Below are 223038 nucleotides of genomic sequence, written 5' to 3' on the forward strand. Positions count from 1 at the left end.
AGGGCGAGGTGTTGTTGGGCTACCTGCGGCCACAGGTCGGCTTCGTGGACCTGGAGGAGGTCGGCGATGGCCCAGCGGTGGCGTGGGTAGGGGATGCGGCCCTGGAGCCAGCGGTGGACGGTCTTGGGGTCCACGGTGAGGGCTGCCGCGACATCTGTCGGGGTGATGCGGGCTGTGAGCATCGCGTTGCGCAAATGGTCGTTCATGGGGCCCCCGCTCCTGTGAGGGAACCGTCGTTGCCTGCGACGTTAACATGGGACGTCCCTAGACGTCCCCTAGTTGCGGTGTAGAGGTTCCTGATGCCTGGCCGATGCTCGTGGGGCCGGAAGAGCCACCGAAGGGACGGAACACATGCAAAGCGGCCGAGCACAGAGCCTCGCTTATCAGCAGCGTCTGCTGACGGAGCTGGGGAACGGGCTACGACCTCGGGGGATCGCGGCCGTCTTGAAGGCGGCTGAGGATGGGCGTCCTGAGTTGAGCGTCCAGGATCGTCGCTCTCGGATCCGCAAGGTCTACGTCAACGTCCCGTTCTACTGGTTCTATTGGGGTGATCAGCCCGACGAGCGGACCAGTTGCCTCAATCTGGAGGCCGCCATCGACCGGGTTGAGCAAGTCGCCCGGAACGGCTGGCGCACGGGTGAGCAGGCCGAGCTGCGCATCGATCTGGGTCTGATCTCTGATGCGTATCGGCGTGCCTGACGGCATGGCTGTGGACGAATCTCCGTGGCTGACGGGCGGTGCTGTCTACGCCCAGATCGCGGAGCGGCTTCGGGCGCGGATCGTTGCCGGCCGATACCCGGCGGGCGGTTCGCTGCCGTCCGAGGCTGAGTTGTGCGCGGAGTTCCGGGTGGCTAGGAACACGCTCAGGCGTGGCCTGGCCATCCTGGAGCAGGAAGGGGTCATTGTCACGGTTCCCTCGAAAGGCCGCGTGGTGCCGGGGCCGCGGGCGGACACTGCGTACCGATATCAGGTGATCGCCTCTGAGCTGCGCGCTCAGATCGAGAGCGGGGCCCTCGCCGCGGGGGCTGTGTTGCCGAGCGAGAAGGAGCTGCGGCAGCGGTATGAGGCTTCGCGGGAAACGGTGCGGCGGGCGCTCGACCTTCTGGAGCGCGAAGGGTTGGTCGTGGTCGAGCATGGGCGGGGCCGATTCGTTTGCGGATGAGACGTCCTGGGACGTCCGTATCTGGCCCTGGATCGGCCCATATGCGGTCTGTCTAAGGTGAACAGCGTGGAGCATGTCGATTGGGCCTATGGCCTGGCCAAAGAGCTACTGGAGACGACTTTGCCTCTCCGCTGGGCGCATACTCAGGGAGTCGCTGAGCGAGCTGCGTCCCTGACGCCGCTCCTGGGGGAAGAGGCGGACACCTTGATTGCCGCTGCGCTGCTGCACGACATCGGGTACGCCTCGGACCTGGTTGACACGGGCATGCATCAGCTTGACGGCGCTCGCTACCTGCGCGACGTCGCCGGGGCGGATGGGCGGCTGTGCCGCCTGGTGGCCTATCACTCGTGCGCGGACAACGAGGCTCGGCAGCGTGACCTGTTCGACGTGTTGGCCAAGGAGTTCGACCAGGAAGCACCGGACTTGGCCAGGGCGCTTACCTACTGCGACATGACGACCGGCCCGGACGGCCGGCATGTGGACGTCACCGACCGGCTGGCCGAGATCCATTCGCGGTACGGCCCTGAGCATGTGGTCAGCCGGTCGATCACGGACGCCACCCCCTGCATCGTGTCCTCGGTGCGGTCGGTGGAGGCCGCGCTATCCGATGTGCGGCAGGCCGACGCCGGTTAGGTAGTGCTCGATCCGCATGCGCATCGACCGGTCCATCGGCAGGGACGTGATCTCACTTCGAGGCACCCAGCGGACCTCTCGGGACTCCTCGCTCGGAGTCGGCTCACCCTCGACCGTGCGGCCGGTCAGGACGATGGAGAACTCCTGTCGGGCCTCACCGTTCGAGGTGTAGAGGATCACGTGCCGGGGGTCGCTGTAGGTGCCGACCAGGCCGGTGATCTCGCAGGTAATGCCGGTCTCCTCATACGTCTCGCGGATGGCCGCTGCGGGGATGGACTCGCCGAGGTCGATCGCGCCGCCGGGCACGGCCCAGTTGTCGTTGTCGCTGCGGCGGATTATCAGGACGTCCCCGGCCGCGTTGGTGACGATGACGTTGACGGACGGAACCAGGCTGTTCGGCTCGGGCGCGTCGGGGTCGTCGTAGAAGTCGATCCGCTTGGCCATGGTCAGGACTCCACCGGGGTCGCTTGTGCCCATACCTTCTCGAAGCTGTCGGCGTAGGTGGTCACCATCTCGCCGCCGGCCACCCTTCGCAGATGCAGTACAGGTGCGTTCCCGGCGCGGGTGCCGTAAACGTGCATGTTGACCAGGTAGTCGCCGTCAGCCTGGTAGATCGAGTTGTACAGGATCGTCTGATGAAGCCGGAGCTCAAAGTTCTCCAGGGGAAGGAGCGGCCGGTAGAAGATCAGTGCGCTACGGATCTGCGCGGCCATGCTGTCGCCGACGCCCTCGTCCTCTCCCCGCTGGGCGACTTCGGCGCAGCCAGGGTCGCCGAGCAGGACACGGACCCGCACGCCCGCCTGCGCCTTCTCCCCCAGCAGGCGGACCATCGCGGCGTCGTCGGCGAGGAACAAGCCGCTGTAGACCAGGACGCCGATGTCCTGGGACGCGGCGGTGAACAGACGTCCCCAAGCGTCCCGCGGTACGGCCCAGCGGTGTGGATAGATGGCCAGGACCTCGCTCTCGGACGCGGCGACCACCTGTTCCCGCGAGAGGGCCTGCGGCCACAGGTACGTCTCGTCCACACCCAGGTACGAAGCTGTGGCAAACCGGTGCTTACGGTATGGCTCTCGCCCCTTGGTGATCCACCGCTCCACTGTCTTGGGATCGACCTCGATCGCCTCGGCCAGGTCCGCGACGCTCACGCCCTTCTGCAACAGCGCAGCGCGTAGCCGTTCGTTCGCCATCTCACCTGCTCCCAAGGACGTCCGGGGACCTGGACATCGTAGGCCGGACGTCTTGAACATGTCCCGTCGTGTAGTGATCTCGTCCTGACTCTGCGTCGCATCCTCGGTTGCACAACGCCACAACGGCAGCGACCGAAGGAGGAGATGCACCCATGAACACCGAGATCACCATCCCCGCCGAGACGCCCTCGTGCGACTGCGGCAACGCTCTGACCGAGGGGCAGACCCAGTGCTCCAAGTGCCTGGCGCGAAGCCGGTGGGCGCGTAAGGAGCGGGCCCGGAACCGGCGCAACCGGCGACGGACGGAGACCAGGCGTCCCCCGCGCGGCCCCCGCGGCACGTTCGCGATGGGGGTGAGCTGGACGTGAGCTGGCTTCCGCTGATCATCGCCGCCCTGTTGAGCACGACCCTGCTCGTCGGCTACGTCATGGTCCTGGTCGGCATCCGCCGCCAGGACAAGGCCCTGAGCCTGCGCCGGCAGCCTGGCGGGGCCTCGGCCTCACTGGCCCGGAAGGTCACCGGCTGCTACGTCCGGGACGGCGTGACGTGGACGTAGCCAACTGCTCCTCGACCTTCGCGAGGCGTACCGACAAGTCCCGCACGGCGGCGCGCAGCTCGGCCACGTCGGCCTGCTCGTCGCCGGCGGGGCGCTCCTCCGCGTCCCGGACGAACACGCCTTTGCCCTGCTGGCCGATCACCAGGCCCTCGTTGCGCAGGATGCCGACGGCCATCTTCACCACGCTCAGCGAGGCGTCGTACTGCTCGGCGAGTTGCGCGGTGGACGGCAGCGGGGCGCCGGGCGCGAGAGAGCCGCCGTTGATCTGCGCGCGGAGATCGTCGGCGATCTGGAGGTAGCCGGGGCGCCCGGTGTTCTTGACCATCGCCGTCCATCACACCACGAAACATCGACCAAGCCAACCGAGAGGACGTTGACAACCAAGCCAACTAGGTTAACTATGTTGGTGAACGACGAAAGAGGAGGTCACAAGCCCATGCGTTCCATCCCGATTCCTGTGGATGTCGGCAAGCTCGCCATCACCTGCGTCAAGGCACCGCGTCCGCGAGTGCTCAACAGGGACACCGGCGAGATCAAGACTGACAAGAACGGCAACACCGTCTACGAGGTCACCGTCTCCGTCGAGGACGAGTTCGGCCGGATCGAACTCGTCAAGATCGGCATCACCGGCGAACCGCCCATCAGCGTCGGCGACCAGGTCAACGCCGTCGGACTGCTCGGCTACGTCTGGGAGATCGCCGGCCGATGGGGCATCGCCTACCGCGCCTCGGCACTGCTCCCCGCCAGGGAGACCGCCGATGCGTGACGCGCCGTACATGCTCGCAGTCCTGGCCGCCGTCGCGGCCGGGCTGTGGGCCTGGCGCCGCTACCACTACCCGTCCTTCTGGCTCGTGCTCGGCTTCCCGCTCGTCGGCCTGTCGGTACGAGCCTCGTGGCGACGGGTGGCCCTCGGCTGCGGGCTGACCAAGAAGCGGCAGCGCTTCTGGTTCACCACCGTCCCCGGCCTGGTCGCCTCGACCGGCGTCGTCCGCGTCCGGCGCAGGTGGCAGCGCATCGCCGTGGACACCAAGCCGTTCATGTGGCTGCCGCTGCCTACCCGGCACGGCTGGCGCGTCACCCTGCACACCCTGGAGGGCCAGACGCCCGGCGATTACGCCGACGTCGCCGAACGCCTGGCCCACTCCTGGGGCGTCCACGCCATCCGCGTCTCCTCACCCGGTCCCGGCCGCGTCGTCCTCATGGCCACCATGCGCGACCCGCTGGTCAAGGTCGACGAGCTGCCGCCCTCACCGGAACTGCTCAAGGTCACGGTGGGACGGCTGGAGACGGGCAAGCCCTGGACCATCGACTTCCGCACCGTGCCGCACTGGCTGAACGCGGGCGCGACACAGTCCGGCAAGTCGAACCTCGCCAACGCTCTGATCGTCGGGCTGTCTCCGCAACCCGTGGCCCTGGTCGGCTTCGACCTGAAAGGCGGGGTGGAGTTCACGCCCTACAGGCCGCGTCTGTCAGCGCTGGCCACGTCGCGCGCCGAGTCCGGTGGGCTGCTGGATGACCTGGTCGGCCTGATGGTCGATCGCATGGGACTGTGCCGCCAGGCCGGCGCCCGCAACGTCTGGCAGCTTCCGCCCGGTGTGCGGCCCGTCCCGGTCGTGGCCCTGGTCGACGAGCTGGCCGAGCTGTACCTGATGGCCGACAAGTCCGAGAAGGACGAGATCGCCAAAACCTCGACCGCGCTACTGCGGGTCGCTCAGCTCGGACGGGCATTCGGCATCTACCTGTTCTGCTGCGGCCAGCGCATCGGCTCTGACCTCGGCCCCGGCGTCACCGCTCTCCGCGCCCAGTGTTCCGGACGGATCTGCCACCGCGTCAACGACCCCGAGACCGCCACCATGACGCTCGGCGACCTCGACCCCGCCGCCCTCGCCTCAGCTCGTGCCATCCCCGCCGAAACGCCGGGCGTCGCCATCGTCGCCGGTCAAGACGGCCAGTGGTACCGCGCCCGCTCCTACTACGTCACCGAGCAGACCGCCGAACAGGCCGCCCGTGCTCACGCCCACCTCACCCCTGCCTGGGACGAGGTCACCGCCCACCTGCCCGAACCCATCAACGCCTGAACTCATGAAGGGAGGAACGATGCGACGCTTCGCCTGCTGGCTGCTCGACACCGGCCCGATCCTCGTCCTGGCCGTCATCGCGGGCGCCGGATCGTTCACCCACATCCGCGACACCGCCACCGAGCACGGCCAGACCGGCTGGATGTCCTGGGCGGTCGCCGTCTGCATCGACCTGACCTGCGTGATGGCCGCCCGCGAACGCCAACGCGACAAGAGGACCGGCAACCGCCGGCGGGGTCGGCTCTCGTGGCCCGTCCTCGTCCTGACCGGCGGGATCGTCCTGTCCCTGGCCGCCAACCTCGCCCAAGCCGACCCAACCGTCTGGGGCTGGATCACCGCCGCGACTCCGGCCGCCGCCTTCCTCATCGCCGTCTCGATGCTGGAACGCCGCGCCACCCGTCCCGAACCGCCCACCGCCTTGGCGTCCTCGCCCGTCCTGGCGTCGTCCTCGGCTCCGGAACTCGTCCCGTCCCACACCCAGGACGAGGACGACGAGCGGGACAGCGACCTCGCGCCCGCCCTGATCGACTACGCCCGCCGTGTAGCCGACGAACACCACACCCGACACGGCAAGCCCATCACCCGAGACGCCCTACGCGCCCACCTGGGCGTGTCCAACCAACTCGCCTCCGACTTGCTGCGCACCCTGCCCACCGTCTGAAAGGAGAACCGACCCATGACCCACGACCGCCGCACCGCCCTCATCAACGGCCTGCTCGACCTGGCCGCCTTCTTGGAAGCCCATCCCGACGTACCCGTCTCCTCCAGCGTCACCGTCCACCACTTCACCGACCAGGCCAGCGACGCCGATCAGCGCGCCGAGATCGACCAGATCGCCGCCCTCGTCGGCTCGGACATCGACTACGAGGACTCGCCGTACGGCCACTACGCCACCTCGCGCCTGTTCGGCCCGGTGGAGTACCGCGCCGTCGCCATCCTGGCCGCCGCCCGCGCCCGCCACGCCGCCGAAGCCAGCTACCGCGGCTGCATCCAACCCGACCCCACGCCCGCCACCTGACTAGAAGAGGACTCGCCCATGCGCATCCGCATCGACGGCACCCGAGCCGAGATCGTCGACGCCCTGTTCCGCCTACGCCTGCACTTCACCGTCATCGGCGTCTCACGCGCCTACCCCGACCGCACCCGCCCGCATCACTGGCGCATCTACCTCACCACCGCTCGCGACAGGAAGTGACCCGATGGACGAGGTGATCCACTACCGCTGCTGCACCTGCAACGGCACCGGAATCGACTCCGACGACGCCCGCTGCCTCGACTGCGACGGCACCGGCATCGACAACCACGGCGCATAACGCGCAGCGCCCCCGGCCTGGCCGCACATCCGCCAAGACGACTGCCAGGTCGAGGGCCATCCCTTCACCCGAACGAGCGAAAGGAGGTCTCCATCTTGCCCACAACCCACGCCACCGCGCACGCCAAAGCGGGCATGATCGCCCGACTCAACCACCCCGATTACGACCGCTGGGCCAATCAGATTCGCGCCACGGGCGGCTGCCGTCAGCCCATCCACCTCCGCGGCAAGGTCGACCACTACGACCGCGCCACCGGCCAACTCCTGCACCGCTACACCACCCGCACCGAACCTGACGGCATCCTGCGCGTCCCGTGCAAGACCCGCCGGGCCACCCGCTGCCCGTCCTGTGCCGAGACCTACCGCGCTGACACCTACCACCTCATCCGCGCCGGCCTCGTCGGCGGCAAGGGCGTCCCCGAGACCGTCACCACCCACCCAACCTTGTTCATCACCCTGACCGCCCCGTCCTTCGGCCCGGTCCACACCCGCCGCGAACACCACGGCAAGGCCCAGCCCTGCCACGCTCGCCGCAACGCCACCACCTGCCCACACGGCCAAGTCATGTCCTGCACCCAACGCCACAGCAAGGACGACCCGCGCCTCGGCGAACCGCTGTGCCCCGACTGCTACGACTACACCGGCTCCGTCCTGTTCAACGCCCTGGCCCCCCTGCTGTGGAAGCGCTTCGCCGACTCCGTACGCCGCCACCTGGCCAAACTTGGCGGCCTCCTCCTCAAGGACCTCCGCCACCACCTCACCCTCTCCTTCGCCAAGGTCGCCGAATACCAGCGCCGTGGCATCGTCCACTTCCATGCCGTCATCCGCCTCGACGGCCCCAGCGGCCCCGAAGCACCGCCACCGCCCTGGGCCACCGCCGACGCCCTGACCCAAGCCATCGAGCACGCCGCCAAAGCCGTCTCCGCCAAAGCTCCCGCCTACGCCGACCAGCCCGAACGAGTCCTGCGCTGGGGCAACCAACTCGACATCCGCCCCATCGCCCTGAACGGCGACCTCACCGACCAAGCCGTCGCCGGCTACATCGCCAAGTACGCCACCAAAGCCGCCGAATGCGTCGGCACCCTGGACCGCCGCATCAACCCCCTCGACGACCTATCCCTGTACAACCTCCGCGATCACGCCCGCCGCCTCATCACAACCTGCATGGATCTCGGCACCGAACCCGACCTCGCCGAACTCCGTCTCGCCGACTGGGCTCACATGCTCGGCTTCCGCGGCCACTTCTCAACCCGCTCCCGCCGCTACTCCACCACCCTCGGCGACATCCGAGCCGACCGCGAACACCACGCCCGACAAAGCGAGATCACCACCGGCCGCCTCCCGCTCTTCGCCGAAGACGCAGTCCTCGTGATCAGCGAATGGGAGTACGCAGGCAAGGGCCACTCTCTCGGGGACACGCTCCTCGCCGCCGCCCTCACTGGAACGCCATCGGTGACGTTCGAGTACGCAGGAAGCCGCTCATGACTCGGCTACTCCTCACGGTTCCCGAAGCCGCCGAAGCCCTGGCCATCTCACGAAGCAAGCTCTACCAACTGCTCGCTACCGGCGCCGTCGCTTCCATCCGCATCGACGGCTCTCGCCGCATCCCCGTCACGGCCCTAAACGACTACATCACCCGTCTGACCAGGAAGGAGGTCGCCGTATGACCAAGACCTTCATCGGCACACCGGACGAGCAGCCGCGCAAGAAGAAGGCACCCAAGCTTCGTGACGGCGTCATGAAGCGCGGCACCACCTGGTCGTACGTGATCAGGGTCCGCGACCCTGAGACAGGGGAGAGCAGGCCTCGATGGGTAGGCGGCTTCACCTGCGAGGACGATGCCAAGGCGGCTCGTGACGAAGCGCGGGTCAAGGCCCGCCGTGGCGAGTACGTCGACCGCAATACGATCACCGTCCGCGAGTACCTCGATGAGTGGATCGAGGCGCACGCCGTCGAGATCAAGCCCAAGACCCTCGCCGACTACCGGCACATCATCGAGCGATACATCAAGCCCAACATCGGCACGCTGCGGTTGCAGGCCGTTCGGGCTACCGCGATCACCAAGCTGTACCGGGATCTGAGGGCCGGCGGCGGCAAGAACGGGCGGCCGCTCTCCGCACGCACGGTCGACTACGTCCACGCCGTGCTTCGGAAGGCATTCCGTGACGCTGTGAACGTCGATGAGATCCTGGCGTCCAGTCCGGTGGAGAAGGGCAAGCGCCCGCGACGGGAGATCAGCGAGCCCGGCACGGTCTGGACCACGGACCAGCTCAAGACGTTCCTCCTCACTGCTCGCGACCACCGCCTCTGGCCGTTCTTCCACATCGCGGCCTACACGGGTGCCAGGCGCGGTGAGCTGCTTCATCTGCGCTGGTCCGATGTCGACCTTGAGGGCAAGCAGATCACCATTCGCGGCTCGGCCTCGTTCATCGACGGCAAGCGTGTCGAGGGCACTACCAAGAGCGGCCGTAAGCGCGTTGTGAGCCTCGACGCGCGGACGGTCCAGGTCTTCCGTGCACAGCGCTCCCAGCAAGCCGCGGACAAGCTCCAACTCGGTCCTGAGTGGCGAGGCGCCGACGACTACGTGTTCACCACGGGATGGGGCAAGCCCGTTCACCCCGACACGCTCAGCTCGCTCTTCCCGATTCTGATCAAGAGGTACAACCAGGCGAACCCTCGTACGCCATTGCCTCACGCGCGGCTTCACGACCTACGCCACATCCACGCCACGACCCTGCTCCTGGCCAGTGTCCCCGTCCATGTCGTCGCGGCCCGCCTCGGTCACGCTGACCCATCGATCACCCTCAGGGTCTACGCCCATGTGATCCGCGCCGCCGAAGCATCAGCCGCAGACATCTTCGCCGAGGCGATCGGTGAGTGAGAAGGGCGCGTGTTAGCAGAGGTGTTAGCAAGATCCCGAGATGGTCCTGACAAACCAAAAGGCCCGCTCCCAGGAACCCCTGGTTGCGGGCCTTTCGCATGTGTGCGGCCGGAGGTACTCGAAACCCCAACCTTCTGATCCGTAGGGAAGGGCAGACCGTTCGTTGAGGGCACTCCGGCCTGCTCGGGCAGTAGATGCGCGCTGGTCGGGTGCGATCGCGTAAGACAGTGTTGCTGTACGCGCTGCTGTACAGCCAGCGCATCACAGGAGTCGAGGGCCTGTCCGCAGAGACTCGTCAGTCGTCGAAGCTGGCGATCCATTCATCGATGAACTTCGACGCCTCCTCAGCACTGACGACATCGCTCCTGGGGGCGGGGCCGAGGCTCTCGACGAGCAACTCCGGCGATACGGGTTCCCCAGCCACGACTACGTAGCATGACAGGCCCTCACTCATTTGACGTGACATCGAGGAGACGAACGCATCGCGGCGGTACCTGTTGCAGAGCAACAGCAGGTTCTGCTGTTCCAGCTCTGCTCTCAGCTGTCGCAAGGTGTCTTCGAAGTCGATCGATGAGTGAACCCTGATCGGCGAAGCGTTTGCGCGATTCAGCCGGAGCTCATACGTATCGCCATCGGTCTGCGTTGTCACCTGGCAGGGCAGAAGGGATTCGTCGGCCAAGTTGACCAATTCGAGGTCGTGCATGCTCACCTCGGCACGTAGTGGGGGTTCGGAATCCAGACGTCGTCAGCACTTCCGTACTTGCCTGGCTTCCAGGCTCCTTTGATCTGCGAGGGATCGATCCGCTTGAACACGACCTCCTGCTCGCCTCTGAGGTGCTTGAAGCCGGGGCCGTACTTTACCTCCATGCCGTTCCCGCGGTCCTCGATCTCAAAGATGTAGCCCTTGTGTCCGACGGCGAACCCTCGGGCCACGTTCTTGCTCTTCGAGGCGGCGATCAGACCGTTCTCCCCCGAGAGGTGCTGTTCGACGCTCATGTCCGGGTCGCGAGCGGTCATGCCCTTCTCGAAGATTCGCTCCAGTGTCCGGCCGTCTCCCCGGAACAGCGGTGGCACCTCCTTCCCCTTGAGTTCGAAGCGCTCCCCGAAGCGTGAGAGCGTGGCCGTTGGCTTGGGTTTGATCACGCTCTTGGCCGCCTTGCCCAGGGCTCCCACGGCTCGGGTGGTGCCGGAGACGGCGCCGCTTGAGCCGGCGGTTGTGACGGCTGCCACGATGTCCGGGATGAGGCGGCCAAATGCCCGATCGGGATTGGAGGCCCAGGTGTCCCAGTCCAGCACGGACTTGACGAACCCGACCGGGTCCTGAATGCCGTAGAACAGGCTTTGGCCCATGTCGTTGACGCTGCGTTGCCAGCCCATGAAGTCGACGACCGCCCGCGTGGGAGAGTAGTCGATCACCATCTTGCCCAAGCCGGCCAGGCTCTCTACCGTGCCCTTGGCCGTTTCCGTCATCTGGTTGCCGGAGGTCAGGTTCGGGTCGAAGGCGTCCTGGATCTGCTGGCCGATACGGTCCCAGAAGCCGCCTGCCGTGGGCAGGACCGCTCCCGGAGCGAACATCGAACCGTCGACCGAGATAGGCGGCTTGCCAGCGCCGAACAGTTCCGGCTTGTCCAACTCCATGCGTTCCAGGAGCACCAACCGCTTATTGACCTCTGGTCCCTGGGTTCCAGCCCACGCCGCTACCTGACGGATCGTGTCGGCCGAAGCGGTCGACAACCAGGACCCGCGCAGTAAGTTCCATAACTCCTCGCCGATGGAGTCCAGCGATGATTCAGCCTGGCGCAGCGCGTCCTTCAGGCTGCGGACTCCCTCGGGGAGCATGCCCTCGAGCTGACCCATGGGCCTAGCCGGAAGTGTCCGCCGGAGTACGGGCTAACAATGCCCTTAGCTCGTCTACCGCGCCGGCGCACGCCCCGATCAGGGCTTGACGCTGCGCGCTCAGTTCACCGGCGAAGCGCTGCGCGGCTGGGCCGGTCCAGACGTCTTGCGCAATGAGCGCGATCGCCCGGTCCAGACCGGGCCGGGCTTGATCCGCGAGCTGCTCAGCTCGGCGTAAGGCCTGCTCCACTTGCTCCCGGGTCATACGCGACTCCTTCGGACGCAACGATCAAGCATCGGACCAGGGACGTAAGGCCATTGGACAGCGCCTCACCTGCCGCAGCAACCAAATCGCCCGGATTAGTCTGAAGTGTCAGATCATGCGACGCACCGCTTTAGGAGTGCGGCACCCCAAGAAGGGCCAGATAGCTGATGACCTGCTGGGATGGCTAAAGGCTGGCCCTCCGACGCGTGATCGGTTCGCAATTGGTTCGCTGCGAGGAGTATCCGTGATGCGGACAACCGAGCTAGGCACGGCGAGCAACGCGTGGCCCGGTCGGCCCTGGTGTAGCGCGCTTGACGTAGCCGGTAAGCGACTCTTCGGGAGCACCAGCGCAAGAGGCTAGCTCGTTCCGCAGCAGCGCGGCATCCGTAAATGGAAGCTGTAGCAGTGGGCGCCTTAGCTTAGAGCTCCATACCTCTGGGACGGGGAATGCTTCCATCCGCGTGAGCATTCGCGCTAGGTCGACACCAGACCCCCAAGGCGCAAGCTCGTGAATCGCGACGTCGCATCCACGCGTGAACTCGCGTGCGCCGATCTTTATTGGAGAGCCCAGCCATTGCACCTTAGAGAGTGCAGTGGCGCGACCAACGACCCGCCCTCGATCCCGTCCGGGGTTCTGGTATGCACCACGAGTGACGTAGATGAAGAGTTCATCACCGGGCTTGAGGTCGCGTACCTCGGCTCTGGCCGTGGGTGGGAACGCCATCCGCTGCTCTTCGAGGACCCATGCGACAGCACGGCGATCGGCCAAAATGAGGAGGTAGTGCGCAGCCTCATCGCTCATGTTCCCACCATACCCGAGAATCACTCCTGCAGGGTGATCGTGTCCTCCATATGATCAACGGGAGATCCGAGAGGGGTCGGAGACGCGCCGCCCTCCTGCCCAAGAATGTGAGCGTCAACTAGGGCGTCAATCTTTTCCTGGGAAGGCCAAGTACCTCTCCCAAAAGCTGCGCCAAGCGAGGTGAGCGAGTCCGCGTTCGGATAACGAAGCGTTCGCAGATCTGTTGCGTTGACTTGGGTGTGTCCGCTGAAGATGCGTATGTATGTATCTACCAGCGAACTATTAAGCCATAGACATAGTCCATAGGCGAGATTCTCGGGAAGGCCTCGTTCGTTTTTATGAAAGACGTTCAGATGGTTTTCGAATCCGACATGTTGGCTTGGAATATCTTCTGGGTCGAACACGGCTGCAACAACACGGCGCCTCTGTTCTTTAGCAGAGAATCTATTAACCAGCACAAAGTGCTCTGTTGGCAGAAGGAGATTCCGAATTTTTGGATGATCTATAAGCGCCTGAGGCTTGCGGAGCGGAAGCGGCCATTCAACTTTCCCTGATCGCAGATTCCCTGGATAGATGAGGGGAATAGAGAAAAGATTTGGCTGGGCGAGCAGATGATCTTTTGCGCGGAAGTCTACGATCTTTCCGGTAGAGACTCTGAGGCCAAGATCCGCAAGCGAGCAGGGCATATTGGCGATAAGCTCGGCTGTGCTAGTGTCGTGATTGCCTATTGGGATGCGGATAAATCTATGATGATCCGCAGGCGAGATCACCTCGTCGTACCGCACCTCACGTGTAGTCGATTGCCCGATGTGATCGTCGCTGATAGAGAGAACTACTTGTTCTATCTCCCGTCCTGCTACAGCGTGGAAGATTACATTTTCTTGTAGAACGGCAGAGTCGGCGAAAACTGCTGATCGTGACTCGAACACATGTAGGCGTGTAATGCTCGCTCGAGACGTCAAGAATTCGCGGAAGCTGTGAAAGTAGGATCCGTTGGTAAAAGATCTCGGCGTGATGGCAGCGAGCTGCCCGCCGTCTTGCAGTAGATTAACGCAAAGTGAAATGAATGCGCTATAAATGTTCGAGCAATCGACGCCTAGGCTGAGTAGCGATTTTCGCTCTATCGATGAGGCGCCGAGCTTCTTGTATGGTGGATTGGCAATAATGATGTCGAAAGGCTTATTCAGGCTTCGCTGGGGATTCGAGCCCGTGGCAGCAACTATAAAGTCCATTCCGATGATGGTAGCTTCTATTTGAAGGCCTGCCTGAATTCCGGTCTTCGCAACGTCATTTAGAGTTTCTTGCAGATAAGGAAGTAGCTGGGGATCGACCTCGACTGCAACAATCTCGACACGCCCCTTGTACTCGCCAGAAATCAGATGCGCCACTAGTGCTGCCGTCAGGGAGCCAACTCCCGCTCCGGGATCTAGAAGGCGAAGGTCGGAGTCTTCCGGCATCGTGACCATGCTGGCGATCAGGCGAGCAGCGTCATCCGGCGTGAAGTACTGGCCGAGGGCGCTACGTGACTTGGGGCTGAGCTGCGCCGAAACCTTCTGTCGGCGCGCTTCGGTCCTGCTGATCAGTGCTTCGATCGGATCCACAGGAGCAGATTAGCGATGAGAGAAGACAGCGTCTCCCCCGACCCGGACATCCCCTTGACCAAGTAGTGGATATGGATAGGTTTGCGCTGCACGCTCCTTCCGCTGGTGCGTGATCACGTCAGGCCCGTTGCCGGTGGGTTGCGCCACGGTAAGCGGGCCTGAACGTGCACAGTGTGGAGCTGCGGTTGCTCTGCTGTCTGTCGTAGAACCCTGATCGCTGGGTAGTTGCTGGTGCCCCCTGTGGATCCCTCGACTGCAGAAGCCTTGATCGCTATGTTGGACCGCGTCGGTCCTAACATGATCTCGTACCAGCTCACTCAGAGTGAGCGGTCGATCTTCTCGCTGGCAGTTGAACCGGAGCAGCTGTGCCACAAGATTCCCCTCCTCCCGCCCTTCCAGCTCTCCTTCGTGACAGAGAGGAGTATCAGGACCGGCTCCGACGCATCGTGCCGCGCGAGGCGACGGGCACCACTGCTACAGATAATCCAGCTGCAGCTGCTTGTGCCTACGTGATGATGTACTGCGGAGCTATCGGCGGCGTGAACCCAGTCCGTCCGATGACCATTACTCATATGAGAGATGGGATCGCTGCCCGCCGAGACGACGAATCTCGTCGTGCATATTATGAGGCGGCCCGTCGCTCCGGCCAGGCTATTGATAAGTTGTGCAGCGAGTGGGGTCTCCCGGCCGAAGGTAAGTGGTATGCCTCGGACTCCCGTGAAGGACCGCGAGATGAAACCCTAAAGAGCTGGGAGCAAAACAACGCGATAATTATCGACAGATCGATAAAAGCGACATCGTCGGTCGGCCGCTACACCTTGCGCCCAGAGTTTGCAAGGCTCTTTGACCCTGCCCTCGATGGCGAAGACCTTGAAGCGGCGATTTATCAATGGCAAGAGGAAAATCTCACGCCCATTGGGCGAGCGCGAGCAGCACACCGGGCGGGGCTAGAGCAGCGACAACACTCGGTGTTGGTGGATCTTCCTGGCGGGGGGACTCGGGAGCTGCTCCCAGGTGTGAGCAGCGTTATTCTCGCGTCATTTATTGAGCATAGCCATCTGATAATGGCTGACCCCATCGTAATCTTCATTAGCCAATCCGGAGAGCCTGTAAATATTGTTGATAATCGGCAACTTCGGGTACTCGGACTTGAGTTGGGCCGGCTTGCAAATCTTCTGCCTGACGCCCTCATGGTCGATATTTCGAGCAGGCATCTTTGGTTTATAGAGGTTGTCGCAACTGATGGTCCGATCGACGACGTTAGGCGCGAGCGATTGAAGTCGTGGGCTGTCGAGTGCGGGGTTCGCGAGGACGACTGTCGATTCCTGACTGCTTTCACGTCTCGGACTTCTGGGGAGGCGAAGAAATGTCTTCCCCGATTGGCGAGGGACTCGTACGCATGGTTCGCTGACGAGGTTGACGCGATCTTGAGTTGGCGGGACACCCAGCATCCTGGCTCTGCGTAGTCCCGAGCAGTTGGAGTCAACAAGGGGTGCCGTTCGAGGACGCGTGAGACCTGGGCGCGTCGGCGGTGCTGGCCGCGACCGGCCGGAGAGCTGTAGCGCGGCCAGCAGACCGCCCGAACGCGCGGCGGGCTGCCAAGAGGCGGGCCGCCTTTAATGACGAGCGGATAATGTGCTTTCTGATCTTGTGTATGAGGCCGCTGGCCGCGTGATCGTGCAGAGCCCAAGCCTGGCTTTCTGATCATTTGGCGATCGTGCAGGGCGGAGCATTCTTCTCCCGATGCCGGAGAGATTGGCCTGGCAAGTCCGGGATGGATGTAACTGGCACGTTTTCTCACACCGACCGCGACCGGACCCACTTCGGTGGTGTACCTAGTGAGTGGTCACCCGACTGCTTGTACCTGACCCTGCACATGGACTGTGCATCGATAGCAGGAGACCCCCGTTATCCGGTGGCAAGCGGACCCGGAGCGCAGGGCCGCCAGGCCCGAGCACCGGAAGCCGCGCGGCAGTCGATCGCCCCAGCCGGTTTGGAGAGCGCCGAAGTGAGCGATCGTCACGGCGTTAACTGGTGACCTCTGGTGTCTGAGGGCGCGTTGGGTGGTGCGTGCCCGGACCGGCCGAAGAGCCGCAGCCGGGCACGCAGACCGGCCAGCGCGCCCTGCGGACCGCGCAGCGGTCCGCCCTTGAAACCGTAGGGAAAGTTCTCATCCGGTTGTGAAGCACTCCGGCTGACCTGCTGTTTTGTCGAGTCCTCCCGTGCTGGCGATGCTGATCAGGCTGGGAGTGCCCCCTCGACTGCAAGCCGACCTGAGTCAGCCGGCCTCTTCGACGTGCGACGCCAGGTTGGCCAGCGAGGAGGCGATCCCAGCCTCGTGGACCGCTTGGTCGATGCCGGGTGGTACGCCCGTGGCGGTGATGGTTACCTTGGTCCCCTCGCCGGCGGGAGTCAGGTGCCAGGTCATCGTCATGGTGCCCGCGTACGACGGGTCGTCGGCCTCGAACACTGCCCGCTGCACCACGCGCTCCGGTGGCACCAGGTCGGCGAACGCGACGTTGACGACGTCCGTCGCGTCTGACGTCTTGCCTGGGCTGTCGGTGGGGTCGAGGTACGTGAGGACCATCCGGAACCCGCCACCAGGGCGGGGATCCCACCGCTCGATCCGCCCCCGCATTCCGTGCGGCGGCAACCATGCTTCGAGGGCCTCCCGGTCGAGGAGAGCGTCGTAGACAGTCGCCGGCGGTGCCGCGATCAGCCGGCTGGCGCGGTCAGTCCTGGCCATGAGCCCGAGTCTAGGACCGAAGCTGTCCAGGCCCACCCTCACCCATCCTCGTCGAACGACAGCCGGACCAGCGACTTTGAAGGTGCGGTAGATAGCTCCCCATCAGGTGTCGCCGGTGATGCGGCTGTTGAGGGGGCAGACATGGCTACTGTGGGGACACGATGGAGCCCTTGCCGGGCTTTGTGGTGATCAGCTCTCGTTCTCTGAGTGCTTCCATCGCCTTGCGGATGGTCACTCGTGCGACGTCGAACTCCTCCTGCAGCTTCACCTCAGAGATGAGGGTGAGGGGCGGGTAGGTGCCGTCGCCGATGCGCTCGGCCACGACGTTGGCTATCTGCTCCCACTTGTAGAGCCGCGGGTCCCATTCGATCACGGGACGACTCTAGGTATCCCTGCACCTAACGGCATAGAACAGGCATTGCTAGGAATGCTATAGACAGGTTAAGACAGGCTGGGATAGGTTGCGGTCATGGCGTTGGGGAGCGGCTGTGCGGAGTCCCGCCGGGTGGGGCTCTGTTCGGGCGCTTCGGTCTGCCGCTCCGCGAGGACGCGCTGTGCGGCTGGAGACGGCTCCTCGCTCACCAAGGCCTGTTCATCGATCGCGACATCCGCGAGCACTGCCGGCGCTGCGCTGGCAATCGCGCGTTACGAAGGACGGTGAGCCCGGTGGCAGAAGTCGAAGACCTTCACGGTACGCACCCCGCCTCGCCTCGACCTCACGCGGTGTCGGTGAGGTGGCTCCCAGTGGAGCAACGCCCCGATCGCGCTCGGGTCCTGAACTACACCTGCGAATGCCAGTCGCCCGTCTTTGAGCATTGCATGGCCGGCGGGCAGAGTTTCATCCGGCGCTATGACCGGTCCGTCCCCGCTCCGAACGTCATGGAGAGCCCGCGCATGCGGGTCGTCGATGCCATGACGCTGTGGCGACAGCTCATGCGCGGGGAAGCGAGGTAACGAGACGCAGATCCGGCGAGTCATGTACACGTAGCGTCACTTTCTGAAGCCGATCAGTGACGAGCGTTTCCGCAGGTCGAAGGCCGACCTGCGGTTTCGCATGCCCGCTGACTGGCAGTTTTTCTGCCAGTGACGCAGGTCACCTGTCTTATCGTCGAAGCAGGCGACGACGAGAAGGAGGGGCGGCGACGTGGCAACAGAGTACGTGACGCAGGGCCAGCGGATCGCGCGGGCTCGTCACCGCAAGGGCTGGGATCAGGCAACCCTCGCGGAGAAGGTCGGCCGATCTGTCTCCTGGCTGTCGAAGGTGGAGAACGGGCGGATGCCGCTGGACCGGATGAGCATGGTGGGGCAGCTCGCCGAGGCGCTCGGGGTGGAGGTCGCTGAGCTGACCGGCCAGCCGTACCAGCACGAGACGACGGAGCTCGACTCCGGGCACGCGGCTGTTCCGGGGCTTCGGCTCGCGCTTCAGCAGGCGTCGTTGCCCAGCGGGATCGGACTGCCGGCGCGCGGGGAGCCGCGGACGTTGCAGGAGTTGGAGGCGAACGTACGCCTGGCGGAGCAGCTTCGCCAGGACGCCAAGTTCACCGCCCTCGGTGAGGTGCTGCCCAGGATCCTCACCAACCTGATGACGATCATCAACGGCTCCTCGGCCGATCGCGACCGGGCCGAGGCGTTGATGCTGCGGGCCTGCCACATGGCGCGGGTGTCGTCGAACCTGCTGGGTCACCATGATCTCGGCTGGACGGCGGTACAGCGCGAACTCGTGGCGGCGCAGCACGTGGGCTCACCCGATCTGGTCGCGGCGGCGAGCTGGGACCTGTGCGGGGTGTGGCTGCACGAGGCGCAGCTTGACCCGGCCAAGGACGCGGCTCTCTCAGCACTGGACCAGATCGAGCCGTACGTGAGCGGAGACGACACGATCAAGGCGATGTGGGGTGCTCTGCATCTGCGGGCCGCCGTGGCGTACTCACGGCTGTGGGACCAGAGAGAGGCGGAGGGCCACCTGGACGAGGCCCGCCGCGTCGCCGAGGTCCTGCCGCGGGACGGCAACGCGTTCCAGACCCAGTTCAACCGGGTCAACACCACCATTCACGCCGTCGAGGTCAGCATGGAGCTGGGCCGGCCTCGTGAGGTCATCTCCCGGGCCGAACACGTCGAGATCGCCGAGATCGCCTCGTCCGAACGTCAGGCTCACTACTGGACCTGCACCGCGGCGGGCTACCACATGAACAGAAAGGACAACGAAGCCGCAGACGCTCTGCTCCGTGCCGACCGGATCGCGCCTCAGCACGTCCGGAACCGTCCGTTGGTCCGCAACATCGTGCACGACCTGCGAGACAGCGGCAAGCTGCATCGTCAGCGCGAGATTCTCAACCTCGCCAAGGTGATGCGGCTGCTCTGAGTACGACAAGCGGAGGGCTATCCGCGCAATGGCTCCCCACCCAGCAGGTAACCCGGGGGCGCTTCGGCGTCCTGCCTACACGATGGGGTGATACATGGGTCTTAGCGAGACTGAACGACAGATCTTGCTTCGCGAGCTGGCGGAGATCGCGGTCGACCTGGCCGAACTCCAACGGCGTGCGACCAGGGTCTCTACCCGGCTTGATCAGGGCGAGTCCGAGCGTCCAGCTCGTCCAGCCTGACCGTCAGCTTGTTCATGTGCTGACGGATCTCGCGCAACTGCTCGGAGATGATGCGGAACTCTTCGCTGTGCTCGCCCGGGGCGGGCACGGCTTCGACGTCGTCAGGGGTGCGGGTGACGAAGCTGCCCGCCCCCTGGCGGGTCTCGATGAGTCCTTCGTCGCGGAGTACGGCCAGGGCGTTGCCGATGGTCATCATGGCCACGCCGTACTTCTCGGACAGCTCACGCGCTACGGGGAGCTGCTCCCCCACTGCATACCGGCCTGAGGCGATGTCGCGCCGAATGTCCTCGGCAATCCGCAGGTACGGCCGGCGCCGGTCAGTGGTTGCCATGAGTCAACTTTAGCGGTTCTAGATGCCTAGGTCTCTGGGCAACCTGTAAGGAATCTCGAAGCGATTCAGCTATCTCGGTTTACAGCGCTAGATACCTAGGTATCTTTGTAACTAGCACAGTCACTCTGAAGGAGACCAGCGCTCATGCGTACCATCCCGATCCCCGTCGACACCTCCAAGCTCGTCATCACCTGCGTGAAGGCGCCGAAGCCGCGCCTGGTCAACAAGGACACCGGCGAGATCAAGACCGACAAGAACGGCAACACCGTCTACGAGATCACCGTCTCGGTGGAAGACGAGTTCGGCCGGATCGAACTCGTCAAGATCGGCACCTCGGGGGAACCTCCGATCACCGCCGGTCAGCAGGTCAACCCGACCGGCATGGTCGGCTACGTCTGGGAGATCGCGGGGCGGTGGGGCATCTCCTACCGCGCCGCCGCTCTCCTACCGGTCGACACGGAGCCGCTCCGTGTCTGACACCACGCTCCTCGTGCTCGGAGTCCTGGCCGCTTCGGCGGCCGGGCTCTGGGCCTGGCGCCGCTGGCACTACCCGTCGTTCTGGCTCGTGGCCGCCTTCCCGCTGGTCGCGGTATGCGTACGGGCTACCTGGCGCAAGGTCGCCCTCGGCTGCAACCTCACCAAGAAGCGGCAGCGCTTCTGGTTCACCACCGTCCCCGGCCTGGTCGCCTCGACCGGCGTCGTCCGCGTCCGGCGCAAGTGGCAGCGCATCGCCGTGGACACCAAGCCGTTCATGTGGCTGCCCAAGCCCACCCGCTACGGCTGGCGCGTCACCCTGCACACCCTGGAAGGACAGATCCCCGCCGACTACGCCGACGCCGCCGAACGACTCGCCCACTCATGGGGCGTCCACGCGATCCGCGTCTCCTCGCCTCGCCCCGGACGGGTCGTCCTGTCCGCCACCGTCCGTGACCCACTCGTCCGGATCGAGACCCTGCCTACCTCACCCGAACTGCTCAAGGTCACCGTGGGACGTCTGGAGACCGGCGGCCCCTGGACCATCGACTTCAGGACCGTCCCGCACTGGCTCAACGCCGGAGCGACTCAGTCCGGCAAGTCCAACCTTGCCAACGCCTTGGTCCAAGGGCTGGCTCCGCAACCCGTCGCCCTGGTCGGCTTCGACCTCAAGGGCGGCGTGGAGTTCACCCCGTACAGCCCTCGCCTGTCGGCGCTGGGCACCACACGAACCGAATGCGTCGCCCTGCTGGACGACCTCGTCGGCCTGATGACCGGCCGCATGGCCCAGTGCCGGGAGGCCGGCGCCCGCAACATCTGGCAGCTCCCGGACGATCAGCGGCCCGTGCCCGTCGTCGTCCTGGTCGACGAACTGGCCGAGCTGTACCTGATGGCCGACAAGACGGAGAAGGACGAGATCGCCAAGACCTCTACGGCCCTGCTGCGGGTCGCGCAGCTCGGGCGGGCGTTCGGCATCTACCTGTTCTGCTGCGGCCAGCGCATCGGCTCCGACCTCGGACCTGGCGTCACCGCTCTACGAGCTCAGTGCTCCGGGCGGATCTGCCACCGGGTCAACGATCCCGAGACCGCCACCATGACGCTCGGCGACCTCGACCCCGCCGCCCTCGCATCGGCTCGCGCCATTCCCGCCGAGACACCGGGCGTCGCCATCGTCGCCTCACAGGACGGCCAATGGTACCGCGCCCGCTCCTACTACGTCAGCGAACAAGCCGCCGAACTCGCTGCCTCGACCTACGCCGACCGCTCACCCGTCTGGGCCGACGTCGTCGCCGGCCACGCCGCCCACGTGAGCGACACCGATCTCGCCGAGTTCCTCAACTCCATCCCTGACCCAAGAGAGGCCTGAACTCCGATGCGACGCCTCGCTCACTGGCTGCTCGACACCGGCCCCGTCCTCGTCCTGGCCCTCATCGCCGGAGCCGGGTCCTTCACCCACATCCGCGACACTGCCAGCGACCACGGACAGTCCGGCTGGATGGCCTGGGCGATCGCCGTCTGCATCGATCTCACCTGCGTCATGGCCGCCCGCGAGCGGCAACGCGACAAGAAGACCGCCCGTGAACGACGCGGCCTGATCTCCTGGCCCGTCCTCGTCCTGACCGGAGGCATCGTCCTGTCCCTGGCCGCCAACCTCCAACAAGCCGACCCGACCGCCTGGGGCTGGATCACCGCCGCCACCCCGGCCGCCGCGTTCCTCGTCGCCGTCTCCATGCTCGAACGCCGGACGTCCGGCCCGCGTCCCGACTCGTCCCCAGACGTCTTCGGGACGTCCCCGAAGGACGTCCCCGCGTCCCCTCCGCGTCCGAACGCACCCGTAGCCGTCCCGTCCGCAGACCGTCCCGCCCTCGTCCACGCCCAGGACCGTCAGGACGAACGCCCCGGACCGTCCCCGGCACTGGTCGACTACGCCCGCCGCGTCGCCGACGAACACCACACCCGACACGGCAAACCCATTACCCGCGACGTCCTTCGCGCCCACCTCGGCGTGTCCGAGCAACTCGCCTCCGACCTGCTCCACACCCTGCGCACCGTCCCAGCAACCACCTGAAAGGCGCACCACCATGCACAACGACCGAGACGCCCTCATCGCCGGACTCATCGCCATGGCCGGCTTCCTCAAGGCCCACCCTCAGATCCCGACCTCGATAGCACCCGTCACCATCCGCGCCTTCCCCGACAACGGCTCCGACGACGACATGCGCACCGAGGTCGACAAGGTCGCCGCCCTGCTCGGCACGGAGATCGACCACCACCACCTGCCCCACGACCACTACATGACCGGCATCGGCTTCGGACCGGTTCGCTACGAGTTCATCGCCATCCTCGCCGCCGCCCGCGCCCGTCACGCCGCCGATGACAGCTACCGCGGCTGCATCCAGATCGACACCACCCAGGAGCCCTGACCATGCGCATCCGCCTCGAAGGCAACCGCGCCGAACTCACTCTCGGCATGATCCACCTACGCCAGGTCTTCACCGTCACCAGCATGTCGCGGGCCTTCCCCGACAGGAGCCGACCGCGGAACTACCGCCTCTACGTCACCATCACCCCGCGCAAGGACCACCGCCCATGACGACCGAAGAACCCTGGACCGCCTGGCCCGACATCCTCGCCGCCGTCCCGCTCGCCAACGGCCGCTGCTGCACCTGCAACGGAACGGGCCTCGACGGCGACAGCGACACCTGCCGCGACTGCGACGGCAGCGGCATCGACAACCACGGCGCATAGCCGAGATCCCCTCACCTGGCCACACAACCGCCAAGTTCCGCGCCAGGTGAGGGGCCATCCCACTCCAGAACGCATCCGGACAGGACGGATCCATCTTGCACCACTCACACGCCATAGCCGGGATGATCGACCGGCTCCACCAACCCGACTACGACCGCTGGGCCCACCAGATCAAGCGCACCGGCGGCTGCCGCCAGCCCATTCACCTGCGTGGCAAGGTCGAACACTACGACCAGGCCACCGGCGAACTGCTCCACCGCTACACCACCAACCGCGAACCGAACGGCGTCCTGCGCGTCCCGTGCAAGACCCGCCGTGCCTCCCGCTGCCCGGCCTGCGCCGAGGTCTACCGCGCCGACACCTACCAACTCGTCCGCGCCGGCCTCATCGGCGGCAAAGGCGTCCCCGAGACCGTCAGCTCGCACCCGTGCCTGTTCATCACCCTCACCGCCCCCTCTTTCGGGGCGGTCCACGTACGGCGGGAGAAGAACGGCAAGGTCCAGCCCTGCCACGCCCGCCGCAACGCGCAAACCTGCCCGCACGGACAGGTCATGTCCTGCACCGACCGCCACAGCGCCGACGATCCACGGCTCGGCGAACCGCTGTGCCCCGACTGCTACGACTACGACGGCTCAGTCCTGTTCAACGCCATCAGCCCCGAGCTCTGGCGCCGCTTCACCCTGGCCCTGCGCCGCCGCTTCGCCCGGCTCAACGGCCTGACCGTCAAGGCCCTGCGCGAACAGGTCACCATCGCCTTCGCCAAGGTCGCCGAGTACCAGCGCCGTGGCGTCGTCCACTTCCACGCCGTTATCCGCCTCGACGGCCCGGACGGCCCCAACGCACCACCGCCAGCCTGGGCCACCGCCGACGCCCTGGCCGACGCCGTCCAGCACGCGGCAGCCGCCGTGACCGCCGAGATCAAGCCACTGGGCCGAACGTTCCGGTGGGGCACACAGCTCGACGTCCGCCACATCACCATGAACGGCGACCTCACCGAACAAGCCGTCGCCGCCTACATCGCCAAGTACGCCACCAAGGCCGCCGAGTGCGTCGGCACCCTAGACCGCCGCATCCAACCACTCGACAACCTCGACGCCCTCCCCGTTCGCGACCACGCCCGCCGGCTCATCGCCGCCTGCATCCGCCTCGGCGAGAACGCCGACCTGGCCGAACTACGGCTCACCCACTGGGCCCACATGCTCGGCTTCCGCGGCCACTTCTCTACCAAGAGCCGCCACTACTCCACCACCCTCGGCGACCTCCGCGCCGCCCGCGAAGAACACATGCGCACCGAGGAGATCACGACAGGACGGCTGCCTCTGCTCGACGAGGACACCATCCTCGTCGTCGCCCACTGGGAGTACGCCGGACAGGGCCTCTCCCTCGGAGAACAACTCCTCGCTGCCGCCATCACCGGCAACTATGCGCCGCACCTCGGGGGACCTCATGACGCCTGAACTGCTCACTGTCCCGCAAGCCATGGCAGTCCTGAAGGTCAGCCGGTGGACGCTCTACAACCTCATTCGCTCAGGTGCGCTCGCCTCGGTCATCGTCGGCGAACGCTGCCGTCGCATCCCGGTGTCCGCCCTCAACGACTACGTGACCCGACTCTGTGAGGAGGCTGCCTGATGCCTGCCAAGACCGCACCCGCGACTCCAGAAGAGCAGCCCAAGCGTCCTCGCAAAGGCGGTCGTACCCGCGCCAACAACGAGGGCTCGATCTTCCCGTACAAGAACGGCTGGGCGGGCTACGTCTGGGTCACCACCCCAGAAGGCAAGAAGACCCGCAAGTGGGCCTACGGCAAGACCCGCGAGGAGACCCACGAGAAGTGGCTCAAGCTCCATGAGCAAGCCCGCAAGGGGCCGGTGGCCACCAAGCACGAAACGGTGGCTGCCTTCCTCACGCGCTGGCTCGCCGAAGTCATCGAGCCCAACCGCGAGCCCACGACCTACGTGGCGTACGAACCGCTCATCCGCCTGTACATCATCCCTGGCCTGGGCAAGATCCGGCTCGACAAGCTCACCGTCCGCGACGTGCAAGCCTGGCTGAATACCCTTCCGATGCTCTGTACCTGCTGCGATCAGAAGAAGGACCACAAGAGGCCCGAGCACAAGCGGCGGTGCTGCTCGATCGGAAAGTGCTGCAAGGGCTACCTCGCCCGCAGCAGCATCGCCGGAATCCGCAGAGTCCTGCGCTCGGCACTCGGACATGCCCTGAGGGAAGAGTTGGTCACCAAGAACGTCGCCTCGCTGACCACGCTTCCGAGTGCCAGCAAGACGAAGAAGAAGCGACAGCACACCGTGTGGACCGTCGACGAGGCTCGCAGGTTTCTTGAACATCTCCGGGAGGTGGATGACCCGCTCTACGCGGCGTACGTGCTCATCCTTGTCCTGGGCCTCCGCCGCGGAGAGGTTCTCGGTCTCACCTGGGACAGCGTAGACCTCGCCGACGAACAGCTCTGGATCTCCCGTCAGCTGACCAGGGTCGGCGGCAGGCTCCTCCATCGGGAGACGACCAAGACAGAGGATTCGACCGCTTCGCTGCCGCTCTTCGGTATGTGCGTAACGGCGCTCAAGCATCGCCGACGCGTCCAGGAGGAGGCATGCAAGATGGCCGGGGACGGATGGAAAACCTCGGACATGACGTTCACGACCCGTACCGGTACGCCGATCGAGCCGCGTAACTTCAACCGGGCCTTCGAGAGTCACTGCCGCCGAGCGGGCGTCCCGCGCATCCGTGTGCACGACACCCGGCACACGTGCGCCTCACTCCTGGCGGCACTCGACGTCCACCCACGTGTAGCGATGCGCATTCTGCGGCACTCGCAGATCTCGATGACCATGGACGTCTACACGCAGATTCCAAGTCCCGAAACCCGAAAGGCGCTTGATCGACTCAGTCGAAGTCTCGACTGCTCAAACGGGACATAATTAATCCTGCGTTACCTCAAAGGCCCTTAGGGATCATCCCAAAGGGCCTTTGAGCGTGTGCGACGTCTTCTCGTAGCCGAAGGGATATGCGGACCTGGCCGCTTCGATCATTTCGCTGTTCGTCATTTGTGATTTAAAAGAAGAAGGCTTCCGATAAGTCGCCAGGTCAACGTCGTATCGAACGCATCGGGGGGCGTATGACGCATCCGAAAAACTGCGAAAGTGCCGAAGGGCACTCCTGCAAATGTGCGTGCGGTGGGGTCCAACATGGCTGGACTCAAAGCCTCAAGCTGGCCCGCGACCCGTCCCCCGTTGCCCGTCAAGAGGCGAGGGACCGCTGCAACATCAGATGGGCGAGGGCTATGCCCTCCCAAGGGCGGCCAAGGCGCACCAAGGCGAGACAGGCCGCCACGGACACCGCCAGGGTGGATCTTGCCGACTGGCTGTCCGGGCATCCAGAAGTCATCGAACATGTCCAAAAAGTCGGCGATGTCCTTGTCGACTGCGTGATCACGAGGCTGGACGAAGAGTTCGGTGGTAGTGATCTGCGTAAGGCCAGAAAACGAATTAATGATCATCTCTGGTGCGATCTCCTCGTGGCCATGGCCGATGCGATCGAGAAATTCTCGGAAGCCATGGACCGAATCCCGGAGTACGTGACGACGATCATCATGCAATCTCGCAAGGACGACGACCGTGAGCCCTTCCTCGAAGCACTGGTGGGCCTCGCCGTGCGAGTGGCGTGGAAGCCCATCAAGGAGATGATCGAAGCTACCGGAATCACGGAGCTCCAACGGGCGTGTCGGATCCTCGCCGTACTCATCTGCCCGGCACCCGAGAAGCACAAGGCCGTTCAGGAGGGCGCCCTGCTTCCCCTGGCGAAAGAGGGTTTGCTGGCGACCAGCAAGGAGCGGCTTGAGCAGGTCTTCCCTGCGGACTGGGTTCGCCGACTGCAGGAGGGCTTTGGCGGCGTCTGAGCAGAGCAGGCCGGCGGCTCGGAGAGTGTGAGCTGCTGTTGTAGGTGGCTGCCTGCATGCGGCTGTGTAGCTGTACAACGCTGCTGTACGGGCACGAAAAAGGCCCTCCGGGATGATCCTGGAGGGCCTTTGACCTGCTGTGCGGCCGGAGGTACTCGAAACCCCAACCTTCTGATCCGTAGTCAGATGCTCTATCCATTGAGCTACGGCCGCTCGCTGCGTAAGCAAGCATAGCGGGTTCTGGGCGGTGCATCGAACCGAATACCCGCGATCACTGGCGAGCCGACGGTTCCTTCTTCGGCCAGAGCGTGTAGCTCACCGGCCAGAGCAGGGCGATGAGGGGGATCTTGAGCAGGTTGAGCATGAAGTCCATCAGGGCTTTTGTGCGGGAGGGGTCGTTCACCAGCCAGATGAGGCCGAACAGGATGAGGCAGAAGATTCCGTACGCCAGGACCAGTTTCAGCCAGAACCCCCACTCGTAGCGGGTGCGGGCCATGCCGCCCGCCGGCGGCTTCCAGGGCGGGGGGCCGCCGGCGAAGCGGTGGTGGAAGCGGGCGTCGGCCCAGCGCATGGTCCGGTGGCCGAAGACGATCGAGTAGGCGAGGTAGGCCGCCGCCAGGCCGTGGCGCAGGTCCGCCGTGGCGCCGCCGCGCATGTCGATGACCGCCGCGGCCAGGAGGACCACGTCGAGGAGCGGGACGCAGAGGAGGAGGGCCGTGCTGAGCCGGCGGCGCTTCCAGAGGTAGCGGCTGGCCAGGCCGAGACCCAGGAGGAGCCAGAAGCCGATTTCGCAGCCGATGAGGATGGCGACAATCACATGTTCCAGCTTGGGGGGATTCGCGGCCCGGCACATCGTCGGCGAAAACGAGCCTGTGGATACATCGAAGGGTGTATCCACAGGCGGACCCTCGGAGGACGGCGGCGGCCGCCGGGAGTGGTGTGATGAGGACATGACACGGGCGGCGGTGAAGAGCGGTGGCGCCGAGGCGCGGGCGGTTGCACGGTGGTTGAGGCCGTTCGCCGTGCGCGGGGTGGCCGGTGGCCAGGAGAAGGGCCGGGTACGCCCCGCAGTGGCGGCCGGGCTGGCCTTCGTTCTGGGGGCGCTGCTGATCCTGGCCGGTGCGTACGTGCAGCGCGGCGTGCCGGTGTGGGCCCTGCTGGTGCCGTTGGCGATCACCTGTTCGGCCGTGTTGCTGCGGCAGCGGGCTCCGCTGTGGTCGTTGGCGCTGGGGGTGGTGGCCGTCACGGTCGACGGGGTGGTGGGGCCGTCGCTGGCGACCGTGCTGGTGTTCACCGACAATCTGTACGCCGCGGCGCTCTACGGGCCGGCGCGGTTCGCTCGCTGGCTGCTCGGGATCACGACGGTGCTGGCCGTGGTGGGCGGGGCGGTGGCGGCGTTCATCGCGGCGGACTGGCGGTTGCTGGCCGTCATGGGCATCCAGGGCGGGCTGGTGCTGATCACGCCGGTCACCACGGCTTGGGTGCTGCGGGAGCAGCGGGACCGGGCGGCCGCGGAACGGGCGCGGGCGGAGCAGGTCGCGCATCTGGCCGAGCTCGACCGGCAGGCGGCGATCGCGGCCGAGCGTACGCGGATGGCTCGTGAGCTGCACGACATGATCGCGAACCATTTCAGCGCCATCGCCATCCAGTCGACGGCTGCTCTGTCCCGTAAGGACCTGGATCGGGAGACGGTTCGCAAGGTCATGGAGTCCGTACGGGAGAACAGTGTCAAGGGGATGGCCGAGATGCGGGACATGATCGGGCTGCTGCGGGAGGCCAACGGCGGGCGCGAGGGGGACGGGCAGGAGCTTGAGGCCACCCGGCCGCGGTTGGCTGACGCGGAGAGCCTGGTCGAGCGTACGCGGCGGGCTGGGATGGCGGTTGAGCTGCGGGTCGACGGGGAGTCGCGTGAGGTGCCGGCTTCGGTGGATCTGGCTGGTTATCGGATCCTTCAGGAAGGGCTGACGAACGCGCTCAAGCATGGCGAGGCACCGGTTGTCGTCTCGCTGGCGTACGAAGCCGGGGAGGTTCTCCTCACGATCGAGAATCGGGTCGGCCGGCGTGGCGCTCGGCTGCCGGGGGCAGGGGCGGGGCTGATCGGCATGCGTGAACGGGCTTCGCTGGTCGGAGGGTTCTTCGAGGCGGGGCCATGGGGGGACGGGTGGCGCGTCGTGGCGGCCTTCCCGACGTCGCTCGGCGTACCGGCTTCGGGGGACCGTTCTTCGAGCAGCCGGGTTTCGGGGGAGCGGGCTACGAGGGAGCCGCCTGGCGACGGCGGACGCTTCAAGAGCGCGGACGGCGGGCGCCCCGGGACGGCGGACGGGGAGAGGGGGGTGGCGTGAGTATCAGGGTGTTGGTGGCTGACGATCATGCGGCCGTACGCGCCGGGATCGTGATGATCCTCGACGGCGCCGACGACATCGAGGTCGTGGGTGAGGCCGCCGACGGCGAGCAGGCGGTCCGGTTGGCCCACGACCTGCGTCCCGACGTCGTCCTCATGGACATCCGCATGCCCCGCCTCGACGGCATCTCCGCCACCAGGGAGCTGGCGGGGGTGAGCGACGTCCTGATCCTCACGACGTTCGACGTCGACGAGTACGTCTTCGGCGCCCTCCGGGCGGGCGCGGCCGGTTTCCTGCTCAAGAACACCGAGGCCGACGCCCTGGTGGAAGCGGTAAGGCTGGTGGCGGGCGGCGAGGGGATGATCGCGCCGGGCGTCACCAGACGGCTGATCGCGGCCTTCGCCGATCAGCCGCCCCGTCGCGAGCCCTCCGACCCGGAGGCCCTGACCCCGCGCGAACGCGAGGTGCTGGCCTGCATCGGCCGCGGCCTGTCCAACGCCGAGATCGCCAAAGAGCTGGACATGGCCGAAGCCACCACGAAGACGCACGTCAGCCGCCTCCTGAACAAACTGGGGCTGAAGAGCCGCGTCCAGGCAGCGATTTACTACTCAGAGTCGCTTTAGCCCCGTAGGGTGAACGCCGTGACCATGCCGCCGCCGCCTCCGCCGGGGCAGCCTCCATCCGGGCCACCTCCCCCCGGGCAGCCGCCGTACGGGCCACCCCCGCCGGGGCAACCGCCGTACGGACCGCCGCCGCAGGGTCCGCCACCGCAGGGGCCTCCGCACGGCCAGCCCGGGCCGCAGCCGCGGCGCCAGCCGGGGTTGACCGTCGCGTTGGCGCTGGCCGGAAGCTTCGCCTACCTGGTGATCAATGTGATGGTCGGGCTGCTCGCGCTGAGCCTGCAGTCCGCGGTGGGAATCGGCGTCGCGGCCGGGTTCCTGGCGCTTCTGGGCCTCGGCTTGGGCATCACGCTGGTCGTCCTGCGCAAGCAGTGGTCGTTCGGGCTGGGGCTCGGGTTGATGATCGGGTGGTCATTGGCGTCGATCGTCTCGGCCGGATACTGCACGGGGCTCAACCCCGGCATGTACGCGTAGGCGAAGCATGACCGATCAGCAGTGCCTCACCGACCAGGGGACGGCGGGATGACGACACCACCGCCACAAGGCCCGTGGGAGCCGCACCAAGGCTGGCCACCGCCGCAGCCGCCGTCGCAGCCGCCGTCGCAGCCACCGCCGCAGCCACCGCGGCCATCGCCGCAGCCACCGCGGCCATCGCCGCAGCCACCGCGGCCATCGCCGCTGCCGCCGTTGCCGCCGCTGCCACCGCAGCGGCCCAGCAGCCGCGACTCCGCGATCGTCCTCATCGCGACGCTCGTCGCCGGCATGTTCGCCTACAGCGTCGTCAACGGCATCGTGGGCTTCTTCGTCTTCATCTCCGCCATCGACGGCACGAACAAGGCGGGCGTGATCGTCGGCGCGGTGCTGCTGGCCGTCGTCGGCCTGGGCGGCGGTCTGGGGTTCGGCCTGGTCCGCAAGCCGTGGTCGCGGGGGCTCGGGCTGGGGCTCGCGATCGGCTGGGCGCTGTGGTCGATGCTGACGGCCGGCATCTGCACCGGCCTCAACCCGAGCCTGTACGGCTGAAGCATGCCGTATCACGAGATATTCGTCGGCCTGGGCGTCCTCGTGGCCGCGGTGGTCTTCGTCCGCGAGGCGAGGGCCAGGGGCGCGCTCAACGAGCAGTCGCTCGTCGCCGTCACCGGAGCCCTGGTCGGCGGCGCCATCGGCATGCGCCTGGCGGGCTGGCTGGAGACGTTCGACCTCGCCGACCTCTGGCTGTACGGCTCCCGCAGCATCCTCGGCGGCCTGACCGGCGCGTACGTCGGCGTGCTGGTCGCGAAGAAGGTCATCGGCTACCGGGAGCGCACCGGCGACCTGTTCGCCCCGGCGGTGGCGCTCGGCATGGCGATCGGCCGCATCGGCTGTCACCTGACCGAGGCCCCCGGCAGGCCCACGGACCTGCCCTGGGGGGTGCACGCGCCGCCGTCCACACCGGAATGTCCGGGTTGCCTGACCGGCCAGGCCATGCACCCGTCGTTCGTGTACGAGATCGTCTTCCAGCTCGCCGCGTTCGTCGCGCTGCGGTGGGCGCGCAAGCGGCTGACCCAGCCGGGCGAGCTGTTCACGCTCTACCTCGCCGGATATGCGGTCTTCCGGTTCCTGGTCGAGTTCACCAGGGCGAACGAGACGCTGTGGCTCGGCCTGACCGGACCGCAGTGCTTCCTGATCCCGGGCCTGACGCTGCTCACGCTCAGGCTCGTGTATGGCTGGCGTCGAGGCCATTACGATGCCCTTTTCAAGCGGAAGGTCATGACATGAGCGCAGGGATGGGGCTACGGGGCGACCGCATCCTCCGGTACGTCAACGCGTTCTGCCCGAAATGCCACGGCCAGGACCTCGACCAGGTCCAACGGCTGAGCGGCTACCTGGCCGAACGCGACGGCAAGGTGTGGCTGGAACGCGGCTGCCGCGAACACGGCCTGATCCGCACGTTGTACGACGAGGACCCGGAGATCCTCTCCTACCTGGAGGAGTGGACCGCTCCCACCAAGCAGCACATCCCTGACGTGTCCGGAAACTTCGCCCCGATCCCCGGCGCGTACCTCAACGGCCTGCCCGAGATGCAGACCCAGCACACCTGCATCCTGCTGGAGGACATCGCCGAGGCGTGCAACCTGCGCTGCCCCACCTGCTTCGCCGACAGCTCGCCCGACCTGACCGGCGTCGTCCCGGTCGCGGACGTGCTGGCGAACGTGGACCAGCGGCTGGCCAGGGAGAACGGCAAGCTCGACGTCCTGATGCTGAGCGGCGGGGAGCCCACGCTCCACCCCGAGCTGAAGACCCTCCTCGCCGAGCTGGCGCTCCGGCCGGTCACCCGCATCCTGATCAACACCAACGGCGTGCTCATCGCCAGGGACGACGCGCTGCTCGACCTGCTCACCGAGCACCGGGACCGGGTGGAGGTCTACCTCCAGTACGACGGCTCGTCGGCCGAGGCGTCCAAGCACCATCGCGGCGGCGACCTGCGCCGGATCAAGGCGGAGGCCGTACGGCGGCTGTCGGAGCGGGAGATCTTCACGACCCTGGTCATGACCGCGGCCCTGGGCGTCAACGACGGGGAGATCGGCGACGTCGTACGCCTCGCGCTGGACACCCCCTTCGTCGGCGGCGTGTCGCTGCAACCGCAGTTCGGGTCGGGCAGGTCGGGCGTCATCGACCCGTCCGCCCGGCTCACCCACACCGGCGTGCTCAAGCGGCTCGGCCCGCAGACCGACGGCCTGGTGACCTGGCGCGACCTGACCGCCCTGCCCTGCTCCCACCCCCACTGCTGCTCGGTGGGCTACCTGATCCGCGACGACTCGCAGCAGTGGCGCTCGCTGGTCGCCCTGATGGGCCACGACCGCCTCAAGCAGAACCTGGGCCTGGTCTCCAACCGCATCGCCGACACCGAGCTGCCGCGCGAGCTGCGGCTGGCCGTTCAGGAGTCGCTGCTCGGGCTGCTGTCGGAGCAGTCGTCGCTGTCCCACCCGCAGATCGGCGACCTGTGGCGGGACATCTGCGAGAACTGCGACCTGGGCGTCGCCACGCTGCTCACCCTCGCCTCCTCGGCGTTGCCCGGACGGCGCAGGAAGCTGCGCAGGATGCTGGGCGAGCGGGTGGTGCGGATCACGATCAAGCCGTTCATGGACATCTCGACCATGATCGAGGAGCGGCTCACGCAGTGCTGCGTACACGTGGGCACGCGGGCCGAGCAGGACCAGTGCGCGCCGTTCTGCGCCGTGCAGGCGTGGCCGCAGCTCTCACGGCAGCGGCTGTCCGCAGTGGCCTCGAGGCCGGGGCTGGTGATCCTGTGAAGGCCCAGCCGTACGATCCGCTTCGATTGTGCGTGTACGCCACCGTGGCGCTGCTGGCCTGGCTGCTCGGGCCGTGGGCGGTGCTCGGGTTCGCGGCGCTGGGGTTCGCGGGGTACTGGAAGGCGCGGCGGGCCGGGCTGACCCGGAGCAAATGCCTGCTCAGGGACACCCGGCTCGTACTGGCCTATCTCGGGTTGATCGGGCTTGCCGCGGTGGTCGGGATCGTCCTGTCGCTGCGGTGATCAGGGCGCGGGGACGTACAGGCTGAGCGACTCGGCGATGCAGGCGGGCCGGCGCTCGCCCTCGATCTCGATCGTCATCTTCAGGTTGGCCAGGTAGCCGGCCGGCGTGCCCTTGACGTCGGTGAGCTCGCCCACGGCCCTGACCCGCGCGCCCACGGGCACCGGCCTGGGGAAGCGCACCTTGTTCAGCCCGTAGTTGACGCCCATCGCGATGCCCTCGACGCGCACCATCTCGAACATGAACGTCGGCAGCAGCGACAGGGTCAGGTAGCCGTGGGCGATCGTGCCGCCGAAGGGCCCCTCCTTGGCGCGCTCCACGTCCACGTGGATCCACTGGTGGTCGTCGGTGGCGTCGGCGAAGAGGTTGACCTGCTCCTGGGTGACGGTGCGCCACTCGGTCGGGCCGAACGTCTCGCCCACGGCCGCCTTGAGTTCCTGTACGTTCGCGAAGGTCCGCATGGTCACGAACGCTATTGCGCGGGCGGGACGGCTGCCAAGTTGAGCACCCGGTACTCGTCGCCCCGCTCGCTCCAGTACATGGTCGTGCTGGGCTCGGCGGACATGAAGTTCCCCCACCAGATGCCGGGCCGGTCGAACGTGGCCAGCGTGCCGGTCGCCACGTCGTAGACCGCGCGGCCGGTCACCACGAAACGGTCGAGGGGCGGGTAGTCGCCGAGCCTCAGCACGAGACCGAGTCCCTGGGGCTCGGCCGCGGCGCTGCCGTCGATGTTCTGCAGGTACGTGCGCCCGCCCCGTACGCCCTGGCACCAGGACGGGCCGCAGTGCAGGCTCAGGGCGTCCAGGGGCGCGACGACGTCCTTGGTGGAAGGGTAGTCGGTCGACAGGTTCACGACCCTGGTCTGGCTCCGCTCCTCGCCGTCGGCGACGTCGCTCGCCCACGGCCATTTGACGAGGTGCAGGCCCTCGCCGCCCGGAATGCGCATGGGGGCGCCGCCCGCGAGCGGCATCCACCACACGCCGCCGGTCCGTTCCGACCAGATGATGCGGTCGCCGTCGAGGGCGATCCGCTCGATCCGGAGGTGCTCTCCCGTCATCGCGGCGACCTGTCGGGGCTTGCCGCCGGCGAGCGGGACCGTCCAGATCTCGCGCACCTCGGTGCCGTCCTTCCGTACGGCGTTCACGTGCCAGGCGAGGTTCAGCCCGTCCAGCGCCGGGGGCTGGGGGCGGTAGGTCCTCATGCCTGGCGGAACCGATATGTCGGTGATCTCGCGGAACATCCGGGTGGTGGTGTCGAAGACCTCGATCGCGCGGATCGTGTCGGCCTTGGGCCCGGCGACGGCCAGGATCCGGGCGGCGTCGAGCGCGGTGACCGGGACGCGCCGCAGGCCGTCGGCCCGCACGGCGGGCATCGTGACGACGGCCTGCGGCCACGCCCGCTCCAGCGGCACGGCCGTCGCCTGCGGGAAGAACCGCGCCGCCAGAGGCGGCGCGGCCGCCTGCCGTCCGTTCGCCGCCATGACCGTGCCGGCCGCGATCACGGCCGTCACCGCCGTCGCGACGGCCAGCCCCCGGGTACGCCGCCTCCGCCTGCGCCGCCGCTGCCCCTCCACCCCGGCGAGCAGCCCGCCCGGATCCGGTGCGTGGTCCGCCGCGGCCCGAAGCGTCTCGGTCAGGTCCTTCTCGGTCCTCATGTCCGTTCCCTCTCCAGCACCGCCGGCCGGATCCTCAACGTGTGCAGCGCGCGCGACGCCTGGCTGCGAACGGTTCCTCGAGAGATGCCGAGGATGTCGGCGATCTCCTGGTCCGACAGGTCCTCGTAGTACCGCAGCACCAGGACCACCCGCTGCCTGCGTGGCAGCGTCGCCAGCTCCCGCCACAGCTCGCCGGAGGAGTGGCTGTCGGTGTAGGCCCCCTCGGGCACCTCGTCCGTGAGCTGCTCCCTGCGCCGCCCGCGCCACCAGCTCACGTGCTGGCGAGTCATGATCGTGCGTACGTAGGACTCCGGGTTGTCCTTGTTGCGCACCTTGCGCCAGGTGCCGCCGAGCTTGAGCAGCGCCTCCTGGACGAGGTCGGCGGCGTCGTCGGGGTTTCCGGTGAGGACGTATCCGTACCGGAGCAGGGCGGCGCCACGCGCTTGCACGAACTCCTCGAACTCCACAACACCCAGACGCACGGGCGTCCCGGACTGTTGCAAAGATCTTTTACTCGAAACCATCGCATGCATGTTCGAGTCCGCGCTACAGTTCTGGGTATCGAAATCGAACAAGGGTTCGGCCTGGTGAGAGGGGGTGTGTCCGGTGACGATGCTCGCCACAGCTCCTGCTCGGACACGCCGTAGCACTTTCTTCCCAAATCTAAGACGGCCGCTATATCCGGCAATAAAGTCCGAGAGCGTGGACCCTGTGCGCAATCCCTACGCCCCCGGCGCCGGGCAGCGTCCGCCGGAGCTGGCCGGGCGCGACCGTGAGCTGCAGCAGTTCGAGGTGGTGCTGGAGCGGGTGGCCCGAGGGCGCCCCGAGCGCAGCATGGTCGTCACCGGCCTGCGCGGCGTCGGCAAGACCGTCCTGCTCAACACCTTCAAGTCCATGGCCATGCAGCGGCTGTGGGGCACGGGCAAGATCGAGGCCCGGCCCGACCAGTCGATCCGGCGTCCCGTGGCGGCCGCCCTGCACATGGCCATCCGCGAGCTGGCCCCGCGCCACCGCGCGCCCGAGCGCATCGAGGAGTTCCTCGGGGTGCTGAAGGCGTTCGCGATGCGCGACCCGTCCGCGGCCAAAGGCACCTCCCACTGGTCGCCCGGCATCGAGGTGCCCGCCAGCCGCGGGCGCGCCGACTCGGGCGATCTGGAGATCGACCTCACCGAGCTGTTCGTCGACGCCGCCGGCGTGGCGACCGACCTCGGCGTGGGCATCGCGCTGTTCATCGACGAGATGCAGGACGTGCAGCCCGCCGACGTGTCCGCGCTCTGCGCCGCCTGCCACGAGCTGTCCCAGTCGGGCGGGCCGCTGATCGTGGTGGGCGCGGGGCTGCCGCACCTGCCGAGCGTGCTGTCGGCCAGCAAGAGCTATTCCGAACGGCTCTTCCGCTACGCGCGCATCGACAAGCTCGACCGCGAGGCGGCCGACATGGCGCTGATCCTCCCCGCGCGGGAGGAGATGGTGGAGTTCACCCAGGAAGCCCTCGACGCGCTCTACGAGGCCGCCGACGGCTATCCCTACTTCGTCCAGGCGTACGGCAAGGTCGCCTGGGACCTCGCGCTCCGCAGCCCGATCACCCTCGACGACGTCAAGGTCTCCGCGCCCGAGGCCGAGGAGGAGCTCGCCGTGGGCTTCTTCGGCAGCCGCTACGAGCGGGCCACCCCGGCCGAGCGCGACTACATGCACGCCATGGCGCAGATCGGTGACGAGCCGGTCGCCACCGCCGACGTGGCCGACGCCCTCGGGCGGAAGCCGTCCAGCCTCTCGCCGGCTCGTGACAGCCTCATCAAGAAAGGGCTCATCTACAGCGCCGAGCGCGGTCTGATCGCGTTCACGGTGCCGCACTTCGGAAGGTTCCTGCGGTCTCAACCTGTTTGAGCGCCGCCCCTAGACCTCTATTGGGCTGTCTAGTGGGGAAGCTAGACAGCCCAATAGAGTCATATCGCCGTGCCTGGATACGGAAATCTAGGGCTCTCTAGCGTCACGCCGATACTGGCGTATATTCCGGCAGAGAGTCGCTGTCGTCGTTGCTGACCACCGCCACGCGCACCGCCGGACGCCGTCCGCTCAGGTGGACCGCGAAGACCACGTCGTCCTGGTCGCGGCCGGTGAAGACGAAGAAGCGCCAGCACAGCTCGCGCCAGCTGTCGTACGGCTCCGGCGAGGTCAGCGCCTCCTGGTGCGCCCGCCACGGGCCGCTCGACCTCAGCCGGGAGAGCATCACCTGCTCGGTGGGGCCGGGGCGCTGCTCGCAGGGGGCGCGGTACCGTACGCGATCGACCAGCTCCTCGATCTCGGGGGAGAGCAGCGCGATCACCGCCAACCCCGCGGCCGTGAGCCAGGTCGGATGGACCGTCGCCGCCCAGCCCGACGCCGGCGCGGCCACCGACAACGCGGACATCCCGGTCAGGACGACCGTCCGGCCGATCGAACGTATGCCGACCGGCGCCGAGCTGACCTCGCCGAAGCAGCCGCAGCCCGCGTCAGGACGCCGCCTGCGCAGCTCGACCAGCACGTACGTGCACATGGCGAAGAAGCCGACCGTCCCCCACCTGAAGATCGGCGCGGTGGTGAACAGCAGCCCCCCGGCCAGCACCAGCTCGACGACCGCGCAGACCAGCAGCGAGGGCGCCTGCATGCGGCCGGGCATGAGCACGGCCGGGCCCAGCCTGGACAGGGTGCCCGGCTCTCCGCCCCGGTACACCGTGACCACCTTGGCGCCGGCGCCCATCACCAGCAGCACGATCAGGATCGGCATCTGCGAATCGAACACGCCCGTCACCCCAATCCGATCTGAGCGTTGAAGCAGCCTTTGATCAATTCGCCGCCCAGCTCGACGAACGAGGCGGGTGACAGCTCGGCGACGCGGCCGCGCGGCGAGGTGTCGCACTCGACGCAACGGTCGCAGAACCGCCCGGCCAGGCAGCCGCAGGCGACCACCGGCAGGTTGGCCGCGCGGTCGGCGCACGTGTTCCTGACCTGCAACAGCGAACCGATGGCGAGGTAGGGCAGGCCGGCGCAGGAGAGCCCGGCGTCGGGGCAGCCGGTGTCCACGCGCTCCAGCATCGGGTACGCCGCGCCGCGCTCCTCCTCGTCGAACGTGTCGGACCAGGTGGCGGTGCCGGAGATGCGCGCCTGCGCCCCGGCGTACGCGGGCGCCGGGGCCGGCACGATGCCCGACCGGTGGGCGGGCTGCGAGGTCGCCGGCAGCAGCGCCAGGGCGGAGCCGCCGCGCCTGATCCCGATCGCGTCGAACAGGTAGCCCGGCTCGAACTTCGGATGCCGCACCTGCAGCCGTCCGGTGGCCGGGTAGGGGATGACGATCGTCCGGGGGCCCCGGTGGGGGCCGCAGTCGAGCTCGACCGTCAGCTCCTTGCGCCCCTCGACCGACAGGATCGTGCCGGTGAGGCGGGTGGTGTCGGCCCAGATCCGCTCGACGACGCGGCCGTCGCGCAGTGTGCGCATGAGCACCATGGAGCCCGCCGGGAGGTCGGCGGGCGCCATCTCCGCGCCGTGCCAGGCCGTGGCCCAGGGGGCGATCACAAGCCGCTCCTCGACGCCTTCGGGGGTCTCGATGACGATGAGATGCGGGCTGACGTCAAGGATCTCGCCGGCGACGGCGCGTAAAGGTTCGCCGTCGGCCAGGTCGGGGCCCGCGATGCCCGGGGTGCGGCCCAGCGCGGCGGCCGCGAGCCGCCTGCGGCGTTCGACGTTCGGATAGCCCATCTGCCCTCCCTCGTCAGGTACTAGGTTCACATGACTCCGGAGCGGCTCGTGCCGTGGCGAACAGAGGGGAGCAAAATACGCATCCCCGGGGAAGGTAGTTGACACCCGCCTTCGAACAATCTGCCACCGACCTTGACTGACCTTTGTCTTCGTCGGGCCGAAACCTGAATTGTGGTTCAGTCGCAAAAGGGCATCAGGCTGCGATTCTGGCCACGATGCAGACCACCGGGTGGGAAGAGGAGTTCCGCGAGTACGTCACGGCTCGCGGTCCCGCGCTGCTGCGCGCCGCCCGTCAGCTCACCGGGCATCCGCTGGACGCGGAGGACCTGCTGCAGAGCGCGCTGGCCAAGACGTACCTGAAGTGGGGGAACATCGAGGACCGCAAGGCGCTGGACGGGTACGTCCGCCGGGCCATGGTCAACATCAACATCTCGCAGTGGCGGCGGCGCAAGCTGGAGGAGTACCCGTCGGACGACCTGCCCGAGGTGGCCGCGGCGGAGCCGCCGGCCTGCGGGGAGGTGCACGAGCTGCTGGAACAGGCGTTGGAGGGGCTGCCCGAACGTATGCGGGCTGCGATCGTGCTGCGTTACTACGAGGACATGACCGAACCGGAGATCGCCAGGACGCTCGGGATCAGCGTCGGCACGGTCAAGAGCACGGTGTCACGGGCGATGGCCAAGCTCAGGAGCGCCTTGGGGATCTCCTCGGAGCCGGGCGGCTCGGGGGTTCCGGGGGCGTCCTCGTCATCGGCCTTGTAGGCGGCGTGCGGCTCAGTTGAGCGAGTGGGTGGTCTCCTCCGCGCCGGCCGTCGCGCAGGGGCGCACGACGTCTCTGATCTTGCGGAGTGTCTGCAGGAACGCGTCGAGTTCGGCCTCGCTCAGGAGGCCGGTGAAGCTGTCCTTGATGTCCTCAAGGTGCTGGGGCAGGACGCTCGCCAGTCGCTCGCGTCCCGCGTCCGTGAGCGCGGCGTAAGAGGCTCTGCGGTCGGTGGCGCACGCCTGCCTGGTCACCAGGCCCTCACGTTCGAGCCGGTCGACGACCCTGGTCACGCCGCTCGTGGACAGGCCCGTCTGGGCGGCCAAGTCGGTCATCCGCAGCGCCTGCCGCGGTGATCGTGCCAGGCGGATGACCGTCTCGAAGTCGATGCCCGACAACCCCGCCCTGCTGAAGACGGGTTGCATCCGGGCTGCCAGACCTGCGTGAACCTCGGCGAGCAGGCCCATCGCCGTCAGCCTGGGGTCATCGATGTGCTTCACGTCCATACCTTAACCGACGTTAGTTGACTTGCGGAATATTCCTCGTGTAGACATTTGTTGCCGCAGACATCCGCACAGCAACCTTCCCGAGGAGAACCCGATGAGCACCCGCACCTGGGAGTCCCTGACCATTCCCGCCGCCGGCACGTACAACCTCGACGTGGCCCACACCCGCATCGGCTTCGTGGTCAAGCACATGATGGTGAGCAAGGTACGCGGCCGCTTCGGTGACTTCACCGGCTCCGTCACGATCGCGGAGAACCCGCTGGAGTCCACGGCCGAGCTGACGATCAAGACCGCCAGCATCGACACCGGCGTCGGCGACCGCGACGGCCACCTGCGCAGCGACGACTTCCTCGCCACGGACAAGTTCCCCGAGATCACCTTCCGGAGCACCCGCGTGGTCGGCCACTCGGGCGACGAGTTCACCGTCGTCGGCGACCTGACGATCCGCGACATCACCAAGCAGGTCGAGCTCACCGTCGAGTACGGCGGCGCCGGCACCAACCCGTGGGGCGCCGCGGTGTGGGGCTTCTCCATCAACACCGAGTTCGACCGCGAGGAGTTCGGCCTGACCTGGAACCAGACCCTGGAGGCCGGCGGTGTGCTCGTGGGCAAGAAGGTCAAGATCGAGATCGAGGGCGAGGCGAACCCCGCCTGAGCTGGGTTGTCCACAACCTGGAAGCCCGCCCTAGCATGGGGCGGGCTTCATCCACAGGCGGTTACCCACAGGCTGTTGATAACTCTTGGCGAAGGCACGACACGCAACCGCTTTGCCGCCTCGCCAGAAGGCCGGTACGCTGTGCTGAGCCGCGATGGCTTCCAGGAGGATTCGCCTAGTCAGGTCTATGGCGCCGCACTGCTAATGCGGTTTGGTGGCAACACCATCCGGGGTTCAAATCCCCGATCCTCCGCAGCTGAAAGGCCCTTCCCCGATCTTCGGGGAAGGGCCTTTCGAACTTTCCGGGCGTCTTGGTTGCAGTTCTGGTTGCAACGGGCACCTTCAACCGTCCGCTGCGACCCCGGGCGCCGCGCGCCGACCTTTCGGTCGCTCAGCTCAGGATGATGGGGTTGGTGAGCGCCGCCATGTGTTCGTCGGGATGACGCACCTCTATGCGGACAAAGGCTGATTCCTCCGCGTTGGTCTGCCACTCCAGGACGCCTGATCCATTGCCCGGCAATGCTGCGCGGTGCACCGTCCCTCGATCGGTGTGAAAGCTGACGGTGCCGGACGGCACACCACGGACGTCCACCCGGACCACAGCAGGTCCGCCGTGGGTATCCAGCCGCCCCCCGATGCCGGCACTGCCATCACCAGCAGAGACCCGGAGCGAGAGCTCAACCGTGGCCGATTCGGCGATCCAGCTTCGGCCGGCACGGATGCCGGCGAGGACTGCGTCAGCACTCAATTCCTCGGCCAGCACGACGGTGTGCGGTCTGCCGATCTGGCCCTCCAGATGGGCATCGCTGTTGCCCATCGCCGGTCGCCACCGTCCACGGTGGATGTCGACGGCCAGGCCGCGACCCCATTCGGCCAGTGCTGCCGCATTGTCCGCCTGCCAGGGCTCATCGGAGCTCCACAGCCCGTTCCACACCTCCACCACGTCGAACCCCTCGAACGGGTACATGAAGACACCAGAGGGGTACGGCGCGTGCGGGTGGGCCGCCACGCACAGCCCACCGGCCTCATGTACCTGATTCAGATGCTTGCCGATCACGTCGTCGCGGACGCCGTACCGCCAGTCGACCACCTGCCCCGGATCGATGCCGAGCGCCAGCCAGTGCCCGGTTCGGCTGGTGGCTTCCTGGCCGATGATCACCAGTAGGTCGTCGCCGACGAGCGAGCCCCAGGCGCCATGCGCAGCTGCGGTGTTGTGCTCGGTGGTCGCGATGAAGTCCAGCCCCGCCGCACGAGCACCGGCCGCAAGCTGCTCCGGCGTCAGCTCTCCGCCATTCGAGAGAACCGAGTGCACATGGCAGTCACCTCGATACCAGCCACGCCCCCGACCGGCTACCCGCCTCGGCGGGAACTGCGACCCCGACATCCCATAGTCCGAGACCATCCCGGCAGCGTACTCACTCCACAGGAGACTCCCCAAGCTCCAGGTGGTGGTTCAACGGCCGCCTGGAGCGAATTCGTGACCCGGACCAGTCGGTCCGACCATCAGCACCACCCGGCCGGCCTCGACATCGAAGCCGAGATCCGGATGACCGGGAGCACCCTCCGCAGTCATCAGCACAGACTTCCCGAGACGCTGTCCGATCAGGCGGAGGACAGCCACCAGGACATCCAACCGCTCCTGCCCCTGCAATTCTCTGAGGTCGACGTCGAAGTCAATGTACTGTGCCTGACCTGTTGTGGGATGACGTGAAGGACCTCTTCGACCCCGACATCAACGGAACGTTGCCCGACGTGGTCGTAGAAGGAAACCCCCTGCTCGGAATCATCCCCGGCTTGGCGCCCATGGGCAGGGTTGAGCTCGTGGGCATGGCCGTGCTGTGCCGGCCGGCTCAAGGAGTGAAGGTTGTCGGGACAGCTCTAGTTCACGGAGCTTTCGAGATGGGCGAGCGCGCTGTCCAACAGTGCCGGGGCGTCCAACTCCGGGTCCTTGGCCCAGTCCAGCCAGACCGACAGCAGGATGCCGAACACCGCGCCTGCGACGGCCCGCACTCGGTCGTCGCGTTGCGGACGGCCCAGCCTGGCTGCGACCAGTTCGGTGAGCGTCTGCTTGGTCTGGGTGATGTTGGCGAGACTGGCCGCCCACAGCGAGGGGACGCTGAGCACCAGCGCCTGGCGCTCCTGCTTCGCGGCGACCTCTACGTCGGTCAGGTCGGTGAACACGGCCCGGAAGGCGTTGCGCAGCGCCGGCACCGGACCGAGTTCCGGCGGCTGGGCCGCGCACGCCTCGGCGATGAGGGTGTCGTAGTCATCGAGGGTGACCAACGCTTCCTTGGTCGGGAAGTAGCGGAACACCGTCCGGTGCGAGACGTCGGCCGCTTGGGCGATCTGCTCGACGCTGGTGGCGTCGTAACCCTGCTCGCGGAACAGCCGCAGCGCATGTCGCTGGATGGCGGCGCGAGTGCCGGCCTTCTTGCGCTCCCGCAGTCCGGGCTGCTGGGAATCTGACATCATGCGAAATCCTTCAGCGGGACGACCGTCCGATACTTTCCGCCGGGGGATTGCTGCGGCGGCTCCTCAGCGCGTTCCAGGATGACATGGTCCAGCTTGTGGTCGGCGAGCAGGCCGCCGATCGCGTCGAGCACCGCCCTCCACACCGTTTCCGGATCCGCCCCGGGCGAGGGCAGCATCCGTATGCGCAGGCTCGCCGGGCTGGTTTGGACGATCTGGTAGAGCTGGACTCCAGGCGTGCGGTCCACCAGGGTGTTGAGCATCAGCGGCGCGATGACGACCTCGCCCCGTCCGGTGGTGAACGTGAGCAGGTTGGCCACGCGTCCCTGTACCCGTATGGCCGGCAGGGGGTTGCCGCACGGACACGGGTCAGGCCGTTGCAGGACGCTGTCGCCGAGGTCGTAGCGCAGGATCGGCTGTACTCGGTTGGCCAGATCGGTCACCAGAACGGTGTGGGACGGCCTGCCCGGCGGGGTCGGGGAGTGGTCGGCTTCGACCGGTTCGACCAGGGCCCAGTCACTGTTGACGTGATACCACCCGTACGCGCAGCCCTCGGTGAGGAAGGGACACTCGCTGGCGCCGTAGGTGTCGCGGACCTTGGCTTCGAAGGCGCGGGCCATCCGCGCGTAGTCACCGCTGGTCAGCGTCTCGCCGGCGGGTTCGACCACCACCGGCGCGACGTGCAGCCGTCCCGACTCCTGCTCGGCGGCGAGCATGTTGAGGACGCTGCCGTATCCGAGCAGCAGAGCGGGGCGGAACCGGTTGAGCGCCTCGACCAGTTCACCGAGAGGGGTGTGCACGGAGAAGAGACGGACGGCCTTGCGCTGTAGCCGATGTGCGCGCATGCGGGCGGCGCCGGCCGAGACCAGGAAATGGCCGTTCGTCGCGGCCACGATGGCCATCCGTCCGCCGCCGGCCACGATCCGGGTGAGGTCGGCGAGGTCCAGCCAGGACCCCATCATCCGCATGCTGAGGGCGTAGTTGACGGCGATGTCGCGATCGTCCTTGACGAAGATCGCGGGGTTTCCTGTGGTGCCCGAGGTGGTGACCAGCAGGTATCGGTCGAGGAACCGTCCACCGACCAGTTGCGGATCTGCGGCGAAGGCGCGCGCCCGTGCCAGCGTCACCTCGCGGTCGGTGGCCCAATCGTCGTAGTGCGCCATCAGCGCCTTCTTGTCGGTGACGGGCAGCGATGCGGAGTCGTCGATGTCGGGAGGCAGGCCGCTGTAGAGATCGCGGTAGTAGGGCGAGTTGGTGCGGGCGTATTCGACGATCTCGGCGAGCCGCCGTCGCTGGACTGCTGCCCACTCGTGGCGCCTTCTGGTGCGGTGTGCGTCTCGCAGTAGCCGTGGAATGGTGTCCTTCATGCCGAGTATTGTGTCACATGAATGTCAAATGTTAGTCGAATGACAGATTTGATGGCGCGGGAGACTGTGCTTCGAGCCCGCTGGCACTGTTGAAGGGGGCAAACCCGTTCCAGGAAGACCGTGTCCTGAGCGGTGGTGCCCCGCGTTGCCAAGGCGGCTTGGCGGCAACCAGCCGGGGTTCAGATCCTCCGCAGGTGAAAGGCCCTCTCGCCGCGTCCGGCGGAGGGCCTTTCGAGTTTCCGGCGTCCGGGTTGCAATGGCTACGTCAGCGAAGCCCTCGATCCGCCGGTGATCAGAACTGGGCGTTGGTCATCGTGTACCACGTCGGGGCGAACGTCAGCAGGGCGAGTGCGACCAGGACCGCGATCGCGGTGAGTACGCGTGGGGTGGTGAGGGCGGCGGAGGAGACGGGCCGCAGCTTCCATCGTCCGGCCGTGATGAACGCCGCGACGCCGCCCAGCAGGAGATTGGCGGGCACCAGTTCGTATTCGCCGCGGATGATATGGAAACCGGCCGCGAGGATCATCGTCAGCGTCAGGCCGGCGGCGGCGAGAGGCGTCAGCATCGGCTTGACCTTCGTCATCGCCGGCAGGATCAGGCCGACGCCGCCGAGCACCTCGACGATCCCGATGAAGACGATCAGGGGCTGAGGCACCGCCGCGTACCAGGCCACGGCCCGGGGGGCTGCTGCGAACAGGACGTCGTCGTACATCAGCACCTTGCCGAAGCCGCTGCCGGCGAAGAAGAAGCCCCACAACGCTTGGAGTGCCCAGAGTGCGCCGTTGAGGGTGAATCGCGTTCCGCGCGCCTTGGGCTGCTGCTCGATGTCCTTGACGCTGAGGACGTTCTCGCTGACGTGGTGGCTCATGTCCTGTCACTGCCTTTCCTGATCGCATTCACGGGGGAACTCGCCGGCTCTTCGTGCCTTCGTCAGCACGTGGCATCGGTACGTGGTGACGGGCACATCCGAGCACGGGAGCGAGGCCGCGCGCATCGTCCGTGGGACAGGGTGGGACACGTGAGACGCGGTCTGCCTGCGGAAACGCGAGTTTCACCGCGACCGCGGAGCGGGACGGTTCCTGCGCGTCAGGCGCTTGACTGCTGGATGTGCTGGTGACCTGCCCCAGGGGGCGGTTGTGCTTCGTCTTGCGGAAGGCTCGCAAATGATCACGGGTGGGTACACTCTCGCCGCATGCGGCTGAAGGTGATCTTGACGCTGTTCGCTCTCTACGCTGTGACGGCGGTGCCCGTGAGCATGCCGGGCGAATGGCGAGTGATCGTGCAACCGGCGGCAGGTGACGCTGCGGAGGTGTACTACAAACTCAGGTCGTCAATGCCTCGGTGGTACGTGAGCCTCGGGCCGTTCAGTCAGGCCATCCAAATCGCTGAGCGGCGGGCCGAGACCCATCCGTACGATCTGGCCCCGCCCTACCTCCTGTACGCGCCGTATCGGCTCGTCGCCCCCTACGTCACGCCCCGAGGGCAGGAGCTGGCTTCCTTGCCCATCTCAGGAGTGGACCGGTCATACGGGAGACCGGACCCGTACCGGATCGTGCCGCAGGTTCGGCCGGTGAGGAACAGTGAAGCGGCGCTGACCGCCTTGACGGAGGACAGGGAACATGGCCGGCCGATCGACGAACCCGAGGTCTTGGCGATGTTCATCGAACCTGAGCTCAATCGGATCGTCGTCGAGACGAACACGTTCAGCCAGGATCTACGCCGCAGGCTGGCCAGGCGTTATGGCGCTCTCGTCACCATCGACTGGGATCCCTTGAGGCGACCCATGCAGTTGCTCTGAGCGGCAGCGGACGCTCGTGGCACGCCGCCGTGGCTTTCGCGCAGGTTCTTACGTGGCAGACCTGATCGGAATGTTCTGGCCTGGCTGGGGAGGAGCCTGTGAGTCGACCCCAGCCCGAGGCCGCTGGTGCGGGTGTCAGTCCTGGAGGACGGACAGGATGTTGCCCGAGGGGTCGGTGAACCAGGCGATCAGGGGGCCGCCGCCGCGGAAGATGCCCTTCTCGTCGGTCTTCAGGTGGTCGTAGCGCTGGAACCGCACGCCTCGGGACGTGAGGTCGTCGACGGCCTGTTCGATGTTCTCGACGGGGAAGTTGAGAATGGTGAAGGTCGCCGGGACGTGGTCGGGTTTGGGGTAGATCAGGATGTCGGTGCCGCCGGTGATGTGCAGGGTGAGCAGGCCGTTCGACTCCGAGACCTCCAGCCCCAGGGTGTCGCCGTAGAACGCCTTCGCGGCGGCCAGGTCGTTGACGGAGAATCCGCTGAACGCCTTCGTCTTGCCGAACATCGTCACATCGCCTTCCGGTGGTCTTCGCTGAGCTGGATGATCTGGACGTAGTTGCCGTCGGGGTCGATCGCCGTGGCGAACAGGCTGCCGTCGCGGTCTTCGAGCTCGGCCAGCCATGACACGCCCGCCTCCTCCATCCGGGCGGCGATCGCGCGCGCGTCGGGGACGTCGAAGTTGAGTATCACCCGTCCGGGCTCGGGATTCTTGTCCGCCACGTCGGCCCGGGTGTCGATGATCAGGTGGAAGTCGCCGAACTTCAGCACGCCGTAATGGGTGACGTCGGTGTCGGACTCGGGGTCGAGGGCCGTGGTGTACCAGGCGCGTAGTCGGGCCGGGTCGGTGCTGGCCAGGAGCAGGCTGTTCAGGTTGGGGCGCGTCATCGCTGCCTCCCTGCGGTCGGGTACGGCGGAAGGGATCCGCTTCCGGGAGGGCAGACTCGACCGGGGAGGAAAACTCATCGGTGCCGGGCGCTCGGCTTCGCGGGAGGTGCCGTGTGTTCGGGGTCGCACGAGTGCCGCGTGTGCGCGGGCGCGGGTGGGGGAGGTCAGGCGGTGCGGAGGGTCAGGCCGTACGCGCTGAGGATCTCGTTGACGGGCTGGAAGTACGTCGTGCCGCCGGTGCTGCAGTTGCCGGAGCCGCCCGACGTCACGCCCTGGGCCTGGCCGGCCGAGATGAACGGTCCGCCTGAATCGCCCGATTCGGCGCACACGTTGGTGCGGGTCAGGCCGTAGACGGTGCCCTGGGCGTACGTGATGGTGGCGTTGTGCTGCTGGACGGTGCCGCAGTGCCAGCCGGTGGTCGGGCCGGCACGGCACACGGACGCGCCCACCGTCGCCGGGAGCGAGCCGCGTACGGTCACCAGCGAGCCGCCTGGACCGCGGACGTACGGCTGCGCGGTGTGCCCGGGGGTGGCGACCCACGCGTAGTCGTTGACCGGGAAGGACGAGCCCTGGAAGGTGCCGGGCGGGGACGTCACCAGGTCGCCGGTGTGGCCGCAGTGGCCCGCGGTGACGAAGCCGGGGACGCTGCCCTTGGTGACCGAGAAGCCGATCGTGCAGCGCGTCGAGCCGACGTAGAAGGGGTCGCCGCCGATGATGTCGCCGTACGTGCGGGGGAGCTCGGCGGCCGGCGACACCGCGACGGCCGTGCTGCGGGCCGCCGCCACCAGGGCCGCCGCGACCTGGCCCCCGGGGGCCGACGACGCCTCGGTGGGCGAGGGTTCCGGCCGGGGGACCTGGAGGACGACGCGGTTGGCGCGGACGTCGGCGTACCAGAGGGCGAGGCCGGTCCGGAGGCGGCGGGCGGCCCGGTCCAGGCGTTGGACGACGGCGTCCAGCTCCGACAGCGAGTGCCGCACGACGACAGGGCGCGCCCCCCGGACCGAGATCGCGGCGGTCCGGGCGGGGTCGGTGGTGGCGACGACGAGGGCGGAGGCGTCCTCGGTCAGCCATGACCCGGCGTAGGAGTCGCCCAGCGAGGCGGTCAGTTCGGCCTCCAGGGCGGCGGCATGTCGTTCGCTCGCCAGCCGGGCGACCACCTGGGACTCCGAGAGGCCGAGGTCGCGCGAGAGCGCCTCGATCACGGGGCCGGGCGTCGGAGGGCCGGGGTTGGCCAGGCAGGCGGCCACGATGGTGGCGCCCGCCACTGCACAGCGAAACATGCCGCCGCTCCTCGATGGGGGGTTCTGTCACGGTAACCGCTGACAGACAAATGAGGAGATACCAAATGTTTCCTATTAAGGCGATATGCCCGACCTTCCGGTCAGCGGCCACAAATGGAGATTTTTCATCCTAAAGTTGTAACCGGTGGTATGTCGGTATCGTATTGGGCCTGGAGGTGTTCCCTATGGGTAATGGTGTTCGTCATTTCGCCGGGGCCGCGGTCGGAGTGGCCGCGATCCCGTTGATCGCGGCCGGTCTTCTGTACGGACCCCGCGCGACCACGTCCGGCTTCGACTGGACGGTCGAGTGGGCGGCGGCCGCGGCGTTGGCCGGAACCGCGCTCCTCATCGGCGTCCTGGCCGGTTCCCGGATTTCTCCGGTCGCCTCACTGCTGCCCGGTCTGGCTTTCACGGCCCTGGCCGTGGCGTCGCTCGTACGGGCCGCCACGGGAGGCGACCGCAGAATGGGATTCGATCTGGTGCCCGCCGATTATCTGGACGCGTACGCGGCATTGCTGAATACCTGGTCTTTGGTGATCGGCGGCATTCTGCTGGCCGCCTCCGTGTTCCCGTCCCGCTGGCGGGCGCGCCGGGGCGGGGCGGGGGCTCCCGAGAAGGAGGGGGAGGAGCCGCCGCCGCTGCCCAAGCGCGTCCCGTTCGCGTCGAAGAGGATCACATCGGCGCGACCCGCTCCCGGGCCAGCCACAGGGCGATGACCACGTACGGCAGGACCAGGAGGGCGAACGTGGTCCCGTGGGAGAGGAACGGCGAGCCCGCGCCGTAGGCGGTGTAGACGGCCAGGGTGACCACGTTCGTGCCGAGCCCGGCCACCGACGTCACGGTGGCCCGCTGGTCGCCCGAGACGCGTTCCTGCAGTCGTGCGTCGGCCACCACGCCGGCCATCTGGAACGCCCCGAAGGAGACGGCGACCAGCGCGAACCCGGCCGGATGCGGGATCAGCGCGCCCACCGCCATGGCCGCGGCCGCCAGCGCCAGGACCAGCGCGAACTGCCGCCCGGTCAGGCGCTGGGCGGGCCCCGCCAGCAGGCCGCCCGCCGCGGCCCCGACCCAGACGGCCAGGACGAGCAGGGGCACGGCCGTCCTGGGCGCGCCGGTCTCGGCGGCCAGGAAGGGGACGTACTCCTCCAGCGCACCCCAGATCGCCGTGACGACGGAGATCAGGACGATCGCTTCGAGCACGTTCCGATCGGTACGGGCCTCCGCGACACCGGCCCGCAGAACCGCGAGATACCGCCCACCCGAATCCCCGGACAGACCGGACGAACCCGCTACCGCCCGACGACGTTCAGGCAGCGTCAACGCCGTACCGGCACACAAGAGACAGGCCACCACACTGGCCACCCCCACCGCCGGATATCCGCCGACCGCGAAGACGGGCGTGGCAAGGGCGATCGCCGACGCCGCGGCGACGATGCCGAGCGAATGGGCCCTGCCCATGATCGCGGCGTACCGCGCCTGGAGGCCCCGGCGTTCGAGCTCCTCGTACGCGAGCGCCTCGAAGGCGCCCGAGACGAGTGCGCCCTCGGCCCCCCACAGCACGAAGCCCAGCGCGAAGGCCCAGTAGGACGGGAAGAGCACCCACAACGCGAAGCCGGCGCCGGCCAGCAGCGGGCCCAGGAACAGCAGCAGGCGGCGGGACATCGTGTCGGCCCAGGCGCCGGAGGGGATCTCCAGCACCATGCCGGTCACGGACCAGATGACGAACAGCGAGGACGTCTCGGCCACCGAGAGCCCGGAATCGGTGAACAACAGCGTGTACACCGGGTAGAGCAGGACGAACTCGCCGAGGAACGTGTAGACGTAAAGCTTGGGGACGAACATGCGACCCTCTCGGAAGAGGCGGACAGGGACTCCGTCTGGTGCTCGGCACCTCGGAGGCCCGCGCGCGCTTCTTCCGCGTCGGCCGCTGGTGGTTCATCAATGTCGCCAGTGCATGCCCGGGAGTCTAACCCCCGGCCCGCCTCCGGCGCTCGCCCGTATTCGCTAGGCGGACCTGGCCGGCTCCTCGGGCAGCGGGATCCACTTGTGCGCCCAGGTGACCAGCTCGTCGAGCACCGGGCGCAGCTCCTGGCCCATCTCCGTGAGGTGGTACTCGACCCGCACCGGCGACGTGGGCAGCACGCGCCGCTCGACGAGCCCGGCGGACTCCAGCTCGCGCAGCCGGCGGGCCAGCATCGTGTCGTTGATGCCGGGGATGGCCGCCTTGAGGTCGGCGTAGCGGTGGGCGCCCTTGAAGATCATGTGGATCACGGCTCCCGACCAGCGGGCGCCGATCAGTTCGAGTGCGACGTGGAACCGGACGCAGACGGAATGGGGGCTCACGGGGACGATCCTAGCATTTGCTAAGAAATGTTTAGCTACTCAATAATGTTGAGGTATCAACCACCTGAGGGAGGACCCCATGGACAAGCCAGTCCTGCAGATCATCGTCGCCAGCACCCGTCCCGGCCGCGCCGGACGCGAGGTCGCCGAGTGGTTCAGGAGCCGTGCCGTCGCCTCCGGCCACTTCGACGTCGAGCTGGTCGACCTGGCCGAGGTGGGCCTGCCGTTCCTCGACGAGCCGAACCACCCCAAGCTCAAGCAGTACGTGAACGCCCACACCAAGGAGTGGAGCGCCACCGTGGACCGGGGCGACGCCTTCGTGTTCGTGACCCCCGAGTACAACCACAGCTTCACGGCCGTGCTGAAGAACGCCCTGGACTACCTGCACCACGAGTGGCAGCACAAGGCGGCGGGGTTCGTCAGCTACGGCGGGATCTCCGGCGGCACCCGGGCGGTGAACGGCCTGCGGCAGGTCGTCAGCACACTGAAGATGATCCCCGTGGTCGAGGCCGTCAACATCCCCTTCTACCAGCAGTTCATCGCCGAGGACGGCACCGTGGCGCCCAACGACGTGATGACCGCCGCCGCCGACGCCATGCTGGCCGAGCTGGCCAAGCTCACCGGCGCGCTGCGTCCCATGCGGCTGGCCTCCGCCTGAGCTACGCTGCCGGTCGTGGCGCTGGCAGTCGATGTGGTGGTCCGTTACCGCAAGGCGGTGACGTACGGCGTGCACGCGGTGCTCGCCGCCCTGGAGGCCTCGGGCGTGCAGCACCGGCAACTGCTGGGCGTCACCCCGGAGGAGACGGCGGCCCACATCGCGGCGAGCCGGGCCGACCGGGTGCTCGTGCTCTGGTCGTTCTACTCGCCCGACGCCGAGGCCATGGCCGCCGAGCTGGCCACCGTCCGGTCGCTCAGCGACGGCCGGGGGCTGCACATCGCCGGCGGGGTGCACGCCACCGCCGAGCCGCAGCAGGTCATCGACGCCGGCTGGGACCTGGCCGCGATCGGCGAGGGCGAGTCCACGATCATCGCCCTGGTCGAGGCGCTGCGGCGGGACGAGCCGCTGACGACCGTGCCCGGCCTCGCGGTCAAGGACGGCGACGGCGTCGCCCTCAGGACGCGTCCGGCCCCGCAACTGCCGCTCGACGCGTTCCCGTCGTTCCTGGGGCGCAAGGGGCCGATCGAGATCACGCGGGGGTGCCGGTACACGTGCCGGTTCTGCCAGACGCCGTTCATGTTCGGCGGCCAGTTCCGCCACCGGTCGGTGGCGAGCGTGCGCGCGCACGTCAAGGGCATGGTGGAGCAGGGGCTGCGTGACGTGCGGTTCATCACGCCGACCTCGCTCTCCTACGGCTCGCCGGGCCCCGACCCGGATCTCGGCGCGGTGGAGGAGCTGCTGGCGGGGGTCAGGGAGGAGCTGCCGCCGCACGGCCGGGTGTTCTTCGGCAGCTTCCCGTCCGAGGTGCGGCCCGAGCACGTCACGCCCGAGGCCATGCGGCTGCTCAAGCGGTACGTGGCCAACGACAACCTGATCATCGGCGCCCAGTCGGGGTCCGACCGGGTGCTGGCCGCCTCGGGCCGGGGGCACGACACCTCGCCCGTGCGCGACGCCGTCAGGATCGCCGTCGAGCACGGCTTCAGGCCGAACGTCGACTTCATCTTCGGCATGCCGGGGGAGTCGGAGGAGGACCAGCGCCAGTCGCTCGTGCTGGCCGGAGATCTGGCCGAGCTGGGCGCCCGCATCCACACGCACACGTTCATGCCGCTGCCCGGCACGCCGTGGCGGGACGCCGAGCCGGCGTTCATCCCGCTCACGACCATGCGCGAGCTCGACAGGCTGGCCCAGCGCGGCGACGCGTACGGCCACTGGCGGCGCCAGGCCGAGCACTCGGCCCGGCTGGCCGAGACGGCCAAGGCCTACCCGCGCCGCACCCGCCGCCGCAGAACAGACTGACGACCGGCGCCCAGGCCACAGGACGGCTCGCCCGGCCCGTGACAGCCCGGCCCCGGCCACAGGACGGCTCGCCCGGCCCGGCCGTGCCGGCGGGCCCGGTCAGTCGTCGTCGCCGAGCCGGTCGAGGGCGCGGTTGATGGAGTCGCCGAGCGGCCGCAGCACCTCGGAGAGCGCCTCGGCGAGCGGGGTCAGGATCTCCGTCACCTCGCCGAGCAGGTCGGGCGACTTGTGCTCGGGCGGCGCCCAGCGCATGGCGTCCGCGCTCAGCGTCTCCCATTCGTCCACGACGCCGTCGATGGCGTCGAGGACGTGATCCGGATCGTTTGGCATGACCCTCTCCGGAACAAATCGGTCGGATACCTGCCACGGTACGTCAGGCCGGGATCGACACCCCTACCCCGCCCCGGGTCTGAGCGCCGTACCGCTCCTTGTCGGCGGCCAGGTCGAGCGGGCGGATGGCGGACCGGGCGGCCAGCGTCTCGTCCGTGATGAGCGAGGCGGGCACCAGCCAGGAGACCTCGAACTCCAGCCCGTCGGGGTCCTTGGCGTACAGCGCCTTGGTGGTCCCGTGGTCGGAGGCGCCGACGAGGGAGTTCAGCTCGCTCAGCGTGACCGCGATGCGCTCCAGCTCGTCGAGCGTGTCGACCTCCCACGCCAGGTGGTAGAGCCCGACGGCGGTGCGGCCGGCGGTCGAGGGGCCGGCGCCCTCGCCGATCTCGAAGAGCCCGAGGTCGTGATCGTTGCTGGAGCCGGGGGCCTGGAGGAACGCGGCGCCGCGCATGCCCATGACCACCTCGAACCCGAGCGCCTCCCGGTAGAAGGCCACGCTGCGCTCCACGTCACGGACGTAGAGGACCGCGTGGTTGAGCCTGTGGACCGGCATGGTCGTCCCCTTTCACCTGTTTCTCCCGGTCAGAGTATATGAGAGTTCAACTAAAATGAGAGGGTGACCCGATGGCTGGATCCGGACGAGCAGCAGACCTGGCGCCACTTCCTGGCCGCCGGCCAGCTCATCAACGAGGCGCTGGACCGGCAGCTCCAGCGCGAGGCGGGCATGCCGCACACCTACTACATGATCCTGGTGGCGCTGTCGGAGGCGCCGAAGCGGGCGATGCGCATGAGTGAGCTGGCCGCCAGGGCCCAGAGCTCCCAGAGCCGCCTCTCGCACGCCGTGGCCCGCCTGGAGGAGCGCGGGTGGGTGCGCCGTGAGCGCTGCCCGGCCGACGGCAGGGGCAACGTCGCCGTCCTGACGGACGAGGGATTCGCCACGCTGGCCGCCGCCGCGCCCGGCCACGTCGAGGAGGTGCGCCGGAGCCTGTTCGACGTCCTCAGCCCCGAGCAGGTGCGGGAACTCGGCGCGATCTGCTCGGCCGTACGGGACACGCTGGAGCGGTAGCGAGCGAACTGTCGTGGCCAGGCCGTAGCCTCTCCCGGTAGCCGACGAGGCCCGAACGAGGGGATTGCCGATGCACGACACCGAAGAGGCGCTGTTCCGGACGGTCCACGGCATCGCCGGGCTGATGGCGGGTCAGCCCGTGCCCGTCGTCATGGAGGCGTTGCTGCGCCACCTGCCCAAGGCTCCAGGTCTCGAGGTGGCGGAGATCCGCAAGATCGCCGAGGAGATCAGCGTCGGCCGTGACCCCTCGGGGCTGTGAATCGCCCCAAATTGCTCCTTAATGTCACTCCCGGACGCGGATACCATCTCAACCATCTCGCCCTGGAGCAGGCATAAGGAGTTCGGGTGACGCTGGTCGCTGGGGTTGATTCCTCCACGCAGAGCTGCAAGGTCGTCATTCGTGACGCCGAGACGGGCGCGCTGGTCAGGCAGGGCCGCGCCGCCCATCCGGCCGGCACCGAGATCCACCCCTCCCACTGGTGGGCCGCGCTGCTGCGGGCCGTCGAGGAGGCCGGCGGGCTCGCCGACGTCGCGGCCGTCAGCGTGGCCGGGCAGCAGCACGGCATGGTCTGCCTCGACGAGGCGGGAGACGTCGTGCGCGACGCCCTGCTCTGGAACGACACCCGATCCGCCCGGTCCGCCGCCGACCTGGTGGCGGAGCTGGGCGGGCCGGGGGCCTGGGCCGAGGCGGTCGGCTCGGTGCCCGTCGCCTCGTTCACCGTGACCAAGCTGCGGTGGCTGGCCGAGCACGAGCCGGGCAACGCCCGCCGCACGGCGGCGGTCTGCCTGCCGCACGACTGGCTGACCTGGCGGCTGGCGGGCGCGTTCGCCCTGGGCGGCGACCTCGCGGCCTGGCACGACGCGCCCCCGCCGCCGCTCGACCTGCTCGCCACCGACCGCGGCGACGCCTCGGGCACCGGCTACTGGTCCCCGGCGACCGGCGCCTACCGCACCGACCTGCTCAAGGCCGCCTTCGGCGCGGTCCCGCTGCTGCCCCGCGTGCTGGGGCCCGCCGACCGGGCGGGCGACCCGGCCTCCGCCGGGCCGCTGCTCGCGCCGGGCACCGGCGACAACATGGCGGCCGCGCTGGGCGTCGGGGCCGGGCCGGGTGACGTGGTGGTCTCGCTCGGCACGTCCGGCACGGTGTTCGCGGTCGCGGAGACGCCGAGCGCCGACCCCACCGGCGCGGTCGCCGGGTTCGCCGACGCCACCGGGCGCTTCCTGCCGCTGGTGTGCACGCTCAACGCCGCGCGGGTCCTCGACGCCGCCGCCGGGCTGGCCGGGGTCGGCCTCGACGAGCTGAGCGACCTCGCGCTCCAGGCCCCGCCGGGGGCCGGCGGGCTGACGCTGGTGCCCTACCTGGAGGGGGAACGCACCCCCAACCGGCCCACCGCCACGGGCTCGGTCCTGGGGCTCACGCTGGCCACCTCGACCCCGGCCCACCTGGCCCGCGCCGCCGTCGAGGGCATGCTGTGCGGCCTCGCCGACGCCCTCGACGCGCTCGGCACGCGGCCGGAGAGGGTGCTGCTGATCGGCGGCGCGGCCCGTTCCGAGGCCGTACGCCGTGTCGCGCCGACCGTCTTCGGCGTGCCGATCGCGGTGCCGCCGCCCGGCGAGTACGTCGCCGACGGCGCCGCCCGCCAGGCCGCCGCCCTCCTCACGATCCCCGACTGGCGGACCGAGGACACCGCGACCTACGACGCCCCGGCCGTCCCGGAGATCCGCGCCCGCTACGCCAGGGCCACGTCCCACGTGCTCGACTAGCGGCGACGCCGGACGACCCCGGGGGGAGGCCGGGAGGGACTCAGGGTCGGAGTCAGGGACGGGTCGGGGGCGGCGCCTGATGTGCCGCCACGCCTGGGCGCGGGAGAGTTGGGCACATGACCGCAGTGCCGAACAGCAGAGTGAGAGTCGCGAGAGCGCCCTGGAGCGTGAGCCTGAGGGCCCTCATGACCCCGGCGAGGCTCTACCCCCTGATCGCCTGTGCATCGATCGTGTTCTCGGTGGTCGCGATCCTGGTCGGTCACTTCGGGCCCGACCCCTACCTCGACCCCATGAACGTGACCATCAGCGAGTACGCCGTGACCGACCGCGGGGGCGTCACGGAGGTCGCGATGGCGGTGCTCGGGATCGGGTCGCTCGCGCTGCTGGCCGCGCTGAGGAGGATGGGGGCGCCGATCCGGGGGTTGCCGGAGAAGTTGCTCATCGTGTGGTCGGCGGCGCTGGTCGTGGTGGCGGTCATCCCGACCGTCCCCCTCGGCCTCGATCTCGACCTCGCGGCCCAGGTTCACCGGTACGTGTCGATCGCCGCGTTCGTGAGCCTCCCGGCCGCCGGGGCCCTGCTGGTGCCCAGGCTGACCGCGGACATCCACTGGAAGCCCGTCGCGCGGGCCGTGGAGTGGGTGGCCCTGGCGGGCGGGTTCGGGCTGCTGGCGATCACGTACGTGGCCCTGCCGGGGGAGCGGGTCATGATCGGGCTGGTCGAGCGGCTGCTGCTGGGCGCCGAGGTGTCGTTGCTCGGCCTGCTGGCGGCGTGGGCGCTGTGGCTCACGTGGGCCCCGCCCCGCGCCCCGAAGCACCCTGTAGACGCAAATTTCCCGACATATCACAGATTTATCGCTAGTCGATCTTAATCCCGTCTGTTTCGATGCTATTCTCTCCCGCGATCTTCTATGCGGGAGCAGGTGTCATGGCATCGGGCAGATCCATCCGATTCAAGATCTCGACGCTGCTCGTCATCCCCTTGATCTCCCTGGTCGCGCTCTGGGGCTTCGCCGCGAGCACGACCACGGGTGAGGCGCTGAACCTCTTCAAGATCGATGCGATCTGGGGGAGCGTGATCAACAACGCCGACGACCTGGTCTCCAGCCTCCAGACCGAACGCCTGGCCTCCGCCGAACGCGTCGCGGGCACGGCGACCGAGCAGGCGGCCCTGTCCAAGGCCCGCGCCAAGGTGGACGCCAGCAGGAAGACCCTGCGCGAGCAGGGCCTGGCGGAGGACGTCCAGTCGGCCATGACCGAGGACATGAAGAAGCAGTTCCAGGTCGTGCTGGAGACCGTGGACCGGCTCCCCGAGGTCAGACGCAAGGTCGACGAGCGCCGGCTCACCCCCGGCAACTTGGTCACCGAGTACGCCAAGGTCTCCGACGAGGTCCACCTGCTGTACTCCAGGCTGACCGTCAGCACCGATCTCGAACTCTCCCTCCAGGCCCACGGCCTGATCGCGGCAGACGAGGTGCGCGAGCTGCTCAGCCGCGAGAACGCCCTGCTCGTCGGCTCCAACGGCCGTCCCTCGATGCACGACGTGCACCTGCTGGCCGGCATCGACGGCACCCGCACGTTCCTGTTCCCGAAGGCGCTGGCCAACCTCGACACCGAGCTGCGGGCGCCGTTCGAGAAGCTGTTCTACTCCTCCAGGTACATCACCATGGAGAGCCTGCTGCGGAGCTTCGTCGCGGGCCAGCCGGCGGACATGGACCTGTGGCGCGGCATCGCCGACCAGGTGCTCAAGGAATACAGCGAGGCCGTCTGGGGCACCGGTGAGAAGCTGCTGAACCGGATGCAGCCGGCCGGCGTGGTCATCGTGGTCAGGGCCGCGATCGCCGGCGCGCTGGGGCTCATCGCGGTGGCCTTCTCGATCTTCATCTCCGTCCGGGTGGGCCGCAGGATCACCAGGGAGCTGGCCACGCTCCGCCGTACGGCGCTGGACCTGGCCGAGGTCAGGCTCCCCGACGTGGTGGCGAAGCTGCGTACCGGCGAGCGGGTGGACATCGAGTCCGAGGCGCCGCCCATCAAGGTCGGCGGCGACGCCACCAGCGAGGTCGCCGACCTCGCCGCGGCCTTCGACAGCGTGCAGAGCACCGCCGTGGACGCCGCCGTCGAGCAGGCCAGGCTGCGCGAGGGCGTGGCCGAGGCGCTGCGGAACCTGGCCAGGCGCAGCCAGTCGCTGCTCCAGCGCCAGCTCCGGATGCTGGACGAGATGCAGCGCCAGACCGAGGAGCCCGAGGCCCTGGAGCGCCTGTTCCGGCTCGACCACCTGACCACCCGCATGCGCCGCCACGCCGAGGGCCTGGTGCTGCTGTCGGGCGGCACGGCGGGCCGCAGGTGGCGCGGCGTCATCCCGGTCGAGGACGTGCTGAGCGGCGCCGCCGCCCAGGTCGAGGAGTACACCCGGGTCCGCGTCTACCCGATGCCCGAGTGCGGCGTGTCCGGCTCGGCCGTGGCCGACCTCATGCACCTGTTCGCCGAGCTGATCGAGAACGCGACGTCGTTCTCCTCGCCCGCCAACGAGGTCTCGGTGCGCGGTGAGATGGTCGGCAGGGGCTTCGCGGTCGAGATCGAGGACCGCGGCCTCGGCATGGACGAGGAGACCCGCAGGGTCATCAACGACCGGCTGGCCAGCCCGCCCGAGTTCGACCCCGCGCAGACCGAGCGGCTGGGGTTCGCGGTGGTCGGCATGCTGGCCGCCAGGCACGGCATCAAGGTGACGCTCAAGCTGTCCCCGTACGGCGGCACGACCGCCATCGTGCTCGTGCCGGGATCGCTGGTCGAGCCCATGACGACCCCGGCGCGCCCGCTGGAGTTCGAGCCCGTCTCCGTCCTCCGGGCCGACCGGCCGATGGACGCGGGGGAGATGACCGGGCCGGGCGAGCTGCCGCGCCGGGTCCGTACCAGCAAGCGCGCGGGACCCGCCGCGGTCGAGGATCCCGAGCTGCCACGCCGCGAACGGCAGACGAACCTGCCGCAGCGGCAGCGGCTCAGGCAGGCGCCCTCTCCCGTGCCGGCGTCCCCGGTTCCCGTGGCGGAGGAGCGTTCCCCTGAGGAGGCCAGGGCGCTGCTCTCCTCACTCCAGTCCGGATGGCAGCGGGGGCGGCAGGACAGCGACCAGGATGGGGGTTCCCGACCGTGAGCCGCGAGCACGAGTGGGTTGACGAGGAGGCCGGGCCCGTCGTCCGGCCGTACGCCGTGGCGCGGGGGCGCACCAGGCCCTCGTCCCCGGCCCTCGATCTGCTGGCGACCGTCGTCTCGACGGGACGGCCCGCGCCGGCCAAGGCCGAGCTGAGCGGCCAGCACCGGCGGCTGATGGGCTGCCTGTCCGGCCGGTCCAGGCCGGTCGCCGAGGTCGCCTCGGAGCTCGGGCTGCCCGTGGGCGTGATCCGCGTGCTGCTCGGCGACCTGCTGGAGTACGACCTGATCGACGTGCGCCCGCCGCGCGACAAGACCGCCACCCCGACGGAGAGCCTGCTCCGCGAGGTGATCAACGGGCTGCGCGCGCTGTAGCCCGGCGACGGGCCGCGCGCTAGTTCGCGGCGGTGAGCGTCCGCAGGGAGTGCTCGACCAGAGTGATCATCACTTCCTTGGCCGAGGCCCTGCGCCGCACGTCGCACAGCATCACGGGGACGTCGTCGTCGAGGTCCAGGGCGATGCGCACATCGTCCACGCTGTGCTGGGCGGTGCCCTCGAAGCAGTTGACGGCGACGACGAACGGCGTGCCGCGCTGCTCGAAGTAGTCCACCGACGGGAAGCAGTCGGTCAGCCGCCGGGTGTCGGCGATCACGACCGCGCCCAGCGCGCCGTAGGACAGCTCGTCCCACATGAACCAGAACCGTTCCTGGCCGGGCGTGCCGAACAGGTAGACGACCAGTCCGTCGCGGATCGTGATGCGGCCGAAGTCCATCGCCACGGTGGTGGTCGTCTTGCCCTCCACGCCGTCGAGGTCGTCGACCCCGATCCCGCGGTCGGAGAGCACCTCTTCCGTGCGCAGCGGCTTGATCTCGCTGATCGACCCGACCAGGGTGGTCTTGCCGACGCCGAACCCGCCCGCGATGAGGATCTTCAGCGCGACGGGGTCCTCAGAGAGCACGGAGTCCATTGATCACTTCCTTGAGAATGCGCTCATTGGAACGCGACCCCGTTGCCGAGGGCGACGTCACCGAGATGAGGCCGTGGTCACGCATGTCGCCGAGCAGCACCCGGACGACGCCTACGGGCAGGTCGAGCTCGACGGCCAGGTCGGCCACGGAGATCGGGCTCCGCGCCGCCCGCAGGATGAGCTGCTGTTCCGGACCGAGGTCGTCCGCCTGGTCGGCGAGCGCGCGCACGGTCGAGACGAGGTCGAAGGCGTCGCCCGACGAACGCGTCCGGCCCCGGATGAGGGCGAAGGGCCGGACGACGGGCCCGGCCTCCTCGTCGTACCAGCGGGGGGCGTCGGTCATGCCGTTCCCGCGCGCGGGTTGGTGGTGATGTGCTGGCCCACCCGCTTGACCAGCATCGCCATCTCGTACGCGATGTGCCCGACGTCGACGTTCGCCTCCGCGATCACGGCCAGGCAGGTGCCCTGTCCGGCCGCGGTGACGAACAGGAACGCGCTCTCCATCTCCACGATGGTCTGGCGCACGTCGCCGCCGCCGAAATGGCGTCCGGTGCCCCGGGCCAGGCTCTGGAAGCCCGCAGCCACGGCCGACAGGTGCTCGGCGTCCTCGCGGGTCAATCCCTTGGAGTACCCGACGGCCAGGCCGTCGGTGGAAAGGATGACCGCCTGGCGGACGGCGGCGACCCTGGTTGCCAGGTCGTCGAGCAGCCAGTTCAGCTCACCGGTGTTGGTGGTTTGCGCAGTCATGCGTCCCCCTTGCTCATGGGCTCCTCCTCAGAGGCTTCTTCTCGGGCACGTTGGGTTCCCCGTTGGAACGCGGAGAACAGGTCGCGTACCTCGTCGGGAGAGCGTTCGGTCTGCGGCTCCGGCTCCGGCGGTTCGTCCTTGAGCTGCGGCGCCAGGTTCGCCTGGCGCACGCGCCTGGGCAGTCCGGCGTGGGTGCCCGAGGTGACCACCGCGAGCGCCTTCTTCGTACGGCTCGGCAGCTCCTGCGGCCGGTCGTCGCCGCCGCCCGCGGTCAGCGCGGCCGGCTCGGTCACCAGCGAGCGGGGGACGAGCACGATGGCCGCGGTGCCGCCGTAGGGCGAGCGGCGGAGCTGGACCTTGACGCCGTGGCGTTCGGCCAGCCTGGCCACCACGAACAGGCCGAGCCGGTCGCTGTCGGCCAGGTCGAACTCGGGCGGCGCGGCCAGCAGCTTGTTGGTCGCGGCGTACTCGACCGCCGACAGCCCGAGCCCCTTGTCCTCGATCTCGATGGCATAGCCGTTGCTGACCAGGTCGCCGCGGATCTGGACCACGGTGTCCGGCGGTGAGTAGATGGTGGCGTTCTCGACCAGTTCGGCCACGAGGTGCGTGAGGTCGGCCGCGGACCCGCCGTCGACAGCGCCGTCCGGCATGGCCTCGACGTTGACCCTCGTGTAGTCCTCGACCTCGGCGACCGCGGCCCGGACGATGTCGATCACGGGCACCGGTCTGCGCCAGGCCCGCGCGGGGGCCGACCCGGACAGGATCATCAGGCTCTCGGCGTGCCGACGCATGCGGGTGGTCAGGTGGTCGAGGCGGAAGAGCTCCTCCAGCCGGTCGGGGTCGTGCGTGCGGCGCTGCATGCCGTCGAGCAGGCCGAGCTGCCGGTGCAGCAGGCCCTGCTTGCGCCTGGCGAGGTTGAGGAAGACCTGGCCGACCCCGCGGCGCAGCGCGGCCTGCCCGACGGCCGCCGTCACCGCCGTGCGCTGCACGGAGGCGAAGGCCCTGCCCACGTCGGTGATCTCCGCCGATCCGCTCACCCTGATGGCCCTGGCCTCCTTCCGCACGTCAACGTCCTCGCCCTTGCGCAGCCTGTCCACGACGTCGGGCAGGCGCACCTCCGCCAGCTCGATCGCGGCGGTGCGCAGCCCGTAGAGCTCGCCCGCCAGGCGCCGACCGAAGCGTACAGAGATGATGATCGACGCGAGCACCGCTATCAACCCGAGGCCGCCCGCGACGGCGATCTTGACGATCGTGCCGGTCGCGCCCTTCGCGGTCCGGGCGGCCAGCGCCTTGGCGGCGGCCGCGCTGTCGCGGTCCAATTCGGTGGTGAGCCGGTCCACCGCGCTCTTCCACGCCTCGGCGTCGGCGGGCGGCGTCCCGGTCTTGACGACCCTGGCCTCCATCGAGGCGAACGTGAGGAACGGCTGGGACGCGAACACCTGCTCGTACGGCCTGCGCAGCGGCACGTCGAGCCCGGCCAGGCCGCGGGCGTGCAGGAACTTCCTGGAGGCGGCGTACTCGGTGAAGGCCGACCGCTCGGGCTCGGTCAGCCGCCTGTCCACCAGGGCGCCGACGATGAGGGCGTGCTCCCTGGCGATGTACTCCCTGGCGCCGCCCATGGCCTGCAACGAGGAGGCCTGCTGGAAGACGCTGAGGTCGGAGACGGAGATCAGGTGGTCGTAGAGCGAGAAGACGGTGTCGAGCACCTGGTTGTAGGCGTCCAGGCCGGCCAGGCGGGAGCTGAGGCCGCCGTCGATGTCGGCGCGGATGGAGCTGAGCCGGTCGAGGTGGGAGGTCAGGGCTTCGAGCGGTATCCGGAGGTCGTCGCCGATCGCGTCGCCCGCCTCGGTGACGGCCTCCTCGAAGTCGGCCGCCGCGCTGTCGGTGCGGGCCCGCTGCGCGCCCAGGTCCTCGGTGAGTTCACGGGTGGTGAGCGCCTCCGCGGAGCGCACCCGTTCGGCCTGGAGCTGTACGCCCAGGTCGGTGGAGGTGACGCCGAGCGTCTCGTAGAGCGTGTCGGCCCGGAGGAGTGACTGTGCGTCGCCCATGGTCAGGTTGAGGACGAAACCCCACAGCGCACTGAGAGACAGGAGGGGTAGCAGCAGCAATAAAAAGATCTTGAACCGAATTGACCGGTTTCGCGAGCCCATGTCCCAACCTCGAGTCGGGGGCATTTCCACACCTTGTGTAAATACACCTCCGGAAGATCGCACAGGAGACTAGCACCGTTTATGGTTCCGGCGCAGTGGGAGGAACAGGATGATTACCGTGATTATTGGGGCCTGATCTCGGTCTCCCGGCGGCCCGCGTGCAGCACCCGCCAGAGCCAGACCAGCGCGACCAGCGAGATCACGATGAGCCCGGCCCAGTCCACCAGCGTGTACACGTGCACCTGCCACTCGCTCACGTGCGGGACCCGGCCGATCCGCAGCAGCTCGAACTGCCAGGCCCGCCCGGTCAGGACCAGCGTGATCGCGATGGCGATGGCGCTCATCGAGTCCCAGAGCGCGTGCAGCAGCGAGACGCCGAGGTAGCACCACACGACGTGCCCGGTGAGGCGTCCGTGGGCGGCGAACAGCACGCCGCCGAGTATCGCGGTCCACAGGCCGTGGCCCACGGGGGCCAGGATGCCCCTCAGGATCTCGGTCTCGACGAGCTGCGCCAGCGACAGGCCGTCGGCGGTGAACAGGGCGTTGAAGGCGTAGCCGGAGCTCTCGAAGGCGGCGAAGCCGAAGCCGACCGTCGCGCCGAGCACCACGCCGTCCTTGGGCGAGCGCCGGACCGCGTGCCGGGTGACGTACATCAGCGCGGCCAGCTTCACACCCTCCTCGATGAGGCCGACCAGCGCGTACATGAGGAGTGAGGGCCTGATCAGCCAGCTCTCCAGCAGCGACGCGCCGAGCACCCCGAGCACGCCGCCGACCACGAACGCCCTGAACTGCAGCTCGACCGTGACCACCGGCGAGCGGTCGCGCCCGTGCGCCCACACCACGAACGTCACCGGGATCAGGAAGCTGCCGAACAGCACGACGGTCGGCACGAGGTTGGAGTTGGCCGTCCAGGCCGTGACGGCGACCGTGGCCGCCCACAGGACCAGGCCGCCCAGGAAGACCCGCAGCCAGGGCCTCACGCGGTGAGTTCCCGCACGGCCCTGCGCGCGGCCACCACCGCCGCGTCGGCGCCGGCCGCCGGTTCGGTGTCCGACCCGGCGATGGCGATCCGGCCGAACCGCCTGCGGGCGACGTCGGCGGGGTAGGGACCGTCGGGGTGGAAGGGGTGCCAGGGCCGGCAGTACGCCACCGGCCGCCCGTGCCCCCAGCGGTGGACGGTGATCGCCTCGATGCCCGTCCGGGGGCCCAGCAGCCGCGTCACCTGGTCGCGCACGCCGTCCGCCAGCCGGTCGTACGGCGTCGCCATCATCTCCCGCCTGCCCGCAGCCGCCCCCGCGACGGGTCCCAGCTCCGACCGGCAGGGCGTGGCCAGCAGGCGCAGCCCTTCGGGAGCGGGCTCGCTCAGGCACCAGAACGCGCCCGTCCACCGGGTGCGGCCGGTCGGCGCCCGTCCGCCGCGCAGCCGTACGGTCGCCTCCAGGACCGGCAGCCGGGCCGCCTGGCCCAACGCCCGCCGCTGCTGCTCGGGCAGGTCGGGCACGAGGTGCGGCACGACCGCGCTCCAGCAGGCCATGATCACCGACTCGGCGCCGACGGTCCTGAGCCGATGCCCGTCGAAGTAGGCGACGACCACGGACGCGTGCCCGTGCCGCACCGACACCACCGGGCTGGACGGCCGCAGCGACGCCCGCCCGGCCCTGAGGCTCCCGGTCAGGGGCCCGGCGGCCGAGGCGTACCGCGAGGGCTTGTCGAGCCCGAGGCCGCCGAACCCCGGATATCCGGCGGCCCAGGCGTCCACCGCGCCGAGCGCCCGGCCGTCGTAGGCCCGCTCGGCGCACGGCAGCGTCCGGCAGAAGCGTTCCGCGTCGGGGTGCGCGCCGCAGACCTCCAGCAGGAACCGGGAGTAGGTCAGCCCGGCCAGGCGCTCCTGCTTGTCCTCCTGCGACAGGCCGGGGAACCAGTCGGGCGGGTCGTCGCGCAACCTGCGCAGGTCGCCGACGGCCCGCGCGGGCAGCGGCAGGTCCTCCAGCCGGCCGGCCGGGACCAGGGTGTCGGCCCCGAAGCTCTCCCTGTCGCACATCACCCGTACGGCCGGGCGCGCGTCGAACCCCGCCGGGCCGCCGTGCTCACCGGGGTCGCGATTGTCCAGCACGAGCACGCGGGCCCCCGGACGTCCGCGCAGCCACTCCTCGGCCGCGCTGAGGCCGCTGCGACCGCCGCCCACCACCACGAGGTCGTAGCTCTCGCCGGTGGGCTCGGGCGGGCCCGCGTGCCGCCAGAAACGGCCGTCGCGCAGCGCGTGCGGCACGGCGACCGCCTGAGCGGTGTCCCCGCGCAGCCCGCCGACCGGTTCCGTCACATTGACAACGGCTTTCGCCGCCGAGCATCCCAGAGCGCTCACCGTTATCCCGTCGAACAAGTCCCGGCGGGAAATGGGCACATCCATCCCGAGGTCGCGCGGATTCATGCTCATGAGGGCGATCATCGGCACTTCGGCCAAAAGCCCCACAGGGGCGCGCAGCGGTTCGAGAAACATTTTGCGTGGCCTATTACCGCGAATGCCCATTTGGAGTAGCGTCCGGAAGAGAAGTGAGCGGGGGGAGCGCGGTGGTCGGCAAGCAGGGCAGGGTCACCGGAAAGATCGGCCCTGGGCTCGTCGGCGAGGTCATGGTCCCGGTCAGGGGCGGGGTGGAGGCCTTCTACGCCCATCCCAGCGTGCCCGACGAGGAGTTCGGCCTCGGAACCATCGTCGTCGTGGTGGAGTACTTCCCCCCGCGGACGGTTTACGTGGCCAGAGCACTCGTCTAGGGAGGGCCGATGTCCCCCGAGGTCTTCATCGTCGCCGCAGCCGTGGTCGTCGCGGTCGTCATCGTGATCCTGCTGTTCAAAGCCGTCTGGCGGGTCGCCGAGCCCAACGAGGCGCTGATCATCTCCGGCCTCGGGGCGCGTCGGCGCGGCGAGGGCGTCGACAGCCTCGGCTTCAAGATCATCACAGGGAAGGGCGCGGCCGTGCTCCCCGGCTTCCAGGCCGCCCGGCGGCTGCGCCTGGACACCAGGGCCGCCAACCTCCAGGTCTCCTGCGTCACCCAGCAGGGCATCCCCGTGCACATCCGCGGCGTGGTCATCTACAAGGTCGGCGACGACCTGTCCTCGATCGCCAACGCCGCCCGCCGCTTCCTCGACCAGCAGGACTTCATGACCAGCGCGATCCACGAGCTGTTCACCGGGCACCTGCGCTCGATCATCGGCAACCTCACCATCGAGGACCTGATACTCAACCGCGAACGCCTGACCAGCGAGACCAGGGCCTCGGCCGCCGACGAGATGAGCAAGCTCGGGCTGATCGTCGACTCGCTGCAGATCCAGGAGATCGACGACGAGACCGGCTACATCGCCAACCTCGGCAAGCCGCACGCCGCCAGGGTCGCCGCCGTCGCCCGCATCGCCCAGGCCCAGCGCGACCAGGAGGCCACGGAGGCCGAGCAGATCGCCGAGGCGAACAAGGCCGCGGCCCAGCGTGACGCGCAGATCAAGCGGGCCGCCTACCAGGCCGAGATCGACCGGGCCCAGGCCACGGCCCGGCAGTCGGGGCCGCTGTCGGAGGCCAGTGCCCGGCAGGAGGTCGTCGTCCAGGAGACCAGGGCCGCCGAGCTGGAGGCCCAGCTCGCCGAGCAGCGGCTCCAGTCGCAGGTGCGCAAGCCCGCCGACGCCAAGGCGTACGAGACCGTCACGCTGGCGCAGGCCGACCGGGACGCCCGGATCGCCCAGGCCCAGGCCGAGGCCCAGGAGACCGAGCTGCGCGCCGGCGCCCAGGCGAGCCAGGTCAAGCTGGCCGCCGCGGCCGAGGCCGAGTCCGTACGGCTGCGCGGCGAGGCGGCCGGTGCGGCCACCAAGATCGCCGGTGAGGCGGAGGCCCAGGCCGCCCAGGCGCGCGGGCTGGCCGAGGCGCAGGCGGCCAGGGCGCTGGGCCTGGCGGAGGCCGAGGCGATCAGGGCGCGGGCCGAGGCGCTGAAGGAGAACCAGGAGGCGGTCATCGCCCAGCAGCTCGCCGAACGCTGGCCGGAGGTCGTCGAGGCGGGCGCGAAGGCGTTCGGGAACGTGGACCACATGGTCGTGCTGAACGGCGCCCAGGGCGTGGAGGAGCTTCTGGCCAAGGCTCTCACGCTCGGCGGCACCGGGCTCGGCCTGGCCAGGGCGCTGCTCGACGGCGGAGGCCGGAACGGCGCCGAACCTCGGAACGGCGCCGAACCTCATGGACGAAGCGGGAACGGCAGCGAACCCGAAATCCCTCGCGAACCCGCTGAATCCCGCGAATAGCGACGTTACTCGGCTCCTTACTCGCCGCCTCCTCTAGCGTTTTCCAAAAAGCCGCTAGAGCAAGGGGAGAATTCGTGCTTAAGGCTATTTCGGGGGTATGTCTGAGCATGATGGTCCTCGCCGGATGTTCCTCCGGCGAGGCCGGTGACCAGGCCGCCGGGTCGGCGCAGCCCTCCGCGTCCTCCTCGGCGGTGGAGGCCGCCAGGTTGCGATCCGCCCTGCTGCCCGTGCCCAAGGGCATGCGCATCGCGTACGGGCCGGAGATGGGGGCGTTCGGCTCGCTCAAGTCCACCCAGGAGGGGCTGGCCGCCATCCAGCAGGCCAAGCTGGAACGTCCGGAGTGCGCCGGGGCCGCCCAGCTCGACGCGGCCAAGCCGGAGGTCGCCCGCGCGCCCGCCGCCGTGATCGCCTTCTCCGCCGCGCGCGGCTCGATCACGCAGGCCGTCGTGTCGATGCCGGAGGCGTCGATGCCCGCGCCGCTGCCGCCGCAGTGCGCCCTGTACAAGGCGACCGTCGAGGGCGCGGACGTGACCTACCGCACCGAGAAGCTGGCCATGCCGGCCAAGGGCGACGAGTCGCGGGCGTACCTGACGACGGCCTCCGGCGGCGACAAGCGCGCCCAGATCGGGTCGGTCGTGATCAGGCGGGCCCACCTGATCATGAGCATGCTCGTCGTCGGCCAGAAGGTGAAGGCGGCCGGCCTGTACGAGCTCGCCCGCCTCGCCGACCAGAACCTGGCCCGCGTCACCCGCTGAGTCTCAGATGAGCACGTGGTCGTCCGGGCGGCCGACGAAGGAGAACTGCGCGTTGCGGGTCAGCTTGATGTGGTCGGCCTGCCAGGTGTGCATGGAGGCGTCGGCGCTGCGCCAGTAGACGAAGTTGAAGCGGTCCGCCGAGTAGATCTTGACGGAGTCCTCCTTCAGCCGGCGTACCAGGTGCGTGTCCTCCCCCCGCGTGATGTCCGCGAAGCCGTACGAGCGGAACATGTCCGCCTTGCCGAGGAACGTGCCGCCCTGGACGAGGAAGGAGTACCGGTGCTCCAGGCCGGGCAGGCGGAGCATGGTGGTGTTGCTCCCCTCGAAGTACGCGTAGTGCGCCCCCTTGCCGACCAGCTCGGCGTCGGAGTAGTCGAACGCGCGCACGAGGTCCGACAGGTAGTGCTCGCCGTAGAGGTTGTCGTCGTCCATCTTGGCGATCAGGTCGCCCTCGGCGGCGGCGATGCCCAGGTTCATGCAGGCGCCGAGTGAGAGCTCCGGGGCGGCGGGCAGGACCACGACGTCCGTGATGCCGGCCATGCGCGCCTTGTCGGCCACGACCACCGGGTCGATGTCCAGCCCGTGCAGGACCATGATCAGCTGTAGCGGCCGGTGCAGCTGCCGGGCCACGGACGAGATCGCGTGCTCGATCTGCGCGGCCCGGTTGGTCGGCAGCACGACCGAGATCGAACGCGACCGGGGCGCGGTGGCGTGGCCGAGATTCTGCAGGATCTGGTCCACCCGGTGCGAGAACAGGTGCTTGTCGAAGACCTCCCGCATGGCCAGGTGGCCCATCCTGGCCCGCAGCTCGGGGCTGTTGATCAGGTGCAGCACCTGGTTGTACGACTCGACCGGCTCCCGCGCGATCGGGATCAGCCCGCCGAACGTCTCCTCGATCGCCCGCGACCACCCCGTCACCACCGGGGTCGCGCACGCGGACAGCTCGAAGACGCGGCGGGCGCACATGGTCGGCGAGTCGAGCACCGAGTTGACGTTGAGGAAGACCTTGTACATCCGGTACGCGGCCAGCATCTGGTCGTAGGGCAGCTCGCCCACGATGTGCGGCCGGTACTTCTCCGGCCAGGCGTACTTCTCGTCCACCTCGCCGTTGCGGGCGAAGATGTGCAGGCCCAGCTCGCGCACCGGGTCGAGCACGGTCTCCATCTGCTCGCGGCGCTCGGGGTGCTTGTCGCGGAAGTACATGCCGGCGAAGACGACGTCGTGCAGGCGGCCCTGCTTCTGCTGGATCGGGTTGTGCACCCGCGGCTGGGCGGCGAACTGCAGCACGTCGACCCGGTCGTGGCCCAGCACCTCGCGGTACTTCGGCACCATGTCGCCGTCACAGGTGAACACGTAGTCGAACAGCTTGGCCGTGTCGATGAAGAAGTCGAAGTTCGGCGGGTCCTCCTTGTTCCAGAAGACCGTCGGGATGCCCTCGGAGCGGCACCAGGCGACCAGGTCGCGCAGCGGGTCCTTGGGGGCGTTCGTGCCGGTCATCTGGTAGCGCCAGCGGCCCTGGTTGCCGTGCCAGGCCGACTCGCAGAACAGCAGGTCGGGGCGCTTCTCGGCGAAGATCTCCGGCCAGTCCTTGAGGCCGAACTCGATCTGGTCCCACTCGTACCTGAAGGCCATCCTGGAGAAGTCGTCCAGGATCACCGCGACCTTGAGGTCGGGGCGGTTGACCGGGCCGAGCGGCCACTTCGCCGTGGGCACCTCGACCAGCGGGGGCCGGTGGTTGGCCAGCTCGACGGCCTCGGTGACCGGCATGGGCGGTTTGGGGGCCCTGTCCTTCGACCTGACCGCCTCGACGATCTTCCCCGGGCTCTTCGAGCCCAGGGCCTCGCCCAGCTTGAACGTGCGCTTGGCCTGGGTGGCCTCCAGCTTCCAGCCGGCGTACGCGGCCTTGGCCTCGGCGATCTCCAGCCGCCGCCGCAGCTCCCTGACCTCGGTCTCGTACCGCTCGACGAGCTTGCGCTCCTCGGGCAGCCAGTTGACGGGACCCAGTCGCTGGAATGCGGGGGGCTCAGGGTTTTCGGCCATGGTGATACGCCTATCGCTCAGCGGAGGTATGTCATAGTACGGCGGATTCAGCCGCTATTCGGGGCGTTTGGCCTGGGAAGCAGGGGCCAGGTTGTCGCCCTTCAGCCACGCCGCGATCACCGTCGCGATGCGCGGACCGGCCTTGCCGTCCCACATCACCGGCAGCTCGCCGGCCGGTGTGGCGGCCCCGTCGGCGAGCGCCTTCTCCGCCGCGGCGGGCAGCAGCGCGGGCGTGACCAGGCGGTTCGTGCCGTGCGTGATCGTGATCGGCCGCTCGGTGTTGGGCCGCAGCGTCAGGCAGGGGACGCCCAGCATGGTCGTCTCCTCCTGCACACCGCCGGAGTCGGTGACGACCAGCGCCGCGCCCCGGACGAGTGAGAGGAAGTCCACATAACCCAGCGGCTCGATGACCTTGATCGTGTCACCGTCCACCAGGCCCGCCTCGGCCAGCCGCGCCTTGCCGCGCGGGTGCACCGGCACCACGACCGGCGTCCGCCGCGACACCTCCAGCACGGCCTCGACCAGCTCCCTGGCGGCCTCGGCCGTGTCCACGTTGGCCGGGCGGTGCAGGGTCGCCACGGCGTACCGGGCCGGCAGGCCCAGCCGCGCCACCACGGGCGCCGGGTCCAGCGAGGGCAACGCGGCGAACAGGCTGTCGATCATCGGGTTGCCCACCAGATGCACCTTCGCGGGCGGAACGCCCTCCGACGCCAGGTAGGCCAGGGCCTCGGGCGAGGTGACGAACAGCAGGTCGGCCAGCGCGTCGGTGACGACCCGGTTGACCTCCTCGGGCATGCCCCGGTCGAACGAGCGCAGCCCGGCCTCGACGTGCGCGGTCCTGATGCCGAGCTTGGCGGCGACCAGGATCGCGGCCAGCGTCGAGTTCACGTCGCCGTAGACCACGACGAGGTCGGGCTCCTGGGCGACGAAGACGTCCTCCAGGCCCACGAGCAGGGCCGCGGTCTGCCTGGCGTGCGTGCCGGAGCCCACCGCCAGGTTGGCCACCGGCTCGGGCAGCCCGAGGTCGGCGAAGAAGACGTCCGACATCAGCGCGTCGTAGTGCTGCCCGGTGTGGATGATGCCCTGCCGTACGCCGAGTTCACCGAGTGCACGCACCACCGGGGCCGCTTTCACGAAATTGGGACGAGCACCCAAAACGTGCAGGACCAGGGGGTTCTCCCTCATTGACCTCGCCTTTCATAGCGGAAGGGAAAAAACGCTGCCTATGGTACGGTCCCAGCGTGGCATCCGACGCCAGTCGTCAAGACTCCTCCAAGGTTTCCGCGAAGTCCGCCCGGGCCGGCGTCGGGGGACTTCTCAAAGGCTTCGTCCAGCACCCCGTCATCGTTTCCCGCGTCGTCGTGACGAAGGTCAAGTCCGACCCCGTCCGCGTGGCGCAGGCAGCCGCCGACGCGCTCCCGCCCAAGCTCCGCCCGATCGTCGGCAGCGTGGCCTGGCCCGCCGCCCGTGGCGCCCGGCGCATGGTCCGCAAGCTCGGCATGCGCATGATCAAGGCGCCGTGGAACGAGGCCAAGGCCCACTGGGACGCCGGCCGGGTCTCCGAGGCCGCCGACGTGCTCGACGCGCACACGAAGTACCCCTTCGTCAAGCGCAGGGCCGCCTACTACCGCGGTGAGCTGGCCGCCATCAGCCCCGACCCGATCCCGCCCGCGCCGAAGATCGCCATCGGTGAGCGCGTCGCGGGTCGCGTGCTGCACCTGGTCACCAACGCGCTGCCGTACACGCAGGCCGGTTACACCGTGCGCACCCACCGGATCGTCTCCTCCCAGAAGGCGGCCGGGCTCGACCCGCACGTGGTGACGAGCTGGGGCTGGCCGATGCTCCAGGGCCACGCCGACGCGCCCCCGCACGAGGAGATCGACGGCATCCCGTACTACCGCCTGCTGCCCGACGGGCACGGCGAGGTGCCGTTCGAGATGCGCGGCCGCATGGTCAAGGGCGCCGAGGGCGTCACCCGCCTGGTCGAGCAGCTGCGGCCGCAGGTCCTGCACGCCGCCACCGACCACCGCAACGGCTCGGTCGCCCACGCCGTCCGCGACCGGACCGGCACCCCCTTCGTCTACGAGGTACGCGGCTTCCTGGAGGAGACGTGGGCCTCGCGCGACCCGATCCGGGTCGGCAGCCAGCGGCACGTGCTCCAGCGCGAGCGCGAGGCGTTCCTCATGCGCGAGGCCGACGCGGTCGTCACGCTGGCCGAGACGATGGCCACGGAGATCGTCGAGCGGGGCGTGCCCAGGGAGCGCATCCACCTGGCGCCCAACGCCGTCGACGACACCCTGCTGTCGGCCCACTACGACGGCGCGTCCTTCCGCGACGCGTACGGCATCGCCCCCGGCGAGATCGTGGTCGGCTCGGTGTCCAGCATCGTGGCCTACGAGGGCTTCGCGACCCTGCTGCGCGCCGCCGCGCTGCTGCGCGACGAGCGCACGCCGGTGCGGGTGCTCATCGTGGGCGACGGCGCCGAGCGGGAGAACCTGCTCGCCCTGGTCGAGGAGCTCGGGCTGCGCGACGCCGTCCTGCCCGGACGGGTCGGCCCCGACGAGGCGCTGCAGGCCCAGGACGCCATCGACATCTTCGCCTGCCCGCGCGAGGACCTGCGGGTCTGCCGGCTCGTCACGCCCCTGAAGCCCGTCGAGGCGATGGCGCTCGGCAAGCCGGTGGTGCTCAGCGACCTGCCCGCGCTGTCGGAGCTGGTCGGCTCCGACGGGGCCGGCCTGCTGGTCCCGGCGGGCGACCCGGCCGAGCTGGCCAAGGCGATCGCCGGCCTCCGCGAGGACCCGGCCAGGCGCTCGGAGATGGGCGAGGCCGGACGGGCCGAAGTCGCGGCGAAGCGGACGTGGAGTCGCGTTGCCGAGACTTATCAAGCTCTATACCGATCGCTTGCCGAAAGATGACCTCCACGTTGCCTGTACGTTGTGACGGGTTCGGTCGCATTAGGCGTGAGCTAGGTGGACTTGAGATAACCTTTGCGACCATGAAGTGTTGTTTCCGGCTCTCGAAGGCACTGCTGTGACAGAAATCGACTTGGCTGTCATCGGCCTGGGCTACGTCGGCATGCCGCTCGCGAAGGAAGCGGTCGCCGCCGGGCTCCGGGTCGTCGGCGTGGACGTGGACCCCCGGAAGGTCGACGCGCTCAACGCCGGGCAGTCCTACATCGATGACCTGACCGACGCTGACCTCGATCACATGCTGGCGAACGGATTCAGCGCGACGCTGGACGAGTCCGTGCTGGCCAGAAGCAACACGATCGTCATCTGCGTTCCCACCCCGCTGGACGAGGACCACCGTCCCGACCTGTCCGCGGTCGAGGGCGCGACCCAGACCGTCGCCCGCAACCTCAGCAAGGGCACGCTCGTCGTCCTTGAGTCGACCACCTGGCCCGGCACCACCGACGAGGTGGCCCGCCCGCTGCTGGAGCAGTCGGGCCTAGCCGCCGGCGTGGACTTCCACCTGGCCTTCTCGCCCGAGCGCATCGACCCGGGCAACCCGAAGTTCGGGCTCAAGAACACCCCGAAGGTCGTGGGCGGCTACACGCCGGTCTGCCGCGACCGGGCGACGGCGTTCTACAAGCAGTTCATCGAGCAGGTGGTGCCGGTCAGCGGCACCCGCGAGGCCGAGATGGCCAAGCTGCTGGAGAACACCTACCGGCACGTCAACATCGCCCTCGTCAACGAGATGGCGATCTTCTGCGACGAGCTCGGCATCAACCTGTGGGAGTCGATCGAGGCCGCGGCCACCAAGCCGTTCGGCTTCCAGAAGTTCCTGCCGGGGCCGGGCGTCGGTGGTCACTGCATCCCCGTGGACCCCTCGTACCTGTCGTACACCGTGCGCAAGCTCGGGTACCCGTTCAGGTTCGTGGAGCTGGCCCAGGAGATCAACGAGCGCATGCCGTCCTACGTGGTGGCCCGCGTCCAGCGACTGCTGAACAGACATAAGAAGCCCGTGAACGGCGCCCGAGTGGTTATGCTCGGCGTCACGTACAAACCGGATATCGCCGACGAACGGGAAACTCCGGCTCTGCCTGTGGCGCGTGCGCTGCTGGAGCTGGGGGCCGAGCTCTCGTTCGCCGATCCGTACGTCAAGGAGTGGTCGGTCGACGGTACTCCGGTGCCACGGGAAGAGAACCTGACCGAGGCCGTGGTCAACGCCGACGTGTCGCTGCTGTTGCAGCAGCACGCCGCGTTCGATCTGGCCATGGTCGAGGCTAAGGCCAAGCTCGTGCTGGACACCCGCGGTGTGCTCACCGAGGGTGAACGCGTCGAGCGGCTGTAGCGACGGAGGGCTGCGCGCAGTGCACGTGCTCGTCATGACGGTGGTGCATAACCCCGAGGACGCGAGAATTCTGCATCGGCAGATCCGTGCCCTCGTGGATGCCGGTCATGAGGTCACGTATGCCGCCTCTTTCACGGCGCACGGGGTCGTACCGCGTCCATGGGTCAACGGGGTCGATCTGCCCAGGGCCGCCCAGCGCAAACGCATGGCGGCCGTCTGGGCTGCCCGGCGGCTGTTCAAGCGCATGCGGAACAAGGTCGACCTGGTCCTGATCCACGACCCCGAGCTGCTGTTCGCGGTCTGGGGCGTGCGCAACCGGCCGCCCGTGGTGTGGGACGTGCACGAGGACACCCCGGCGACGCTCTCGCTCAAGCCGTGGCTGCCCTCGTTCCTGCGCCCGCCGGTGCGCTTCTTCGCCCGCATGCTGGAGGGCACGGCCGAGCGGCACATGAACCTGCTGCTGGCCGAGACCGCCTACGCGGGCCGGTTCAAGCACGCCCATCTGATCGTGCCGAACGAGACGTGGGTGCCGGACTCGGTGACGCCTCCGGGCGACGACCGGGTGGTCTATCTCGGATGGTTGTCGCGGGCGCGCGGCGTGTTCGAGGCCGTCGAGGTGGCCAAGCTGCTCCAGCCGTACCGGGTGGCGGTGGAGTTGATCGGGTACGCCGATCCGCAGAGCCGTCCCATGCTCAACCAGGCCGTCGCCGACGGCCTGCTGGAGTGGCGCGACTTCATGCCCAACGACGAGGCGCTCAAGCGGCTCGACGGTGCGCTGGCCGGGCTGTCGCTGTTGCACGACGAGCCCAATTACCGGCACTCGATGCCCACCAAGATCATTGAGTACATGGCGCACGGCATCCCGGTCATCACGACGCCGTCGCCGCGCGCGGTCGAGCTGGTGGAGCGGTACGACAGCGGGGTCGTGGTGCCCTGGGAGGACCCCAAGGCCGTCGCGCAGGCGGTGCTGACGCTGCGGGACGACGTGCGCGAACGGCGGGCGCAGGGCGCTCGCGGTTACGCGGCGGCCCGCGCGAACCACCACTGGCCGAACTCTGCCAAGCGGTTCGTGTCCCAGCTTGAGGCATGGGCCGGTATCACGCGATAGCGGTTTATCTCTGGCAGATCACGAGAGCGGTAGGTTCCTGAACGTGCGATGGCTCTTCCTGCTCGTGGGCGCAGCCGTCCTGGCCGTGGTCGCGGTGGTGATCATCCTTTTCCCGTCGTCGTCCGAGCGGCCGGTCGCGTCCTCGTCGAGCACGCCGAAGCCGTCCAGGACGGTGTCGAAGCCGCCGCCGCCGAAGGTCAAGGAGTTCACCGACCCCTGTGGAACGTTCGACACCACCACCAAGAACTTCTACGCCGTCACCGGCTACTGGATCACGCCGAAGTCGAACCCCTGCACCTGGCGTCACCAGCTCCAGGAGATCCACCGCGCCGGCGGCGACACGATCATCAGGATCGGGTACGGCCTGCAGTTCCGCGGCGTCTCCGACACCGGCGAGGTGCTGGCGAAGGACGGCTCGCTCGACCCGCTGTACAAGGCGTGCGAGGAAGACGGCCTGAGCTGCCGCGACGCGCTTGAGCAGGACCTGAGGAAGGCCAACCCCGGCAACCGGGTCGGGCGCACGTACGTCTACCGCACCGACGAGGCGTTCGGCGACGACCTGTTCCGCTGCCCCAAGATGGAACACCGGGTCAAGGTCGGCGACCGGATCTACTACCGCATGGTCACCCCGCCCGACGGCTCCGACGACTCCACCTGCGACTTCAGCAAGAAGGCCACCTCCTACGACATGATCCTGGTGGCCGGCTCGGCCAAGGACAGCCTGAAGGAGCTGCTCGATCTGGCCGACCAGTTCGGCATGCGGGTGTTCCCCGCGCTGCCGCTCGCCCCGCGCGACCCCGCGACGCCGACCAGGGCGAACAAGCGGCACATCGGCACCCTCACCACGCTGACCCGGCGCATCCTCCAGGACTACGGCGTGCGCTTCGCCGACCGGCAGGCGCTGGGCGGCGTCTACCAGCCGTTCGAGGTGCAGATGGGCGCCACGCTGGCCACCAATCCCACCCTTGAGGTGTACGCCGACCAGCACCGGATCGTGGAGCAGGAGCTGGGCAAACCGATCCTGATCAGCCCGTACCTTGACGCACGCAAGCGGGTCGGCTTCGGCCAGACGCCGGCGCAGGTGGCCGAGGCGTTCAAGGCGCTGGCAAGGACCGGTGTCGGCATCATCGCCCCGCAGGACAGCCGCGGGACGGGCAAGGTCGGCCTGTTCTGGCCGGACGAGCGCGACACCGAGGTGGACGACCGGCTGCGTCCGGTAGTGGGCGAGGCCGCGTACGGCACCGCGTACCACGGCTCGACCCGCGACTACTACCGGGAGATGGCCAAGGCGCGCGACGAGATGCTCCAGGCCGGTCACGAGGTGGAGCTGTGGGCGAACGTGGAGGCGTTCGAGCCGTCCGGCAAGCAGCCGTGCGCCCCGCAGGGCACCCGCGGCCAGACCGACAAGAAGCGCCTCGACCAGGCCGTCACGATGGCCGGCCGGTACGTCCAGAAGATCGTCTCCTACATGTGGAGCGACTTCATGACCTGCGGCGACCCCTCGCTCCAGGACGAGATCGCCTCCGACTGGCAGCGCCCGATCGCCGTGGACGCCATCAGGCGGCCCCGCGACCCCCAGGACGGCGTCGAGGTGCGCGGCTACAACCTCGACGGCAGCACGGTCCTGCTCGAATGGTCCGGCGGCACCAAGGAGCTGGTGGTCTCGGCCGTCGGCTGGCTGGACAAGGACCCGCTGGACGAGCACCCCGCCCGGATGGCGACGGCCTGGGTGCCGTTCGACTGGACCCAGGTGCCGCCCGGGGAATGGGTCAAGATAGGGATCAAGGGGGCGTCGGGTAAGCAGGCCACGACGCCGCTCCACGTACGCATATCCGCATAGGGCAGACGGGACTCCGTGTAACGTGCCGTCCATGGTCCCGAGCATCCCGGTCAGCGTCGACCTGGTCGTGCTCACCGTACGCAACCATGCTCTCAGCGCTCTGGTGTGGCGGCGCGACAACCCGCCGTTCCTGCGCCGATGGTCGCTGCCCGGCGGCTTCATCCAGCTCGACGAGGACCTGCCGGCCGCCGCCCACCGCGTCCTCGCCGAGCGCGCCGGCCTCCCGGGCGCCCCGGTGCACCTGGAGCAGCTCCAGACGTACGGATACCCCGACCGCGACCCGCGTCAGCGCGTCCTGAGCGTCGCCTACCTGGGCCTGGCCCCCGACCTGCCGGCCTCGGAGAAGGCGCACATGAGCTGGCAGCCGGTCGCGGCGCTGAACGTCATGGCCTTCGACCACCGCCGCATCATGCTCGACGGGGTCGATCGGGCCCGGGCCAAGCTGGAGTACACGTCCCTGGGCGCGGCCTTCTGCCCGCCGGAGTTCACCGTCGCGGACCTGCGCCGGGTGTACGAGATCGTCTGGGGCCGCCCCCTCGATCCCCGTAACTTCCACCGGAAGGTCACCAAGGCCGAGGGCTTCCTGGTGGAGACGGGCGCCACCACCACCAGAGACGGCGGCCGCCCCGCCAAGCTCTACCGCCGCGGCCCGGCCGAACTCCTCCACCCCCCTATGCTGCAGGAATGACCTCCCACCCGGACCGCGCCGCGGACGTCATCGAGACCCCTCGCCTGGCCCTCGTGCCCCTGCGAGTGGAGCATGCCGCGGAGATGGCGGCCGTGCTCGCCGACCAGCGCCTGCACGAGTTCATCGGCGGCGTCCCCGCCACTGAGCAGGAGTTGCGCGCCCGCTACGAACGCCTGGTCGCGGGCCCGTCCGGCTGGCACAACTGGGTGCTGCGCCTGCGCGCCGACGGCCGCCTGACCGGCTACGTGCAGGCGACCGTCGACGAAGGGACGGCCGAGATCGCCTGGGTGATCGGGGTGCCGTGGCAGGGCCGGGGCCTGGCCGCCGAGGCCGCCCGCGCCCTGGTCGCCTGGTGCGACGCCCAGGGCATCGGCACGGTCGTCGCCCACGTCCACCCCGACCACGCAGCCTCCGCCGCCGTCGCCGCCCGCGCCGGTCTGCACGCCACCGACCTCGTCCACGACGGCGAGACCCGCTGGGAACGCCGCCACCCGCTCCCGTCCCGGTGCTGATGAAGCGCCTGGCCTAAGGTAGTTGTATGCCTCGTTTCCGCCACATCCTGGACACCATGCCCCCCTACAAGCCGGGCAAGGCCGTGGTCTCCGCCGACGGCCGGTCGTACAAGCTGTCCTCGAACGAATCCCCCTACGACCCGCTGCCTTCCGTGGTGGAGGCAGTCGCCGAGGGCGCCCGTCAGATCAACCGCTATCCCGACCCCGGCGCGGTCAAGCTGACCGAGGCCATCGCCGAGCGGTACGACGTGCCGTTCGAGCACATCGCGCTCGGCGCGGGCTCGGTCACCGTCGCCCAGCAGTTGTTCGAGTCGGTCGGCGAGCCCGGCGTCGAGGTCGTCTACGCGTGGCGGTCGTTCGAGGCGTACCCGCTGCTGGCGGACCTGTCCGGGGTGACGTCCGTCCAGGTGCCGCTCGCGGGCGAGGACCACGACCTGGACGCCATGGCGGAGGCGATCAACGACCGTACCCGCATGGTCTTCGTGTGCAACCCCAACAACCCCACCGGCACCGCGATCCGCCGCGACGCGCTGCTGTCCTTCCTCGACCGCGTGCCGGAGAACGTGCTCGTGGTGCTGGACGAGGCCTACCGCGAGTACGTCCGCGACGAGGACGTCCCCGACGGCCTGACGCTCTACCGCGACCGCCCGAACGTCTGCGTCCTGCGCACGTTCTCCAAGGCGTACGGGCTGGCGGGCCTGCGGGTCGGCTACCTGATCGGGCCCGAGCCGGTGGCGGCGGCCGTCCGCAAGACGATCATCCCGTTCGCCGTCAACCACCTCGCGCAGATCGCCGCCGTCGCCTCCCTCAAGGCCGAGGACGAGCTGCTGGAGCGGGTCGAGCGGGTGGTCAAGGAGCGCAGCCGCGTCCGCGAGTCGCTGATCGAGCAGGGCTGGACGGTGCCGCCGACCGAGGCGAACTTCGTCTGGCTGCGCCTCGGCGAGCGCACCCTCGACTTCGCCGCCGCCTGCGCGGTGGAGGGCGTGGCCGTGCGGCCGTTCGCGGGGGAGGGGGCCCGGGTCTCCATCGGCGACCCCGAGGCCAACGACGCCTTCCTCGCCGCGGCCAAGGAGTTCCGCGGTTAGGCGCTGACCTCTTGGGCGAGGGCCGCGGCCCTGGTCCTGGCGCGTCGCTCGGTGGAGACCACCAGGGCGACGCCGACCAGGATCACCGCGCCCCCGGCGATGATCTGCGGGGTGACGTGCTCGTTCACGATCAGCACGCCGAGGATCACGGCGACGACCGGGTTGACGTACGCGTATGTGGACACCAGCGAGATCGGCGCGTTCCCCAGCAGCCAGGTGTAGGCGGTGAAGCCGACCAGCGACCCGACCAGCACCAGGTAGGCCAGCGCCATCCAGGAGCGTCCGGAGATCGCCGTCAGGTCGAGCCGTTCGCCGAGCGCGGTGCCGGTCACGGCCAGGCCGGCCCCGCCGACCAGCATCTCGATCGTGCTGGCCGCGAAGGGGTTGGCGGGCATGGGGATGCGCGCCGACAGGAAGGAGCCGATCGACCACGAGAACGAGGCGACCAGGATCACCACGATCCCGGTGGTGTCGACCGACTGGCCGCCGGTCACCGACAGCGCGGCGACGCCGCCGAACCCGACGAGCACGCCCGCCAGCGTCAGCACGGCCGGCCGGTCCCTGACCATGATCCGGAACACGACCAGCCAGAGCGGCACGGAGGCCACGAGCAGCGCGGCCAGGCCGCTGGAGATGTGCTGCTCGGCCACGGCGACCATGCCGTTGCCGCTGGTCAGCAGGAGCAGGCCGACGAGCCCCGCCCCGCAGAACTGCCGCCACGACACCCGGAACGGCTCAAGGCCCTTCCTGATCATCAGGAAGCCGCCCAGCAGCAGCGCGGCCGTCACGAACCGCAGCGCGCCGCTCAGCATCGGGGGCATGGTCTCGATGGCGATCCTGATGCCGAGGTAGGTCGAGCCCCACACCACGTACACGATCGCCAGGGCGCTCCAGACCAGGAGGGTAGCCCGGCTGTCAGTGGTGTTCGCACTCATGGGTCATGACCTTACCGGGCCACTCGGACATAACACCGGCGAGTATCAGACTTCGGACCCTGGCGGGATATTAGCGATAGGCGGCTTTCGCGCCACTGTTGAGGAGGGCGGGCCGGCTGAGACGATCGCGACTGTCCAGCAATGAAGGGATATGTCGTAGATGTCAGCCGTCACCTCCACCCCGGCCGCCCCCAACGCCGCCGCCCTCGCCCACTTCGCCGCCCGCCTGTCCTTCGAGACCGACGTCTCGGACGTGGCCGCCGACCTGGCCGCCGGCACGCCGGGCGTGGTGGTCGTCGACTCCCGCAGCCGGGAGAGCTGGGACCAGGGGCACATCCAGGGGGCGATGCACCTGCCCACGGCGGAGATCGCCATGGGGGCCGCCGCGCTGATCCCCGAGGACGTCACCGTCGTCACCTACTGCTGGGGCCCCGGCTGCAACGGCGCCACACGGGCCGCCCTGGAGTTCGCCAGGCTCGGGTACGCGGTCAAGGAGATGCTCGGCGGCTTCGAGTACTGGGCCAGAGAGGGTTTTCCGGTCGAGACCGCGTCCGGCGTCACGCGGCGGCCGATCGACGCGCTGACGGCGCCGGTGTCCGGGATCGCGTGCGCCTGCTGAAGGCGCCCCCAGTCCAGCCGAAACGACCGGCTATATCCAGACATGTCGGTCGGCTGATCAGCCCCGCCAGGTGGCCCACAGCCCCTTGCGGACGTATTCCGCGTGAAGGGGAGGGGAAAGTTTGGCGCCCCCGTCCGAATCCTGTCGATCGGGGGCGTTGTGAACATACCCGGATCTACTCGGGTCAACCAATAAGTCCCCAAGAGTCAACAGGATTGTCTGTACCTTTGACTCCCGAGGTCAAGAATTCGGCACCCGTCGCCCCGGAAAGGGGGCGACGGGCCCCGTACGGTCACCGCGGTCCGAGCTTCTCCACGATGAGCCGGTAGAGCTGACGCGGACGCCCCGGCTGCGGGGTGCGGTTCGGCGGTAGCGGCCACGCGAGTCCCTCGTCAACCAGCGTGCGCAGCAACCGCCGAGCCGTGCGTGGCGTCACCCCGAGCATCTTGCCCGCGCCCTCAGCGTCGACCACCGTGTCGCCGCCTTCGAGCTTGGCCGCCAGCCTGGCCAGTACCTCCACGCCCTTCGGTTTGAGCGCGTTCGACCCGGTGGGTGGCATCCGAGGGGCCGGGATGAGGGCCCGGCCCTCGCGGTCCACCGCGAACCCCTGGGCCTGCTTGCCCGCCTGGGTGCGGGCCAGCGCGGCCCGCGCGTGCGACTCCGCGTCGTGTGTCGTACGCCCCATCCCGACGCCCACCTCGACCGCCAGCCCCAGCTCGTCCCGGATCCTGGCCGCGAAGGGCAACACCCTGAACCCGTCGGTGGCCGCGGCGATCGAGCCCCTGGTCGCGGTGACCAGGTAACTGTGATCGTCGATCGGCCAGACGGTCGCGTTGATCCGGTTCGCCTCCTGGACCAGCAGCCGGTGCAGCGACAGCCGCAGCTCGTCGCGCCAGTAGCGTGGCGCCGCGCGCCGCACGGGCTCGCGCAGCGTCGGCACCTCCACCAGCACCACGGTGAGCTGTGACTCCTCCAGCCGGTGATGCGCCCCGAGCAGCGCCGCGGTGTGCAGCGCCGTCCGGACCGCCGCCGAGGTCGGCCTGATCCTGATGACCGGTATGCCTGCGGCATGCAGGCGTTCGGCCACCGCGGGCAGGCACGTCAGTGCTCCCGAGGTGGCGCCCTGGCGGGCCAGCCGTTCGTGGTAGGCCGCGATCGTGCCCGTGGCGCCGGGCTCGTCGCGGCTGTGCACGTCCGTGGCCGGTATGCCGAGGTCGGTGTACGCCTCCTCGACGTCCGCCCTGCTGACCACGTCCACGCTGACCCGTTGCGGGTCCATCCGGGTGTCCAGCGCCGCCTTGGCCAGCGCCGCCACCAATGCCGCTCCACCAAGTTGCACGTAGGTCGCGGGCATCGTCAGCACGCCTGATCGCCTGGCCAGGTCATAAGGGACCGGGCTGGCGAACAGACATGCGTCGACACCGGGACCGAGCCGCGTCACCTTGTCGGGCGCCTCCTGTTCGTCGCGGTACGCGGCCGCGACCAGGCGACACGGCAGCGGTGCCGCGGCGTGACCCATCAGCATGACTCGCTCGACCAGGTCGTGGGGTCCGACCACGCCGATGGTGAGGTCCGGTGTCATGGCGCCCGGGCGTGACACTCGGGGAGTTTCTTCGGCCCTCTCGACCAATGTTCGTCCCATCCTGCCGTCCGTTGCAGTGCTCTCTTTTGGAACGATCGCTCGCGGGGGCCGTAATGTCACGCCCGACTTTTCCGGAAAGTCGTTCTGGTTGACCGCCCGACAAGAAGTCTCAGCAGCTCAACGCGGTTTTTCTCATCTTTTTTAGCGCTCAGAAATCTCTCGTGTAATGTCCGCGCCGAGCGCGCGCATTCGCGACGCGAGATGTGCGTGGCCGCGATCGATGAGGTATCCCGACTCGATGACGGTCTCTCCTTCGGCCGCCAGACCGGCGAGCACGAGCGCGATACCGGAGCGCAGATCGTGCGCCGTGACTTGCGCGCCGGTGAGCGGCGTGCGGCCGCGTACGACGGCCCGGCTGCCGTCGACCTCGACGTCGGCGCCCATCTTGTTGAGCTCGCCGGCCAGGGCGAAGCGGCCGTCGAAGATGCGCTCGTGGATGTAGCTGGTGCCGTCGGCCAGGGCGGCCACGGTCATCATCGGCGACTGCAGGTCGGTCGCGAACCCCGGGTAGGTGTCGGTGATGATGTTGATGGGCCGCAGCGGGCGGTCGCACCGCACGTGCAGCACCGCGCCCTGCCGGGCGAAGTCGACGCCCATCTGCTCCAGCTTGTAGCGGACGACGCCCAGGTCGAGGCCGGTGCCCACGAGGCTCAGCTCGCCGCCGGTGATCGCCGCGGCCATCGCGAACACGCCCGCGTCGAGCCGGTCGGGCATCACGGTGTGCTCGACGGCGTGCAGCTCCTCCACGCCCTCGACGGTGATGAACCCGGTGCCGCCGCCGCTGATGCGCGCGCCCATCTTGGTGAGCATGTCGATGACGTCGAGCACTTCGGGCTCAAGGGCCGCGTTCTCGATCACCGTCGTGCCCTTGGCCAGGGCAGCGGCCATGATCAGGTTCTCGGTGCCGGTGTGGGAGGGGGTGTCGAGGTAGAGCGTCGCGCCGGTCAGGCCGCTGGCCTTGACGTGGATGACGGTCTCGCCCTCGTCGACGACCGCGCCGAGCCGCTTGTAGCCCAGGTAGTGGAAGTCGAGGTTGCGGCTGCCGAGGTTGCAGCCGCCGACGCCCTCGACGATCGCCTCGCCCAGCCGGTGGAGCAGCGCCGGGGTGAACAGCACGGAGCCGCGGAACCGGCGCGCGATCTCGGCGGGCAGCACCGGGCTGCTCAGCCTGGAGGCGTCGATGACCAGCGTGCGCTCGGACTCGTGCAGCTCCACGTACGCGCCGATCGCCTCGGCCAGCTCGATGGCACGCCGGACGTCCTCGATGATCGGCACGTTCCGCAGCACCGTACGGCCCTTGGCGGCCAGCAGAGCCGCGCCGATCATGGGAAGCACGGCGTTCTTCGCGCCCTGGATGAACGCGGTTCCACGCAGTGCGTTGCCACCGCGCACGCGGTAACGGACCATTCGTGCGGCTCCTTGAAATCAACGGTGAGGCTCGATCGGGCCAACAGTAGTCGCTAACACCAGGTGGCCCAGCCGAATCATCCGCTAAAGGAAGCCCCCGTGATGCGCTCATACGCTTCCAGGTATCGCTGCCTGGTGCGCTCGACAACATGGTCGGGAAGTCGAGGCGGGGGGTTTCCGGAGGATTTGTCCCATCCAGATTCGGGCGAGAGCAGCCAATCACGTACATATTGCTTATCGAAAGAAGGTTGCGCCCGGCCCGGCTTCCACTCGTCGGCCGGCCAGAACCGCGACGAGTCCGGCGTCAGCACCTCGTCGCCCAGCGTCAGCACGCCGTCGGCGTCCCAGCCCAGCTCGATCTTGGTGTCGGCCAGGATGATGCCGCGCTCACGGGCGATCTCCGCGCCGCGCGTGTAGACGTCGATGGTGATGCGCCGCAGCTCCTCGGCGGTCTCCGCGCCGACCTCGGCGACCACCTGCTCGAAGGAGATCGGCTCGTCGTGCTCCCCCTGCGGGGCCTTGGACGAGGGGGTGAAGATCGGCTCCGGCAGCCGGGAACCGTCCTCCAGCCCGGCGGGCAGCGGCACCCCGGACACCGTGCCGGTCGCGCGGTACTCCGACAGGCCGCCGCCGGTCAGGTAGCCCCGGGCCACGCACTCCACCTGGACCATGCGCAGCGGCTTGCACACCACGCTGCGCGCCTCCTCGCCCCTGGACACGATGTGGTTGGGCACGACGTCCTTGAGCTGGTCGAACCACCACAGCGACATCTGCGTGAGGATGGCGCCCTTGTCGGGGATGTCCGGCTCCAGCACGTAGTCGAAGGCCGAGATCCGGTCGGAGGCGACCATCAGCAGCAGGCCCTCGTCGGTCTCGTAGAGGTCGCGTACCTTGCCGGAGTGCAGGTGCTTCATCGGGCGATGTCCGTCCTGTGGTGCGAGCCGCGCAGCTCGACGCGATCAACGAGGTCGTAGGCGTTGCGGCGGGCGCTCTCCTGGTCGGGGCCGCTGCCGACGACGGTCAGCACGCGGCCGCCGTTGGAGACGACCTCGCCGCCGGGGCCGCGCGTGGTGCCGGCGTGGATCACGTACGCGTGCTCGGTCTCGGCCAGGCCGGTGATCACGTCGCCCTTCACCGGCGCGTCGGGGTAGTTCTCCGCCGCGATCACCACGGTCACCGCCGAGCCGTCCTTGAACACCGGGTCGAGGCCGAGCTCGCCGGTCGCGCACGCCATCAGCAGCCCGCCGAGCGGCGTCTCCAGCCGGTCGAGCAGCACCTGCGTCTCGGGGTCGCCGAAGCGGGCGTTGAACTCGACCACCTTCGGCCCCTTCGAGGTCAGGGCCAGCCCCACGTAGAGCACCCCCTGGTACGGCAGCCCGCGCCGCCCCAGCTCGGCGATCGTCGGATGCACGACCTCGCGCATGACCTGCTCGGTGAGCCCTTCCGGAGCCCAGGGAAGCGGCGTGTACGCGCCCATGCCGCCGGTGTTGGGCCCCTCGTCGCCGTCGTAGGCCCGCTTGAAGTCCTGGGCGAGCTGGAGCGGCACCGCCGTGCTGCCGTCGCAGAGCGCGAACAGCGACACCTCGGGCCCGTCGAGGAACTCCTCGATCACCACCCGCTCGCAGGCCCGCGCGTGCTCCAGCGCCTGGTCGCGGTCGCGCGTGACGACCACGCCCTTGCCCGCCGCCAGACCGTCGTCCTTGACGACGTAGGGCGCGCCGAACTCGTCGAGCGCCGCGGCGGCCTCGGCCTCGGTCTCGCACGTGCGCGCCCGGGCGGTCGGCACGTCGGCGGCCTTCATGATCTCCTTGGCGAACGCCTTGGAGCCTTCGAGCATGGCCGCCTCGCGGGTCGGCCCGAAGCAGGCGATGCCGGCCTCGCGCACGGCGTCGGCCACGCCCGCGACGAGCGGCGCCTCCGGCCCGACCACGACGAGGTCGGCCCCCAGTCGCGCGGCCAGCCCGGCCACCTGCGCGGGATCGACGGGATCGACGGGATGAACGGTCGCGACGCCTTCGATGCCCGCGTTACCGGGAGCACAGTGGAGCTCGCTGACCTGGGGATCGAGTTTGAGCGAACGGCACAGGGCGTGCTCACGCCCTCCGGAACCAATGACTAGAACGCGCACGTGCCCCATTGTCGCAGGCCCCGCCGCTCCGCCCGGCGCGGGTCTCGGGCACGTCCCGGGGACTTCGCGGGCACCGCTGATGCCGGAACAAGTCCGCATCTTTGTGTGGTTCTACCTGATCCCAGAGCCCTCCGGCGAGTATCGTCGTTTGGGTTCACCCGCCTGTGGTAGGTTAAGGCGGCTTTGCGGCGTCTCTTGTGATTGGAGGTGGTCCGGGATGAATCCTGGTGATCCCAGCAGTACGTGCTCTCCCACGTACGCCCCAGTTACCCCCGACCACTCCAATCCGGCAGCCTGATCGTGCCTCCACGCATTTGTGTCGATTGAGGTGACTTTTCATCGCGCGTGGAGCGTGCCAGGTCGGGCGGAAAGGGACTGCCATGCGCTCGTCCACGCTTTTCCGTCGCATCAACCGTCACCCTGTTCAGCCGCACGTCGCACGTCCGTCGGCCAAGCCGGCGCGTGAGGTCTGCGTGCCCCCTGTCGACTCCATCGTCGAATTCGGCGCCTACATCCAGGGCAAGAAGGTCTGTGCCCCGGGCATCGTCGAGTCCCTCGAACTCGTACGCGAGCACAACAACAAGGCCGACGGCGCGAACGCGTTCGTCTGGGTCGGCCTGCACGAGCCCGAGGCGCCCGAGGTGGAGTGGCTGTCGGAGGTCTTCGGCCTGCACCCCCTGGCCGTCGAGGACGCGGTCAAGGCCCACCAGCGTCCCAAGGTCGAGCGCTACGGCGAGTCGCTGTTCATGGTCCTGAAGACGGTCGCCTACCTCGACCACGACGAGCTGACCGCCAACAGCGAGATCATCGCGACCGGCGAGATCATGGTGTTCCTCGGGGTCGACTTCGTGGTGACCGTGCGCCACGGCGAGCACTGCCCGCTCACCCTGGTCCGCGAGCGCCTTGAGGACAAGCCCAAGCTGATGAACCGCGGCCCGGCCGGCGTGCTGCACGCCATCGCCGACCACGTCGTCGACCAGTACCTCCAGGTGGCCGACCTGATGCAGCTGGAGCTCGAAGAGGTCGAGGCGACCGTCTTCGCCGACGTCAGCTCCCGCGACATCAACCGGATCTACCAGCTCAAGCGGGAGATGCTGGAGATGAAGCGGGCCGTCACCCCGTTGCAGTCGCCGCTGTCGGCGCTGCCGCAGCGCCGCGTCATCCCCTCGGAGATGCGCGAGTACTTCCGCGACGTCGGCGACCACCTGTCACGCGTCTGCGAGCAGGTCGAGGCCTCCAACGAACTGTGCAGCTCGATCCTTCAGGCCGCGCTGGCCCGCTCGAACGCCCTGGCCAACGAGGACATGCGCAAGATCTCTTCGTGGGTCGCCATCCTGGCCGTGCCGACGATGATCGCCGGCATCTACGGCATGAACTTCGACTTCATGCCCGAGACCAAGCAGGTCTGGGGCTATCCGGCGGTGCTGGCCGTCATGATCACTGCCTGCGTGCTGCTGCACCGCGGCTTCCGCCGCAACGGCTGGCTCTGAAGCGGCTTCCGCCGCGACGGTCGACTCCGAGCGGCTTCCGCCGTGACGGCCGGCTCCGAGCCGCGCTCAGACGCTCACGGGCTTGAGCGGCCGAACCCCCTCCGGCAGCTCAAGGCCACGCTCGCGCCACACCTCCCGCATGCGGTCGGGATAGTCGGTCACGATCCCGGCCACGCCGAGGTCGATCATCCGCCCGGCCAGGGCCTGGTCGTTGACCGTCCAGACCGCCACGTCGAGGTCCGCCGCGGCCGCCTGGGCCATCAGCTTCTCGTCGACCATCACGTGCTCGGGCGAGAGCGTGGTGGCGCCGGCCTCGCGGGCGGCGGCGGGGACGTCGTCGCCCAGCCCGCCCTCGTGCCAGTGGAGCGTGTCGAGCTCGATCAGCGCGAACCGCCTGGTCGCCGGGGCGAGCCGGGCCGCGTGCCCGATGACGCGCCAGTCGAAGCTGAGGACGGCGGCGTTGCCCAGCCTGCCGTGCCGGTCGAGCTCCTCCACCACCAGCTCGGTGAACATCTCGGGGTCGGCCGTCAGCTCCGGCCTGGTGGGGTCGGACTTCAGCTCGACGTGCAGCCGTACGTGCTCGGCCTCGTAGGCGTTGACCAGCCCGAGCACCGCGCCGAGCGTGGGCATCCTGGTCTCCGGCATGGCGACCTGGGTGAGCGCGAACGGGTCGTCGAGGTGGCGCGGCAGGCGTACGCCCACGTCGAGCGTACGCAGCTGGGCGAGGCTGAGCGCGTTGATCGGCTTGCCCACGTACGGGAAGAGCGGATCGCCCTGCCGCAGCGGCCGGCGGTCGGCACTGGTGACGGCCGACACGGTGAGGTCGTGCGTGAGCACGAGGCGGCGATCGGCGGTGAGGGCGACGTCGAGCTCAAGCGCATGGACGCCGAGCTCCATCGTGCGGCTCAGCCCTGGCAGGGTGTTCTCCGGCCACAGGCCCCGCGCTCCCCGGTGACCATGAATCTCAACGCGCACACCGGGGACACTACCCGGCGCGAGCCCCGCTGAGGCAGTGCCACGCCGTGTCCTTTTTATCCTGCTACGCCCTGGTCGAAGGCTGAAGACCGCCAAGCGGCCCCTCCGGCCGCTTATTACATGATAAATGCAACTACCTTGCAATAAGCTGGAACCCATGACGGAGGTTCTCAAACACGCCCATTCCGCAACAGTCCGGGCATGGGTGGACGGCTGGGCGATCTCCCGCAGCGCACCGCGGCCCGTCCCCGAACCGTGGGGCCTCAGAGTGGACGTCGGCCTCCCCGGCCACGTGGCGCGGCACATCGTCGCCACCCCGACCCCGGAGATCCTGGCCCACCTGACCGGCACGCTCACCGTCCCCGGCACCTGGCTCAAGCTCTGCGCCCCGGCCGAGTCGGTCACTCCCTCGCTGCCCCCGGAGTGGTCCGTGCAGGAGCAGGAGTACATGATGACCACCGCTTCCCTGCCCCGCATCACCCCGAAGGCCCCCGCGGGCTACACCCTGGCCATCACCACCAGGGCCGGGGTGACCGTGGCCCGGCTGCTCACGGCGGCGGGCGAGGTGGCGGCGCGCGGCCAGTTCGCCGTCGCGGGCCGCGCCGCCGTGGTCGACCAGGTGGAGACGGCCGCCGAGCACCGGCGCCGCGGCCTCGGCACGGTCGTCATGAACGCGGTCGCCGCCGCCGCCGTGTCCCGTGGCGCCCGCACCGGCGTCCTGGTCGCCACCGCCGCGGGCCAGGCCCTCTACGAAACCCTCGGCTGGACCCTGCACACCCCGATGACCGCCGCCGTCCTCACCTGAGAGGACTTTCCTCTTCGGCCGCGATCGTGACCGTTCCGGAGAACAACAGCGGAATCGTCGCGTCCCGAAGAGCTGCGGTGGTCCTGGCGATCCGTTCGTGGGCCGCCACCTTCTCGTTCAGGACGTGGAGGGTGCGGCCGATCGACCTCTGGACCTCGAAGGGGGCGAGCGCGACAGGCAGGGTGCCGAGGACGCCGGTGCTGACATTGGGAATGGGGCTGCGTACCGCGTTGCGCTCCAACCAGTCCAGAACAGCCGGATGGCTCAGGTAGGAGTCGAGGTAGCGCGCGTCCACGTCGCCACTGGGACGGATCCTGATGATGCCGGTGCCGAACACCGAGCCCTCATGCTCCGAGGTCGCCGACGCGTGTCGGCCGATCGCGCCGGTTCGCACACAGGCAATGTCTCCGGGCTTGAGCTGGTAGCGGGCCAGCCTTCCGCTTTCCTCGTCGCTCACGTGATCGAAGGTTCCAGTGATGCGGCCGCCGACGAGATTCTTGGGTTTGATCACGGTAGTGCGCCCGTCAGGGCTCTCCTGCAGCGCGGCACCGGCCGTGAGTTCGCAGATCTCGGCGAGATTGGTCTCGGTCCAGCCGGCGGGCAACTCACCGATCAACGCGCTCACCATGTGAGTCTCTTCAACGCCTGGTCGGCTTCGGCGTCCGCCTTCGCCGCTGCCACATGCAACTGGTCCAGTTCTCGGAGCAGTGTCTCGACGTCCTGCCCTCCGTGCTCCGAACGGCTTGGAAGCTTTGGTCTGACGTACCTGCTGGGATTGAGGTTGTAGTTCTGTCGCCCCAGCTCCTCGATGGTCTCTGCCGAAGAGGGCGGCACCTCGCGCCGCGGCGCCCTCTCCGCGCGCCAGTCGGCGAGGACGCCGGCGATCGCTTCGTGATCCTCGTTCGACAGCTCACGTTGATTGCGGCGGGAGAGCCGCCCCATCGCCGTCGCGTCCACGAACAGAACCTCCTGTCGCGGCCTTTCCTCCCGGCCCAGCACCCAGACGGTGGCGCCGATGCCCGTTGTGGGGAAGAGTCGTGGAGGCAGGGCTATGAGTGCTTCCACCATGCCGTCGTTCACGAGAGCCTTGCGAATCGCGCGCTCGCGCGGGTTCTCGGAGAAGGCGGTGCCGGGCACCATGAGAACCGCGGCTCTCCCGCCGGGCGACAGGCGTTCCAGCACATACTGCAACCAGGCGAAATTCGCGTTTCCGCGTGGAGGGGGGCCATAGCGCCATGGCCGCCGGTACGCCGGATCGTCTTCGCACCAGTTTCTGACGTTGAAGGGAGGGTTTGTGATGATGTGGGAAAAGCGCTCATGAGGAGGCCGCGGGTCGCACAGCGCCTCCAGGGTCTGGATGCCGAGTCGGGCGTCGACGCCGTGCAGTTCCATGTTCATCCGGGCCAGGGGCAGGCTGTCCCGCTGGAGCGTGTCGCCACGGACCGTCAACTGTTGTTCGGGATCCGTCTCCTGCGCGCGCTCGACGGCCGCGAGAAGCAGCTCTCCGGATCCACAGCTCGGGTCATAGACCTGTGCCGGCGCCTCGGCTGCGGTGACGTCGACCAAGACACGCGCCACAGAGCGTGGTGTGTGAAATTCGCCGCCACGCTTGCCTTCCCATAGTGCGAAGCGATCCATGAAGACGCGAAAGGCCTCGGCGGCGCCCATCGTACGGACCGCCCTGTCAACGATGCCGGCGACTTCGGCGAGCATCCTGTGCCCGCGCTTGAGGTCGGGCAGCATGCCGTCCATCTCCCATGCCAGCTTTCGCAGGGCGTCGGTGGCCCACGCCGACTCGCGTCCTCTGTCACCAGATGCATCTGTCCAGCCGGCCCCGTCGCGTTCCCGCGCGTAAATCAGGCCAAGTACCAGATTTCGGTAAGAGCCCACGTCATGGACGCCGCGCAAGCGCTCCAGGTCCCTCCACAAGTCCTCCTCGGGGGTCACCAGAGAAGCGGCGGCCGGCAGCGCGGGTGGGGCATCCACGGTGCCACCCGGCTTCGGCGCCGCAAGGTTTCTCCGGAAGCGCTGGCCGAAGGTGGTTCCCAACTGTTCGTCAGGCAGCAGTCGATTGACCGCGATCGGCCGGTGGTCGAGCCAGGACGCGATCGAGTCGACAGGGAAGTAGTCCTCGCCGCCGATGCGCTCCGGTTGGGGGAACCCCTTGTGACGGCGTTCCCAGTTGCTCACCGCCGGCCGCTTCACCTGGGCGAGCCGAGCAATGTCGGGCCGCGACACGTAACCGTCGGGTGCGGCCGTCACCGCGCGCCTTCCGGACGGCGGGCCAGCACGCCGGGCAGGCGGTCGATGGTTTGGAGCCATGTGACGAGCTTCGGTTCGACGTGGCCGAGCAGGCGATAGATCTTGGCATGATCGGCAGCCAGATGCCGGTGGTGCACGGGCTCGTGATGCATGATCCGGTTACGCAGGAGCAGCATGGCCTGGAGGTTGTCACGCAGCGGCTCCCTGGCCCCCTTGTAGTGCGGGAAGGCGCGGTGGAGAGCGGGCACCCACAAGTGGCGGTCATACCGACGTCCCAACAGCGACACCCAGAAGCCGAACGACAACTCGGCGACCACGTTGTCCGCGCCGGGGCGACGGTTGTTCCTGCGGTGCAACTCGTTCTCCACCCTGAGCACCTTGTCGGCGTCATGCTCCTGCAACGGAGCCACGTGCCACCAGTCGGCTCGCCCGAACCTCTCGCACAGTTCACGATGCTCGGCGTTCCGCAGGCTGATCTCCAACCAATGCAACGGCTGGTAGAACGCTTCGGACACTTCGACGTTCCACTGGTACAGATTCCAAGCAGGCGAACTGTCTCCGCTGAACGCGGCAAGGTACGGCGCGAAGCGTGGCTCGGAGATCGTTCGCTCGATCCACCCAGGCACGTCAGTACGCATGGCGAAACCCTCCAGAGCACGGCTGACTCATAGCGGCACCTCGGGGTATGCTGTAGCTCGTACGCCCCGGGTCCGCCTCTGCTCCGCATGCCGCCCGGGGCACGGCTTTTTCTGCGATCGCAGTTGTACGAGCTGCCGCCTCAGAGGGCATTCGCTGTACCTTGACGGTACACCGCGCCCTTCCCGCGATCAAGCGTATGGCAATACAAAAACTGTTAACCCTCGACGATAGGGGGACAGCAACGCCGTCCCCCTTACGTCAGCCTCAGACCAGCGAGCGGACCACGACGGTCTGGTCCCGGCCCGGGCCGACGCCGATCGCCGAGATGGGCGCCCCGCTCATCTCCTCCAGCGTCCGCACGTACGCCTGCGCGTTCGGCGGCAGGTCGTCGAACGACTTGGCGTTGGAGATGTCCTCCTTCCAGCCCGGCAGCTCCTCGTAGACCGGGACCGCGTGGTGGAAGTCGGTCTGGGTCATCGGGATCTCGTCGTGCCGGACGCCGTCGACCTCGTACGCCACGCACACCGGGATGCTCTCCAGCCCCGACAGGATGTCGAGCTTGGTGAGGAAGTAGTCGGTGATGCCGTTGATCCGGGTCGCGTAGCGGGCGATCACCGCGTCGAACCAGCCGCAGCGCCGGTTGCGGCCGGTGGTGACGCCGTACTCGCCGCCCGTCTGGCGCAGCCACTCGCCCGTCTCGTCGGTCAGCTCCGTCGGGAAGGGCCCCGAGCCCACGCGGGTCGTGTACGCCTTCAGAATGCCGATGATCTTCGTGAGCCGGTTCGGCGGGATGCCCGCCCCGGCGCACGCGCCCCCGGACGTCGGCGAGGAGGAGGTGACGAACGGGTACGTGCCGTGGTCGATGTCGAGCAGCGTGCCCTGACCACCCTCCAGCAGCACGAACTTGCCCTCGTCCAGCGCCTTGGAGAGCACGAGCGAGGTGTCGGCGATGTGCGGCTTGAGCCGTTCGGCGTAGGCCAGGTACTCCTCCAGCACGGCGGCCGGGTCGATGCCGCGCCGGTTGTAGACCTTGGTCAGCACCTGGTTCTTCTCGGTCAGCGCGACCTCGATCTTCTTGGCCAGGATGCCCGGGTCGAGCAGGTCCTGGACCCGCACGCCCATCCGGGCGATCTTGTCGCCGTACGCGGGGCCGATGCCGCGTCCGGTGGTGCCGATCTTGGCCTTGCCCAGATAGCGCTCGGTGACCTTGTCCAGCGCCTTGTGGTGCGGCATGATCAGGTGCGCGTTGGACGAGATCAGCAGGCGCTCGGCGGAGATGCCCCGCGCGGCCAGCCCGTCGATCTCGCTCAGCAGCACCCCCGGGTCGATCACCACACCGTTGCCGATCACCGGTACGACGTCCGGCGACAGGATCCCTGTCGGCAGGAGATGCAGAGCGTATTTCTGGTCACCGATGACGACGGTGTGTCCCGCGTTGTTGCCACCCTGATAACGGACGACGTAGTCGACGTCGCCACCGAGCAGGTCGGTGGCCTTGCCCTTGCCTTCATCGCCCCACTGGGCCCCAACGAGAACGGCAGCCGGCATTGTTCAGTCTCCCGAGCACAAAACGAAACCCCTGGCGCAAGTGCGACAGGGGCTCTTGCGTAGAGAGACTACCCGAGTCTGCCTATTCGTCCCAAGGCGCGTGCCCCCAATGGGGTGCTAACCCTTGGCCAGCGCCTCATATCCGGTGTCGGTGCTGTCCTTGAGGAACTGCAGGCAACGCTCGGCCTCGTCCTTCTCGCCGATGGACTGCGCGGCCCTGGACAGGGCGTAGAGGCAGCGCAGGAAGCCGCGGTTGGGCTCGTGCTCCCAAGGGATGGGACCGTGGCCCTTCCAGCCGCTCCTGCGCAGCTGGTCGAGGCCGCGATGGTAGCCCGTGCGGGCGAAGGCGTAGGAGGTGACGGCGTGGCCCTGCGCGAAGTATTCCTCCGCGAGCGCGGCCCAGGCCGCCGGGTGGGCCGGGAAGCGGGCGGCCACGTCGGCGGCCTTGGCCCCTGATTCGAGCGCCTCCCTGGCCTCGGGCAGGTCCGGCAGGTGAGTCGGGGGCGGCCCGGCGAGAAGGTTATCCATAGGACAAGTCATACCCGCCGTGCCGCCCAAGTGGCTAGGAGATCTTCGTCCCACTGCTCTTGAGGTTGTGGCAGGCCTCCGCCACGCGGGCCGCCATGCCGGTTTCGGCGCTCTTGCCGTAGGCGCGCGGGTCGTACGCCTTCTTGTTGCCGACCTCGCCATCGACCTTCAGGACGCCGTCGTAGTTGCGGAACATGTGGTCGGCGATCGGCCGGGTGAAGGCGTACTGGGTGTCGGTGTCGACGTTCATCTTCACGACGCCGTAGGAGATGGCCTCGTGGATCTCCTCCAGCAGCGAGCCGGAGCCGCCGTGGAAGACCAGGTCGAACGGCTTGTCCTTGCCGTACTTGGCGCCGACCGCGTCCTGGATCTCCTTCAGCACGCTCGGCCGCAGCTTCACGTGGCCCGGCTTGTAGACGCCGTGCACGTTGCCGAACGTGGCGGCCAGCATGTAGCGGCCCCGGTCGCCGACGCCGACGGCCTCGGCCGTGGCCAGCGCGTCCTCGGCGGTGGTGTAGAGCTTCTCGTTGATCTCGCCGACGACGCCGTCCTCCTCGCCGCCGACCACGCCGATCTCCATCTCCATGATGATCCGGGCGCGGGCGCACTTGTCCAGGAGCTCCTTGGCGATCTCCAGGTTCTCCTCCAGCGGTACGGCCGAGCCGTCCCACATGTGCGACTGGAAGAGCGGGTCGAGGCCCTTGGACACCCGCTCCAGCGAGATGTCGATCAGCGGCCGCATGTAGCCGTCGAGCTTGTCCTTGGGACAGTGGTCGGTGTGCAGCGCCACCGTGACCGGGTACTTGGCGGCGACGACCCGCGCGTACTCGGCCAGGGCGGTCGCGCCCGTCACCATGTCCTTGACCGTCGTGCCGGAGAGGAACTCGGCGCCGCCGGTCGACACCTGCACGATGCCGTCGCTCTCGGCCTCGGCGAACCCGCGCAGGGCGGCGTTCAAGGTCTGAGAAGAGGTCACGTTGATCGCCGGATAGGCGAACCCGCCCGCCTTGGCACGGTCGAGCATTTCGGCGTAGACCTCTGGAGTCGCGATGGGCATGAGTCATCTCCCTGAGAAGTACGGCTTCGCGCCTGCCCAGTATCCCGGCTCCCCACCTCAACTGGTAGTGACAACGCGAGCCGGATGGCCACATCCGATTCGCTCGGCTCCAGGTAGGCTCACGGGGTGGACTGGCTCTGGAATCTCCTCGACCCGACGTGGTGGCTCACCATCCTCGGCGCCTTCGCCACCATCGGCGTGCTGGCCATCATCTTCGCCGAGACGGGTCTGCTGCTCGGCTTCTTCCTGCCGGGCGACTCGCTGCTGGTGGCGGCGGGGATCTTCAGTTCCGCGTCGCTGGTCGTGGGCGAGGCGCCGCCGATCTCCTTCCCCGTCCTGGTGATCGGCACACCGCTGTGCGCCATCGCGGGCGCCCAGCTCGGCCACTTCCTGGGGGCCAGGTTCGGCAGGAAGATGTTCGACAGGCCGGACTCCCGGCTGTTCAAACGCGAACACGTGATGCGGGCCGAGGAGTTCTTCCAGAAGTTCGGGCCGGCCAGGGCGGTGGTGCTGGCGCGGTTCGTGCCGATCGTCCGCACGTTCATGAACCCGGTGGCCGGCGTGCTGGAGATGCCCGCCAGGCGTTTCTTCCTGTGGAACGTCATCGGCGGCGTGGTCTGGGTCGAGGGCCTGGTGCTGCTCGGCTACTTCCTCGGCAGCAAGGTCGACCCCAAGCAGATCGACAAGTACATCCTGCCGGGCGTGTTCATCATCGTCTTCATCTCGCTGATCCCGATCATCATCGAGGTCGTCAAGAAGCGCCGCGAGCGCAAGCGGATGCCCCTGCCCAACGGCAAGCACCACCGCGTGCCCTCCAGCACCGACCCTCAGCACTGATCCCGCCGTCGACCGTCCCTCGCGCCCCGGGTGAGCAGGGCGCGAGGGAGGCCGTCACAGTCCGAGGTCCTGGAGGGTGAAGGCGGTGCGGTAGTCGAGCCCCTCCTCCGCCATCCGCGCGCCCGCGCCCCGGTCGACGATCGTGGCCACGGCCACCACCTCGGCGCCCGCCTCCCGCAGCGCCTCGACGGCGGTCAGCGGCGAGCCGCCGGTCGTCGAGGTGTCCTCCACGGCCAGCACCCGGCGCCCCTTCACCTCGGGCCCCTCGATGCGGCGCTGCATGCCGTGCGACTTCTGCGCCTTGCGCACCACGAACGCGTCGAGCGTGCGCCCGCGCGCCGCCGCCGCGTGCAGCATCGCGCAGGCCACCGGGTCGGCCCCCATCGTGAGCCCGCCCACGGCGTCGAAGTCGAGATCGTCGGTCAGGTCGAGCATCACCTTGCCGACGAGCGGCGCGGCCACCCCGTCGAGCGTGATGCGTCGCAGGTCGAGGTAGAAGTCGGCCTCCTTGCCCGAGGAGAGCGTGACCTTGCCGTGGACGACGGCCTTGCGCTTGATCTCGGCCAGCAGGTTGTCGCGGTCTGTCATGCGCCCAAGCTTAGGGTCCCAGGGTCAGCGTCCTGATGAGAGCGAGGGCCTGCGCGTGCGCGCGGGGGAGCCGGCGCGCGCGGACGCGGGGGTGGCGGCCGTAGAGGATGTCGGTGGTGCGCAGGCGGGCGAGCCGGTCGGGCAGCCGCTCGTCCTCAGTGGTCACCGCGCCCACGCGGACGGGCGCGAGCAGCGCCAGCGTCTCGCCGCCGGTGAACACCTTGCGCAGCGCCGTCGCCAGGTTGAGCGCCGCCGCCAGCCGCTCGGCCGGCTCGCCGATCGGCCCGTACGGCTCGGCCACCACCAGCAGGTGCCCGCCCGCGGCCGCCCCCCGGTAGAGCTCGCCCAGCCTGGTACGCAGGTAGCCCACCGTGGCCAGCCCGGTCAGCGGGTCCTCGCACCGCAGGTCGTTCATGGGCGCGAAGCTCTGCTCGGCCCACCCCGCCGCGTACGCCCGTACCAGGGGGAACGACGGCTCGCCCCGGTCGGTGACGGCGAACAGCGCCGCCAGGTCGTTCAGCCCCTCGGTGATCCCCACGCCCGCCTCCGCGCGCGCCGCGCCCAGCTCCTCGCAGGCGCGCGGCAGGTCGCCGCCGCGCGTCGCGGCCTTGATCGCGTACTCCACGGCCGGAGCCCACCAGTCGTCGGCCAGCGACCATCCCTCCGCCGTGCTCCGGCCGCGCCAGCGCGTCCGCACGTCCTCGCCCATGCGTGCCTCCCCTAGGTCCTCAGAGGTAAAGACGGCCATGCGGTTTAGTCATGACGGAGAATGCGGAATGATTGCGCGGGGCAACCCACCGTAATCGTGAGGTCACAATGAGTGTGGAATCGCCGCGTAGCGATGCCGACCTTCTGAAGGAGGTCAGGGCCGGAGACGCGACCGCGTACGGACGGCTCTACGAGCGTCACGTGGCCGCGGCCCGCGCGCTGGCCAGGCAGTTGGTCAGGGGCGAGTCCGAGGTCGAGGACGTCGTGGCCGAGTCGTTCACGAAGATCCTCGACCTGGTCGGCAGGGGCGGCGGGCCCGAATCGGGGTTCCGCACGTACCTGCTGACCGTCGTGCGCCGCACCGTCTACGACCGCGGCCGGGTCGAGAGCCGCCAGGTGACCACCGGCGAGATCGAGCGGTACGACCCGGGCGTGCCCTTCGCCGATCCCGCGCTCGTCGGCCTCGAACGGTCGATGATCTCCCGCGCGTTCCTGTCGCTGCCCGAGCGCTGGCGGGCGGTGCTCTGGCACACCGAGGTGGAGAAGTGCAAGCCCGCCGAGGTCGCGCCGCTGCTCGGGCTGTCGGCCAACGGGGTGGCGGCGCTGGCCTACCGGGCGCGCGAGGGGCTGCGGCAGGCGTACCTGCAGATGCATCTGCGCGCGGCGCCGCAGCACGAGTGCCGTCCGGTGCTCGGCAAGATGGGCGCCTACGTCAGGGGCGGCCTGGCCAGGCGCGACTCGCGGGCGGTCGACGACCACGTGAACGGCTGCGAGGAATGCCACGGCGTGCTGCTCGAACTGACCGACGTCAACCGCGGCCTGCGCGTCATCGTCGGCCCGTTGATCGCCGGGCCGGTGTTCGGCGGTTACGCGGCGGCGCTGGCCAAGGTGGGCGCGGCCGGCGGAGGCACGGGCTGGCTGCTGCGGCTGTTCGGGCTGCTGCGGCGGACGCCCTCGCGGCAGCAGGTCGTGGTGGCGGGCGGCGTGGCGGTCGCGTCCGCGGCGGTGGCGGCGTTCGTGCTGGTGTCCGGGGAGTCGCCGGCGGTCAGGCAGCCGGTGCCGCCGCCCGCGCCCGTGGCCCAGCGGCCTCCGGCGTCGGTGCGGCCGGTGCCGCTGCCCGTGCCGAGCGAGCCGCCCGCGCGCGTGCCGCCGCCGCCGGAGGAACCGTCGGGCAGGCCGCGGCTGCGGGCCACGATCGGCGCGCTCGGCGCCCTCGTACGCGCCCAGCCCGGCATCGTCGGCATGCGCCTGCGCAACGACGGCGACGGCCCGAGCGGCGAGCTGGCCGCGACCGTCGAGCTGCCGCCCGGCGTGACGCTCCTCCCGTCCGCCCGGCGCGGCCAGGGGGTGGCGCTGCTCGATCCCGTGGGCACGGTCGACGGCTGGTCCTGCCGGCAGGCCGGTCAGGGCGCGCGGTGCGCCAGGCAGCCGCTCGCCGCCGGGCAGGGCACGGCGCTGTTCCTGCGCGTGCTGGTGTCGGAGCAGGCGCCGGAGGGCGCCGGGCCCGCCGTGCGCGTCGACGCGGCCGGCCTGCACGTCAAGGCGCGGGCCGAGCAGGGCGTGCGCACGGCGGGGGCGTCGGCCAGGTTCGCCACCGAGGGCAGGGTCGCCGTCAGGGCGATCGGCAACACGCTGCTCACCTGCCCCGAGGAGCACGACGGCTGTGCCGAGGCCAGGCGCCGCCAGGGCGACCAGCGCGACAACGACCTGTGGCCGATGACCGCGCTCGACCAGGACGCCAGCCCGGCCACCACCGCCTCCAGCGCGGCCCGGCTCACCCTGCCCAAGGACGGCCGGGTCGTGTGGGCGGGCCTCTACTGGTCGGCGAGCGGCGCGGCGGCGGGGCCGGTCAAGGTCAGGGCGCCTGGGCGGCGCACGTACGTGTCGGTCCGGCCCGACCACGTCACGACCCTCGACATGCCGCTCGGCCCGGCCTACCAGGCGTTCGCCGACGTCACCGCGCTGGCCGGGCAGGCGCGGCCGAGCGGCCTGTGGTGGGCGGCCGACCCGCCGATGGCGGAGGGGGCCTCCAGCCACGCCGGGTGGAGCCTGGTGGTGATCGTGTCCGGGCCGCGGCAGCCGTACAGCCAGGCCGTGGTGCTCGACACGGCGACCGTGATCGGCGGTCCGGTCAGGAAGGTGCGCATGCCGCTCGGCGGCCTGAGCCCGGCCGCCGCGCCCGCCAGGGCCGAGCTGGTGACCTGGGAGGGCGACGCCGACCTCGGGGGCGACAAGGTCTCGCTCGGCACCGGCGCGATCACCCCGGCGGGCGGCGACCGCGACCGCGCCAACGTCTTCGACGGCTCCTCCAACGGCGCCACGGGGATGACCTTCGGCGTCGACGTCGACACGGTCGACGCCGAGCTGGGCCGCGACCCGGGGCTGACGATCGTGGCCGACCGGGACGTCGTGCTGTTCGGCGTGGCCGCACTGAGCGTCAGGGCGCGCTCATGACCATGAACAGGACAAACTGGTACGGTCTGCCTAAAACCTCCGGTCGGACGGCGACCCGCGGTCGAATCGTCGGGATTCACCCTCGCGCGATCACCTGCTTTCATTACCCTGAGAGAGGGCCGCCGAGTCCGGTCTCTGACGGTGCAGAGCCAGCAAGGTCGGACCACCAGGAAAGGGGCGGTGTCAGTGGATCGCTGCGCGCTGTTCGTGGACGCCGGCTATCTGCTGGCAGACGGAGCGATGGCCGTGCACGGCACTCGCCATCGCGAAGCCGTCGCCTGGGACTATCCCGGGCTCCTCCAGCTGATGACCAACCTGTCGCGCGAGCGCACGGGCCTGCCGCTGCTGCGGTGCTACTGGTACGAGGCGACCGTCGAGGGCCGCCGCACCCCGGAACACGACGCGCTGGCCGACATCCCGGGCCTCAAGCTCAGGCTCTCGCGCATCCGGCCGGGCCGCCGCGAAGGCGTCGACGCCCAGGTCCATCGCGACCTCATGACCCTGGCCCGCAACAACGCCATCTGCGACGCCGTCGTCGTCAGCGGCGACGAAGACCTCGCCCAGGTGGTGTGCGACGCCCAAGACCTCGGCATCAGGGTCACCGTCATCCACATCGCGGCCGACGGCGGGTGGGCCGTGTCCCGGTCGCTTCGGCAGGAGTGCGACGACCTGGTCGAGCTGGGCGGTGTCCACCTGCGGCCCTACGTCACCATGGTGAGCGGCGTCACCGAGTCCTCCAACGGTCACCACCAGCCGCTCAGCAACGGGCACGCCGCGCACTCGCTGCCGCCCGCCCCGCCGGCCTCGGCGCCGCCGTCCCCGACGGCCTCGCTGCCACCGGGCTCGTCGTCCTCGGGCAGCCACGCGGCCAGTCCGCCCTCCGGGAGCCACGCGGCGCCCTCCGCCGGGCAGCCGTCCGCCAACGGGCCCGCGTCGTCGGCCGGGCGGGGGCAGGCGTCCACGCCGCCGGTGCTGCCGTCCTACTCGGGGTACCAGGAGCAGCCGCCGTCCATCCCGCCGTCCGCCGCGCCGGCGACCGGGCCGTTGCAGCAGCCGCAGTCCGCCTCGCCCAGCACCGGGCAGTTCGCCACGCCGTCGTCGGGGGGCGCGTACCAGCCGTCGCAGCTCGGGCCCTACACCGGGCCGCAGGCCGCCCCGGTCTCGCCGCCGTCCGCGGCGACCGCCGGGGCCACCACGCTGGCCGACGCCGTCAAGGCCGCCCACCGCGAGGGGCACGACTTCGGCGAGTCCGTGGCCCGCGACGCGCCCGCGCTGTGGCTGGAGGCCGTGCTCGCCCGCAAGCCCCGCATGCCCTCCGACCTGGAGGCCCGCCTGCTGCAGGGCTCCTCGCTGCCGATCGACTTCCTCCTGCACGACGAGGTTCGCCACGCCCTGCGCCGCGGCTTCTGGGACGCCCTCGAACGCGCCCGCCACTGACCGCCACGCCCGGGCGCCGTAGGTGGCGGCCCGGGCGTCCGGTGGGACGGCGTCAGGAGAGCGCGTCGAAGCCCGCGCGCAGGTGGGTGAGCCGGTCGGCCAGGTCGCCCAGCGGGACGGCGAGCGCCGGATCCTGCGACTTGCGGGCCAGCTCCCGTACCCGGGCCAGCTCGTCCTCCGCGGCGGTGAGCCGCCGGGACAACTCCGGCAGGACCGAGGCGTGGTCACCCGCTCCCGGCGGCAACTCGGCGGTCAGCCGCTCCCGGAGCAACGACGCCTGCTCGGCCAGTCGCTTGTTCATGTTGTAGAGCTCGGTGAACACCGACACCTTCGCCCGCAGCACCCACGGGTCGAACGGCTTGGTGAGATAGTCGACCGCCCCGGCCGCGTAGCCGCGGAAGGCGTAGTCGGGAGCGCTGTCGACCACGGTCAGGAAGATGATCGGGATGTTCCTGGTCCGCTCCCGCCGCTTGATGTGGGCGGCCGTCTCGAACCCGTCCATGCCCGGCATCCGGACATCGAGCAGGATCAGCGCGAACTCGGTGTTGAGCAGCGCCTTGAGCGCTTCCTCGCCGGACCTGGCGCGTACGGGCACCAGGTCGAGCGAGCTGAGGATCGCCTCCAGGGCGATCAGGTTCTCCTCGCGGTCGTCGACCAGGAGGATCTTGGCACGGTCAGGCATCGATCACGACCCTTCGGCGGTTGAGGGCGACGAGTCGTTCGTGGCTCCTCGCCCACGGCTGAGCCAGCCGCGCAGCCGTTCGAGCAGGCGGTCCACGTCGACCGGTTTGGGCACATAGTCGGACGCGCCCGAGGCGATGCTCTTCTCGCGATCACCTCGCATGACCTTGGCGGTCAGCGCGATGATCGGCAGATCGGCGAACTGCGGCATGCGCCGGATGGCCGAGGTCGTGGCCCAGCCGTCCATCTCCGGCATCATGATGTCCATCAGTACGAGCGCGACGTCCTCGTTCCGTTCGAGCTGTTCGATCCCCTCACGGCCGTTCTCAGCGTAGACGACCGTCGATCCGTGCCGTTCCAGCACGCTGGTGAGGGCGAACACGTTGCGGATGTCGTCGTCGACGATGAGGATCTTGGCGCCGTTGAGCGGGTCGTCGCCCTGCCACTGGGCGGGCGTCTCCACCGGCGCCTCGACCAGCTCGGGCATCGGCATGTCGAGCGGCATGGGCGGCTCGGGCATGGTCGCGGCGGCGGCCTGCTCCTCGGCGGGCGAGGTCATGAGCTGCCGGCGCGGGGCCGTGCTGCCGTCGGTGGCGGCCAGCGGGCCGGTGTAGGAGGCGGGCAGGTAGAGGGTGAACGTGCTGCCCTTGCCCAGCTCGCTGTCGACGTGGATCTCGCCGCCGAGCAGTCGCGCTATGTCGCGGCAGATGGCCAGGCCGAGACCGGTGCCGCCGTACTTGCGGCTGGTGGTGCCGTCGGCCTGCCTGAACGCCTCGAAGATGACCTCGCGCTTGTCGGGCGCGATGCCGATGCCGGTGTCGATCACCTGGAACGCCAGCAGGTCGGTGGCGTCGTGGAGGGTGTCGTCGTCGAAGTCGACGCCCCGCGGCGCCGCCGCGACCCGCAGCTTGACCTCGCCCTTCGGGGTGAACTTCACCGCGTTGGACAGCAGGTTGCGCAGCACCTGTTGCAGGCGCTGCTCGTCGGCCCGCAGCTCGCTCGGCACGTCGGAGGCCACCTCCACGCCGAACGACAGCCCCTTGTCCTGGGCCAGCGGCGCGAAGGCCGCCTCCAGCAGGTCGACCATCTTGGGCAACGACACCTGGATCGGATGGATGTCCATCCGGCCGGCCTCGACCTTCGACAGGTCGAGCATGTCGTTGATGAGCTGGAGCAGCGACGACCCCGCGCTGTGGATCGTCCGGGCGAACTCGACCTGCTGGGAGGTCAGGTTGCCCTCGGCGTTCTCGGTCAGCAGCTTGGCCAGCACCAGCAGGCTGTTGAGCGGCGTACGCAGCTCGTGGGACATGTTCGCGAGGAACTCGGACTTGTACCGCGAGGAGACGGCGAGCTGCTCGGCGCGCTCCTCCAGCGTGCGGCGGGCCTGCTCGATCTGGAAGTTCTGGATCTCGATCGCGCGGTTCTGCTTGGCCAGCAGCGCCGCCTTGTCCTCCAGCTCGGCGTTGGACCTGCGCAGCTCCTCCTGCTGCCGCTGGAGCTCGTCGGAGCGCTCCTGGAGCTCACGGGTGAGCCGCTGGGACTCGGTCAGCAGGTCTTCGGTGCGGGAGTTGGCGATGATCGTGTTCATCGTGACGCCGATGGTCTCGACGAGCTGCGTCAGGAAGTCGAGGTGCACCTCGCCGAACGGGGTGAAGGAGGCCAGCTCCAGCACGCCGAGCACGCGGTTCTCGAACAGGATCGGCAGCACCACGATCTGGGCGGGCGTGGACTGGCTGAGCCCGCTGTCGATGGTGATGAACTGCGGCGGCACGTCGTCGAGGATGATGTGCCTGCCCTCGGCCGCGGCCTGGCCGACGATGCCCTCGCCGATCGCGAACCGCCGGCGCGGCCCCCGGTCGGGACGCACGCCGTAGCCGCCGATCAGCGTCAGCTCGTGGTCGCCCTCGGGGTCGATGCCGTAGAAGGCGCCGTAGCGGGCCGAGACCAGCGGCGTCAGCTCGCTCATCGTCAGCTTGGCCACCTCGAACAGGTCGCGGTGGCCCTGCATGAGCCGGGAGATGCGGGCCAGGTTGGACTTGAGCCAGTCCTGCTCCTGGTTGGCCTGGGTGGTCTCGCGGAGGTTGGCCACCATCGAGTTGATGTTGTCCTTCAGCTCCGCCAGCTCGCCCTGCGCCTCGACGGCGATCGAACGGGTCAGGTCGCCCCGGGCCACGGCGCTGGTCACGGTCGCGATGGCACGCACCTGCGTGGTCAGGTTGCCGGCCAGTTCGTTGACGCTCTCGGTGAGCCGCTTCCAGGTGCCCTCGACGCCCTCGACCCGGGCCTGGCCGCCGAGCTGGCCCTCCGAACCCACCTCGCGGGCCACACGGGTGACCTCGGAGGCGAAGGAGGACAGCTGGTCGACCATCCGGTTGATGGTGGTCTTCAGCGCCAGGATCTCGCCCTGGGCGTCGACGTCGATCTTGCGGGTCAGGTCGCCGTTGGCCACGGCCGTGGTGACCTCGGCGATGTTGCGCACCTGGTAGGTCAGGTTGTTCGCCATGAAGTTGACGTTGTCGGTGAGGTCCTTCCAGACGCCCGACACGCCCTGCACCCGCGCCTGGCCGCCGAGCTGCCCCTGCGTGCCCACCTCGCGGGCCACGCGGGTGACCTCGTCGGCGAACGACGAGAGCTGGTCGACCATCGTGTTGAGGGTGTCCTTGAGCTGCAGGATCTCGCCCTGCGCGTCAACGGTGATCTTCCTCGACAGGTTGCCCTGCGCCACCGCGGACGACACGGCCGCGATCTGGCGCACCTGCGAGGTCAGGTTGTTGGCCATCGAGTTGACGTTGTCGGTGAGGTCCTTCCAGACCCCGGACACGCCGCGCACCTGAGCCTGGCCGCCGAGCTGCCCCTCGGTGCCCACCTCGCGGGCCACACGGGTGACCTCGGAGGCGAACGAGGACAGCTGCTCGACCATCGTGTTCATGGTCGACTTGAGTTCGAGGATCTCGCCCTGGGCGTCGACGTCGATCTTGCGGGTCAGGTCGCCGTTGGCCACGGCCGTGGTCACCTGGGCGATGTTGCGCACCTGGTAGGTCAGGTTGTTGGCCATCGAGTTGACGTTGTCGGTGAGGTCCTTCCAGACGCCCGACACGCCCTTCACCTCGGCGCGCCCGCCGAGCTTGCCCTCCGTGCCGACCTCGCGGGCGACGCGGGTGACCTCGTCGGCGAAGGACGAGAGCTGGTCGACCATCGTGTTGAGGGTGTCCTTGAGCTGCAGGATCTCGCCCTCGGCGTCGACCGTGATCTTCTTCGACAGGTTGCCCTGTGCGACCGCCGTCGCCACGGTCGCGATCGAGCGCACCTGCGAGGTCAGGTTGTTGGCCATGAAGTTGACGTTGTCGGTGAGGTCTTTCCAGACGCCCGACACGCCGGTGACCTGCGCCTGGCCGCCGAGCTGGCCCTCGGTGCCGACCTCGCGGGCCACGCGGGTGACCTCCTCGGCGAAGCCCGAGAGCTGGTCGACCATCGTGTTGACGGTGTTCTTCAGCTCGAACATCTCGCCCACGGCGTCGACCGTGACCTTGCGGCTCAGGTCGCCCTTGGCGACCGCGGTGGTGACCACGGCGATGTCGCGGACCTGCGCGGCCACGCGCGAGGACATCGTGTTGACGGCCTCGGTGAGGTCGCGCCAGCTGCCCGACATGCCGCGCAGGTTGGCGCTGCCGCCCAGCCTGCCCTCGGTGCCCGCCTCGCGGGCGACCCGGGTGACCTCGGAGTTGAACAGGGCGAGCTGGTCGACCATGCCGTTGATGGCCTTGCCCAGGCGGCGCACCTCGCCGCGGGCCGACCGGTCGAGGTCGATGCGCCGCGACAGGTCGCCCTTGGCCACCGCGTCGATCACGTCGGCCGCGCCGCTGACCGGGCTGACCAGGGCGTCGATCAGCATGTTGACCGACTCGACGCTCTCCGACCAGGCCCCGACACCGGGGCCGGGCGTCAGCCGCTCCCCGAAGCGCCCTTCCTTGACGACTTCCTTGCGAACTCTTGCCAGCTCGTTCGCGAGATGTTCGCGGCGATCGGCCACTTCGTTCAGCAACAGACGCACTTCACTGAGGATGCCGGGGGGCGCGTGAGGGACCCGACGCCGGAAATCGCCGTCACGCCAGGAGAAAAGTGTCTCCAGCACGGGAACGAGATCCGATTCTGTATAGGTCCTCTCCTCCGGGCTTGATGCGGCCTTGGCCGTGGTCATGGGGCCTCCTTCACTCGCGACGGGTCCCGGCGAGTGATTCAAGTCTGTCACGATGAGTAGCTCGTAGTCCTGCCCTTGGATTTACCCCAAGTCAGTGAGAAGTGTGGTAGGCACGATGGGATGACTGCATCTCCCCATGCGGTGCTGGCCGCGACCTTCGCGCCTGGCGATACCGCTGTGACGGCTGCGATGAGGTTCACGCGCGAGGTGATGACCGCGTGGGCCACTGTCAGCGTGCTCCACGCCGCCGAGCAGGTGGCCGGAGATCTGACGGAGCAGGTCTCTGACGAGCCGTTTGAGGTGATTTGGAAGCATTATGGAGATGCCGTCCAGGTCGAACTACGGCAGCGGATCACCGCTCACGGTGATCCGAAGGCTCCTTCCGTGCACGTGGAAGAGTGGGGAGTCACCTTCGCGGGCGATTCCCGTGTCCATTGGGCAAGGCTCACGCTACCCGGCTCGGTGGACCAGGTGGCCGCGGAATGGCTGGAGGAGAGCGCGCGGGGCCCTCACTGGCTCGGATTCCTGGCCGACGCGAGCGACCTGCTGGCCGGCACCCTCGACCCCGACATGGTCCCGGCGATCATCGCGCAGATCGTCGTGCCGCGCCTGTCGAACTGGTGCGCCGTCTACACCGCCGACAGCTCGGGCGGCCCGCTGCGGCTGGTCTACCTGTGGCACGCCGACGAGGCCCGCATCGACGGCCTGCGCGAGCAGCTCACGGACATGAACATCGGCGCGGCCGACACCAGGGCGACGTCCATCATCCACCTGAACGACTCCCAGGTGCTGGCCGTGCCGCTCACCGCGCGCGGCCGCGGGCTCGGCATGATGTGCCTGGGCCGGTCCGACCGCTTCCCCGACGACGTCATCCAGTTCGCCGAGGACATCGGCAGGCGCGCCGCGCTGGCCATGGACAACGCCCGGCTCTACGCCCAGCAGGCCGCCGCCAACCGGGCGCTGCAGCGCAGTCTCCTGCCGCCCAACGAGCCCGAGGTGCCCGGCCTCGACTACGGCGTCATCTACGAGCCCGCCGGCGAGGCCAACGAGGTCGGCGGCGACTTCTACGACCTGTTCAAGGCGGGCGACGACTCCTGGCGCTTCGCGATCGGCGACGTCTGCGGCACCGGCCCGGAGGCGGCCGCGGTGACCGGCCTGGCCCGTCACACGCTGCGCCTGCTGGCTCGTGAGGGCTACGGCGTGGCCGCGGTGCTCGGCCGGCTCAACCAGGCGATCCTGGAGGAGGGCGAGCGGGCCCGGTTCCTCACGCTGCTCCACGGCGACATCACGCCCGTGGAGTCCGGCCTGGAGGTGCGGCTGGTGTCCGCCGGCCATCCCGAGGCGCTGCGGCTCAGGCCGAGCGGCAAGGTGGAGGCGGTGACCACGCCCCAGTCGTTGCTCGGCGTCTTCCACGAGGTCGTGTTCGAGGCCGACACCATCCATCTCGACCACGGCGACGTGCTGCTCGCGGTGACCGACGGCGTGACCGAGCGGCGCTCGGGCGGCCGGCTGCTCGACGACGACGGCGGCCTGGCCAAGCTGCTGGCCGAGTGCGCCGGGCTGTCGGCCAGGGCGGTGGCCGAGCGCATCCGCAGGGGCGCGGCTGAGTTCGCCGCCGAGCCGAGCGCCGACGACCTCGCCATCGTGGTCCTCCGCGCACGCTGACCGCGCGGGAGCGCCCCCGCAGGAGCGCTCCCAAAACGTGCGCGAGAAGTCAGCCGATGTGTACGTGCTTGCGGGCGAACTCCAGTTGCAGGGCCGTCTGCGCGATGCGTTCGGCGACCACGAGCGAGCCGCGGATGGCGCCGTACGTGTAGAGCTCGTGCTCGCGTCCGTGCTCGGCCAGCTTGGCCACGTACTTCTCGATCTGGCGCAGCGGGCAGCGGGTGTCGTTCTCGCCGGCGAGAATCAGCAGGGGGCTCTTGATCTGGTCCACGTACGTGATCGGCGAGCAGAAGGCGTACCGCTCGGGCTGCTCGTCGGGGGAGCCGCCGAGCAGGGCACGCTGGTAGGCGCGCAGGCTCTCGGCCTCGTCCTCGTAGCAGGTCTGGTGGCAGGCGATGGGCACCGCGGCGATGCCCGCGGCCCACAGGCCGGGCTGGACGCCGAGGCCGAGCAGCGCGAGGTAGCCGCCCCAGGCGGTGCCGGCCAGGACCAGCCGGGAGGGGTCGATCGTGCCCCGGTCCACCAGCGCCCGGCGCACGGCGGCGATGTCGGCCAGCTCGATGTGCCCCACGTCGCCGTGGAGGGCGTCCCGCCAGGCCGAGCCGTAGCCGGTCGAGCCGCGGTAGTTGACGCGGACGACGGCGAAGCCCGCGTCCACCCAGGCCGCGACCTCGGGGGAGAAGCAGTCGCGGTCGTGGTCGGTCGGGCCGCCGTGCATGAGGAAGACCGTCGGGAACGGTGCCGCGCCGATCTCGGGCTTGGACACCAGCGCGTGGATGCGCCCGCCGGGCCCCTCGACGTCGAGGTCCTCGACGGGGACGCTCGGCGGCGCCGTCGGGCCGCCCGCGTTGTGCACGACCTGGCCGTTGCTCGACCGGATGACCGGCGGGCGGGAGCCGCTGGACCAGGAGTACTCGATGTGGCCGCCGGGTCGTGCCGCGGCCTCGTCGATCACGCCGTGCGGAGTGTCGATGAGCGTCAGGACGCCGCCCGCCAGGTCGTAGCGGTGCAGGTAGCTGCGGGCGCGGTGGTCGCGCACGATCAGCAGCCCGCGGCCGTCGTCGAACCACTCGGCGGCCAGGTCGCCGGGGTCCTTCAGCCAGATCTCGCGCTGCTCGCCGGTGACCGGGTCCCAGACCAGGGGCTCGTGACGCTGGCGGCGCTCGTGCAGGGTCAGCAGGCGGCGGTCGCCGACCACCGGGGCGAAGCGGAGGCCGTGCACGCCCCTGTCGGGGCCGTCGTAGAGCTCGCCGACGGTCTCGCCGTGCTGGTCGACCACGCGCAACGCCGGACGGCGGAAGTCGCCGTACTCGCCGTGGTTGATGGCGATCAGGGAGCCGTCGAGGGACATGTCGGTCACCCAGGCGGCCTCGGCGTGCTCGTAGAGCAGCTCGGCCGGCGCGCCGGGGCGTACCAGGTGGATCCTGAACGTGCCCTCGCTGGCCAGGCTGATGGCGGCCAGCCCGGTCGCCGACAGCGCGATGCCGCCCGGCTGGCCCGGCGGCAGGCCGGGGGCGGCCGGCTCGCTCGGACCGCCCGCGAAGGGCTGGCGCCACCAGGTGCCGAACTCGTCGCCGTCGGTGTCGGCGAACCAGTAGATCCACTGTCCCGCCGGGTCGATCGCCGCGTACGCGGTGCCCTTGGGCCGGTCGGTGACCTGGCGCACGACGCCGGTGCCCCGGTCCCAGGCGTAGACCTCCCACGTGCCTGTGGCGTTGGAGCGGTAGATGGAGCGGTTGGGGGCCTGGCGGGCCCACGTCGGCAACGTCATGCGTGACGCGCGGAACCTGGCCTGCCAGCGTTCCTCCGCCTTCATCCGGCGCGCCCCCTCCCATCGATGGCCCGCGCCCTCTGGGTGCGGGATGCCGTCCAGTATTGCGCCTGAGTCCGGGAAATACTCGGGGAATGTGGGGGAATTTCGTACTAAATGCCCCATCAGTAACACCAGTCGCAGATGCCCGTCAAGGAACAGGTCTTGAACGGGGCTCAGGCTCGAAGATAGACAGATGAAACGCGGCTCTGACCGTAACTTTATTCTGGCTATTCTTGGCATGCCGGCTGAAATAGCCTGATATGCGGGCTGTCAGCTCGGCGGAATCAGTGTGCCACGCGCTCGGTCCCATTCCCACGACCTGGATCAGTTCATCCTGTCCGAGGTCCATGTCGAACTCGATCGTGCGCCGCCCGGTCTGGGCGAACCCGTCCATGCTGCGGGCGACCCGGCGATCCTTCTCCTCGTCCACCGAGAGCAGCCCCAGCTCCTCGACCAGCGGGCTCAGATGCGACGCCGCCGGCGTCGCGACGACCGCGGCCCCGCCAGGACGCAGAATTCTCCGGAACTCGGGCCCGTTCCTGGGCGCGAACACATCGATCACCACATCGGCCACCCCATGCCGGATCGGGAGCGGCCGCCACACGTCCGCCACGAACGCCCCCAGCCTCGGATGCGCCCGCGCCGCCCGCCGTACGGCGTGCTTGGACACGTCGAACGCCATCCCGATGCCATCGTCCACCGCGTCCAGCACGGCCGCCAGGTAGTGCCCGGTGCCCGTGCCGGCGTCGACGATCACCGGTATGGCCCTGCCCGCCGCGCCGCGATCCTCGACGGCCGCCGGTTCACCTTCTGAACCGGCTTCCACTCCCGCCCCACCGTACGCTCTCGACCCGGTTTCGTCATTCGATTCAGTAGAAGATTCACGTTTTTCTGGAGTTGCCACCCTGGCGCGCACGGTCTCCGCCAGCGCCTCGGCCAGTGGCGCGTAGTGCCCGGCCGTCAGGAACGCGGCCCGCGCGGCCACCATCGCCGGGCTGTCGGCGGTGCCGGGCGGGCGTGACCCGGTGAGCAGGCTGACGTACCCCTGCTTGGCCACGTCGAAGGAGTGTCCCTGGGCGCACCGGAGGGCGCCGTCGGCGAGCTCCACGTCCGCGCGGCAGACGGGGCAGATCAGGTGTTCGACGATGTCGGCCAGCATGCGCCCATTCTCCAGCGGCCTCACGCCGCCGCGCGCAGCGCCTCCAGCAGGAACGCGGCGTTGGACGGCGTCGTGCGCAGCTTGCCGATGAGCGTCTCCAGGGCCTGCTGCCGCTCCAGCCCGGCGAGCGAGCGGCGCAGCCGCCAGATCGCCTGCCGCTCCTCGGGGTGCATGAGGATCTCCTCGCGCCTGGTGCCGGAGGCTTCCAGGTCGACCGCGGGGAACAGGCGGCGCTCGGCCAGGTCGCGGGCGAGGTGGAGCTCCATGTTGCCGGTGCCCTTGAACTCCTCGTACAGGCTGTTGTCCATGCGGGAGCCGGTGTCCACGAGGGCGCTGGCGAGGATGGTCAGCGAGCCGCCGTCCTCGACGTTGCGCGCCGCGCCGAAGAAGCGCTTGGGCGGGTAGAGGGCGCGGGCGTCGATGCCGCCGGTGAGCACCCGGCCGCCGCCGGGCGCGAGGTTGTTGTAGGCCCGGCCGAGCCGGGTCAGCGAGTCGAGCAGCAGCACGACGTCGCGGCCGCCCTCCACCAGGCGCTTGGCCCGCTCGACGGCCAGCTCGGCGACGGCGGCGTGGTCGCGGTCGGGGTGGTCGAAGGTGGAGGCGAAGATCTCGCCCTGGACGGAGCCGCGCATCTCGGTCACCTCCTCGGGCCGCTCGCCCACGAGCACGACCATGAGGTGGACCTCGGGATGGTTGCGGCTGACCGCGGCGGCCAGCGCCTGCAGGACCATCGTCTTGCCGGCCTTGGGCGGCGCCACGATGAGACCGCGCTGTCCCTTGCCGATGGGCGCGACCAGGTCGATGACCCGGGTGCTGAGCGATCCGGCCTCGATGACCAGCCGCTCGTCCGGATGGACGGGCGTCAGCTCCTCGAAGTGCGGCCGGCCCCGCCACTCGGTCAGGCCGTTGACCGACTCGACGCCGGCCAGCCTGTTCCCGGCCACGGAGGCGACGACGTGGTCGCCGCGCCGCAGGCCGAGCTGCTTGACCTTCTCGGGAGGCACCCGGACGTCGCCCGGCCCCGGAAGGTGTTCCGCGCGGATGAAGGCGGACTTCTCGTGCACGTCGAGAAGCCCGCTCACCTGCCGTACGGGCGTTTCCGCGCGCTGTTGCGGAATGGTGTGAACAGTCATGAAGAGCCCCTTTGGGGGAGATGCGCCGAACCATGGCCGGCGAGTTCGATGAGGAAGCCGGGCCCGGAAAACCGAGGCGGGCTTCGGTGTGGAAGACCAGCGGAGCTGACAGCTCAACGCTTGTGGGGAAGATACCACACGTTCCGCCCCATGAAACGTCTAGCCCTCTTGGACTATTCCTGGACGGTTCTGGTGTGTTCTGCCGCGCGAGACGGCCCGTACGCGTGACAATGTTCTTCATCGCACCGCGCCGTGAGGAAACCGCCGGCCACCGGTGCGCCCGAACGCCACAGAATCCCCGTCCAGCGCAGCGGCACCGTGTCAAGTGACATGCAGGACCCCTGCAACTCGTCGAGGGTTCCATGGACACATCACAGCTCCTTGGGGGATCACCATGAACGCCGTCCAGTGCCCGCAGTGCCACCACACCCTCGACGAAGGCCCGATCATGTACAGGTGCGCCCACTGCTGTCGCGCCGTCTACGCCGCCGACCTCGAGAACGAGTACGTGCCGCGCGAGCCCGTCGCCGCCTAACCTTGGCGGGATGAAGCACAACCCCATCACCGTCTCCGGCGTCGAGGTGACGCCGCTCTGCGACGCGGTGGGCCCGATGGGCCCCGCGATCCGCCTCCCGCTCGCCGAGATGTTCCCCGGCTCCGGCTCGGGGGACGATCCGTGGGTCCTGCACTTCCACTGTTACCTGCTGCGTGACGGCGCAGGCCGCCTCACCCTCGTCGACACCGGCATCGGCGGGGAGGACTCCCCGGCGGCCAGTTGGGCGCCCGTCCCCGGCGTACTGACGGACGAGCTGGCGGCGGCGGGCGTCACGCCCGCCGACATCGGCACCGTCATCCTCACCCACCTGCACAGCGACCACGCCGGCGGCGCGGTCGCGGACGGCGCCCCGGTGTTCGAGAACGCGCGCTACGTGCTCCAGCGGGCCGAGGTCGACGCCGCCGCCGGGGTCGTGGCCGACCGGCTCCTGACCCCGCTCAAGGACCAGCTGCACATCGTCGAGGGGCAGGCCCGGGTCGCGCCGGGCGTCCACGTCCAGCACACGCCCGGACACACCCCCGGACACCAGATCGCCAGGGTCGGCGACCTGGCCATCACCGGCGACCTCGTGCTCCACCCGGTGCAGCTGGCAGACCCGGGCGTCCACTACGCCTACGACGACGACCAGGAGACGGCCGCGCGCACGCGCACCGAGGTCCTGGCGGCGCTGCGGGCCGAGCGGGCGACGATCGCCACCGCGCACTTCAGCGAGCCGTTCATGCGTCTTTGATCCGTTACGGCACCATTGGCTCTCATGAAGATTCGTGTTGTGGCCGGTGTCGCTCTCGGCGCCGCCCTGGTGGCCCCCGCCGCGGCGTCGGCGGCCACCGCGCCCGAGCTCTCGGGCGCCGCCGTCTATGCCGGCGCCGGCAACCAACTCGCCCGCTACGAAGGCGGCGAGTGGAGCACCCTCGCCGAGATCGGCGCGCTGCCGCAGTTCGCCGCCTCGCCGGACGGCAAGAAGGCCGCCTGGGTGACCGGCGGCGGCAACCTCCAGGTCAAGGACGGCGCCAAGACCGTCACCGCGGCCACGAAGCTCCAGGGCGGCACGCCCTGCCTGACCCCCGTCTGGTCGCCCGACTCCACCCAGGTCGCCTACGTCGGCAAGGGCGAGACCATCATGGCCGTCAAGGCCGACGGCACCGGCGCGCGCAGGCTCGGCACGTCCAAGGGCGTGTGCCACCTGGCGTGGGCGGCCGGCGGCCGTTACCTCGCGGGCTACACCGGCGAGGCCGACGCCGTCTACCGGCTCGACGTCAGGACCGGGAAGTCCGTCAGGGCCAAGGGCGTCAAGCTCGTCACGCACGTGCAGAGCCTGTCGCCGAACGGCCGCGCCGCCGTCGTCGAGTTCCCCGCGAACCCGAACGCGCTCGGCGACGGGAGCTGGCCGGCCGCCTTCAGGCCGACCGTGGTCGACCTGGTGACGGGCAAGAAGCTCACCCCGGCCGTCAAGGGCCGGCTGATCGGCGCGTTCTACCTGGCCGACGGGCGGCTGGTCGTCCGCGTGGCGGGCGGCGCGCACAACACGCTGGTCGTGCTGGACGCGGCGGGCAAGGAGACCCAGCGGATCGAGGAACCGGCCAAGGCCAGAACCCAGGCGCTGCTGCAGGTGCTGCCGTAACGCGGGCCCGGCTTCCTTCAAGAGCCGACTGGTCGGCCCGCATCCGGCTTCCGGCCAGGGCCGGCTGGTCGGCCCTCGTCTAGCTGCCGGTGAGGGCCGGTTGGTCGGCCAGGAGGGCCGCGGGCAGGAAGACCATCGCGGTCAGGCCGCCGTAGGGCGACGGCGCGAGGGTGACCTTGATGTCGTGCCGGGCGGCCAGCCGGCCGACCACGAACAGGCCCAGCCGGTCGCTCTGCGCGAGGTCGAACTCGGGCATCTCGGCCAGCCGGTCGTTGAGCTCGTCCAGCTCGACCCTCGGCAGGCCGAGACCGCGGTCCTCGATCTCGATCATCAGGCCGTTCGGGGTGCTCGCGCTGCGCACGTCCACCCTGGTCCGCGGGGGTGAGAAGAGCGTGGCGTTCTCGACCAGTTCGGCCAGCAGGTGGGCCACGTCCGTGACGGTCGCGCCGAGCAGCGCGGCCTGCGGCGGCTGGAGGATCTCGACGCGCTCGTACTCCTCGACCTCCGCGACCGCGGCCCGCAGGACGTCGAGGATCGCCACCGGGTTGCGCCAGCCGCGCCCGGGGGCCTGGTCGGACAGGATGATCAGGCTCTCCGCGTGCCTGCGCATGCGGGTGGTGAGGTGGTCCAGCTTGAACAGGTCGGACAGGATCTCGGGCTCCTCGGTGGCCCGCTGCATGCCGTCGAGCTGGAGCAACTGGCGGTGCAGCAGCGACTGGTTGCGCCGGGCCAGGTTCACGAAGACCTGGCTGACGCCGTGCCGCAGCCTGGCCTGGTCGACAGCGGCCTCGACGGCCGTGGACTGCACGTGGTTGAAGGCCCGCACGATGTCGGCGACCTCGGAGGTCTCCGTCCTGACCTCCAGCGGCGCGACCTCGGCGGCCGAGGGCGGGCGGGTGTTCGTACGCAGCCGCTCGATCAGCCCGGACAGCCGCACCTCGGCCAGTTCGGTGGCCGCGTCGCGCAGCCCGGCCAGCTCGCGGACCAGCCGTTTGCGGAAGCGCAGCGACAGCAGGATCGAGGCGAGCACGGCGAGCAGGCCCGCGCCCCCGGCCACGCCGATCTTGATCAGGATGCTCTCCGCGGCGGGCGTCACCCGGGCCACGACGCCCTCGACGGCCCGGCCCTGGTCGCGTTCGAGCACCGCCCACAGGTTCTGGCCGTCCACCTCCCAGGTGGCGGCGGTGGCGGGCAGGCCATTCATCGCGGCCTGGCCTCTGATGGCGTCCTCGGCGTCGAGGAACTCCTTGTAGACGGGCGAGGCGGCCAGCTCCTCGTACGGGCCGCGCAGGCCGTCGTCCAGGTGCGAGAGCGCCTGCGAGTACAGCAGCCGCCGGGTCGCCACCATCCCGGTGAACGCCTCGCGCTCGACGGCCTCGACCCGTCCTCTGGCCAGCACCACGACGATCATCGCGCGCTCGCGCGAGACCAGGTCCTTGGCCTCGCCGAGCATGGTGACCGCCCTGGCCTGCCGGTACAGCGACATGTCGGGCACCAGCACCATCGCGTCGTACATGCGGAATGAGGCGTCCACGATCTGGCTGTAGCCGTCGATGACGGCCAGCGGCGCGACCGTGTCGCCGTCCACCTCGGCGCGGATGCCGGACAGCAGGTCGAGCTTGCCGTTGAGGGCGTCGAGCTGCGTGCGCATCTCGGGCGACATGTCACGCTGGTCCTTGGCCAGCTTGCGGAAGGCCGCCACGGCCCGGTCGGTCTGCCCGCGCTGTCTGGCCAGCTTGTCCGCGCCGCGCCGGGTGGCCAGGAACTCGACCGAGGCCAGCCGCTCGTCCTGGAGCTCGACGTTGACCCGCTCCGACGGCGTGGTCAGGTGGGAGGCCAGCTTGTTGATCTCCAGCAGGCGCAGGCCGTCACCGCCGGTCAGGGCCGCCGCGAACGCCCACAGCCCGACCAGGGACAGCAGCGGCACGAGCAGCAGGATGAGGAGCTTCAGAGCAATGGGACGGCCACGCGTGGGGGGCATGCGACCTCCGGGTGCATGATGAGATCGCCTCGCAGATTACACCCCCATTTGGAAGGATTTCTGTGCGTCTTCCGCGTTCCGCCGCCGGTTGGACCATCGGCGTCTTCGGCGTGCTCGCCTTCGCGCTCGGGCTCGTCGGGCTGCTGTCGCCGGACTCCCTGCTGGTCCTGCTGGGTTTCGAGGTGCTCGACGTACGCCCGTCCGGCGACTACACGCTGGTCTACATGGCTGCTTCGTCGATGGCGGCGGTGAACATGGGGGTCTATTACGTTTTCGCGGCATCCGCCGACTACACGCCGTTCTTCCGGTGGACCGTGCCGTTCAGGCTGGTGACGTTCGCGGTGTTCACGACGCTGGTGCTGACGGGGGCGGCGCCGGGCGAGTTCTTCGGCGTGGGTCTCTGGGAAGGGGCGGGGGCGCTGGTCACCGGGTTCGCGCTCTGGCGCGAGGGCAAGTTGCTGCCCTCGCGCTCATGAGCTCACGGCCTGGTGTCGTCGGTACGGCCGCCGGCCACGAGCCGGTCGCCTTCCGCCGGTTCGTGCGCCACGTGACGCCCGGTCACGCCGTCATCGGTGGCCCGCTCGGCGGCCTCGGCGGCCTCGGCGGCACGGTCGCGTTCGAGCCGTCGTTCGAGGTCGCGCTTCTCGCCCTCCAGCCGGGAGACCCGGTCGGACGCCTCGGCTCGCGCGGCCCGCAGCCTGCGGCGCTTCCTGGCGGTCCTGCGCGACCCGGAGCCGATCAGCCAGAGCCCCGCCAGCAGGGCGGCCGCGGTGACCGCCCCCGCGACGAACATCTGGACGTGGTCGAGCTGGTAGGTGTTGCCGAACAAGATGTACCTGGAGCTCTCCTCGGTCGCCACCAGGGCGACCGCGCCGCCGGCGAGCAGGACCAGGATCAGACCCAATAAGACCATCCGAACTCACCCCTTGTCGTCAGAGCGCGTTTCTTCTGCCCTGACGCAGGCGGGGTATGCGCATGATGGCGGGTATGAGACCCGAGCCAGGCCAGGTGCTGCATTTCTCCGAGGACCCGACCATCGAGCGGTTCGTGCCCCATGTCGCGGTGACGTCCTCGCTCGTCGAGCCGTACGTGTGGGCGGTGGCCCACGACCGCTGCCCCGACTACTGGTTCCCGCGCGCCTGCCCGCGAGCGATGGCCTGGCGCGGTCCGGACACGGCCGACGAGGACGTGACCAGGATCGTCGGCGCGGGCTGCGGCGACCGCGTCCACGCCGTCGAGTACGCCTGGCTCAAGGCCATCATGGACGTCCGGCTGTACGCCTACCGCCTGCCCGCGACCGGGTTCGCGCCGATCGGCGACCCGCCGCACGCCGTGGTGTCGAGGGCGCCGGTCGTCCCGGTCGGCCCTCCCGAGCCGGTGGGCGATCTGTTCGAGTTGCACGAGCAGGCCGGGATCCAGCTCCGCGTGCTGGACAACCTGTGGCCGTTCTGGCACGAGGTGACGGGCAGCAGCATGCAGTTCAGCGGGATCAGGCTGCGGAACGCGCGTCGATGAGCGCGGTCAGCTCCTCCACCGGCATCGAGGCGGGTGGCAGCTTCTCGCGGGCGTACCTGTTGGCCTCGCGGCGCAGCACCTCGTTGACCGGCGTGGGCACGCCGTGCTCGCGGCCGAGAAGGACGATCTCGCCGTTGAGGTAGTCGGCCTCGATCGAGCCGCTGCCCCTGGCCAGGCTCTGCCAGGACGATCCGCCGCCGCGCTCGACGCCTTCGATGGGGACGACGTCCACCTGGTGGCCGCGGACCCTGCGCTCGTCCTCGGGGGTGGAGTAGGGGATGCCCGCGTGGTCGAACACGCGCATGGCCTCGGCGCGGGCCCGGTCGAAGAGCTCGACCATGCCGTCGGCGTGCCCGACGAGGGCTTCGACGGCGTTGCCGAGGTTGCTGAGGAGTTTGCCGTGCTTCCAGCGCATGACGTCGGGGGTGGCGCTGGCCAGCAGGCCGTGTTTGCCGAGGTCGTCGGCGATGCGCCCGGCCAGGTCGTCCACAGCCTGGGGATAGCGTCCGACGTGCAGCAGGCCCGAGTACGGGTGGCCGTAGGCGGCCACGACGCCGGGTTCGAGGTGCTGGGAGGGCAGCCACACGCACATGCCGTAGACGTGCTCGGACCTGCGCAGGACGGTGCGCTCGTTGGCCACGCCGTTCTGGGCGCAGACGACCGGCAGGTCCGCCGGCCAGGGGTCGAGGGCGGCCGTCGTGTCCTGCGACTTGGTGGCCAGGATCAGCACGTCGCCGTCGCGGGTGGGGACCGGGCCGGAGGTGGCGGGGATGTGCAGGGTCTCGTCGGATTCGGGGGTGATCAGGCGGAGTCCGTCACGTTTGAGCGCCTCGTAGTGCGCGCCTCTCGCGACGAGCAGAACCTCGTGCCCGCCCTGGTGGAGGCGGGCGCCGATAGTGCCGCCGACTGCTCCTGCTCCGATCACTATGTAGCGCATTGTCCGAGAATGTCACTTCTTACTTCGCCAGCGCCACTTCGGTCTGCGGGACCAGGGCGGTGCCGCGCGTCCGCTCGCGCATGATCGTCTTGAGTACGCGCCAGCCGTCGCGCACGGCGTGCAGGTTGCTCGCGCCGTGGATCCGGGAGCGCTCGTGGCTGGGCACCTCGTGGATGACCAGACCGGCCTGGGCGGCCCGGACGTTCATGAGCGTCTCGATCTCGAAGCCGTCGCAGTCGAGCTCCATGGCGTCCAGGTGGTCGCGCCAGAAGGCGTTGTAGCCGTAGCACAGGTCGGTGAAGCGGGTGCCGTACAACAGGTTGGTCAGGCCCGTGAGGAACTTGTTGCCGAGCGAGCGGATGGGGCTCAGGTCGTCGGAGCCGCCGCCGGGGGCGTACCGGGAGCCCTTGGCGAAGTCGGCGCCGTCGATGAGGGTCTCGACGAAGGAGCGGATCTCCTTGCCGTCGGTCGAGCCGTCGGCGTCGATCATGACGATGATGTCGCCTCTGGCGGCCTGGAAGCCCTCGATGAGGGCGTTGCCCTTGCCGCGCCGGCTCTGCACGACGACCCGGAGGTCGGGGCGCAGCCTGCGCGCGACGGCGACGGTGTCGTCGGTCGAGTTGCCGTCGACCAGGATCACCTCGTCGATCCAGTCGGGCAGCGTGGCGAAGACGTGGGGGAGGTTCTCGGCTTCGTTCATCGCGGGGACGATGACACTGACACTGGCGGCGAAGGGCTGCTTGTTCATGGGTACAAGGTGCACCTGCACACATGCAGCCCACTTGACACTGCCTTGCAGTGATCCTACTTATATGCGATCTCCGCTGACCAATGCCTCGTCGGCCCGCGCGACGATCTCGGCGACGGTCCCGTCGGGGGTCTGGCCGGAGGTGTCCAGCCACAGGCCGATCCGCGGTGTCCCGGCCCGTAGGGTGGCGTCGAGCTGGGCGATCGTCCAGGCGCCGTAGCCGGTTTTGGCGCGTTCGCGCTCGCGGCGCTCGACGGCGGCGGCGTCGGGGGCGAGCACGACCACCCGAAGCGGACGGGTGCGGATCCACGTGGTGAACCGCTCCAAGTCTTCACCAAGAACCACATCTTGCACAATTGACGTGAATCCGGCTTGGAAATACAAGTCCGCCGTCTGGGCCGCGAGCCGGTAGCGGAGGTGGAGCTGGCGCACCGCCTCGTCCGCCGCCTCCTCCGCCCTTGGCGTCATCTCGGCCCGGCCGCGCACGACCATGCGGCGGAAGGCGTCGCCCCGGACGTGGACCGACCGCGGCAGGCGCTCGGCCAGGGCCTGGGCGATGGTGGACTTGCCCGAGGCCGAGATCCCGGTGACCAGGACGACGCCCTTCACCCGCCGACGAGCTTCCGCACCCGGTCGGCGCCCACGGCCATGAGCAACGTGGGCAGCCGGGGCCCGGTGTCGCGGCCGACCAGCAGCCGGTAGAGCAGGACGAAGAACGCGCGCTGGGCCGCCTTCAGCTCCGGCGTGGGCTTCGCGTCGGCGTCCAGGCCGGCCTGGAGCTTCGGCACGCCGTAGACCAGCGCGGTGAGGCCGTCGAGCGTCCAGTCGTCGAGGCCCTCGGCCAGCAGCCGCAGCGACTCGCGCTCGGTCTGGCCCAGGGAGTCCAGCAGGGCGTGGTCGGGCGTCTCGCGCACGCGGGTGCGCTGGTCGGCGGGCAGGTGGTCGGCCACCCAGCGCCGCGCCCGGTCGAGCCGGGGGCGGGCCTGGCCGAGGTCGTCGACCGCGTCGAGGTCGCGCAGGATGCGCAGCGCCTGCTCGTCGTGGCCGGTGGTGATGTCGAGGATCGAGGCGAGCGTGCGGTAGGGCACCGGGCTCGGCGTGACCGGCAGCGGCCCGGCGGCGGTGCCCACGGCGCGGCCGTGGGCGGCCAGCTCGGCGGGCTGGGCCTGGCCGGCGGCGACCTTGCGGGCCAGGGCGTCCCACTCGTCGTAGAGGCGCTGGATCTCCTGGTCGAAGGCGATCTTGAAGGACTGGGCGGGCTTGCGGCGGGCGTACAGCCAGCGCAGCACGGGGGCCTCCATGATGGCCAGCGCGTCGGCCGGGGTCGGCACGTCGCCCTTGGAACTGCTCATCTTGGCCATGCCGGTGATGCCGACGAAGGCGTACATCGGGCCGATCGGCTGCTCGCCGCCGAACACCTCGCCCACGATGCCCCCGCCGACGATCCAGGCCGAGCCGGGGGAGTGATGGTCGACGCCCGACGGCTCGAAGACCACGCCCTCGTACGCCCACCGCATCGGCCAGTCGACCTTCCACACCAGCTTGCCGCGGTCGTGCTCGGCCAGGCGCACGGTCTCGCCGAACCCGCACTCGCAGGTGTAGGCCAGCTCGGTCGTCTCGTCGTCGTACGCGGTGACCTTGGTGAGGTCGCGCTCGCACAACTCGCAGTACGGCTTGTACGGGAAGTAGTCCTCCACCTCCCGCCCGCCGTCCTTGGTCCGGTACGCGGCCAGGATCGTGTCGATGCGAGACCGCTCGCGCACGGCCAGCAGGATCTGCTCCCGGTAGGCCCCCGAGGTGTACTGCTCGGTCTGGCTGATGCCCCGGTAGTCGACCCCCAGCTCGGCCAGCGCGGCGACCATCGGCGCCTTGAAGTGCTCGGCCCAGTTGGCGTGCGGGCTGCCCGGCGGGGCCGGCACCGAGGTCAGCGGCTTGCCGATGTGCTCGGCCCAGGCCGGGTCGATGCCCGCGGGCACCCTGCGGAAGCGGTCGTAGTCGTCCCAGGACAGCAGGTGCACGCATTCGAGGCCGCGCCGCCGGATCTCGTCGGCGACGAGGTGGGGGGTCATGACCTCGCGCAGGTTGCCCAGGTGGATGGGGCCCGAGGGGCTGAGCCCGGAGGCGCAGACGATCGGTTTGCCCGGGGCACGACGCTCCGCCTCGGAGATCACCTCGTCCGCGAACCTGGAGACCCAGTCGGCCTCTGCACTTTCCGCCATCGAGCCATTGTCGCGGCTCGCCCGGGTCATACGCGAACCAGCCGAAAATGCGGTGCGTTGCAGAGAAGCCGTGCAGTAGTCTCCCGCGCATGACGCCACCCCGTGTACGTCCGCCTTTCGTGGCCGACGAACGTACCCAGCTCGTCGGCTGGCTGGACATGCAGCGCGCGATCGTCCACTGGAAGTGCGAGGGCCTGTCCGAGGCCGACGCCCACCGTGTCGTCCTGCCCAGCTCGCCGCTGATGACGATGGCCGGCCTGGTCGCCCACATGCGCTGGACCGAGCACTGCTGGTTCGAGGTGCTCTTCATGGGCGGCAGCTCCGAGGGCAACCCGCAGTTCCTGGAGGAGCCCGAGGATGCCGACATGCTGGTCGAGGGCGTCACGCTGGCCCAGCTCCTCGACGACTACGCCAAGCAGTGCGAGCGCTCCAACGAGATCGTCGCCGCCCACTCGCTCGACGACGTCGGCAAGCACCCCGACTTCCGGTCGGCGGCGTCCTCGCTGCGCTGGGTGCTGATCCACATGGTGGAGGAGACCGCCAGGCACGCCGGTCACCTCGACATCGTCAGAGAGCTGGTCGACGGGAACAAGGGCTACTACTGACCCTCACAGGCCCAGCACGTCCGCCGGGTCGGCGATGATCCGCTGAATGACCATCCCGGCCGCCCCGAGCACCGCCGCGTCCGCGCCGTTGGACGAGACGACCAGGGCGGGCGGCGCGCCGCGCATCTGCCCCAGCCGGGCCCCCAGCACGTCCCGGGCCGGCGACTCCAGCCACGGGAAGAGCGGGGCGAAGATCCCGCCGAGCACGATCCTGCCGGGGTCGAGCAGGTGCACGGCCGAGGTGAGCGCCACCCCGAGCGCGTCCCCCGCCCGCGCGCAGGCGTCCAGCGCTCGCCGGTCGCCCGCGGCCAGCGCGTTCACCAGGGCGGCGACCGAGTCCAGGCCGCCGAGCAGGGCGTCCTGGCCCGCGTACACCTCCAGGCAGCCCCGGCCGCCGCAGCGGCAGGCGGGGCCGTCCGGGGTCACGACGACGTGGCCCAGCTCGCCGGCCAGCCCGTACGTCCCCCGGAACACCGTCCCGTCCACGACCAGGCCCGCGCCGACGCCGATCTCGCCGGAGACGTAGAGGAAGTCCGTCGCCCCCGAGCCGAACCACAGCTCGCCGAGCGCCGCCAGGTTCGCCTCGTTGTCGACCGCGCACGGCAGGTCCAGCAGGTCGGCCACCCGTACGTCGCGCCAGCCCAGGTGGGGGGCGTTGCGCAGCAGGTCGCCCTCGACCGTGCCGGGTACGGCCAGGCCGGCGCCGATGATCCGCAGCCCGGCGCCCTCGGCCTCGGCGGTGACCTCCTTCACCAGGTCGCGCAGCAGCTGGAGCACGCCCGCCGGGTCGGAGCCGCGGTTGTCGGCCGGACGGGTGCGGCGCAGGCGTACGGACCGGGTGAGGTCGACCACGCAGGCGGCCAGGTAGTCGATGTTGACCTCCAGCCCGAGCGCCGCCACGCGATGCCCGCTCAGCTCCACGGCCACGCCGGGCCGTCCGCGCTCGCCGTCGCGCACCGCGCCCGACTCGCTCACCGCCCCGGCCTCCAGCAGGGCCGCGACCAGGCTGGACACGGTGGTCTTGGTCAGCCCGGTGCGCTCGGCCAGCCCCGCCCTGGTGAGCGGCCCCTGCCGGTGGACGGCCTGGAGTACCACGGCCAGATTGCGGGCACGCATGGAATCATGCCGGACCCCCCTTGACGCCACCATGCATGCCTCCTCAGGATTATGTGCAGATTATGGACTAAAGGTTGGGGACACCGACACATGTCATCCTTCACTCCGACACCCGCCGACCGCTTCACCTTCGGACTCTGGACCGTGGGCTGGCAGGCCCGTGACCCGTTCGGGGACGCGAGCCGTCCCGCGCTCGACCCCGTCGAGAGCGTGCACAGGCTGGCCGAGCTCGGCGCGTACGGCGTCACCTTCCACGACGACGACCTGCTGGCCGTCGAGCCCGACCGGGACAAGGCGATCGCCGCCTTCCGCAAGGCCCTGGACGAGACCGGGATGAAGGTCCCGATGGCCACCACGAACCTGTTCACCCACCCGGTGTTCAAGGACGGCGCGTTCACCAGCAACGACCGCGACGTCCGCCGGTACGCCCTGCGCAAGGTCCTGCGCAACATCGACCTGGCCGCCTCGCTCGGCGCGACCACGTACGTGTGCTGGGGCGGCCGCGAGGGCGCCGAGTCCGACGCGGCCAAGGACGTCAAGGCGGCCCTCGACCGCTACAAGGAGGGCCTGGACCTGCTCTGCCAGTACGTCCTCGACCGTGGCTACGACCTGCGCTTCGCCCTGGAGCCCAAGCCCAACGAGCCGCGCGGCGACATCCTGCTGCCGACCATCGGCCACGCCCTGGCGCTCATCAACGACCTGGAGCACCCGGAGATGGTGGGCCTCAACCCCGAGGTCGGCCACGAGCAGATGGCCGGGCTCAACTTCGTCCACGGCATCGCCCAGGCGCTCTGGCACGGCAAGCTGTTCCACATCGACCTCAACGGCCAGCACGGCCCCAAGTACGACCAGGACCTGATCTTCGGCCACGGCGACCTCAAGAGCGCCTTCTTCCTGGTCGACCTGCTGGAGAACGGCGGCTACGACGGCCCCCGCCACTTCGACTACAAGCCGCTGCGCACCGAGGACCCCGACGACGTGTGGGACTCGGCCGCCGCGAACATGCGCACGTACCTGATCCTGAAGGAGAAGTCGCGCGCCTTCCGCGCCGACCCCGAGGTCCAGGAGGCCCTGCGCGCCTCCCGCGTGGACGAGCTGGCCCGGCCCACCCTCGCCCAGGGCGAGACCTGGCAGGACCTGGCCGGCGACGACTTCGACCCCGAGGCGGCGGCCCGGCGCGGCTTCCACTTCACCCGGCTCAACCAGCTCGCCCTTGAGCACCTCATGGGGGTCCGCGGATGACCCGGCCGCTCAGCGTCCAGCTCTACACCGTCAGGGACCAGCTCGCCGCCGACCGCGACGGCACTCTTGAGCGCATCGCCGGCATCGGGTACGGCGCCGTCGAGCCCTTCGACCCGACCGACGACCCCAAGGGCTTCCGCCAGGTGATCGACGACCTCGGGCTCGCGGTGAGCAGCACGCACGCGTACGCGCTGCTCAGCAGGGAGCCCGCCGAGGTCTTCGACGCCGTCGCCACGGTCGGCGCCGACCTGGTGATCATCCCCGGCGGCGTCCCCGAGGCCGAGTTCACCACCCGCGACGGCCTCTCGCGCACCGCCGACCTGCTCAACGGCCTGGCCGAGCAGGCGGCCGGGCACGGCATGCGCATCGGCTACCACAACCACTGGTGGGAGATCGAGCCCAGGATCGACGGCCGGCACGCCATCGAGGCGCTGGCCGACCTGCTCGCCCCCGAGGTGTTCCTGGAGATCGACACGTACTGGGCGGCCGTGGGCGGCGCGGACGTGCCCGCCCTGCTCGGCCGCCTGGCCGGTCGCACGCTCGCGCTGCACGTCAAGGACGGGCCGGTGGTGAAGGAGGAGCCGCACACGGCCGTCGGGTCGGGCGCGATGCCCGTGCCCGAGATCCTGGCCGCCGCGCCGGACGCCTGGCGCATCGTCGAGCTCGACACGTGCGCGACCGACCTGTTCACCGCACTCGCCGACAGCCACGCCCACCTCACCCGCCTGGAGCGCTCTTGAGCAGCAGGCTTGTCCGTCTTACCCGCCTGGAGGGCTTTTGAGCAGCGGACCCGTCGGTGTCGCGGTCGTCGGCGCCGGGGTGATCAGTGCCCAGTACCTGCGCAACCTCACCGCCTTCCCCGACGTGCGGGTGCTCGGCGTCGCCGACCTCGACACCGATCGGGCCGCCGCGGCGGCCCGCGAGCACGGCGTGCCCGCCTCGGGCGGCCTGGCCGAGATCCTCGCCCTGCCCGAGGTCGAGATCGTGGTCAACCTGACGGTCCCGGCCGTGCACGCGGCCGTCGCGCTGGAGTCCCTGCGCGCCGGCAAGCACGTGTACGGCGAGAAGCCGCTCGCCCTCGACATGGACCAGGCGGCCAAGGTCATGGCCGAGGCCGCCAATTTGGGCCTGCGCGTCGGCGGCGCCCCCGACACCTTCCTCGGCCCCGGACTCCAGGCCGCGGCGCACGCCCTGCGCTCCGGCCTGATCGGCGAGCCGGTCGGGATCACCGCCGCGTTCCAGAACCTGGGCCCGGAGTCCTGGCACCCCGATCCCGAGTTCTACTACCGGCCCGGCGGCGGCCCCCTGTTCGACATGGGCCCCTACTACCTGACCGCGCTGGTCTCCCTGCTCGGCCCGGTCGCCCGGGTCGCGGGCGGCACGCGCAGGGCCCGCGCCGAACGGGTGATCGGCTCGGGCCCCAAAGCCGGCACCCTGTTCCCCGTGGACGTGCCCACCCACGTCAACGCCCTGCTGGACTTCCCCGGCACGGCCACCGCCACCACGACCTTCAGTTTCGACTCGCCCGTCAGCCGCAAGCTGATCGAGGTCGTCGGCACCGAGGGCGCCCTGCTCCTGCCGGATCCCAACACCTTCGGCGGCCCGCTGCTGGCCCGCGGCCCGCACGACGCCGACTGGCGCGAGCTGCCCGTCGCCGACGGCACGGCCGGGCGCGGCATCGGCGTGCTCGACCTGGCCCGGTCGCTGCGCGCGGGCACGCCGCACCGGGCCTCGGGCGAGCTGACGCTGCACGTGCTGGAGCTCATGACGGCCATCACCGAGTCGGGCGCACGCGCCGAGTTCCGCCCGATCACCTCGGCCGTGACGGCTCCCGAACCCCTGCCCGCGGACTGGGACCCGTACGCGAGCACGTTGTCCTAGGAGCTCAGAAGAGCGGCTTGGCCAGGCGGATCGTCAGGATCCGGCTGGTCACGCCGGAGTCCACCAGGCGGCCGTCGGCGTCGAAGGTGCCGAGGCCGAAGTCGTTGTCGTTGGCCACGGCGAGCGTCACCGGGTCGAGCAGGGCGACGCCCTCGATCTTGCCCGGCAGGCCGGCGATCGCCGCCAGGTCCACGGACAGCGCCTTGGTGGCGACGGTGACGTTCGACGGCAGCGACGCCTCCAGCGACGGCGTGGTGGCCGGGTCGTCGTGCGGGCCGCCGAGCAGGTTCGTCGCCCGGCGCAGGTCCACGGTGTAGAGGCGGGCCACGGCGTCGGTGCGCTCCTGGAGGAGCAGGCGGCCGGGGCTCAGCACGTTCAGGGCCGAGATCTTCATGTCGCCCTGCTCGGCCGCCGGGTCGAAGGTGGCCACGTTCTCCATGGTGTAGGCCCACTCGCCGGTCGGGCGGCCGGTACGCAGGTCCACCCGCAGGATGCGGGCCGTGCTCGACGCCTTGCCGGTCTTCTTGTCGGGGTTGGCGAGCGGGCTCTGCACGGCCAGGTACAGGGCGCGCTCGGCCTGCGAGACGCCGAGCGCCTCGATGCCGCGGTTCTGCTGCCGGGTCGCGAGGATCGCGGGCAGCGTCTCGTGGACCGGGTAGCCGGCGCCGGTGAGGTTCAGGCCCTTGGGGACGTACCGGGCCAGGATGCGGCCGTCGCCCGCCACGTGGAGCAGCGAGGGGGAGTACTCGTCCACGAGCCAGAAGCCGCCGCGGCCGTCGGTGACGATGTCCTCGGTGTCCAGGCCGTTCGGGTCGTAGGTGAGCTGGGTCAGGCCGTCCCAGGTATAGGGGACCTCGTCGTGGCCGGGCTGGTTGGACAGGCCGGTGATCGGGGTGCCGTCGGAGGTCTTCAGCGGGATGCTCTCCACGATGCGCGCCACGCCCTGCCGTACGGCCACGCGGATGATCGCCGGCGCGAACTCCGGCACCGGGAACGTGCGCCGCTTCTCGCCGTTCACCTTGGGCTCGCCGTTCGGGCCCCGGTCGGTGACCATCCAGTACTCGCCCGCGCGCCGGGCCGGGAACAGGCCGCTGCCGAGGCCGCCGAGCTTGACGCCGCGGGAGTCCTTGACTAGGCCCGGCTCGAAGGCGGCCAGGTCGGGGGCGGGCAGCGTCACGTCGGACAGGACGCGCGGCTGCCGTCCGGAGGCGGCGTCGGCGGGCGCGGCGACGGTGGTGGCGAGGGCCGCGCCGACGGCCAGCATGGCGATGAACGAACGAGACATGACGCTTCCCTTGGCAGCAAACCTACAGACAAGGGTCGAAAGGTATCGACGCTTGATGTCCTACCGCTGAAGGGCAAATGAATTCACCCCACGACATCACACGAAATTTCGTGACGACCGGTGACATGCCGCACGGTCTGACGCTGAGCCGGTTTCCGAGCCCTTGCCTGCCGGTGAGGTCGCCGATCCGGTCGTTCCCTTCCCCTTGTTGAGGGAAGAAGGGGAAGCATGACCCAAGACCCCTTCGAACCCTCAGGAACCGGGCTCATCACGTCCTGGATCGCCCTCCTCGACAACGCCCGCCACGAGAACCGGGTCATCTCGGTACGCCTGCTGAGCGGCGACTCCTTCACCGGCCACGTCACCCGCCGGGGCGACTCGGTGGTCACGGTCGAGTCCTCGGACCGGGCGTCGGGCGGCGTCCGGGAGCACAACCTCGCCATCAGCGCGATCGTGTCGATCACCTTCGAGCCGCCGGCCGGTCCCGGCGGCGCCTCGCCGGCCTGAGCGCCGGACGCGGCCGGTCCGTCGCACGGGAACGCGTCGTCCCGTATCGTCCGCACCAGCGACCCCGTCCACGTGAGGAATGATCAACATGTCCCACGATGTGGTACGACGCGTTTTCCGCACGGTCGACTCGTTCGACCCCGACAAGTTCGCCGAACTGCTGGCCGAGGACGCCACCCTGGTGTTCGGCAACGCCGAGCCCATGGTGGGACGCGACGCCGTCGCCGACGGCCTGCGGACGTTCTACTCGACCATCGGCGGCCTCCGGCACCGGATCGTCAGGGACTGGCAGGCAGGCCCCGACACGATCGCCGAGACCGAGGTCACGTACCGGCGGCTGGACGGCAAGGACGCCGCGGTGGTGGCCGTCTCCATCTGGCGCACCCGGGACGACGGCCTGATCTCGGACTACCGCATCTTCGCCGATCTCGCCCCGGTCTACGAACCCTAGCCCATGCCCCCTATTCCTGTCGGTATTGTGGACAACCTCGTGGGCCCCGCCCGGTGGCCACGTACCGACAGGAGAACCGCCATGAGCACCCCCGTTCCTCCTACCCCGACCCCGAGCAGCACCCCCGCCCCGAGCCCCAGCAATCCGTCACCCAGCGAGCCCCCGCCGCCGCGCCCAGCGCCCCCGTTCCCGGCCTCCGGCGCGAGCCCGGCGGCCCCCCGGGGTCCCGGGCTGCCGACCACCGAGGTGTACGGCAGCACCTTCACCAAGGCCGCCGGCGCCCTGCTCGCGGAGCGCACCGAACTGGCGACCGACATCCGCCGCATCCTCGACGCCATAGCCGCACTGGGCGACTTCGCCGGCACGGACGGGACCGCGAACACGTTCAGAAAAAGCTATTCCACGGCCCTGAACAAGGCCGAGACCTACGTCGAAGCCTTGCGCGACGTATACCCGGCAGTGGCCGACCGCCTGGACGACATGAAGACCAGCTTCGACGTCGCGAACTGGGCGACCATCGCATCCCTGCCCGAAGTGTCCGACCCGCCCAAGCTTTCCCCCAAGGACGGAAAGCTCACCTGACACCCCAGGAGTCCCCGATGACCACCCCCGAAGACCCCACTCCCTATCTCGACGACGAGATGCGCCACCTCCTCGACCGGTTCCAGGCCGACGTCCGCCCGCTGGAGGAGTTACAGGAGAGCCTCGACGCCGTCCGCGGCCGGGGTGAGGCCGCCGACGGCCAGGTCAGGGCCGAGGTGACGCCGACCGGCGCGCTCGGCGGCCTGCACATCGACCCGCGGGCCATGCGACTGGGCGCCGACGCCCTGGCCGAGGCCGTCCTGGCCGCCGCGAACGCCGCCGCCGAGGACCTCGCCGCCCAGATGACCGGCCTGATGACGACCGGTCTGACCCCTTTCGCCGACGAGATCCGGCGTTTCACCCGGGAGTGACGACGTGACCGGCCCTCAGTACCGTCGCCATCTCCTGAACTGGTCCTGGCCCGCGGCGACCCCGAGCTTGGCGAGCATCTGCTGCCAGGTCGGCAACAGGCTGACCGGGTCGTCCACGACGTCTCCGGGCCTGTTGAGCGCGTTGGCGGTGGTGCTGAAGATGGTGGATCCGGTCAGGAACACGGCCGCGTTCCGCGCCGCCGGGTTCTTCGGCAGCACGTTCGCGGCCTTGCCGAAGTTCGCGGGGTCCACGTGATAGAAGACCATGGCCGCCGCGAAGTTCTTCAGCATGTACTCGCCGCGGTCGCCCCACGACCCGGTGTCCTCGCCCCTCGCCAGCTTGAACCCGTCGACGACCGCCTGGTCGAGAACGGTGTAGGCGAAGCTGCCCCCCACCGCGTAGATGAACCGCTTCCCCACGGCGTTCTCGAACATCCTGATCAACAGCCGCGCCTGCGACCTGCGCATCGCCCAGTTGATCATCACCTGGACCTTCTTGTCGATCGCCGGCCAGCAGAAGAACATCAGCAGTTCCATCCACTGGATCATGGCCATCGTGCGCAACGTGTGCTGGGTCCGCTCCAGCAACTCCGCATAATCCTCGACGGCGTCCGCCAATCCCCGGATGTAGGCGGAAACCCGCGGCGGATAGGGCGCGATCTCCTTGGTGAAATACCGCCTGAACGCGTCAATTCCCGCGCCGGAACTCGGTGGCCGCCAAACCCTGCTCGCCACCTCCTCCACGTCGTCCAGGCTCGCGTCCACCCGTCCCGCCAGCTGGCGCAACAATTCGGCGGCCGCCCGCGCTCTGGCCGGATCGCCGTCGGGATAGGCCACGCTCAACATCTGCAGCACCACGCCCCCGACCCCGACGGCCGAGAACATGAACCCCGCCATCGGCAGCGCTCTGGAAGACGGACTCATTGGACAACTCCATTCTTCTGGCGTTAATCATAGGATCATCCCACCAATCTCATTGATTACGCCAGCCCCAGGCAGAACTGAAGCCTTGAATCGGCACGCAATTGCTCAATAGCCTCAAGGCGGCTCATGTTCTGCATCGGAGGTATCGGTAACCCCCGAATTGGCTCACATCTCCGCCGGTTACCATCCCGATCCGGCACTCATCTTCGCCCGTACCTCGCAATGGCTGTGTCACGTGGAACGACTGCGGACACCGGGCGCGAGACCTGGGACTTCTCCCTGGAGGCCGCCGAGCCCGACGAGAGCGAGCGGGACAGCATCCGCTACATCGACGAGGTGCTCCAGGTGGAGGACATCGCCCTGGTGGAGAGCGCCCAGCGGGGGATGCGCACCCCGGCGTTCACCCAGGGCAAGATCGTCTACGACCTCGACGGCTCGGGCCTGTCGGAACACGCCGTCCACCACTTCCACGGCCTGATCCTGGACGCCTACCGCCGCCATCTCGAACAACGGCCATAGGGCCCACAGCCCCGACGCGAAAGGCCGCTTCCGCGTCTTCGTCTGTCACGCCTGCAACCATCCGGACACCTGCTTGTTGTGACATACCCCTACGGAAGGGACGACCGCGTGGGCCCACCGGACCCCCGGCGACGCTTCGAGGAGCTCTACACCGAGCACTACGAGGCCGTCTCCGGATATGTGCGACGGCGTACCGGCGACCCTCACGACGTCGCCGACGTCATCGCCGAGACCTTCACGACCGCGTGGCGGCGGCTCGGCGACGTGCCGTCCGGCGACCGCGCCCGGCTCTGGTTGTACGGCGTGGCCCGGCGCACCCTGGCCAACCACCGCCGCGGCGAGTCCCGCAGGGCGGCCCTCTCCACGCGCCTGCGCACCGAACTCGAAGAATGGACCGGCCCCGCGATGGAGGCCGTGCCCGAGACCGCCCGCGCGGCCTTCATGCGGTTGTCCGTCGACGACCGGGAGGTGTTGTCGCTCGTCGCCTGGGAGGGGCTCGGCAACGCCGAGCTGGCCCAGGTGCTCGGCTGCTCGCGCCTCGCCGTGCGGCAGCGCCTGCACCGCGCCCGCAAGCGCCTGGCCACCGAGCTCGCCGCCGACGACCCCGATCTCGCCCGGTACGGTCCGCGGGCCGTCCGTCTTGCCAAGGAGACCTCATGAACCCGCAGCTCGACGACGTCGTCAGGCGGCTCGCCCCGCCCGTCGGACCGGGGCTGACGCCCGGCGCCAGGGAGACGATGTACAAGATCATGGAGGAGGAGCCGGCCCCGGCCCCGGCCCTGCCCGCGCGCAGGAGGCGGCGCGCCCTGCTCGCGCTGCCGGCCGCGCTGGGCGCCCTCGCGGCGTCGCTGGCCGTCGTCGTCACCCTCGGGCCCGCCTCGGCCTCTGCCCTCGACGTCAAGGACGAGGGCGGCTACTTCGTCATCGAGGTCAAGGACATGTTCGCCAAGCCGGAGGAGTACCAGCAGCAACTGCGCGACGCCGGGCTCGACATCAAGCTGCGCCTGTTGCCCTCCACGCCCAGCAGCGTCGGCTCGGTCGCCCCGAGCACGGTGGAACCGGACGGGATCGAGGTGATCGACCGTCAGGAAGGCTGCGAGACGGCGGGCGGCTGCCCGATCAGCATCAAGGTCCGCCGGGACTTCAAGGGCTCGGCCGAGCTCGTCCTCGGCCGGGAGGCGCGTCCCGGTGAGGAATACCAGATCATCACCGGCTTCGACGTGCCCGGCGAGCCCATGCACTGCGCGCCGTACTACAACAGGCCCGTCAGCGAGGTGCGCGCCCTGCTCAAGGACCGGGGGGTGGACATCCAGGTGTTCGACGTCCTCGGTCCCGCCTTCTGGACGAAGGACGGCAAGGAGACCGAGCCGGTGACCAAGGCGTCGGTCCCGGAGTCCATGCACGTCGTGGGCGGCTACCTGACGATGGCCGGCAAGGCGGCAGTCCAGGTCAGCGACTCGGACCTGCCCGCCGACCTCGTACGGACGATGAAGGAGAAGACCGGGTGCCCGTGATCGTGCACAAGGCACTGGCCGCCGTCCTGGTGGCCGCGACGGTCGGCGTCGTGCCCGCGCCAGACCTTCCGCAGCCTCCGGATGTGGGCCGGGCGGGCGGTGTCACGTTGATCACCGGGGACCGCGTGATGGTCACCGGCGGCGGCGGATACCGCGTGCGACCGGGGCCGGGCAGGCGGGTGGGGTTCAGCGGCCAGATCCAGGACGGTCACCTGTACGTGATCCCGTCCGACGCCCGGCCGCTGGTCGCCGCGGACCTCCTCGACCGGCGGCTGTTCGACGTCACCCAACTGCTGGCCTGGCGGTACGGCGACGCCGACCGGCCCGACATCCCGCTGATCGTCCAGTCGTCCCAGGGGACGGCCCCGACGTTCCGGGGGGCCGAGCGGGCCCGGCGGCTCGGCGGGCTCGGGATGAGCGCGATGAGCGTTCCCAAGGCGTCCGCCGGGCGGACCTGGCAGGACCTGGCGGCCGGCGCCCGCTCCCTCACCGCCGGATCCACCAAGCTCTGGCTGGACGGCCGCCGCTCCTACAACCTTGACCGGAGCGCCGAGCAGATCGGCGCCACCGAAGCCTGGAAACAGGGCATGACGGGCAAAGGCGTCACGGTGGCCGTCCTGGACAGCGGGTACGACCCCGACCACCCCGACCTGAAGGGCGTGGTGACCCAGGAGAAGAACTTCACCGACGACCCCGACATCCGCGACAAAACCGGCCACGGCACTCACGTCGCCTCGATCATCGCGGGGGCCGACGCGAAGTACCGAGGGATCGCGCCCGGTGCGAAGCTCGCCGTCGCGAAGGCCGGCACCGCCTTCGGACTGACCGAGTCGGCCATCCTGGCGGGCATGGAGTGGGCCGCCGCCGAGGTCAAGGCCAAGATCGTCAATTTGAGCTTCGGCGCTCCCGACACCCTGGGCCTCGACCCGGTCGAGCAGGCGGTGAACACGCTGTCGGAGCGGTACGGCACGCTGTTCGTCGCGGCCTCGGGCAACGACGGCACCACCGTCACCAGTCCCGGCAGCGCCGACGCCGCGCTCACCGTCGGCTCCGTCGACCACCAGGACCGCGTCGCCGCCTCCTCGGGCAGCGGACCCCGCGAGGGCGACCACGCCATCAAACCGGACATCACCGCGCCCGGCGTGGAAATCGTGGCCGCGAAGGCGGACGGGACCGGCACCGAGGCGCACGTGGCGATGTCGGGCACCTCCATGGCCGCGCCGCACGTGGCGGGCGCCGCGGCGATCCTCGCCCAGCTCCATCCCGACTGGACCGGGCAACGGCTCAAGTCCGCGCTGACGGGCAGCGCCATGCCGCTTCCCGGCCTGACGCCGTACCGGCAGGGGACCGGGCGGGTGGACGTCGTCCGCGCGTTGGCCCAGCAGGTCGTCGCCGTACCGGAGCGGGTGTGGGCGTACTTCCCCTCGGACGGTCCGGGGGAGCGGGTGTCCACCGGGACCGTCACGTACGACAACGCCGGCGACACCCCCGTCGACCTCGACCTGACCGCCGACGGCGAGGTGGCGCGGCTCTCCGCCCGACGTCTCCAGGTGCCAGCCAAGGGGCAGGCGACGGTCACCGTGACGATCGACGCCAAGGACAAGCCGCCCGGCGAACACCCGGCGACGATCATCGCCAGGTCGGGCGACACGGTGATCCGCACGCTCGCCGGCGCGTTCGTCGAGCCCGAGTCCCACAACGTGACCGTCAAGGCGCTCGACCGCAACGGCCGGCCCGCCGAGGCGGGCTTCATCCAGGTGTACGACGCGCACACGGGCACCGGCCGCGACGTCCCCTTCATCGACGGGACGGCCAGGCTCAGGCTGCCCGAACGCGAGTGGAACCTGTACACCGAGATCGACGACGACACGGGAGGCACCCTGGCCCACACCCGGCTCGACGTCGACCAGGACCGACAGGTGACCATCGACGCCCGCGACGGCAGGCGAGCCGGCTTCAGCGTGGACGACCCGGACGCCGCGCCGGGCGACCCGCTCGTCGTCGAACTGGCCGACGGCGCCTGGTCCTACGGGTTCGCGAGCTGGGCCGCACCGGGCTGGGACACGTACGTCGTCCCGGCACGCGCGCCGGGCCTGCGATTCCTGATCAGGAGCCTCTGGAAGAGCAGGACCCGCACGCCGAGCCCGTACGTCTACGACCTGGTGAACATCCACACCGACGGGCTGCCGGACAACCCCGTTCACGCCGCCCGGCGCGCGGACCTGGTCAAGGTGACGGCGACGTACCGGGCCGCGGCCACGGCGGCGACCGGACTTCCGTACTCCGGCCCGAGGCTCGTCGAGGACAGGCCCGGGATCGGGGCGAGCCCGGACCAGGAGGTGGAGCTGCCGAGCACCCTCACCCACTACCGGACGCCGGGGCTGGTGTGGGACAGCGGGTTCGAGGTCGGCACGTCCGTCGTGGCCGGCGCCCCGGTCAGGTTGGAGCGGGGGAGCACCACGGAGGTGTGGAACGCCGCCGTGACCGGCCCGTCCGCGCCCGTCGCGACCCGATCGGGTGACGAGCTGACCGTTCCCATGGGCGGCCTGTTCGCCGACGGCGTCGCCGGCCACAGGGGCGCCGATGACGCGGCCACCGGCACCGCCACCCTCGCCACCGGCGGCCGGACGCTGGCCGAGACCGACCTGGCGGGATGCGCGACGGAACGGCCCGCCGACTGCGTGCTCCACGCCGCCCTGTCACCGGAGGCCGCCACGTACACCCTGAAGGCGTCGGCCCGCCGCCAGGTCCCCTACTCCACCCTCTCGACCGCCGTGGAGTCCGTCTGGACGTTCCGCTCCTCCAGGGCCGACGGCCGCCGTCCGCCGCCCCTGACCGCGGTACGCCTCACCCCCACCACCCTGGACGACCACAACCGCGCCCGCCCGGGCACCCGCACCCCCTTCACCCTGACACTCGAACCCCCCCAGGAGAGTATGCGCGTACGCCTTGAGACCTCCTCCGACGACGGCCGCACCTGGCGTCCCGTCCCGGTGACACGATCCGCCCAGGGCTGGCTGGCGGTGGTCCCCAACCCCCGCACAGCGGGATTCGTCTCCCTGCGGGCGACCGTCATCGACACCCCCACCACCCGGCTGACCCAGACGATCATCCGCGCCTACGCGGTGGGCTGAACCGGTGCCCGGCCGTCCATCGGGGGAACGGCCGGGCACAATTCCCTCCAAACGCGTAGCTTGGCCGCCATGGTGGACAGCGAGCAGCCAGGAGCTGCTTTCGGCAACCTGTGGGCGGACGCGGTGGGCCCCGGCGGCGGGGTCGACCGTGATCGATGTGACTGCTTCGACCAGTTCAGGCGGCAGCAGCCGAGGAACGTGCGATTCCACGCCGAGCGACAGGACACCTCAGCGGCCGGATGGCACCATCTGCTGGCCCTGATCGAGGAAGCCGCCGCGGACGGCCGCGAGGTGTTCCGGCCGCTGACGGAGCTGAGCCCGGACGAGCGGCGGCAGATCGTGACCCTGCCGCCGACGATCGCCAAGCTGGTCGCGGTCAAGCACCTCGTGCTGTACGGGAGCAACCTGGTCAGGATCCCGCCGGAGATCGGCGCGATGACCGCTCTGGAGGAGTTCAGCCCTTACACCTCTCGCCGGCTGCACTGGTTCCCCTACGAGCTGACCAGGTGCGAGAAGTTGCGGCGCAGCACGGTCAGCACCCGCTCCGTGTACGGCAACTACAAGCAGCGTCCGTCGTTCCCTCGGCTGCGGTCCGGCCCGGACGCCGCCGACAGTCCCGACCTCGGTGACCTCGATCCCGAGGTCTGGGGCGCCACGGCCGTTCGTACGTGCAGCGTCTGTGACCAGCCGATCAGCGAGGCCGGCCCCCATCAGGTGTGGATCTCCCTGCGAGTCGCCACCGACGTCCTGCCGCTCCTGGTCAACGCCTGCTCTCCGGCCTGCGTCGAGGCGTTGCCCAGCGCCGCCGAGGGGTACGTCCCCACATCCCACACGGGCGGCCTCTCCGTGCGTCAGCCCGCCCCTGACTGACGCAATGTGTCACCGGAGACCGGCCGCACACCGGCGAAGTACGGCCGGTCGCGCACGCCCTAGAGCGCGATGACCAGGACGACGAGGGCGGCGAACCACCCGAGCGTCAGCACGGGCGACAGCTCCGCGTAGCCGGAGCCGGCCGGCAGACCGGCCGTGCCCAGACCGGCCACCGCCCAGCGCAGGACGTCCAGCAGGGCGGCAGGGGAACTGTCGCCGAGTGAGCACATCCGGCTGACGAAGGCGTCCGTGATCAGCCAGACCGTGACCAGGGCGCCGGCCGTGACGGCGTTGCCGATCAGGTCCCTGACCGGCTCATCCGGGAGTTCGCCGCTCGCGTAGGTGGCCACCAGCGAGGCGGGGACCATGCAGATCGTCCAGGTCTGGGCCCTGGCGAAGGCGTCGCCCGGTCGCCGCAACGGCAGCAGCCCGGCGGCGCACAGGCCCCAGCCGACGGGGTCGAACAGCAGGTCGAGGCCACTGAGCCGGACCGCGCAGAAGGCGATGACCAGCCCGGTGACGATCTTCGTGACGGGACGCAAGCGCACTGCCCTTCTCGTGTCGAACGGCCGTCAGAGCTCGCCGCTCACCGTCTGGTTGCACGCCAGGCCGGCCAGGCCGCGCTGCCAGGCCACGGGAACGCTGCCCGTGCTTCCCGTCAGCTGCCACGAAGTCGGCGTCACCTCCGACGAACCCGTCCCCAGCCAGGTCCGGTAGGTGTAGCGGATCGGCTGCGGCTCGTGCGGCACCGCCGCGCAGTCGGTGATGACGAACCGCCGGGTCACCGGCCTGATGCCGCCCCCCTCGACGGTGATCACCGCGGGGTCGTCATCCGTTTTCTCGGGAGGGAGCAGGCGCAGGCCCGGTATGGACATCGAGATATCCGTGACCGTGAATGCGGAGGCCGTCTCGTTCTCGATCTCGATCACGGCAACGGTGGACAGCACGCCATTGTCGTTCACCTCGCCGTGAACAAAGAAGTCGTCGATTTCCCAGCGGATTCGCGGCGTCACCGACCCGGACCACCACAAGCCCGTCGCCGCCACGCACATCAGCACGAGACAACTGGACACCGCGACCGGTAATCGGGTACGCGGGGCGACACCGAATTGGCGCCATATATCCGCTGAACTCACGAGATGGAACCATATATCGTGACGCCTTGTGACGATACCCCCGACGATTCTCTGGTTGGCGGTGGTGATCACCTTGATCGTCGCAGCTTTACCCCTCAGCCGGGGGAGCCTCGACAGGTTCGCCGCTCTGACGGGTCTCACCGTCACCGGGAGCAATGCCCGTCAGGTCATCGACCATTTCGCCGGTCTGCGCCGGTGGCGGCTGGCGGCCGTCGTCCTCGCGGCTCCTGTGGCGGGTCTGACCGCGGATCCGTTCTTTCTCGTCCTGGGGTGGTGCGCCATTCCGATATCCCGTGTCGTACGGCCGCCGGCCGCCTACGCCATTTATCGCCGGGCCTGGCTGCTCTCCGTGTGCGGCTCCGCCGTGACAGGTTGCTACCTTCTGGCGGTACGGGGAATCACCCCGACCCGGCTGGTCCACACGGTCATCGTGGTTGTGGTGGTGACGGCGATATCGCGCGCCGAACGAAATACCGGGCCCGAAATGCCGGACGAAACGCAGTCGGCCATTCGTCGATGGTCCGTCCGCACCGGCTATTTGGCGGGAGCCGCGACGGTGCTCGCCGGCGCCCTCGTCACTCCTCAGCAGGAGACGCCGGCCGAAATGCCGCAGTACACACTGCCCAGGCAGTTCCCGGAGCGGCAGGTCGCCTCCGGCGAGAAGATCGGCAAGGTGAAAGGGCCCACCTGTCCGTGGTTGGACGAGATGGACGACCCCTGCCGCTACTGGCTGCTGGACGATGTGCCGTTCACGCAGGCCGCGCCGTACGTCGTCATGAAAGGAGGGGCGCCGAAGGCGGCACCGCTCCTGGTCAGCCCCGATCGGCGCTCCGTCGTCTACCTGGACCGGACCTCGCGCCGCATGGTCCACCAGATCACGGGGAACCGGCACGACCTCAGCGAGCCGCTCGCCGACGCGGACGTGCCCGAGGTGAGCATCAGCGAACGCGGCAGGTACATAGCCCTCACCAAGAACGGAACCCGCGTCATCGACACCAGGTCGTGGAGCGAGATCACCCTGCCCGGCGCGCTGAAAGTGCTCCAGGTCAACTCCGCGGGGACGGTGGTCACGACGGCCTCCAGACTGGTGGCCCACGACCATCGCGGCAAGGAACTCCTGAACATCCCCCTCCCCGAACTGCTCCTGGACTCCCACACCGCCTTCCTCGAACCGGACGGCAGTCGACTCGTGGTCATCAGCGACTCCGGCAACCTCGTGGAGACGTACGACCTCACCACCCGTGAGCGCATCCATCGCGTGCGCCCGCGCCTCCCCGACGGGGATCCGATCGAGCGGGGAGTGGGCTGGTCGAGCAAGGGCCCGTTCCAGGTCTACCGCGACGCGGGACCGGAAGAACGCACCGACTTCTACCTCGACCTCGCGACCGGCACCACCAGACACATCAATAACGGCCACCGCCCCAAAATCCAGTAGCGCGATACGTCGCCCATCCCCGTCGAATGGGTCACCCGGAAACAAGTAAGGCCGCCTCCGAACTACGGAAGCGGCCTTCTACCTGCGGCAATCCTGTCGGGGTGGCGGGATTTGAACCCGCGACCTCTTCGTCCCGAAGGGAAAAATGGGCAGTTTGAGAATGTTGATCTGAGCCGATCGGGGCGCCTCTCACCTTAGAAAACACTCCGGGGAGGACGTGGGAAGCCTGAAGGAGCCGCAAGGAAGTGGCTCCCCAACTTGGCTCCCGTGGCTCCTTCCCGGTGTGGGAGAGGACTCTTGATCGAGTCTGGACGACAACGACAGGCGTTGACCTGAGGAGGCCCCGTCCTCGTCAGGTATCCCTACGCGACGGCCAGAACGACGGCCGCGCTTCATTGCCCTGGCTACCGGGCACCATCCTGGACCAATGCGGTCCCGACGGGTGGCAAGTCGTCGTCGAGGTGTCAGCACTGGCCGTCCGTGGCCCCGGCGCGTCCATCTGACCAACAGCCGTCTGTACGGTACCGATCTGCGGCATCCTTGGAAGCAGGTATCCGTCCTGACGACGCGGACGCGTGCACGAGCCTGATCCATCCGGCGCTTCGATAGGGGTGACTTGTGACTGGGCAAGGGCCTTCACGACAGGAGTTGGTTCGGCGACGGCGTCGAAGCGGACTGGTCGGCCGCCATGAGGAACAAGCCGCATTCAGAGAGGCTCTGCAGCAGCCCCCGGAAGAAGTGGCACATTTTCTCTTCCACATCCACGGTCAAGCCGGAGTGGGAAAATCCACTCTGGCGCGGCAGCTGGAATTCCTCGCCCGCGAGGCTAAAGCCATCACTGCCTATATCGACGAATCCGTGGCCGACGCTGTCGAGGCAATGGGGGCCATCAGTTCGCAGTTTGCCCAGCAGGGTATAGACCTTAAGGCTTTCGACAAGTTGTCGAAGGCCTATCGGCAACGACGGCACGAGGCGAGCGCGAGCGCGAGCTTGGCCTCAGAACCCGGAGGGACAGATCAAGGAGCTCAGTCGGCGGACCCGTCCCCGATGAGTGTGATCGGCTCGCAAATCGCGCTGGCGGGGCTCGGTATGGTCCCCGGAGTAGGGTCATTCACCAGTATGCTTGACCCGAACCAGGTGGCGGCGGGCGCCGACCGTTTCAAGGCGCTAGTAAGTGCGCGTTTTCATAGCCAAGAAGACGCCGATCTCATTCTAACTCCGTTGCAGATCCTCACTCCTGCGTTTCTCCAAGGGGTGGCGGATGCCGCGGAGCGCCGCCCCTGGGTGGTCCTGTTCTTTGACACCTATGAGCGCACGGCGCCGGTTCTGGACCTGTGGCTGCGCGACATCCTTTTCTACGACCGATATGGCCGGATGCCGGCCAACGTGCTCATCGTCCTAGCAGGACAATCCCGGTTGAATCCTCAATGTTGGGGCGATTGGCTCGATCTGGTGACTGACCTCCCACTGGACGTTTTCACCGAAACAGAAGCACATCAGTTCATCGCTTCCAGGGGGATCAGCGACGAGAAAATCACCGAGGTAATTTTGGATCTGTCCGGTCGATTGCCGGTTTTGGTCTCCACTCTCAGCGAAGCGCGCCCATCCAGCGTCGCGGAGATCGGGGACCCCAGCGGTACGGCCGTCGAGCGGTTCCTCAAATGGGAGACCAATCCAGTTCGCCGCGCCGCTGCCATGGCGTGCGCTCTGCCACAAGAGCTCGACGAGGACATCTATCGCATTGCCGTCGAGGAAGAAGCGGAAGAGGAGTTCGGCTGGCTCCAGTCACTGCCGTTCTTCATCAACCGCGTCGACCGCGGCCACTATCACGATGTCGTACGTTCAGCGATGCTGCGCCTGCAGCGTCAGCAATCCCCGCACCGATGGACGGAGCAGCAGACTCGTCTGGCGGACACGTTCCAGGAACTCCGTGTCCAGTTGGAAGGGGACATCGCGCCGGCGAGTGACCGATGGGACGACAGCCGATGGCGTCGTTACAAACTGCAAGAGACTTACCATAGGCTGTGCGCAGACTATCGCGGGGCGCTTCCGTACGTACTGCGTGAGCTTCTCGACGCTCAGGACCATGACATCGCGACTCTGCGGCGATGGGTTCAAACCCTGGCACGGGCCGGCCAGGATGCCGATGCCATCGACGTGCGCAGGTGGGCGAAGGAGCTTTCGGCCGCACTCGAAACCAGCGACTCGGGCATCACCGCACTGACGCTCCTAATAGCCCGTGGAGGTTTTGATGCTTCCGGAAAGCATCTCGCCTACGTGCTGCGCGCCTGGGAACACCGCCAAGCCGGTAGCTATGAGCAAGCCCTGGCCGACTGTAATGCGGCGTTTCGGTTCGAGGTGACTGGCCGGGTCCTCCGAAACCGGGGTGAAACTTATCGCCTCATGGGTCGGTATGAGGAGGCGTTGGTTGACTTTGACCGTGCGCTGGAACTCGAGCCGGACTATGTGTGGGCTGTTGTGAGCCGCGGTCAGACTTACGAGTCTATGGGTCGATATGAGGAGGCGTTGGCCGACTTCGACCGTGCGCTGGAACTCAAGCCCGACTATGCATGGGCCTTTCGCGGCCATGTCCTTCGCCTCCTCGCCCGGCATGAGGAGGCCCTGGCCGACTTCGACCGCGCGCTCGAAGTCGAGCCCAACAGCTGCTTCTCCGTCAGCAACCGCGGCGTTGTCTTCCGCGTTCTGGGTCATTACGCGGAAGCGCTGGCCGATCTCGATCGCGCCATCGTCATTGACCCGGGCAGCGGCTGGGCTTACTACGAAAAGGCGGTTGCCCTGTACGCGATGCGGGACCTGGGATACGAGGCATGCGCCATCCGTGCCATAGAGCTCTGCTCATCTTTGGGCGACGATGGCATGCAGGAAATAGCTGATACAGGAAATCTCGTGCTCGCTCACTGCCTGATGTCGCGATGGGCGGAAGCCGACAGGCATCTTTCTGCCTTCTTGAATAGGAAGCCGTCACGTGGAAATCTCATGGAGCTTTCAATAGTTCTGGATACTCTACGGCCAGTGATCCCTTCAGCCGAAGACCACATTTCATCCTTCCGTAATCGATTGGAAGTCGCGCTCGGATGATGTCTTGTGATCAGGCCAGATGCCGGTCATGGAGTTGCTGACTGGGAAGGGGAGTGCTTGAAGTACTTCGGCGAAGAGTTCGACATCCCGTTCGTTGGATGTAGCCGCCGCTCTAGCTCGCGCTTCTCCTCTTGCAGAGTGGCAATCTTGCTATGAAGGCGATGCTCTATGTTCGTCTTATCCGTCTGGGGGCTGGTCGCGTCGACGCGAAATTGCTTGGCGATTATGGCAAGCTTGCGAACGAGTAGGATGAGCGCAGTAATGAGCCCTATGGCCATCCAGAGGACAATAAACAGATTCTTCTGGACCCAGGTTCGTACACCATCGGCAGTGATCAGTGCTACGACAGCCGAAACATCGGCGATGATCATGGCAGGGGATGCCGCAATACGCTCTACGGGGCCCGGAGTGGACATGAGGAAAAGAATAGAGCGTCATCGGCTCATCACCTCCCAAGATCCATGCGCTCCACGGTAGCTGTAACACTGGGGGACCTGCTGGTTGTTAGAGTCCGCCGCCGGTCAAAGGCGCGGGGCGGCAGTGACAGTGATTGCTCTGAGATGTCCCTGCCGATGTTGATATTTCAGCACGTCAGAAGCGGTGAGGGACAGCAGGGACAGCAGGGACAGCTCCTCAACGCTCCTTGGAGATCAATGACTCTTTGATCGCCTTCGCGCCAGGGGCTCTCATTGCCGCCAGATCGCTGGCGGCGCGGCGGAGTTCGGTCACGGCGTACGCGTTGACGGCAACAGCATCCGGGGCTACCTCCACGGCGATGGTGGTTGCGGCTTCGGCGTCGCCCTGGAGAATGTGGGCTCGTGCTAGGCAGGCTCCGAACCAGGCTCGGTCGCGACGATAGTGCTCAGGCAGGGTTGATAGGCCGCGCTCAACGAACTCGGCGGCGCGGCGGCCGTCTCCGAGTTCCAGTTCGGCCATGCTGCGTTGCATGAGGAACCAGCCCTCGTCGTAGAAGTACATCCAGGGTGGTTCGTCTTCGGGGTGTTCGGCGGCGGTGCGGATGAGGTCTTCGGCTTCGGCGAGGCGGGTGCGGGCCTTGTTGGCTTCACCCATTTGGGCGTGGCGTCGGCCGGCCATTTGGGCGGCCATGCCTTGGACGCCGTACGTGGTGCGGCCGTCGTGCCAGCGGGAGGCTTCGGCCAGGCGGATGCAGCGTTGGGCGTCGCCGAGGCTCCAGGCTTGGTGGGCGCGCATGTTCAGGGTGGTGGAAGCGAGGCAGGCGTCTCCGGCCTCGACGGCCCAGGCGTGGGAGCGGTCGTACCAGGCCAGGGCTGCCGCGTGCTGCCGGGAGTCCTGGCACATCCAGGCGAGGAACTGGGCGTACTGGGCCAGGGCTGCTACGGCGCGGTCAGCGAGGGGGCCGCGGGCTCCTCGGGCGAGGTCGGCCACGGTGGACAGCTGGGCGTGGATCAGCGGTAGGAGAGGGCGGCTGCCGATCGTGTCCTCGACGCGGCGGTGTTCGGCGAGGCAGTGTTCCAGCCATTCCACCGTCGCCAGATCGACGCGGGAGGGGTGCTCGATGGCGCGGGTGATGCGTTCGTAGAGGTCGGCGTCGGGGGCCAAGGTGGGGAGGGCGAGGGCGGGGACGGGCTTGATGATGGTGCCGAACAGCTGGTCTTCGGTCAGGCCGAACGCCTTGCAGTAGAGCTGGGTGTAGAAGGCGTCGGGGCGGTGTTCGCCGGTCTCGTGGCCTCGGATGCGGCGGATGACGTTCGGCAGCTCGGGGAGGGGTTTGTCGGAGGCTCTGGCCAGCTGTTGTGCCAGCTCGCGTTGGGACCAGCCCTTGCTGTTGCGGGCGGCGAGCAGGCGGCCGGCCCAGACGGGGGCCGTTGCGTTGTCGCTCATCCGGTGCACCTCCGGGGACAGGCGGACACGGGGGCGGACAGCGGGGTTCGCCGCTCAGTGTCCTCTTCTGACGTAGTACCGCGCGTGGCTCTCATGTAGTCGTGCACCAGGACATCGATGGTTTCTACTCGTGGGCTGCTTGCGATCAGTACGGCCGTGGGTCGTGCGGCATAACCGGTGAGGCCGAGCAGGCGGCCGCGCTTCTGCGGCAGGCGCTTGAGTCGTTAGCGCCCGGTGCCACGGGCTCGGTCCAGCTCGTGCATCTCGACCGGTACGCCTCGAAGCCCTCCTACATCTACGGCGCGACCGTACTGCGTCTCCACAGAGCGAGGCCGACCCGATGTGAACGCCCGATCAGGCATCGCAGGAGGCGACCGCGGTTGCCTCCTGCGCGCGAACCGAAGGCAAGCCCTCATGTACGTGTGGACGCCGCATGTCCCGTACGGTCCGCGTCCTGTCCGGGTGCGGGAGATCTCGTGTTGCGGTGAGTACGAGTGGTGCTGCGAGGCAGGGCAGTTCCTCATCCGTCGCCACAGCGGGGAGAACGGGTACGAGGAGACCGCCCGAGGGCGCCACGCCACCGCTCGCCTTGTGTGGGCCACGCTGATCGCCGCGCACAGGCACGGGCAGCCGAAACGCTGATATCTCACATCCGGTTGGGCGCCGGCCCCAACTTCGTCGGAGCGCCGTGTGATCGCCCTTCAGTGCGGACGTGGCAGATCAGAGTCATGGGTGCCGTCGTCTCGGACATTGTTGGTTACCCAGAAACAAGTAAGGCCGCTTCCAAGTTTCGGAAGCGGCCTTCTACCTGCGGCGATACTGTCGGGGTGGCGGGATTTGAACCCACGACCTCTTCGTCCCGAACGAAGCGCGCTGCCAAGCTGCGCTACACCCCGATGCACGCCCGTCTTGCGCGTGCTTGAGAAAGTCTAGCGGACTTCGCGGGTACTCGTGACCGCCTCAGCGTCGCGGAACCAGCGTGAGCAACGACGCCTCCGGGAAGCACGCGAAGCGGGCAGGTGCGTACGGCGAGGTGCCGAGGCCGGCGGACACGTGCAACCAGGCGCTTTCGTGCCGGCTCAGGCCCTTCACGCGGGCGCGGTCGATGCCGCAGTTGGTGACCAGGGCGCCGTAGAACGGGACGCAGAGCTGGCCGCCGTGGGTGTGGCCGGCGAGCAGGAGCTGGTAGCCGTCGTCGGCGAAGCGGGTCATGTTGCGGGGCTCGGGGGAGTGCATGACGCCGAGGCGGAGGTCGGCGTCGGCGGGGGCCGGGCCGGCGACCAGGTCGTAGCGGTCGCGGGAGATGTGGGAGTCGTGGATGCCCGCCACCGCGACGTCGAGGTCGCCGATCTTGATGCGGGCGGTGGTGTTGTTCATGTCCAGCCAGCCCTCGGCGGCCATGCCGGCGCCCAGCTCCTCCCACGGGAGGTTGGGGATGTGCTGGCGGCGGTCGTTCTTGGACGTACGCCAGAGGTAGCGGGCCGGGTTCTTGGGCTGGGGGGCGTAGAGGTCGTTGGACCCGTAGACGAACAGGCCGGGGCGGGACAGCAGGGGCTCCAGGGCGTGCAGGAGCGCGGGGACCGCTTCCGGGTGGGCGATCGAGTCGCCGGTGTTGACCACCAGGTCGGGCTCCAGGGCGCCCAGGGAGCGCACCCAGTTGATGAGCATCGTGCGGTTGGGGGTCAGGTGCAGGTCTGAGAGGTGCAGCACGCGTACGGGACGCCGGCCGCGCTCCAGCACCGGCACGTCGAAGCGGCGCAGACGGAACCAGTTGCGCTCCACGACGGAGGCGTAGCCCAGCCCGGCCAGGCCGAGACCGATCATGGACAGGGGCACTGCGACGGCTTTCCTCACGTACTCATGATGCCTGACAACGGGCACGAGGCGTCCCGGCAGACGGCAAGATGGACCGCATGAGCGCAATGAAGGACAAGCTGAAGGCCGATCTCACGGCCTCGATGAAGAGCCGGGACGAGGTGCGTCTCCGGACGATTCGTATGGCTCTGGCGGCCGTGAACGTCGAGGAGGTGGCGGGCAAGCAGGCCAGGGAGCTCAGCGATGACGAGGTCATCAAGGTGCTGACCAAGGAGGCCAAGAAGCGGCGCGAGGCCGCCGAGGCGTTCCAGAACGCGGGACGCACCGAGCAGGCCCAGGCCGAGCTGGACGAGCAGGCCGTGCTGGAGGAGTACCTGCCGGCGCAGCTCTCCGACGAGGAGCTGGCCCAGATCGTCGACGCCGCCGTGGCCGAGACCGGCGCGTCGGGGCCGCAGGCCATGGGGCAGGTCATGAAGGTGGTCAACCCCAAGGTGGCGGGCAAGGCCGAGGGCGGCCGCGTCGCCGCTGCCGTACGCGCCCGCCTGACGGCCTGACCCCCGCTGCCCGCTGAGCGCCCCCGTAAGGCCGGTCGGCGTCTCTGAGGCTGAGGGCCCCGGAAGCTGGAGCGTCGCTGAGGGGCCCCGAGAAGGTTGTGGGGCCTCCTGGGGGCCCATCCCGGGGCGGGAAGCGGGCGGAGACGTCTAGAAGCCGCGTAGCGCCCTTAGGGGGCGATGGGAGGCCGGGCCGGGAGCGGCGGCCGGCCCCTGGGACGGTGAGGTCAGGGGCCGGGCTGGAGGCGGGTCAGGGGCGGGTTCGGGTCGCCGGGATGGTGAGGCCGGTGTTGGCGTGGCCGCCAGGCCCGTCGCCCAGCCCCTGCCAGTCACCCGGCCCCGGCCCGTCACCGCGCCCGCCGTCGCCGCCGTCCCCCCGGTCGTTGCGGTCGCCGAAGAAGTCCTCGAACGGGTCGCCGCCGCCCGGCCGCCCGTCCTCCTCGTGCTTCTTCTTCTTTTTGGGCTTCGGCGCGCACTTGTCGGAGCAGCCGCCGAAGCGCGAGTGGTCCACGGACGTGAACTTCGTCGGCTCCACCCCCTTGAGCGCCTGCATCATGGCCTGCTTCCAGATGGGCCCGGAGATGGACGCGCCGTACACGTACGGGAAGTAGCGCCCCCCGATCGTGACGCCGATCAGCTTGTGGGTGGACGCGCCGCGCGGGTCGCCGAGGCTGACGGCGGAGGCCAGGTTCGGCGTGTAACCGGCGAACCAGGCGGACATGTAGTCGTCGGTCGTCCCGGTCTTGCCGGCCGCGTCCCGTCCGATTCCGCCCACTTCGCGCATCGTGCCCTTGGTGAACACACCTGACAGGATGCCGCTGACCGCGTCGGCGACCTCCTCCTCCATGACCTGCGAGCACTTCGGCTTGTACTGCTTGGCGTTGCCGTTCCTGTCCTTGATCTCGGTGATGGCCAGCGGCTTGCAGTACTGGCCGCGCGAGGCGAACACCGCGTAGGAGTTGGCGATCGTCACCGGGTCGACCTCGTTGACGCCCAGCGTGAACGTCTCGACCTCGCGCAGCTTGCCGCCGTCGGCGCGCTTGACGCCGAGGCGCTTGGCGAGCTTGACGACCTTGCAGAGCCCGACCTCCTGCTCCAGCTTCAGGAAGAACGTGTTCACCGAGCCCCACGTGCCGCTCTGCAGGGTCTTGAAACCGCCGCCGCCCTCGCTGGAGTTGTGCGCGGTGTGCGAGGGGTCGCCGACGTTGTCGCCCTTGCAGTCCTTGAACGAGTTGTAGCCGCCGGCGGTGAACCCGGCCGGCGCGGGGAAGCCGTCCTCGTACTTGAGGCCCTCCTCAAGGGCGGTGGCCAGCGTGTACGCCTTGGCCGTCGAGCCCTGCTGCAACCCGCGCCCGCCGCCGTGCGCCGCGTCGGCCACGATGTTGTAGCTCATCTCGTTCTTCTTCTTGCTGCCGCCGAACTTGCGCGAGGCCGCCATCGCCTTGATCTCGCCGGTGCCGGGCACGACCATGGCCTGCGCGGCCACGGGCTTGTCCTTGGGGCTGACGTACTTCTTGATGGCCTTCTCGGCGGCCTTCTGCATCTTGGGGTCGAGCGTGGTCTTGATCGTCAGGCCGCCGCGCTGGAGCAGCTTCCTGCGCTCGTCCTCATTCTTGCCGAAGTCCTCGTTGCCGAGGATCTCGTACTGGACGTAGAGGCAGAAGTACGGGAACTTGCTGGCCTCGCAGCCGCCGGGGAACTTGACGTCCTTGTAGCCGAGCTTCTTGGCCTTGGCAGCGGTGGCCTCGGGCCAGGTGATCTTGCCGATCTGGGCCATCCTGTCGAGCACGGTGTTGCGCCGCAGCAGCAGCCGTTCACGCGCCTCGGGGCCGACGTTGGGGTCGGTGCGGGCCGGGTTCTGGACGGCGCCGGCCAGCGTGGCGGCCTCGGACAGGTTGAGCTCGGAGGCGGGCTTGTCGAAGAAACGCCTGGCCGCGGCCTGGACGCCGTGCGCGCCCGCGCCGAAGTAGGCGATGTTGAGGTACTTCTCCAGGATCTGCTGCTTGGTGTACTTGCCCTCGATCGCCATGGCGTACCGCAGCTCCTGGAGCTTGCGGGACATCGTCGGCGCGATGGCCGCCTGCTGCTCCTCCGGCGTCTCGGCCTTGTTGACCAGCACCTGCTTGACGTACTGCTGGGTGATCGAGGAGCCGCCCTGCATGACGCCGCCGCCGGTGAGGTTCTTCACCAGGGCGCGGGCGGTGCCCTCGACGTCGATCGGGCCGTGGTCGAAGAAGCGGAAGTCCTCGATCGCGATCAGCGCGGTCTGCATGATGGGCGCGACCTTGTCGAGGGTCACGGACTGCCGGTTCTCGTAGTAGAACTGGGCGATCTGCTTGCCGTTGGCGTCGACCAGCTTCGTGCGCTCGGACAGGGGCGGCTCGTCGAGTTCCCTGGGCTTGAGGTCGAGCCCGTCCATGGCGCTCTTGGCCGACACACCCGCCCCGCCGACCGCGGGCAGCGCCACGGCTGCCGTCAGCACACCCGCCGCCGTCCCGGCGATGATCAGACGCAGGACGCTGAGGAGCGGGTGGGAGCGGTCTTTGCCCTTCGCTTGCACGCTCCTAAGGGTACGTCGAAACACTGTCCTTATCGGTAACACGACACCATTTCGCCTTGACTGGGAGGGGTGACTAGTCATTCCCGGTCAACAGTCCGGCGAGAAATTGGTCCTCTGGGGTCTGTCGGCCCGAACGTGAAGTTGCGTACGTTCTCCCTGCGGCAACTGAATACGGAGGCTCGGCGCCCGCGCCCGTCGGCCCCAAATGACGACTGACCACCTAAGGGGAGTGGGGTCGAAAAATGTGGATCACGGATTGGACCTCCCGTGCCGCCTGTAAGGGTGCGGACCCGGACGCGCTGTTCGTCCAGGGCGCCGCACAGAACAGGGCGAAGTTGATCTGTCGAGGATGCCCGGTCCGTACCGAATGCCTCGCCGATGCGCTGGACAACCGCATCGAGTTCGGGGTGTGGGGCGGTATGACCGAACGCGAACGCCGTGCGCTGCTCAGGCGCCGGCCCGACGTGGACTCGTGGCGTGACCTGCTCGAGTCCGCGAAGGAAGAGTACGAACGGACCAATGAGCTGATCGCGGGCTGATCGGGCCCGCGGAGGGAGAGCACGGCCGGCGCCGCCCGTCGGCCGTGCTTTCTCTACGCGCTCGCCAACAGGTTCCCGATCTGCCGCAACCCGGCCAGATCGTGGACATCTCCGGACATCGCACGTACCTGTGCCACGGGCACCGTGGGATGAGCCGAGACGAAATGCTCCTGCTCGCGGCTCTCGCGGGTGGCGAGTTGCATCCGGCCGGTGTGCAGCCGCAGCACAGCGGCCGTCAGCTCGTGTTCGCCCCTGGACTCCAGGTCCTCGGCCGCGGCGGCGCTGCGTGCCGCTGAGAGCGCCGAGCCGGGCGACACGTGCACCCGGTTCACCACGAGCCCGGCGAGGGGCATGCGCTCCTCGGCGAGCCGTTCCACGAAGTAGGACGCCTCCCTCATCGCGTCGCGCTCCGGCGCGGCCACCACGAGGAAGGCCGTGCCCGGCGCCTGCAACAGCTTGTACGTCATCTCGGCCCGCTGCCGGAACCCGCCGAACACGGCGTCCAGCGCGGACACGAACGTCTGCAGGTCCTTGATCACCTGCGCGCCGAGCAGCTTGGTCATCGCCCCGGCCATCAACCCGAACCCGGCGTTGAGCAGCCGGAACGCGCTGCGCCCACCCGCCTTGGCGGGGGCGGTCAGCAGCCGGATGAACCGTCCGTCGAGGAAGCGGCCGAGCCGCTCAGGCGCGTCGAGGAAGTCCAGCGCCGACCGGGAGGGCGGCGTGTCCACGATGATCAGGTCCCACTCGTCGGAGCGGCGGAGCTGGCCCAGCTTCTCCATCGCCATGTACTCCTGCGTGCCCGCGAAGCTGGAGGACAGCGACTGGTAGAAGGGGTTCGACAGGATCTGGCGGGCCCGCTCGGGGTCGGCGTGCGCCTCGATGATCTCGTCGAACGTGCGCTTCATGTCGAGCATCATGGCGTAGAGCTGGCCGCCGCCCTCGGGCGAGCTGACCAGGCGCGGGGTGTTGTCCAGCTCGGTCAGGCCCATCGACTGCGCCAGGCGGCGGGCCGGGTCGACGGTCAGCACGACCGCGCACCGGCCGCGTTCGGCGGCGCGCAGGCCGAGGGCCGCGGCGGTCGTTGTCTTGCCGACGCCGCCGGAGCCGCAGCAGACGATGATCCGGGTGCCCTTGTCGTCGAGGATGGCGTCGATGTCCAGGGGGACGGGCTTCTTCACGCGGCTCCCCGGTGGGTGCGAAGGATGTCGGCCAGCTCGTACAGGCCGGCCAGGTCGACGCCGTCGGCCAGCAGCGGCAGCTCGACGCGCGGCAGGCCGGCCCCGGCCAGCGACTCGCGCTCGGCGTGCTCCAGCTCGGTGCGGCGGGCGTGCTCGACGACCTCCTCGGCGAGCGCCTCGGCCATGGCGGCGGCGTCGGAGGTGTCGGCGAGCCCGGCCGCCTTGAGCCCGAGCGCGAGCTCGCCCACGTCGAATCGGCCCTTGACAGCCATGTCAAGAGCGGCCTGTGGAAGCAGTGATTCACGGACCATGTTGATGAAAACGCAACCTGGCGGAAGCCCGGCCGAGCGCAATTCGCCGACTCCGTCGAGGGTCTCCTGCACCGGCATCTCCTCCAGGAGGGTCACGAAGTGGACCATCGTCTCCCTGGATTTCACGACGCCGTTCACCAGATCGGAGTGGTTCTTGATGGGCCCGACCTTGGCCAGGCCGGCGACCTCCTGGGTGACGTTCAGGAAGCGCGTGATGCGGCCGGTGGGCGGCGCGTCGAGGACGACGGCGTCATAGACCCGGCGGCCGTTCTTGCCGCGCCTGCGCACGGCCTCGGTGGTCTTGCCGGTGACCAGCACGTCCCGGAACCCGGGGGCCACGGTGGTGGCGAAGTCGACGATGCCCATCTTGGTCAGCGCGCGCCCGGCCCTGCGCATGCCGTAGAACATCTCCATGTATTCGAGCATGGCCTCTTCGGGATCGATGGCCAGCGCGTACACGTCGCCGCCGGAGGGCGCCACGGCGATCTTCCGCTCCTCGTAGGGCAGCGGCGGCAGGTCGAAGATCTGGGCGATGCCCTGCCTGCCCTCCACCTCGACGAGCAGCACCTTGCGCCCGCCCGCGGCCAGTGCGAGGGCGAGGGCGGAGGCGACGGTCGTCTTGCCGGTGCCGCCCTTGCCGGTGAAGACGTGCAGCCGCACGTCGTCCCAGTCCGTGTCCGGAGAGTCCACGTTTCGAGGCTACCGAACGGTTACTTGTCGAAACCCGACGGCCACCGTTTGAGATTGCTCACATTGCGGTCATCGCCGCCCGGATGGGTGGGGTGACAGGCCGGGAAGCGGCTTTCCATGAGATCGTCATGCCATGAAGAAATGGGAGTACCTCACCGCTCCGGTGCTGATCCACAACACGAAGATGATCCTCGACAACTTCGGGTCCGACGGCTGGGAGCTGGTCCAGATCGTCCAGGGCGCCTCGTCCGAGCAGCTCGTCGCCTACTTCAAGCGGGAGAAGGCGTGACCCCCGAGGAGCGGATCGCCGAGCTCGGGTTCGAGCTGCCCCAGCCGGTGACGCCGCTGGCCGCGTACGTGCCGACCGCGCGCACCGGCGACCTCGTCTACACCTCCGGCCAGGTGCCCATGCTGGAGGGCAAGCTGCACCAGACCGGCAAGCTCGGCGTCGACCTCGGTGTCGACGAGGGCAAGGCGCAGGCCCGCATCTGCGTGCTCAACGCGCTGGCCGCACTGAAGGCCGAGCTGGGCGAGCTGTCCAGGGTGCGCAGGATCGTCAAGGTCGTGGTCTTCGTGGCCAGCGCGCCGAGCTTCACCGAGCAGCCCCAGGTGGCCAACGGCGCCAGCGACTTCCTGGCCGAGGTGTTCGGCGAGACGGGCAAGCACGCCCGCAGCGCCGTGGGCGTGGCCGCGCTGCCGCTGGACGCCCCGGTGGAAGTGGAGCTGATCGCGGAGGTCTCCTGACCGGAGAGGCGGGTGCGGAGGTCTCCTGACCGGAGAGGGCTGATCGCGGAGGTTTCCTGACCGCGAGGATGTGTCACCATGACCGAGTGATGTTCTAGTAGGAGGTCAGGTGGCCGGTCTTCCCCTTCCCGACGAGCTCGCCGCGCGAGCCAGAGAGATCATCGCCGGGCGGCTCGCCCCCGCCCCGGCGCGTGACGCCGCCACGGTGGTGATCCTGCGCGGCTCGGGCCCGCGCGGCGGGCCCGAGGTCTACCTGCTCAGGCGCAAGTCCACGATGGCCTTCGCGGCGGGCGCCTACGTCTTCCCCGGCGGTTCCGTCGACCCGCGTGACACCGACCAGGCGGTGGCCTGGGCCGGGCCGTCCCCCAAGGAGTGGGGGGAGATCTTCTACGCCAGTGAGAACGTCGCCCGTGGCCTGGTGTGCGCGGCCGTGCGGGAGACGTTCGAGGAGTCCGGGGTGCTGCTGGCGGGGCCGGGGCCGGACAGCGTGGTCGAGGACACCACGGGCGACGACTGGGAGGCCGACCGGCTGGCGCTCATCGACCGGAGCCTGGCCTTCGCCGACTTCCTGGACAGGCGCGGCCTGGTGCTCAGGTCCGACCTGCTCAAGCCGTGGGCCCACTGGATCACGCCGGAGATCGAGCAGCGCAGGTTCGACACCCGGTTCTTCGTGGCGGTGCTGCCCGAGGGGCAGCGCACGCGTGACGTCGGAGGCGAGGCCGACCACGTGGTGTGGCGGCGGCCGGCCGAGGCGATCGAGCTGTGGCGCGCGGGTGAGATCTTCCTGATGCCGCCCACCTCCCACACGCTCACCGAGCTGGCCGGGCACGACAGCGTGGCCTCCGTGCTGGCCGAGGAGCGGGAGATCACGCCCATCCTGCCGGAGGCCGTGGAGGTCGAGGGGGAGATGAGGTTGATGACGCCGTGAGCGGACTGCACATCCCGCTCGGCACGCCTGACGGTTCCCGTACCGAGCACGCCGAGAACCTGCTCGCGCCCAATCCGTCCGCCATGACGCTCGACGGCACCAACACCTGGGTCATCGGCACCCGCGACGCGATCGTGGTCGATCCGGGGCCCGACGACGAGGCGCACCTGCTGCGCGTACGCGACCATCTGGGCGAGCGGCGGGTCACCCAGATCCTGCTCACGCACGGCCACGCCGACCACAGCGGCGGCGCCAAACGCTTCGCCGAGCTGGTCGACGCCCCCGTACGCGCCCTCGACCCGCGCCACCGGCTGGGCGACGAAGGGCTCGGCGACGGCGACGTGGTCACGGTCGACGGCCTGGAGCTGCACGTCTACGCCACGCCCGGCCACTCGTTCGACTCGCTCTGCTTCTGGCTGCCGCAGGACCGGGCCATGCTGACCGGCGACACCGTCCTCGGCAGGGGCACCACGATCATCGCCCAGGACGGCGGACTGGGCGACTACCTGCGCAGCCTCGACCGGCTGAGGGCGGCGGCCGAGGGCCTGGGAGCGCGGGCGCTGCTGCCCGGCCACGGCCCGGTGCTGCCCGACCCGATCGCGGCCCTCGACGGCTACATCGCCCACCGGCGGCAGCGGCTCGACCAGATCAGGGCGGCGCGGGCACAGGGCGCGCGCACGCCGCAGGAGGTCGTCGAGATCGTGTACGCGGACGTCGACAGGTCGCTCTGGCCCGCCGCGGAGGTCTCCGTGCGGGCCCAGCTCGACTACCTGGAACGGTTGTAGAGCCGGTCCATGTCGAGGATGACCACGGCCTTGGCCTCGATGCGCAGCCAACCGCGCTGGGCGAAGTCGGCCAGGGCCTTGTTCACCGTCTCGCGCGAGGCCCCGACGAGCTGGGCCAGCTCCTCCTGGGTGAGGTCGTGGTGCACGCGCATGCCGTCGTCGGTCTTGGTGCCGAACCGCTCCGCCAGGTCGAGGAGCTGCTTGGCGACCCGGCCGGGCACGTCGGTGAAGACCAGGTCGGCCAGCACGTCGTTGGTGCGGCGCAGCCGCTGGGCCAGGGCGCGCAGCAGGTGCAGCGCCACCTCGGGGCGGCCGGTCAGCCAGGGGCGCAGGTCGTCGTGGCCCAGCCCGGCCAGGCGCACGTCGGTCAGCGCCGTCGCGGTGGCGGTGCGCGGTCGCGGGTCGAACAGCGACAGCTCGCCGAACATCTCGCTCGGGCCGAGCACGCTCAGCAGGTTCTCCCGGCCATCGGGCGAGGTGCGGGAGAGCTTGATCTTGCCTTCGAGCACGACGTAGAGCCGGTCGCCGGTCTCGTTCTCGTGGAAGAGGGTCTGTCCCTTGGACAACTGGACCTCGGTGATGCTCGTCCGCAGCGCCGCGGCGCTCTCGCGGTCGAGCGCGGCGAACAGGGGGGCCTTGCCCAGCACATCTTCGGTGTTCACTCTGCCTCCTCTGCTGCCATTGTGACTCACCCCACTCCGGGCGGCACACACAGGCTATGGGAATGCCCGGGTTAGGCGTGGCTTGCCCTGGTGTGTGGCGCACTGAAGTGTATGAACAAATCGGGTGACCTGCTTACTTCCGCAGGAGGTCGTCCACCGAGGCGACCGCCGTCGCCATCGTGTGGCCCAGCAGGACGCGTACGACATGGGCCGCCGAAGGGCGGCCGGCGGGCTCCGGACGGCGGCACCGCTCGACGACGCCGCGCAGCGGATGCGGCAGCGCGCCGGACCCGCTCGCGAACCTCACCAGCTCCGCCCAGTCGCGCACGTCGTCGGCCGGGCCGCCGCGGCCGGGCGAGCCCTGCACGCCCACCAGCACCTGGCCGCGCGTGCCGAGCGCGACGTTGTCGGGGGTGAGCCGCAGGCCGGTCACGCCGTGGGCGTGCATCCTGGCCATGGCCGCCGCGCTGCCGAGCGCCACCCGGTGCAGCGCCGCGCCGCGCAACGGGCCGCCCCTGCGTACGAAGTCGGTCAGTGACTCGCCCTTGTGCTGATCGCCCATGGTCGCCGCCCTCCCAGCCGCCAGGTTGTACGCGAACGCGGCGTAGAAGGTTCAACGGTTCCCATAGTCTTGCGGCATGGCCACGAACGCGGCGGGGCGCAAGCCGGAGACCCAGCTAGCCCTGGTACGGCGGGCGCGCAAGATGAACCGCGTCCTCGCCGAGACCTACCCCGACGCCCACTGCGAGCTCGACTTCCGCAACCCGCTGGAGCTGCTGGTCGCGACCATCCTGTCGGCCCAGTGCACCGACAAGCGGGTGAACATGGTGACCCCCACCCTGTTCGCCAAATACCCCACCGTCGAGGACTACGCCGCCGCCGACCGCGCCGAGATGGAAGACATCATCCGCTCGACCGGCTTCTTCCGCGCGAAGACCAACAGCATCATCGGCATGGCCCAGGCCGTGTGCGAGCGCTACCGCGGCGAGGTGCCGGGCCGGCTCAAAGACCTGGTCACCCTGCCCGGCGTGGGCCGCAAGACCGCGAACGTGGTGCTCGGCAACGCGTTCGGCGTGCCGGGGCTGACCGTCGACACGCACTTCCAGCGGCTCGTGCGCCGCTTCGGCTGGACCGAGGAGACCGACCCGGTCAAGATCGAGCACGTCGTGGCCGAGCTGCTGCCCCGCCGCGAATGGACGATCTTCTCCCACCGGGTCATCTGGCACGGCCGCCGCATGTGCCACGCGCGCCGTCCGGCCTGCGGCGTGTGCCCGCTGGCGAACCTGTGCCCCTCCTTCGGTACCGGGCCCACCGGCGAGGCGGAGGCGGAGAAGCTGGTCAGGCCCGGTCCCTTCTCCTGATCCGCGAGCCCAGGGAAGTGATCGAGGCCGTGCCGTGTTGGAGGTTTGCGTGACAGAAGTGCCCGACTGGCTCGAACGGCTCGCGGCGCAGGCCGCGCGGATCACGGTCCCCCGCTACCTGCGGCCCCCGGCCGGCCGCGGGCGCCTGGCCGCCGTGCTGATGCTGTTCGGCGAGGGGCCGCTCGGCCCCGACGTGCTGCTCATCCAGCGCAGCTCACGCGGCCGCAGGCACGCCGGCCAGCCCGCCTTCCCCGGCGGCGGCGTCGATCCCGAAGACGGCGGCCCGGTCGGCGCGGCGCTGCGCGAGGCCGAGGAGGAGACCGGCGTCGATCCGCGCGGCGTGCGCGTCCTCGGCACGATGCCCGAGCTCTACCTCGACCACAGCGACAACCGGGTCACCCCGGTGTTCGGCTGGTGGCACACGCCCTCCGCGGTGCACGCCGCCTCGCCCGACGAGGTCGAGTCGGTCGAGCGGGTGCCGATCGCCGAGCTGGTCGATCCGGGCAACCGAGTCATGTTGCGGCATCCCAGCGGGCTCGCCGGCCCGGCCTTCCACGTGCGGGGCATGCTGGTGTGGGGGTTCACCGCGATGGTGCTCGACTCCGTGCTGCGCGAGGGCGGCCTCGAACGTCCCTGGGACCAGGCGCGCCTGGAGGACCTGCCGGCCGAGGTCGTCAGACTGGGCCTGCGCGAACGGATCACTCCGGGGTCCTGACGGCTGTGCGAGCGGATCACTCCGGGGTCCTGACGGCTGTGCGAGCGGATCACTCCGGGGTTCTGAGCGAGACGCCGAGCGAGGCCCAGTCGGCGACGTCCGCGTCGTCGTCGGCGGCCAGGGTGCGCAGCATCTCCAGGCCCGCCCGGTCGGGCGGGTCGCCCAGCACGTGCTGCAGCGCGTACGCCGCCCCGTACCTCACTCTGGCGTCGTCGTGACAGGCAAGGTCGATCACCGAAGGCAGCGAGCGGGGGTCGGCCAGGTGGCCGAAGGCGATCAGCACGGCGTACAGGACCATGGCGTCGTCCTCGCTGGCCGCCAGGTAGCGCAGCACCGGCAGCGTACGGTCCACGAACGGCCGCAGCATGCCCATGATGTCCACCCCGAGCAGCCGTTCGGCCACGTTGTCCGCGGCGCACAGGCGGCGTGCCTCGATGAACGACTCCAGGTCGGCCCGCTGGCGCAGCAGGCAGATCACGTGCCAGCGCAGCGGCCCGTCCGGGTCGGTGTCGCTGAGAGCTGCCCGGATGAGATCGCGCACTGTTCCCTCGGCCGGCGGCATACCGCCCAAGATAGCCAGCCGGGTGACGCCGTCCTGGCGGAAGACGTGCACACTTGACCGTATCGCTGGCTACCTTTGAAGCGTGCGCGGTGATCTGCTTGACCTCATATTGATCGGCCTCGTGATCGCCTTCGGCGTATCCGGCTACCGGCAGGGCTTCATCATCGGCGCGATGAGCTTCGTGGGGTTCGTGGGCGGCGCCGTGCTCGGCATCTTCATCGCGCCGCCGATCGCCAAGGCCGTCGTCGACGGCGACACCCCGCAGGCCCTGCTCGCGATCGTGATCGTGTTCCTGGCCGCCACGATCGGCCAGTTCGCATCCTCCACGGTCGGCGCGGTCGTGCGCAGCCACGTCACGTGGGAGCCGGCCAAGATGGCCGACGCGGTGGGCGGCACGTTCGCCAGCGCGCTGTCCGTGCTGGTGATCGCCTGGCTGATCGGGTCGCTGATCGTCTCGACGACGTTCACCCCGCTGGTCGACCAGGTCAAGAACTCCGCGCTGCTGACCACGGTCGACGACGCGATCCCGCAGGCCGCGCGCAACTGGCAGCAGCCGTTCAAGAAGTTCGTGGACAGGTCGGAGTTCCCGCCCGTCTTCGACGCCATCGCCCCCGACGCGCTGATCGACGTGCCGCCGCCGGCGCAGAGCGTGCTGCAGGGCGCCAAGCTGGGCCGGGCCCAGCGGGCCATCGTGAAGGTCCAGGGCAACGCCGAGAGCTGCAACAAGCACATCGAGGGCACCGGTTTCGTCTACGCCGACAACCGGATCATGACGAACGCCCACGTCGTCGCCGGCGTCACCCGCGACCTGGAGGTCATCGACTACAAGAACGTGCGCCACCCGGCCAAGGTCGTGCGCTACAACCCCCAGCGCGACATCGCGATCCTCTACGTGCCCGGCCTCGACCTGCCGCAGCTCACCTTCGAGGCCGACGGCAAGCGCGGCGCCAACGCGATCATCGCCGGCTTCCCCAGGGGCAAGGGCTTCACCGCCGAGCCCGCCCGCATCGGCGGCCGCCTCGACGCCGAGGGCCCCGACATCTACCACGACCGCAACGTCCGGCGGAAGGTCTACGCGATCCGCGGCAAGGTGCTGCCGGGCAACTCCGGCGGCCCGCTGCTCACCGTCGACGGCCGCGTCTACGGCGTGATCTTCGCCGCCGCGGTCAGCGAGAAGGACACCGGCTACGTGCTCACCGCCGAGGAGGTCGCGCCCGACGCCGGCCAGGGCCGGAACGACACCACCGCGGCCAGCACCCAGGAGTGCGACTAGGCGGGCAGTGCGGCCAGGATCAGGGCGATCGCCTCGACGGCGTCGCTGTCCTGGGTCAGGCCGGTGGCCGCCCTGCCGACGGCGTCGTAGTCGCCGCCGTACGCCTGCGCCCTGGCCGCGCCGCGGCTGAACAGGGTGACCGCGCCGCGGCCGTTGCCGCGCTGGAGGTGCGTCAGCCCGACGCAGATCTGCGCGAGCCCCTGCCACAGCTCGCGCTCCTCCTCGGGCGCGCACTTCCAGCGGCCCTCGAAGACCTCGTGCGCGTTGAACGGCAGCCCCTCTCCCAGGAAGTGCCGCGCGTCGGCGAGCGCCTGCTCGGAGGTGGGTGCGTAGTCGTCGGGGACCCGGTCGACGCCGGGCGAGCCGTAGGGGAGCGGCCTGCCGTACGCGTCGCGTGGCCTGGCGTTGCGCGGCTTGCCCTGGGGGTCGCGGTCTCTCATCGCTCGAGGGGCTCTCTCATCGGTCGGGTTCGGGATCGGCCAGCCAGCCGAGCAGCTCGGTGTCGAACACGTCGGGGATCTCTTCGTGGGGGAAATGGCCCGCGCCCTCGAACAGCCGCCAGCGGTAGGGGGCGGCGACGTACCGGCTGGAGCCCTGAGCGGTGCGGGGGAGCGCGTACGGGTCGAGCGCGCCGTGCAGGTGCAGCGTCGGCGCCTCGATCTCGGTACGCATGACCCTGGCGTAGCGGCGGCCGTCGGGCCGGAGCTGGGAACGGCCGAACCAGCGGTGGTACTCCAGCGCCGAGTGGGCCACGGCGGGGATCCGGAACGCCTCCCGGTAGGTGCGCGCGGTCTCGGCGTCCGGCCAGCCGGGAGCCGACCAGCCCGCCAGGATCCTGCCGACCAGGGCGGCGTCGTGCCTGGTGAGCCTGCGTTCGGGCAGCAGCGGGAGCTGGTAGCCGAGCGCGTGCCGGCCGGCCCTGAGCTGGCCGGGGTCGGTCGCCAGCGCGTGGCGCAGGCGCAGCGGGTGCGGCGCCGAGACCACGACCAGCCGGCGCACGCACTTGGGGTCGAGCACGGCCATCGTCCAGGCCAGCAGGCCGCCCCAGTCGTGCCCGACGACGACCGCGCCGGTCTCGCCGAGCGCGCGGATCAGGCCGGTCGCGTCGGCGGCCAGGGTGGGCAGGTCGTAGCCGCGCGGCGGCTTGTCGCTGCCGCCGTAGCCGCGCAGGTCGGCGGCGACCGCCCGGAAACCGGCCTGCGCGAGGGAGGTGAGCTGGTTGCGCCAGGTCCACCAGAATTGCGGGAACCCGTGCAGCAGCAGGACCAGCGGGCCCTCGCCGGCCTCCACGACATGGAAGCGGGTGCCGCCGGCGTGCACGGCCCGGTGTGTCCACGGGCCGTCGATCTGGACGACCGTCTCGTCAGGTGCCATCACGGCTCACCGGCTGACTCTCGGCGCTCGGCACGGGGAGCGTCTGCTCCTCCGGCGTGGCGATCTCCTTGAGGCCCTTGATCGACCTGGCGGTGCGCTTCATCCCGGCCAGGCCCTTCAGCCTGCGCACGCCGACCAGCACCAGCAGGCCCGCGGCCACCAGGTAGAAGACGGTCACGATGAGGAAGGCCAGCCAGTTGGGCAGCCACTGGGCCAGCACGTACGCGATGGTGAACGAGGCCAGGATCAGGCACAGGTGCGCCATGAACGCGGCGGCGGCGAACAGCCCCGCGGCCATGCCCACCCGCTTGGCGTCGAACTTGAACTCGGCCTTGGCCAGCTCGATCTCCGAGCGGACGAGGTCGGAGATGTGGCTGCTGGCCTGGGCGACCAGCGAGCCCAGGGATTCTTCCTCGGGAGTCTGCGGCATGAACGTCTCCTATCGAGGCCTGGTGGCCGTGTCAAACATCCCGTACTAACTGCTGGGCGCCACCGAACACGCCGAGGACGCGGCTACTCCCAGAACTACCCGATCGCCCACGATAACGCCGTCCGCCGCAGACAGATGAGGCGCATGCCCGGTACGGGCATGCGCCTCAGGGGCTGAACGGCCGGTCAGTCCTCGGACTTGGCCGCCGGCAGCTTCTCGGAGATGAGGTTCATCACCGTGCTGTCGGCCAGCGTGGTGACGTCGCCGATGCTGCGATTCTCGGCCACGTCGCGCAGGAGGCGGCGCATGATCTTGCCGGAGCGGGTCTTCGGCAGCTCGGGGACGACCAGGATCTGCCGCGGCTTGGCGATGGGGCCGAGCGTCCTGGCCACGTGGTCACGCAGCTCGGCGGCGATGTCGTCGTTCTCCTCGGCGCTGCCGCGCAGGATCACGAACGACACGATGGCCTGGCCGGTCACCGGGTCGGTCGCGCCGACCACGGCCGCCTCGGCGACCTTGGGGTGGCTGACCAGGGCGCTCTCCACCTCGGTGGTGGAGATGTTGTGGCCGGAGACGAGCATGACGTCGTCGACGCGGCCGAGCAGCCACAGGTCGCCGTCCTCGTCCTTCTTCGCGCCGTCGCCGGGGAAGTACATGCCCTCGAAACGCGACCAGTACGTGTCGATGTAGCGCTGGTCGTCGCCCCAGATCGTGCGGAGCATCGACGGCCACGGGTCGCGCACGACGAGGAAGCCGCCGCCCCCGTTGGGGACGCTGTTGCCCTGGTCGTCGACCACGTCGGCGGTGATGCCCGGCAGCGGGCGCATCGCCGCGCCCGGCTTGGCCGAGGTGATGCCCGGCAGCGGGCTGATCATGATCGCGCCGGTCTCCGTCTGCCACCAGGTGTCCACGACGGGGCAGCGGTCGTGGCCGATGTGCTCCCGGTACCAGACGTAGGCCTCGGGGTTGATCGGCTCGCCGACCGAGCCCAGGACGCGCAGGCTGGACATGTCGAACTTGGCGGGGATGTCGTCGCCCCACTTCATGAACGTCCGGATCGCCGTGGGGGCGGTGTAGAGGATCGTGACCTTGTACTTCTGCACGATCTCCCAGAACCGGCCGCGGTGCGGGGTGTCCGGGGTGCCCTCGTAGATGACGCTGGTCGCGCCGTTGGCGAGGGGGCCGTAGACGATGTAGGAGTGGCCGGTGACCCAGCCGATGTCGGCCGTGCACCAGTAGATGTCGGTCTCGGGCTTGAGGTCGAAGACCGCGTGGTGCGTGTAGGCGGTCTGGGTGAGGTAGCCGCCGGTCGTGTGCAGGATGCCCTTGGGCTTACCGGTGGTGCCGCTGGTGTAGAGGATGTACAGCGGGTCCTCGGCGTCGTGGGGCTCGGCGGTGTGCTGGTCGCTCTGGCGCTCGACCAGGTCGTGCCACCACACGTCCTTGTCGCCCACGGCGACGTCCTGGCCGGTACGGCGGACGACGAGCACGTTCTCCACCTGCGGGCACTCGGCGACGGCCTCGTCCACGGTGGGCTTGAGCGCGCTCGGCTTGCCGCGGCGGTAGCCGCCGTCGGCCGTGATCACGAGCTTGGCGTCGGCGTCGTCGATGCGGCTCTTGAGCGCGGCGGAGGAGAAGCCGCCGAACACCACCGAGTGGATCGCGCCGATGCGGGCGCAGGCCAGCATCGCGATCGGCAGCTCGGGGATCATCGGCATGTAGATGGCCACCCGGTCGCCCTTGCGCACGCCGAGCTCCAGCAGCGCGTTGGCGGCCTTGCCGACCTCGTTCTTGAGGTCGTTGTAGGTGAGCGTGCGGCTGTCGCCCTCGGGCTCGCCCTCCCAGTGGTAGGCGACCTTGTCGCCGCGGCCCTCCTCGACGTGCCGGTCGACGCAGTTGTAGGCGACGTTGAGCTCGCCGCCGACGAACCACTTGGCGAACGGCGCGTTCCACTCCAGCGTCGTGTCCCACCGCCTGGCCCAGGTCAGCCGCTCGGCCGCGCGCTCCCAGAAGGCGAGACGGTCGGCGTCTGCCTCGGCGTATGCGGCGGCGGTCACGTTCGCGGCCGCGGCCAGCTCGGCCGGTGGTGCGAACCGGCGGTTCTCCTGTAGCAGGTTGGACAGCGCCTGGGTCTCGTTGCCAGGGGTCTCCGGGGCCACTTCGTGCTCCTTCTATGGCCAGGTTGGACAGGTCGGGTCCCACTTCACCAGCTCACGGCCTCCCCACACAAGAGGTCTAGACAGGTCTGTACCGATTCGCGTGGGTGGCCGCATGATTATCAGCTTGCATGACAAACGCAATTGAACTGTTGTCATCCTGAAATCAGGAGAATATGCGGTTCGGCGTGGCGGGAAAAAGCGGGGGGGCCGTAGCGCCTTATACGGCGGCGGTCCGGTCCATGGCGGGGCATGGCGTACCCGCCGGTAAGGTCGGTTTCCGTGAGTGACCCATTGGCCGTCATCGCGCGGTTCCCAGGCGTGTCCGAGGCAGTGGACGAGGCGCGGCAGGCCGTCGACAGGCTCTATCGGCATCGCGTCCTGCGCCGGGCGAGCCCGGCGGTGTCCACCGAGTCGTCCCTGCGCGGCGCGCGGGCCTCGGCCGCGATCGAGGGCGTCGACGTGCCGCTGGACGCCTTGCGCCGCGACGAGGTGCACGATCCGCTCGTACAGGGGGCGCTGCGGGCGTCCGCGGAGATGGGCCGGCTCGGTCCCACCTGGCGGAAGGCGCCGCGGCAGGTGCTGGCCCGCCTGCACACCGTCGCCGCCGCGGGGCTCGCCGACCAGCCGGCGCTGGGCCGTCCCCGTACGGACGACTCCGCCCCCGATCCGCTCGGGCTCGGTCCCGCCCCGGGGGCGGCGGAGACCGCGACGCGCATGGAGTCCCTGTTCCGGCTGCTGGAAGAGGCGGGCAAGGCGCCCGCGATCGTGCTGGCCGCCGTGGTGCACGCCGAGCTGGCGGTGCTGCGTCCGTTCGGGACGTGCGACGGCGTCGTGGCGCGTTCCGCGGAACGGCTGACGCTGGTCGAGTACGGGCTCGACCCGAAGTCGCTGGTCGTCGTCGAGATCGGGCATCTTGAGCTGCCGTACGCGGAGGCGCTCCGGGCGTACCTGACCGGTACTCCGGAGGGCGTCGGCCAGTGGGTACAGCACTGTGCCTCGGCGGTAAGCCTGGGGGTACGGGAGACGACCGCGGTCTGCGAAGCGATGCAACGAGGCTGACGGACGGGCTGGTCACATAGCGGACGGCGTCTCGACCGAGACGCCGTCTGCCGGTGCATCACACCGGGTTACCAAGCGTGCACCTCAAATCCGTCGGAGCGGGTCAAGCCCGTCACGACGCGCCTCCCGCGGCTGGTCGCGCGTGGGTACCCGGCTGATGCACCCGGACAAGAGGTCCGTAACACCTTTCTACGACGGATCCGCCCTGCTGGGAACCCCTTGGAGCAAGACCTTTACCCAGACGTGGAGCGGCCGGGAGGGTTCCGTCGAGCCGTCTTCGGGCGCCAACCCGTTACCTACCTGTGACGATTACGGACAGTGACTGTCTTTATGCGATCGTTATGGCGTAGCGAAAAAACTTGGCGGAAATGCCAGATTACTGCTCGACGAAACTCGAGTGGATCGGGCAGCATACGGAGGTATCGCCCGAAACTGGAGCGTGTGTGTGAGGGATGCGTTTGCAAGTCTCTTGCCATGCTCTGGTGAAGTGATGAAAGCTTTCTTCTGAAACGGGACCGGCTCTACCCCCCCGGAGCCGGACCGATCAGGCGACCCCCGCTCTCCCCCCCGGCGGGGGTCGCCCTATTTCCGGCCTCTGTCCGGCTCGCCGACCCCGCCGGTTGTCCACAGGTTAGGCATGTCCGCGGCCGCCGTCCCCAGAATCCCGCTCGGCCTCTCCCGGCCGCCTCCTCCCCAGCAGGGTTGACCTCCCACGCCCCGGCAAGAGGAGGACCCCGTGCACCGCCCCCTGGTCATCACCGAGGACCACGACCTCCTCGACGACCTGGTCCGCATCGCAGCCGCCGCCGGCGCCCAGCTCGACGTGGCCCAGACCCCTGCCCATGCCCGGCCGTACTGGAACCTCGCCCCCATGGTCGCCATCGGCCCCGACCAGGCCGACGCCGTCGCCGCCACCTCACCGCCCACCCGGGACCAGGTCCTCCTGGTGACCCGTGGCCCCGACGACCCCGACACGTGGCGAAAATGCGTGGCCGTGGGCGCCCAGGCCGTCGTCCGCCTCCCCGGCGACGAACGCCACCTCGTGGAACGCTTCGCCGACGCCATGGAGCCAGAGCCCCGCTCCGGCGCGGTGACCTGCGTGATCGGCGGCCACGGTGGAGCGGGCGCGAGCGTGGTGTCCGCCTGCCTGGCCCTGCGCGCCTCGGGCGACCGCCTCCATACGCTCCTGATCGACGCCGACCCCCTGGGCGGCGGCATCGACGCCCTGCTGGGCCACGAGGAGGCGGCGGGCGCCCGCTGGGGCGACCTGGTGGCGAGGGAAGGAAGGATCAGCTCCAGCGCCCTGCGGGCGGCGCTCCCGTCGTTCGGCGACCTCGCGGTCCTGTCCTTCCACCGCGGGGAAGTGGCCGCGATCCCGCCCCAGGCCATGCGCTCGGTCCTGGAAGCCGGCCGGCGCGGCTTCGACCTGATCGTCGTCGACCTCCCGCGCCATCTCGACCCGGCCGCCGTGGAAGCCCTCACCAGGGCCGACACGACCCTGACGGTCACCACGGCCGACCTGCGCGGCATCCTGTCCACCGTCCAGGTGCTGGGCGAGCTCCGCAGGCACACCGCCGACCTGCGTGCCATCCTCCGGCCCGGAGTCCTCGACGAGGAGACGGCCGCGGCCTCACTCGGCATCCCCGTCGCCGCCCACCTGCCCGACCATCCGAGGCTCACCGCCACCCTCAACCGGGGCGAGCTCCCCGGGCTCGGCCCGCGTACGGTTCTCGGCACCCTCTGCGCGTCCCTGCTCCAAGACCTCCTTCCGGCATGAGCGCCGCCGGGGAGGTCTCGCCGGAGCTGGTGGAGGCCGTACGCGTCCGCCTGGCCCACGCCGGTGTCGAGCCGACGGCCGCCCAGGTGGCCGTCGCGCTCAGAGCCGAACGCTCGGTCTACGGAGACGCCGAGATCCTGGCGGTCGCCCGCGCCCTCTGCGCCGACCTGATCGGCGCCGGTCCGCTGGAACCGCTCCTGGCCCGTCCCGACGTCACCGACGTCCTGGTCAACGGCCCGCGGGAGGTGTGGATCGACGACGGCAGCGGCCTGCGCCGCACCTCCGTCACGTTCGCCGACGACGGAGCGGTCCGCAGGCTGGCCCAGCGCCTCGCGGCCGCCGCCGGTCGCCGGCTCGACGACGCCTCGCCGTACGTGGACGCGAGGCTGGCCGGGGGCGTCCGGTTGCACGCCGTACTGCCGCCCATCGCCTCGGGCGGCACCTGCGTGTCGCTCCGCCTGCCGCCGCGCCGCACCTTCACCCTGTCCGACCTGGTGTCGGCCGGCACGATCGCCCCGGCGGCCGTCACGGTGCTGACGGCGATGGTCGACGCCCGGCTCGCCTTCCTCGTCACGGGCGGCACCGGCACGGGCAAGACCACCCTCCTGTCGGCCCTCCTCTCCCGGGCCGACCCGGCCGAACGCCTCCTCCTCGTGGAGGACTCCGCCGAGCTGCGCCCTCTCCACCCTCACGTGGTCCGCCTGGAGACCCGTCCGGCCAACCTCGAAGGGGCGGGCGGAGTGGGCCTGCGCGATCTGGTGCGTCAGGCGTTGCGCATGCGTCCCGACCGGCTCGTGGTGGGCGAGGTCAGGGGAGCGGAGGTCGTCGACCTGCTCGCCGCCCTCAACACCGGCCACGAGGGCGGGTGCGGCACGCTGCACGCCAACGCCGCGGCCGACGTGCCGCCCCGCCTGGAAGCCCTCGGCTGCGCGGCGGGCCTGACCAGGGAGGCCGTGCACAGCCAGCTGGCGGCGGCCCTCGACGTGGTCGTCCACCTGACCCGCACCCGCACCGACGGCCGACGGCGCGTCGCCGAGATCTGCCTGCTCTCCAGAACCCCGGCCGGCCTCGTCGAATCGGTCCCCGCCCTCACCTTCGCCCCGGACGGCAGCCCCCACACCGGCCCTGGCTACGAATCCCTCCTGCGAAGGACCTCATGAAAGCCCCCGGACGATGACCGCCGCGCTCATCTCGGCCCTGTCCACAGCCTGTGCCCTCTGGTTGTGGACCGGCCCGACCACGCCCGCCCTCCGCCTGCGCGCGCTCCTGACCGCACCTCGTCGCCGACCCCCATGGTCGGGCCTGCTCCGAGCCACCCTCACCCGCCCCGGCCCCACCCGCCGCGCCGACGCCTGGCGCCGCGCCTCCATAGAGCTGTGCCAGTCGCTCTCGGCCGAGCTCGCCGCGGGCCGCACCCCGGGCGAAGCCCTGACCCGGGCCATCACAGCCGTCGACTTCCCCGACCCCGAAGCCCTGCGCCCTGCCCTGGCAGCGGCAAGAGACGGCGGCGACGTCTCCGCAGCCCTCACGGCAGCGGCCCCGGCTCAGGGCGGCGAGGGCCTCCGCCGCCTCGCTGCCTGCTGGGACGTCAGCATCACCGTGGGCGCAGGCATGTCCGCCCTGGTCGAACGAGTCGGCAACACGCTCCGCGCCGCCCAGACCCACCGCGCAGACGTCGCCGCCCAACTGGCCGGCCCTCGTACCACGGCGCGAATGCTCGCCGCCCTGCCGATCCTCGGCCTCCTGATGGCGGGAGCGCTCGACATGCACCCCCTGAACTTCCTGCTCGGCACCTTCCCCGGCCTGCTCTGCCTCCTGTCCGGCGCAGCCCTGGACGCCTGCGGCCTGTGGTGGACCCACCACATGGCCACCAAGGCCCACCCCTGACCCACCACCCGCGACCCCGCGTCCGCGACCCCGCGCCCGCGACCCCGCGCCCGCGACCCCGCGCCCGCGACCCCGCGCCCGCGACCCCGCCCCCGTGGCCGTCGCCCGCGGGGCGCCGGGCCGCATCCTTCCCGCACCCGAACCCCTGGAATTCCGCTGCCCGATGCTTCCCTTTCTGTCCGCCTTCTGCGTGGCCCTCGCCACCTGGTTGTGGTCAGCCCCACGCACCCCCGCAGACCGCCTCACCCGCCTCCTCCCTCCGCCCACCCCCTCAGCCCCGCCGTCCAGCCCCACCACCTCTGCGACGGACACCCCCACCCAGCCCGACTGGCTCGACAAGGACGCCCTCCACCGCCCCCCGGACCGCAGAACCATCACCACCGCCGCCATCACCGGCGTGATCACCGCCCTCCTGATCGGCGGTTTCGCAGGAATCGCGGTAGCCCTCCTGCTGACCCCCGCAACAGCCCTGATCCTGCACAGAAGGGAACCCCCTCACTCCCGCCAGGAACGCGAACAGATCACCGCCGACCTCCCCTTCGCCGCGGACCTGATGACCGCGTGCCTCCTCGCCGGACAACCGGTGACCGCCGCCACAGACCTGGCCGCGACCACGATCGGCGGCCCTCTCGGTCAGCGTTTGGCATGGGTGAGCAGCCAGCTCCGCCTGGGCGCCGACCCCGAACCGACCTGGGCAACCCTGACGAGGGACCCGGCCCTGAGCCGGCTGTCGAGAGCCATGAGCCGAGCCGCCCAGACCGGCGCCCCGCTGGCGGACGTCCTGACCCGCCTGGCCGACGACGCAAGGGACGCAGCCAGAGCCGCCTCACTGGCCGCCGCCCGGACCGTGGGCGTCAAAGCGGTGGCCCCTCTGGGCCTGTGCTTCCTTCCGGCCTTCGTCCTCCTGGGCATCATCCCGGTGATCGCCGGCCTCGCGTCCACCATCATCCTGCCGTGACCCTCGCCGGCGAACGGGCCGACAGGCCACCGAGCAGGGCCTTCGCCGCCCTCTCACGTCCGCAGCAGGACTTGTCCACAGCCCGAGGAGTCACCCCGTCGGCAATCCCCAGAACGCCGTTCGGCCAGACGGCGGCTGCGCCTTCTCGGCGAATCTTGGGCTCCTGCCGGACAAGACCCGGCTCCGATCACCTGGAGGCACGATGCAAAGTCCCGCCACCACGCCAGGCCCCCTCAGCCCCGCTCCACCCATCACGGCCTGCCCGGCTCCGTACATGGACAACGTCGAGACGGAAGGCACACAGTCTTCCTCCTCCTCGACCGCCGGCGGGCCGACCAGCTCCCGCAACACCCGATGGCGTCCCAGCAAGTGGATCGCCTGCGCCGTCGCGAACCGCGAGCGCGGCATGTCCACCGCCGAATACGCGGTAGGAACCATCGCGGCCTGTGCCTTCGCCGCCCTCCTCTTCAAGGTGGTCAGCAGCCCCGAAGTGCAGGAAATGCTGAAGTCCCTCATCGACCGAGCGCTCAAAACGACCGGATGACCCTGCCCCAGACGCGGAAGGCCACCACCGGGCAACGGTCGGCATCACGCGGCTCGGTGACGGCCGAGACCGCCGCCATGCTGCCCGCCCTCATGATCGTCCTGGCGGCCGCGCTCTGGGCCATACAAGCGGTGAACGTCCAACTGGAATGTGTAGACGCGGCCCGAGCGGCAGCGCGTGCCGCAGCCCGAGGTGAGCCGCTGGACCAGGTCCGCGACCTCGCCCGCTCAGCCACTCGCCCAGACGCACACGTAGAGATCGCCCGCGACGCAGAAATCACGAACGTAGAGATCGCAGTAGATGTACGACCAGCCTGGGGCACTTCCCTGCCGGCCATCCGTGTGTCGGCCTCGGCGACAGCCGCCACAGAACCATGACGTCACACAGTCGCCTGCCGAAAGGAGATCTGCCAGGAGGACATGAGCCCTCGTGTCCTCCTGGCAGTCGGGGGGCGAAATCTCCAACCCCTACGCCGTCTCCTACCCACAAGAGCAGCCGACAACTCCGCGACACGGCACGGAGATCGACATCAAGGAGCGAGAAGGCGCACCCCGAGGCGCGAAAACGCTTCGCCGCGCAGGCACCTTCTGGTGCGGAAGTGGACGCGCCGGCAGGGAAGCCACAAACGCGTGCCGAAAACTCATGGCAACCGGGGTTCGGCGCTTCTGGCGAATGCTGATGAATCGCCAGACCTGTCATGAACTCTCGCCAATCAATCACTCCAAGGACAAGGATGATCAAACACAAGGAACGAGGGTCGGCGACCTTATGGGGCGTGGCCCTCATGGGGCTTCTGATGGCGATTGCCGGCGGGCTGGCCTCCGTGGGGGCGGTTCGGGTGGCTCGCCATCGTGTTGACGGCGCGGCCGATCTGAGCGCCCTGGCCGCCGCCAGATCGGCGATCGTCGATCCCGAGGGCGCTTGCGGCAGGGCGTCCGCGTTGGCCAGAAGGAACGGCGTCCGCCTGGTCGCCTGTGAGATCACGGGAGAGGTCGCGGACGTCCGGACCTCTCTGTCGATCACCCTGCCGATCGCGGGAACGCACACCCTCACAGGCAGATCCCGTGCGGGGCCGGTCGAGATGTCGCCTGACGGGGGCGGACAGGCCCGCCGATGACAACGAGCCGAAGCATGGGCTACGCGTCGACCTGCGGCATATGTCGAAACCGGGACATGTCCCGCGTCGACGGAGGAGGGCGGGAGCTAAGCCGGAGGGCCAGGGGTGAGGAGGATGTCCAGGAGTTGGAGTGCGCCGCGTTTGTGCAGGGGCTCGTTGCCGTTGCCGCACTTCGGGGACTGGATGCAGGAGGGGCAGCCGCGTTCGCACTCGCAGGACGCGATCGCCTCGCGCGTGGCCGTCAGCCAGTCGGTGGCGCGCGCGTAGCCGCGTTCGGCGAAGCCGGCGCCGCCTTCGTGACCGTCGTACACGAAGACCGTGAGCAGGCCCGTGTCGGCGTGCAGTTCGGTGGAGACGCCGCCGATGTCCCATCGGTCACAGGTGGCGAACAGGGGGAGCAGGCCGATCGAGGCGTGCTCGGCGGCGTGTGCGGCACCGCCCAGGTCGATGTCCGCCGCCGCGAGCGGGGCCACCGCCGTGGCGGGCAGCGTCCACCAGACCGCGCGGGTGCGGAGGGTGCGGGGCGGCAGATCGAGGGGTTCGTCGCCGAGCATCTCGCCCGACTGCATACGTCTTTTCAGGTACGAGACCACCTGCCTGGTCACCTCCACCTCGCCGAAGTGCAGCGTTCCCGGGCCGAGGGGGCGGGAGCGCTGGGTGGCGAGGATGGAGATGTCGGTGATGTCGCGGGCGAACGTCGAATAGTCGGGGTTGGCGGCCTCGACCAGGGCGACTCCGGAGTCGAGGTCGAGGGTCTCCACCAGGAAGGTCTCGCCCTGGTGGAGGTAGACCGCGCCGGTGTGGACCGTGGTGTGGGCCGAGGGTTCGTCCACGCTGCCGAGCAGGCGGCCGGTCGACGACTCGACCACCTGGATCGGGGCGCCTCCGCCGCCTCTGATGTCGGCGAGGTCGGTGGCGCGTTCGCGGCGGGTCCAGAACCAGCCTGCCGGACGGCGTCTCAGCAGGTTCTGGGCGACCAGGTCGTCCAGGACATCGGGGGTGGTGGTGCCGAAGACGGGCAGATCGTCGTCGGTCAGCGGGATCTCGGCGGCGGCGGCGCACAGGTGGGGGCCCAGGACGTACGGGTTGTCCGGGTCCAGGACGATCGCCTCCACCGGCCGGCCGAACAGGGCCTGCGGATGGTGGACGAGGTAGGTGTCCAGGGGATCGTCCCTGGCGATGAGCACGGCGAGGGCGTCCTGGCCGTCGCGTCCGGCCCGGCCGGCCTGCTGCCAGAGGGAGGCGCGGGTGCCGGGCCAGCCGGCGATCAGTACGGCGTCCAGGCCCGAGACGTCCACACCGAGTTCGAGGGCGTTCGTGGTGGCCAGGCCCATGAGGGTGCCGGCGCGCAGGGCCTTCTCCAGGAGGCGGCGGTCTTCGGCGAGGTAGCCGGCGCGGTAGGCGGCGACCTTGTCGGGGAGGGCGGCGAGGTCCTCGACGTCGTCGGGGATGGCCCAGGTGAGAGGGCTCGGAGGTGTGGGGTGACGGAGGTCCTGGAGGGCATCGGGCCGGCCCGTCGCGTCGGCGCCCGGGTCGGCGACGCTGGTGGCGTTGGCAAGCGGGCCCATGGCGTCGGGAGCGGCGCTTCCGGAAGCGGGAGAGGAGCTGTGGGGGGTGGCCTCAGGGAAGCCGGAGGCGTCGGTCGGCGCGGTTTCGGAGGTGGCGGACGGAGGCCAGGGAGCGGTGACGGAGAAGGCCACGTCGGCCAGCTTGGCGCGGGCGGACAGGGCGACCGTCTCCGCGCCGCGGCGCGAACGTACGAAGGCGAGCGTCCGTACGTTCGCCAGGACGAGGTCCGCGAGGAGGTCGGCCGTCTCCGCGGTCGCCGTCCGGCGTACGGGAGCCCCTCCCTCGCCCCGCAGATCCGTCAGGGGCGGCTCCCAGAGGGCAATGGTGGTCGAACCCTTCGGCGAGGCGTCCGTGGTCACCTCGTCCATCTCAAGCCCCGTCAGCCTCATGGCGAACACGCCTGGCTCGCTCGCCGTGGCCGAGGCGAGCACGAACGTGGGGCGCGAGCCGTACCGGGCGCAGACGCGGCGCAGGCGGCGCAGGATCTGGGCCACGTGCGAGCCGAAGACGCCGCGGTATCCGTGGCACTCGTCCACGACCACCATGCGGAGACGGCGGAAGAACGAAGACCACTGCGCGTGGCGAGGCAGGACGCCACGGTGGAGCATGTCCGGATTCGTCAGGACGTAGTTGGCGTGCTGGCGGATCCACGTCCGTTCCTCGAAGGGGGTGTCACCGTCGAAGCAGGCGGCGCGCACCTGCGTGATGCGCAGCTCGCGCAGGCCGCGGAACTGGTCGGCGGCCAGGGCCTTGGTCGGCGTCAGGTACAGGACGGTGCCGCCGTCGAGGCAGGACGCGACCGCCGGAGTGAGGTACGCCAGGGACTTGCCCGAGGCCGTGCCCGTACTGATGATCACGTTTCGGCCACGGAAAGCCAGGTCGGCGGCCTCGTACTGGTGGGGCCAGAGTCCTGTGACTCCACGGTTCGCCAAGCGCGTAACGAGGACTTCCGGCGCCCAGTCGGGCCAACGGGCTTGACCCGCCTGACGTGCTGGAACATGCTCCACATGGGTAACACGCTCATGACGTGCGGGAACTCCGAGCAGGTGGGCGAGGAGTGGACCTGCTTGTTGTGGGGAGGATGGCGTGGAAGTCACTGTTTCCAGTCTTGCATCGATGGGCAAAGTCGCCGGGAATCGTGATTTCGTATAGACACAAGCCAGACGCGTGGTTGAATGCCGCGCGTCAGGGTCGGACAGTCTGGGGCCACGCTCCAGATTGCCAGGCCCGCAAGAGTACTTTCGCAGGCGAGGCGCTGGAGGATCTGTGGATCTGAAGTTGGATCACCGCACCGAAGACCGACTCACCATCGTGGAGGTCGAGGGTGAGATCGATGTCTACACGGCGCCGAGATTGCGTGAGCTCCTCATCGACCTGGTGAACAAGGGCAACTTCCACCTTCTGGTGAACATGGAGAAGGTCGACTTCCTCGACTCCACGGGGTTGGGAGTGCTCGTCGGAGGGCTCAAGAGGGTCCGGGCGCATGACGGCTCGCTTGAGCTGGTGTGCACCCAGGAGCGCATCCTCAAGATCTTCCGTATCACCGGTCTGACCAAGGTCTTCGGGATTTACGCTTCCGTCGACGAGGCCAAGGAAGCTCACGGCAAAGACAAGTAGCATGGCTACCGTCGAGCTGACGTTCAGCGCTCTCCCCGCGCATGTGCGGACCGCCCGGCTGGTGGCCACGGCGATCGCCCGTCGCACCGGCGTCGAGGAATCGCTGCTGGACGAAGTCAGGCTCGCCGTGGGTGAGGCATGTTCCCGGGCGGTCGAGGCGCATCGACTTCACTGTCCGGGCGAGCCCATCCGCATCGAGCTACGTGACGACTCCGGGCGTTTCGAGGTCACGGTCAGCGATCTGGCCCCCAGTGACGAGATCAAGCAGGAGCAGCCGCTCGATCTGGGCATGCTCTCTGACTCGTTCATGTCAGGCTTCGGCCTCGCCGTGATCACCGGTCTGGCCGATGACGTCGAGGTCTTCCCCAGCCCCAAGGGGACGAACATCCGGATGAGCTGGCCCGCCTCCAACGGGGCGGGTTCCTGACCTGACGGCGCTTGGATCGGTCCCTTGTTTTCTGAGGGTCGTGTTCGGGCTGGTCGGGTCTGGTTGAGGGCGATAGACGGGGATGAGGGGGTGTCCGGTTATGGCATGCCTTCCTCCCTGTCGGATCGCACCTTTCTTGTGCCCATGAGGACGCCGAGGTCCAGGCGTCCGGGGCTCTTTCGGCATGCCTTGGATGGCTTGGTGCGGTGGGAAGGCAGGGCGAAGAGCCCTCGCCGCGATGTTGGTGGGTGCCTCCGATCGGGGCCAGAAGCCCGCAGTCGGCACACCCGGTCGCCATGGGCTGCGGCGAGATGGCGGGCTCCCGTTTGGGGAGTCGTCACAGGTTGCCGGGGTCGGGCTGGGTGAAGGCCCGATGCGGCGCCCGAGGCTCGGGGTGACGAAGAGGGCCTGATGAATCCGTTCGAGAGCGCGGTCGGCTGGGTGTGGAAGGGGTTCGCTGCGATCATCGGGACATGACGACCGCAGCGATCTACGCAGACTTCGCCGCGCGTGAAGCGCACGGTGTGTCGCCCACGTACGAGCGGCTGGCATACGCGGTGACGCGGGATCTCGAGCTCCTGGCGTTGCTCGACGGGCTCCCGCCGGCCAAGCGGCAGCCGAACCTGCTGTTCGGCGTAGTTCGGCTGCTGGGTGGGCCGGTGGAGGATCCGGCCGAGTTCCACGATCACGCGGTGGCGAACTGGCCGGTGATCGAAGCGGAGATGCGTACCCGGACCACGCAGACGAACGAGGCCGGACGGTGTGCCGTCCTGCTGCCGGTGCTCAACGCGCTACCGCAGCCGCTCGCGCTGCTGGAGGTCGGCGCGTCCGCCGGGCTGTGCCTCTACCCCGACCGGTACGCCTACCGTTACGGCGATCACCTGGTCGGCGCCGGGGAGCCTGTCCTTGCCTGCGCGTCCACCGATATGGCGACGCCGACCGGTCTGCCGCAGGTGGTGTGGCGGGCCGGCCTGGATCTGAACCCGCTTGACGTGACCGTCCCCGCGGATCTCGCCTGGCTTGACGCCCTCATCTGGCCTGAACACGCGCATCGCCGCGCCAGGCTGCGGGCCGCGGCGGCCGTGGTCGCGGCCGACCCGCCGCTGCTCGTACGGGGCGATCTGGTGGACGACCTGTCGGCGCTGGCCGCGCAGTCCCCGCCCGATGCGACGCTGGTGGTGTTCCACAGCTCGGTGCTGTACCACGTGCCGATGCCGCGACGGGTGGCGTTCGCCGAGGCGGTACGCGGCCTACCCGGCCACTGGATCGCGAACGAGGCCCCGGACGTGCTGCCCTACGACAAGCTCCCGACGCCGCCGGGCGAGGCGCTGTACAACGTCCTCGCGCTGGACGGGAGGCCGCTCGCCTGGACCCGATCGCACGGCCAGGCGATCACCTGGTTCACGTGATGCGCAGGGACGGGTTGACGTCCAGCTCAACGGCCTCGAGTGTGATCGGGCGTGATGCTGCGGAGGCTCAGTGCGCCGCAGACCGCTTGGGTGTGTAGGGATCTGGGGCCTCGCCTGATGTGAAGGCATGGCGCTGGGGCTCGACGGGGGAGGTTCGTGGTGGTATTCGACGTGGTTCTGGCGAGCCGGGCGGTCCTGGAATTTCCCGGGTGTCGGGGTGCTGGTCCGTGATATCTGGCGGCTTGGGCTCCTTTGACGCGGCCTGAGGGGGTAGCGTGTCTGCGCTCCGGGATTCTTGATCGTCTCAGGGTGCCTGTGGAAGATGGCCCATAGTTGTCCACAGCCTGTGGATAGGCGGGGGATAGCTGGCCGAGTCACTTGGCCGGCGCCGGGGTGTATGGCATGAACCCCTGAAACCGGTGGCATGGTGGCCGGCGTCAGGTCTCGAAACCGGCGTCGGGAAGCGGGCCGGCGTCGGGGAGGGGGGCCGGCGTAGGAGCTTCGGATCGGCGTCGAGGCTTGCGTAGCTTCCCGGTGGCGTAAGGCCATCGAGGAGGCCGGCGCGGGTGGTGCCGCACGGCTGTGTTTCGGGTGGGAGTGCGGGGCGGGGTGGGGTGTCGGCGTGTCGCTGGGTTAAATCTGGGTTTCGGGCGGTCCGATTTGGGGGCTTGTCATGCCCGTAAACGCGAGGAAATTTCGCCTGTCAGATCACAAACCGGCCTGCTGTCAGGGGATTACTGAACGGTCGCGCAAATAGCCGCCCCGAGAGCCTTCATATCCGTTCAGTGCCTGCGTAGACTCCCGGCACCGGCCAAGGTGATCCGGCGGAACCGCGGATTCAACCGGAAGCGGCACCCACAACCCGGATGGTGCCGCACCCGCCCGCCGAGAAATCCGCAGCACCGTTCGGGCAGGACGACCGGTCTTGCCGAGGAGAACGATGAGCAGGCACATGCTGGCATTGGAGCCAGCGCCCAATCTGTCCCTGAGCGGTAACAATCTCACCATCGTGATCGTGGTCGCCGCGGTCGCGCTGATCGCGCTAGCCGTCGCCGGCGGTCTCGTACGCGAGGTGCTGTCCGCCGGCCAGGGCACCGAACGCATGCAGAACATCGCGCGAGCCGTGCAGGAGGGCGCGGCTGCCTATCTCACGCGCCAATTCCGCACACTGGCGATCTTCGTGATCGTCATTCCCTTCCTGTTGCTCTTGCTGCCGGGCGAAATGGACGTACGCGTCGGTCGCTCGATCTTCTTCGTGGTCGGTGCGGTGTTCTCCGCATTGACCGGATTCATGGGCATGTGGTTGGCGGTGCGCGGAAACGTGCGTGTCGCCGCCGCGGCCAACGAGTCGGGCGAGAAGCGCGCCATGCGCGTCGCGTTCCGTACCGGCGGCGTCGCCGGAATGTTCACCGTCGGCCTCGGGCTGCTCGGTGCGGCCGTGGTCGTCTTCATCTACCAGGGCGAGGCGCCCCACGTTCTCGAAGGGTTCGGGTTCGGGGCGGCGCTGCTGGCGATGTTCATGCGAGTCGGCGGCGGCATCTTCACCAAGGCCGCCGACGTCGGCGCCGACCTGGTGGGCAAGGTCGAGCAGGGCATCCCCGAGGACGACCCGCGCAACGCCGCGACGATCGCCGACAACGTCGGTGACAACGTCGGCGACTGCGCGGGCATGGCGGCCGACCTGTTCGAGTCGTACGCGGTCATGCTGGTCGCCAGCCTCATCCTGGGCAAGGTGGCCTTCGGTGAGCAGGGTCTGATCTTCCCGCTGATCGTGCCCATGATCGGCGTGCTCACCGCGATCATCGGCATCTTCGTCACGGGGATGCGCGACCGCGACCGCAGCGGCATGGCGGCGATCAACCGCAGCTTCTTCATCTCGGCCGCCATCTCGGCGGTGCTGGTCGCCGCGGCGGCCTTCTGGTATCTGCCCAGCAGCTTCAGCGCCCTGTCGGGCTCGACCGTCACGTCGGACGCCGACCCACGCCTGATCGCGGTGGGCGCGGTGCTGATCGGGCTGGTGCTGGCCAGCGCGATCCAGCTGCTGACCGGCTACTTCACCGAGACCAACCGGCGTCCGGTGCGCGAGATCGGCGAGAGCTCGGCCACCGGCCCGGCCACCGTCATCCTGGCCGGCATCAGCGTCGGCCTGGAGTCGGCCGTCTACTCGGCGCTGATCATCGGCGGCGCGGTCTACGGGGCGTTCCTGCTCGGGTTCGGGAACGTCACGATCGCGCTGTTCGCGGTGGCCCTGGCCGGCACCGGCCTGCTGACCACGGTCGGCGTCATCGTCTCCATGGACACCTTCGGCCCGGTCTCCGACAACGCCCAGGGCATCGCCGAGATGTCGGGCGACGTCGAGGGCGAGGGCGCGCGGGTGCTCACCAGCCTCGACGCCGTCGGCAACACCACCAAGGCCATCACCAAGGGCATCGCCATCGCCACGGCCGTGCTCGCGGCGACGGCGTTGTTCGGCGCGTTCCGTACGGCGGTGGAGGACCAGCTCTCCAGGGCCGGCCAGGACATCAAGGACGCGCTGGGCGCCTTCTCGACCTTCAGCCTCAGCATCGACCAGCCCAACGTCCTGGTGGGTCTGATCGTCGGCGCCGCGGTGGTGTTCCTGTTCTCCGGCCTGGCGATCTCGGCGGTCGGCCGCGCGGCCATGCGGGTGGTCTTCGAGGTACGCGACCAGTTCCGCAACAAGCCGGGCATCATGGACGGCACCGAGAAGCCCGAGTACGGCCGCGTCGTGGACATCTGCACCCGCGACTCGCTCCGCGAGCTGGCCACGCCCGGCCTGCTGGCGGTGATGACCCCGATCGCGGTCGGGTTCGCGCTCGGCTATGCGCCGCTCGGCGCGTTCCTGGCCGGCGCGATCGCCTGCGGCACCCTGATGGCCGTCTTCCTGGCCAACTCCGGTGGCGCGTGGGACAACGCCAAGAAGCTGGTCGAGGACGGGCACCACGGCGGCAAGGGCTCCGAGGCCCACGCCGCGACGGTCATCGGCGACACGGTCGGCGACCCGTTCAAGGACACCGCGGGGCCGGCCATCAACCCGTTGATCAAGGTGATGAACCTGGTCGCGCTGCTGGTCGCGCCGTCCGTCGTCCTGTACGCGGGCAACGCCGCGTTGCGGATCGGCATCACGGTGGTGGCGGTGGCGGTGGTCGTCGTGGCCATCATCGTCTCCAAGCGCAGGTCGGTGACGAGCGAGCCGGCCAACAACGACCGCGAGCACGAGCCCGTGGCGTCGTAGCCGTCGCTTCACGAGACGCCCGCTCCGGCATCGGGGCGGGCGTCTTCGCGTGTGGGGGAATCCAGGGGATGGCTCCGGGCACAGGGCCACGCGACGCTTTCGCGAGTGGCGAGTGGCGAGTGGCGAGTGGCGAGGGGCGAGTGGCGAGGGGCGAGGGGCGAGGCGGGGGTTCTCGGGGGTTGGGGGTTCCCGGGCGGGTGAGGGTGGGGGTGCGGTGGGAAACTGGGCGGGTGGAAGACGACAACCGGCCCTCGGGGGGCAAGACGCTGGTCCTGATCCTGCTGGCGATGCTGGCCATCCTGGCCGTGATCGTCGGGCTCGGGATCTGGGCGTCGAGGGGATGACGTGATGCGGACCCTGATACTGCTCCGCCATGCCAAGGCCGCGCAGGTGCCCGGTCTCGCCGACCGCGAACGTCCGCTGACCGAGCGCGGCGAGCGGGACGCCGGTCGCGCCGGCGACGAGATCAGGGCGGCCGGGCTGAGCCCCGACGCGGTGCTCTGCTCGCCCGCGCTGCGGACCAGGCGTACGGCCGAGCTGGCCTTTCCGGGCATGGAGATCAGCTACGAGCGCGACATCTACCAGGCTTATCCGGAGGAACTGCTCGAACTGGTCCACAGGACCGACCCCGAGCTGGGCACGGTCGTGTTGTGCGGGCACAATCCCGCAGTGCACGAGCTGGCCCTGCAACTGGGCGGCGGCGACTACGGCTTCCGGCCGGGGGCGTTCGCGGTGATCCAGGTGGAGGCCGCGTGGGTAGACCTGTGGCCGGGGGAGGGACGCCTGGTCACCCACTGGGATCCCAAGGAGCACTGACCGGGGGCGACGCCTATGCGGGGGGCCGCCAGAGCGCTGCGTGACGGCTTCTCGCTGCCCGCGCGTCCCCCCTGGGGCTACGGGCTGCTGTGCGGGCTCGCGGTGGCGGGGCCGCTGCTGGCCGGGGTGCTGGCGGGGCGGCCGCAGTCGGGGGCCTTCCTGGCTCTCGGGGCGTACCTGACGGCGTTCGGGGACACGTACGGGCAGCCGTACGCGGCGCGGGCGCGGTTCATGGCCATCAAGATCGTGCTGATCGCGGCCGGGTGCTGGCTGGGCCTGTTCCTGGCGGACCGGCCCTGGTGGGCGGTGCTGGCGCTCGGGCTGGCCGCGGCGGCGGGCGCAAGGTGGCGTACGGTGGGCACGCCGCCCGCGTTCGCCCTGGTCACCGGGTTCTACCTGGCGGTGCCCGCGGGCTTCGGGCCGCCCGAGCTGATGGTGCTCGGCGGCCTCCTGTACGCCGTGCTGGCCCTGGCCCTGTGGCCGCTGCGCCGGTTCGACCCGCTGACGACGGCGCTGGACGAGGCCGTCCAGGCGACGGCCGGGCTGCTCGACGGGCTGGCCGGCGACGACCGGGACGATCGCGACGACCGGGACGGCCGGGACGGCTGGGACGACCTCAGGGAACGCGCGTCCAAGGCCCTGGGCGCCGCGGCCACGGCGTCGGCGGCGTTCGAGACCATGGACGCGACCGGCAGGTCCGCCGACGCGTACGTGAAGGCGCTGGTCCGCATCTTCCACGAGACGGTGGCGCTGCGCGCCCTGCGCGCGGCGGCCCCGGACGAGCAGGACGGGATCGACGACGTGGCCACGACGCTGGCCGCGGACCTGCGGGTGGCCGCGGACGGGCGGCGGGCCGGGGCGGTGGAGGCGCTGGCCGTCACCGCCGACTACGCCGAGCGCCTGGCCGCGCGCGAGCCCGCCGGCGACCCGGCGACGCTGCGTAGCGGCGCGGTGCTCGGGCAGGCCCGGCGCTGCCTCGACCGGATCGCGCTGGGAGTGCGCACGGTGGGCTCCCTGGCCGCCCACCACACGCCTCCGGCAGGCCGCGGCGTCCTGCCCGGCCTGACCTGGAAACGCACGGCGGGCCGTGGGGTGCCGACCTGGAAACACGCGGCGGGCCGTGGGGTGCCGACCTGGAAACACGCGGCGGGTCGCGGGGTGCTGACCGGGAAACGTACGGCGGACCGCGGCGGACTGCCGGGGAAGCAGCCGGGGATGGCGTGGAAGCCGGCGCCTGGAGGCTCGGGGCCCGAGCATGCCGGGCGGTTGGGGATCACCGCCGCCGTGGCGATGGCGTTGATGCTGGGGGTGCACGAGCAGTACGGCAAATGGTTCGTGTTCACCGTGCTGCTGGCGGTGCGGCCCACCTACGGGGACACGGTCGAGCGGGTGGTGCTGCGGGTGGCGGGCACCGTGGCGGGCGCGGCGGGGGCGGCGCTGATCCTGGCGGCGGTGCCGGGGCCGTACACGATCGTGGGGACGGTGCTGGTGTTCGGCACGCTCGGGTTCGCGCTGCGCGAGGTGAGCTACGGCTACTGGTCGGTCTTCGCGACGCCGCTGGCCATGATGCTCACCGACTTCTCGACCCGGCTCGACTGGGAGGCGGCGGGGATCAGGCTGGCGCTCACCGCGGGCGGCGGCGTGCTGGCGCTGGTGGCGGCGCGGCTGCTGTGGCCGCGCGGCCAGGCCGGACGGCTGCGCGGCCTGTCCGCCGAACTGCTGCGCGAGCACGGCCACCTCATCCGCACGCTGGCCGAACGCGACCTGGACCGGCTGCCCGACCGTACGGAGTCCGCCGGGACGGCGTCCGACCGGCTGCGCGAGTCGCTGGACAAACTGGACAAGGAGCCGGGCGGCAGCGCGCCGGCCGAGCTGCGCGCCGCGCTGACGCTGGCCAGGAAGCTCAGGGACGACGCGATCCTGCTCGGCGCCGTGCTGCGCGGGGCCGAGCCGGGTTCGGACGCCACAGCGGGCGTCCTGGACGCGGTGGCCGACCGGCTGGACGCCGTGGGGCAGGCCGTACGGGAGCGGGAGCCGCCGCCCGCGGCCGACGCCTTCGAGTCGGAGCTCGACGACGTGGCGCGGGAGGTCAGCTCACTGATGGAGGAGGCGGTGGCGGGCGAGGGCACGGCGGTGCGCAGGCGGCTGCGGCACGCGGTGACCGCCCACCCGGCGCTCAGGTCGCTCTGCAAGGACGCGCTCGACCTGGCCGCCGAGGTCACCGCCCGGTTCAGGACGTGAGCACGCCGTCCTCGGCGTCGGCGGCCTCGACCTCGTCCCTGGAGATGCCCAGCAGGTAGAGGATCGAGTCGAGGTAGGGCGTGTTGACCGCGGTGTCGGCCGCCTGCCGGACGACGGGCTTGGCGTTGAAGGCGATGCCCAGCCCGGCCGCGGCGATCATGTCGAGGTCGTTGGCGCCGTCGCCGATGGCCACCGTCTGGGAGATGGGCAGCTTGGCCTCCCGGGCGAACCGCTCCAAGGCGCGGGCCTTGCCCGGACGGTCGACGATCTCGCCGACGACGCGGCCGGTCAGCTTCCCGTCGATGACCTCCAGGACGTTCGCCGCCGAGTAGTCGATGCCCAGCTCCTCGACCAGGGCGTCGGTGATCTGGGTGAAGCCGCCGCTGACGATGGCGAAGCGGTAGTCGAGGCGCTTGAGCGTACGGACGAGGGTGCGGGCGCCGGGCGTGAGCACGACCTCCTGGCGCACCTGCTCGAAGACCTCGGCGGGCAGCCCTTCGAGCAGCGCGACCCGGCGGCGCAGCGACTCGGCGAAGTCGAGCTCGCCGCGCATGGCCTGCTCGGTGACCCTGGCGACCTCGTCGAGGCAGCCGGCGTGCGCGGCCAGCAGCTCGATGACCTCGCCCTGGATGAGGGTGGAGTCGACGTCCATGACGATGAGCCGCTTGGCCCGGCGGGACAGGCCGGTGCGCTGGACGGCGACGTCGACCTCCTGGGCGGCGGCCTCGGCGGCCAGCTCGACGCGCAGGGCGGTCGGGTTGGCGCCGGAGACCGACAGCTCGATGCAGGTGACGGGCCACTGGGCGAGGCGTTCGATGCGATCGATGTTGGCGCCGGCGGCGGCGATGCGGCCGGCGATGCCCGCGATGGCGGCGGGCTGGAGGGTGGCGCCCAGCACGCTGACCGACAGGCGGCCGCGGCGACGCTGTTCCTTGGTCTGGGAGCCGGTGGAGAGCTCGACCTCCATGCCGAGGTCTTCCGCCACCCGCTCGACGGCGGTCCACATCGCGCCGAGGGTGGTGCCCGTGCCGGTGGACGGGCCGCCGGCGTACGCGACGAGCACGCCGAGCGTGAGTCTGCCGCGGATGACGACCTGTTCGATGTCCGCGACCGTCACCGGGAACCCGGACAGCACGGAGAAGAGCCTGGAGGTGACACCGGGCCGGTCGGGGCCGGTCAGGGTGATCAGGAGGGTGCGCTGGTCCACATCCAGCCACGGTACTGCGCCCGGTCCCGTGCCCGCGCAGCAGGCTCGCCATTCGGACACGGGCGCAGCGGTCGCGAGGACTAGCGGACGATCCTGGTCTTCGCGGTCTTGGCGTAGCCGCGCTCGGGGATGCCGAGGCGCTCAAGCTCCTCCTGGGCCAGCGACCACGTGCCCTTCTCCTGGTCCCACATACCCTGCTGGACGTCGTACGTGATCACGCCGAGGGTCGCCTTCTGCGTGCCCGCGGCGCTCTTCTTCAGCTTCGCGTAGAAGTCCAGACGGACCCAGTCGTCCTTCTCCAGGACGTAGGGGACGCTGCAGTACAGGGCGCGGCCGTCGAGGGCGCAGATGGTGCCCTTGGGGGCGTTGTAGCGGATCTTCCGGAGGTCCACGCCCTTCGGGAACTGGCCGCCCACGAACCAGGCGTCGGCCGAGTACGGGCCGGTGTTGGTCGCCTTGAGGCTGTACTTGATCAGGCCGCCCGCCTTGGCCGTCTTGGACGCCTTCAGGTTGATGTCGAAGACCGCGAACGGGTCGTCGGCGACCTTGGCGGTGTGGGCGGCGGTGGCCGTCGTGGTGGCGGAGGCGGGCACCGCCGGAACAATCAGCGCACCGGCCAGCAAAGCCAGCGAGGCGACCTTAGTGAGGGAGTTGCGCATTACGTCTCCGGTGAGGAAGTGGCACGGGGACGCACACGAACAAGCCCCCGTAAATGTCGGCTGTTCCTATCACGAGGGCAAAATCCGTGTAAAGCTTATTTATCCAGAATCAAGTGCGTGTCGCCAAACTCGTGCCACAGATATCCCTTCCGCAGCGCCTCTTCGTACGCGCGCGCCAGCGCTTTCTCGCCCGCGATCGCCGTCAGCATGAGCAGGTGACTGGATCGCGGCTCGTGCAGCCCGGTGATGAGCCCGGTGACCGCCCGTACGCCGGAGGCCGGGGTGACGACGTGCCGGGTCCAGCCGGAGGAGGCGCTGACCTGGCCGTCCGGGCCCACGGCGGTCTCCAGGGCCCGGACGACGGTCGTGCCCGCGGCGATCACCCGGCCGCCGTTCAGCCGGGTCAGGTTCACCAGGCGGGCGGTGGCGGCGGGCACCTCGTACCGTTCGGCGTAGGGACGCTCGTCCTTCTCGGGCGAGGCCACGCCGGTGTGCAGCGTGACGGGCGCGATCGTCACGCCCCGCGAGACCAGCGCGGTGACCAGCTCGGGGGTGAACGGCCGGGCCGCGCTCGGCATCTCCGCGCTGCCCGGCACGGTGGCGAACACGGTCTGGTAGGCGTCGATGGGCCAGTCGGCCGGCACGTACGAGTAGCGGATCGGCCGGCCGTGCTCGCGCAGGTACGGCAGCACGTCCCGGTCCAGCCGCGCCCGCCACAACCGCGGCGTCTGCCGTTCGATCAGCCGCAGCGTGGCCTGGCCCGGCAGCGGCAGCCACTCGCCCGGCTCGCCGCCCCCGTACGGCTCGGACGCCTTGGCGGTCCTGCGGCGCAGCTCGACCAGCCAGGTGCCGTCCTCGCGGGCGGTCGAGAAGTGCACCGCGAGCCGGTCGAGCCGGACCGCCGCGGGCAACGTCGCCGAGTTGTTGACCACGATCAGGTCGCCGGGGTCGAGCAGTCCGGGCAGGTCGCCGAACCGGTGGTGGACGGGCTCGGCCTCGCCGCGCGAGACCATCAGGCGCACCGCGTCCCTGGCCAGCCCGCGCGCCTCGGGCGGCTCGTGGGCCGACAGGTCGGCGGGCAGCGCGAAGTCCAGCAGCGCCGTCATTGCAGGCTCACCTTCCCGCTGGCCGGCCGGGAGCCGACCAGGTCGCGCAGGGCCGCGGCCACCTTGGCGGGGTCGGCGGCCGACGACGCCTCCTGCTCCCCGACGGCGTCGGCGAGCATGCGGGTGTTCATCTCGCCGGGATCGACCCACCAGACCCGTACGGCGGGCTCCTCGGCGGACAGCACGTTCGACAGCTGCTCCAGGGCGGCCTTGGTCGCGCCGTAGCCGCCCCAGCCCTCATAGGCGCCCGTGGCGGCGTCGGAGGTGATGTTGACCACGGCCCCGCCCGCCGCGCGCAGGGCCGGCAGCGTGGCCTGGACCAGCGCGAGCGGCGCGGTCACGTTCGTCTCCAGCAGGACCCGGAACGCCTCCAGCGGGTAGCCCGCCAGCGGCGGCAGCGGGGTCGTCCCGAGGTCGCCGGCGTTGTTGACCAGGAGGTCCAGCTCGGGCGCGGCCTGTCCCAGCCGGGCGACGTGCTCGGGGTCGGTCACGTCGCCGGGGATCGCGGTGGCGCCCAGCTCGTCCGCGACCCGGCGCAGCTCGTCCGCGCCGCGGGCGGTGAGCACGAGGTTCCAGCCCGCCTCCGCCAGGGACCTCGCCAGGGCGAGGCCGAGACCACGGGAGGCGCCGGTGATGAGAGCGGTGTTCGTCATGCCCTCGACGCTAGGATCGGCGCGCCGCGCGGGCATCGGGCGCAGGGCCCGCTTCGCCTGGGCACATCGTCCTAGGACCCCGCTCCCGGAGCGGGACCCTAGAGTGGGTCCGTGAGCTCACCGGACCGAGACGAGATCCTTCAGGCGGTGAGCTCCGCCGTGCTCGCGGTCACCCGCCACCTGTCGGTCCGCGAGGTGCTCCAGGTCATCGTACGGTCGGCGCAGCGCCTCCTCGACGCCCGCTACGCCGCCCTGGGCGTGCCCGACGACGACGGCTCGTTCGCCGAGTTCGTCGCCGAGGGCATGACCGACAAGCAGTGGGAGGCCATCGGCCCGCTGCCCAGGCAGCACGGCATGCTCGGCGCGATGCTCCGCGAGGGCACCCCGGCCCGGCTGCCCGACCTGCGGGAGGACCCGCGGTTCGAGTGGTGGCCGAAGGCCCATCCGGTGATGAAGGACTTCCTCGGCGTGCCGATCCGCGACGCCGAGCAGGTGATCGGCATCATCTTCCTGGCCAACAAGCGCACCCCCGGCGGCTTCACGCAGGAGGACCAGGAGCTGCTGACGCTGTTCGCCGCGCACGCCGCCATCGCGCTCACCAACGCCAGGCTCTACGAGCGCGGGCGCGAGCTGGCCATGCTGGAGGAGCGCAACCGGATGGCCCGCGAGCTGCACGACGCGGTCACCCAGAAGCTGTTCTCGCTCAGGCTGACCGCCCAGGCCGCCGCCACCATGCTGGACAAGGCCCCCGAGCAGGCCAAGGCCGAGCTGGAGCGCGTGCAGCGGTTGGCCGGGGAGGCGTTGTCGGAGCTGCGCGCGGTGATCGTCGAGCTGCGTCCGGCCGAGCTCGACCGCCACGGGCTGGCCGAGACGTTGCGCAAGCACGTGCGCCTGCTCGACCGGCTCCACCCTTCGCTGGTCATGTTCGAGTGCGACGAGCTGCCGCCGCTCGACCCGCCGGTGGAGGTGGCCGTGCTGCGGGTGGCCCAGGAGGCGCTGCACAACGCGCTCAGGCACTCGGGGGCCTCGCGGGTCTCCGTACGCCTGGTCTTCGAGGGCGGGGCGCTGGCGCTGACCGTCCACGACGACGGCGACGGCTTCGAGCAGGGCGAGTCGCGCGGCCTCGGACTCGTGTCGATGCGCGACCGGGCCGGGTCGGTCGGCGGTGTCATGACGGTCTCCTCGGCGCCCGGCCAGGGGACCACCGTACGCGTGGAGGTGGGCGTGTGATCCGGGTGCTGATCGCCGACGATCATCCGGTGGTCCGGCAGGGGCTGCGGACGTTCCTCGACCTCCAGGACGACATCACGGTCGTCGGCGAGGCGGCCGACGGCGCGCAGGCCGTCGAGCTGGCCGGCGAGCTGGCGCCCGACGTGCTGCTGCTCGACCTGAAGATGCCGGTGCTCGACGGGCTCGGCGCGCTGGAGCGCCTGACCGGCTCGGCCACGCGGGTGGTGGTGCTGACGTCGGTGAGCGACCGGTCCGACGTCGGCCCGGCGATGCGGGCGGGGGCCTCGGGCTTCCTCTACAAGGACGTCGATCCGTCCGCGCTGGTCCAGGCCGTGCGCGCGGTGCACAACGGACAGGTGCTGCTCGCGCCGGAGGCGGCCGAGGCGATGTTGTCCGCCCCGGCGGCCGCGTCCGCCGCCGCGCCGGGGCCGGCGCCGCTGACCGAGCGCGAGCGCGAGGTGCTCGCGCTGATCGCGGCCGGGCGGTCCAACAGGGAGATCGCGCGGAGTCTCGCCGTCGCGGAGAAGACGGTCAAGACCCACGTGTCGAACGTGCTGATGAAGCTGGGCGTCCAGGACCGGACCCAGGCCGCGCTGTACGCCGTACGGCACGGCCTGGCCTGATCAGCCGGTCAGGTGTCCTTCTTCTTGTTCGACTCCTCATGGCTGGCCGGCGGGTTGAACTCCTTGACGGGAGGCGGCGGCGTCCAGCGCTTCGTGGGCTTGCGCGGCGGCACCACGATCGTGGTCTTGGCGGTCCTGAGCCAGTAGTAGCCCTTGATGCCGAGGCGCTTGAGCTCTTCCTTGTCGATGTTCTCCATGCCCTGGTCGACGTCGTACGCGATGACGCCGAGCTTGGCGACGGCCACGCCCTTGGTGCCCTTCTTCATGGTGACCTGGAAGTTCAGCCAGTCCGTCTTGCCCTTCTGCAGGACGAACTTGCCCCAGCACCAGAACCAGCGGTCCTCCCAGGTGCACTTCGTGCCCTTCGGCGCCCCCCAGCGCAGCGTCGGCACGACGCCCTTGGGCACCTGCCCGCCGATCCAGTAATAGTCGGCGTAGTACGGCCCCAGGTTCTTCGCTTTGAGGTAGTACGTGATCTTTCCGCCACGTTTGGTGCGATTGTTGTACTTCAAGGAGATTTTGAAGTTCGAGAACGGCTTGGCCGCGACGGCTTGCGTCGTCGCAGTCGCAGCCGTAGTCGTGGTCACAGTGGTGGCCACAGTGGTGTTCGTCGCGGCCTCTGCCTGGGCCGGAGCCACCAAGGGCGCGGCGGCCAGGCCGCTGACTAAGAACAGGCTGAAGCTTTTGCGCATGTGACGGCTTCCCCCTACGGTGCTGGAAATCCTCGATCTTCTCCGTGATTATTGCGTAGGGCAAATTTTTCGCAAAGAGCGATGATCTTTCGTGACTTGGGATGGCTTGCGGGCGTTCGCATGGCTCATCACGCTTGCGATCGGGGGACTTAGCGCAAGGGGAGGACCAGGTGCCGGAGACGCACCCGTTACAGCCCGGCGATCCGCGATCGCTCGGCGTCTACCGGCTGGTGGAGCGCCTCGGGAAGGGGGCCCAGGGGGTCGTCTTCAAGGCGGAGGGGCCCGACGGGCAGATCGTCGCGATCAAGCTGCTGAACACGCTGCTCGACCAGCCAGGGCTCGACGGCGAACGTTTCCTGCGCGAGGTCGCCGCCGCGCGCCGGGTCGCCCAGTTCTGCACCGCGCGGGTGCTGGGGGCCAACATGGACGGCGAGCAGCCGTACATCGTGAGCGAGCTGGTCGACGGGGTCTCGCTCCAGGTCGTGGTGCAGCGGGAGGGGCCGCGCCAGGGCGGGGCGCTGTACCGGCTGGCCGTGGGCACCGTGACCGCGCTGGCCGCCATCCACCGGGCCGGGATCGTCCACAGGGACTTCAAGCCGAGCAACGTGCTGCTCGGGCCCGACGGGCCGCGCGTGATCGACTTCGGCATCGCCAGGGCGTTGGACTCGGCGATGACGATCAGCAGCGGGGTGGTGGGGACGCCGGCGTACATGTCGCCGGAGCAGATCTCGGGCGAGCGCGTGGGGCCCGCCGCCGACCTGTTCAGCTGGGCTCTCACCATGCTGTACGCCGCCACCGGGCGGCCCGCGTTCGGGCAGGACAGCCTGCCTGCGGTCATCTACCGGGTGATGAACGAGGAGCCGGACCTGTCGGTGCTGCCCGACGAGCTGCGGCCCCTGGTGCGGGCGTGCCTGCGCAAGCGGGCCGAGGACCGGCCGACGGCGGCGGACGCGCTGTTCGCCCTGCTGGAGAACCAGGGGGCGGCCGATCTGGACGACGAGGTCGCCCTCACCACCGGCTCCCAACTCGCCGCCGACCACCCCCACCCCACCCCCGCCCTCCCAACCCCCCCGGGCTCCACGCCTCCGGGGCCCACGCCTCCGGGTTCCACGCCTCCGGGTTCCACGCCTCCAGGCCCAACGCCTCCGGGGCCCGCGCTTTCGGGGGCTGCGCCTCCTGTGCACGCGCCCGGCGGCCCCGGAGGTGGGACGCCACAGGTTGCGCCGGCGGCGACCGGGTGGGCCAATCCGTCGGGGGCGTCCTACTCGCCGCCGCCTCCGGTGGCCCCTGCCGGGCGCCCGCCGGTCCAGGGCCTGCCCGCGCCCGGCGGGCCGGTGGCGGGCCCGCCCGCGCCTGGCGGGCCGGTGGCGGGCCCGCCCGCGCCCGGTAGGCCGATGGTGGGGCCGCCCGGGGCAGGGGGGTGGGTGCCCGGACCGGGGGGTGCCGGGGGGCGGTTCGAGGGGCCGGAGCGGGAGGGGGACACGCGGTACGTACGGCAGGCGCCCCCCGCGCCCTACGGCCCGCCCCGGCAGCTTCCGCCGCCCTACCCCATGGGCCCGCGCCCGCAGCCGCCCGGGAGTGGCAACGACGCGTTCTTCAGGCACACCCCCGCCGTGGTGCCGCCCGACGAGGCCAAAGCCAGGCGCAGGCGGGCGATCATGGTGTCCAGCGCGCTCGTCGTGGCGCTCGCGCTGGCCGGCGGCGTGCTGTTCCTGGGCCCGAGGATGTTCACCCCGAAAACCCCGCCGAGCCCCGACGCGGCCGGAGCCACCACGATCGCCCCGAGCCCCGGCCTGCCCACCGTCCTGCCCACGACCCGGTCCACGAGCCCGCCCGCGACCCAGTCCGCGAGCCCGTCCACACCGGCCCCGAGCCCCGCACTCACCCCCACCCCCACGCCCACCCCCGCACAGGCGATCCCGCTCGCCGCCCTGGGCAAGCAGGACGGCAAGTCGCTCAAGGGCCACACCAAGGGCGTCCAGACGATCTCGGCCCTGCCCATGGGCGACGGCCGGACCTGGCTGGTCTCCGGCGGCCAGGACGGCCGCGTCCGCCTGTGGGACCTCGGCAAGCGCAAGCCGCTGGCCACCATGAAGGGCCACAGCGAGGAGGTGTACGCCGTGGCCGCCGTCATGGTCGGCAAGACCCCCATGGCGGTGTCCGGCGGCTACGACGGCAGCGTGCGCCTGTGGAACCTCAAGACCCACAAGGGCAAGGTGCTCGGCTGGCACGGCGACGCCGTCTACTCGGTCGCGCTGACGAGGACGGGCGGCAAGTGGATCGCCGTGACCGGGGACGCCAAGGGCTGGCTGCGGTTCTGGGACGTGAAGAAGCGCAAGGCGACCGGCAGGATCGTCAAGGCCCACAGCAGGTCGGTGAACTGGCTCAACGCCACCCGCATCGGTGACCGCGAGATCGTCATCTCGGCCGGCGAGGACTCCACCATCCGGATGTGGGACGTGGCCCGTCACAAGGCGTACGGAAAGCCGTACAAGGGGCACACGAAGGGCGTGTACGCGATCGCGGTCGGCAGGATCGGCGACCGGACCGTGATCGCGTCCGGCGGGAAGGACCGGAAGATCCGGATCTGGGACCCGAAGACCGGCAAGACGATCGGCTCACCCCTGTCGGGTCACAAGAAGATCGTCTACTCCTTGTCCTTCGGCCCTCTGGGCGGGCGCACGGTCCTGGTGTCCGGCTCGACCGACGGGACCATCCGCCTCTGGGACCCCGACACCCACAAGCCGCTGGGCAAACCGGTCAAGGCCCACAAGCACGGCGTGTACGCGGTCGGGATCGTCCCCACGGGCGGTGACCCGGTCGTCGTGTCGGCCGGCAAGGACAAGGTCATCCGGGTCTGGAGGCCGAAGGAGGAGACCGGGTCCTGAGCCGCCTACGAGTTGCGTACCGGCTCGAAGATGGCGTGGTGGGCGGCCACGAGCGCGCGGCGGACGGCCCAGTCGAGGTCGCGCAGGGCCGCCGCCCCGGCCGCGACCTGGGACGAGGTGAGCCCGCGGTCGCCGGCCAGCACGAGCACGGCGGCCAGCCGGGTGGCCAGCGTGGAGACGCGGTGGGCGCGGGCGGGATAGCCGGGGGCCAGTTCGCCGCCGCTCTCGGGCCGGTCGGGACGGGCCTGGACGGGCCCGCCGACGCCGGTCAGCGCCTCGGTGGCGGCGCGCATGGCGGACGACAGCTCGTGCTCGGCCTCGGCCAGCGACGGCAGGTCCTGGCGTACCGGCCCGGCGTCGTGCACCTCCAGCCGCGTCCCCACGTAGGAGGACCCGCGCCGGTCGGGGACGGGCACCAGCCCGAGCCGCCGGTCGCGCAGCACGGCGACCGCGGCCTGCCCGGCGTCGAGCGCGGAGGAGTTGAACGTCGGGGGCCCCGACAACCCCAGCGGGTCGCCGGGCGCGGGAAGGGCGAGCCGGAACTCGTGCAGTCCGTCGGACCGCAGGTTTGCGAGGTATTTACGCAGCGGGACGTCACCGGCCACGACGGGCCCCGCGACGGCTTCCACGTGGTCAGCCGCCTCGTCGAGGCCGACATGACCGGAGAGCCACGCGTTGCCCCAGGCGACCAGTGAGGGACAGACAGGTGATTCAGGGCGCACCGATCCACGATAAGCGCTCGCCCTGCAATAGGTTTGTCCCGAGGGAGACTCCAAAGGAGGGAACGGGGATGGGTGGTCAGGTGCTGCGGCTCCAGGACGTCGCCGTCAGGCGTGACGGAGCGGCCCTGCTGCGCGGCATCGACTGGACGGTCAACGAGGACGAGCGCTGGGTCGTCATCGGTCCCAACGGCGCGGGCAAGACCACGTTGTTGCAGGTCGCCGCGACGTTGCTCTATCCGACCGAGGGCGTGGTCGAGGTGCTGGGCGAGCGGCTGGGGCAGACCGACGTGTTCGACCTGCGGCCGCGCATCGGGCTGGCGAGCGCCGCGCTGGCCGAGCGCATCCCGCCGGAGGAGAAGGTCATCGACCTCGTCCTGACCGCCTCGTACGCCATCATGGGCCGCTGGACGGAGGAGTACGACTCCAACGACGTGACCAGGGCCGTCGAGCTGATCGACATGATGGGCGCGGCCCACCTGATCCGGCGGCGGTTCGGCACCCTGTCGGAGGGGGAGCGCAAGCGGGTGCAGATCGCCCGCGCGCTCATGCCCGACCCCGAGATGCTGCTGCTCGACGAGCCGGCCGCCGGCCTCGACCTGGGCGGCCGTGAGGACCTGGTGCGCCGCCTGTCGGCGCTGGCGGGCGACTACCGTTCGCCGACGCTGGTGCTGGTGACGCATCACGTCGAGGAGGTGCCCAGCGGGTTCACGCACGGGCTGCTGCTCCGCCACGGGTCCGTCGTGGCGCAGGGGCCGCTCGAACACGTGATGACGGCCGACCACCTGTCCCAGACGTTCGGGGTGCCGCTGACGCTCGACCGGAGTGCCGAGGGCCGCTGGTACGCCAGGGCACACTGACCTCGCTGTATCGCCATTTATGCGGATATCGGTCGCCTAAAGGTGAAACGAAATATCATGCACCGAGTCGGTCCCCTCGACTTCGGAGCTTCGCCATGTCGACCGAGCAGCTCATCGTCGCCCTCGTCGTCGTCGCGGCGATGGGCTTCGTCGTGGCCCGCAGCATCCGGATCATCCCGCAGGCCACGGCGGCCGTCATCGAACGGCTGGGCCGCTACCACCGCACGCTGACCCCCGGGCTCAACGTGGTGATCCCGTTCGTCGACCGCATCAAGGAGCTGATCGACCTGCGGGAGCAGGTGGTCTCGTTCCCGCCGCAGCCGGTGATCACGTCCGACAACCTGGTCGTGTCGATCGACACGGTCATCTACTTCCAGGTCACCAACCCGAAGGCGGCCACGTACGAGATCGCCAGCTTCCTGATCGGCGTCGAGCAGCTCACGGTCACCACCCTGCGCAACGTGGTCGGCGGCATGGACCTGGAACGCACGCTGACGTCCCGCGAGGAGATCAACACCGAGCTGCGCGGCAGCCTCGACGAGGCCACCGGCAAGTGGGGCATCCGGGTCAACAGGGTCGAGCTTAAGGCCATCGACCCGCCCACCTCCATCCAGGACTCGATGGAGAAGCAGATGCGCGCCGACCGGGACAAGCGCGCCGCCGTGCTGGCCGCCGAGGGGCAGCGCCAGGCGGCGATCCTGGCCGCCGAGGGCGACAAGCAGGCGGCCGTGCTGCGCGCCAGGGGCGAGGCGGAGGCCGCCGTGCTGCGGGCGTAGGCCGACGCCGAGGCCCAGGCCATGCGGGCCAAGGGCCAGGCGGACGCGATCGGCGTGGTGTTCAAGGCCATCCACGACGGGAACCCCGACCAGCGGCTCCTGGCCTACCAGTACCTCCAGACCCTGCCCGAGATCGCCAAGGGCGACGCCAACAAGCTCTGGATCGTGCCCTCGGAGATGGGCAAGGTGCTGGAGGGGCTGGGCGGGCTGTTCAGCCCGCCCGCCGCGAAGGACCGCGACGGCTGATTCTCAAACACATGTACGGATAAATACCGGACTAAGTGGGTATAAATCCGTACATGAAGGGTGATCGGGTGGAGATCGTCATCGACGCGGGCGGCTCCCCGCGAACCTACGAGGTCACGGCCACCCGCGCGGGCCGGCGCGTCGAGGTGGCCAACCGGCGCGGACTGGTGGAGGTGAGCGAGGTCACCCGCAGCGGCACGCCCGTGCGGACGGCCCGCTTCATGTCCAGCCGGATCCTCGCCCTCGTGGAGCACCCGGCCGACGAAGCCGCCGGGGACGACTAACGGAAGTCCGCCACGTGGTCCTCGGCCCACTGGCGGAACGTCAGCGGGGGCCGGCCGAGCAGCCGCTGGACCGTGTCGGTCACCCGCTCGGGGTTGTGCACGGCCGCCCCCCAGCCCTTCAGCGCGCCCTCCACGAAGCCCGGGTCGCCCCAGGCGGCCAACAGGTGCTCGCGGGCCTCGTCGAGCGGCTGCTCCTCCCAGCGCACCTCGTGCCCGGCCACCTCGCCGATGATCCGCACCTGCTCGGCCTGGGTGAGCTGCTCGGGGCCGGAGAGCACGTACTTGCCGCCCGTGTGCCCGGCGGAGGTGAGCACGTGCGCGGCCACCGCGGCGATGTCCTTCTCGTGGATCAGCGCCCTGACCGCCTGCCCGAACGGCCAGCGCACGACCCCCTGCCTGATCTGGCCGGCCCAGCCCAGCGTGTTGGCCGCGAAGCCGCCGGGGCGCAGGAACGTCCAGGACAGCGTGGAATGCCGGATCAGCCGCTCGACGCTCTGGTGGAACAGCGTCGGCTCCTCGCCGTCGGCCAGGTCCTCGACGTCGGCGGACAGGTAGACCACGCGGCGGGCGTGCCTGGCGATCGCCGTCACCGCGCCGGCGGTCGCCGCCTCGGAGTAGCCGGGCCACAGCAGGAAGACGGTCTCGACGTCCCGCAGCGCCGGTTCGAGTGACTCGGGCACGGTCAGGTCGCCGCGCACCGCCTCCACGCCCGCGGGCAGCCGTGCCCTGTCGGGGTTCCTGACCAGCGCTCGCACCTCAAGGCCCGCCTCCGCGAGCTGGGAGACCACATGACTGCCCACGTTGCCGGTCGCGCCGGTCACCAGAATTTTGCTCATGGGCCCGACGGTAAGACCTCAAGTCGACTTCAGGTCAACCCCGGTCTTACCTGGATCGTGCCGTCGCGGCGGATGCGGGTCTCGAACATGGGCGCGGGGGCGGTCGCGGGACCGTGCTTCACCGAGCCGTCGGTCAGCCGGAACGTGCTGCTGTGCCACGGGCAGACCACGCACGCCTCGCCGTCCTCCATGACCAGCCGGCCCTGGTGCAGCGGGCCGGCGAGGTGCGGGCAGCGGTCGGCCAGCACGGTGACGCCGTCGCCCTGGCGCAGCACGAAGAGCTGGATGTAGCCGAGCCTGCGGGCGACCGGCCGGCCGTCCGGCAGGTCCTTGAGCGGGCACAGGTCGTGCCAGCCCAGCGGGACGAGATGGGTGATCTGCGGGGCGTGGTTGGCCCCGGCGGCCTGGCGGTAGGCCATGTGGCCGCCGAGGTAGCCCCCCAGCCCGCCCAGCCCGAGCCCCGCGTACGACAGCACCCGCCCGGCCCGCTCGGCGCCGCGCAGCCGGGCCACCAGCGAGGCCGACATCAGGCCCAGGGCGGCCATGTTCGCGGCCATGTGGACGAACCCCACGCGCTGTTGCTCGCGGTGGAGCGAGGACCAGTCGGTCAGCCCGGCCGCCGCGGTGGGCAGCGCGTTGGCGATGCCCGTGGCCAGGAGCAGCCTGCTCGCGCGGGGATCGGCGTGGGCCAGGTCGAGCACGGCGGCCGACAGCCAGCAGCCGAGCGTGACCGTGGCCAGCGGCGGGTGCAGCGGTTTGCCCGTGGGCACGCCGTGCAGCAGGTCGCGCAGGGCGCCCTGACGCAGGCGCTCGCGTACGACCTTGGCCAGCCCTCGGATCGGTTTGTCCATGGCCTTCGACTTCTCAAGTCGATCGGCGAGGTCAACCGGACCGACGAAACCCCGCAATTGCCGACGTCTCGCTCGCACTGTCTCTTTCACGACAAGTCCCCTACCCCGGCCTTGACGGGATCACTCGGAGAGGTGTCCCCTGGCCACGGAGAGTTCTACCAGCTCCAGCGCGTACGCGCCGAGGGAGGCCGACCCCTCCTGGATGATCCGCACCTTCTCCCTGACCTCGCCGGCCGTCACCTTGAACAGCGGCCAGGTGCCGCCCTCGGTGTGGTGGTTGGCCAGGATCGGCGCGAACCGGTCGAGCGCCTTGGCGAACCTGGCCTCCGGCGTCACCCTGGCCTCGAACTCGTCCCAGAGCTCCCGCAGCCGGGCGCCCTGCTCGCCGGGGAGCAGACCGAAGATGCGGTCGGCCGCGGCGGTCTCGGCGGCGGCCTGCGCGGCGACGGCCACGGGGTCGTAGACGAAGGTGTCGCCGGCGTCGATCTCGACCAGGTCGTGCACGAGTAACATGGCCACCACTCGCTGGAGATCCGTTCCCGGCGGGGCGTGCTCGCCGAGGACCATCGCCAGCGTGCCCACGTACCAGGAGTGCTCGGCGGTGTTCTCCCGGCGCGAACCGTCGATCAGATGGTTGCGGCGGATGACCCGCTTCAACTTGTCGATCTCGACGGCGAAGGCGATCTGGGCGTTCAGGCGGTCCTCTTCTGGCGCGATAGTCACGCGCGACACCCTAATGTGCGGTGATCACCCCGGTTGGTGAAATCCTGACCGGAACTCCGTTGAACACTGCGTTACCACTTGGGATATCCAGGGCGGATTCGTCCGTCAGCACGTTCACGTTGACCCCGGCGTGTTGCGCCGCCACCTGCTGCGTGCTGCCCGCGTGCCCCCAGCCGTGCGGCAGGCTGACGACGCCCGGCATGATCGTGTCGGTGGGCTCCAGCGTCACCGTGAGGCTGCCCGCGGCCGAGGTGACCACGGCCCTGCCGTCCAGGCCGAGCCTGGCCACGTCGGCGGGGTTGATCTGGAGCGTGCAGGTGTTCGACCCGCCGACCAGCGGGCCCACGTTGTGCAGCCAGCTGTTGTTGGACCGCAGGTGCCGCCGCCCGATCAGGACGATCTCCGGCGGCTCGTCCGCCAGCCTGCCGCGCAGGCGCTCGACGTCCTCGACGAGCTGCGGGGGAGCCAGCTCGATCAGGCCGGAGGCGGTCTTCAGCACCTCGGGCAGCCGGGGCTCCAGCGCGCCGAGGTCCAGGCCGTGCGGATGGTCGAGCAGCTTGCGCAGCGACAGGTCGCCCTGGCCGGACCACTCGCCGTACGGGCCGAGCCTGAGCATGAGGTCCAGCCTGCGCTCGCCGCCCGTCTCGCCGTCCAGCCCGGCCCGCAGCTCGGCCGCGTCCCGGCCTTCTACGCCGGAGCCGGGGGTCTGCGCGGCCTTGCGCAGCGTCTCGCCGATCAGGAACTCGTCCAGGTCCTCCGCACGCCCTTCCATGCCGGACGCGATCATGGCGAGCCTGGCCAGGATCTCGGCCTCGCCGGGCCGTCCGTCCAGTGGCAGCGCGGGGCGCGAGTAGCGGGCATAGTTGCGTACGGCGAACCCGAGCAGCGCGAAGTCGTAGTGCCCCGACTGCAGGACGCGCGGCGGCGGCAGGACGACGTGCGCATGCCGGGTGGTCTCGTTCAGGTACGGATCGACGCTCACCATGAAGTCGAGCCCGCCGAAGGCCGCGTCCAGCCGGTCGCCGTGCGGCGCGGACAGCACGGGATTGCCCGCGACCGTGACCAGCATCCTGACCTGGCCCTCGCCCGGCGTCTCGATCTCGTCGGCCAGCGTGGCCACGGGCAGCTCGCCGTTGGCCTCGGGCAGCTCCCTGACCCGGCTGCGCCACCGGCCCACCGTGTACGGCCGCCGCCGCGCCCCGAACTCGGTCGCCGGCTTGGGGAACATGGCCCCGCCCGGCCGGTCGAGGTTGCCGGTGAGCACGTTGAGCACGTCCACGAGCCACTGGGCCAGCGTGCCGAACTCGGTCGTGCACGTGCCGATCCTGGCGTACACGGCGGCCGTCCGCGCGCCGGCCAGCTCCCTGGCCAGCCGGACGATCGTCGTGGCCGGCACGCCGGTACGCCGGGCGACCGCCTCGGGCGGGAAGTGCTTGGCCGCCTCGCGCACCTCCGCCAGCCCGTTGACCTCCTGCCACGGCCTGGCCAGCTCCTCGGCGAACAGCGTGTGGACGATCCCGAACAGCAGGTACGCGTCCGTGCCCGGCCGGACGAACACGTGCTCGTCGGCCAGCGCGGCCGTCCTGGTCCGGCGCGGGTCCACCACGACGACCCGGCCGCCGCGCCGGCGCAGGGCCTTCAGCCGGCCGGGGAAGTCGGGGGCGGTGCACAGCGAGCCGTTCGACTCCAGCGGGTTGGCGCCCAGCATGAGCAGGTAGTCGGTCCTGTCCAGGTCGGGGACCGGCACGGCCAGCGGGTGGCCGAACATCAGGCCGCTGGCGACGTGCTTGGGCATCTGGTCGGCGGTGGCGGCGGTGTAGACGTTCCGGGTGCCGAGCGCCTTGATCAGCGGCCCGGCGTAGAGGGCGCCGGCCATGGTGTGGGCGTTGGGGTTGCCCAGGTAGATCGCGACCGCCTGACGCCCGTACCGCTCGGTGACCCGGCCGAGGCCCCGCTCGACGGCCGCGAACGCCTCCTCCCAGCTCGCCTCGCGCCACTGGTCGCCCTCGCGGATCAGCGGGCTGCGCAGGCGGTCGGGGTCCTCGTCCAGACGGCCCAGGCTCGCGCCCTTGGGGCAGATGAACCCCTTGCTGAAGGGATCGTCCCTGTCGCCGCGGACATCGGTGACGTGGCCGCCGTCGTCGAGGGTGAGCGTCAGGCCGCAGACGGCCTCGCAGAGCGGACAGGTCCGGTGGACGGTCGACGTCATCACGACTCCTGAGTTCGCCGGGTGAACTCATCTTGGACCGTCTCGTCCGCATGGGGAAGCCCCGGGAGCCCCCGCGGTCCCCGGGGCGTGGTTCAGGAAGATGCCCGGTATTCCTGGATCACCGGCTGACTTGCGGCAACGCCAGTGGCGTGCGCAGATCGGGCGGCTCCTTGAGGTCGGACCTGAGCGGCGTCCAGGAGCGGCGGCCGTACAGGCGTTCCAGCCCGGGAGCGGTCACGCCGGGCAGCTCGTCCCGCCGGACGATCTCCACGACCAGCAGCTGGGCCCGGTCGCGGTGCCTGTGGACGGTGGCACTCCTGGCCCAGCAGGCCGCCGCGATCTCCTCGGCGTACGCCTCGAATTCCTCGGCCGAGATGCCCGCCCTGGTCATGACCAGCGCCTTCTCGCCCTTGGCCGACGGCGTGATCCAGAGCACCAGCGGGATCCGGCCCGCTCGGGTGTGCATGGTGGTCTCCAGGCAGACCCGCTGCAGGCGGTGCCGGGAGACCACGCACCAGAAGTGGGCGACGGCCCAGTTGCGGCCCGTCCTGGTGGCGGCGGGCACCGAGACGGCGCTGCTCAGCAGGACGAACGGCACCCAATGCCCGTCCCGCGTGGCCCCCAGCAGGGCCAGGACGAACAGCCCCGCCACGCCCAGCACCATGACCTCGCTGCGGACGCGCCAGAGCCGTACCAACAGGCCGCCGCCGCCCGCGCCCGGGAGGTCCTCGTTGGCCGGGTAGATCTGGTTGCGCGGGTTCCTCGACACCTCAGGACACCTCCTCGGGCACCAGCGACGTCACCGTGAGCTGGTCGAAGCGTGGGTCGCGGTAGGCGCGGGCGCCGAAGCCCGTCCTGGTGACGGTCCAGCCCCGGTAGATGGCGAACTCGTCCGGCTCCATGCAGATCTCGCGGTCGGCATACGTGATGCATTCCCGGATCCGGGACTTGATTCGGCCGATCCCCTTGGTACCTTGTGAGTACATAGAAGACCCCTTTCGCGGCATTTCCAGAGGTGGCTTCTTCGCCGGGTCGCAGGTCGGGTCCCGTCCCGCCGCAGGGTGGCAGCCCATATGCGGCGAACGCGGATCCGGTCTCGGCCCGGCATTCTTTTTTCGTGCTCAGACGAGCGACAGTCGCGACGTTCTCTCAGACGATGGGACGGTCCTTCCGGCAAGCGGCCTCCCTGGGGCGGACATTCGTATCCGGGACGGCTCCGTTGCCGGTGAGGCGGCGCTCGCGCGGGCGCCCGATCGTGAGCGGAGAGCCCGACGTGCGAGGCCGTTTCGTCATTCCGGCCTCCCCTCGTCGGTCGAGAACCCTCCTGGCTCGATCGTCCTCCGGGTTCCGGGATGCTGCAATACATCGAGCAAGGGAAGATTTAAGTTTCTTCGCAGATTGCTGTTCCAGTTGCGCTGCAACTTGCACGGATTCTGTCATGGGTTTCAAGGGGCGCAGCGCCGACCGAAATCCTCGTCCCACCTCTATACCTACGTGAAGCCTTGCCTTGCTCCTACGCTCTCTCCGTGAAAGCCTTCGAGCAACCCCGCGCGGCAGAGTTCGTGCAAGTTGCAGTGTAAGATCGGGTGAACGGCCCACAAACCGGGTTGCCAAACGATCCGTTCCCGCCACGCCTTCATTCCCGACAAGGAGAGTGGACGGTGCCATCGCAGCAGGGCAGTCCGACAGTGCGCAGGCTCCGCCTAGGCCAGGAGTTGCGCCTCCTTCGCGAACGACGGAAGTTCACCGGGGCCCGCGCGGCGAGAGAGCTCGGCTGGTCGGCCAGCAAGGTCAGCCGCATCGAAGCCGCGAAGACCATGCCCAGCGCGGCCGACATCAAGGCGCTCGGCGAGCTCTACAGCCTCGACACCGCCAGACTTGACGAACTCTTCGGCCTGCTGCGAGATGCGGAGCAGCGTGGGTGGTGGGAAGATTATGAAGACTCCCTGCCCGAGGAGTACATCAGGCTTCTCGGGCTGGAGGCGGAGGCGACGGTTCAGCGCAACTGGGAACCCCAGTTGGTGTCCGGTCTCCTCCAGACCGAGGACTACGCGCGAGAGGTCATTCTCTCCGCGAGCGGAATCGTCCGGATCACGCACAGCGGCGTGCGCAGCCGCGTCGAGGCCCGCCTCGACCGGCAGCAACGGGTCCTGCACCGGCCCGATCCCTGCCGCCTCAACGTGGTGCTCGACGAAGCGGTGCTGATGCGGCGCTTCGGGGAGCCCTCGGTCATGCGGGAGCAGATGGAGCACCTCATCGAGGTCTCCACGTTGCCGCACGTCAACGTCCGGGTGTTGCCGCTGGATTCGCTCCATCCGGTCAATACCGGGGCGTTCATTCACCTGAAATTCACCGGCTTCGACGACGTCGTCTATCTGGAGCACTTGTACACTGCGCACTTCGTGGACGATCTCGAACGAGTCGCCGGATATGAGAACGCTTTTGACCACATGTGGGCAGAGGCGCTCGACGAGGACGAATCCCGCGTGCTCATCCAACGCAAAGCCATGATGTGGCGACGCTAGAGCACGCGGTCCCAGGAGGCGGGCAATGGGGCCCGTCTATAGCCTTTGGGGAGAAAATGCATACCAGCACGATCCAGAACTGGCGGAAGAGCACCTTCTGCAACGGCGCGACCTCTTGTGTCGAGGTCGCCCCCCTGGGAGACGGCAACGTCGCCCTGCGGGACAGCAAGGTGGACGACGGGCCCGTGCTCGTCTTCACGCCGTCCGAGTGGGCCGCCTTCACGGCCGGCGTCCGCGACGGGGAGTTCGACCTGCAGACCTTGGCCGCAGCCGGGTGATCAGGCGGCCCTGACGAGTTGACGACACAACCTTCAGGGCCGCCCATGACGAGGCCCGGCCGGAGCCCACCGGCCTGGTTCGCCTCGGAGTATCCACCGGAGCCGGTCCGCAGCCGCCGCCGCAGCGTTCAGCGCGGCAGGCCGAGCGCGGCGGACGACCAGCTTGAGGAAGAACGGGCCCGCGTCCCGTGAGGGGATCGTTGCCGGAGAGTGCGTCAGCGGCGGGCGCGGACGAGGAAGAGGCTGCTCAGGCCCGCCAGTACGGCCAGGCCGGCCATCGCGACGGCGGCCATGAGGGAGGCCGAGACGGTGCCGTGGCCCTGGCTCAGTGAGATGAACAGCGTGCCCACGGTCGAGACGCCGATGACCTGGCCGAGCTGCATCACGGTGAGTAGCGCGCCGCTCGCGTCCGCCGCGTAGGCGCCGTCCACCTGCTCGGTCGCCATGTTGGTCACCGCCACCTGCACGCCGAGACCGGCGCCGATGAGGGCGCTCATGATCGCGTAGACGACGCCGCCGTCGGCGGCGAGGCCGAGACCGAGATAGGCCGGCGCGGCCACCACATAACCGACCGGGACGAGCGGGCGCTGCAACCCGGCGGGCAGGCGCGGCCACAGCAGGCCGACGATGCCGAAGGCGAGCGCGCACGGCACCATCATCATCCCCGAGCCGAGCGGGGAGAAGTGCAGGTCGCCCTGGAGGTGCAGGGCCGAGGTGAACAGGAACGCGCCCCAGGTCGCCGGGCCGAACAGCAGGATCGCCAGGCCGGGACGCATGCCCGGCGCCGCCAGCACCTTGGCGTCCACCAGCGGACGCCCGCCACGACCGGTCACCCAGCGCTCAACGCGGACGAACGCCACGAACATCACGACACTGAGCCCCATCGAGACCCAGCCCCAGACCGGCCAGCCGAGGTCACGCCCGAGCACCAGCGGCACCACGAACAGCAGCACGGCCGCCGACAGCGTCACCAGGCCCCACGGGTCGAGCCCGGTCCTGCCGCCGCCCTCGTCGGCGGGCAACGCGCGGAACCCGATGCCGAGCAGTACGGCCGCCACCGGCACGAGCACCAGGAACACCACCCGCCACCCGGCGCCGAAACCGAGCAGAATGCCGCCGAGCGCCTGGCCGACGACGATGCCGCCGCTGATCACCAGCGACCACAGGCCGATCGCCCGTCCCCGGGCCGCGCCCTGGTAGTTGCGCTGGATCAGGGTCAGCACCTGCGGCATCATCATGGCGGCGCCGGCGCCCTGGGCGAGGCGGAAGCCGATCAGCCAGCCCGTCGAGGGCGCGAGGCCGGCGCCGAGCGTGGTGACGGTGAACAGGGCCAGCCCGCCGAGGAAGGCGTTGCGGTAACCGAAGAGGTCGCCGATCCGGGCGCCGGTGATCAAGAGGACGGCATAGACAATGGTGTAACCGGCGACGATCATCTGCAGCCCGGCGCCGGAGGAGTGCAGGTCCGCCTCGATGGTCGGGGTGGCCACGTTGACGATGTTGACGTTGAGGATGGCCAGGAACTGCCCGACGAGGATCACTGCGAGGAGCAGACCGCTGGCCTTGGCCCTGTCCGGTGGGGTTGCCTGGACAGGAGAGGAAACAGTGGCGGATTCGGTCATGTGTTTCATTATTGTGCGTACCTGGTACCAGTAACGAGTGTCCCTTTATACTGGTATTGGCGGCACCTGGATAAGTGTGCGGCGATGCCCCCATAGTGGAGGTGTGACCGTGACCGAGGCAAGACGTACGGATCTGGCGGCGTTCCTCCGCACCCGCCGGGCACGCATCACCCCCGAGATGGTGGACCTCGCGCCGGGCCCCCGCAGGCGTACGCCGGGGCTGCGCCGCGAGGAGGTCGCCCAGCTCGCCGGGGTGGGCGTCACCTGGTACACGTGGCTGGAGCAGGGCCGGCCGATCAACGTCAGCGGCCAGGTGCTCGACGCCGTCGCCCGTACGCTCATGCTGGACAACGCCGAGCGCCAGCACCTCTACCGGCTCACCGGCCAGGCCGAGGCGCCCGCCGTCGTCGACGCCGGCCGCATACCGGCCGAGATGCAGGGCATCCTCGACCAGCTCGGCGACATGCCCGCGTCCGTCGCCAACAGCCGTTCGGACGTGCTGGCCTGGAACGCCTCCTACGCCGCCCTGTTCCCGCACGTCGTCGAGGCCCCGGACGGCGAGCGGAACTCGCTCTGGCAGACCTTCGTCAACACCGCGGTCCCGACCAGGCTCGTCAACCGCGAGTCGGAGCTGCCGCGCGCGGTCGCGGTCTTCAGGGGCGCCTACAGCCGGCACTCCGACGACCCCTGCTGGCAGGACTTCGTCCGGCGGCTGAGCGCCGAGAGCGCCGAGTTCGCCCGCATGTGGGCCAGGCAGGACGTGGCCGAGCCCGGCCCCCGGGTGAAGCACTTCGAGCACGAGGTCGTCGGCGCCCTCCGCTTCAGCACGACCAGCCTGAACGCCTCCTCCGCGCCCGAGATGCGACTGATCGTCTACAGCCCCCAGGACGACGCCACCAGGTCCGCTTTGGCATGGTTGGTGGGAAGTGGTGATACCAAGTCCTAATCTGCCGCCCATAGAATGCTCGATCCGGAAAAGTCTGGATCGAGTGGAAATGGCGGTAGATGAGACTCCCCCGTGTCCTGCCGGTGCTGGTCGTCGCCGCCTCCCTCGCGGCATGTTCGTCGGCACCCGAGAAAGAGCCGCAGAGCAAGCAGGTCGACCAGCAGGCGGCCGAGTCGCCGAGCCGGAAGCCGAAGCCCGTACGAAAGCCCTTCACCATCTCCTTCGGCGGCGACGTGCACTTCGAGGGCGTCCTGCGCGGCAGGCTCGCCAACCCGGGCACCGCCCTCGGACCCATCGCGAACGTCCTGCGCAAGTCCGACCTGTCGATGGTCAACCTGGAGACCGCCATCACCACGGCCGGGACGCCCGCGCCCGGCAAGCAGTTCACCTTCCGCGCGCCGGCGACCGCGTTCGCCGCGCTCAAGGCGGCCGGGGTGGACGTCGCCTCCATGGCCAACAACCACGGCATGGACTACATGGAGAGCGGCCTGACCGACTCCCTGGCGGCCATCAAGCGCAGCAAGTTCCCGATCGTGGGGATCGGCGCGAACGCGGCGCAGGCCTACAAACCCTTCCGTAAGACCGTGAACGGCAACCGGGTGTCGATCATCGGCGCGACGCAGGTGCTCGACGCCGAGTTCATCCAGTCGTGGACGGCCACGGCCGACAAGGGCGGGCTGGCCTCGGCCAAGGACGAGGCGAGCCTGCTGAAGGCCGTACGCCAGGCGCGCAAGAACTCCGACACCGTCATCGTGCACCTGCACTGGGGCACCGAGATGCAGAAATGCCCCAACGAGGCCCAGCGCTCACTCGCCCCCAAGCTGGTCGCGGCGGGCGCCGACGTCGTGGTCGGCGGGCACGCGCACATCCTGCTCGGCGCCGGATACCTGGACGACGCCTACGTCAGCTACGGCATGGGCAACTTCGTCTTCTACAACTCGACCCCGGGCACCACGGGCAGGACGGGCGTGCTGACGCTGACCATCAACGGCCGCAAGGTGCTCAAGGACCAGTGGACCCCGGCCACGATCCAGGGCGGCATCCCGGTCCCCATCACGGGCACGGCCAAAACCCAGGCCGTGAACGACTGGAAGGCCCTGCGCTCGTGCTCGGGGCTGGCCGCGCGCCCCTGAGCGATCCACCCTCCGGACGGTTCGACGGGCCACCCCGGGGAGAGCCGTCGCCGATATCCCGCAAATTGAAGAATATTCGCAAAATATCGTCTCGCAATATAGTGTGCCGAACAATATGACGGTCGCGCCCACGGGGACTTTCTCGAACACACCATCGGCGGCGATCCGCGGGACGTTATCCGGAGCGGCGTCCCGAGGACGCCGAGGGGACCGGACGGACGTCCACCCTGCCCTGCGGGCCTGCGTCGCAGCGCACATTCGGCCCGTTGAGCAGCGCGGAAATACGGTTATGCCGAGTCGCGGATTTCGCCATGGGCGGCGCGGCGCGGCAGCCGTCCGAGAAATCCCGCAAATTAGTAGGTAACGATCGTGCCGACGAGAGAAGATGAATCCGTGTCCTCGCCGCAAATGGATGATGACTGCGTCCACCCCAAAGCTCTCCGGCGGCAGCCGGCCCAACGCCGCAGCGCCCGGCGCGTCGAGCGCATGCTCGACGCCTGCGCCGAACTCCTCGACGAGACCGGCTATGAGGCCCTGTCCACCACCCGCATAGCCGAGCGGGCAGGCGTCGCGATCGGATCGGTCTACCAGTTCTTCCCCGACAAGCGGGCCATCACCCAGGAGCTCACCCGGCGCAACGTCGAGCAGTTCGTGGCGCGGGTGGGCCGCCGGTTCATGGAGGAGGAGTACCGCGGCTGGTGGGAGGCCGTCGACGCGATCATCGACGAGTACGTCGACATGCACCGCACGGTCCCCGGCTTCAGGAGCCTGCACTTCGGCGACGTCGTCGACCTCAACCTGCTCGACTCCGACTCCGAGAACAACACGGTCATCGCGGGCAGGCTGCGCGGCCTGCTGTTCAAGGGGTTCGGGCTGGCCGACAGCGAGACGCTCGACCTGGCCGTGCTGGTCGCCGTCGAGGCCGGCGACGCGGTGCTCAAGCTGGCCTTCCGGCGCGACCCCGCCGGCGCGCCGGACATCATCGACGCCGCCAAGCATCTGGTGCGGGGGTTCCTGTCGCGCCAGCTCAGGTCGTGGTCGCCGCACGAGCTGACCGAGGGCGACGTGGGACGCTGACGCAGATCTGGGCATGACAGCAGTGAGCGATCTTTCATTCACTGTCCGTCACAGGTCTCGGGAGGTGAAGATGTCCGATCTTCCACCGTCCGCCTTCCACCGCAGTGCTCCCTTCGATCCCCGTCGCAGGCGTGGGCCGGCCTACGCCACGCTCGGGCTCGTCCTGGCCGTGGGCGCCAGCGGGATGATCGGTTACACGGCCGGGTACGCCGCCGACGACACGGAGCCGGCGGTGATAACCGTGCGGCCCGTGGTCGCCTGCCGCGCCGTCCCGCCCGTGGCCGTGCCCGCCGAGGTCGAGGCGCCCGCCCGTCCGGAGGCCGTCGCGGGGGTGCCCGCGCGTCCGGTGGCGCGTCCGGCGGTCGTCGTGAAGGCGCCCGCGCGTCCGGGGGTGCGTCCGGCGGTCGTCGTCGGGGCGCGGGCCCATCGGGAGCGCGCCCGCGTCCGGCGGCCCGCCCGCCCGAGCGCCGTCCGGGTGGCCCCTCCGGTGGCGGTCCCGGTGAAGGCACCAGTCAGGGCCCCGGTGAAGGAACAGGTGAAGGCGCAGGTGCAGGCTACGGTCCGAGCGCCGGTCAGGGCGTCGGTGAGGGTGCCGGTCAGGAAGCCGGTGAGGGAGGCGTTGAGGGAGCTGGACGTCGCCCGCGTGCCAGGGCGCTCACCGCTCGAAGCGCTCGTCCAGGAGATGCGCGGCGACCTCTACGCACAGGTGATCGACCGGATCACCGGCCGGTACCGGCGATGACCGGCCGCTGAGCGCCCGGTTCGGTCCGCTGCCACGACCCGGGCGCCAGGGCCTCCGCCTCCCGGTGCAGGCGTCTCATGAGCTCCCGGTCGCCCAGCGCCGTCGCGGGCACCTGCTGGATGCGCGGCGTCAACGGCGTGCGAAGGCACGGCAGGGGGAAGGACACCGGCCGGACGTCCCGGGCCTGCCTGACGTCGAGCCTGGCCTCCAGCGCGTGCAGGTTGCGCTCGGCCGTCTGGATGGCCTCGAACCGGGCCGACAGATACCCGGCCACACCGGGCCCGAGGGCCGAGAGAACGACGGCACAAGCCAGCGTGAAGGTCATCTGCTTGGACATGCCCATTACAGCCCCCTCCGCCCGCGAGACGCAAAGCATCGGATATATGCCCTATGACCTGCACAGACACGCGCAGCGTAACCAGTCTTTGACGGGACGTTGCCGAATTTGCATGTGACCGGCGATGCGCATTGACCGGGCAAAGCGCCTGGCGGCTCGGTAGTCTCGCGGTGTGGCGCATGTGACCCGAGAGCACCTTGATCGTCTGCTTGAGCAGGCCCTGCTGGCCGACGACCACAGTTCCTTGGCCAGTCGGCTTTACGACGTCGCGCTCGGTTATTCGTCCGGCGACGTCTCCAGGGCGTCCATCCTCGTCCTGGCCGCCGAGGAGTGGCGAGCGGCGGGACAGCCCGCACGCGCGATGGAGTGTTTCCAGCGCGCCGTGGAGGACGGCGGCGACGCGGGCTTCGACGCGCGCGCCGGCATCGCCGACACCCTCTTCGAGCTCGAAAGGCCCGACGAGGCCCGGGAGCTCATCGAGACCATCCGCGCGGAGGGCGACGTCTCCACGACGACCGCCCACACCATCGCGGAGACCCTGGTCGCCTACGGCGATCTCCAGGGCGGCCTCGAATGGGCCACCCAGGCGGTGCTGGGCTGTGACGAGGGCGACCCCGAGCAGGTGGCGCTGCTGCGGACGCGATACCGGATCAGGGTCGACCTCGGCCTTCCGGAAGACGAGCTCGACGAGCTCGTCTCCTAGTCGAGGGGGCCGGACCGGCGGGCCCCGCGCGGGGCCCTGCTTGTCGCGCGCCCGCAAGAACCGCGCGGGAGTAAGCGCGTTGCCCGTCGTGTGCCTGTGGAGCTGGGCCGGAGGGGTCGCGTCAGTGTGTGACGCGGCCCCTCCGGTTGAGAAAGCCGGGCGCGGCAGGCACGACCCGCGCCCGGACACTTCGGCTCAGCGCAGGTCGAGGTTGGGCAGCAGGCGGCTGAAGCCGTCGATCGCGGGGTAGCCGCCGGGCAGCGTGGAGGCGCCCTCGATGCCCTCCACGGCCTTGGGCAGCAGGTTCGAGATGAGGTCGCCGCCGACCTCCCGTACGGGCTGCCGAGCCTCCGCGGCCGACCGCGCCGAGCGGGCCGACGCGGGGGCGGTCGGCTTCTCGCCGACCGTCATCTCGGCGGGCACCCGGGCCGCGATGGGCGGCTGCGGCAACGCGGGGAGCGCGGGCAGAGCGGGCACCTGGAGCGTCGTCGCCAGGTCCCGCATGCCGCTCTCGCCGGAGGCCATGGGGAACAGCGCGGGCGAGACGCTGGTCAGCGACGGCATGCCCCACGTCGCCCCGACGCCCCCGAGGTCGGCCAGCGGTCCCATGGCGGACCTGGCGGCGGCCAGACCGGTCAGACCGAGCCGCCTGGCCATGGCCCCGGCGGCCACGGCGAGCTTGCCGACCTCTTCGGTGACGACCCGGTGGCCGTTCGTCTTGTTCTCGTTGAGCTGGAGGCTGGTACGGCCGTCGCAGAACGAGGCGACCGCCTGGAACCGCGGCCTGCAGGTGTCGGCCACCGAAGGACCGGCGACCGGCCAGGTGACGCCCACGGTCAGAGCGGCCACCGCCAGGATGCTTCGGATCTTCTGAGATGCCACCGCATGTCCCTCTGATCGGAATCGGTGATCTGACGAACGCCGAAGGTAGTCACCTGCCCGACCGGTCGCGTGCGGCTTGTGCGAAGGGTGGCGGGAACCTTACCCCGCCGCGACGCGGGATGACCCTGCCATGACATGCGGGAGCCCGGGGATCGTGAGGATCCCCGGGCTCCGGTGACGCGGGTCTCAGCCGCGCCGGACGACCAGCTCGTCGTCGCCGAGCTCCACCTCGACCTTGTCGCCGTCGGCGATCTCGCCGGACAGGACGGCCTTGGCCAGCTTGTCGCCGATGGCCGACTGGACCAGGCGGCGCAGCGGACGGGCGCCGTACAGGGGGTCGTAGCCGGTGAGCGAGAGCCATTCGCGGGCGGCCGGGGTGACCTCCAGGGTCAGCCGGCGGTCGGACAGGCGCCGGGCCAGGCGGTCGACCTGGAGGTCGACGATCTGGGCCAGCTCTTCGGAGCCGAGCGCGTCGAAGAGGATGACGTCGTCGAGCCGGTTGAGGAACTCCGGCTTGAACGAACCGCGCACCGCCCCCATGACGGCCTCGCGCTTGGCGTCGTTCTCCAGCTTCGGGTCGACCAGGAACTGCGAGCCGATGTTGGAGGTCAGGATCAGGATCGTGTTGCGGAAGTCGACCGTGCGGCCCTGGCCGTCGGTCAGCCGTCCGTCGTCGAGCACCTGGAGGAGGATGTCGAAGACCTCCGGGTGCGCCTTCTCCACCTCGTCCAGCAGCACCACCGTGTACGGCCGCCGCCGGACGGCCTCGGTGAGCTGGCCGCCCTCCTCGTAGCCGACGTAGCCGGGAGGCGCGCCGACGAGCCTGGCCACGCTGTGCTTCTCGGAGTACTCGCTCATGTCGATGCGGGTCATCGCCCGCTCGTCGTCGAACAGGAACTCCGCCAGCGCCTTGGCCAGCTCGGTCTTGCCCACCCCCGTGGGGCCGAGGAACAGGAACGAGCCCGTGGGACGGTCGGGGTCGGCGATGCCGGCCCGGCTGCGGCGTACGGCGTCGGAGACGGCCTGTACGGCCTGCTGCTGGCCGATGAGCCGCCGGCCCAGCTCCTCCTCCATGCGCAGCAGCTTGGCCGTCTCCGCCTCCAGCAGGCGCCCGGCGGGGATGCCCGTCCAGGAGGAGATGACCTCGGCGATGTCGTCGGCGCCGACCTCCTCCTTGACCATGGCGTTGTCCGGCGGCGCGGCGTCGGAGGCGGCCTGGAGGGCCTGCTCCAGCCGGGGCACGTCGGCGTACATGAGCCGGGAGGCGGCCTCGAAGTCGCCGTCGCGCTGGGCCCGTTCGGCGGCGCCTCTGGCCTCGTCGAGCTGCTTCTTCAGCTCGCCGACCTTGTTGAGCCCGGCCTTCTCGTGCTCCCAGCGGCCGACGAGCGCGTTGAGCTCCTCCTGGCGGTCGGCCAGCTCCTGACGCAGGCGGTCGAGCCGCTGGACCGACGCCTCGTCGGTCTCCTTCGTCAGGGCCAGCTCCTCCATCTTCATCCGGTCGACGTTCCGCTGGAGCTGGTCGATCTCCACGGGACGGGAGTCGATCTCCATGCGCAGCCGCGAGGCGGCCTCGTCGACCAGGTCGATGGCCTTGTCGGGGAGGAAGCGGTTGGTGATGTAGCGGTCGGACAGGGCGGCGGCGGCCACCAGGGCGCCGTCGGCGATCTGCACCTGGTGGTGGGCCTCGTAGCGGCCCTTGAGCCCGCGCAGGATCGCGATCGTGTCGCCGACCGTGGGCTCGCCCACATAGACCTGCTGGAAGCGGCGCTCCAGCGCGGGGTCCTTCTCGATGCGCTCGCGGTATTCGTCGAGCGTGGTCGCGCCGATCATGCGCAGCTCGCCGCGGGCCAGCATGGGCTTGAGCATGTTGCCGGCGTCCATGGCGCCCTCGGCGGCCCCCGCGCCGACGACGGTGTGCAGCTCGTCGATGAACGTGACGATCTGCCCGTTGCTCTCCTTGATCTCGGAGAGCACGGCCTTGAGCCGCTCCTCGAACTCGCCGCGGTACTTCGCGCCGGCCACCATCGCGCCCAGGTCGAGCGAGATCAGCCGCTTGTTGCGCAGCGACTCGGGCACGTCGCCGGCCACGATGCGCTGGGCCAGGCCCTCGACGACGGCGGTCTTGCCCACGCCGGGCTCGCCGATCAGCACCGGGTTGTTCTTGGTGCGGCGGCTGAGCACCTGGACCACGCGACGGATCTCCGAGTCGCGGCCGATCACCGGGTCGAGGCCGCCCCCGCGGGCCCGCTCGGTGAGGTCGACGCCGTACTTCTCCAGCGCCTGGTAGGTGTCCTCGGGCGTCTCGCTGGTGACGCGGGCGTGGCCGCGTACCTTCTCGAAGGCGTCGAGCAGCGCCTGCGGGGTCGCGCCCTGCGCCTTCAGCAGCTCGGCCATCGGGCCGCCGTCGGCCGCCAGGCCGACGAGCAGGTGCTCGGTCGAGACGTAGAGGTCTTCGAGCCGGTTGGCGTGCTGGGCGGCGGTGTGCATGACGGTGAGGAGCTGCCGGGAGCTCGAAGGCGCGCCCACTGTCGCGCCCTGGGCCTTCGGCAGCGCCGCGAGCTGCTCCTCGACGCGTGCCCGCAGCGTGCGCCAGTCGGCGCCGACCGCTTCGAGCAGCGGGACGGCCGTGCCGCCCGTCTGGGAGAGCAGCGTGGAGAGCAGATGGGCCGGTGAGATCTCCGGGTTGCCCTCGGCGGCGGCGCGCCGCATGGCACCCGAGAGCGCTTCCTGGCTCTTCTGGGTGAGCTTGTAGTCCATAACCTAGGCCCCCGGTGGCAGCTCGTAGCGGATCAGCGCCCTGACCATCCGCATCTCGGCGCGCAGGCGGTGAACCTCCTCACGCAGCCGCAGAGCTTCGTTCTCGAGCTCGAGAATCCGCTTAATGCCCGCGAGGTTGATGCCCTCCTCCTGGGAGAGCCGCTGGACCTCGCGGAGCTGGATGATGTCTCTTGTGGAGTAGAGGCGGCCGCGCCCGGCGGTGCGGCCGGGGCTGACCAGGCCGAGCCGGTCGTACTGGCGCAGCGTCTGCGGATGGAGCCCGGAGAGCTGCGCGGCCACCGAAATCACATAAACAGGAGTGTCGTCGGACAGGTCGAAATAGTTGGCGTCCATCGGCTACTCGCTTCTGGCTCGCTGAATGAGATCGGCCCGCGGGTCGTCGCCCACGGTCGCGGTGTTGAACTCGTTGAGGAGCTCGCGAGACTTGTCGTCGAGCGTCTTCGGGACGAGCACCTCGACACTGGCGAGCAGGTCACCCTTGGTGCCGTCCTTGCGGGTGACGCCTCTGCCCCGCACGCGGAACGTGCGGCCGTTGGGCGTGCCCGCCGGGATGCGCAGGGTCACCGGCATGCCCTTGAGGATCGGCACCTTGATCTCGGCGCCCAGCGCTGCCTCCGTGAACGTCACGGGGACGGTGATCGTGAGGTTGTCGCCCGCCCTGCCGAACACGTGGTGCGGCTTGACGTGCGTCAGGATGTAGAGATCGCCGGCCGGGCCGCCGTTCTCGCCCGGCGCGCCCTTGGCCTTGAGCTTGACCCGCTGCCCGTCGGCCACGCCGGCGGGGATCCTGGCCTGGATCGTACGGGTGCTCTTGGCCCGGCCGCTGCCCTCGCACACGGGGCAGGGGTCGTCCACGAGCAGCCCGCGGCCCTTGCAGTCGCGGCAGGGCTCGGAGAAGGCGAAGTTGCCCAGGTTGCGGCTGGCCGCGCCGGTGCCCTCGCAGGTGGGACAGACCCGGGGGGTCGTGCCCGCCTTGGCGCCGGTGCCGCTGCACCCGGTGCAGGCGGCCGAGCTGGTCAGCCTGAGCGACACCGTGGTGCCCTCGACGGCCTCGGTGAACGAGAGCGTGACCTCGGACTCGACGTCCTGGCCGCGGCGCGGCCTGGTCGCGCTCGTCGTACGGGTGGAGCCCGCCGCCCCGCCCCGGTTGAACAGCCCGCCGAACAGGTCGCCGAGCCGCTCGCCGGCGCCCCCGCCCTGCTGGCCGGCGGTTCCGCCGAACAGGTCGCCGAAGTCGAACGGGAAACCGCCACCGCCGGGGCGCTGACCGCCCACCCCGGCCCCGAACAGCGTGCGCGCCTCGTCGTACTCCTTGCGGCGCTTGCCGTCGGACAGGATGTCGTACGCCTCGGAGACCTCCTTGAACTTGGTCTCCTTGGCGGCGTCGCCCTGGTTGGTGTCCGGGTGGTACTGCCTGGCCAGCTTCCGGTACGCCTTCTTGATCTCATCGGCGGTGGCGGTCTTGGGCACACCAAGGACGGCGTAGTAGTCCTTTTCCAGGTAGTCCTTGGTGCTCATCTACGGCCCTTCGTCCTTTGTCAGTTTGCTTCGTCGTCATTGGACGCGGGAGGAGCGTCCTCGGGCTCGGCCACCGCGACCCGTGCCGGGCGCAGCACCCGCTCACCCATCCGGTATCCAGGCTGCAACACCTCGATCGCGGTGGGCTCCGTCACGTCGGGCGAGTAGCTGTGCATCAGCGCCTCGTGGACCGTCGGGTCGAACGGGTCGCCCTTCTGGCCGTAGGCGCTGAGACCCAGCTTGGTGAGCACCGATTCCAGCGATTCCGCCACCTTCGCGAAGCCACCGGTCAGCTCGCCGTGGTCACGGGCCCTTCCGATGTCGTCGAGCACGGGGAGGAGCTCGGTCAGCGCGCCGGCGACGGCCTGCTCGCGGACCGCGACCCGGTCGCGCTCGACCCTTCTGCGGTAGTTCGTGTACTCCGCCTGGAGGCGCTGGAGGTCGGCGGTCCGCTCGGCGAGCTGGGCCGCCAGCTCACCGTCGTGGGCCGCCGCCGGCGCCTGCTCGGCGGGCGCCTCGGGCTGCCCGCCCGAGGTCTCCCGAACCTCACCCGTCTCCGGGTCGATCTTGCGCTTGTCGCGGATCACCGGCTCCTCGTGCCCGTTGTCACGCGCCGGCATCACTGGTCCTTCTTCGGCTGGTCTTCGTCGACGATCTCGGCTTCGACCACGTCGTCGTCGGCCTTGGCGCCCTGACCGGCCGTGGCGTCCTGCGGAGCGCCCTCGGGACCGGCCTGCTGGCCCTGGCTCGCGGCGTAGATCGCCGAGCCCATCTTCTGGCTGACCGTGGCGAGCTTCTCCGCGGAGGTGCGGATGACGTCGGTGTCGGTGCCCTCAAGAGCCTTCTTCAGCTCGGCCAGGGCGTCGTTGACCTCGGTCTTGATGTCGCCGGGGACCTTGTCGTCGTTCTCGCGGAGGAACTTCTCCGTCTGGTAGGCCAGACCGTCCGCGTTGTTGCGGACCTCGGCCTCCTCGCGGCGCTTCTTGTCCTCCTCGGCGTACGACTCGGCCTCGCGCATCATGCGCGCGATGTCGTCCTTCGGCAGCGCGGAGCCGCCGGTGATCGTCATCGTCTGCTCCTTGCCCGTGCCCAGGTCCTTGGCGGAGACGTTGACGATGCCGTTGGCGTCGATGTCGAAGGTGACCTCGATCTGCGGGATGCCGCGCGGCGCCGGGGCGATGCCGGTCAGCTCGAAGGTGGCCAGCTTCTTGTTGTACGAGGCGATCTCGCGCTCGCCCTGGTAGACCTGGATCTGCACCGACGGCTGGTTGTCCTCGGCCGTGGTGAAGACCTCCGAGCGCTTGGTCGGGATCGTCGTGTTGCGCTCGATGATCTTGGTGAAGATGCCGCCCTTGGTCTCGATGCCCAGCGACAGCGGGGTCACGTCGAGCAGGAGGACGTCCTTGACCTCACCCTTGAGCACGCCGGCCTGGAGAGCCGCGCCGATGGCGACGACCTCGTCGGGGTTGACGCCCTTGTTGGGCTCCTTGCCGCCGGTCAGCTCGCGGACGAGCTCGGTGACGGCGGGCATACGGGTCGAGCCGCCGACGAGCACCACGTGGGCGATGTCGGAGACCTTGATGCCGGCGTCCTTGATGACCTGGTGGAACGGGCCCTTGGTCCGCTCGAGCAGGTCGGCCGTCAGGCGCTGGAACTCGGCCCTGGTCAGCTTCTCGTCGAGGTGCAGCGGGCCCTCGGAGGAAGCGGTGATGTAGGGCAGGTTGATGGTGGTCTCGGCCTGGCTGGACAGCTCGATCTTGGCCTTCTCCGCCGCCTCACGCAGGCGCTGGAGGGCCATCTTGTCCTTGGCGAGGTCGACGCCGTGGGCGTTCTGGAAGCGCTTGACGAGCTCGTCGACCACGCGCTGGTCCCAGTCGTCGCCACCGAGGTGGTTGTCGCCGGAGGTGGCCTTGACCTCGACGAAGCCGTGGCCGTCCTCCTGGCCGACGTCGAGCAGCGACACGTCGAAGGTGCCGCCGCCGAGGTCGAAGACCAGGATCGTCTGGTCCTGCTCCTTGTCGAGCCCGTAGGCGAGGGCCGCGGCGGTCGGCTCGTTGATGATGCGGAGCACGTTGAGGCCCGCGACCGTGCCGGCCTCCTTGGTGGCCTGGCGCTGGGCGTCGTTGAAGTACGCCGGGACGGTGACCACCGCGTCGGTGATCTTCTCGCCCAGGTACGCCTCGGCGTCCTGCTTCAGCTTCTGCAGCACGAAGGCGCTGATCTGCTGGGGGGAGAACTTCTTGCCGTCGATCTCCTGGGACCAGTTGGTGCCCATCTCGCGCTTGACCGAGCGGATCGTCCGGTCAACGTTGGTGACGGCCTGCCGCTTGGCGACCTCGCCCACCAGGACCTCGCCGTTCTTCGCGAAGGCGACCACGGACGGCGTGGTCCGCGAGCCCTGCGCGTTGGCGATGACGGTGGGCTCACCGCCCTCGAGGATCGAGACGACGGAGTTGGTCGTCCCAAGGTCGATACCTACCGCACGTGCCATGAGTACGTCCTTGTAGTCAAAGTTGAGTCGGTTGGACTCAAGCTACGGATGCGTGTCGTCTTTGTCAAACGACTTGAGCCTACCCGACTCAACCCCTCTGAGCGTGAAAGCATTCCCGGCAATCGGGGAACAACCACCGTGATTCCACACAACACGCGTAACGGGGGCGAACGCCTGGTGGTTCCACCTGATCGCAGGGCGGACCTGTTCGACCTGCGACTTCACCGAGATCCACCGGTACATCGCCCGCCGCCTCCCCGTCAGGCGGTGGCGGGCGCTCGGCAGGGCGGCCGGCCGCCAGGACGCGGGTCACGAGGAGGACGTCCTCGACCGCGTGGACGCCGCCCGCTTCACCAGGCTGCCGCTGCGTCCCGACCGGCGGGCCATGGTGCTCCGGTTCCTGGCGGGCCTGCCCGCCACCGACGCGCGCGGCGTCGTCCGTGACCCCGAGGGCAGGCCGGGACTGGAGGTGGTCACCGAGCCGAAGGCGTCGAGCGTCGAGGAGCCGCAACCCAAGCTGCTCCTCGACCAGGGCGCGGGCGAGCCGCTCACCGCGGCCGCCTACGCGACCACGACCGCGGGGGACAGGCCGTGACGTACCTGCCGGGGAACGGCTGGACCGACGCACGCCCGGCCGTTCCCAAGGACCGCCGGCGCCTCGGACGCTAGGGCTTCGCGCCGTCCACGAGCTTGCGCTTGCCGAGGGCGTGCTTGAGCTTGACGGTCGTGGTCTTCTCCACGGCCAGCATGATGCAGGAGACGCTCTTGGCCTTGGGGGAGGTGCCCTCGTACAGGGTGATGGTGACCTTCTTGGCGGTCTCCTTGACCTTGACCTCGTCCAGCACGGTGCACGGCTCGACGCCCGACCACCAGGTGAGCCTCACCTGCTTGCCACGTGAGACGGGCGTGGCCTTGGTCCAGCGGACCTTGTGCACGTTGATGGCGTCGCCGACCGGCTTGACCGGCTCAGGCCCCTTGGTCGGGCCGGTGGTGACCGGTGTCACGGAGTGCTCGACGGGCGCCTGCGGCAACGGGCGGGCGGCCGGCGGCGCTGTGGCACAACTCGTCGCGAGCACCAGAGAACCGGCGAGAAGAGTCGCTGTCGTCATTGTGCGCATATCCATAAGACGAAAAGGGCAGGCCCGCGGTTCAGCGATATACCCAGGAAGTGGGCGGTTAGTGTGGGTCACGTGCTTCGTCAGGCAATGCTGGCCGTCTCCAAGAGCGAACGCGCCGAACGCGTCATCACCACTTCGCCGCTGACCAGGGACGTGGTCAAGCGATACGTCGCCGACGACGTCGGCGGGATCATCCGCGAGCTGTCCCACGAGGGCCTGCTCGTGACCGTCGACCACCTGGGCGAGGAGGTGACCGACCGGCGGCAGGCCGAGGAGGCCGTGCGCGAGTACCTGTCGCTCCTCGACCGGCTCCCGCCCGGCGGCGACGCCTCGGTCAAGCTGACCGCGCTCGGGCTGCGGCTGTCGGAGCAGATCGCGCTGGACAACGCGGCCACCATCTGCGAGGCGGCCGCGCCCCGCGGCATCACGGTCACGCTCGACGCCGAGGAGCACGACACGATCGGCGGCCTGCACTTCGTCCACGCCACGCTGCGCAAGGAGCATCCCGACGTCGGGATCGTGGTCCAGGCGTACCTGCCGGACGCGCTCGAACGCTGCGAGAAGCTGGTCGGCGCCCGCGTACGGCTCTGCAAGGGGGCCTACACCGCCCCCGGCGCGTACAGCAGGCCGGCCGACATCGACCGCTCGTTCGTGCGCTGCCTCAGGATCCTCATGGCGGGCACCGGCTACCCCATGATCGCCACGCACGACCCGAGGATGATCCAGATCGCCTCCACCCTGGCCGTGCTCGACGGCCGCGACGTCAACGGCTTCGAGTACCAGATGTTGTACGGCGTGCGCCCCGCCGAGCAGCGCCGCCTGGCCGGTCTGGGCGGCCAGGTGCGCGTGTACGTCCCGTACGGCGCCGACTGGTACGCCTACCTCATGCGCCGCCTGGCCGAACGCCCCCGCAACCTGGCCTTCTTCCTCAGATCGCTGCTGTCGAGAGGCTAGTAGGCTGGGCCCGCGTCCGTTCCCCTCCGAGAGGTCGAGATGATCGCGATTCTGGGCACCGGCAAGATGGGCGAGGCCCTGCTGTCCGGGCTGCTGCGCGCCGGGTTCGAGCCGGGCGACATCATGGCGACCAGCCGCAGGCCGGAGCGGGCGCAGGCGCTGCGCGAGACCTACGGCGTGCGCACGGTCGACAACGCCGAGGCGGCCAAGGCGGCCGACACCCTGATCCTGGCCGTCAAGCCCCAGGACATGGCGACCCTGCTGGCCGAGATCGCCCCCTACGTCCCGGCCGACCGCCTGGTCATCTCTGCGGCGGCCGGCATCACCACCGCGTTCGTGGAGCAGCGGCTCGGCGTCGAGGTGCCGGTGGTCCGGGTCATGTCCAACACGCCGATCAAGTTCGACGAGGCGATGAGCGTGATCTCGGCGGGCGCGCACGCGGGCGAGGAGCACCTGAAGCTCACCGAGGGCCTGCTCAAGCCGGTCGGCAAGGTGCTGCGCATCCCCGAGTCCCAGCAGGACGCCGCGACCGCGCTGTCCGGCAGTGGCCCCGCCTACTTCTTCTACCTGGTCGAGGCCATGGTCGACGCGGGCATCCTGCTCGGCATGCCGCGGGCGGCCGCGCTCGACATGGTCACCCAGTCGATCGTCGGCGCGGCCGTGATGCTGCGCGACTCCGGTGAGCACCCGGTGATCCTGCGGGAGGCCGTCACCTCGCCGGGCGGCACCACGATCGCGGCCATCGCCGAGCTTGAGCGCCACAGCGTGCGCGCCGCCTTCCTGGCCGCCATCGAGGCCGCCCGCGACCGGGGGCGCCAGCTCGCCTCGGGCTGACCGGCGGCCGTGCGGCTCAGGCGTCCCGCCGCTGCATGAGGACGGCCCCGGCGACCACCGCGACGGCGACCCAGAGCAGGTAGACGCCGAGCCCGCTCCACGGCCCCAGCGGGTTGCCGGGCTGGTCCATCACGACCTCCATGCCGGCGTTGGTGGTGAAGTGGTGGGAGACGGTCTTGCCCCACTGGCCGGGCAGCATGCCGGTGAGCTGCGGCAGCACCAGCATCAGCGCGATGGCCGAGACGAGCGCGCCCGGCGTGTGCCGGACCACCGTGCCGAGCCCGAGCCCGAACAGGCCGCAGGCGGTGAGGTAGAGCCCGGCCCCGAGCACGGACCGCGCCGTCGCGCCCAGGTCGACCGAGGCCGGCTGGATGATCGCCAGGCCGACGGCCACCGCGGCGGCCGACGCGATCGTGCTGACGACCAGCGCCGTCGCGGTGAACACCACGACCTTGCCGCCGAGCAGCCTCATCCGCCGCGGCACCGCCATCATCGACGTGCGGATGCCGCCGGTCCGGTACTCGCTGGAGATCACCAGCACGCCCAGGGTGGCGATGGCCAGCGAGGCGAACATGATGCCGGTGAGGCCCGCCATGACGGCCTGGTCACCGGGGATGGGCCGCCCGTCGGCCGTGGCCTTGGACGCGAACGAGATGAGCCCGCCCAGGCCGATCATGAGCAGGGCGGTGACGGCGAGCGTCCACACCGTCGACCGCACCGAACGGATCTTGGTCCATTCGGACCTCAGGATGTCTGTCATGACGAGTACTCCACACTGTCCTTGGTGAGCTCCATGTAGGCCGCTTCGAGCGAGGGCTGCACGAACGTCAGCTCCTCCAGGGGGATCCCGGCCCGCGCGGTCAGGGTGCCGATCTCCAGCGTGCTCATCGCGGTGACGCGCAGGTGGTCCGGGTACAGCTCGCCCACCTTGACCAGGTCCGCGACCTCGGCCAGGCGCGGGGAGCGCACCCGTACGTAGCCCTGGGAGCTGCGTCCGATGAACTCCTGCACGCTCGTGTCGGCGATCAGCCGTCCCCGGCCGATGACGACCAGGTGGTCGGCCGTCTGGGCCATCTCGCTCATGAGGTGGCTGGAGACGAACACCGTCCGCCCCTCGGCGGCCAGCTTGCGCATGAACGTGCGGATCCACAGGATGCCGTCGGGGTCGAGCCCGTTGACCGGCTCGTCGAAGAGCAGGATCTCGGGGTCGCCGAGCAGCGCGGCCGCGATGCCGAGGCGCTGCGACATGCCGAGCGAGAAGCCGCCGATCCGTCGTCGCGCCACCTCGCGCAGGCCGACGGACTCCAGCACCTCGTTCACCCGGCTCGCCGGGATGCCGTTGCTCTGGGCGATGGCCAGCAGATGGTTGCGGGCGCTGCGCCCGCCGTGCACGGCCTTGGCGTCCAGCAGCGCGCCCACCTTGCGCAGCGGGTGCCGGTGCTCCTGGTACGGCCGCCCGTCCACCAGCACGGATCCGCCGGAGGGCCGGTCGAGGCCCAGGATCATGCGCATGGTCGTGGACTTGCCGGCGCCGTTCGGCCCGAGGAACCCGGTCACCTGACCGGGCTCGACGTCGAATGACAGGTCCGTGACGGCATGGGTGCCGCCGTAGCGCTTGCTCAGGTTGGTTGCGCGAATCGCCGTCATGCACTCAAGCGTGCCGTCGGCGGCCCGCGTTCCTCTTCGGCCGTGAGGACGTTCTTGCCGGGCGCCGCCTGGGAGCCTGGTCCTAGTCTCCAGGTTTGATCAGCGCCGCCTCGTACGCGGCGATCACCGCCTGGGCCCGGTCCCTGACCCCGATCTTGGCGAACAGGCTGGTCACGTGGTTCTTGACGGTCGAGGGGGAGACCGCCAGCTCCCCGGCGATCTCGGTGTTCGACCGGCCCCTGGCGATCAGGACGAGGATCTCCCGCTCGCGCTCGGTCAGCGCCTCCAGCACGCGCGGCACGGGCGCGGCCGGCGGCCTCGACGCCCGGACGAACGTGCCGATCAGCCGGGTCAGCAGGCGCGGCGCGACCGCCGACTCGCCCCGGTGCACCACGCGGACGCCCTCGATCAGCTCCTCGGGGGAGACGTCCTTGGGCAGGAAGCCGTCGGCGCCCGCCCTGAGCGCCGCGACCACGTTCTCGTCCAGATCGAACGTGCTCAGCGCGAGCACCCGCACGACCGGCAGCTCCGAGGTGATCAGCTCGGTCGCCCGCACGCCGTCGAGCCCCGGCATGTGCAGGTCCATCAGCACCACGTCGGGCCGCAGCCGCCGGCTCAGCTCGACGGCCCGCTCGCCGTCGGCGGCCTCGCCCACCACCGACAGGTCGGGCTGGGCGTCGAGCATCAGCCTGAACCCCTTGCGCACCAGCTCGTGGTCGTCGACCAGCAGCACCGTGATCATGTTGCCTCCAGGGGGATGCGGGCGTGCACCCGGAATCCTCCCCCGGGACGCGGGCCGGTCGAAAGCCTTCCGCCGCACAGCGCGACCCGCTCGGCCATGCCGCCGAGCCCGAACCCGGGCGTGCCGCCCTGCTGGGCCACCCCGTCGTCGAGCACTTCGATCTCGACCGCCGCGGACCCGTAGGCCAGGAGCACGCTGGCCCGCGCGCCGCTCGCGTGCTTGCGGGTGTTGGTCAGGGCCTCCTGCACGATCCGGTAGACGGCGTGGTCCACGGCCGAGGGCAGGGTCACCGGCTCGCCCGTGACGGTCAGGCTGGCGGGCAGCCCGGCGCTCCTGGCCTCGCCGATGAGCGCGGGCAGCCGGTCGGCGCCCACGCCGGTCGCGGCGTCCGGGCCGTCGTTGCCGTCCGCGCGCAGGACGTGCAGCAGCCGGCGCATCTCCGACATCGCCTGGCGGGCGGTCTGCTGGGCGCTCTCCAGCGCCTCGCGGGTGACCTCCTGCTCGGGTGCGAGTGTGGCCCGCGCGCCGCCGACCAGGGCGTTGATCACCGTGATGTGGTGCGCGACGACGTCGTGCAGCTCCCTCGCGATGCGCCGCCGCTCGGTCTGTACGGCCGCGTCGGCGGCCTCCCGCCTGCCGCGTTCGTTCAGCTCGGCCCTGGCCTTGACCAGCGCGCCGATCCCGGCCGGGATCGCGACGACGAAGGCGCCGGCCAGGAACTGGCCGAGGCCCGGCCCCTTGATCTCCATCACCGCGCCGTAGGCGACCATCCCCGCGACGGTCGTGACCAGCGACGGACGGCCGGAGGAGTAGCGCGCCAGGCTGTAGAAGGCGATGGCCTCCGGAACTGTGGCCGACGTCACCATCCCCGCCGCGATGCCGATCACGTCGAGCGCCGTGACGGCCGCCGCCACCGGCACCGGCCTGCTCCGGCGGACCAGCAGCAGCACGCTGGTCAGCAGGAAGTGCGCCGACCCCAAAGCCCCCGCCATCCCCGTCTGGAAGGACGAGAGGAGCAGCCCGAGGCCCGCGAGCACGGCGAGCACGACCACGATCGTGGTGTCGAAAACCCGGGGTCGTCGGAAGAAATTCAAGATTCTGAGGAAAGGTCGCGCCCAGCGCACCATAAAACACTAAGTCACGAAATTGCTGATGCGACCGAAGGCGTCCGCGACGATCACCCGGGCTACAACCAGAAGAGGGCGCTGCGGTAACGTCGGCGCAAGGTGAGGGAGCGCGCGAAGGGCGAGGCATGAGCCGAACGGCACGGGTCATCTGGGACGAAGCTCTCACCTCCTACAATTTCGGCCCAAGCCACCCATTGGCACCCATCAGGGTCGAGCTGACGATCGCGCTCGCCCGCGCGCTCGGCGTCCTCGACAAGGTCGAGATGGCCGGCTGCGCGCCCGCCGACGACGACGAGCTGGCCCTGGTCCACGACCGCGGCTACATCGAGGCGGTCAAAGGCGTCTCGGTCGCCGGCGTGCCCGACCTGCGGGCCGGGCTCGGCACCACCGACAACCCCGCCTTCAAGGGCGTGCACGAGGCGTCCGCGCTGATCGCCGGGGCGTCCCTGGCGGCGGCGCGCGCGGTCTGGGAGGGCGCGGCCGAGCACGCGGTCAACGTCGCGGGCGGGCTCCACCACGCCATGCCGGCCGCCGCCAGCGGCTTCTGCGTCTACAACGACCCCGCCCTGGCCATCGCCTGGCTGCTGGAGCAGGGGGCCACGCGGGTGGCGTACGTGGACGTCGACGTCCACCACGGCGACGGCGTGCAGGCCGTCTTCTACGACGACCCGCGCGTGCTGACGATCAGCCTGCACGAGAGCCCCCGCACGCTGTTCCCCGGCACCGGCTTCCCCCACGAGACCGGCGCGGACGGAACGGCCGTCAACGTGGCGCTCCCGGCCGGCTGCGGCGACTCCGGCTGGCTGCGCGCCTTCCACGCGGTCGTGCCGCCGCTGCTGCGTGAGTTCGACCCTGAGATCCTGGTCACCCAGCACGGCTGCGACAGCCACGCCCTCGACCCCCTCGCCAACCTCATGCTCAGCATCGACGGCCAGCGCGCCGCCTACGCCGCCCTGCACGAGCTGGCGCACGAGACGGCGGGCGGCCGGTGGATCGCGGTGGGCGGCGGCGGTTACGAGCTCGTCCAGGTCGTGCCGCGCATCTGGACGCACCTCATCGCCGAGGCCGCCGGCCATCCCGTCGATCCGGCCACGCCCACCCCCGAGAGCTGGCGTCAGT

General features: G+C 69.7%; 228 protein-coding genes, 3 tRNA genes and 2 pseudogenes (2 of these 233 cut by a window edge). 125 read left to right on the forward strand and 108 right to left on the reverse strand.

The window, feature by feature from the left end; translation table 11 throughout:
- On the reverse strand, positions 1–206 hold the 5' end (the start) of the coding sequence (locus tag ACIA8R_RS02900) for an XRE family transcriptional regulator (protein ID WP_397036169.1). 529 nt of this gene lie to the left of the window's left edge; only the first 206 of its 735 coding nucleotides appear in the window; its start codon is at positions 204–206; the stop codon falls past the left edge of the window.
- A gap of 145 nt (positions 207–351) precedes the next feature.
- Between ACIA8R_RS02900 and ACIA8R_RS02905 the strand changes: the two genes are divergently transcribed.
- The 3 genes from ACIA8R_RS02905 to ACIA8R_RS02915 all read left to right on the forward strand — a co-directional run bounded on the left by ACIA8R_RS02905 (position 352) and on the right by ACIA8R_RS02915 (position 1795).
- Positions 352–699 carry a hypothetical protein gene (locus ACIA8R_RS02905; protein ID WP_397036171.1) on the forward strand — a complete coding sequence of 116 codons (348 nt, stop codon included), beginning with the start codon at positions 352–354 and terminating at the stop codon, positions 697–699.
- Positions 680–1162, forward strand: coding sequence for a GntR family transcriptional regulator (locus ACIA8R_RS02910; protein ID WP_397036173.1), 483 nt, complete (start codon positions 680–682; stop codon positions 1160–1162). Before ACIA8R_RS02905 ends, ACIA8R_RS02910 begins: the two co-directional genes overlap by 20 nt.
- Before the next feature lie 66 nt (positions 1163–1228).
- Entirely contained in the window at positions 1229–1795 is a 567-nt protein-coding gene (locus ACIA8R_RS02915) for an HD domain-containing protein (protein WP_397036175.1), read from the forward strand.
- On the opposite strand, the gene ACIA8R_RS02920 is transcribed toward ACIA8R_RS02915, so the two are convergent.
- Positions 1763–2239, reverse strand: a complete 477-nt coding sequence (locus ACIA8R_RS02920; protein ID WP_397036177.1) for an NUDIX hydrolase — start codon at positions 2237–2239, stop codon at positions 1763–1765. The two genes, ACIA8R_RS02915 and ACIA8R_RS02920, sit on opposite strands and share 33 nt — an antisense overlap.
- A 2-nt stretch (positions 2240–2241) precedes the next feature.
- Positions 2242–2982 (reverse strand): helix-turn-helix domain-containing protein, encoded by a 741-nt coding sequence (locus ACIA8R_RS02925; protein ID WP_397036179.1) that lies wholly within the window; start codon positions 2980–2982, stop codon positions 2242–2244.
- 152 nt (positions 2983–3134) lie between these two features.
- Between ACIA8R_RS02925 and ACIA8R_RS02930 the strand changes: the two genes are divergently transcribed.
- Positions 3135–3350, forward strand: a complete 216-nt coding sequence (locus ACIA8R_RS02930) for a hypothetical protein (protein WP_397036181.1) — start codon at positions 3135–3137, stop codon at positions 3348–3350.
- Positions 3347–3538, forward strand: coding sequence for a hypothetical protein (locus tag ACIA8R_RS02935; RefSeq protein WP_397036183.1), 192 nt, complete (start codon positions 3347–3349; stop codon positions 3536–3538). Before ACIA8R_RS02930 ends, ACIA8R_RS02935 begins: the two co-directional genes overlap by 4 nt.
- Here ACIA8R_RS02935 and ACIA8R_RS02940 read toward each other — a convergent pair.
- Positions 3498–3863 (reverse strand): GntR family transcriptional regulator, encoded by a 366-nt coding sequence (locus tag ACIA8R_RS02940; RefSeq protein ID WP_397036185.1) that lies wholly within the window; start codon positions 3861–3863, stop codon positions 3498–3500. The genes ACIA8R_RS02935 and ACIA8R_RS02940 overlap by 41 nt on opposite strands.
- Before the next feature lie 111 nt (positions 3864–3974).
- Here ACIA8R_RS02940 and ACIA8R_RS02945 point away from each other — a divergent pair, with 111 nt between their 5' ends.
- From ACIA8R_RS02945 to ACIA8R_RS02980, 8 genes are all read left to right on the forward strand, one after another.
- Positions 3975–4304, forward strand: a complete 330-nt coding sequence (locus ACIA8R_RS02945) for a hypothetical protein (protein ID WP_397036187.1) — start codon at positions 3975–3977, stop codon at positions 4302–4304.
- Complete coding sequence (locus ACIA8R_RS02950) at positions 4297–5616, forward strand: FtsK/SpoIIIE domain-containing protein (protein ID WP_397036189.1); 1320 nt, start codon at positions 4297–4299, stop codon at positions 5614–5616. The genes ACIA8R_RS02945 and ACIA8R_RS02950 overlap by 8 nt, the downstream gene beginning before the upstream one ends.
- A gap of 19 nt (positions 5617–5635) precedes the next feature.
- Complete coding sequence (locus tag ACIA8R_RS02955) at positions 5636–6277, forward strand: DUF2637 domain-containing protein (protein ID WP_397036191.1); 642 nt, start codon at positions 5636–5638, stop codon at positions 6275–6277.
- A 15-nt stretch (positions 6278–6292) separates the two neighbouring features.
- Complete coding sequence (locus tag ACIA8R_RS02960; protein ID WP_397036193.1) at positions 6293–6634, forward strand: hypothetical protein; 342 nt, start codon at positions 6293–6295, stop codon at positions 6632–6634.
- An 18-nt stretch (positions 6635–6652) separates the two neighbouring features.
- The gene (locus ACIA8R_RS02965) at positions 6653–6811 is read left to right on the forward strand and encodes a hypothetical protein (RefSeq protein ID WP_357994540.1); all 159 of its coding nucleotides are present in this window, start codon (positions 6653–6655) and stop codon (positions 6809–6811) included.
- A gap of 252 nt (positions 6812–7063) precedes the next feature.
- A complete protein-coding gene (locus ACIA8R_RS02970) occupies positions 7064–8413 on the forward strand; it encodes a replication initiator (RefSeq protein ID WP_397036535.1) in 1350 nt (449 codons plus the stop codon).
- On the forward strand, positions 8410–8595 hold the full coding sequence (locus tag ACIA8R_RS02975; protein ID WP_397036195.1) for a helix-turn-helix domain-containing protein: 186 nt from the start codon (positions 8410–8412) through the stop codon (positions 8593–8595). Before ACIA8R_RS02970 ends, ACIA8R_RS02975 begins: the two co-directional genes overlap by 4 nt.
- Complete coding sequence (locus ACIA8R_RS02980) at positions 8592–9809, forward strand: tyrosine-type recombinase/integrase (protein WP_397036197.1); 1218 nt, start codon at positions 8592–8594, stop codon at positions 9807–9809. Before ACIA8R_RS02975 ends, ACIA8R_RS02980 begins: the two co-directional genes overlap by 4 nt.
- A 295-nt stretch (positions 9810–10104) precedes the next feature.
- Here ACIA8R_RS02980 and ACIA8R_RS02985 read toward each other — a convergent pair whose 3' ends face one another.
- The 3 genes from ACIA8R_RS02985 to ACIA8R_RS02995 form a co-directional block, all read right to left on the reverse strand.
- Positions 10105–10512 carry a hypothetical protein gene (locus ACIA8R_RS02985; RefSeq protein WP_397036199.1) on the reverse strand — a complete coding sequence of 136 codons (408 nt, stop codon included), beginning with the start codon at positions 10510–10512 and terminating at the stop codon, positions 10105–10107.
- Positions 10513–10514: 2 nt separating this feature from the next.
- On the reverse strand, positions 10515–11666 hold the full coding sequence (locus ACIA8R_RS02990) for a hypothetical protein (protein ID WP_397036201.1): 1152 nt from the start codon (positions 11664–11666) through the stop codon (positions 10515–10517).
- 1066 nt (positions 11667–12732) lie between these two features.
- The gene (locus ACIA8R_RS02995) at positions 12733–14313 is read right to left on the reverse strand and encodes an Eco57I restriction-modification methylase domain-containing protein (protein ID WP_397036203.1); all 1581 of its coding nucleotides are present in this window, start codon (positions 14311–14313) and stop codon (positions 12733–12735) included.
- 572 nt (positions 14314–14885) lie between these two features.
- On the opposite strand from ACIA8R_RS02995, the gene ACIA8R_RS03000 reads away from it, so the two are divergent.
- Entirely contained in the window at positions 14886–15779 is an 894-nt protein-coding gene (locus ACIA8R_RS03000; RefSeq protein ID WP_397036205.1) for a BsuBI/PstI family type II restriction endonuclease, read from the forward strand.
- An 812-nt stretch (positions 15780–16591) separates the two neighbouring features.
- Here the strand turns inward: ACIA8R_RS03000 and ACIA8R_RS03005 are convergent.
- Both ACIA8R_RS03005 and ACIA8R_RS03010 read right to left on the reverse strand, forming a co-directional pair.
- Positions 16592–17059, reverse strand: coding sequence for an SRPBCC family protein (locus ACIA8R_RS03005; RefSeq protein ID WP_397036207.1), 468 nt, complete (start codon positions 17057–17059; stop codon positions 16592–16594).
- A 145-nt stretch (positions 17060–17204) separates the two neighbouring features.
- The gene (locus ACIA8R_RS03010; RefSeq protein WP_363943795.1) at positions 17205–17432 is read right to left on the reverse strand and encodes a winged helix-turn-helix domain-containing protein; all 228 of its coding nucleotides are present in this window, start codon (positions 17430–17432) and stop codon (positions 17205–17207) included.
- A gap of 771 nt (positions 17433–18203) precedes the next feature.
- On the opposite strand from ACIA8R_RS03010, the gene ACIA8R_RS03015 reads away from it, so the two are divergent.
- Positions 18204–19418, forward strand: coding sequence for a helix-turn-helix domain-containing protein (locus ACIA8R_RS03015; RefSeq protein ID WP_397036210.1), 1215 nt, complete (start codon positions 18204–18206; stop codon positions 19416–19418).
- A gap of 191 nt (positions 19419–19609) precedes the next feature.
- Here the strand turns inward: ACIA8R_RS03015 and ACIA8R_RS03020 are convergent, their stop codons facing one another.
- Entirely contained in the window at positions 19610–19990 is a 381-nt protein-coding gene (locus ACIA8R_RS03020; protein ID WP_397036212.1) for a GntR family transcriptional regulator, read from the reverse strand.
- A gap of 144 nt (positions 19991–20134) precedes the next feature.
- Between ACIA8R_RS03020 and ACIA8R_RS03025 the strand changes: the two genes are divergently transcribed.
- The 10 genes from ACIA8R_RS03025 (at position 20135) to ACIA8R_RS03070 (ending at position 27119) form a co-directional block, all read left to right on the forward strand.
- The gene (locus tag ACIA8R_RS03025; protein WP_397036214.1) at positions 20135–20467 is read left to right on the forward strand and encodes a hypothetical protein; all 333 of its coding nucleotides are present in this window, start codon (positions 20135–20137) and stop codon (positions 20465–20467) included.
- The gene (locus ACIA8R_RS03030; RefSeq protein ID WP_397036216.1) at positions 20460–21830 is read left to right on the forward strand and encodes an FtsK/SpoIIIE domain-containing protein; all 1371 of its coding nucleotides are present in this window, start codon (positions 20460–20462) and stop codon (positions 21828–21830) included. Before ACIA8R_RS03025 ends, ACIA8R_RS03030 begins: the two co-directional genes overlap by 8 nt.
- A 6-nt stretch (positions 21831–21836) precedes the next feature.
- Positions 21837–22532 (forward strand): DUF2637 domain-containing protein, encoded by a 696-nt coding sequence (locus ACIA8R_RS03035; protein WP_397036218.1) that lies wholly within the window; start codon positions 21837–21839, stop codon positions 22530–22532.
- 13 nt (positions 22533–22545) lie between these two features.
- Positions 22546–22887, forward strand: coding sequence for a hypothetical protein (locus ACIA8R_RS03040; protein WP_397036220.1), 342 nt, complete (start codon positions 22546–22548; stop codon positions 22885–22887).
- 2 nt (positions 22888–22889) lie between these two features.
- Positions 22890–23057, forward strand: coding sequence for a hypothetical protein (locus tag ACIA8R_RS03045; protein ID WP_397036222.1), 168 nt, complete (start codon positions 22890–22892; stop codon positions 23055–23057).
- Positions 23054–23212, forward strand: a complete 159-nt coding sequence (locus ACIA8R_RS03050; protein WP_397036224.1) for a hypothetical protein — start codon at positions 23054–23056, stop codon at positions 23210–23212. Before ACIA8R_RS03045 ends, ACIA8R_RS03050 begins: the two co-directional genes overlap by 4 nt.
- Before the next feature lie 122 nt (positions 23213–23334).
- Positions 23335–24669: a replication initiator gene (locus tag ACIA8R_RS03055; protein WP_397036226.1), complete on the forward strand. Its 1335-nt coding sequence runs from the start codon at positions 23335–23337 to the stop codon at positions 24667–24669.
- Positions 24659–24841, forward strand: coding sequence for a helix-turn-helix domain-containing protein (locus ACIA8R_RS03060; protein WP_397036228.1), 183 nt, complete (start codon positions 24659–24661; stop codon positions 24839–24841). Before ACIA8R_RS03055 ends, ACIA8R_RS03060 begins: the two co-directional genes overlap by 11 nt.
- Positions 24841–26142 carry a tyrosine recombinase XerC gene (xerC, locus tag ACIA8R_RS03065; RefSeq protein WP_397036230.1) on the forward strand — a complete coding sequence of 434 codons (1302 nt, stop codon included), beginning with the start codon at positions 24841–24843 and terminating at the stop codon, positions 26140–26142. Before ACIA8R_RS03060 ends, xerC begins: the two co-directional genes overlap by 1 nt.
- A 425-nt stretch (positions 26143–26567) precedes the next feature.
- On the forward strand, positions 26568–27119 hold the full coding sequence (locus tag ACIA8R_RS03070; RefSeq protein WP_397036232.1) for a hypothetical protein: 552 nt from the start codon (positions 26568–26570) through the stop codon (positions 27117–27119).
- Between the two features lie 140 nt (positions 27120–27259).
- Here ACIA8R_RS03070 and ACIA8R_RS03075 read toward each other — a convergent pair.
- Together ACIA8R_RS03075 and ACIA8R_RS03080 are read right to left on the reverse strand one after the other, a co-directional pair.
- Positions 27260–27332 (reverse strand) — tRNA-Arg (locus tag ACIA8R_RS03075).
- Positions 27333–27390: 58 nt separating this feature from the next.
- Entirely contained in the window at positions 27391–27936 is a 546-nt protein-coding gene (locus ACIA8R_RS03080) for a hypothetical protein (protein ID WP_357692939.1), read from the reverse strand.
- Positions 27937–28069: 133 nt separating this feature from the next.
- Here ACIA8R_RS03080 and ACIA8R_RS03085 point away from each other — a divergent pair, with 133 nt between their 5' ends.
- The 7 genes from ACIA8R_RS03085 (at position 28070) to ACIA8R_RS03115 (ending at position 33613) form a co-directional block, all read left to right on the forward strand.
- Positions 28070–29461, forward strand: coding sequence for a sensor histidine kinase (locus ACIA8R_RS03085; RefSeq protein ID WP_397036234.1), 1392 nt, complete (start codon positions 28070–28072; stop codon positions 29459–29461).
- Positions 29458–30084: a response regulator transcription factor gene (locus tag ACIA8R_RS03090; protein WP_357692935.1), complete on the forward strand. Its 627-nt coding sequence runs from the start codon at positions 29458–29460 to the stop codon at positions 30082–30084. Before ACIA8R_RS03085 ends, ACIA8R_RS03090 begins: the two co-directional genes overlap by 4 nt.
- 198 nt (positions 30085–30282) lie before the next feature.
- Complete coding sequence (locus tag ACIA8R_RS03095; protein ID WP_364083149.1) at positions 30283–30555, forward strand: hypothetical protein; 273 nt, start codon at positions 30283–30285, stop codon at positions 30553–30555.
- Between the two features lie 213 nt (positions 30556–30768).
- Positions 30769–31101, forward strand: coding sequence for a hypothetical protein (locus ACIA8R_RS03100; RefSeq protein ID WP_397036237.1), 333 nt, complete (start codon positions 30769–30771; stop codon positions 31099–31101).
- A gap of 3 nt (positions 31102–31104) precedes the next feature.
- Positions 31105–31836 carry a prolipoprotein diacylglyceryl transferase family protein gene (locus ACIA8R_RS03105; RefSeq protein ID WP_357692929.1) on the forward strand — a complete coding sequence of 244 codons (732 nt, stop codon included), beginning with the start codon at positions 31105–31107 and terminating at the stop codon, positions 31834–31836.
- Entirely contained in the window at positions 31833–33371 is a 1539-nt protein-coding gene (locus tag ACIA8R_RS03110) for a radical SAM protein (protein WP_397036239.1), read from the forward strand. The genes ACIA8R_RS03105 and ACIA8R_RS03110 overlap by 4 nt, the downstream gene beginning before the upstream one ends.
- A gap of 32 nt (positions 33372–33403) precedes the next feature.
- A complete protein-coding gene (locus ACIA8R_RS03115) occupies positions 33404–33613 on the forward strand; it encodes a hypothetical protein (RefSeq protein ID WP_352365768.1) in 210 nt (69 codons plus the stop codon).
- Here the strand turns inward: ACIA8R_RS03115 and ACIA8R_RS03120 are convergent, their stop codons facing one another.
- From ACIA8R_RS03120 to ACIA8R_RS03130, 3 genes are read right to left on the reverse strand one after another with little or no spacing between them, the layout of a single operon-like run.
- Positions 33614–34072, reverse strand: a complete 459-nt coding sequence (locus ACIA8R_RS03120) for a MaoC family dehydratase (protein WP_357692925.1) — start codon at positions 34070–34072, stop codon at positions 33614–33616.
- A gap of 11 nt (positions 34073–34083) precedes the next feature.
- Positions 34084–35265, reverse strand: coding sequence for a hypothetical protein (locus ACIA8R_RS03125; protein WP_397036241.1), 1182 nt, complete (start codon positions 35263–35265; stop codon positions 34084–34086).
- Positions 35262–35798 carry a SigE family RNA polymerase sigma factor gene (locus tag ACIA8R_RS03130; RefSeq protein ID WP_397036243.1) on the reverse strand — a complete coding sequence of 179 codons (537 nt, stop codon included), beginning with the start codon at positions 35796–35798 and terminating at the stop codon, positions 35262–35264. The genes ACIA8R_RS03125 and ACIA8R_RS03130 overlap by 4 nt, the downstream gene beginning before the upstream one ends.
- 169 nt (positions 35799–35967) lie before the next feature.
- On the opposite strand from ACIA8R_RS03130, the gene ACIA8R_RS03135 reads away from it, so the two are divergent.
- Positions 35968–37149, forward strand: a complete 1182-nt coding sequence (locus ACIA8R_RS03135) for an ATP-binding protein (RefSeq protein ID WP_357692921.1) — start codon at positions 35968–35970, stop codon at positions 37147–37149.
- Between the two features lie 103 nt (positions 37150–37252).
- On the opposite strand, the gene ACIA8R_RS03140 is transcribed toward ACIA8R_RS03135, so the two are convergent.
- Positions 37253–38044, reverse strand: coding sequence for a MauE/DoxX family redox-associated membrane protein (locus ACIA8R_RS03140; protein ID WP_397036245.1), 792 nt, complete (start codon positions 38042–38044; stop codon positions 37253–37255).
- A gap of 5 nt (positions 38045–38049) precedes the next feature.
- Positions 38050–38997: a hypothetical protein gene (locus ACIA8R_RS03145; protein WP_364083127.1), complete on the reverse strand. Its 948-nt coding sequence runs from the start codon at positions 38995–38997 to the stop codon at positions 38050–38052.
- A 215-nt stretch (positions 38998–39212) separates the two neighbouring features.
- Here ACIA8R_RS03145 and ACIA8R_RS03150 point away from each other — a divergent pair, with 215 nt between their 5' ends.
- Positions 39213–39755 (forward strand): SigE family RNA polymerase sigma factor, encoded by a 543-nt coding sequence (locus ACIA8R_RS03150; RefSeq protein WP_397036248.1) that lies wholly within the window; start codon positions 39213–39215, stop codon positions 39753–39755.
- Between the two features lie 12 nt (positions 39756–39767).
- On the opposite strand, the gene ACIA8R_RS03155 is transcribed toward ACIA8R_RS03150, so the two are convergent.
- The gene (locus ACIA8R_RS03155; RefSeq protein ID WP_357692913.1) at positions 39768–40259 is read right to left on the reverse strand and encodes a MarR family transcriptional regulator; all 492 of its coding nucleotides are present in this window, start codon (positions 40257–40259) and stop codon (positions 39768–39770) included.
- Between the two features lie 94 nt (positions 40260–40353).
- Between ACIA8R_RS03155 and ACIA8R_RS03160 the strand changes: the two genes are divergently transcribed.
- The gene (locus ACIA8R_RS03160) at positions 40354–40914 is read left to right on the forward strand and encodes a YceI family protein (protein ID WP_397036250.1); all 561 of its coding nucleotides are present in this window, start codon (positions 40354–40356) and stop codon (positions 40912–40914) included.
- 164 nt (positions 40915–41078) lie between these two features.
- Positions 41079–41167: transfer RNA gene (locus ACIA8R_RS03165), tRNA-Ser, on the forward strand.
- A gap of 138 nt (positions 41168–41305) precedes the next feature.
- Here the strand turns inward: ACIA8R_RS03165 and ACIA8R_RS03170 are convergent.
- Positions 41306–42316 (reverse strand): CehA/McbA family metallohydrolase, encoded by a 1011-nt coding sequence (locus ACIA8R_RS03170; protein WP_397036252.1) that lies wholly within the window; start codon positions 42314–42316, stop codon positions 41306–41308.
- 75 nt (positions 42317–42391) lie between these two features.
- On the opposite strand from ACIA8R_RS03170, the gene ACIA8R_RS03175 reads away from it, so the two are divergent.
- A complete protein-coding gene (locus ACIA8R_RS03175) occupies positions 42392–42625 on the forward strand; it encodes a hypothetical protein (protein WP_397036254.1) in 234 nt (77 codons plus the stop codon).
- A 167-nt stretch (positions 42626–42792) separates the two neighbouring features.
- On the opposite strand, the gene ACIA8R_RS03180 is transcribed toward ACIA8R_RS03175, so the two are convergent.
- The 3 genes from ACIA8R_RS03180 to ACIA8R_RS03190 form a co-directional block, all read right to left on the reverse strand.
- Positions 42793–43386 (reverse strand): TetR/AcrR family transcriptional regulator, encoded by a 594-nt coding sequence (locus ACIA8R_RS03180; RefSeq protein WP_397036256.1) that lies wholly within the window; start codon positions 43384–43386, stop codon positions 42793–42795.
- Positions 43383–44750, reverse strand: coding sequence for a hypothetical protein (locus ACIA8R_RS03185; RefSeq protein WP_364083111.1), 1368 nt, complete (start codon positions 44748–44750; stop codon positions 43383–43385). The genes ACIA8R_RS03180 and ACIA8R_RS03185 overlap by 4 nt, the downstream gene beginning before the upstream one ends.
- Before the next feature lie 292 nt (positions 44751–45042).
- Positions 45043–45618, reverse strand: coding sequence for a DoxX family protein (locus tag ACIA8R_RS03190; protein WP_397036258.1), 576 nt, complete (start codon positions 45616–45618; stop codon positions 45043–45045).
- Between the two features lie 324 nt (positions 45619–45942).
- On the opposite strand from ACIA8R_RS03190, the gene ACIA8R_RS03195 reads away from it, so the two are divergent.
- Complete coding sequence (locus ACIA8R_RS03195; protein WP_364083105.1) at positions 45943–46548, forward strand: hypothetical protein; 606 nt, start codon at positions 45943–45945, stop codon at positions 46546–46548.
- Between the two features lie 135 nt (positions 46549–46683).
- On the opposite strand, the gene ACIA8R_RS03200 is transcribed toward ACIA8R_RS03195, so the two are convergent.
- From ACIA8R_RS03200 to ACIA8R_RS03210, 3 genes are all read right to left on the reverse strand, one after another.
- Positions 46684–47052 carry a VOC family protein gene (locus tag ACIA8R_RS03200; protein ID WP_357692899.1) on the reverse strand — a complete coding sequence of 123 codons (369 nt, stop codon included), beginning with the start codon at positions 47050–47052 and terminating at the stop codon, positions 46684–46686.
- A gap of 2 nt (positions 47053–47054) precedes the next feature.
- Positions 47055–47432, reverse strand: coding sequence for a VOC family protein (locus ACIA8R_RS03205; protein ID WP_364083101.1), 378 nt, complete (start codon positions 47430–47432; stop codon positions 47055–47057).
- Between the two features lie 164 nt (positions 47433–47596).
- The gene (locus tag ACIA8R_RS03210; protein WP_397036261.1) at positions 47597–48712 is read right to left on the reverse strand and encodes a S1 family peptidase; all 1116 of its coding nucleotides are present in this window, start codon (positions 48710–48712) and stop codon (positions 47597–47599) included.
- A 164-nt stretch (positions 48713–48876) separates the two neighbouring features.
- On the opposite strand from ACIA8R_RS03210, the gene ACIA8R_RS03215 reads away from it, so the two are divergent.
- Complete coding sequence (locus ACIA8R_RS03215; protein WP_397036263.1) at positions 48877–49428, forward strand: hypothetical protein; 552 nt, start codon at positions 48877–48879, stop codon at positions 49426–49428.
- Here the strand turns inward: ACIA8R_RS03215 and ACIA8R_RS03220 are convergent.
- The gene (locus tag ACIA8R_RS03220; protein WP_397036265.1) at positions 49385–50554 is read right to left on the reverse strand and encodes an MFS transporter; all 1170 of its coding nucleotides are present in this window, start codon (positions 50552–50554) and stop codon (positions 49385–49387) included. The genes ACIA8R_RS03215 and ACIA8R_RS03220 overlap by 44 nt on opposite strands.
- Positions 50555–50716: 162 nt before the next feature.
- On the reverse strand, positions 50717–51055 hold the full coding sequence (locus ACIA8R_RS03225; protein ID WP_357692889.1) for a helix-turn-helix domain-containing protein: 339 nt from the start codon (positions 51053–51055) through the stop codon (positions 50717–50719).
- Positions 51056–51134: 79 nt separating this feature from the next.
- Here ACIA8R_RS03225 and ACIA8R_RS03230 point away from each other — a divergent pair, with 79 nt between their 5' ends.
- The gene (locus ACIA8R_RS03230; protein WP_364083089.1) at positions 51135–51713 is read left to right on the forward strand and encodes an NAD(P)H-dependent oxidoreductase; all 579 of its coding nucleotides are present in this window, start codon (positions 51135–51137) and stop codon (positions 51711–51713) included.
- A 15-nt stretch (positions 51714–51728) separates the two neighbouring features.
- Entirely contained in the window at positions 51729–53009 is a 1281-nt protein-coding gene (locus ACIA8R_RS03235) for a TIGR04013 family B12-binding domain/radical SAM domain-containing protein (RefSeq protein WP_364083086.1), read from the forward strand.
- Between the two features lie 99 nt (positions 53010–53108).
- On the opposite strand, the gene ACIA8R_RS03240 is transcribed toward ACIA8R_RS03235, so the two are convergent.
- Both ACIA8R_RS03240 and ACIA8R_RS03245 read right to left on the reverse strand, forming a co-directional pair.
- Positions 53109–53339, reverse strand: a complete 231-nt coding sequence (locus tag ACIA8R_RS03240; protein ID WP_357692883.1) for a hypothetical protein — start codon at positions 53337–53339, stop codon at positions 53109–53111.
- 43 nt (positions 53340–53382) lie between these two features.
- Positions 53383–53892 carry a VOC family protein gene (locus ACIA8R_RS03245; protein WP_364083083.1) on the reverse strand — a complete coding sequence of 170 codons (510 nt, stop codon included), beginning with the start codon at positions 53890–53892 and terminating at the stop codon, positions 53383–53385.
- A 63-nt stretch (positions 53893–53955) separates the two neighbouring features.
- Here ACIA8R_RS03245 and ACIA8R_RS03250 point away from each other — a divergent pair, with 63 nt between their 5' ends.
- The 6 genes from ACIA8R_RS03250 to ACIA8R_RS03275 all read left to right on the forward strand — a co-directional run bounded on the left by ACIA8R_RS03250 (position 53956) and on the right by ACIA8R_RS03275 (position 59685).
- Positions 53956–54405 carry a MarR family transcriptional regulator gene (locus ACIA8R_RS03250; protein ID WP_357692879.1) on the forward strand — a complete coding sequence of 150 codons (450 nt, stop codon included), beginning with the start codon at positions 53956–53958 and terminating at the stop codon, positions 54403–54405.
- Between the two features lie 70 nt (positions 54406–54475).
- Positions 54476–54664, forward strand: coding sequence for a hypothetical protein (locus ACIA8R_RS03255; RefSeq protein ID WP_357692877.1), 189 nt, complete (start codon positions 54476–54478; stop codon positions 54662–54664).
- An 86-nt stretch (positions 54665–54750) separates the two neighbouring features.
- Positions 54751–56169 (forward strand): xylulokinase, encoded by a 1419-nt coding sequence (locus ACIA8R_RS03260; protein ID WP_397036269.1) that lies wholly within the window; start codon positions 54751–54753, stop codon positions 56167–56169.
- 185 nt (positions 56170–56354) lie between these two features.
- Positions 56355–57038: a DUF998 domain-containing protein gene (locus ACIA8R_RS03265; RefSeq protein ID WP_397036271.1), complete on the forward strand. Its 684-nt coding sequence runs from the start codon at positions 56355–56357 to the stop codon at positions 57036–57038.
- Positions 57039–57094: 56 nt separating this feature from the next.
- Positions 57095–59314 (forward strand): nitrate- and nitrite sensing domain-containing protein, encoded by a 2220-nt coding sequence (locus ACIA8R_RS03270; RefSeq protein ID WP_397036272.1) that lies wholly within the window; start codon positions 57095–57097, stop codon positions 59312–59314.
- Positions 59311–59685, forward strand: a complete 375-nt coding sequence (locus ACIA8R_RS03275; protein ID WP_357692867.1) for a DUF742 domain-containing protein — start codon at positions 59311–59313, stop codon at positions 59683–59685. The genes ACIA8R_RS03270 and ACIA8R_RS03275 overlap by 4 nt, the downstream gene beginning before the upstream one ends.
- Before the next feature lie 19 nt (positions 59686–59704).
- Here the strand turns inward: ACIA8R_RS03275 and ACIA8R_RS03280 are convergent, their stop codons facing one another.
- The 6 genes from ACIA8R_RS03280 to ACIA8R_RS03305 all read right to left on the reverse strand — a co-directional run bounded on the left by ACIA8R_RS03280 (position 59705) and on the right by ACIA8R_RS03305 (position 65494).
- Complete coding sequence (locus ACIA8R_RS03280; RefSeq protein ID WP_357692865.1) at positions 59705–60277, reverse strand: ATP/GTP-binding protein; 573 nt, start codon at positions 60275–60277, stop codon at positions 59705–59707.
- Positions 60258–60620 carry a DUF742 domain-containing protein gene (locus ACIA8R_RS03285; RefSeq protein WP_364083067.1) on the reverse strand — a complete coding sequence of 121 codons (363 nt, stop codon included), beginning with the start codon at positions 60618–60620 and terminating at the stop codon, positions 60258–60260. The genes ACIA8R_RS03280 and ACIA8R_RS03285 overlap by 20 nt, the downstream gene beginning before the upstream one ends.
- On the reverse strand, positions 60617–61024 hold the full coding sequence (locus tag ACIA8R_RS03290; protein ID WP_357692861.1) for a roadblock/LC7 domain-containing protein: 408 nt from the start codon (positions 61022–61024) through the stop codon (positions 60617–60619). Before ACIA8R_RS03290 ends, ACIA8R_RS03285 begins: the two co-directional genes overlap by 4 nt.
- Positions 61021–63132, reverse strand: a complete 2112-nt coding sequence (locus ACIA8R_RS03295; protein ID WP_357692859.1) for a nitrate- and nitrite sensing domain-containing protein — start codon at positions 63130–63132, stop codon at positions 61021–61023. Before ACIA8R_RS03295 ends, ACIA8R_RS03290 begins: the two co-directional genes overlap by 4 nt.
- A gap of 164 nt (positions 63133–63296) precedes the next feature.
- Entirely contained in the window at positions 63297–64154 is an 858-nt protein-coding gene (locus ACIA8R_RS03300) for a PrsW family intramembrane metalloprotease (RefSeq protein WP_397036274.1), read from the reverse strand.
- Positions 64151–65494 carry a hypothetical protein gene (locus ACIA8R_RS03305; RefSeq protein WP_397036275.1) on the reverse strand — a complete coding sequence of 448 codons (1344 nt, stop codon included), beginning with the start codon at positions 65492–65494 and terminating at the stop codon, positions 64151–64153. Before ACIA8R_RS03305 ends, ACIA8R_RS03300 begins: the two co-directional genes overlap by 4 nt.
- Positions 65495–65724: 230 nt before the next feature.
- Here ACIA8R_RS03305 and ACIA8R_RS03310 point away from each other — a divergent pair, with 230 nt between their 5' ends.
- The 3 genes from ACIA8R_RS03310 (at position 65725) to ACIA8R_RS03320 (ending at position 68207) form a co-directional block, all read left to right on the forward strand.
- Positions 65725–65943 (forward strand): hypothetical protein, encoded by a 219-nt coding sequence (locus ACIA8R_RS03310; RefSeq protein WP_357692853.1) that lies wholly within the window; start codon positions 65725–65727, stop codon positions 65941–65943.
- A gap of 9 nt (positions 65944–65952) precedes the next feature.
- Entirely contained in the window at positions 65953–67452 is a 1500-nt protein-coding gene (locus ACIA8R_RS03315; RefSeq protein ID WP_357692851.1) for an SPFH domain-containing protein, read from the forward strand.
- A 107-nt stretch (positions 67453–67559) separates the two neighbouring features.
- The gene (locus ACIA8R_RS03320) at positions 67560–68207 is read left to right on the forward strand and encodes a hypothetical protein (protein ID WP_364083054.1); all 648 of its coding nucleotides are present in this window, start codon (positions 67560–67562) and stop codon (positions 68205–68207) included.
- Positions 68208–68210: 3 nt separating this feature from the next.
- Here the strand turns inward: ACIA8R_RS03320 and ACIA8R_RS03325 are convergent, their stop codons facing one another.
- On the reverse strand, positions 68211–70247 hold the full coding sequence (locus tag ACIA8R_RS03325) for a glycosyltransferase (RefSeq protein WP_357692847.1): 2037 nt from the start codon (positions 70245–70247) through the stop codon (positions 68211–68213).
- Between the two features lie 54 nt (positions 70248–70301).
- On the reverse strand, positions 70302–71432 hold the full coding sequence (gene wecB, locus ACIA8R_RS03330; protein WP_357692845.1) for a non-hydrolyzing UDP-N-acetylglucosamine 2-epimerase: 1131 nt from the start codon (positions 71430–71432) through the stop codon (positions 70302–70304).
- Between the two features lie 176 nt (positions 71433–71608).
- Here wecB and ACIA8R_RS03335 point away from each other — a divergent pair, with 176 nt between their 5' ends.
- From ACIA8R_RS03335 to hisC, 7 genes are all read left to right on the forward strand, one after another.
- Entirely contained in the window at positions 71609–73162 is a 1554-nt protein-coding gene (locus tag ACIA8R_RS03335) for a glycosyltransferase family 4 protein (protein WP_357692843.1), read from the forward strand.
- Positions 73163–73277: 115 nt separating this feature from the next.
- Positions 73278–74540, forward strand: coding sequence for a nucleotide sugar dehydrogenase (locus tag ACIA8R_RS03340; protein ID WP_357692841.1), 1263 nt, complete (start codon positions 73278–73280; stop codon positions 74538–74540).
- Between the two features lie 19 nt (positions 74541–74559).
- The gene (locus tag ACIA8R_RS03345) at positions 74560–75648 is read left to right on the forward strand and encodes a glycosyltransferase (protein WP_357692839.1); all 1089 of its coding nucleotides are present in this window, start codon (positions 74560–74562) and stop codon (positions 75646–75648) included.
- A 43-nt stretch (positions 75649–75691) separates the two neighbouring features.
- Positions 75692–77488, forward strand: a complete 1797-nt coding sequence (locus ACIA8R_RS03350) for a DUF4434 domain-containing protein (RefSeq protein ID WP_364083046.1) — start codon at positions 75692–75694, stop codon at positions 77486–77488.
- Between the two features lie 31 nt (positions 77489–77519).
- A complete protein-coding gene (locus ACIA8R_RS03355; RefSeq protein ID WP_397036279.1) occupies positions 77520–78176 on the forward strand; it encodes an NUDIX hydrolase in 657 nt (218 codons plus the stop codon).
- Positions 78173–78688, forward strand: a complete 516-nt coding sequence (locus ACIA8R_RS03360; protein WP_364083042.1) for a GNAT family N-acetyltransferase — start codon at positions 78173–78175, stop codon at positions 78686–78688. The genes ACIA8R_RS03355 and ACIA8R_RS03360 overlap by 4 nt, the downstream gene beginning before the upstream one ends.
- A gap of 26 nt (positions 78689–78714) precedes the next feature.
- Entirely contained in the window at positions 78715–79773 is a 1059-nt protein-coding gene (gene hisC, locus ACIA8R_RS03365; RefSeq protein WP_364083039.1) for a histidinol-phosphate transaminase, read from the forward strand.
- Here hisC and ACIA8R_RS03370 read toward each other — a convergent pair.
- Positions 79770–80708: an EamA family transporter gene (locus ACIA8R_RS03370; RefSeq protein WP_397036281.1), complete on the reverse strand. Its 939-nt coding sequence runs from the start codon at positions 80706–80708 to the stop codon at positions 79770–79772. The genes hisC and ACIA8R_RS03370 overlap by 4 nt on opposite strands.
- A gap of 160 nt (positions 80709–80868) precedes the next feature.
- On the opposite strand from ACIA8R_RS03370, the gene ACIA8R_RS03375 reads away from it, so the two are divergent.
- A complete protein-coding gene (locus ACIA8R_RS03375) occupies positions 80869–81327 on the forward strand; it encodes a rhodanese-like domain-containing protein (protein WP_397036283.1) in 459 nt (152 codons plus the stop codon).
- Positions 81328–81619: 292 nt separating this feature from the next.
- On the opposite strand, the gene ACIA8R_RS03380 is transcribed toward ACIA8R_RS03375, so the two are convergent.
- The 4 genes from ACIA8R_RS03380 to purD all read right to left on the reverse strand — a co-directional run bounded on the left by ACIA8R_RS03380 (position 81620) and on the right by purD (position 86504).
- A complete protein-coding gene (locus ACIA8R_RS03380) occupies positions 81620–82909 on the reverse strand; it encodes a GTP cyclohydrolase IIa (RefSeq protein WP_397036285.1) in 1290 nt (429 codons plus the stop codon).
- Between the two features lie 201 nt (positions 82910–83110).
- A complete protein-coding gene (gene murA, locus ACIA8R_RS03385) occupies positions 83111–84376 on the reverse strand; it encodes a UDP-N-acetylglucosamine 1-carboxyvinyltransferase (protein WP_357692823.1) in 1266 nt (421 codons plus the stop codon).
- A 77-nt stretch (positions 84377–84453) separates the two neighbouring features.
- Positions 84454–85290, reverse strand: a complete 837-nt coding sequence (locus tag ACIA8R_RS03390; RefSeq protein ID WP_364083030.1) for a phosphoribosylaminoimidazolesuccinocarboxamide synthase — start codon at positions 85288–85290, stop codon at positions 84454–84456.
- Entirely contained in the window at positions 85287–86504 is a 1218-nt protein-coding gene (purD, locus tag ACIA8R_RS03395) for a phosphoribosylamine--glycine ligase (RefSeq protein WP_364083027.1), read from the reverse strand. The genes ACIA8R_RS03390 and purD overlap by 4 nt, the downstream gene beginning before the upstream one ends.
- Before the next feature lie 473 nt (positions 86505–86977).
- On the opposite strand from purD, the gene corA reads away from it, so the two are divergent.
- Complete coding sequence (gene corA, locus ACIA8R_RS03400; protein ID WP_357692817.1) at positions 86978–87994, forward strand: magnesium/cobalt transporter CorA; 1017 nt, start codon at positions 86978–86980, stop codon at positions 87992–87994.
- Positions 87995–88060: 66 nt separating this feature from the next.
- Here corA and ACIA8R_RS03405 read toward each other — a convergent pair whose 3' ends face one another.
- On the reverse strand, positions 88061–88969 hold the full coding sequence (locus ACIA8R_RS03405; protein WP_397036288.1) for a glycerophosphodiester phosphodiesterase family protein: 909 nt from the start codon (positions 88967–88969) through the stop codon (positions 88061–88063).
- Between the two features lie 157 nt (positions 88970–89126).
- Between ACIA8R_RS03405 and ACIA8R_RS03410 the strand changes: the two genes are divergently transcribed.
- The gene (locus ACIA8R_RS03410; protein WP_397036290.1) at positions 89127–89774 is read left to right on the forward strand and encodes a GNAT family N-acetyltransferase; all 648 of its coding nucleotides are present in this window, start codon (positions 89127–89129) and stop codon (positions 89772–89774) included.
- Here ACIA8R_RS03410 and ACIA8R_RS03415 read toward each other — a convergent pair.
- From ACIA8R_RS03415 to fbaA, 6 genes are all read right to left on the reverse strand, one after another.
- Positions 89767–90402, reverse strand: a complete 636-nt coding sequence (locus ACIA8R_RS03415; RefSeq protein ID WP_397036292.1) for a restriction endonuclease subunit S — start codon at positions 90400–90402, stop codon at positions 89767–89769. The two genes, ACIA8R_RS03410 and ACIA8R_RS03415, sit on opposite strands and share 8 nt — an antisense overlap.
- A complete protein-coding gene (locus ACIA8R_RS03420) occupies positions 90396–92036 on the reverse strand; it encodes an N-6 DNA methylase (protein ID WP_397036294.1) in 1641 nt (546 codons plus the stop codon). Before ACIA8R_RS03420 ends, ACIA8R_RS03415 begins: the two co-directional genes overlap by 7 nt.
- Positions 92033–92674, reverse strand: coding sequence for a hypothetical protein (locus ACIA8R_RS03425; RefSeq protein WP_397036296.1), 642 nt, complete (start codon positions 92672–92674; stop codon positions 92033–92035). The genes ACIA8R_RS03420 and ACIA8R_RS03425 overlap by 4 nt, the downstream gene beginning before the upstream one ends.
- Before the next feature lie 265 nt (positions 92675–92939).
- The gene (locus ACIA8R_RS03430; RefSeq protein WP_357692806.1) at positions 92940–94223 is read right to left on the reverse strand and encodes an adenylosuccinate synthase; all 1284 of its coding nucleotides are present in this window, start codon (positions 94221–94223) and stop codon (positions 92940–92942) included.
- Between the two features lie 117 nt (positions 94224–94340).
- The gene (locus ACIA8R_RS03435) at positions 94341–94751 is read right to left on the reverse strand and encodes a DUF3151 domain-containing protein (RefSeq protein WP_364083010.1); all 411 of its coding nucleotides are present in this window, start codon (positions 94749–94751) and stop codon (positions 94341–94343) included.
- A gap of 34 nt (positions 94752–94785) precedes the next feature.
- On the reverse strand, positions 94786–95808 hold the full coding sequence (gene fbaA, locus ACIA8R_RS03440) for a class II fructose-bisphosphate aldolase (RefSeq protein WP_352357541.1): 1023 nt from the start codon (positions 95806–95808) through the stop codon (positions 94786–94788).
- Between the two features lie 126 nt (positions 95809–95934).
- Here fbaA and ACIA8R_RS03445 point away from each other — a divergent pair, with 126 nt between their 5' ends.
- Positions 95935–96645 carry a DedA family protein gene (locus ACIA8R_RS03445; protein ID WP_357692803.1) on the forward strand — a complete coding sequence of 237 codons (711 nt, stop codon included), beginning with the start codon at positions 95935–95937 and terminating at the stop codon, positions 96643–96645.
- Positions 96646–96699: 54 nt separating this feature from the next.
- On the opposite strand, the gene pyrE is transcribed toward ACIA8R_RS03445, so the two are convergent.
- Both pyrE and ACIA8R_RS03455 read right to left on the reverse strand, forming a co-directional pair.
- A complete protein-coding gene (pyrE, locus tag ACIA8R_RS03450; protein WP_352357535.1) occupies positions 96700–97233 on the reverse strand; it encodes an orotate phosphoribosyltransferase in 534 nt (177 codons plus the stop codon).
- Between the two features lie 10 nt (positions 97234–97243).
- The gene (locus ACIA8R_RS03455) at positions 97244–97942 is read right to left on the reverse strand and encodes a hypothetical protein (protein WP_397036299.1); all 699 of its coding nucleotides are present in this window, start codon (positions 97940–97942) and stop codon (positions 97244–97246) included.
- A gap of 113 nt (positions 97943–98055) precedes the next feature.
- Here ACIA8R_RS03455 and ACIA8R_RS03460 point away from each other — a divergent pair, with 113 nt between their 5' ends.
- Positions 98056–100395: a sigma-70 family RNA polymerase sigma factor gene (locus ACIA8R_RS03460; RefSeq protein ID WP_397036301.1), complete on the forward strand. Its 2340-nt coding sequence runs from the start codon at positions 98056–98058 to the stop codon at positions 100393–100395.
- 186 nt (positions 100396–100581) lie between these two features.
- On the forward strand, positions 100582–101832 hold the full coding sequence (locus ACIA8R_RS03465) for an NYN domain-containing protein (RefSeq protein WP_357693539.1): 1251 nt from the start codon (positions 100582–100584) through the stop codon (positions 101830–101832).
- A gap of 52 nt (positions 101833–101884) precedes the next feature.
- Here the strand turns inward: ACIA8R_RS03465 and ACIA8R_RS03470 are convergent, their stop codons facing one another.
- Together ACIA8R_RS03470 and ACIA8R_RS03475 are read right to left on the reverse strand one after the other, a co-directional pair.
- Entirely contained in the window at positions 101885–102514 is a 630-nt protein-coding gene (locus ACIA8R_RS03470) for a response regulator (protein WP_357692795.1), read from the reverse strand.
- 3 nt (positions 102515–102517) lie between these two features.
- On the reverse strand, positions 102518–106711 hold the full coding sequence (locus tag ACIA8R_RS03475; RefSeq protein ID WP_357692793.1) for a HAMP domain-containing protein: 4194 nt from the start codon (positions 106709–106711) through the stop codon (positions 102518–102520).
- A gap of 462 nt (positions 106712–107173) precedes the next feature.
- Here ACIA8R_RS03475 and ACIA8R_RS03480 point away from each other — a divergent pair, with 462 nt between their 5' ends.
- The gene (locus tag ACIA8R_RS03480) at positions 107174–108376 is read left to right on the forward strand and encodes a SpoIIE family protein phosphatase (RefSeq protein WP_357692791.1); all 1203 of its coding nucleotides are present in this window, start codon (positions 107174–107176) and stop codon (positions 108374–108376) included.
- 49 nt (positions 108377–108425) lie between these two features.
- Here ACIA8R_RS03480 and ACIA8R_RS03485 read toward each other — a convergent pair whose 3' ends face one another.
- The 3 genes from ACIA8R_RS03485 to rho all read right to left on the reverse strand — a co-directional run bounded on the left by ACIA8R_RS03485 (position 108426) and on the right by rho (position 112481).
- A complete protein-coding gene (locus tag ACIA8R_RS03485) occupies positions 108426–110192 on the reverse strand; it encodes a S9 family peptidase (RefSeq protein ID WP_397036304.1) in 1767 nt (588 codons plus the stop codon).
- A gap of 145 nt (positions 110193–110337) precedes the next feature.
- A complete protein-coding gene (locus ACIA8R_RS03490; RefSeq protein ID WP_364082992.1) occupies positions 110338–111348 on the reverse strand; it encodes a putative RNA methyltransferase in 1011 nt (336 codons plus the stop codon).
- 20 nt (positions 111349–111368) lie between these two features.
- Positions 111369–112481: a transcription termination factor Rho gene (rho, locus tag ACIA8R_RS03495; protein ID WP_364082989.1), complete on the reverse strand. Its 1113-nt coding sequence runs from the start codon at positions 112479–112481 to the stop codon at positions 111369–111371.
- A 394-nt stretch (positions 112482–112875) separates the two neighbouring features.
- Between rho and ACIA8R_RS03500 the strand changes: the two genes are divergently transcribed.
- Genes ACIA8R_RS03500 through ACIA8R_RS03510 form a run of 3 tightly spaced genes read left to right on the forward strand, consistent with a single transcriptional unit; the run spans position 112876 to position 114658 of the window.
- Positions 112876–113016, forward strand: coding sequence for a hypothetical protein (locus ACIA8R_RS03500; RefSeq protein WP_357692783.1), 141 nt, complete (start codon positions 112876–112878; stop codon positions 113014–113016).
- Positions 113017–113026: 10 nt separating this feature from the next.
- Entirely contained in the window at positions 113027–113767 is a 741-nt protein-coding gene (locus ACIA8R_RS03505; protein WP_357692781.1) for an MBL fold metallo-hydrolase, read from the forward strand.
- A 24-nt stretch (positions 113768–113791) separates the two neighbouring features.
- Positions 113792–114658: a TolB family protein gene (locus ACIA8R_RS03510; RefSeq protein ID WP_397036307.1), complete on the forward strand. Its 867-nt coding sequence runs from the start codon at positions 113792–113794 to the stop codon at positions 114656–114658.
- Between the two features lie 79 nt (positions 114659–114737).
- Here ACIA8R_RS03510 and ACIA8R_RS03515 read toward each other — a convergent pair whose 3' ends face one another.
- Positions 114738–116639 carry a nitrate- and nitrite sensing domain-containing protein gene (locus tag ACIA8R_RS03515; protein ID WP_397036309.1) on the reverse strand — a complete coding sequence of 634 codons (1902 nt, stop codon included), beginning with the start codon at positions 116637–116639 and terminating at the stop codon, positions 114738–114740.
- Positions 116640–116701: 62 nt separating this feature from the next.
- On the opposite strand from ACIA8R_RS03515, the gene ACIA8R_RS03520 reads away from it, so the two are divergent.
- Complete coding sequence (locus ACIA8R_RS03520; RefSeq protein WP_364082979.1) at positions 116702–117115, forward strand: hypothetical protein; 414 nt, start codon at positions 116702–116704, stop codon at positions 117113–117115.
- A gap of 2 nt (positions 117116–117117) precedes the next feature.
- Here the strand turns inward: ACIA8R_RS03520 and ACIA8R_RS03525 are convergent, their stop codons facing one another.
- Positions 117118–117552, reverse strand: a complete 435-nt coding sequence (locus tag ACIA8R_RS03525; RefSeq protein ID WP_357692773.1) for a hypothetical protein — start codon at positions 117550–117552, stop codon at positions 117118–117120.
- A gap of 74 nt (positions 117553–117626) precedes the next feature.
- On the opposite strand from ACIA8R_RS03525, the gene ACIA8R_RS03530 reads away from it, so the two are divergent.
- Positions 117627–118154, forward strand: coding sequence for a DUF6886 family protein (locus ACIA8R_RS03530; RefSeq protein WP_364082976.1), 528 nt, complete (start codon positions 117627–117629; stop codon positions 118152–118154).
- On the opposite strand, the gene ACIA8R_RS03535 is transcribed toward ACIA8R_RS03530, so the two are convergent.
- Genes ACIA8R_RS03535 through lysS form a run of 4 tightly spaced genes read right to left on the reverse strand, consistent with a single transcriptional unit; the run spans position 118129 to position 122058 of the window.
- On the reverse strand, positions 118129–119091 hold the full coding sequence (locus ACIA8R_RS03535; RefSeq protein ID WP_357692769.1) for a 2-dehydropantoate 2-reductase N-terminal domain-containing protein: 963 nt from the start codon (positions 119089–119091) through the stop codon (positions 118129–118131). The two genes, ACIA8R_RS03530 and ACIA8R_RS03535, sit on opposite strands and share 26 nt — an antisense overlap.
- A gap of 19 nt (positions 119092–119110) precedes the next feature.
- Positions 119111–119839 (reverse strand): glycosyltransferase family 2 protein, encoded by a 729-nt coding sequence (locus ACIA8R_RS03540; RefSeq protein WP_357692767.1) that lies wholly within the window; start codon positions 119837–119839, stop codon positions 119111–119113.
- 60 nt (positions 119840–119899) lie between these two features.
- Positions 119900–120448 (reverse strand): AAA family ATPase, encoded by a 549-nt coding sequence (locus tag ACIA8R_RS03545; RefSeq protein ID WP_397036312.1) that lies wholly within the window; start codon positions 120446–120448, stop codon positions 119900–119902.
- Complete coding sequence (gene lysS / locus ACIA8R_RS03550) at positions 120445–122058, reverse strand: lysine--tRNA ligase (RefSeq protein WP_397036314.1); 1614 nt, start codon at positions 122056–122058, stop codon at positions 120445–120447. The genes ACIA8R_RS03545 and lysS overlap by 4 nt, the downstream gene beginning before the upstream one ends.
- A gap of 89 nt (positions 122059–122147) precedes the next feature.
- Between lysS and ACIA8R_RS03555 the strand changes: the two genes are divergently transcribed.
- A complete protein-coding gene (locus tag ACIA8R_RS03555; RefSeq protein WP_364082961.1) occupies positions 122148–122663 on the forward strand; it encodes a DinB family protein in 516 nt (171 codons plus the stop codon).
- Positions 122664–122666: 3 nt separating this feature from the next.
- Here the strand turns inward: ACIA8R_RS03555 and ACIA8R_RS03560 are convergent, their stop codons facing one another.
- Positions 122667–123779: an ROK family protein gene (locus ACIA8R_RS03560; protein ID WP_397036316.1), complete on the reverse strand. Its 1113-nt coding sequence runs from the start codon at positions 123777–123779 to the stop codon at positions 122667–122669.
- 90 nt (positions 123780–123869) lie between these two features.
- On the opposite strand from ACIA8R_RS03560, the gene xylA reads away from it, so the two are divergent.
- The 3 genes from xylA to ACIA8R_RS03575 are packed head-to-tail and all read left to right on the forward strand — an operon-like array spanning position 123870 to position 126902.
- Positions 123870–125021, forward strand: coding sequence for a xylose isomerase (xylA, locus tag ACIA8R_RS03565; RefSeq protein WP_357692757.1), 1152 nt, complete (start codon positions 123870–123872; stop codon positions 125019–125021).
- Positions 125018–125761 carry a sugar phosphate isomerase/epimerase gene (locus tag ACIA8R_RS03570; RefSeq protein WP_357692755.1) on the forward strand — a complete coding sequence of 248 codons (744 nt, stop codon included), beginning with the start codon at positions 125018–125020 and terminating at the stop codon, positions 125759–125761. Before xylA ends, ACIA8R_RS03570 begins: the two co-directional genes overlap by 4 nt.
- A gap of 37 nt (positions 125762–125798) precedes the next feature.
- Complete coding sequence (locus ACIA8R_RS03575; protein ID WP_397036319.1) at positions 125799–126902, forward strand: Gfo/Idh/MocA family protein; 1104 nt, start codon at positions 125799–125801, stop codon at positions 126900–126902.
- Between the two features lie 4 nt (positions 126903–126906).
- Here ACIA8R_RS03575 and ACIA8R_RS03580 read toward each other — a convergent pair whose 3' ends face one another.
- On the reverse strand, positions 126907–128187 hold the full coding sequence (locus ACIA8R_RS03580) for an esterase-like activity of phytase family protein (protein ID WP_397036321.1): 1281 nt from the start codon (positions 128185–128187) through the stop codon (positions 126907–126909).
- A gap of 228 nt (positions 128188–128415) precedes the next feature.
- Here ACIA8R_RS03580 and ACIA8R_RS03585 point away from each other — a divergent pair, with 228 nt between their 5' ends.
- From ACIA8R_RS03585 to ACIA8R_RS03600, 4 genes are all read left to right on the forward strand, one after another.
- A complete protein-coding gene (locus tag ACIA8R_RS03585; protein WP_397036323.1) occupies positions 128416–128694 on the forward strand; it encodes a hypothetical protein in 279 nt (92 codons plus the stop codon).
- Between the two features lie 88 nt (positions 128695–128782).
- Positions 128783–129145, forward strand: a complete 363-nt coding sequence (locus ACIA8R_RS03590) for a nuclear transport factor 2 family protein (RefSeq protein WP_364082947.1) — start codon at positions 128783–128785, stop codon at positions 129143–129145.
- A gap of 246 nt (positions 129146–129391) precedes the next feature.
- Entirely contained in the window at positions 129392–129727 is a 336-nt protein-coding gene (locus ACIA8R_RS03595) for a hypothetical protein (RefSeq protein WP_397036325.1), read from the forward strand.
- Between the two features lie 17 nt (positions 129728–129744).
- Entirely contained in the window at positions 129745–130098 is a 354-nt protein-coding gene (locus ACIA8R_RS03600; RefSeq protein ID WP_357692743.1) for a YbaB/EbfC family nucleoid-associated protein, read from the forward strand.
- Between the two features lie 15 nt (positions 130099–130113).
- On the opposite strand, the gene ACIA8R_RS03605 is transcribed toward ACIA8R_RS03600, so the two are convergent.
- Complete coding sequence (locus ACIA8R_RS03605) at positions 130114–131022, reverse strand: hypothetical protein (protein WP_397036327.1); 909 nt, start codon at positions 131020–131022, stop codon at positions 130114–130116.
- A 222-nt stretch (positions 131023–131244) separates the two neighbouring features.
- On the opposite strand from ACIA8R_RS03605, the gene ACIA8R_RS03610 reads away from it, so the two are divergent.
- From ACIA8R_RS03610 to ACIA8R_RS03630, 5 genes are all read left to right on the forward strand, one after another.
- Positions 131245–131541 carry an SRPBCC family protein gene (locus ACIA8R_RS03610; protein ID WP_397036329.1) on the forward strand — a complete coding sequence of 99 codons (297 nt, stop codon included), beginning with the start codon at positions 131245–131247 and terminating at the stop codon, positions 131539–131541.
- A 108-nt stretch (positions 131542–131649) separates the two neighbouring features.
- The gene (locus tag ACIA8R_RS03615; protein WP_397036331.1) at positions 131650–132201 is read left to right on the forward strand and encodes an RNA polymerase sigma factor; all 552 of its coding nucleotides are present in this window, start codon (positions 131650–131652) and stop codon (positions 132199–132201) included.
- A complete protein-coding gene (locus ACIA8R_RS03620; protein ID WP_397036333.1) occupies positions 132198–133055 on the forward strand; it encodes a hypothetical protein in 858 nt (285 codons plus the stop codon). Before ACIA8R_RS03615 ends, ACIA8R_RS03620 begins: the two co-directional genes overlap by 4 nt.
- Positions 133046–136189, forward strand: coding sequence for a S8 family serine peptidase (locus tag ACIA8R_RS03625; RefSeq protein WP_397036335.1), 3144 nt, complete (start codon positions 133046–133048; stop codon positions 136187–136189). The genes ACIA8R_RS03620 and ACIA8R_RS03625 overlap by 10 nt, the downstream gene beginning before the upstream one ends.
- A 69-nt stretch (positions 136190–136258) precedes the next feature.
- Positions 136259–137059 (forward strand): hypothetical protein, encoded by an 801-nt coding sequence (locus tag ACIA8R_RS03630; protein WP_397036337.1) that lies wholly within the window; start codon positions 136259–136261, stop codon positions 137057–137059.
- A 59-nt stretch (positions 137060–137118) separates the two neighbouring features.
- On the opposite strand, the gene ACIA8R_RS03635 is transcribed toward ACIA8R_RS03630, so the two are convergent.
- Both ACIA8R_RS03635 and ACIA8R_RS03640 read right to left on the reverse strand, forming a co-directional pair.
- A complete protein-coding gene (locus ACIA8R_RS03635; protein ID WP_397036339.1) occupies positions 137119–137601 on the reverse strand; it encodes a hypothetical protein in 483 nt (160 codons plus the stop codon).
- A gap of 30 nt (positions 137602–137631) precedes the next feature.
- Positions 137632–138117 (reverse strand): hypothetical protein, encoded by a 486-nt coding sequence (locus ACIA8R_RS03640; RefSeq protein ID WP_397036341.1) that lies wholly within the window; start codon positions 138115–138117, stop codon positions 137632–137634.
- A 133-nt stretch (positions 138118–138250) separates the two neighbouring features.
- Between ACIA8R_RS03640 and ACIA8R_RS03645 the strand changes: the two genes are divergently transcribed.
- Positions 138251–139630: a hypothetical protein gene (locus ACIA8R_RS03645; RefSeq protein ID WP_397036343.1), complete on the forward strand. Its 1380-nt coding sequence runs from the start codon at positions 138251–138253 to the stop codon at positions 139628–139630.
- Between the two features lie 636 nt (positions 139631–140266).
- Here the strand turns inward: ACIA8R_RS03645 and ACIA8R_RS03650 are convergent.
- Entirely contained in the window at positions 140267–140599 is a 333-nt protein-coding gene (locus ACIA8R_RS03650; protein WP_397036345.1) for a hypothetical protein, read from the reverse strand.
- 78 nt (positions 140600–140677) lie between these two features.
- On the opposite strand from ACIA8R_RS03650, the gene ACIA8R_RS03655 reads away from it, so the two are divergent.
- Positions 140678–142729 carry a tetratricopeptide repeat protein gene (locus tag ACIA8R_RS03655; protein WP_397036347.1) on the forward strand — a complete coding sequence of 684 codons (2052 nt, stop codon included), beginning with the start codon at positions 140678–140680 and terminating at the stop codon, positions 142727–142729.
- 26 nt (positions 142730–142755) lie between these two features.
- Here ACIA8R_RS03655 and ACIA8R_RS03660 read toward each other — a convergent pair whose 3' ends face one another.
- The 4 genes from ACIA8R_RS03660 to ACIA8R_RS03675 all read right to left on the reverse strand — a co-directional run bounded on the left by ACIA8R_RS03660 (position 142756) and on the right by ACIA8R_RS03675 (position 146416).
- On the reverse strand, positions 142756–143145 hold the full coding sequence (locus tag ACIA8R_RS03660) for a hypothetical protein (RefSeq protein WP_397036349.1): 390 nt from the start codon (positions 143143–143145) through the stop codon (positions 142756–142758).
- Between the two features lie 217 nt (positions 143146–143362).
- On the reverse strand, positions 143363–144592 hold the full coding sequence (locus ACIA8R_RS03665; protein ID WP_397036351.1) for a multiprotein-bridging factor 1 family protein: 1230 nt from the start codon (positions 144590–144592) through the stop codon (positions 143363–143365).
- An 822-nt stretch (positions 144593–145414) separates the two neighbouring features.
- A tRNA-Pro gene (locus ACIA8R_RS03670) sits at positions 145415–145488 on the reverse strand.
- A gap of 64 nt (positions 145489–145552) precedes the next feature.
- Positions 145553–146416 carry a metallophosphoesterase gene (locus tag ACIA8R_RS03675; RefSeq protein WP_357693535.1) on the reverse strand — a complete coding sequence of 288 codons (864 nt, stop codon included), beginning with the start codon at positions 146414–146416 and terminating at the stop codon, positions 145553–145555.
- Positions 146417–146505: 89 nt separating this feature from the next.
- Between ACIA8R_RS03675 and ACIA8R_RS03680 the strand changes: the two genes are divergently transcribed.
- The gene (locus ACIA8R_RS03680; protein ID WP_357692621.1) at positions 146506–146961 is read left to right on the forward strand and encodes a GatB/YqeY domain-containing protein; all 456 of its coding nucleotides are present in this window, start codon (positions 146506–146508) and stop codon (positions 146959–146961) included.
- 247 nt (positions 146962–147208) lie between these two features.
- On the opposite strand, the gene ACIA8R_RS03685 is transcribed toward ACIA8R_RS03680, so the two are convergent.
- Positions 147209–149518 carry a transglycosylase domain-containing protein gene (locus ACIA8R_RS03685; RefSeq protein WP_364082765.1) on the reverse strand — a complete coding sequence of 770 codons (2310 nt, stop codon included), beginning with the start codon at positions 149516–149518 and terminating at the stop codon, positions 147209–147211.
- Positions 149519–149760: 242 nt separating this feature from the next.
- Between ACIA8R_RS03685 and ACIA8R_RS03690 the strand changes: the two genes are divergently transcribed.
- Positions 149761–150057 carry a WhiB family transcriptional regulator gene (locus ACIA8R_RS03690; RefSeq protein WP_090771382.1) on the forward strand — a complete coding sequence of 99 codons (297 nt, stop codon included), beginning with the start codon at positions 149761–149763 and terminating at the stop codon, positions 150055–150057.
- A 53-nt stretch (positions 150058–150110) separates the two neighbouring features.
- On the opposite strand, the gene ACIA8R_RS03695 is transcribed toward ACIA8R_RS03690, so the two are convergent.
- Together ACIA8R_RS03695 and ACIA8R_RS03700 are read right to left on the reverse strand one after the other, a co-directional pair.
- Positions 150111–151238, reverse strand: coding sequence for an ArsA family ATPase (locus tag ACIA8R_RS03695; protein WP_357692616.1), 1128 nt, complete (start codon positions 151236–151238; stop codon positions 150111–150113).
- Positions 151235–152239 carry an ArsA-related P-loop ATPase gene (locus ACIA8R_RS03700; protein ID WP_397036354.1) on the reverse strand — a complete coding sequence of 335 codons (1005 nt, stop codon included), beginning with the start codon at positions 152237–152239 and terminating at the stop codon, positions 151235–151237. The genes ACIA8R_RS03695 and ACIA8R_RS03700 overlap by 4 nt, the downstream gene beginning before the upstream one ends.
- 133 nt (positions 152240–152372) lie before the next feature.
- Between ACIA8R_RS03700 and ACIA8R_RS03705 the strand changes: the two genes are divergently transcribed.
- From ACIA8R_RS03705 to ACIA8R_RS03720, 4 genes are all read left to right on the forward strand, one after another.
- A complete protein-coding gene (locus tag ACIA8R_RS03705) occupies positions 152373–152528 on the forward strand; it encodes a hypothetical protein (RefSeq protein WP_357692612.1) in 156 nt (51 codons plus the stop codon).
- Complete coding sequence (locus ACIA8R_RS03710) at positions 152525–152983, forward strand: RidA family protein (protein ID WP_357692610.1); 459 nt, start codon at positions 152525–152527, stop codon at positions 152981–152983. Before ACIA8R_RS03705 ends, ACIA8R_RS03710 begins: the two co-directional genes overlap by 4 nt.
- Positions 152984–153092: 109 nt before the next feature.
- The gene (locus ACIA8R_RS03715; protein ID WP_364082757.1) at positions 153093–153911 is read left to right on the forward strand and encodes an NUDIX hydrolase; all 819 of its coding nucleotides are present in this window, start codon (positions 153093–153095) and stop codon (positions 153909–153911) included.
- The gene (locus tag ACIA8R_RS03720) at positions 153908–154696 is read left to right on the forward strand and encodes an MBL fold metallo-hydrolase (protein ID WP_397036357.1); all 789 of its coding nucleotides are present in this window, start codon (positions 153908–153910) and stop codon (positions 154694–154696) included. Before ACIA8R_RS03715 ends, ACIA8R_RS03720 begins: the two co-directional genes overlap by 4 nt.
- Here the strand turns inward: ACIA8R_RS03720 and ACIA8R_RS03725 are convergent.
- Together ACIA8R_RS03725 and ACIA8R_RS03730 are read right to left on the reverse strand one after the other, a co-directional pair.
- Positions 154678–155358, reverse strand: coding sequence for a Crp/Fnr family transcriptional regulator (locus ACIA8R_RS03725; protein WP_125644033.1), 681 nt, complete (start codon positions 155356–155358; stop codon positions 154678–154680). The genes ACIA8R_RS03720 and ACIA8R_RS03725 overlap by 19 nt on opposite strands.
- Before the next feature lie 133 nt (positions 155359–155491).
- Complete coding sequence (locus ACIA8R_RS03730; RefSeq protein ID WP_357692604.1) at positions 155492–155920, reverse strand: hypothetical protein; 429 nt, start codon at positions 155918–155920, stop codon at positions 155492–155494.
- 76 nt (positions 155921–155996) lie between these two features.
- Between ACIA8R_RS03730 and nth the strand changes: the two genes are divergently transcribed.
- Positions 155997–156719: an endonuclease III gene (nth, locus tag ACIA8R_RS03735; RefSeq protein WP_397036359.1), complete on the forward strand. Its 723-nt coding sequence runs from the start codon at positions 155997–155999 to the stop codon at positions 156717–156719.
- Between the two features lie 49 nt (positions 156720–156768).
- The gene (locus ACIA8R_RS03740; protein WP_357692600.1) at positions 156769–157434 is read left to right on the forward strand and encodes a CoA pyrophosphatase; all 666 of its coding nucleotides are present in this window, start codon (positions 156769–156771) and stop codon (positions 157432–157434) included.
- 49 nt (positions 157435–157483) lie between these two features.
- Here ACIA8R_RS03740 and ACIA8R_RS03745 read toward each other — a convergent pair whose 3' ends face one another.
- Entirely contained in the window at positions 157484–157975 is a 492-nt protein-coding gene (locus ACIA8R_RS03745; RefSeq protein ID WP_357692598.1) for a HEAT repeat domain-containing protein, read from the reverse strand.
- 103 nt (positions 157976–158078) lie between these two features.
- On the opposite strand from ACIA8R_RS03745, the gene ACIA8R_RS03750 reads away from it, so the two are divergent.
- Positions 158079–159269, forward strand: a complete 1191-nt coding sequence (locus tag ACIA8R_RS03750; protein ID WP_357692596.1) for a MarP family serine protease — start codon at positions 158079–158081, stop codon at positions 159267–159269.
- Here the strand turns inward: ACIA8R_RS03750 and ACIA8R_RS03755 are convergent.
- The 4 genes from ACIA8R_RS03755 to acs all read right to left on the reverse strand — a co-directional run bounded on the left by ACIA8R_RS03755 (position 159266) and on the right by acs (position 163232).
- On the reverse strand, positions 159266–159709 hold the full coding sequence (locus ACIA8R_RS03755; protein WP_357692594.1) for a DUF309 domain-containing protein: 444 nt from the start codon (positions 159707–159709) through the stop codon (positions 159266–159268). The two genes, ACIA8R_RS03750 and ACIA8R_RS03755, sit on opposite strands and share 4 nt — an antisense overlap.
- Before the next feature lie 16 nt (positions 159710–159725).
- Positions 159726–160643, reverse strand: coding sequence for an alpha/beta fold hydrolase (locus tag ACIA8R_RS03760; RefSeq protein WP_397036362.1), 918 nt, complete (start codon positions 160641–160643; stop codon positions 159726–159728).
- Positions 160633–161073 (reverse strand): phage holin family protein, encoded by a 441-nt coding sequence (locus tag ACIA8R_RS03765; protein WP_364082742.1) that lies wholly within the window; start codon positions 161071–161073, stop codon positions 160633–160635. Before ACIA8R_RS03765 ends, ACIA8R_RS03760 begins: the two co-directional genes overlap by 11 nt.
- A 185-nt stretch (positions 161074–161258) precedes the next feature.
- Positions 161259–163232: an acetate--CoA ligase gene (gene acs / locus ACIA8R_RS03770; RefSeq protein ID WP_397036364.1), complete on the reverse strand. Its 1974-nt coding sequence runs from the start codon at positions 163230–163232 to the stop codon at positions 161259–161261.
- A gap of 279 nt (positions 163233–163511) precedes the next feature.
- Between acs and ACIA8R_RS03775 the strand changes: the two genes are divergently transcribed.
- The 8 genes from ACIA8R_RS03775 to ACIA8R_RS03810 all read left to right on the forward strand — a co-directional run bounded on the left by ACIA8R_RS03775 (position 163512) and on the right by ACIA8R_RS03810 (position 170574).
- Positions 163512–164291, forward strand: a complete 780-nt coding sequence (locus ACIA8R_RS03775; RefSeq protein ID WP_357692586.1) for an oxidoreductase — start codon at positions 163512–163514, stop codon at positions 164289–164291.
- A gap of 736 nt (positions 164292–165027) precedes the next feature.
- Complete coding sequence (gene ssd / locus ACIA8R_RS03780; RefSeq protein WP_397036367.1) at positions 165028–166068, forward strand: septum site-determining protein Ssd; 1041 nt, start codon at positions 165028–165030, stop codon at positions 166066–166068.
- Positions 166065–167228 (forward strand): TadA family conjugal transfer-associated ATPase, encoded by a 1164-nt coding sequence (locus ACIA8R_RS03785; RefSeq protein ID WP_397036369.1) that lies wholly within the window; start codon positions 166065–166067, stop codon positions 167226–167228. Before ssd ends, ACIA8R_RS03785 begins: the two co-directional genes overlap by 4 nt.
- Before the next feature lie 13 nt (positions 167229–167241).
- Positions 167242–167955 carry a type II secretion system F family protein gene (locus ACIA8R_RS03790; RefSeq protein ID WP_364082734.1) on the forward strand — a complete coding sequence of 238 codons (714 nt, stop codon included), beginning with the start codon at positions 167242–167244 and terminating at the stop codon, positions 167953–167955.
- A 163-nt stretch (positions 167956–168118) separates the two neighbouring features.
- Positions 168119–168913: a type II secretion system F family protein gene (locus ACIA8R_RS03795; protein WP_357692578.1), complete on the forward strand. Its 795-nt coding sequence runs from the start codon at positions 168119–168121 to the stop codon at positions 168911–168913.
- A gap of 274 nt (positions 168914–169187) precedes the next feature.
- Positions 169188–169457 (forward strand): DUF4244 domain-containing protein, encoded by a 270-nt coding sequence (locus ACIA8R_RS03800; protein ID WP_357692576.1) that lies wholly within the window; start codon positions 169188–169190, stop codon positions 169455–169457.
- Between the two features lie 92 nt (positions 169458–169549).
- Positions 169550–169834 carry a TadE family type IV pilus minor pilin gene (locus ACIA8R_RS03805; protein WP_397036538.1) on the forward strand — a complete coding sequence of 95 codons (285 nt, stop codon included), beginning with the start codon at positions 169550–169552 and terminating at the stop codon, positions 169832–169834.
- 356 nt (positions 169835–170190) lie between these two features.
- Positions 170191–170574, forward strand: coding sequence for an Rv3654c family TadE-like protein (locus ACIA8R_RS03810; RefSeq protein ID WP_364082725.1), 384 nt, complete (start codon positions 170191–170193; stop codon positions 170572–170574).
- An 86-nt stretch (positions 170575–170660) separates the two neighbouring features.
- Here the strand turns inward: ACIA8R_RS03810 and ACIA8R_RS03815 are convergent, their stop codons facing one another.
- Positions 170661–173000, reverse strand: a complete 2340-nt coding sequence (locus ACIA8R_RS03815) for a DEAD/DEAH box helicase (RefSeq protein ID WP_397036372.1) — start codon at positions 172998–173000, stop codon at positions 170661–170663.
- A gap of 409 nt (positions 173001–173409) precedes the next feature.
- Between ACIA8R_RS03815 and ACIA8R_RS03820 the strand changes: the two genes are divergently transcribed.
- From ACIA8R_RS03820 to ACIA8R_RS03845, 6 genes are all read left to right on the forward strand, one after another.
- On the forward strand, positions 173410–173760 hold the full coding sequence (locus ACIA8R_RS03820) for an STAS domain-containing protein (protein ID WP_043629845.1): 351 nt from the start codon (positions 173410–173412) through the stop codon (positions 173758–173760).
- A 1-nt stretch (position 173761) separates the two neighbouring features.
- Positions 173762–174187, forward strand: a complete 426-nt coding sequence (locus ACIA8R_RS03825) for an ATP-binding protein (protein ID WP_357692567.1) — start codon at positions 173762–173764, stop codon at positions 174185–174187.
- A gap of 473 nt (positions 174188–174660) precedes the next feature.
- Positions 174661–175596 carry a DUF2332 family protein gene (locus ACIA8R_RS03830; RefSeq protein WP_397036374.1) on the forward strand — a complete coding sequence of 312 codons (936 nt, stop codon included), beginning with the start codon at positions 174661–174663 and terminating at the stop codon, positions 175594–175596.
- A gap of 940 nt (positions 175597–176536) precedes the next feature.
- Positions 176537–178849, forward strand: coding sequence for a sodium-translocating pyrophosphatase (locus tag ACIA8R_RS03835; RefSeq protein WP_397036376.1), 2313 nt, complete (start codon positions 176537–176539; stop codon positions 178847–178849).
- A gap of 348 nt (positions 178850–179197) precedes the next feature.
- The gene (locus ACIA8R_RS03840; protein ID WP_364082712.1) at positions 179198–179665 is read left to right on the forward strand and encodes a histidine phosphatase family protein; all 468 of its coding nucleotides are present in this window, start codon (positions 179198–179200) and stop codon (positions 179663–179665) included.
- Positions 179666–179680: 15 nt separating this feature from the next.
- Positions 179681–181906 carry an FUSC family protein gene (locus ACIA8R_RS03845; protein ID WP_397036378.1) on the forward strand — a complete coding sequence of 742 codons (2226 nt, stop codon included), beginning with the start codon at positions 179681–179683 and terminating at the stop codon, positions 181904–181906.
- Here ACIA8R_RS03845 and serB read toward each other — a convergent pair.
- The 4 genes from serB to ACIA8R_RS03865 form a co-directional block, all read right to left on the reverse strand.
- Complete coding sequence (serB, locus tag ACIA8R_RS03850) at positions 181896–183113, reverse strand: phosphoserine phosphatase SerB (RefSeq protein ID WP_357692554.1); 1218 nt, start codon at positions 183111–183113, stop codon at positions 181896–181898. The two genes, ACIA8R_RS03845 and serB, sit on opposite strands and share 11 nt — an antisense overlap.
- Positions 183114–183193: 80 nt before the next feature.
- Positions 183194–183772: a hypothetical protein gene (locus ACIA8R_RS03855; protein ID WP_357692551.1), complete on the reverse strand. Its 579-nt coding sequence runs from the start codon at positions 183770–183772 to the stop codon at positions 183194–183196.
- Between the two features lie 95 nt (positions 183773–183867).
- Positions 183868–184878, reverse strand: a complete 1011-nt coding sequence (locus ACIA8R_RS03860; RefSeq protein WP_397036380.1) for an S-adenosylmethionine:tRNA ribosyltransferase-isomerase — start codon at positions 184876–184878, stop codon at positions 183868–183870.
- On the reverse strand, positions 184875–185531 hold the full coding sequence (locus ACIA8R_RS03865) for an SDR family oxidoreductase (RefSeq protein WP_364082705.1): 657 nt from the start codon (positions 185529–185531) through the stop codon (positions 184875–184877). Before ACIA8R_RS03865 ends, ACIA8R_RS03860 begins: the two co-directional genes overlap by 4 nt.
- Before the next feature lie 111 nt (positions 185532–185642).
- Between ACIA8R_RS03865 and ACIA8R_RS03870 the strand changes: the two genes are divergently transcribed.
- Positions 185643–186761: a GAF domain-containing protein gene (locus ACIA8R_RS03870; protein WP_397036382.1), complete on the forward strand. Its 1119-nt coding sequence runs from the start codon at positions 185643–185645 to the stop codon at positions 186759–186761.
- Positions 186758–187384 carry a response regulator transcription factor gene (locus ACIA8R_RS03875; RefSeq protein ID WP_357692540.1) on the forward strand — a complete coding sequence of 209 codons (627 nt, stop codon included), beginning with the start codon at positions 186758–186760 and terminating at the stop codon, positions 187382–187384. Before ACIA8R_RS03870 ends, ACIA8R_RS03875 begins: the two co-directional genes overlap by 4 nt.
- Positions 187385–187392: 8 nt before the next feature.
- Here the strand turns inward: ACIA8R_RS03875 and ACIA8R_RS03880 are convergent, their stop codons facing one another.
- Positions 187393–187896 carry a hypothetical protein gene (locus tag ACIA8R_RS03880; RefSeq protein ID WP_364082698.1) on the reverse strand — a complete coding sequence of 168 codons (504 nt, stop codon included), beginning with the start codon at positions 187894–187896 and terminating at the stop codon, positions 187393–187395.
- On the opposite strand from ACIA8R_RS03880, the gene ACIA8R_RS03885 reads away from it, so the two are divergent.
- Both ACIA8R_RS03885 and ACIA8R_RS03890 read left to right on the forward strand, forming a co-directional pair.
- Positions 187886–188080 carry a hypothetical protein gene (locus ACIA8R_RS03885; protein ID WP_364082695.1) on the forward strand — a complete coding sequence of 65 codons (195 nt, stop codon included), beginning with the start codon at positions 187886–187888 and terminating at the stop codon, positions 188078–188080. The two genes, ACIA8R_RS03880 and ACIA8R_RS03885, sit on opposite strands and share 11 nt — an antisense overlap.
- A 166-nt stretch (positions 188081–188246) precedes the next feature.
- A complete protein-coding gene (locus ACIA8R_RS03890) occupies positions 188247–190964 on the forward strand; it encodes a protein kinase (protein WP_397036385.1) in 2718 nt (905 codons plus the stop codon).
- Positions 190965–190969: 5 nt separating this feature from the next.
- Here ACIA8R_RS03890 and ACIA8R_RS03895 read toward each other — a convergent pair whose 3' ends face one another.
- Positions 190970–191686, reverse strand: coding sequence for a hypothetical protein (locus tag ACIA8R_RS03895; protein WP_397036387.1), 717 nt, complete (start codon positions 191684–191686; stop codon positions 190970–190972).
- A gap of 68 nt (positions 191687–191754) precedes the next feature.
- On the opposite strand from ACIA8R_RS03895, the gene ACIA8R_RS03900 reads away from it, so the two are divergent.
- From ACIA8R_RS03900 to ACIA8R_RS03910, 3 genes and pseudogenes are all read left to right on the forward strand, one after another.
- The gene (locus tag ACIA8R_RS03900) at positions 191755–192543 is read left to right on the forward strand and encodes an ABC transporter ATP-binding protein (protein WP_364082686.1); all 789 of its coding nucleotides are present in this window, start codon (positions 191755–191757) and stop codon (positions 192541–192543) included.
- A 95-nt stretch (positions 192544–192638) separates the two neighbouring features.
- Positions 192639–193565 (forward strand): annotated as a pseudogene (locus ACIA8R_RS03905) (SPFH domain-containing protein).
- 53 nt (positions 193566–193618) lie between these two features.
- Positions 193619–193849, forward strand: coding sequence for a hypothetical protein (locus ACIA8R_RS03910; protein ID WP_352319104.1), 231 nt, complete (start codon positions 193619–193621; stop codon positions 193847–193849).
- Here the strand turns inward: ACIA8R_RS03910 and ACIA8R_RS03915 are convergent.
- The 6 genes from ACIA8R_RS03915 to ACIA8R_RS03940 all read right to left on the reverse strand — a co-directional run bounded on the left by ACIA8R_RS03915 (position 193846) and on the right by ACIA8R_RS03940 (position 199454).
- The gene (locus ACIA8R_RS03915; protein ID WP_364082679.1) at positions 193846–194685 is read right to left on the reverse strand and encodes an NAD(P)H-binding protein; all 840 of its coding nucleotides are present in this window, start codon (positions 194683–194685) and stop codon (positions 193846–193848) included. The two genes, ACIA8R_RS03910 and ACIA8R_RS03915, sit on opposite strands and share 4 nt — an antisense overlap.
- Before the next feature lie 29 nt (positions 194686–194714).
- A complete protein-coding gene (locus tag ACIA8R_RS03920) occupies positions 194715–195536 on the reverse strand; it encodes a Rieske 2Fe-2S domain-containing protein (protein ID WP_357692522.1) in 822 nt (273 codons plus the stop codon).
- 120 nt (positions 195537–195656) lie between these two features.
- A complete protein-coding gene (locus ACIA8R_RS03925; RefSeq protein ID WP_397036390.1) occupies positions 195657–196268 on the reverse strand; it encodes an HD family hydrolase in 612 nt (203 codons plus the stop codon).
- Between the two features lies 1 nt (position 196269).
- Positions 196270–198468: a molybdopterin-dependent oxidoreductase gene (locus tag ACIA8R_RS03930; RefSeq protein ID WP_397036392.1), complete on the reverse strand. Its 2199-nt coding sequence runs from the start codon at positions 198466–198468 to the stop codon at positions 196270–196272.
- 118 nt (positions 198469–198586) lie between these two features.
- Positions 198587–199237: a hypothetical protein gene (locus ACIA8R_RS03935; RefSeq protein WP_397036394.1), complete on the reverse strand. Its 651-nt coding sequence runs from the start codon at positions 199235–199237 to the stop codon at positions 198587–198589.
- Between the two features lies 1 nt (position 199238).
- The gene (locus tag ACIA8R_RS03940; RefSeq protein WP_397036396.1) at positions 199239–199454 is read right to left on the reverse strand and encodes a hypothetical protein; all 216 of its coding nucleotides are present in this window, start codon (positions 199452–199454) and stop codon (positions 199239–199241) included.
- 675 nt (positions 199455–200129) lie between these two features.
- Between ACIA8R_RS03940 and ACIA8R_RS03945 the strand changes: the two genes are divergently transcribed.
- On the forward strand, positions 200130–200993 hold the full coding sequence (locus ACIA8R_RS03945; protein WP_357692512.1) for a helix-turn-helix transcriptional regulator: 864 nt from the start codon (positions 200130–200132) through the stop codon (positions 200991–200993).
- A 56-nt stretch (positions 200994–201049) separates the two neighbouring features.
- Positions 201050–201271 (forward strand): DUF397 domain-containing protein, encoded by a 222-nt coding sequence (locus ACIA8R_RS03950; protein ID WP_357692510.1) that lies wholly within the window; start codon positions 201050–201052, stop codon positions 201269–201271.
- A gap of 215 nt (positions 201272–201486) precedes the next feature.
- Here the strand turns inward: ACIA8R_RS03950 and ACIA8R_RS03955 are convergent, their stop codons facing one another.
- The gene (locus ACIA8R_RS03955; protein ID WP_397036398.1) at positions 201487–202890 is read right to left on the reverse strand and encodes an MFS transporter; all 1404 of its coding nucleotides are present in this window, start codon (positions 202888–202890) and stop codon (positions 201487–201489) included.
- A gap of 109 nt (positions 202891–202999) precedes the next feature.
- Here ACIA8R_RS03955 and ACIA8R_RS03960 point away from each other — a divergent pair, with 109 nt between their 5' ends.
- From ACIA8R_RS03960 to ACIA8R_RS03975, 4 genes are all read left to right on the forward strand, one after another.
- Positions 203000–203836: a helix-turn-helix transcriptional regulator gene (locus ACIA8R_RS03960; RefSeq protein WP_397036400.1), complete on the forward strand. Its 837-nt coding sequence runs from the start codon at positions 203000–203002 to the stop codon at positions 203834–203836.
- Positions 203837–203895: 59 nt separating this feature from the next.
- A complete protein-coding gene (locus tag ACIA8R_RS03965) occupies positions 203896–204969 on the forward strand; it encodes a CapA family protein (protein ID WP_397036402.1) in 1074 nt (357 codons plus the stop codon).
- Positions 204970–205455: 486 nt separating this feature from the next.
- Positions 205456–206046: a TetR/AcrR family transcriptional regulator gene (locus ACIA8R_RS03970; RefSeq protein ID WP_397036540.1), complete on the forward strand. Its 591-nt coding sequence runs from the start codon at positions 205456–205458 to the stop codon at positions 206044–206046.
- Between the two features lie 70 nt (positions 206047–206116).
- A complete protein-coding gene (locus ACIA8R_RS03975) occupies positions 206117–206788 on the forward strand; it encodes a hypothetical protein (protein WP_397036403.1) in 672 nt (223 codons plus the stop codon).
- On the opposite strand, the gene ACIA8R_RS03980 is transcribed toward ACIA8R_RS03975, so the two are convergent.
- Positions 206766–207125, reverse strand: coding sequence for a hypothetical protein (locus ACIA8R_RS03980; RefSeq protein WP_364082654.1), 360 nt, complete (start codon positions 207123–207125; stop codon positions 206766–206768). The genes ACIA8R_RS03975 and ACIA8R_RS03980 overlap by 23 nt on opposite strands.
- Positions 207126–207369: 244 nt before the next feature.
- On the opposite strand from ACIA8R_RS03980, the gene ACIA8R_RS03985 reads away from it, so the two are divergent.
- On the forward strand, positions 207370–207828 hold the full coding sequence (locus ACIA8R_RS03985; RefSeq protein WP_397036405.1) for a tetratricopeptide repeat protein: 459 nt from the start codon (positions 207370–207372) through the stop codon (positions 207826–207828).
- Positions 207829–208023: 195 nt separating this feature from the next.
- Here ACIA8R_RS03985 and ACIA8R_RS03990 read toward each other — a convergent pair whose 3' ends face one another.
- From ACIA8R_RS03990 to dnaK, 6 genes and pseudogenes are all read right to left on the reverse strand, one after another.
- On the reverse strand, positions 208024–208710 hold the full coding sequence (locus tag ACIA8R_RS03990) for a hypothetical protein (protein ID WP_364082651.1): 687 nt from the start codon (positions 208708–208710) through the stop codon (positions 208024–208026).
- Between the two features lie 186 nt (positions 208711–208896).
- Complete coding sequence (gene clpB / locus ACIA8R_RS03995; RefSeq protein ID WP_364082648.1) at positions 208897–211467, reverse strand: ATP-dependent chaperone ClpB; 2571 nt, start codon at positions 211465–211467, stop codon at positions 208897–208899.
- A gap of 30 nt (positions 211468–211497) precedes the next feature.
- Positions 211498–211821, reverse strand: a pseudogene (locus ACIA8R_RS04000) (heat shock protein transcriptional repressor HspR); the annotation flags it as partial.
- Positions 211822–211824: 3 nt separating this feature from the next.
- Entirely contained in the window at positions 211825–213006 is a 1182-nt protein-coding gene (gene dnaJ, locus ACIA8R_RS04005; protein ID WP_397036408.1) for a molecular chaperone DnaJ, read from the reverse strand.
- A gap of 20 nt (positions 213007–213026) precedes the next feature.
- Positions 213027–213626: a nucleotide exchange factor GrpE gene (gene grpE / locus ACIA8R_RS04010; protein WP_357692490.1), complete on the reverse strand. Its 600-nt coding sequence runs from the start codon at positions 213624–213626 to the stop codon at positions 213027–213029.
- Entirely contained in the window at positions 213626–215497 is a 1872-nt protein-coding gene (dnaK, locus tag ACIA8R_RS04015) for a molecular chaperone DnaK (RefSeq protein ID WP_357692488.1), read from the reverse strand. Before dnaK ends, grpE begins: the two co-directional genes overlap by 1 nt.
- A 334-nt stretch (positions 215498–215831) precedes the next feature.
- On the opposite strand from dnaK, the gene ACIA8R_RS04020 reads away from it, so the two are divergent.
- Entirely contained in the window at positions 215832–216092 is a 261-nt protein-coding gene (locus ACIA8R_RS04020; RefSeq protein ID WP_397036410.1) for a hypothetical protein, read from the forward strand.
- Positions 216093–216162: 70 nt separating this feature from the next.
- Here ACIA8R_RS04020 and ACIA8R_RS04025 read toward each other — a convergent pair whose 3' ends face one another.
- Positions 216163–216606: a hypothetical protein gene (locus ACIA8R_RS04025; RefSeq protein WP_357692484.1), complete on the reverse strand. Its 444-nt coding sequence runs from the start codon at positions 216604–216606 to the stop codon at positions 216163–216165.
- 81 nt (positions 216607–216687) lie between these two features.
- Here ACIA8R_RS04025 and ACIA8R_RS04030 point away from each other — a divergent pair, with 81 nt between their 5' ends.
- Positions 216688–217569 carry a proline dehydrogenase family protein gene (locus ACIA8R_RS04030; RefSeq protein WP_397036412.1) on the forward strand — a complete coding sequence of 294 codons (882 nt, stop codon included), beginning with the start codon at positions 216688–216690 and terminating at the stop codon, positions 217567–217569.
- A 39-nt stretch (positions 217570–217608) separates the two neighbouring features.
- Positions 217609–218403 (forward strand): pyrroline-5-carboxylate reductase, encoded by a 795-nt coding sequence (gene proC, locus ACIA8R_RS04035; RefSeq protein ID WP_357692480.1) that lies wholly within the window; start codon positions 217609–217611, stop codon positions 218401–218403.
- A 16-nt stretch (positions 218404–218419) separates the two neighbouring features.
- Here the strand turns inward: proC and ACIA8R_RS04040 are convergent, their stop codons facing one another.
- The 4 genes from ACIA8R_RS04040 to ACIA8R_RS04055 form a co-directional block, all read right to left on the reverse strand.
- Positions 218420–219163, reverse strand: coding sequence for an ABC transporter permease subunit (locus ACIA8R_RS04040; RefSeq protein WP_357692478.1), 744 nt, complete (start codon positions 219161–219163; stop codon positions 218420–218422).
- On the reverse strand, positions 219160–220050 hold the full coding sequence (locus ACIA8R_RS04045) for an ABC transporter ATP-binding protein (protein WP_397036414.1): 891 nt from the start codon (positions 220048–220050) through the stop codon (positions 219160–219162). The genes ACIA8R_RS04040 and ACIA8R_RS04045 overlap by 4 nt, the downstream gene beginning before the upstream one ends.
- An 82-nt stretch (positions 220051–220132) precedes the next feature.
- Positions 220133–220792 (reverse strand): response regulator, encoded by a 660-nt coding sequence (locus tag ACIA8R_RS04050; protein WP_397036416.1) that lies wholly within the window; start codon positions 220790–220792, stop codon positions 220133–220135.
- Positions 220789–221886 (reverse strand): histidine kinase, encoded by a 1098-nt coding sequence (locus ACIA8R_RS04055; RefSeq protein WP_364082633.1) that lies wholly within the window; start codon positions 221884–221886, stop codon positions 220789–220791. Before ACIA8R_RS04055 ends, ACIA8R_RS04050 begins: the two co-directional genes overlap by 4 nt.
- A 158-nt stretch (positions 221887–222044) precedes the next feature.
- On the opposite strand from ACIA8R_RS04055, the gene ACIA8R_RS04060 reads away from it, so the two are divergent.
- On the forward strand, positions 222045–223038 hold the 5' portion of the coding sequence (locus ACIA8R_RS04060; protein ID WP_357692469.1) for an acetoin utilization protein AcuC. Its footprint extends 170 nt past the window's final position; the window shows 994 of its 1164 coding nt (coding positions 1–994); the start codon lies at positions 222045–222047; its stop codon lies off the right edge, out of view.

Origin of the sequence: Nonomuraea sp. NPDC051191 (assembly GCF_044455665.1) — a bacterium.
Taxonomy (GTDB): domain Bacteria; phylum Actinomycetota; class Actinomycetes; order Streptosporangiales; family Streptosporangiaceae; genus Nonomuraea.

Coding starts and splice junctions, on each gene's coding strand:
- ACIA8R_RS02905 (WP_397036171.1), top strand. CDS start 352: ATGCAAAGCGGCCGAGCACAGAGCCTCGCTTATCAGCAGCGTCTGCTG.
- ACIA8R_RS02910 (WP_397036173.1), top strand. CDS start 680: ATGCGTATCGGCGTGCCTGACGGCATGGCTGTGGACGAATCTCCGTGG.
- ACIA8R_RS02920 (WP_397036177.1), bottom strand. CDS start 2,239: ATGGCCAAGCGGATCGACTTCTACGACGACCCCGACGCGCCCGAGCCG.
- ACIA8R_RS02925 (WP_397036179.1), bottom strand. CDS start 2,982: ATGGCGAACGAACGGCTACGCGCTGCGCTGTTGCAGAAGGGCGTGAGC.
- ACIA8R_RS02930 (WP_397036181.1), top strand. CDS start 3,135: ATGAACACCGAGATCACCATCCCCGCCGAGACGCCCTCGTGCGACTGC.
- ACIA8R_RS02940 (WP_397036185.1), bottom strand. CDS start 3,863: ATGGTCAAGAACACCGGGCGCCCCGGCTACCTCCAGATCGCCGACGAT.
- ACIA8R_RS02945 (WP_397036187.1), top strand. CDS start 3,975: ATGCGTTCCATCCCGATTCCTGTGGATGTCGGCAAGCTCGCCATCACC.
- ACIA8R_RS02950 (WP_397036189.1), top strand. CDS start 4,297: ATGCGTGACGCGCCGTACATGCTCGCAGTCCTGGCCGCCGTCGCGGCC.
- ACIA8R_RS02955 (WP_397036191.1), top strand. CDS start 5,636: ATGCGACGCTTCGCCTGCTGGCTGCTCGACACCGGCCCGATCCTCGTC.
- ACIA8R_RS02960 (WP_397036193.1), top strand. CDS start 6,293: ATGACCCACGACCGCCGCACCGCCCTCATCAACGGCCTGCTCGACCTG.
- ACIA8R_RS02965 (WP_357994540.1), top strand. CDS start 6,653: ATGCGCATCCGCATCGACGGCACCCGAGCCGAGATCGTCGACGCCCTG.
- ACIA8R_RS02970 (WP_397036535.1), top strand. CDS start 7,064: ATGATCGCCCGACTCAACCACCCCGATTACGACCGCTGGGCCAATCAG.
- ACIA8R_RS02975 (WP_397036195.1), top strand. CDS start 8,410: ATGACTCGGCTACTCCTCACGGTTCCCGAAGCCGCCGAAGCCCTGGCC.
- ACIA8R_RS02980 (WP_397036197.1), top strand. CDS start 8,592: ATGACCAAGACCTTCATCGGCACACCGGACGAGCAGCCGCGCAAGAAG.
- ACIA8R_RS02985 (WP_397036199.1), bottom strand. CDS start 10,512: ATGCACGACCTCGAATTGGTCAACTTGGCCGACGAATCCCTTCTGCCC.
- ACIA8R_RS02990 (WP_397036201.1), bottom strand. CDS start 11,666: ATGGGTCAGCTCGAGGGCATGCTCCCCGAGGGAGTCCGCAGCCTGAAG.
- ACIA8R_RS03000 (WP_397036205.1), top strand. CDS start 14,886: ATGAGAGATGGGATCGCTGCCCGCCGAGACGACGAATCTCGTCGTGCA.
- ACIA8R_RS03005 (WP_397036207.1), bottom strand. CDS start 17,059: ATGGCCAGGACTGACCGCGCCAGCCGGCTGATCGCGGCACCGCCGGCG.
- ACIA8R_RS03020 (WP_397036212.1), bottom strand. CDS start 19,990: ATGGCAACCACTGACCGGCGCCGGCCGTACCTGCGGATTGCCGAGGAC.
- ACIA8R_RS03025 (WP_397036214.1), top strand. CDS start 20,135: ATGCGTACCATCCCGATCCCCGTCGACACCTCCAAGCTCGTCATCACC.
- ACIA8R_RS03035 (WP_397036218.1), top strand. CDS start 21,837: ATGCGACGCCTCGCTCACTGGCTGCTCGACACCGGCCCCGTCCTCGTC.
- ACIA8R_RS03040 (WP_397036220.1), top strand. CDS start 22,546: ATGCACAACGACCGAGACGCCCTCATCGCCGGACTCATCGCCATGGCC.
- ACIA8R_RS03045 (WP_397036222.1), top strand. CDS start 22,890: ATGCGCATCCGCCTCGAAGGCAACCGCGCCGAACTCACTCTCGGCATG.
- ACIA8R_RS03050 (WP_397036224.1), top strand. CDS start 23,054: ATGACGACCGAAGAACCCTGGACCGCCTGGCCCGACATCCTCGCCGCC.
- ACIA8R_RS03055 (WP_397036226.1), top strand. CDS start 23,335: ATGATCGACCGGCTCCACCAACCCGACTACGACCGCTGGGCCCACCAG.
- ACIA8R_RS03060 (WP_397036228.1), top strand. CDS start 24,659: ATGACGCCTGAACTGCTCACTGTCCCGCAAGCCATGGCAGTCCTGAAG.
- xerC (WP_397036230.1), top strand. CDS start 24,841: ATGCCTGCCAAGACCGCACCCGCGACTCCAGAAGAGCAGCCCAAGCGT.
- ACIA8R_RS03085 (WP_397036234.1), top strand. CDS start 28,070: ATGACACGGGCGGCGGTGAAGAGCGGTGGCGCCGAGGCGCGGGCGGTT.
- ACIA8R_RS03105 (WP_357692929.1), top strand. CDS start 31,105: ATGCCGTATCACGAGATATTCGTCGGCCTGGGCGTCCTCGTGGCCGCG.
- ACIA8R_RS03110 (WP_397036239.1), top strand. CDS start 31,833: ATGAGCGCAGGGATGGGGCTACGGGGCGACCGCATCCTCCGGTACGTC.
- ACIA8R_RS03120 (WP_357692925.1), bottom strand. CDS start 34,072: ATGCGGACCTTCGCGAACGTACAGGAACTCAAGGCGGCCGTGGGCGAG.
- ACIA8R_RS03125 (WP_397036241.1), bottom strand. CDS start 35,265: ATGAGGACCGAGAAGGACCTGACCGAGACGCTTCGGGCCGCGGCGGAC.
- ACIA8R_RS03130 (WP_397036243.1), bottom strand. CDS start 35,798: ATGCATGCGATGGTTTCGAGTAAAAGATCTTTGCAACAGTCCGGGACG.
- ACIA8R_RS03145 (WP_364083127.1), bottom strand. CDS start 38,997: ATGGGCTATCCGAACGTCGAACGCCGCAGGCGGCTCGCGGCCGCCGCG.
- ACIA8R_RS03150 (WP_397036248.1), top strand. CDS start 39,213: ATGCAGACCACCGGGTGGGAAGAGGAGTTCCGCGAGTACGTCACGGCT.
- ACIA8R_RS03155 (WP_357692913.1), bottom strand. CDS start 40,259: ATGGACGTGAAGCACATCGATGACCCCAGGCTGACGGCGATGGGCCTG.
- ACIA8R_RS03160 (WP_397036250.1), top strand. CDS start 40,354: ATGAGCACCCGCACCTGGGAGTCCCTGACCATTCCCGCCGCCGGCACG.
- ACIA8R_RS03170 (WP_397036252.1), bottom strand. CDS start 42,316: ATGGTCTCGGACTATGGGATGTCGGGGTCGCAGTTCCCGCCGAGGCGG.
- ACIA8R_RS03180 (WP_397036256.1), bottom strand. CDS start 43,386: ATGATGTCAGATTCCCAGCAGCCCGGACTGCGGGAGCGCAAGAAGGCC.
- ACIA8R_RS03185 (WP_364083111.1), bottom strand. CDS start 44,750: ATGAAGGACACCATTCCACGGCTACTGCGAGACGCACACCGCACCAGA.
- ACIA8R_RS03190 (WP_397036258.1), bottom strand. CDS start 45,618: ATGAGCCACCACGTCAGCGAGAACGTCCTCAGCGTCAAGGACATCGAG.
- ACIA8R_RS03195 (WP_364083105.1), top strand. CDS start 45,943: ATGCGGCTGAAGGTGATCTTGACGCTGTTCGCTCTCTACGCTGTGACG.
- ACIA8R_RS03200 (WP_357692899.1), bottom strand. CDS start 47,052: ATGTTCGGCAAGACGAAGGCGTTCAGCGGATTCTCCGTCAACGACCTG.
- ACIA8R_RS03205 (WP_364083101.1), bottom strand. CDS start 47,432: ATGACGCGCCCCAACCTGAACAGCCTGCTCCTGGCCAGCACCGACCCG.
- ACIA8R_RS03210 (WP_397036261.1), bottom strand. CDS start 48,712: ATGTTTCGCTGTGCAGTGGCGGGCGCCACCATCGTGGCCGCCTGCCTG.
- ACIA8R_RS03220 (WP_397036265.1), bottom strand. CDS start 50,554: ATGTTCGTCCCCAAGCTTTACGTCTACACGTTCCTCGGCGAGTTCGTC.
- ACIA8R_RS03230 (WP_364083089.1), top strand. CDS start 51,135: ATGGACAAGCCAGTCCTGCAGATCATCGTCGCCAGCACCCGTCCCGGC.
- ACIA8R_RS03240 (WP_357692883.1), bottom strand. CDS start 53,339: ATGCCAAACGATCCGGATCACGTCCTCGACGCCATCGACGGCGTCGTG.
- ACIA8R_RS03245 (WP_364083083.1), bottom strand. CDS start 53,892: ATGCCGGTCCACAGGCTCAACCACGCGGTCCTCTACGTCCGTGACGTG.
- ACIA8R_RS03255 (WP_357692877.1), top strand. CDS start 54,476: ATGCACGACACCGAAGAGGCGCTGTTCCGGACGGTCCACGGCATCGCC.
- ACIA8R_RS03265 (WP_397036271.1), top strand. CDS start 56,355: ATGACCCCGGCGAGGCTCTACCCCCTGATCGCCTGTGCATCGATCGTG.
- ACIA8R_RS03270 (WP_397036272.1), top strand. CDS start 57,095: ATGGCATCGGGCAGATCCATCCGATTCAAGATCTCGACGCTGCTCGTC.
- ACIA8R_RS03280 (WP_357692865.1), bottom strand. CDS start 60,277: ATGGACTCCGTGCTCTCTGAGGACCCCGTCGCGCTGAAGATCCTCATC.
- ACIA8R_RS03285 (WP_364083067.1), bottom strand. CDS start 60,620: ATGACCGACGCCCCCCGCTGGTACGACGAGGAGGCCGGGCCCGTCGTC.
- ACIA8R_RS03290 (WP_357692861.1), bottom strand. CDS start 61,024: ATGACTGCGCAAACCACCAACACCGGTGAGCTGAACTGGCTGCTCGAC.
- ACIA8R_RS03315 (WP_357692851.1), top strand. CDS start 65,953: ATGTCCCCCGAGGTCTTCATCGTCGCCGCAGCCGTGGTCGTCGCGGTC.
- ACIA8R_RS03320 (WP_364083054.1), top strand. CDS start 67,560: ATGATGGTCCTCGCCGGATGTTCCTCCGGCGAGGCCGGTGACCAGGCC.
- ACIA8R_RS03325 (WP_357692847.1), bottom strand. CDS start 70,247: ATGGCCGAAAACCCTGAGCCCCCCGCATTCCAGCGACTGGGTCCCGTC.
- wecB (WP_357692845.1), bottom strand. CDS start 71,432: ATGAGGGAGAACCCCCTGGTCCTGCACGTTTTGGGTGCTCGTCCCAAT.
- ACIA8R_RS03355 (WP_397036279.1), top strand. CDS start 77,520: ATGGTCCCGAGCATCCCGGTCAGCGTCGACCTGGTCGTGCTCACCGTA.
- ACIA8R_RS03360 (WP_364083042.1), top strand. CDS start 78,173: ATGACCTCCCACCCGGACCGCGCCGCGGACGTCATCGAGACCCCTCGC.
- hisC (WP_364083039.1), top strand. CDS start 78,715: ATGCCTCGTTTCCGCCACATCCTGGACACCATGCCCCCCTACAAGCCG.
- ACIA8R_RS03370 (WP_397036281.1), bottom strand. CDS start 80,708: ATGAGTGCGAACACCACTGACAGCCGGGCTACCCTCCTGGTCTGGAGC.
- ACIA8R_RS03375 (WP_397036283.1), top strand. CDS start 80,869: ATGTCAGCCGTCACCTCCACCCCGGCCGCCCCCAACGCCGCCGCCCTC.
- ACIA8R_RS03380 (WP_397036285.1), bottom strand. CDS start 82,909: ATGACACCGGACCTCACCATCGGCGTGGTCGGACCCCACGACCTGGTC.
- murA (WP_357692823.1), bottom strand. CDS start 84,376: ATGGTCCGTTACCGCGTGCGCGGTGGCAACGCACTGCGTGGAACCGCG.
- ACIA8R_RS03390 (WP_364083030.1), bottom strand. CDS start 85,290: ATGAAGCACCTGCACTCCGGCAAGGTACGCGACCTCTACGAGACCGAC.
- ACIA8R_RS03410 (WP_397036290.1), top strand. CDS start 89,127: ATGACGGAGGTTCTCAAACACGCCCATTCCGCAACAGTCCGGGCATGG.
- ACIA8R_RS03415 (WP_397036292.1), bottom strand. CDS start 90,402: ATGGTGAGCGCGTTGATCGGTGAGTTGCCCGCCGGCTGGACCGAGACC.
- ACIA8R_RS03425 (WP_397036296.1), bottom strand. CDS start 92,674: ATGCGTACTGACGTGCCTGGGTGGATCGAGCGAACGATCTCCGAGCCA.
- ACIA8R_RS03430 (WP_357692806.1), bottom strand. CDS start 94,223: ATGCCGGCTGCCGTTCTCGTTGGGGCCCAGTGGGGCGATGAAGGCAAG.
- ACIA8R_RS03435 (WP_364083010.1), bottom strand. CDS start 94,751: ATGGATAACCTTCTCGCCGGGCCGCCCCCGACTCACCTGCCGGACCTG.
- fbaA (WP_352357541.1), bottom strand. CDS start 95,808: ATGCCCATCGCGACTCCAGAGGTCTACGCCGAAATGCTCGACCGTGCC.
- pyrE (WP_352357535.1), bottom strand. CDS start 97,233: ATGACAGACCGCGACAACCTGCTGGCCGAGATCAAGCGCAAGGCCGTC.
- ACIA8R_RS03455 (WP_397036299.1), bottom strand. CDS start 97,942: ATGGGCGAGGACGTGCGGACGCGCTGGCGCGGCCGGAGCACGGCGGAG.
- ACIA8R_RS03470 (WP_357692795.1), bottom strand. CDS start 102,514: ATGCCTGACCGTGCCAAGATCCTCCTGGTCGACGACCGCGAGGAGAAC.
- ACIA8R_RS03475 (WP_357692793.1), bottom strand. CDS start 106,711: ATGACCACGGCCAAGGCCGCATCAAGCCCGGAGGAGAGGACCTATACA.
- ACIA8R_RS03485 (WP_397036304.1), bottom strand. CDS start 110,192: ATGAAGGCGGAGGAACGCTGGCAGGCCAGGTTCCGCGCGTCACGCATG.
- ACIA8R_RS03490 (WP_364082992.1), bottom strand. CDS start 111,348: ATGCTGGCCGACATCGTCGAACACCTGATCTGCCCCGTCTGCCGCGCG.
- rho (WP_364082989.1), bottom strand. CDS start 112,481: ATGACTGTTCACACCATTCCGCAACAGCGCGCGGAAACGCCCGTACGG.
- ACIA8R_RS03500 (WP_357692783.1), top strand. CDS start 112,876: ATGAACGCCGTCCAGTGCCCGCAGTGCCACCACACCCTCGACGAAGGC.
- ACIA8R_RS03505 (WP_357692781.1), top strand. CDS start 113,027: ATGAAGCACAACCCCATCACCGTCTCCGGCGTCGAGGTGACGCCGCTC.
- ACIA8R_RS03510 (WP_397036307.1), top strand. CDS start 113,792: ATGAAGATTCGTGTTGTGGCCGGTGTCGCTCTCGGCGCCGCCCTGGTG.
- ACIA8R_RS03515 (WP_397036309.1), bottom strand. CDS start 116,639: ATGCCCCCCACGCGTGGCCGTCCCATTGCTCTGAAGCTCCTCATCCTG.
- ACIA8R_RS03525 (WP_357692773.1), bottom strand. CDS start 117,552: ATGGTCTTATTGGGTCTGATCCTGGTCCTGCTCGCCGGCGGCGCGGTC.
- ACIA8R_RS03530 (WP_364082976.1), top strand. CDS start 117,627: ATGAGACCCGAGCCAGGCCAGGTGCTGCATTTCTCCGAGGACCCGACC.
- ACIA8R_RS03535 (WP_357692769.1), bottom strand. CDS start 119,091: ATGCGCTACATAGTGATCGGAGCAGGAGCAGTCGGCGGCACTATCGGC.
- ACIA8R_RS03540 (WP_357692767.1), bottom strand. CDS start 119,839: ATGAACAAGCAGCCCTTCGCCGCCAGTGTCAGTGTCATCGTCCCCGCG.
- lysS (WP_397036314.1), bottom strand. CDS start 122,058: ATGGCGGAAAGTGCAGAGGCCGACTGGGTCTCCAGGTTCGCGGACGAG.
- ACIA8R_RS03555 (WP_364082961.1), top strand. CDS start 122,148: ATGACGCCACCCCGTGTACGTCCGCCTTTCGTGGCCGACGAACGTACC.
- ACIA8R_RS03560 (WP_397036316.1), bottom strand. CDS start 123,779: ATGCGTGCCCGCAATCTGGCCGTGGTACTCCAGGCCGTCCACCGGCAG.
- xylA (WP_357692757.1), top strand. CDS start 123,870: ATGTCATCCTTCACTCCGACACCCGCCGACCGCTTCACCTTCGGACTC.
- ACIA8R_RS03570 (WP_357692755.1), top strand. CDS start 125,018: ATGACCCGGCCGCTCAGCGTCCAGCTCTACACCGTCAGGGACCAGCTC.
- ACIA8R_RS03580 (WP_397036321.1), bottom strand. CDS start 128,187: ATGTCTCGTTCGTTCATCGCCATGCTGGCCGTCGGCGCGGCCCTCGCC.
- ACIA8R_RS03585 (WP_397036323.1), top strand. CDS start 128,416: ATGACCCAAGACCCCTTCGAACCCTCAGGAACCGGGCTCATCACGTCC.
- ACIA8R_RS03590 (WP_364082947.1), top strand. CDS start 128,783: ATGTCCCACGATGTGGTACGACGCGTTTTCCGCACGGTCGACTCGTTC.
- ACIA8R_RS03600 (WP_357692743.1), top strand. CDS start 129,745: ATGACCACCCCCGAAGACCCCACTCCCTATCTCGACGACGAGATGCGC.
- ACIA8R_RS03605 (WP_397036327.1), bottom strand. CDS start 131,022: ATGAGTCCGTCTTCCAGAGCGCTGCCGATGGCGGGGTTCATGTTCTCG.
- ACIA8R_RS03610 (WP_397036329.1), top strand. CDS start 131,245: ATGGCTGTGTCACGTGGAACGACTGCGGACACCGGGCGCGAGACCTGG.
- ACIA8R_RS03620 (WP_397036333.1), top strand. CDS start 132,198: ATGAACCCGCAGCTCGACGACGTCGTCAGGCGGCTCGCCCCGCCCGTC.
- ACIA8R_RS03630 (WP_397036337.1), top strand. CDS start 136,259: ATGGTGGACAGCGAGCAGCCAGGAGCTGCTTTCGGCAACCTGTGGGCG.
- ACIA8R_RS03655 (WP_397036347.1), top strand. CDS start 140,678: ATGAGTGTGATCGGCTCGCAAATCGCGCTGGCGGGGCTCGGTATGGTC.
- ACIA8R_RS03660 (WP_397036349.1), bottom strand. CDS start 143,145: ATGTCCACTCCGGGCCCCGTAGAGCGTATTGCGGCATCCCCTGCCATG.
- ACIA8R_RS03665 (WP_397036351.1), bottom strand. CDS start 144,592: ATGAGCGACAACGCAACGGCCCCCGTCTGGGCCGGCCGCCTGCTCGCC.
- ACIA8R_RS03675 (WP_357693535.1), bottom strand. CDS start 146,416: ATGATCGGTCTCGGCCTGGCCGGGCTGGGCTACGCCTCCGTCGTGGAG.
- ACIA8R_RS03680 (WP_357692621.1), top strand. CDS start 146,506: ATGAGCGCAATGAAGGACAAGCTGAAGGCCGATCTCACGGCCTCGATG.
- ACIA8R_RS03690 (WP_090771382.1), top strand. CDS start 149,761: ATGTGGATCACGGATTGGACCTCCCGTGCCGCCTGTAAGGGTGCGGAC.
- ACIA8R_RS03705 (WP_357692612.1), top strand. CDS start 152,373: ATGAAGAAATGGGAGTACCTCACCGCTCCGGTGCTGATCCACAACACG.
- ACIA8R_RS03730 (WP_357692604.1), bottom strand. CDS start 155,920: ATGGGCGATCAGCACAAGGGCGAGTCACTGACCGACTTCGTACGCAGG.
- nth (WP_397036359.1), top strand. CDS start 155,997: ATGGCCACGAACGCGGCGGGGCGCAAGCCGGAGACCCAGCTAGCCCTG.
- ACIA8R_RS03755 (WP_357692594.1), bottom strand. CDS start 159,709: ATGAGAGACCGCGACCCCCAGGGCAAGCCGCGCAACGCCAGGCCACGC.
- ACIA8R_RS03760 (WP_397036362.1), bottom strand. CDS start 160,643: ATGGCACCTGACGAGACGGTCGTCCAGATCGACGGCCCGTGGACACAC.
- ACIA8R_RS03765 (WP_364082742.1), bottom strand. CDS start 161,073: ATGCCGCAGACTCCCGAGGAAGAATCCCTGGGCTCGCTGGTCGCCCAG.
- ACIA8R_RS03785 (WP_397036369.1), top strand. CDS start 166,065: ATGAGCGCCGCCGGGGAGGTCTCGCCGGAGCTGGTGGAGGCCGTACGC.
- ACIA8R_RS03790 (WP_364082734.1), top strand. CDS start 167,242: ATGACCGCCGCGCTCATCTCGGCCCTGTCCACAGCCTGTGCCCTCTGG.
- ACIA8R_RS03795 (WP_357692578.1), top strand. CDS start 168,119: ATGCTTCCCTTTCTGTCCGCCTTCTGCGTGGCCCTCGCCACCTGGTTG.
- ACIA8R_RS03800 (WP_357692576.1), top strand. CDS start 169,188: ATGGACAACGTCGAGACGGAAGGCACACAGTCTTCCTCCTCCTCGACC.
- ACIA8R_RS03805 (WP_397036538.1), top strand. CDS start 169,550: ATGATCGTCCTGGCGGCCGCGCTCTGGGCCATACAAGCGGTGAACGTC.
- ACIA8R_RS03810 (WP_364082725.1), top strand. CDS start 170,191: ATGATCAAACACAAGGAACGAGGGTCGGCGACCTTATGGGGCGTGGCC.
- ACIA8R_RS03825 (WP_357692567.1), top strand. CDS start 173,762: ATGGCTACCGTCGAGCTGACGTTCAGCGCTCTCCCCGCGCATGTGCGG.
- ACIA8R_RS03830 (WP_397036374.1), top strand. CDS start 174,661: ATGACGACCGCAGCGATCTACGCAGACTTCGCCGCGCGTGAAGCGCAC.
- ACIA8R_RS03835 (WP_397036376.1), top strand. CDS start 176,537: ATGAGCAGGCACATGCTGGCATTGGAGCCAGCGCCCAATCTGTCCCTG.
- ACIA8R_RS03840 (WP_364082712.1), top strand. CDS start 179,198: ATGCGGACCCTGATACTGCTCCGCCATGCCAAGGCCGCGCAGGTGCCC.
- ACIA8R_RS03845 (WP_397036378.1), top strand. CDS start 179,681: ATGCGGGGGGCCGCCAGAGCGCTGCGTGACGGCTTCTCGCTGCCCGCG.
- ACIA8R_RS03855 (WP_357692551.1), bottom strand. CDS start 183,772: ATGCGCAACTCCCTCACTAAGGTCGCCTCGCTGGCTTTGCTGGCCGGT.
- ACIA8R_RS03860 (WP_397036380.1), bottom strand. CDS start 184,878: ATGACGGCGCTGCTGGACTTCGCGCTGCCCGCCGACCTGTCGGCCCAC.
- ACIA8R_RS03865 (WP_364082705.1), bottom strand. CDS start 185,531: ATGACGAACACCGCTCTCATCACCGGCGCCTCCCGTGGTCTCGGCCTC.
- ACIA8R_RS03900 (WP_364082686.1), top strand. CDS start 191,755: ATGGGTGGTCAGGTGCTGCGGCTCCAGGACGTCGCCGTCAGGCGTGAC.
- ACIA8R_RS03910 (WP_352319104.1), top strand. CDS start 193,619: ATGAAGGGTGATCGGGTGGAGATCGTCATCGACGCGGGCGGCTCCCCG.
- ACIA8R_RS03915 (WP_364082679.1), bottom strand. CDS start 194,685: ATGAGCAAAATTCTGGTGACCGGCGCGACCGGCAACGTGGGCAGTCAT.
- ACIA8R_RS03920 (WP_357692522.1), bottom strand. CDS start 195,536: ATGGACAAACCGATCCGAGGGCTGGCCAAGGTCGTACGCGAGCGCCTG.
- ACIA8R_RS03930 (WP_397036392.1), bottom strand. CDS start 198,468: ATGACGTCGACCGTCCACCGGACCTGTCCGCTCTGCGAGGCCGTCTGC.
- ACIA8R_RS03940 (WP_397036396.1), bottom strand. CDS start 199,454: ATGTACTCACAAGGTACCAAGGGGATCGGCCGAATCAAGTCCCGGATC.
- ACIA8R_RS03950 (WP_357692510.1), top strand. CDS start 201,050: ATGCATACCAGCACGATCCAGAACTGGCGGAAGAGCACCTTCTGCAAC.
- ACIA8R_RS03955 (WP_397036398.1), bottom strand. CDS start 202,890: ATGACCGAATCCGCCACTGTTTCCTCTCCTGTCCAGGCAACCCCACCG.
- ACIA8R_RS03965 (WP_397036402.1), top strand. CDS start 203,896: ATGAGACTCCCCCGTGTCCTGCCGGTGCTGGTCGTCGCCGCCTCCCTC.
- ACIA8R_RS03970 (WP_397036540.1), top strand. CDS start 205,456: ATGCTCGACGCCTGCGCCGAACTCCTCGACGAGACCGGCTATGAGGCC.
- ACIA8R_RS03975 (WP_397036403.1), top strand. CDS start 206,117: ATGTCCGATCTTCCACCGTCCGCCTTCCACCGCAGTGCTCCCTTCGAT.
- ACIA8R_RS03980 (WP_364082654.1), bottom strand. CDS start 207,125: ATGTCCAAGCAGATGACCTTCACGCTGGCTTGTGCCGTCGTTCTCTCG.
- clpB (WP_364082648.1), bottom strand. CDS start 211,467: ATGGACTACAAGCTCACCCAGAAGAGCCAGGAAGCGCTCTCGGGTGCC.
- dnaJ (WP_397036408.1), bottom strand. CDS start 213,006: ATGAGCACCAAGGACTACCTGGAAAAGGACTACTACGCCGTCCTTGGT.
- grpE (WP_357692490.1), bottom strand. CDS start 213,626: ATGCCGGCGCGTGACAACGGGCACGAGGAGCCGGTGATCCGCGACAAG.
- dnaK (WP_357692488.1), bottom strand. CDS start 215,497: ATGGCACGTGCGGTAGGTATCGACCTTGGGACGACCAACTCCGTCGTC.
- ACIA8R_RS04025 (WP_357692484.1), bottom strand. CDS start 216,606: ATGACGACAGCGACTCTTCTCGCCGGTTCTCTGGTGCTCGCGACGAGT.
- proC (WP_357692480.1), top strand. CDS start 217,609: ATGATCGCGATTCTGGGCACCGGCAAGATGGGCGAGGCCCTGCTGTCC.
- ACIA8R_RS04040 (WP_357692478.1), bottom strand. CDS start 219,163: ATGACAGACATCCTGAGGTCCGAATGGACCAAGATCCGTTCGGTGCGG.
- ACIA8R_RS04045 (WP_397036414.1), bottom strand. CDS start 220,050: ATGACGGCGATTCGCGCAACCAACCTGAGCAAGCGCTACGGCGGCACC.
- ACIA8R_RS04050 (WP_397036416.1), bottom strand. CDS start 220,792: ATGATCACGGTGCTGCTGGTCGACGACCACGAGCTGGTGCGCAAGGGG.